General features: G+C 64.1%; 227 protein-coding genes, 4 tRNA genes and 3 pseudogenes (1 of these 234 only partly in view). 114 read left to right on the top strand and 120 right to left on the bottom strand.

Translation table 11 applies throughout. From position 1 onward, the window contains the following. The 19 genes from FLO80_RS01145 to FLO80_RS01055 all read left to right on the top strand — a co-directional run. Positions 1-880: the 3' portion of a glycosyltransferase family 2 protein gene (locus FLO80_RS01145; RefSeq protein ID WP_111362163.1), read on the top strand. 221 nt of this gene lie to the left of the window's left edge; the window shows 880 of its 1,101 coding nt (coding positions 222-1,101); its start codon lies beyond the left edge, outside the window; its stop codon occupies positions 878-880. 129 nt (positions 881-1,009) lie between these two features. Next, positions 1,010-1,975 (top strand): phosphoadenosine phosphosulfate reductase, encoded by a 966-nt coding sequence (locus FLO80_RS01140; protein ID WP_111362164.1) that lies wholly within the window; start codon positions 1,010-1,012, stop codon positions 1,973-1,975. Positions 1,976-2,016: 41 nt separating this feature from the next. Continuing rightward, positions 2,017-3,054: a dihydroorotase gene (gene pyrC / locus FLO80_RS01135; protein WP_111362165.1), complete on the top strand. Its 1,038-nt coding sequence runs from the start codon at positions 2,017-2,019 to the stop codon at positions 3,052-3,054. Between the two features lie 83 nt (positions 3,055-3,137). Further along, positions 3,138-3,815: an orotate phosphoribosyltransferase gene (locus FLO80_RS01130; RefSeq protein ID WP_111362166.1), complete on the top strand. Its 678-nt coding sequence runs from the start codon at positions 3,138-3,140 to the stop codon at positions 3,813-3,815. A 236-nt stretch (positions 3,816-4,051) separates the two neighbouring features. Further along, complete coding sequence (locus FLO80_RS01125) at positions 4,052-5,539, top strand: replicative DNA helicase (protein ID WP_111362167.1); 1,488 nt, start codon at positions 4,052-4,054, stop codon at positions 5,537-5,539. After that, positions 5,523-5,963 (top strand): Cif family virulence factor, encoded by a 441-nt coding sequence (locus FLO80_RS01120; protein WP_223145445.1) that lies wholly within the window; start codon positions 5,523-5,525, stop codon positions 5,961-5,963. Before FLO80_RS01125 ends, FLO80_RS01120 begins: the two co-directional genes overlap by 17 nt. 59 nt (positions 5,964-6,022) lie before the next feature. Beyond that, a complete protein-coding gene (locus FLO80_RS01115; RefSeq protein WP_111362393.1) occupies positions 6,023-6,805 on the top strand; it encodes a DUF1194 domain-containing protein in 783 nt (260 codons plus the stop codon). Positions 6,806-6,854: 49 nt separating this feature from the next. Continuing rightward, entirely contained in the window at positions 6,855-7,892 is a 1,038-nt protein-coding gene (gene alr, locus FLO80_RS01110) for an alanine racemase (RefSeq protein WP_111362168.1), read from the top strand. Beyond that, positions 7,889-8,671, top strand: coding sequence for an MlaE family ABC transporter permease (locus FLO80_RS01105; RefSeq protein WP_111362169.1), 783 nt, complete (start codon positions 7,889-7,891; stop codon positions 8,669-8,671). Before alr ends, FLO80_RS01105 begins: the two co-directional genes overlap by 4 nt. A 118-nt stretch (positions 8,672-8,789) precedes the next feature. Then, on the top strand, positions 8,790-9,536 hold the full coding sequence (locus FLO80_RS01100) for an ABC transporter ATP-binding protein (protein ID WP_111362170.1): 747 nt from the start codon (positions 8,790-8,792) through the stop codon (positions 9,534-9,536). Positions 9,537-9,833: 297 nt separating this feature from the next. Continuing rightward, complete coding sequence (locus FLO80_RS01095; protein WP_111362171.1) at positions 9,834-10,283, top strand: paraquat-inducible protein A; 450 nt, start codon at positions 9,834-9,836, stop codon at positions 10,281-10,283. A 192-nt stretch (positions 10,284-10,475) separates the two neighbouring features. After that, positions 10,476-11,840, top strand: a complete 1,365-nt coding sequence (gene radA / locus FLO80_RS01090) for a DNA repair protein RadA (RefSeq protein ID WP_111362394.1) — start codon at positions 10,476-10,478, stop codon at positions 11,838-11,840. Between the two features lie 28 nt (positions 11,841-11,868). Then, the gene (locus FLO80_RS01085) at positions 11,869-12,429 is read left to right on the top strand and encodes a CvpA family protein (protein WP_111362172.1); all 561 of its coding nucleotides are present in this window, start codon (positions 11,869-11,871) and stop codon (positions 12,427-12,429) included. Positions 12,430-12,557: 128 nt separating this feature from the next. After that, positions 12,558-14,009 carry an amidophosphoribosyltransferase gene (gene purF, locus FLO80_RS01080; protein ID WP_111362173.1) on the top strand — a complete coding sequence of 484 codons (1,452 nt, stop codon included), beginning with the start codon at positions 12,558-12,560 and terminating at the stop codon, positions 14,007-14,009. Between the two features lie 122 nt (positions 14,010-14,131). Continuing rightward, entirely contained in the window at positions 14,132-14,398 is a 267-nt protein-coding gene (locus FLO80_RS01075) for a pilus assembly protein PilZ (RefSeq protein WP_111362174.1), read from the top strand. 99 nt (positions 14,399-14,497) lie between these two features. Continuing rightward, entirely contained in the window at positions 14,498-15,166 is a 669-nt protein-coding gene (locus tag FLO80_RS01070; protein ID WP_111362175.1) for an SDR family NAD(P)-dependent oxidoreductase, read from the top strand. Positions 15,167-15,270: 104 nt separating this feature from the next. After that, the gene (gene surE, locus FLO80_RS01065) at positions 15,271-16,050 is read left to right on the top strand and encodes a 5'/3'-nucleotidase SurE (protein WP_111362176.1); all 780 of its coding nucleotides are present in this window, start codon (positions 15,271-15,273) and stop codon (positions 16,048-16,050) included. Further along, entirely contained in the window at positions 16,047-16,700 is a 654-nt protein-coding gene (locus FLO80_RS01060) for a protein-L-isoaspartate(D-aspartate) O-methyltransferase (protein WP_111362177.1), read from the top strand. The genes surE and FLO80_RS01060 overlap by 4 nt, the downstream gene beginning before the upstream one ends. Before the next feature lie 61 nt (positions 16,701-16,761). Next, on the top strand, positions 16,762-17,958 hold the full coding sequence (locus FLO80_RS01055) for a LysM peptidoglycan-binding domain-containing M23 family metallopeptidase (protein WP_111362178.1): 1,197 nt from the start codon (positions 16,762-16,764) through the stop codon (positions 17,956-17,958). A 153-nt stretch (positions 17,959-18,111) separates the two neighbouring features. Here FLO80_RS01055 and FLO80_RS01050 read toward each other — a convergent pair whose 3' ends face one another. From FLO80_RS01050 to FLO80_RS01035, 4 genes are read right to left on the bottom strand one after another with little or no spacing between them, the layout of a single operon-like run. Beyond that, the gene (locus FLO80_RS01050; RefSeq protein WP_111362179.1) at positions 18,112-18,957 is read right to left on the bottom strand and encodes an ATP-binding protein; all 846 of its coding nucleotides are present in this window, start codon (positions 18,955-18,957) and stop codon (positions 18,112-18,114) included. Next, entirely contained in the window at positions 18,954-20,018 is a 1,065-nt protein-coding gene (gene tatC, locus FLO80_RS01045) for a twin-arginine translocase subunit TatC (RefSeq protein ID WP_111362180.1), read from the bottom strand. Before tatC ends, FLO80_RS01050 begins: the two co-directional genes overlap by 4 nt. Positions 20,019-20,024: 6 nt before the next feature. Further along, complete coding sequence (gene tatB / locus FLO80_RS01040) at positions 20,025-20,684, bottom strand: Sec-independent protein translocase protein TatB (RefSeq protein ID WP_111362181.1); 660 nt, start codon at positions 20,682-20,684, stop codon at positions 20,025-20,027. A gap of 7 nt (positions 20,685-20,691) precedes the next feature. Continuing rightward, the gene (locus FLO80_RS01035) at positions 20,692-20,907 is read right to left on the bottom strand and encodes a twin-arginine translocase TatA/TatE family subunit (RefSeq protein WP_111362182.1); all 216 of its coding nucleotides are present in this window, start codon (positions 20,905-20,907) and stop codon (positions 20,692-20,694) included. Between the two features lie 346 nt (positions 20,908-21,253). Between FLO80_RS01035 and FLO80_RS01030 the strand changes: the two genes are divergently transcribed. Next, positions 21,254-22,480 carry an MFS transporter gene (locus FLO80_RS01030; RefSeq protein ID WP_111362183.1) on the top strand — a complete coding sequence of 409 codons (1,227 nt, stop codon included), beginning with the start codon at positions 21,254-21,256 and terminating at the stop codon, positions 22,478-22,480. A 3-nt stretch (positions 22,481-22,483) separates the two neighbouring features. Here the strand turns inward: FLO80_RS01030 and FLO80_RS01025 are convergent, their stop codons facing one another. The 4 genes from FLO80_RS01025 to cysS form a co-directional block, all read right to left on the bottom strand. Then, positions 22,484-23,245 carry a squalene/phytoene synthase family protein gene (locus tag FLO80_RS01025; RefSeq protein ID WP_111362184.1) on the bottom strand — a complete coding sequence of 254 codons (762 nt, stop codon included), beginning with the start codon at positions 23,243-23,245 and terminating at the stop codon, positions 22,484-22,486. After that, entirely contained in the window at positions 23,242-24,216 is a 975-nt protein-coding gene (locus FLO80_RS01020) for an alpha/beta hydrolase (RefSeq protein ID WP_111362185.1), read from the bottom strand. The genes FLO80_RS01025 and FLO80_RS01020 overlap by 4 nt, the downstream gene beginning before the upstream one ends. A 9-nt stretch (positions 24,217-24,225) precedes the next feature. Beyond that, positions 24,226-25,842 carry a citramalate synthase gene (gene cimA, locus FLO80_RS01015; RefSeq protein WP_111362186.1) on the bottom strand — a complete coding sequence of 539 codons (1,617 nt, stop codon included), beginning with the start codon at positions 25,840-25,842 and terminating at the stop codon, positions 24,226-24,228. Between the two features lie 130 nt (positions 25,843-25,972). Then, a complete protein-coding gene (cysS, locus tag FLO80_RS01010; protein WP_111362187.1) occupies positions 25,973-27,469 on the bottom strand; it encodes a cysteine--tRNA ligase in 1,497 nt (498 codons plus the stop codon). Positions 27,470-27,718: 249 nt separating this feature from the next. On the opposite strand from cysS, the gene FLO80_RS01005 reads away from it, so the two are divergent. Together FLO80_RS01005 and FLO80_RS01000 are read left to right on the top strand one after the other, a co-directional pair. Continuing rightward, on the top strand, positions 27,719-28,891 hold the full coding sequence (locus tag FLO80_RS01005; protein WP_111362188.1) for a pyridoxal phosphate-dependent aminotransferase: 1,173 nt from the start codon (positions 27,719-27,721) through the stop codon (positions 28,889-28,891). A 63-nt stretch (positions 28,892-28,954) separates the two neighbouring features. Continuing rightward, on the top strand, positions 28,955-29,797 hold the full coding sequence (locus FLO80_RS01000) for a TPM domain-containing protein (protein ID WP_111362189.1): 843 nt from the start codon (positions 28,955-28,957) through the stop codon (positions 29,795-29,797). Positions 29,798-29,854: 57 nt separating this feature from the next. On the opposite strand, the gene FLO80_RS00995 is transcribed toward FLO80_RS01000, so the two are convergent. From FLO80_RS00995 to FLO80_RS00960, 8 genes are all read right to left on the bottom strand, one after another. Next, positions 29,855-30,223 (bottom strand): hypothetical protein, encoded by a 369-nt coding sequence (locus FLO80_RS00995; protein ID WP_111362190.1) that lies wholly within the window; start codon positions 30,221-30,223, stop codon positions 29,855-29,857. Positions 30,224-30,254: 31 nt separating this feature from the next. Further along, entirely contained in the window at positions 30,255-31,286 is a 1,032-nt protein-coding gene (locus FLO80_RS00990; RefSeq protein ID WP_111362191.1) for an endonuclease/exonuclease/phosphatase family protein, read from the bottom strand. Then, complete coding sequence (locus FLO80_RS00985) at positions 31,267-31,971, bottom strand: molecular chaperone DjiA (protein ID WP_111362192.1); 705 nt, start codon at positions 31,969-31,971, stop codon at positions 31,267-31,269. The genes FLO80_RS00990 and FLO80_RS00985 overlap by 20 nt, the downstream gene beginning before the upstream one ends. 55 nt (positions 31,972-32,026) lie before the next feature. Then, complete coding sequence (locus tag FLO80_RS00980) at positions 32,027-32,503, bottom strand: GNAT family N-acetyltransferase (RefSeq protein ID WP_111362193.1); 477 nt, start codon at positions 32,501-32,503, stop codon at positions 32,027-32,029. Further along, complete coding sequence (locus FLO80_RS00975; RefSeq protein ID WP_111362194.1) at positions 32,500-33,114, bottom strand: VOC family protein; 615 nt, start codon at positions 33,112-33,114, stop codon at positions 32,500-32,502. Before FLO80_RS00975 ends, FLO80_RS00980 begins: the two co-directional genes overlap by 4 nt. Positions 33,115-33,124: 10 nt before the next feature. Next, complete coding sequence (locus FLO80_RS00970; protein ID WP_111362195.1) at positions 33,125-33,610, bottom strand: MAPEG family protein; 486 nt, start codon at positions 33,608-33,610, stop codon at positions 33,125-33,127. 109 nt (positions 33,611-33,719) lie between these two features. After that, positions 33,720-35,849 (bottom strand): methylmalonyl-CoA mutase, encoded by a 2,130-nt coding sequence (gene scpA / locus FLO80_RS00965; RefSeq protein ID WP_111362196.1) that lies wholly within the window; start codon positions 35,847-35,849, stop codon positions 33,720-33,722. After that, positions 35,812-36,819, bottom strand: a complete 1,008-nt coding sequence (locus tag FLO80_RS00960) for a hypothetical protein (RefSeq protein WP_246156501.1) — start codon at positions 36,817-36,819, stop codon at positions 35,812-35,814. The genes scpA and FLO80_RS00960 overlap by 38 nt, the downstream gene beginning before the upstream one ends. Positions 36,820-36,933: 114 nt before the next feature. Between FLO80_RS00960 and FLO80_RS00955 the strand changes: the two genes are divergently transcribed. Then, positions 36,934-37,383, top strand: a complete 450-nt coding sequence (locus FLO80_RS00955) for a DUF4174 domain-containing protein (protein ID WP_111362197.1) — start codon at positions 36,934-36,936, stop codon at positions 37,381-37,383. A 7-nt stretch (positions 37,384-37,390) separates the two neighbouring features. On the opposite strand, the gene FLO80_RS00950 is transcribed toward FLO80_RS00955, so the two are convergent. The 7 genes from FLO80_RS00950 to FLO80_RS00925 all read right to left on the bottom strand — a co-directional run bounded on the left by FLO80_RS00950 (position 37,391) and on the right by FLO80_RS00925 (position 43,426). After that, complete coding sequence (locus FLO80_RS00950; protein ID WP_149187059.1) at positions 37,391-37,909, bottom strand: hypothetical protein; 519 nt, start codon at positions 37,907-37,909, stop codon at positions 37,391-37,393. A 5-nt stretch (positions 37,910-37,914) separates the two neighbouring features. Next, complete coding sequence (locus FLO80_RS00945) at positions 37,915-39,915, bottom strand: acetyl-CoA carboxylase biotin carboxylase subunit (RefSeq protein ID WP_111362199.1); 2,001 nt, start codon at positions 39,913-39,915, stop codon at positions 37,915-37,917. 135 nt (positions 39,916-40,050) lie between these two features. Beyond that, positions 40,051-40,260 carry a hypothetical protein gene (locus FLO80_RS00940; protein WP_111362396.1) on the bottom strand — a complete coding sequence of 70 codons (210 nt, stop codon included), beginning with the start codon at positions 40,258-40,260 and terminating at the stop codon, positions 40,051-40,053. Positions 40,261-40,597: 337 nt separating this feature from the next. Continuing rightward, on the bottom strand, positions 40,598-40,954 hold the full coding sequence (locus FLO80_RS00935; RefSeq protein WP_111362200.1) for a hypothetical protein: 357 nt from the start codon (positions 40,952-40,954) through the stop codon (positions 40,598-40,600). Between the two features lie 81 nt (positions 40,955-41,035). Then, positions 41,036-41,176, bottom strand: a complete 141-nt coding sequence (locus tag FLO80_RS22795; RefSeq protein ID WP_188078182.1) for a hypothetical protein — start codon at positions 41,174-41,176, stop codon at positions 41,036-41,038. Positions 41,177-41,390: 214 nt separating this feature from the next. Continuing rightward, entirely contained in the window at positions 41,391-41,855 is a 465-nt protein-coding gene (locus tag FLO80_RS00930) for a DUF6497 family protein (protein WP_111362201.1), read from the bottom strand. A 38-nt stretch (positions 41,856-41,893) separates the two neighbouring features. Continuing rightward, entirely contained in the window at positions 41,894-43,426 is a 1,533-nt protein-coding gene (locus FLO80_RS00925; RefSeq protein WP_111362397.1) for an acyl-CoA carboxylase subunit beta, read from the bottom strand. 257 nt (positions 43,427-43,683) lie between these two features. On the opposite strand from FLO80_RS00925, the gene FLO80_RS00920 reads away from it, so the two are divergent. Further along, positions 43,684-44,916, top strand: coding sequence for a multidrug effflux MFS transporter (locus FLO80_RS00920; protein ID WP_111362202.1), 1,233 nt, complete (start codon positions 43,684-43,686; stop codon positions 44,914-44,916). A 181-nt stretch (positions 44,917-45,097) separates the two neighbouring features. Continuing rightward, positions 45,098-46,495, top strand: coding sequence for a helix-turn-helix domain-containing protein (locus tag FLO80_RS00915; protein ID WP_111362203.1), 1,398 nt, complete (start codon positions 45,098-45,100; stop codon positions 46,493-46,495). A gap of 15 nt (positions 46,496-46,510) precedes the next feature. On the opposite strand, the gene FLO80_RS00910 is transcribed toward FLO80_RS00915, so the two are convergent. The 6 genes from FLO80_RS00910 to betI form a co-directional block, all read right to left on the bottom strand. Next, positions 46,511-46,750, bottom strand: a complete 240-nt coding sequence (locus tag FLO80_RS00910) for an HP1242/YdcH family protein (RefSeq protein WP_111362204.1) — start codon at positions 46,748-46,750, stop codon at positions 46,511-46,513. Positions 46,751-46,864: 114 nt separating this feature from the next. Continuing rightward, a complete protein-coding gene (locus FLO80_RS00905) occupies positions 46,865-47,872 on the bottom strand; it encodes an amidohydrolase family protein (protein ID WP_111362205.1) in 1,008 nt (335 codons plus the stop codon). 107 nt (positions 47,873-47,979) lie between these two features. Continuing rightward, positions 47,980-49,638 carry a choline dehydrogenase gene (gene betA / locus FLO80_RS00900; RefSeq protein WP_111362206.1) on the bottom strand — a complete coding sequence of 553 codons (1,659 nt, stop codon included), beginning with the start codon at positions 49,636-49,638 and terminating at the stop codon, positions 47,980-47,982. Next, positions 49,638-50,279, bottom strand: a complete 642-nt coding sequence (locus FLO80_RS00895) for a glutathione S-transferase family protein (RefSeq protein WP_111362207.1) — start codon at positions 50,277-50,279, stop codon at positions 49,638-49,640. Before FLO80_RS00895 ends, betA begins: the two co-directional genes overlap by 1 nt. A gap of 37 nt (positions 50,280-50,316) precedes the next feature. After that, entirely contained in the window at positions 50,317-51,828 is a 1,512-nt protein-coding gene (betC, locus tag FLO80_RS00890) for a choline-sulfatase (protein WP_111362208.1), read from the bottom strand. Beyond that, a complete protein-coding gene (gene betI / locus FLO80_RS00885) occupies positions 51,825-52,409 on the bottom strand; it encodes a choline-binding transcriptional repressor BetI (protein WP_111362209.1) in 585 nt (194 codons plus the stop codon). The genes betC and betI overlap by 4 nt, the downstream gene beginning before the upstream one ends. A gap of 82 nt (positions 52,410-52,491) precedes the next feature. On the opposite strand from betI, the gene choX reads away from it, so the two are divergent. The 4 genes from choX to choV are packed head-to-tail and all read left to right on the top strand — an operon-like array spanning position 52,492 to position 55,960. Further along, entirely contained in the window at positions 52,492-53,418 is a 927-nt protein-coding gene (gene choX / locus FLO80_RS00880) for a choline ABC transporter substrate-binding protein (RefSeq protein WP_111362210.1), read from the top strand. Between the two features lie 6 nt (positions 53,419-53,424). Continuing rightward, positions 53,425-54,087, top strand: coding sequence for a DUF6946 family protein (locus FLO80_RS00875; RefSeq protein ID WP_111362211.1), 663 nt, complete (start codon positions 53,425-53,427; stop codon positions 54,085-54,087). Continuing rightward, complete coding sequence (choW, locus tag FLO80_RS00870) at positions 54,084-54,917, top strand: choline ABC transporter permease subunit (RefSeq protein ID WP_111362212.1); 834 nt, start codon at positions 54,084-54,086, stop codon at positions 54,915-54,917. Before FLO80_RS00875 ends, choW begins: the two co-directional genes overlap by 4 nt. Continuing rightward, complete coding sequence (gene choV / locus FLO80_RS00865) at positions 54,914-55,960, top strand: choline ABC transporter ATP-binding protein (RefSeq protein WP_111362213.1); 1,047 nt, start codon at positions 54,914-54,916, stop codon at positions 55,958-55,960. Before choW ends, choV begins: the two co-directional genes overlap by 4 nt. Positions 55,961-56,037: 77 nt before the next feature. Here choV and FLO80_RS00860 read toward each other — a convergent pair whose 3' ends face one another. Then, positions 56,038-56,943 carry a DMT family transporter gene (locus FLO80_RS00860; protein WP_111362398.1) on the bottom strand — a complete coding sequence of 302 codons (906 nt, stop codon included), beginning with the start codon at positions 56,941-56,943 and terminating at the stop codon, positions 56,038-56,040. 113 nt (positions 56,944-57,056) lie between these two features. Then, entirely contained in the window at positions 57,057-57,656 is a 600-nt protein-coding gene (locus tag FLO80_RS00855) for a LysE/ArgO family amino acid transporter (RefSeq protein ID WP_111362214.1), read from the bottom strand. Positions 57,657-57,771: 115 nt separating this feature from the next. Here FLO80_RS00855 and FLO80_RS00850 point away from each other — a divergent pair, with 115 nt between their 5' ends. The 3 genes from FLO80_RS00850 to FLO80_RS00845 all read left to right on the top strand — a co-directional run bounded on the left by FLO80_RS00850 (position 57,772) and on the right by FLO80_RS00845 (position 59,308). Continuing rightward, the gene (locus FLO80_RS00850) at positions 57,772-58,653 is read left to right on the top strand and encodes a LysR family transcriptional regulator ArgP (protein ID WP_111362215.1); all 882 of its coding nucleotides are present in this window, start codon (positions 57,772-57,774) and stop codon (positions 58,651-58,653) included. A 123-nt stretch (positions 58,654-58,776) separates the two neighbouring features. After that, positions 58,777-58,908, top strand: coding sequence for a hypothetical protein (locus FLO80_RS23330; protein WP_281286941.1), 132 nt, complete (start codon positions 58,777-58,779; stop codon positions 58,906-58,908). A 31-nt stretch (positions 58,909-58,939) separates the two neighbouring features. Further along, positions 58,940-59,308 (top strand): hypothetical protein, encoded by a 369-nt coding sequence (locus tag FLO80_RS00845; protein ID WP_111362216.1) that lies wholly within the window; start codon positions 58,940-58,942, stop codon positions 59,306-59,308. Between the two features lie 120 nt (positions 59,309-59,428). Here the strand turns inward: FLO80_RS00845 and FLO80_RS00840 are convergent, their stop codons facing one another. The 4 genes and pseudogenes from FLO80_RS00840 to FLO80_RS00825 all read right to left on the bottom strand — a co-directional run bounded on the left by FLO80_RS00840 (position 59,429) and on the right by FLO80_RS00825 (position 62,022). Beyond that, positions 59,429-60,175, bottom strand: a complete 747-nt coding sequence (locus tag FLO80_RS00840; RefSeq protein WP_111362217.1) for a YebC/PmpR family DNA-binding transcriptional regulator — start codon at positions 60,173-60,175, stop codon at positions 59,429-59,431. A 181-nt stretch (positions 60,176-60,356) separates the two neighbouring features. Further along, a pseudogene (locus tag FLO80_RS00835) lies at positions 60,357-60,889 on the bottom strand (hypothetical protein). 85 nt (positions 60,890-60,974) lie between these two features. Next, positions 60,975-61,523, bottom strand: coding sequence for a peptidylprolyl isomerase (locus FLO80_RS00830; protein ID WP_111362218.1), 549 nt, complete (start codon positions 61,521-61,523; stop codon positions 60,975-60,977). Then, positions 61,513-62,022, bottom strand: a complete 510-nt coding sequence (locus FLO80_RS00825; protein ID WP_111362219.1) for a peptidylprolyl isomerase — start codon at positions 62,020-62,022, stop codon at positions 61,513-61,515. The genes FLO80_RS00830 and FLO80_RS00825 overlap by 11 nt, the downstream gene beginning before the upstream one ends. 130 nt (positions 62,023-62,152) lie before the next feature. On the opposite strand from FLO80_RS00825, the gene FLO80_RS00820 reads away from it, so the two are divergent. Then, a complete protein-coding gene (locus tag FLO80_RS00820) occupies positions 62,153-63,337 on the top strand; it encodes a phosphoglycerate kinase (RefSeq protein ID WP_111362399.1) in 1,185 nt (394 codons plus the stop codon). A 52-nt stretch (positions 63,338-63,389) separates the two neighbouring features. Here FLO80_RS00820 and FLO80_RS00815 read toward each other — a convergent pair whose 3' ends face one another. Further along, positions 63,390-63,872: a hypothetical protein gene (locus FLO80_RS00815; protein ID WP_111362220.1), complete on the bottom strand. Its 483-nt coding sequence runs from the start codon at positions 63,870-63,872 to the stop codon at positions 63,390-63,392. Positions 63,873-64,155: 283 nt separating this feature from the next. Between FLO80_RS00815 and rpsF the strand changes: the two genes are divergently transcribed. The 6 genes from rpsF (at position 64,156) to FLO80_RS00785 (ending at position 68,795) form a co-directional block, all read left to right on the top strand. Then, complete coding sequence (gene rpsF / locus FLO80_RS00810; protein ID WP_111362221.1) at positions 64,156-64,509, top strand: 30S ribosomal protein S6; 354 nt, start codon at positions 64,156-64,158, stop codon at positions 64,507-64,509. A gap of 26 nt (positions 64,510-64,535) precedes the next feature. Then, positions 64,536-64,763 carry a 30S ribosomal protein S18 gene (rpsR, locus tag FLO80_RS00805; RefSeq protein WP_013961325.1) on the top strand — a complete coding sequence of 76 codons (228 nt, stop codon included), beginning with the start codon at positions 64,536-64,538 and terminating at the stop codon, positions 64,761-64,763. Positions 64,764-64,777: 14 nt separating this feature from the next. Beyond that, positions 64,778-65,419, top strand: coding sequence for a 50S ribosomal protein L9 (rplI, locus tag FLO80_RS00800; protein WP_111362222.1), 642 nt, complete (start codon positions 64,778-64,780; stop codon positions 65,417-65,419). Between the two features lie 235 nt (positions 65,420-65,654). Beyond that, positions 65,655-66,356 (top strand): autoinducer binding domain-containing protein, encoded by a 702-nt coding sequence (locus FLO80_RS00795; RefSeq protein WP_111362400.1) that lies wholly within the window; start codon positions 65,655-65,657, stop codon positions 66,354-66,356. Between the two features lie 147 nt (positions 66,357-66,503). Further along, entirely contained in the window at positions 66,504-67,328 is an 825-nt protein-coding gene (locus tag FLO80_RS00790) for an acyl-homoserine-lactone synthase (protein WP_111362223.1), read from the top strand. A 255-nt stretch (positions 67,329-67,583) separates the two neighbouring features. Further along, positions 67,584-68,795, top strand: coding sequence for a cytochrome P450 (locus FLO80_RS00785; RefSeq protein WP_111362401.1), 1,212 nt, complete (start codon positions 67,584-67,586; stop codon positions 68,793-68,795). A 15-nt stretch (positions 68,796-68,810) separates the two neighbouring features. Here FLO80_RS00785 and FLO80_RS00780 read toward each other — a convergent pair whose 3' ends face one another. Next, positions 68,811-69,230, bottom strand: coding sequence for a DUF1330 domain-containing protein (locus FLO80_RS00780; RefSeq protein WP_111362224.1), 420 nt, complete (start codon positions 69,228-69,230; stop codon positions 68,811-68,813). A 98-nt stretch (positions 69,231-69,328) separates the two neighbouring features. Between FLO80_RS00780 and FLO80_RS00775 the strand changes: the two genes are divergently transcribed. Then, positions 69,329-70,414, top strand: coding sequence for a PLP-dependent transferase (locus FLO80_RS00775; protein ID WP_246156499.1), 1,086 nt, complete (start codon positions 69,329-69,331; stop codon positions 70,412-70,414). A gap of 54 nt (positions 70,415-70,468) precedes the next feature. Here the strand turns inward: FLO80_RS00775 and FLO80_RS00770 are convergent, their stop codons facing one another. After that, positions 70,469-70,882, bottom strand: coding sequence for a SufE family protein (locus FLO80_RS00770; RefSeq protein ID WP_111362226.1), 414 nt, complete (start codon positions 70,880-70,882; stop codon positions 70,469-70,471). 124 nt (positions 70,883-71,006) lie between these two features. Here FLO80_RS00770 and FLO80_RS00765 point away from each other — a divergent pair, with 124 nt between their 5' ends. Further along, complete coding sequence (locus tag FLO80_RS00765; protein ID WP_111362227.1) at positions 71,007-71,516, top strand: hypothetical protein; 510 nt, start codon at positions 71,007-71,009, stop codon at positions 71,514-71,516. A gap of 17 nt (positions 71,517-71,533) precedes the next feature. Here FLO80_RS00765 and rnd read toward each other — a convergent pair whose 3' ends face one another. The 3 genes from rnd to purM form a co-directional block, all read right to left on the bottom strand. Continuing rightward, positions 71,534-72,691, bottom strand: coding sequence for a ribonuclease D (gene rnd, locus FLO80_RS00760; RefSeq protein WP_111362228.1), 1,158 nt, complete (start codon positions 72,689-72,691; stop codon positions 71,534-71,536). A 100-nt stretch (positions 72,692-72,791) separates the two neighbouring features. Beyond that, a complete protein-coding gene (gene purN / locus FLO80_RS00755; protein WP_281286937.1) occupies positions 72,792-73,385 on the bottom strand; it encodes a phosphoribosylglycinamide formyltransferase in 594 nt (197 codons plus the stop codon). Next, positions 73,382-74,425, bottom strand: a complete 1,044-nt coding sequence (purM, locus tag FLO80_RS00750) for a phosphoribosylformylglycinamidine cyclo-ligase (protein WP_111362229.1) — start codon at positions 74,423-74,425, stop codon at positions 73,382-73,384. The genes purN and purM overlap by 4 nt, the downstream gene beginning before the upstream one ends. A 125-nt stretch (positions 74,426-74,550) precedes the next feature. Here purM and FLO80_RS00745 point away from each other — a divergent pair. Then, positions 74,551-74,627, top strand: a tRNA-Ile gene (locus FLO80_RS00745). Between the two features lie 34 nt (positions 74,628-74,661). Here FLO80_RS00745 and FLO80_RS00740 read toward each other — a convergent pair. Further along, positions 74,662-75,573 carry an MBL fold metallo-hydrolase gene (locus tag FLO80_RS00740; RefSeq protein WP_111362230.1) on the bottom strand — a complete coding sequence of 304 codons (912 nt, stop codon included), beginning with the start codon at positions 75,571-75,573 and terminating at the stop codon, positions 74,662-74,664. Positions 75,574-75,612: 39 nt separating this feature from the next. On the opposite strand from FLO80_RS00740, the gene FLO80_RS00735 reads away from it, so the two are divergent. Then, entirely contained in the window at positions 75,613-76,914 is a 1,302-nt protein-coding gene (locus tag FLO80_RS00735; protein WP_111362231.1) for an ATP-binding protein, read from the top strand. 13 nt (positions 76,915-76,927) lie between these two features. Here the strand turns inward: FLO80_RS00735 and FLO80_RS00730 are convergent, their stop codons facing one another. The 3 genes from FLO80_RS00730 to FLO80_RS00720 are packed head-to-tail and all read right to left on the bottom strand — an operon-like array spanning position 76,928 to position 81,106. Next, entirely contained in the window at positions 76,928-78,478 is a 1,551-nt protein-coding gene (locus FLO80_RS00730) for an indolepyruvate oxidoreductase subunit beta family protein (protein WP_111362232.1), read from the bottom strand. Continuing rightward, positions 78,475-80,625, bottom strand: a complete 2,151-nt coding sequence (locus FLO80_RS00725; protein WP_111362233.1) for a thiamine pyrophosphate-dependent enzyme — start codon at positions 80,623-80,625, stop codon at positions 78,475-78,477. Before FLO80_RS00725 ends, FLO80_RS00730 begins: the two co-directional genes overlap by 4 nt. 10 nt (positions 80,626-80,635) lie before the next feature. Further along, positions 80,636-81,106, bottom strand: a complete 471-nt coding sequence (locus FLO80_RS00720) for a MarR family winged helix-turn-helix transcriptional regulator (protein WP_111362234.1) — start codon at positions 81,104-81,106, stop codon at positions 80,636-80,638. Between the two features lie 264 nt (positions 81,107-81,370). Between FLO80_RS00720 and FLO80_RS00715 the strand changes: the two genes are divergently transcribed. Next, entirely contained in the window at positions 81,371-82,126 is a 756-nt protein-coding gene (locus FLO80_RS00715; RefSeq protein ID WP_111362235.1) for an SDR family NAD(P)-dependent oxidoreductase, read from the top strand. 36 nt (positions 82,127-82,162) lie between these two features. Here the strand turns inward: FLO80_RS00715 and FLO80_RS00710 are convergent, their stop codons facing one another. The 4 genes from FLO80_RS00710 to FLO80_RS00695 form a co-directional block, all read right to left on the bottom strand. Next, a complete protein-coding gene (locus FLO80_RS00710) occupies positions 82,163-82,948 on the bottom strand; it encodes an ion channel (RefSeq protein ID WP_111362236.1) in 786 nt (261 codons plus the stop codon). A gap of 42 nt (positions 82,949-82,990) precedes the next feature. Beyond that, positions 82,991-84,808 carry an ABC-F family ATP-binding cassette domain-containing protein gene (locus FLO80_RS00705; RefSeq protein WP_111362237.1) on the bottom strand — a complete coding sequence of 606 codons (1,818 nt, stop codon included), beginning with the start codon at positions 84,806-84,808 and terminating at the stop codon, positions 82,991-82,993. Between the two features lie 36 nt (positions 84,809-84,844). Next, the gene (locus tag FLO80_RS00700) at positions 84,845-85,579 is read right to left on the bottom strand and encodes a GNAT family N-acetyltransferase (protein ID WP_111362238.1); all 735 of its coding nucleotides are present in this window, start codon (positions 85,577-85,579) and stop codon (positions 84,845-84,847) included. A 135-nt stretch (positions 85,580-85,714) separates the two neighbouring features. Next, positions 85,715-86,176 carry an outer membrane protein assembly factor BamE gene (locus FLO80_RS00695; protein WP_111362239.1) on the bottom strand — a complete coding sequence of 154 codons (462 nt, stop codon included), beginning with the start codon at positions 86,174-86,176 and terminating at the stop codon, positions 85,715-85,717. Between the two features lie 81 nt (positions 86,177-86,257). Here FLO80_RS00695 and FLO80_RS00690 point away from each other — a divergent pair, with 81 nt between their 5' ends. The 8 genes from FLO80_RS00690 (at position 86,258) to FLO80_RS00655 (ending at position 92,025) form a co-directional block, all read left to right on the top strand. Beyond that, positions 86,258-86,809, top strand: a complete 552-nt coding sequence (locus tag FLO80_RS00690) for a YceD family protein (protein ID WP_111362240.1) — start codon at positions 86,258-86,260, stop codon at positions 86,807-86,809. Positions 86,810-86,992: 183 nt separating this feature from the next. Beyond that, complete coding sequence (rpmF, locus tag FLO80_RS00685) at positions 86,993-87,199, top strand: 50S ribosomal protein L32 (protein ID WP_111362241.1); 207 nt, start codon at positions 86,993-86,995, stop codon at positions 87,197-87,199. Positions 87,200-87,225: 26 nt separating this feature from the next. Further along, positions 87,226-88,356: a phosphate acyltransferase PlsX gene (gene plsX, locus FLO80_RS00680; protein ID WP_111362242.1), complete on the top strand. Its 1,131-nt coding sequence runs from the start codon at positions 87,226-87,228 to the stop codon at positions 88,354-88,356. Continuing rightward, complete coding sequence (locus tag FLO80_RS00675; RefSeq protein WP_111362243.1) at positions 88,353-89,327, top strand: beta-ketoacyl-ACP synthase III; 975 nt, start codon at positions 88,353-88,355, stop codon at positions 89,325-89,327. The genes plsX and FLO80_RS00675 overlap by 4 nt, the downstream gene beginning before the upstream one ends. A gap of 120 nt (positions 89,328-89,447) precedes the next feature. Beyond that, a complete protein-coding gene (ihfA, locus tag FLO80_RS00670) occupies positions 89,448-89,750 on the top strand; it encodes an integration host factor subunit alpha (protein ID WP_111362244.1) in 303 nt (100 codons plus the stop codon). A 12-nt stretch (positions 89,751-89,762) separates the two neighbouring features. Continuing rightward, positions 89,763-90,677, top strand: coding sequence for a MerR family transcriptional regulator (locus tag FLO80_RS00665; protein WP_111362245.1), 915 nt, complete (start codon positions 89,763-89,765; stop codon positions 90,675-90,677). An 83-nt stretch (positions 90,678-90,760) separates the two neighbouring features. After that, a tRNA-Pro gene (locus FLO80_RS00660) sits at positions 90,761-90,837 on the top strand. A 108-nt stretch (positions 90,838-90,945) separates the two neighbouring features. Further along, positions 90,946-92,025, top strand: coding sequence for a 2'-deoxycytidine 5'-triphosphate deaminase (locus FLO80_RS00655; protein WP_111362246.1), 1,080 nt, complete (start codon positions 90,946-90,948; stop codon positions 92,023-92,025). 147 nt (positions 92,026-92,172) lie between these two features. Here FLO80_RS00655 and FLO80_RS00650 read toward each other — a convergent pair whose 3' ends face one another. From FLO80_RS00650 to argS, 6 genes are all read right to left on the bottom strand, one after another. Next, positions 92,173-92,388 (bottom strand): hypothetical protein, encoded by a 216-nt coding sequence (locus FLO80_RS00650; protein WP_111362247.1) that lies wholly within the window; start codon positions 92,386-92,388, stop codon positions 92,173-92,175. Between the two features lie 109 nt (positions 92,389-92,497). Beyond that, positions 92,498-93,166, bottom strand: a complete 669-nt coding sequence (gene scpB, locus FLO80_RS00645) for an SMC-Scp complex subunit ScpB (protein WP_111362248.1) — start codon at positions 93,164-93,166, stop codon at positions 92,498-92,500. Between the two features lie 4 nt (positions 93,167-93,170). Further along, positions 93,171-93,953 (bottom strand): segregation and condensation protein A, encoded by a 783-nt coding sequence (locus FLO80_RS00640; protein ID WP_111362249.1) that lies wholly within the window; start codon positions 93,951-93,953, stop codon positions 93,171-93,173. Continuing rightward, positions 93,946-94,953, bottom strand: a complete 1,008-nt coding sequence (nagZ, locus tag FLO80_RS00635; RefSeq protein WP_246156498.1) for a beta-N-acetylhexosaminidase — start codon at positions 94,951-94,953, stop codon at positions 93,946-93,948. The genes FLO80_RS00640 and nagZ overlap by 8 nt, the downstream gene beginning before the upstream one ends. Next, entirely contained in the window at positions 94,950-95,939 is a 990-nt protein-coding gene (locus FLO80_RS23130) for an SPOR domain-containing protein (RefSeq protein WP_246156496.1), read from the bottom strand. The genes nagZ and FLO80_RS23130 overlap by 4 nt, the downstream gene beginning before the upstream one ends. Before the next feature lie 80 nt (positions 95,940-96,019). Further along, positions 96,020-97,765, bottom strand: a complete 1,746-nt coding sequence (argS, locus tag FLO80_RS00630) for an arginine--tRNA ligase (protein ID WP_111362251.1) — start codon at positions 97,763-97,765, stop codon at positions 96,020-96,022. Between the two features lie 146 nt (positions 97,766-97,911). On the opposite strand from argS, the gene typA reads away from it, so the two are divergent. Continuing rightward, positions 97,912-99,729 carry a translational GTPase TypA gene (typA, locus tag FLO80_RS00625; protein ID WP_111362252.1) on the top strand — a complete coding sequence of 606 codons (1,818 nt, stop codon included), beginning with the start codon at positions 97,912-97,914 and terminating at the stop codon, positions 99,727-99,729. Positions 99,730-99,780: 51 nt separating this feature from the next. On the opposite strand, the gene FLO80_RS00620 is transcribed toward typA, so the two are convergent. The 3 genes from FLO80_RS00620 to recA form a co-directional block, all read right to left on the bottom strand. Further along, positions 99,781-100,068, bottom strand: coding sequence for a DUF1330 domain-containing protein (locus tag FLO80_RS00620; protein ID WP_111362253.1), 288 nt, complete (start codon positions 100,066-100,068; stop codon positions 99,781-99,783). A 1-nt stretch (position 100,069) separates the two neighbouring features. Then, entirely contained in the window at positions 100,070-102,745 is a 2,676-nt protein-coding gene (gene alaS / locus FLO80_RS00615; RefSeq protein ID WP_111362254.1) for an alanine--tRNA ligase, read from the bottom strand. Positions 102,746-102,910: 165 nt separating this feature from the next. Continuing rightward, positions 102,911-103,987 (bottom strand): recombinase RecA, encoded by a 1,077-nt coding sequence (gene recA / locus FLO80_RS00610; protein WP_111362255.1) that lies wholly within the window; start codon positions 103,985-103,987, stop codon positions 102,911-102,913. A gap of 191 nt (positions 103,988-104,178) precedes the next feature. Between recA and FLO80_RS00605 the strand changes: the two genes are divergently transcribed. Beyond that, complete coding sequence (locus tag FLO80_RS00605) at positions 104,179-104,772, top strand: gamma-glutamyl kinase (RefSeq protein WP_111362256.1); 594 nt, start codon at positions 104,179-104,181, stop codon at positions 104,770-104,772. 73 nt (positions 104,773-104,845) lie between these two features. Here FLO80_RS00605 and FLO80_RS00600 read toward each other — a convergent pair whose 3' ends face one another. The 3 genes from FLO80_RS00600 to guaB all read right to left on the bottom strand — a co-directional run bounded on the left by FLO80_RS00600 (position 104,846) and on the right by guaB (position 109,891). Next, positions 104,846-107,155 (bottom strand): ATP-binding response regulator, encoded by a 2,310-nt coding sequence (locus FLO80_RS00600; RefSeq protein WP_111362257.1) that lies wholly within the window; start codon positions 107,153-107,155, stop codon positions 104,846-104,848. Between the two features lie 115 nt (positions 107,156-107,270). Next, positions 107,271-108,443 carry an RsmB/NOP family class I SAM-dependent RNA methyltransferase gene (locus FLO80_RS00595; protein ID WP_111362258.1) on the bottom strand — a complete coding sequence of 391 codons (1,173 nt, stop codon included), beginning with the start codon at positions 108,441-108,443 and terminating at the stop codon, positions 107,271-107,273. Continuing rightward, the gene (gene guaB, locus FLO80_RS00590; RefSeq protein ID WP_111362259.1) at positions 108,443-109,891 is read right to left on the bottom strand and encodes an IMP dehydrogenase; all 1,449 of its coding nucleotides are present in this window, start codon (positions 109,889-109,891) and stop codon (positions 108,443-108,445) included. Before guaB ends, FLO80_RS00595 begins: the two co-directional genes overlap by 1 nt. Before the next feature lie 133 nt (positions 109,892-110,024). On the opposite strand from guaB, the gene FLO80_RS00585 reads away from it, so the two are divergent. The 5 genes from FLO80_RS00585 to FLO80_RS00565 all read left to right on the top strand — a co-directional run bounded on the left by FLO80_RS00585 (position 110,025) and on the right by FLO80_RS00565 (position 115,134). Then, a complete protein-coding gene (locus FLO80_RS00585) occupies positions 110,025-110,984 on the top strand; it encodes an agmatinase (RefSeq protein WP_111362260.1) in 960 nt (319 codons plus the stop codon). 165 nt (positions 110,985-111,149) lie between these two features. Beyond that, entirely contained in the window at positions 111,150-113,177 is a 2,028-nt protein-coding gene (locus FLO80_RS00580) for an ASKHA domain-containing protein (RefSeq protein ID WP_111362261.1), read from the top strand. A gap of 109 nt (positions 113,178-113,286) precedes the next feature. Beyond that, positions 113,287-113,691, top strand: coding sequence for a (R)-mandelonitrile lyase (locus FLO80_RS00575; protein ID WP_111362262.1), 405 nt, complete (start codon positions 113,287-113,289; stop codon positions 113,689-113,691). Positions 113,692-113,842: 151 nt separating this feature from the next. After that, positions 113,843-114,532 carry a class I SAM-dependent methyltransferase gene (locus FLO80_RS00570; protein WP_111362263.1) on the top strand — a complete coding sequence of 230 codons (690 nt, stop codon included), beginning with the start codon at positions 113,843-113,845 and terminating at the stop codon, positions 114,530-114,532. After that, the gene (locus tag FLO80_RS00565; RefSeq protein WP_111362264.1) at positions 114,529-115,134 is read left to right on the top strand and encodes a methyltransferase domain-containing protein; all 606 of its coding nucleotides are present in this window, start codon (positions 114,529-114,531) and stop codon (positions 115,132-115,134) included. The genes FLO80_RS00570 and FLO80_RS00565 overlap by 4 nt, the downstream gene beginning before the upstream one ends. A gap of 55 nt (positions 115,135-115,189) precedes the next feature. Here the strand turns inward: FLO80_RS00565 and FLO80_RS23125 are convergent, their stop codons facing one another. The 8 genes from FLO80_RS23125 to FLO80_RS00525 form a co-directional block, all read right to left on the bottom strand. Next, a complete protein-coding gene (locus FLO80_RS23125; protein ID WP_111362265.1) occupies positions 115,190-115,408 on the bottom strand; it encodes a GDCCVxC domain-containing (seleno)protein in 219 nt (72 codons plus the stop codon). Positions 115,409-115,487: 79 nt separating this feature from the next. Continuing rightward, on the bottom strand, positions 115,488-115,721 hold the full coding sequence (locus tag FLO80_RS00555) for a hypothetical protein (protein WP_111362266.1): 234 nt from the start codon (positions 115,719-115,721) through the stop codon (positions 115,488-115,490). 3 nt (positions 115,722-115,724) lie between these two features. Next, positions 115,725-116,435 carry an alpha/beta fold hydrolase gene (locus FLO80_RS00550; RefSeq protein ID WP_111362267.1) on the bottom strand — a complete coding sequence of 237 codons (711 nt, stop codon included), beginning with the start codon at positions 116,433-116,435 and terminating at the stop codon, positions 115,725-115,727. Between the two features lie 83 nt (positions 116,436-116,518). Next, entirely contained in the window at positions 116,519-117,109 is a 591-nt protein-coding gene (locus FLO80_RS00545; RefSeq protein ID WP_111362268.1) for a class I SAM-dependent methyltransferase, read from the bottom strand. After that, complete coding sequence (locus FLO80_RS00540; protein WP_111362403.1) at positions 117,106-117,720, bottom strand: hypothetical protein; 615 nt, start codon at positions 117,718-117,720, stop codon at positions 117,106-117,108. The genes FLO80_RS00545 and FLO80_RS00540 overlap by 4 nt, the downstream gene beginning before the upstream one ends. A 157-nt stretch (positions 117,721-117,877) precedes the next feature. Further along, a complete protein-coding gene (locus tag FLO80_RS00535) occupies positions 117,878-118,303 on the bottom strand; it encodes a VOC family protein (protein WP_111362269.1) in 426 nt (141 codons plus the stop codon). Between the two features lie 2 nt (positions 118,304-118,305). Next, a complete protein-coding gene (locus FLO80_RS00530) occupies positions 118,306-119,055 on the bottom strand; it encodes an alpha/beta fold hydrolase (protein WP_111362270.1) in 750 nt (249 codons plus the stop codon). A gap of 30 nt (positions 119,056-119,085) precedes the next feature. After that, on the bottom strand, positions 119,086-120,603 hold the full coding sequence (locus tag FLO80_RS00525; protein WP_111362271.1) for a class I adenylate-forming enzyme family protein: 1,518 nt from the start codon (positions 120,601-120,603) through the stop codon (positions 119,086-119,088). Between the two features lie 356 nt (positions 120,604-120,959). Between FLO80_RS00525 and FLO80_RS00520 the strand changes: the two genes are divergently transcribed. Then, a complete protein-coding gene (locus tag FLO80_RS00520) occupies positions 120,960-121,601 on the top strand; it encodes a YiaD family glycine zipper/OmpA-like lipoprotein (RefSeq protein ID WP_111362272.1) in 642 nt (213 codons plus the stop codon). Positions 121,602-121,954: 353 nt separating this feature from the next. Here FLO80_RS00520 and FLO80_RS00515 read toward each other — a convergent pair whose 3' ends face one another. Further along, entirely contained in the window at positions 121,955-122,686 is a 732-nt protein-coding gene (locus tag FLO80_RS00515; RefSeq protein ID WP_111362273.1) for a Crp/Fnr family transcriptional regulator, read from the bottom strand. Between the two features lie 165 nt (positions 122,687-122,851). Here FLO80_RS00515 and FLO80_RS00510 point away from each other — a divergent pair, with 165 nt between their 5' ends. Beyond that, positions 122,852-123,085 carry a hypothetical protein gene (locus tag FLO80_RS00510; RefSeq protein ID WP_111362274.1) on the top strand — a complete coding sequence of 78 codons (234 nt, stop codon included), beginning with the start codon at positions 122,852-122,854 and terminating at the stop codon, positions 123,083-123,085. A 240-nt stretch (positions 123,086-123,325) separates the two neighbouring features. Here FLO80_RS00510 and FLO80_RS22790 read toward each other — a convergent pair whose 3' ends face one another. From FLO80_RS22790 to FLO80_RS00495, 4 genes are all read right to left on the bottom strand, one after another. After that, positions 123,326-123,487: a hypothetical protein gene (locus FLO80_RS22790; protein WP_188078181.1), complete on the bottom strand. Its 162-nt coding sequence runs from the start codon at positions 123,485-123,487 to the stop codon at positions 123,326-123,328. A gap of 39 nt (positions 123,488-123,526) precedes the next feature. After that, positions 123,527-123,700, bottom strand: a complete 174-nt coding sequence (locus FLO80_RS00505; RefSeq protein WP_111362275.1) for a CsbD family protein — start codon at positions 123,698-123,700, stop codon at positions 123,527-123,529. A 95-nt stretch (positions 123,701-123,795) separates the two neighbouring features. After that, a complete protein-coding gene (locus tag FLO80_RS00500; protein WP_111362276.1) occupies positions 123,796-124,182 on the bottom strand; it encodes a hypothetical protein in 387 nt (128 codons plus the stop codon). Between the two features lie 6 nt (positions 124,183-124,188). Beyond that, positions 124,189-124,464 carry an ElaB/YgaM/YqjD family protein gene (locus tag FLO80_RS00495; protein WP_111362277.1) on the bottom strand — a complete coding sequence of 92 codons (276 nt, stop codon included), beginning with the start codon at positions 124,462-124,464 and terminating at the stop codon, positions 124,189-124,191. 540 nt (positions 124,465-125,004) lie between these two features. Between FLO80_RS00495 and FLO80_RS00490 the strand changes: the two genes are divergently transcribed. Continuing rightward, positions 125,005-125,646, top strand: a complete 642-nt coding sequence (locus tag FLO80_RS00490; protein ID WP_246156494.1) for a DUF1236 domain-containing protein — start codon at positions 125,005-125,007, stop codon at positions 125,644-125,646. A 141-nt stretch (positions 125,647-125,787) separates the two neighbouring features. Here the strand turns inward: FLO80_RS00490 and FLO80_RS00485 are convergent, their stop codons facing one another. Beyond that, the gene (locus FLO80_RS00485; protein ID WP_111362279.1) at positions 125,788-127,482 is read right to left on the bottom strand and encodes an OmpA family protein; all 1,695 of its coding nucleotides are present in this window, start codon (positions 127,480-127,482) and stop codon (positions 125,788-125,790) included. A gap of 289 nt (positions 127,483-127,771) precedes the next feature. Here FLO80_RS00485 and FLO80_RS00480 point away from each other — a divergent pair, with 289 nt between their 5' ends. After that, positions 127,772-127,984, top strand: coding sequence for a DUF3185 family protein (locus tag FLO80_RS00480; protein ID WP_111362280.1), 213 nt, complete (start codon positions 127,772-127,774; stop codon positions 127,982-127,984). A gap of 212 nt (positions 127,985-128,196) precedes the next feature. On the opposite strand, the gene FLO80_RS00475 is transcribed toward FLO80_RS00480, so the two are convergent. Next, entirely contained in the window at positions 128,197-128,619 is a 423-nt protein-coding gene (locus FLO80_RS00475) for a hypothetical protein (protein WP_146610997.1), read from the bottom strand. Positions 128,620-128,936: 317 nt separating this feature from the next. Here FLO80_RS00475 and FLO80_RS00470 point away from each other — a divergent pair, with 317 nt between their 5' ends. The 3 genes from FLO80_RS00470 to FLO80_RS00460 all read left to right on the top strand — a co-directional run bounded on the left by FLO80_RS00470 (position 128,937) and on the right by FLO80_RS00460 (position 130,974). Next, complete coding sequence (locus FLO80_RS00470; RefSeq protein WP_111362282.1) at positions 128,937-129,128, top strand: Thivi_2564 family membrane protein; 192 nt, start codon at positions 128,937-128,939, stop codon at positions 129,126-129,128. A gap of 596 nt (positions 129,129-129,724) precedes the next feature. Continuing rightward, complete coding sequence (gene gap / locus FLO80_RS00465; RefSeq protein WP_111362283.1) at positions 129,725-130,723, top strand: type I glyceraldehyde-3-phosphate dehydrogenase; 999 nt, start codon at positions 129,725-129,727, stop codon at positions 130,721-130,723. Positions 130,724-130,788: 65 nt separating this feature from the next. Then, on the top strand, positions 130,789-130,974 hold the full coding sequence (locus FLO80_RS00460; protein ID WP_146610998.1) for a hypothetical protein: 186 nt from the start codon (positions 130,789-130,791) through the stop codon (positions 130,972-130,974). 27 nt (positions 130,975-131,001) lie between these two features. On the opposite strand, the gene coaD is transcribed toward FLO80_RS00460, so the two are convergent. The 3 genes from coaD to FLO80_RS00445 form a co-directional block, all read right to left on the bottom strand. Beyond that, positions 131,002-131,496 (bottom strand): pantetheine-phosphate adenylyltransferase, encoded by a 495-nt coding sequence (coaD, locus tag FLO80_RS00455; RefSeq protein ID WP_111362404.1) that lies wholly within the window; start codon positions 131,494-131,496, stop codon positions 131,002-131,004. Positions 131,497-131,599: 103 nt separating this feature from the next. Continuing rightward, the gene (locus FLO80_RS00450) at positions 131,600-132,034 is read right to left on the bottom strand and encodes a CBS domain-containing protein (RefSeq protein WP_111362284.1); all 435 of its coding nucleotides are present in this window, start codon (positions 132,032-132,034) and stop codon (positions 131,600-131,602) included. Positions 132,035-132,092: 58 nt separating this feature from the next. Next, complete coding sequence (locus FLO80_RS00445; protein ID WP_111362285.1) at positions 132,093-132,989, bottom strand: LysR family transcriptional regulator; 897 nt, start codon at positions 132,987-132,989, stop codon at positions 132,093-132,095. Between the two features lie 175 nt (positions 132,990-133,164). Between FLO80_RS00445 and FLO80_RS00440 the strand changes: the two genes are divergently transcribed. From FLO80_RS00440 to FLO80_RS00405, 8 genes are all read left to right on the top strand, one after another. Further along, entirely contained in the window at positions 133,165-134,664 is a 1,500-nt protein-coding gene (locus FLO80_RS00440; protein WP_111362286.1) for a CoA-acylating methylmalonate-semialdehyde dehydrogenase, read from the top strand. Between the two features lie 63 nt (positions 134,665-134,727). After that, positions 134,728-135,147 carry a hypothetical protein gene (locus tag FLO80_RS00435; protein WP_111362287.1) on the top strand — a complete coding sequence of 140 codons (420 nt, stop codon included), beginning with the start codon at positions 134,728-134,730 and terminating at the stop codon, positions 135,145-135,147. 251 nt (positions 135,148-135,398) lie between these two features. After that, positions 135,399-135,812 (top strand): hypothetical protein, encoded by a 414-nt coding sequence (locus tag FLO80_RS00430; protein ID WP_111362288.1) that lies wholly within the window; start codon positions 135,399-135,401, stop codon positions 135,810-135,812. Positions 135,813-135,875: 63 nt separating this feature from the next. Then, complete coding sequence (locus FLO80_RS00425; RefSeq protein WP_111362289.1) at positions 135,876-137,009, top strand: carboxylate-amine ligase; 1,134 nt, start codon at positions 135,876-135,878, stop codon at positions 137,007-137,009. Positions 137,010-137,114: 105 nt separating this feature from the next. After that, entirely contained in the window at positions 137,115-138,260 is a 1,146-nt protein-coding gene (locus tag FLO80_RS00420) for an acyl-CoA dehydrogenase family protein (RefSeq protein ID WP_111362290.1), read from the top strand. Positions 138,261-138,263: 3 nt separating this feature from the next. Continuing rightward, positions 138,264-139,292, top strand: a complete 1,029-nt coding sequence (locus tag FLO80_RS00415) for an enoyl-CoA hydratase/isomerase family protein (RefSeq protein WP_111362291.1) — start codon at positions 138,264-138,266, stop codon at positions 139,290-139,292. A gap of 11 nt (positions 139,293-139,303) precedes the next feature. After that, the gene (gene mmsB, locus FLO80_RS00410; RefSeq protein ID WP_111362292.1) at positions 139,304-140,176 is read left to right on the top strand and encodes a 3-hydroxyisobutyrate dehydrogenase; all 873 of its coding nucleotides are present in this window, start codon (positions 139,304-139,306) and stop codon (positions 140,174-140,176) included. A gap of 127 nt (positions 140,177-140,303) precedes the next feature. Then, entirely contained in the window at positions 140,304-140,675 is a 372-nt protein-coding gene (locus tag FLO80_RS00405) for an excinuclease ABC subunit A (RefSeq protein ID WP_246156493.1), read from the top strand. A 185-nt stretch (positions 140,676-140,860) separates the two neighbouring features. Here FLO80_RS00405 and uvrA read toward each other — a convergent pair whose 3' ends face one another. Next, positions 140,861-143,746 carry an excinuclease ABC subunit UvrA gene (gene uvrA, locus FLO80_RS00400; protein WP_111362293.1) on the bottom strand — a complete coding sequence of 962 codons (2,886 nt, stop codon included), beginning with the start codon at positions 143,744-143,746 and terminating at the stop codon, positions 140,861-140,863. A gap of 198 nt (positions 143,747-143,944) precedes the next feature. Here uvrA and FLO80_RS00395 point away from each other — a divergent pair, with 198 nt between their 5' ends. Beyond that, entirely contained in the window at positions 143,945-144,292 is a 348-nt protein-coding gene (locus FLO80_RS00395) for a rhodanese-like domain-containing protein (RefSeq protein WP_111362406.1), read from the top strand. Here FLO80_RS00395 and FLO80_RS00390 read toward each other — a convergent pair. The 6 genes from FLO80_RS00390 to FLO80_RS00365 form a co-directional block, all read right to left on the bottom strand. Continuing rightward, complete coding sequence (locus FLO80_RS00390; RefSeq protein WP_246156491.1) at positions 144,289-144,864, bottom strand: methyltransferase domain-containing protein; 576 nt, start codon at positions 144,862-144,864, stop codon at positions 144,289-144,291. The two genes, FLO80_RS00395 and FLO80_RS00390, sit on opposite strands and share 4 nt — an antisense overlap. 19 nt (positions 144,865-144,883) lie before the next feature. Then, complete coding sequence (gene lpdA, locus FLO80_RS00385) at positions 144,884-146,278, bottom strand: dihydrolipoyl dehydrogenase (protein ID WP_111362294.1); 1,395 nt, start codon at positions 146,276-146,278, stop codon at positions 144,884-144,886. 116 nt (positions 146,279-146,394) lie between these two features. Further along, a complete protein-coding gene (locus FLO80_RS00380) occupies positions 146,395-146,979 on the bottom strand; it encodes a DUF924 family protein (protein ID WP_111362295.1) in 585 nt (194 codons plus the stop codon). A gap of 102 nt (positions 146,980-147,081) precedes the next feature. After that, positions 147,082-148,329: an MFS transporter gene (locus tag FLO80_RS00375; protein WP_111362296.1), complete on the bottom strand. Its 1,248-nt coding sequence runs from the start codon at positions 148,327-148,329 to the stop codon at positions 147,082-147,084. 82 nt (positions 148,330-148,411) lie between these two features. Continuing rightward, positions 148,412-149,467, bottom strand: coding sequence for a tRNA preQ1(34) S-adenosylmethionine ribosyltransferase-isomerase QueA (gene queA, locus FLO80_RS00370; protein ID WP_111362297.1), 1,056 nt, complete (start codon positions 149,465-149,467; stop codon positions 148,412-148,414). 5 nt (positions 149,468-149,472) lie between these two features. Then, complete coding sequence (locus FLO80_RS00365; protein WP_188078180.1) at positions 149,473-152,847, bottom strand: AsmA-like C-terminal region-containing protein; 3,375 nt, start codon at positions 152,845-152,847, stop codon at positions 149,473-149,475. A gap of 219 nt (positions 152,848-153,066) precedes the next feature. Between FLO80_RS00365 and FLO80_RS00360 the strand changes: the two genes are divergently transcribed. The 4 genes from FLO80_RS00360 to FLO80_RS00345 all read left to right on the top strand — a co-directional run bounded on the left by FLO80_RS00360 (position 153,067) and on the right by FLO80_RS00345 (position 156,413). Next, positions 153,067-153,528: a peroxiredoxin gene (locus tag FLO80_RS00360; protein WP_111362299.1), complete on the top strand. Its 462-nt coding sequence runs from the start codon at positions 153,067-153,069 to the stop codon at positions 153,526-153,528. Further along, on the top strand, positions 153,529-154,362 hold the full coding sequence (locus tag FLO80_RS00355; RefSeq protein ID WP_111362300.1) for a ferritin-like domain-containing protein: 834 nt from the start codon (positions 153,529-153,531) through the stop codon (positions 154,360-154,362). Positions 154,363-154,543: 181 nt separating this feature from the next. Continuing rightward, entirely contained in the window at positions 154,544-155,881 is a 1,338-nt protein-coding gene (locus tag FLO80_RS00350; protein WP_111362408.1) for a M23 family metallopeptidase, read from the top strand. Then, positions 155,871-156,413 (top strand): bactofilin family protein, encoded by a 543-nt coding sequence (locus tag FLO80_RS00345; RefSeq protein ID WP_111362301.1) that lies wholly within the window; start codon positions 155,871-155,873, stop codon positions 156,411-156,413. Before FLO80_RS00350 ends, FLO80_RS00345 begins: the two co-directional genes overlap by 11 nt. A gap of 47 nt (positions 156,414-156,460) precedes the next feature. Here the strand turns inward: FLO80_RS00345 and FLO80_RS00340 are convergent, their stop codons facing one another. The 6 genes from FLO80_RS00340 to FLO80_RS00315 form a co-directional block, all read right to left on the bottom strand. Further along, positions 156,461-157,279 (bottom strand): sugar phosphate isomerase/epimerase family protein, encoded by an 819-nt coding sequence (locus FLO80_RS00340; RefSeq protein ID WP_111362302.1) that lies wholly within the window; start codon positions 157,277-157,279, stop codon positions 156,461-156,463. Positions 157,280-157,299: 20 nt separating this feature from the next. Further along, positions 157,300-158,109 carry a carbohydrate ABC transporter permease gene (locus tag FLO80_RS00335; RefSeq protein WP_111362303.1) on the bottom strand — a complete coding sequence of 270 codons (810 nt, stop codon included), beginning with the start codon at positions 158,107-158,109 and terminating at the stop codon, positions 157,300-157,302. Beyond that, positions 158,106-158,978: a carbohydrate ABC transporter permease gene (locus FLO80_RS00330; RefSeq protein ID WP_111362409.1), complete on the bottom strand. Its 873-nt coding sequence runs from the start codon at positions 158,976-158,978 to the stop codon at positions 158,106-158,108. Before FLO80_RS00330 ends, FLO80_RS00335 begins: the two co-directional genes overlap by 4 nt. Positions 158,979-159,043: 65 nt before the next feature. Continuing rightward, positions 159,044-160,327, bottom strand: coding sequence for an ABC transporter substrate-binding protein (locus FLO80_RS00325; protein WP_111362304.1), 1,284 nt, complete (start codon positions 160,325-160,327; stop codon positions 159,044-159,046). A 2-nt stretch (positions 160,328-160,329) separates the two neighbouring features. Beyond that, positions 160,330-161,472, bottom strand: a complete 1,143-nt coding sequence (locus tag FLO80_RS00320) for an ABC transporter ATP-binding protein (protein WP_111362305.1) — start codon at positions 161,470-161,472, stop codon at positions 160,330-160,332. After that, positions 161,469-162,251, bottom strand: a complete 783-nt coding sequence (locus FLO80_RS00315) for a DeoR/GlpR family DNA-binding transcription regulator (RefSeq protein WP_188078179.1) — start codon at positions 162,249-162,251, stop codon at positions 161,469-161,471. The genes FLO80_RS00320 and FLO80_RS00315 overlap by 4 nt, the downstream gene beginning before the upstream one ends. A gap of 450 nt (positions 162,252-162,701) precedes the next feature. Between FLO80_RS00315 and FLO80_RS00310 the strand changes: the two genes are divergently transcribed. Further along, positions 162,702-163,802 (top strand): hypothetical protein, encoded by a 1,101-nt coding sequence (locus FLO80_RS00310; protein ID WP_111362307.1) that lies wholly within the window; start codon positions 162,702-162,704, stop codon positions 163,800-163,802. Between the two features lie 45 nt (positions 163,803-163,847). Here the strand turns inward: FLO80_RS00310 and FLO80_RS00305 are convergent, their stop codons facing one another. Further along, positions 163,848-164,396 (bottom strand): gamma carbonic anhydrase family protein, encoded by a 549-nt coding sequence (locus FLO80_RS00305; RefSeq protein ID WP_111362308.1) that lies wholly within the window; start codon positions 164,394-164,396, stop codon positions 163,848-163,850. 145 nt (positions 164,397-164,541) lie between these two features. Here FLO80_RS00305 and FLO80_RS00300 point away from each other — a divergent pair, with 145 nt between their 5' ends. Then, positions 164,542-165,363, top strand: coding sequence for a lytic murein transglycosylase (locus FLO80_RS00300; protein ID WP_246156489.1), 822 nt, complete (start codon positions 164,542-164,544; stop codon positions 165,361-165,363). Positions 165,364-165,369: 6 nt separating this feature from the next. On the opposite strand, the gene FLO80_RS00295 is transcribed toward FLO80_RS00300, so the two are convergent. Next, positions 165,370-166,110, bottom strand: a complete 741-nt coding sequence (locus FLO80_RS00295) for a heme-dependent oxidative N-demethylase family protein (protein WP_111362309.1) — start codon at positions 166,108-166,110, stop codon at positions 165,370-165,372. Between the two features lie 192 nt (positions 166,111-166,302). Here FLO80_RS00295 and FLO80_RS00290 point away from each other — a divergent pair, with 192 nt between their 5' ends. From FLO80_RS00290 to FLO80_RS23120, 3 genes and pseudogenes are all read left to right on the top strand, one after another. Continuing rightward, positions 166,303-167,526 (top strand): bifunctional alpha/beta hydrolase/OsmC family protein, encoded by a 1,224-nt coding sequence (locus FLO80_RS00290; RefSeq protein ID WP_111362310.1) that lies wholly within the window; start codon positions 166,303-166,305, stop codon positions 167,524-167,526. Between the two features lie 51 nt (positions 167,527-167,577). Then, positions 167,578-167,658 (top strand): annotated as a pseudogene (locus FLO80_RS24450) (hypothetical protein); the annotation flags it as partial. A 43-nt stretch (positions 167,659-167,701) separates the two neighbouring features. Beyond that, entirely contained in the window at positions 167,702-167,908 is a 207-nt protein-coding gene (locus FLO80_RS23120; RefSeq protein WP_111362311.1) for a hypothetical protein, read from the top strand. A 114-nt stretch (positions 167,909-168,022) separates the two neighbouring features. Here the strand turns inward: FLO80_RS23120 and FLO80_RS00280 are convergent, their stop codons facing one another. Further along, a complete protein-coding gene (locus FLO80_RS00280) occupies positions 168,023-168,640 on the bottom strand; it encodes a biotin transporter BioY (RefSeq protein WP_111362312.1) in 618 nt (205 codons plus the stop codon). A gap of 169 nt (positions 168,641-168,809) precedes the next feature. Between FLO80_RS00280 and FLO80_RS00275 the strand changes: the two genes are divergently transcribed. From FLO80_RS00275 to FLO80_RS00260, 4 genes are all read left to right on the top strand, one after another. Then, complete coding sequence (locus tag FLO80_RS00275) at positions 168,810-169,064, top strand: DUF6455 family protein (RefSeq protein ID WP_111362313.1); 255 nt, start codon at positions 168,810-168,812, stop codon at positions 169,062-169,064. Positions 169,065-169,241: 177 nt separating this feature from the next. Next, entirely contained in the window at positions 169,242-170,546 is a 1,305-nt protein-coding gene (gene purB, locus FLO80_RS00270) for an adenylosuccinate lyase (RefSeq protein WP_111362314.1), read from the top strand. 237 nt (positions 170,547-170,783) lie between these two features. Next, entirely contained in the window at positions 170,784-170,942 is a 159-nt protein-coding gene (locus FLO80_RS23115) for a chitin binding peritrophin-A domain-containing protein (RefSeq protein WP_246156487.1), read from the top strand. A gap of 158 nt (positions 170,943-171,100) precedes the next feature. Then, positions 171,101-172,219, top strand: a complete 1,119-nt coding sequence (locus FLO80_RS00260) for a flagellar motor switch protein FliG (RefSeq protein WP_439328698.1) — start codon at positions 171,101-171,103, stop codon at positions 172,217-172,219. Between the two features lie 26 nt (positions 172,220-172,245). Here FLO80_RS00260 and FLO80_RS00255 read toward each other — a convergent pair whose 3' ends face one another. The 5 genes from FLO80_RS00255 to FLO80_RS00235 form a co-directional block, all read right to left on the bottom strand. Then, positions 172,246-172,830, bottom strand: a complete 585-nt coding sequence (locus FLO80_RS00255) for an HNH endonuclease (RefSeq protein ID WP_111362316.1) — start codon at positions 172,828-172,830, stop codon at positions 172,246-172,248. 292 nt (positions 172,831-173,122) lie between these two features. Further along, the gene (gene mltG / locus FLO80_RS00250) at positions 173,123-174,277 is read right to left on the bottom strand and encodes an endolytic transglycosylase MltG (protein ID WP_111362317.1); all 1,155 of its coding nucleotides are present in this window, start codon (positions 174,275-174,277) and stop codon (positions 173,123-173,125) included. Between the two features lie 4 nt (positions 174,278-174,281). Next, entirely contained in the window at positions 174,282-175,538 is a 1,257-nt protein-coding gene (gene fabF, locus FLO80_RS00245) for a beta-ketoacyl-ACP synthase II (protein ID WP_111362318.1), read from the bottom strand. A gap of 104 nt (positions 175,539-175,642) precedes the next feature. Next, positions 175,643-176,386, bottom strand: a complete 744-nt coding sequence (locus tag FLO80_RS00240; protein WP_111362319.1) for a 1-(5-phosphoribosyl)-5-[(5-phosphoribosylamino)methylideneamino]imidazole-4-carboxamide isomerase — start codon at positions 176,384-176,386, stop codon at positions 175,643-175,645. A gap of 196 nt (positions 176,387-176,582) precedes the next feature. After that, positions 176,583-176,816, bottom strand: a complete 234-nt coding sequence (locus FLO80_RS00235) for an acyl carrier protein (protein WP_111362320.1) — start codon at positions 176,814-176,816, stop codon at positions 176,583-176,585. 388 nt (positions 176,817-177,204) lie between these two features. On the opposite strand from FLO80_RS00235, the gene FLO80_RS00230 reads away from it, so the two are divergent. Next, positions 177,205-178,797, top strand: a complete 1,593-nt coding sequence (locus tag FLO80_RS00230) for an FMN-binding glutamate synthase family protein (RefSeq protein WP_111362321.1) — start codon at positions 177,205-177,207, stop codon at positions 178,795-178,797. 52 nt (positions 178,798-178,849) lie between these two features. On the opposite strand, the gene FLO80_RS00225 is transcribed toward FLO80_RS00230, so the two are convergent. From FLO80_RS00225 to FLO80_RS00190, 8 genes are all read right to left on the bottom strand, one after another. After that, complete coding sequence (locus FLO80_RS00225; protein WP_111362322.1) at positions 178,850-179,740, bottom strand: LysR substrate-binding domain-containing protein; 891 nt, start codon at positions 179,738-179,740, stop codon at positions 178,850-178,852. Positions 179,741-180,056: 316 nt separating this feature from the next. Further along, positions 180,057-181,205 carry a TauD/TfdA family dioxygenase gene (locus FLO80_RS00220; protein ID WP_111362323.1) on the bottom strand — a complete coding sequence of 383 codons (1,149 nt, stop codon included), beginning with the start codon at positions 181,203-181,205 and terminating at the stop codon, positions 180,057-180,059. A 73-nt stretch (positions 181,206-181,278) separates the two neighbouring features. Further along, positions 181,279-182,247 (bottom strand): NAD(P)-dependent oxidoreductase, encoded by a 969-nt coding sequence (locus FLO80_RS00215; protein WP_111362324.1) that lies wholly within the window; start codon positions 182,245-182,247, stop codon positions 181,279-181,281. A 253-nt stretch (positions 182,248-182,500) separates the two neighbouring features. Then, on the bottom strand, positions 182,501-183,085 hold the full coding sequence (locus FLO80_RS00210) for a TetR family transcriptional regulator (RefSeq protein ID WP_111362325.1): 585 nt from the start codon (positions 183,083-183,085) through the stop codon (positions 182,501-182,503). A gap of 177 nt (positions 183,086-183,262) precedes the next feature. Continuing rightward, positions 183,263-184,000 (bottom strand): 3-oxoacyl-[acyl-carrier-protein] reductase, encoded by a 738-nt coding sequence (gene fabG / locus FLO80_RS00205; protein ID WP_111362326.1) that lies wholly within the window; start codon positions 183,998-184,000, stop codon positions 183,263-183,265. Positions 184,001-184,074: 74 nt separating this feature from the next. Next, positions 184,075-185,016, bottom strand: a complete 942-nt coding sequence (gene fabD / locus FLO80_RS00200) for an ACP S-malonyltransferase (RefSeq protein WP_111362327.1) — start codon at positions 185,014-185,016, stop codon at positions 184,075-184,077. A 108-nt stretch (positions 185,017-185,124) separates the two neighbouring features. Further along, the gene (locus FLO80_RS00195; RefSeq protein ID WP_111362328.1) at positions 185,125-185,574 is read right to left on the bottom strand and encodes a PaaI family thioesterase; all 450 of its coding nucleotides are present in this window, start codon (positions 185,572-185,574) and stop codon (positions 185,125-185,127) included. Next, a complete protein-coding gene (locus tag FLO80_RS00190) occupies positions 185,571-187,193 on the bottom strand; it encodes an acyl-CoA dehydrogenase family protein (protein ID WP_111362329.1) in 1,623 nt (540 codons plus the stop codon). The genes FLO80_RS00195 and FLO80_RS00190 overlap by 4 nt, the downstream gene beginning before the upstream one ends. Before the next feature lie 148 nt (positions 187,194-187,341). On the opposite strand from FLO80_RS00190, the gene FLO80_RS00185 reads away from it, so the two are divergent. The 6 genes from FLO80_RS00185 (at position 187,342) to eno (ending at position 195,035) form a co-directional block, all read left to right on the top strand. Next, positions 187,342-187,653: an FtsB family cell division protein gene (locus tag FLO80_RS00185; RefSeq protein ID WP_111362330.1), complete on the top strand. Its 312-nt coding sequence runs from the start codon at positions 187,342-187,344 to the stop codon at positions 187,651-187,653. Between the two features lie 121 nt (positions 187,654-187,774). Continuing rightward, the gene (locus tag FLO80_RS00180; protein ID WP_111362331.1) at positions 187,775-189,424 is read left to right on the top strand and encodes a Na/Pi cotransporter family protein; all 1,650 of its coding nucleotides are present in this window, start codon (positions 187,775-187,777) and stop codon (positions 189,422-189,424) included. Positions 189,425-189,545: 121 nt separating this feature from the next. Then, positions 189,546-190,556: a pyruvate dehydrogenase (acetyl-transferring) E1 component subunit alpha gene (gene pdhA / locus FLO80_RS00175; RefSeq protein ID WP_111362332.1), complete on the top strand. Its 1,011-nt coding sequence runs from the start codon at positions 189,546-189,548 to the stop codon at positions 190,554-190,556. Between the two features lie 27 nt (positions 190,557-190,583). Then, on the top strand, positions 190,584-192,014 hold the full coding sequence (locus FLO80_RS00170; protein WP_111362333.1) for a pyruvate dehydrogenase complex E1 component subunit beta: 1,431 nt from the start codon (positions 190,584-190,586) through the stop codon (positions 192,012-192,014). An 11-nt stretch (positions 192,015-192,025) separates the two neighbouring features. After that, positions 192,026-193,393, top strand: coding sequence for a pyruvate dehydrogenase complex dihydrolipoamide acetyltransferase (locus FLO80_RS00165; protein ID WP_111362334.1), 1,368 nt, complete (start codon positions 192,026-192,028; stop codon positions 193,391-193,393). A 367-nt stretch (positions 193,394-193,760) separates the two neighbouring features. Continuing rightward, positions 193,761-195,035, top strand: a complete 1,275-nt coding sequence (gene eno, locus FLO80_RS00160) for a phosphopyruvate hydratase (protein ID WP_111362335.1) — start codon at positions 193,761-193,763, stop codon at positions 195,033-195,035. A 109-nt stretch (positions 195,036-195,144) separates the two neighbouring features. Here the strand turns inward: eno and FLO80_RS00155 are convergent. After that, positions 195,145-195,220 (bottom strand) — tRNA-Val (locus FLO80_RS00155). Positions 195,221-195,293: 73 nt separating this feature from the next. Here FLO80_RS00155 and FLO80_RS00150 point away from each other — a divergent pair. Beyond that, positions 195,294-195,758: a MaoC family dehydratase gene (locus tag FLO80_RS00150; protein WP_111362336.1), complete on the top strand. Its 465-nt coding sequence runs from the start codon at positions 195,294-195,296 to the stop codon at positions 195,756-195,758. Between the two features lie 16 nt (positions 195,759-195,774). Here FLO80_RS00150 and FLO80_RS00145 read toward each other — a convergent pair whose 3' ends face one another. The 3 genes from FLO80_RS00145 to FLO80_RS00135 form a co-directional block, all read right to left on the bottom strand. Next, positions 195,775-196,350: a histidine phosphatase family protein gene (locus FLO80_RS00145; protein ID WP_111362337.1), complete on the bottom strand. Its 576-nt coding sequence runs from the start codon at positions 196,348-196,350 to the stop codon at positions 195,775-195,777. Between the two features lie 65 nt (positions 196,351-196,415). Continuing rightward, positions 196,416-196,490, bottom strand: a tRNA-Val gene (locus FLO80_RS00140). A gap of 19 nt (positions 196,491-196,509) precedes the next feature. Next, the gene (locus tag FLO80_RS00135; RefSeq protein ID WP_246156486.1) at positions 196,510-196,983 is read right to left on the bottom strand and encodes an HU family DNA-binding protein; all 474 of its coding nucleotides are present in this window, start codon (positions 196,981-196,983) and stop codon (positions 196,510-196,512) included. Positions 196,984-197,260: 277 nt separating this feature from the next. Here FLO80_RS00135 and FLO80_RS00130 point away from each other — a divergent pair, with 277 nt between their 5' ends. Both FLO80_RS00130 and FLO80_RS00125 read left to right on the top strand, forming a co-directional pair. Continuing rightward, the gene (locus FLO80_RS00130) at positions 197,261-197,605 is read left to right on the top strand and encodes an ArsR/SmtB family transcription factor (protein WP_111362340.1); all 345 of its coding nucleotides are present in this window, start codon (positions 197,261-197,263) and stop codon (positions 197,603-197,605) included. Beyond that, entirely contained in the window at positions 197,598-198,116 is a 519-nt protein-coding gene (locus FLO80_RS00125) for an SRPBCC family protein (protein ID WP_111362341.1), read from the top strand. The genes FLO80_RS00130 and FLO80_RS00125 overlap by 8 nt, the downstream gene beginning before the upstream one ends. A 135-nt stretch (positions 198,117-198,251) precedes the next feature. Here FLO80_RS00125 and lon read toward each other — a convergent pair whose 3' ends face one another. Further along, on the bottom strand, positions 198,252-200,660 hold the full coding sequence (gene lon / locus FLO80_RS00120; RefSeq protein WP_111362342.1) for an endopeptidase La: 2,409 nt from the start codon (positions 200,658-200,660) through the stop codon (positions 198,252-198,254). Between the two features lie 243 nt (positions 200,661-200,903). Between lon and FLO80_RS00115 the strand changes: the two genes are divergently transcribed. Then, positions 200,904-201,557: a cysteine hydrolase family protein gene (locus tag FLO80_RS00115; protein WP_111362343.1), complete on the top strand. Its 654-nt coding sequence runs from the start codon at positions 200,904-200,906 to the stop codon at positions 201,555-201,557. 405 nt (positions 201,558-201,962) lie between these two features. On the opposite strand, the gene FLO80_RS00105 is transcribed toward FLO80_RS00115, so the two are convergent. The 3 genes from FLO80_RS00105 to tgt all read right to left on the bottom strand — a co-directional run bounded on the left by FLO80_RS00105 (position 201,963) and on the right by tgt (position 204,847). Next, positions 201,963-202,829 carry a hypothetical protein gene (locus tag FLO80_RS00105; RefSeq protein WP_188078178.1) on the bottom strand — a complete coding sequence of 289 codons (867 nt, stop codon included), beginning with the start codon at positions 202,827-202,829 and terminating at the stop codon, positions 201,963-201,965. A 134-nt stretch (positions 202,830-202,963) separates the two neighbouring features. Continuing rightward, positions 202,964-203,587, bottom strand: a complete 624-nt coding sequence (locus FLO80_RS00100) for a hypothetical protein (RefSeq protein ID WP_149187057.1) — start codon at positions 203,585-203,587, stop codon at positions 202,964-202,966. 129 nt (positions 203,588-203,716) lie between these two features. Beyond that, positions 203,717-204,847 carry a tRNA guanosine(34) transglycosylase Tgt gene (gene tgt / locus FLO80_RS00095; protein ID WP_111362346.1) on the bottom strand — a complete coding sequence of 377 codons (1,131 nt, stop codon included), beginning with the start codon at positions 204,845-204,847 and terminating at the stop codon, positions 203,717-203,719. A 68-nt stretch (positions 204,848-204,915) separates the two neighbouring features. Between tgt and rimK the strand changes: the two genes are divergently transcribed. The 7 genes from rimK to FLO80_RS00060 all read left to right on the top strand — a co-directional run bounded on the left by rimK (position 204,916) and on the right by FLO80_RS00060 (position 211,830). Next, positions 204,916-206,325 (top strand): 30S ribosomal protein S6--L-glutamate ligase, encoded by a 1,410-nt coding sequence (rimK, locus tag FLO80_RS00090; RefSeq protein WP_111362347.1) that lies wholly within the window; start codon positions 204,916-204,918, stop codon positions 206,323-206,325. 335 nt (positions 206,326-206,660) lie between these two features. Then, entirely contained in the window at positions 206,661-207,443 is a 783-nt protein-coding gene (locus tag FLO80_RS00085) for an enoyl-CoA hydratase-related protein (RefSeq protein WP_111362348.1), read from the top strand. A 406-nt stretch (positions 207,444-207,849) separates the two neighbouring features. Further along, positions 207,850-208,212 (top strand): SUF system Fe-S cluster assembly protein, encoded by a 363-nt coding sequence (locus FLO80_RS00080; protein ID WP_111362412.1) that lies wholly within the window; start codon positions 207,850-207,852, stop codon positions 208,210-208,212. 29 nt (positions 208,213-208,241) lie between these two features. Beyond that, positions 208,242-208,634: a HesB/IscA family protein gene (locus tag FLO80_RS00075; RefSeq protein WP_111362349.1), complete on the top strand. Its 393-nt coding sequence runs from the start codon at positions 208,242-208,244 to the stop codon at positions 208,632-208,634. 125 nt (positions 208,635-208,759) lie between these two features. Continuing rightward, entirely contained in the window at positions 208,760-209,512 is a 753-nt protein-coding gene (gene tpiA, locus FLO80_RS00070) for a triose-phosphate isomerase (protein WP_111362413.1), read from the top strand. Between the two features lie 153 nt (positions 209,513-209,665). Beyond that, entirely contained in the window at positions 209,666-210,913 is a 1,248-nt protein-coding gene (locus tag FLO80_RS00065) for a DegT/DnrJ/EryC1/StrS family aminotransferase (RefSeq protein WP_111362350.1), read from the top strand. A gap of 17 nt (positions 210,914-210,930) precedes the next feature. Beyond that, the gene (locus tag FLO80_RS00060; RefSeq protein ID WP_111362351.1) at positions 210,931-211,830 is read left to right on the top strand and encodes an aminotransferase class IV; all 900 of its coding nucleotides are present in this window, start codon (positions 210,931-210,933) and stop codon (positions 211,828-211,830) included. 84 nt (positions 211,831-211,914) lie between these two features. Here the strand turns inward: FLO80_RS00060 and FLO80_RS00055 are convergent, their stop codons facing one another. The 4 genes from FLO80_RS00055 to FLO80_RS00040 form a co-directional block, all read right to left on the bottom strand. After that, positions 211,915-212,877, bottom strand: coding sequence for a LysR family transcriptional regulator (locus FLO80_RS00055; RefSeq protein ID WP_111362352.1), 963 nt, complete (start codon positions 212,875-212,877; stop codon positions 211,915-211,917). 12 nt (positions 212,878-212,889) lie between these two features. Next, the gene (gene phaR / locus FLO80_RS00050) at positions 212,890-213,480 is read right to left on the bottom strand and encodes a polyhydroxyalkanoate synthesis repressor PhaR (RefSeq protein WP_111362353.1); all 591 of its coding nucleotides are present in this window, start codon (positions 213,478-213,480) and stop codon (positions 212,890-212,892) included. 167 nt (positions 213,481-213,647) lie between these two features. Beyond that, positions 213,648-214,094 carry a phasin, PhaP gene (locus FLO80_RS00045; RefSeq protein ID WP_111362354.1) on the bottom strand — a complete coding sequence of 149 codons (447 nt, stop codon included), beginning with the start codon at positions 214,092-214,094 and terminating at the stop codon, positions 213,648-213,650. A gap of 130 nt (positions 214,095-214,224) precedes the next feature. Further along, on the bottom strand, positions 214,225-216,033 hold the full coding sequence (locus FLO80_RS00040) for a PHA/PHB synthase family protein (RefSeq protein ID WP_111362355.1): 1,809 nt from the start codon (positions 216,031-216,033) through the stop codon (positions 214,225-214,227). Positions 216,034-216,161: 128 nt separating this feature from the next. On the opposite strand from FLO80_RS00040, the gene phaZ reads away from it, so the two are divergent. From phaZ to FLO80_RS00005, 8 genes and pseudogenes are all read left to right on the top strand, one after another. After that, complete coding sequence (gene phaZ, locus FLO80_RS00035; RefSeq protein WP_111362356.1) at positions 216,162-217,445, top strand: polyhydroxyalkanoate depolymerase; 1,284 nt, start codon at positions 216,162-216,164, stop codon at positions 217,443-217,445. An 8-nt stretch (positions 217,446-217,453) separates the two neighbouring features. Then, a complete protein-coding gene (locus FLO80_RS00030) occupies positions 217,454-218,023 on the top strand; it encodes a DUF6151 family protein (protein WP_111362357.1) in 570 nt (189 codons plus the stop codon). Positions 218,024-218,244: 221 nt separating this feature from the next. After that, on the top strand, positions 218,245-220,236 hold the full coding sequence (gene thrS, locus FLO80_RS00025; RefSeq protein WP_111362358.1) for a threonine--tRNA ligase: 1,992 nt from the start codon (positions 218,245-218,247) through the stop codon (positions 220,234-220,236). Between the two features lie 170 nt (positions 220,237-220,406). Further along, positions 220,407-220,862: a GNAT family N-acetyltransferase gene (locus FLO80_RS00020; protein WP_111362359.1), complete on the top strand. Its 456-nt coding sequence runs from the start codon at positions 220,407-220,409 to the stop codon at positions 220,860-220,862. Positions 220,863-221,279: 417 nt separating this feature from the next. Continuing rightward, complete coding sequence (locus tag FLO80_RS00015; RefSeq protein ID WP_246156484.1) at positions 221,280-222,206, top strand: hypothetical protein; 927 nt, start codon at positions 221,280-221,282, stop codon at positions 222,204-222,206. A 248-nt stretch (positions 222,207-222,454) separates the two neighbouring features. Next, a complete protein-coding gene (locus tag FLO80_RS22785) occupies positions 222,455-222,622 on the top strand; it encodes a DUF6471 domain-containing protein (RefSeq protein ID WP_188078177.1) in 168 nt (55 codons plus the stop codon). After that, a complete protein-coding gene (locus tag FLO80_RS00010; RefSeq protein ID WP_146611001.1) occupies positions 222,580-223,602 on the top strand; it encodes a DUF8453 domain-containing protein in 1,023 nt (340 codons plus the stop codon). Before FLO80_RS22785 ends, FLO80_RS00010 begins: the two co-directional genes overlap by 43 nt. Positions 223,603-223,665: 63 nt before the next feature. Next, positions 223,666-223,746 (top strand): annotated as a pseudogene (locus FLO80_RS00005) (IS5/IS1182 family transposase); the annotation flags it as partial.

Here is a 223,746-nt window from a genome sequence, read left to right as displayed (position 1 = left end):
TATTCAGTTCACGGCGATGAAACTCGCCGACAAACGCCCCGAAGTGGCGGCGGCCGACTGGATCATCACGCTCGACGCGGATGAATTCATCAATATCCATGTCGGCGATCACACCGTCCCCGCCCTCCTGGCCGCCCTGCCCGAGGCCAGCGCCATCACCCTCACCTGGCGGCTCTTCGGCTCGTCCGATATCGTCCGCTACGAGGATCGCCCGGTGACCGATCAGTTCACCCGCGCCGCCCCCGCGGTGATGTATTGGCCGTGGCGCGCGTCGATGTTCAAGACCCTGTTTCGCAATGACGACACGTATGCCAAGCTCGGGGTTCACCGCCCACGCAAACCCGATCCCGACCGGCTGCACAGCGCGCGCTGGTTCGACGGCGAAGGGCGCGAACTGCCATCCCAGTTTCTCACGCGCCAGATCTTTTCACCCTTTGGCCGACCCAATCACGGCCTTGCTCAACTCAATCACTATCCCCTTGGTTCGATGGAGAATTTCGTGATCAAGGCCGACCGGGGCCGGGCCGTGCACAACGCCCATATGCTCGATCTCGACTACTGGGTCGAGCGCAACTACAATACCGAAACCGACACCACCATCGCCGCCCTGGCCCCCCGTCGCGATGCCGCGCTGGCCGCGCTCAAATCCGACCCGGGGCTCGCCGCGCTACACGATGCGGCGGTCGCATGGCGCAAGGCCCGGTTTCACGAGTTGATGCAGGATGAACCATACCGCGCGCTTTTTGGCCGCCTTCTGCAAACCCCGCCCTCGCGCCCCGTGCGTCCAGAAGAGGCGCGCCTCATTCTGTATCACGCCCGTCTTGGCCAATCGCGCGACGCGGCCACGACCACAACCACGACCACCGGGCCGCGCCGCTGAACCGCCCGGAAACAGCCTGAAATTCCCACGGATTCTTCTCAATTCCGCCCGAATCCATGCATAATTACTGACCCAGCAAAAGGTCGGCATCTGCGCGTATCGCAGCCCGGCGAGGCAAAGGCAGTCACGATGCAGGATAAGCCGCAAACATTCGAAACGCCGCCCATGGTCGATCTCGACAAGGCCGCGTGGCTCACGCGTCTTGCCGACGTGGCCGAAGAGCATGGCCATTTTCAACCGCTCGGGAAACATCATCTCGCCGCCTTTGTCGATGCCGGCGCGACCCTTCTGGTCAGCTTCGAAACACTTCAGGGCATCCGCGCGCTCTCCGAGCGCGCACAGCCACTGGGATGGGATTGTGTCAGGACGCTGGGTTGGTCCAGCCTCACGCTGATCTCCGAAGGTGATACGTGGTTTCGCGATCGCAATGTCTATGGCTATTTCGACCGGCTGATCGACGACGGGTTCTTCGACGAGTTCGACACCATCGTCTTTTATGGCGCCGGCCCATGCGGATATGCCGCCGCCGCCTTCTCGGTCGCGGCACCGGGTGCGCGCGTGGTCGCGATCCAGCCACAGGCCACGCTCGATCCGCGCGTCACCGAATGGGACGATCGTTTCACCGAGATGCGCCGCATCTCTTTCACCGACCGCTACGGTTACGCCCCCGACATGATCGACGCCGCAGACCGGGCTTTCGTGCTTTACGACCCCGAGGTCACGCTCGACGCGATGCATGCGGCACTCTTCACCCGGCCCAATGTCACGAAATTCCGGATGCGCTTCATGGGTTCGGCGATCCAGTCCGACCTGATCGAGATGAACCATCTGGTCGCCCTGCTCGACCGGGCCGCGAACGGCACGCTCGACACGACCAGCTTTGCCCGCCTGATGCGCGACCGCCGCGACCACCCGCCCTATCTGCGCAGCCTGCTTGCCGCCATCGACCGGCAGGACCGGCCGTGGCTCGCCACCATGCTCTGCCGCAACGTGCTTGCCCGACGCAATGATGCCCCGCGCTTCGCCCGCCGCCTCAAGCAGCTCGAACGCGAGGCGCAGGACGGAAATTTCGCAATCCCGCCCGCCCGGCTCTGACAGCACTGGAAAGCGCCTGCGCTTTGCGCTAATCGGCTGGCATGACCACGCTCACCATCCGCCGCCCCGACGACTGGCACCTGCATCTGCGCGATGGCGCGATGCTGCGCGCCGTCCTGCCCGAAACCGCGCGCCATTTCGCCCGCGCGATCATCATGCCCAACCTCGTGCCCCCCGTCGTGACCGGGGCCGAGGCGATGGCCTATCGCGGGCGGATCATGGCGGCGCTGCCCGATGGCGCCGATTTCACACCGCTGATGACGCTCTATCTCACCGAAGAGACCGACCCCGACGACCTCGCCGCCGCGCACGCCTCGGGCCTCGTCACCGCGGTCAAGCTCTACCCGGCTGGCGCCACCACCAACTCGGCCTCCGGCGTGCAGGATTTCGACCGCGTCCGCCCCGTGCTGGAAAAGATGGCCGAGATCGGCTGCCCGCTCTGCGTCCATGGCGAGGTGACCGACCCCGATGTCGACATCTTCGACCGCGAGGCGGTGTTCATCGACCGCGTGCTCGACCCGATCCGCCGCGCCACGCCCGGCCTGCGCGTGGTGATGGAACATATCACCACCTCCGACGGCGTCGATTACGTCCGCTCCGCCGACCGCGATCTCGGCGCCACCATCACCACACACCACCTGATCATCAACCGCAACCACATCCTCGTGGGCGGGATTCGACCGCATTACTACTGCCTGCCCGTGGCCAAGCGCGAAACCCACCGCCTCGCCCTGCGCAAAGCGGCCACCGGCGGAGACCCGCGGTTCTTCCTGGGCACCGACAGCGCACCGCATGTCGACGCGGCCAAGGAAACCGGCTGCGGCTGTGCGGGCTGTTTCACCGCCACCAACACCATGGCCCTGCTCGCCCATGTGTTCGAGGCGGAAAACGCGCTCGACCGGCTCGAAGGCTTCGCCGCGCTCAACGGTCCCGCCTTCTATGGCCTGCCGCCCAACGAGACGACCCTCACTCTCACCAAATCCGACACGCCCACGACCTTCCCGGCAAAGATCGAAACCGGCGATGGCCCCGTCACCGTCTTCGATCCGGGCTTCCCGGTCTATTGGAGCACCCCTTGATCCCCTTCATCTGACCCCAAATACCTCGGGGGGTCCGGGGGGCTGGCCCCCCGGCGCCCTGCACCAGAACAAAGGCCGACCCAATGATCCCCTCCACCTACCCCGCCCAGGACGAAATCGCCCGCCTCACTGCCCGCATGCTGCTGGAAATCGAGGCCGTCCATTTCAACGCGCGCGAGCCGTTCACCCTCGCCTCCGGCCTGCCCAGCCCGACCTATATCGACTGCCGCAAGCTGATCTCCTTTCCCCGCATCCGCTCCACGCTGATGGATTTCCTCACCGTCACGGTGATGCGCAACGCCGGTTTCGAGGCGTTCGACAACATCGCCGGCGGCGAGACGGCGGGCATTCCCTTCGCGGCCCTTGTGGCCGAACGGATGAGCCTGCCCATGACCTATGTGCGAAAAAAGCCCAAGGGCTACGGCCGCAACGCCCGCATCGAAGGCGCCATGAGCGAGGGCCAGCGCGTGCTTCTGGTCGAGGATCTCACCACCGATGGCGGCTCGAAGCTCAGCTTCGTCGACGCGATCCGCGACACCGGCGCCACCTGCGCCCACACCGCGGTGATCTTCTATTACGGCATCTTCCCCGAAACCGAAAAGACGCTGGGCGATCACGGCATCACCCTGCACCACCTGTGCACATGGCGCGACGTTCTGGCCGAGGCCCGTGCCCAGGGTGCGTTTGATTCCGAAACGCTTGCCGGGGTCGAATCCTTCCTCGACGATCCGCGCAAGTGGCAGGAAGAAAACAAGAAATAAAATTGCTGGGGATAAGCCGGGATAACCCGGAAACGAGAATCACTGACCCACCATAGATCTTGTGTTAAGTTCCCACCGAGCAACCCTATCTTGGCAACAAGATCGGCGAAAAGCCTTTTCCACCGGTTTGTCCGGCAGATCTCCACAGACTTTTCCCGATTGGCGCGCCCGCTCCGATAGGGCTAGAACACTCAGGTCCGATCAGGGGATGGACCACATACACCAAGAGGACAGGCATGAACGAGATCGCAGCCTTCAACCCGACCGGGGCGGAGATTCAGAGTCCCGACTCGATTCCGCATTCGATCGAGGCAGAACAGCAGTTGCTGGGCGCGATCCTCACCAACAACGACATCTACGACAAGGTCGCCTCGATCATCGGGCCGCAGCATTTCTACGATCCGGTCCATGCCCGCATCTTTGAAACCGCTGCCGCTCGCATCGCCAAGAACAACCTCGCCTCTCCGGTCACGCTCAAGGCCTTCTTCGAGGATGACGACGGGCTCAAGGAACTGGGCGGCCCGGCCTATCTCGCCCGGCTCGCCGGGGCGGCAATCTCGGCCTTCGCGGTCAAGGATTACGCCCAGCTCATCTATGACCTCGCCGTGCGCCGCGATCTCATCCGCCTCGGTCAGGACATCGCCGCAAAGGCCGCCAAGGTCGAGGTCGGCTCGGAACCCCGGGAACAGATCGTCGAGGCCGAACAGGCGCTCTACCAACTTGCCGAACAGGGCCAGGCCGAGGGCGGCTTTCAAAGCTTTCTCAAGGCTGTCACCGATGCGGTCAATGTCGCCAACGCGGCCTATCAGCGCGACGGCGGCCTCGCCGGCATCGCCACCGGGCTCGTTGACCTCGACAAGAAACTCGGCGGGCTGCACAAATCCGACCTCCTGATCCTTGCCGGGCGCCCCTCGATGGGCAAGACCTCGCTTGCCACCAACATCGCCTTCAACGTGGCCAAGGCCTATCGCCGCGGCGTCCGCCCCGATGGCACCGAGGGCGCGCTCGATGGCGGCGTCGTCGGCTTCTTCTCGCTCGAAATGAGCGCCGAACAACTCGCCAGCCGCATCCTCGCCGAAGCCTCGGAAATCTCGAGCCACAAGATCCGCCAGGGCGACATGGACGAGGGCGAATTCCGCCGTTTCGTCGACGCGGCCAAGACCCTTGAATCCTGCCCGCTTTTCATCGACGACACCGCCGCCATCCCGATTGCCCAATTGGCCGCACGGGCGCGGCGTCTCAAACGCACCCACGGGCTCGACCTGCTGATCGTCGACTACCTGCAACTGGTGCGCGGCATGGCCGATAACCGGGTGCAGGAGATCGGCGAGATTTCGATGGGCCTCAAGGCCATCGCCAAGGAACTCAACATCCCCGTCATCGCCCTTAGTCAGCTTTCGCGGCAGGTCGAAAGCCGCGAGGACAAGCGCCCGCAGCTTTCCGACCTGCGCGAATCCGGCTCGATCGAACAGGATTCCGACGTGGTCATGTTCGTCTTCCGCGAGGAATATTACGTCGAACGCGAAAAACCATCCGATGAAAAGCTCGATGAAATGGCCTCATGGCAGGACCGCATGTCGCGGCTGCATGGCAAGGCCGAGGTGATTATCGGCAAACAGCGTCACGGCCCGATCGGCTCGATCGAACTCAGTTTCGAAAGCGAATTCACCCGCTTCGGAAACCTCGTCAAACCATGGCAACAGGGCGATGCGGGCGATTTCTGAGATGTCGATCCATGATTTCATGGCCGCCTACAAACGGGTCTGGGAGAACCGCGACAGCGAAGGTTTTGCCGCGCTCTTCACCGAAACCGGCCAATACTGGAACACCCCCTTCCAGGTGCAGGACAGCTTCGAGGCGCGCAAGACCTATTGGGACCGGATCAAGCTGCAGGAAGACATCTCGCTTTCCTACGAGGTTCTGGGCGAAACCCCGACCGGCGGCTTTGCCCACTGGCACGTCGAATATCAGGTCGCCTCGGAGGAACTGTTCGAGATCTGGGCCCGCTCCACCGGCACCGGCCTGCCCGACCGCGCGCCCGGCGATCCGCTGCCGCGCATGATCCTCGACGGCACGCTCCTCGGCCGGTTCGACACCGCCGGAAAAGCCACCGACGTGCGCATCTGGTGGCATTCCACCGCCCGGTAACCCTGATCCTGCGCAAATGTAACTCGACAAGCCGCACCCCGCCGCGCCTCAATGGGGCCATGCGTGCCCTGATTGCCCTCCTGCTCTGTCTGGCGCTGCCACTGCGCGCCGAAGAGGTCGATGTGAAGCTGCTCCTCGCGGTCGACGTCTCGCGCTCGATGCAGTTTCACGAGCTCGAGATCCAGCGCCGCGGCTATGCCGAAGCCCTGCAAAGCCCCGAGGTGATCGCGGCCATCACCGGCGGCATGATCGGCACCATCGCGCTCAGCTATGTCGAATGGGCCGGCGCGGGGTCACATCGCGTGGTCGTGCCCTGGACCCGCATCGCCAGCGCAGAGGATGCAGCGCGCGTGGCCGAGATCATCCACGCCAATTTCGAAACCACCCTGCGCCAGACCTCGATCTCCTCCGCGCTCGACTTTTCCATTACTCACCTTGAGAACAGCGATTTCAAAGGCTTGCGCCGCGTTATTGATGTATCGGGCGACGGGCCCAACAATGACGGCCCGCCCGTCACCGCCGCCCGCGATCGGGCACTGGCCCGGGGCATCATCATCAACGGCCTGCCGCTGATGACCCGCGATGCGATGTCCGACCGCTGGGGCATTCCCGATCTCGACGCCTATTACCGCAACTGTGTCATCGCTGGCCCCGGCGCCTTTGTCATCCCGGTGCTTGACTGGCAGGAATTCGCCCACGCCGTGCGCCGCAAGCTGGTTCTCGAAATCGCCGGTCTCGCACCGCCCGCCACGCCCCGCGTGATCCCGGTCGCCGCCTATGACTGCCTCATCGGCGAGAAAATATGGCACCGCAACATGCAACGCTACTGGCTGGAACCATGAGCGCCCGGTTTCCCCTTGACCCTGCGCCAATCCATGGCATGAACCCGGCATGGCGACCGGAAAACTCACAATCGACCTCGACGCGCTGGTACAGAACTGGCGCACACTTGCCGACCACACCACCGGCGAGGCCGCCGCGGTGGTCAAGGCCGATGGCTACGGGCTGGGCATCGCCCGGGTGGCGCGCGCGCTGGCCCGCGCCGGGGTGCGCCGCTTTTTCGTCGCCGTCGCCGAAGAAGGCGCCACCCTGCGCCAGACCCTCGGGCCGGGCCCCGAGATCAACGTGATGTCGGGCCACATGCCGGGCGATACCGACATGATCGGCGATCTCGACCTCACGCCGATGATCAATTCCTACGATCAACTCCTGCGCCATCTCGAATCGCTCCCCGGGGCGCAGTTCGGCATCCAGCTCGACACCGGCATGAACCGCCTCGGCATGGAAGCCGCCGAATGGTCCGCCCTGCGCGACATCGCCGTGGCGCAGAACCCGACGCTCATCATGTCGCATCTCGCCTGTTCCGACGAACCCGACCACCCGATGAACCGCCAGCAACTCGACCAGTTCCACGCCATGACCGAGGGGCTGCAACTCCCGCGTTCGCTCGCCGCGACGGGCGGCATCCTGTTGGGCGAGGACTATCACTTCGACATCACCCGCCCGGGCATCGGCCTCTATGGCGGGCGCCCGTTCGAAGCGGCCGCACCCGTGGTGCGCCTCGACCTGCCGGTGATCCAGACCCGCGATCTCGAACCGGGCGAAACCGTCGGCTACGGCAACACCTGGACCGCGACCGAGCCGACCCGCGTCGCCACCGTCTCGGGCGGCTACGCCGACGGCATCCACCGAATCCTGACCAATCGCGGCCAGTTCCATTTCGGCGCCACCCCCTGCCCGATCCTCGGCCGCGTCTCGATGGACCTCATCGGCATCGACGTCACCCACCTTGGCACCGACCCGGCCGAGCTGACCCTGATCGGCGAACATCAACCGATCGACAATGTCGCCGACACGGCCCAGACCATCGGCTACGAGATCCTCACCTCCCTGGGGGCGCGCTACGACCGGCGCTATAGCGGCGGATGAGCCTGACCGCCCCCCTCGCCACCCTGGGCCGCACCATCCTGTCGGCGCTCGCCCTGATCGGGCGGGTCGCGCTCTTTGCGCTCTCGACCGTCACCCATCTCTTTCGCCCGCCCTTTTACGGGCGCGAATTTCTTCATGCGCTGGTCCAGATCGGCTGGCTCTCGCTGCCCGTGGTGGGGCTGACCGCGCTCTTCACCGGCGGCGCGCTGGCGCTCCAGATCTATGCCGGCGGATCACGCTTCAACGCCGAATCCGTGGTGCCCTCGATCGTCGCCATCGGCATGGCGCGCGAACTTGGCCCCGTGCTGGGCGGGCTCATGGTCGCCGCGCGCGTCGCCTCCTCCATCGCCGCCGAGATCGGCACGATGAAAGTCACCGAACAGATCGACGCGCTGGTGACGCTCTCGACCCACCCGATGAAATACCTCACCCTGCCCCGCGTTCTCGCCGCCACCCTCGCCGTGCCGATCCTCGTCGCGGTGGGCGATTCCATCGGCATCATGGGCGGCTACCTCGTCGGCATCACGCGGCTTGAATTCAACGCCGCCGCCTATCTCAAGAACACCGCCGACTTCCTCGAACTCTGGGATGTGGTCTCGGGCATGATCAAGGGCGCGGTCTTCGGCTTCATCGTCGCCACGATGGGTTGTTTCTACGGCATGCAATCGGGCCGCGGGGCGCAGGGTGTGGGGCGCGCCACAAAATCCGCCGTGGTCGCCGCAAGCGTGCTGATCCTCGCCGCCAACTACATCCTCACCGAACTCTTCTTCTCGGCATGACCCACCCGCTTGTCCCATACCCAAGGCACACGCCACGCCCGCCCCGGTCTTCATCTGGCTCGAAATACCTCGGGGTCCGGGGCAGAGCCCCGGTCGCCCTCAACCACATGGTCCGCCGATGATCGAACTTCAGAACGTCCACAAGGCTTTCGGCGCCAACAAGGTGCTCCGCGGCGTGACCCTCTCGATCCCGCGCGGCAGGTCGCTTGTCATCATCGGCGGCTCGGGCACCGGCAAGTCGGTGGCGCTGAAATGCATCCTCGGCCTCATCGAACCCGACAGCGGCACCATCACCGTCGACGGCAAGGACGTGCATGCGGGCGACCGCGACGCCTTTCTCGCCCGCTTCGGGATGCTGTTCCAGGGCGGCGCGCTCTTTGATTCCCTCCCGGTCTGGCAGAACGTCGCCTTCCGCCTGCTGCGCGGCTCGCTCAAACGCCCCAAACCCGAGGCCCGCGACATCGCCATCGAGAAACTGCGCCGTGTCGGTCTGAAACCGGAAACCGCCGATCTCTTCCCGGCCGAGCTTTCGGGCGGCATGCAGAAACGCGTCGGCCTCGCCCGCGCCATCGCCGCCGAACCCGAGATCATCTTTTTCGACGAGCCCACCACCGGGCTCGATCCGATCATGGCCGGCGTGATCAACGACCTGATCCGCGAAATCGTGGTCGAGATGGGCGCCACGGCGATGACCATCACCCATGACATGTCCTCGGTGCGCGCCATTGCCGACAACGTGGCGATGCTGCATGACGGGGTGATCAAATGGACCGGGCCGGTGACCGGGATGGACAATTCCGGCGATCCCTATCTCGACCAGTTCATCAACGGGCGCGCGACCGGCCCGATCGAGGCGGTTCGTTAAAGCGTTTCGGGAAATACCGGATACATCATGAATCGCAAATGTCCCGAGAGCGCGAAGCGCGGCAGGGCATTTGCGATGCGGCTATTTCCCGAAACGCAACCACCGTCACGGTGGGGTCACGTTTGGCCGATTTTCCGCCAGTTGCGCATGCCCGCGCGCCCCGGCAGCCGGGGAACAGCCGCGCGGCAGCCGGATGTCACCCCCCCGATTCGCGCCCATCTCCAGAGGTTAACGCACATCTTGCCCGGCCGGTCCGCACCACGTAAACACACGCCGAACCTACCTTCGGAGGGCGCCATGCTGCGGCTCGTCAACCTGTCCCTGATCGTGCTTTTCCCGATCGCGTGGTTTGCTCCGCTGATGCGCGCGGGCATCAACCTGCCGCTCTTTGGCACAAGCGAGATCAGCGTCATCTCCGGCCTGCAAACCCTTTGGAAAACTGATGTTTTCCTGGCTTTGGCCGTCACGTTCCTTGCCCTGTTCGCCCCGTATCTCAAGACCATCGGCCTGGCATTGGTGCATTTTGACCTGCTCTCTCCCCGACTTCTTCCGGTGCTGCATCTTCTGGGCAAGCTGGCCATGGCCGACATTTTCCTGATCGCGCTCTACATCACCGTGATCAAAGGCATCGGCATCGGCCGGGTCGAAACCGCCTGGGGCCTTTACCTCTTCACCGCCTGCATCCTCGCCACCCTCGCCGTGGGCATGTTGACGGAACGTAAAATTCTATCAAGAACAGCTGCTTAAGAGCAGGAATTCACGTCCCAGACGCCAGGCAGAATCAATCGGCATCGACACGAAACCCCCGCCGCGCGCGACGAAACGGGACCCGCGCGCATGCAAAGATCGATGTTAAGGTTTCCCAGGCATGCTGGATTGAAGATTCTTTTTTCCTTTTGTGGTTTGACGCGACGCACCGGCTCATGCATCACGCAAAGCATGGCGAAAAACCCGAGTTTCACCTGCACCGCCTGCGGCGCACATTCCACCAAATGGTCCGGCCGCTGCGATTCGTGCGGCCAGTGGAATTCCATTATCGAAGAGCGCCCGCTGTCCAGCGGCCCCGCTTCAAAATCGCTTGGAACACGCCGCGGCGCCTCGGTGACACTGAGCGACCTTGGCACACAGGAGTCCCCACCCCCGCGCAGCGAAAGCGGGCTGAACGAGCTTGATCGCGTCCTCGGCGGCGGCCTTGTGCCGGCCTCGGCGATTCTTGTCGGCGGCGATCCCGGCATAGGCAAGTCCACCCTGCTCTTGCAAGCGACCGCGGCTTTCGCTCGTAAGGGCATGAAAACAATATATGTTTCCGGTGAAGAGGCCAGCGCCCAGATACGCATGAGGGCGGCCCGGCTCAACCTCATGGATGCGCCGGTGCAGATTGCTGCCGAAACCAACCTGCGCGACATCCTGACCACGCTCGAAGCCGAACGCCCGGGCCTCGTCATCATCGACTCGATCCAGACGATGTGGGCCGACAATGTAGAAAGCGCCCCCGGATCGGTCTCGCAAGTGCGGGCCGCCGCGCATGAGCTGACCAGTTTCGCCAAGCGCATGGGCATTTCGGTCATTCTCGTCGGCCACGTGACCAAGGACGGTCAAATCGCGGGCCCCCGCGTCGTCGAGCACATGGTAGATACGGTGCTCTATTTCGAGGGTGAGCGCGGCCATCAGTTCCGCATCCTGCGCGCCGTCAAGAACCGCTTCGGCCCCGCCGATGAAATCGGCGTGTTCGAGATGACCGGCAGCGGGCTGGCCGAGGTCACCAACCCGTCGGCCCTGTTTCTTTCCGAACGGGGCGACCCCTCTCCCGGTTCGGCCGTTTTCGCTGGAATCGAAGGAACGCGGCCTCTTCTCGTTGAATTTCAAGCCCTTGTCGCCCCTTCTTCACTCTCCCAGCCACGGCGAACCGTGGTCGGATGGGATGGCGGTCGTCTTTCGATGATCCTTGCCGTGCTCGAAGCGCGTTGCGGTATTCCCTTTGCCGGCCTCGACGTCTATCTTAACGTCGCGGGCGGGATGAAAATCTCGGAACCCGCCGCGGATCTTGCCGTTGCTGCCGCGCTCTTGTCCGCGCGCGAGGATACAAGCCTTCCAACGGATACGGTTATTTTCGGCGAAATCAGTCTATCCGGCGCCCTGCGCGCGGCATCACAAGGCGAAAACAGGTTGAAAGAAGCGCAAAAACTTGGTTTCACCTCGGCCATCATTCCGTCAGGCGGAAAATCTGTCGATATTCCGGGCCTCAGCCTGAACCGTTTCGGCGACCTGACAGGTTTTGTAGGAGACATGTTCGGCGCAGGCTGACATCGGGAAAAAAGAGAAAAGGACAGACATGGAAGGCTTTACCCTAGTCGACGGTGGCGTCGCGTTGGTCATCGTGATCTCGGCTCTTCTGGCCTATTCCCGCGGTTTTGTCCGTGAAGCGCTCGCCATTGCGGGGTGGATCGTTGCGGCAGTTGTCGCTTTCATCTTCGCGCCGCAGGTTCAACCCCTGGTCAAGGAAATCCCGGTTGTCGGCAGTTTCCTGTCAGATAGTTGCGAATTGTCCATGATCGCGGGTTTTGCCGCGATTTTTGCACTTGCGCTTGTCATCGCATCGCTTTTCACGCCGCTTTTTGCATCCCTGGTCCAGCGTTCTGCCCTGGGCGGGTTGGATCAAGGCGCAGGTTTTTTGTTCGGCGTATTCCGTGGTGTCCTGCTGATCGCGATCGCGTTTTTCGTTTATGAGACCGTAGTCGCCAGCCAGGATATCCAGATGATCGACGATAGCCGGTCTCATCGGGTCTTTGCCCAACTGACCGGCCGCATCGAGGACGGAAATCCGCAACAGGCGCTTGGCTGGATCACACGGCAATATGAAGAGCTCGTCGGCACTTGTTCATCGGGCCAGTAATGCGTGACGAGGCGACACCGACCTCATCTGCGATAAATTGTGATCCTTTCGTGACACCGGCCGCCAGACCTAATAAGAGGGGAGCACGCGAAGTGATGGATTCGGAGCCACCAGTCTTGTCCCGCCCCATGCCCCCTGCCCACCCTTTTGACGATGACAAGCTAAAAGAAGAATGCGGCGTCTTTGGCGTGATCGGTTTGACGGATGCTGCGAATTTTGTGGCGCTTGGCCTGCATGCGTTGCAGCATCGTGGGCAGGAAGCCGGTGGAATCGTCAGTCACGATGCCGATGAGGGTTTCAATTCGGCCCGACGTTTCGGATATGTCCGTGATAATTTTACCAAGCAATCATTGATGGAGACCCTGCCCGGCCCATTGGCGATCGGCCATGTGCGTTATTCCACGGCGGGTTCGAAAGTTGCGCAAATCCGTGATGTGCAACCGTTTTTCGGCGAGTTCTCGATGGGCGGCGCCGCCATCGCGCATAATGGCAATCTCACCAATGCCGAAGCCTTGCGCCGTGAATTGATCGAGCGCGGCTCGATCTTCCAAAGTTCTTCGGACAGCGAATGCATCATTCACCTGATGGCGCGGTCCTTGCAACGCGACATCCCCGAGCGGATGCAGGATGCGCTGCGCCGGGTCGAAGGGGCGTTTTCGATTGTTGCGATGACGCAGAGCAAATTGATCGGCGTGCGTGATCCGTTGGGCGTCCGCCCGTTGGTCATGGGCCGAATCGGTGATGGATGGGTGCTTAGCTCGGAGACCTGCGCACTCGATATCATCGGCGCCGAATTCGAGCGTGAGATTGCACCCGGCGAAATGGTCGTGATCGATGACGACGGTGTTGAAAGCCATTTTCCGTTTCGTCGCCAAAAGTCACGGTTCTGTGTCTTCGAGCATGTCTATTTCTCGCGTCCGGACAGCATCATCGGCGGTCGGTCAGTCTATGAAACTCGGCGGCAGATCGGCGTCGAATTGGCGCGTGAGGCCCCGGTCGAGGCCGATATCATCTGCGCGGTGCCCGACAGCGGAACGCCGGCGGCCATCGGCTATGCCCATGAAAGCGGTATCCCTTTCGGGATGGGCATCATCCGCAACCAGTATATGGGGCGCACCTTCATCGAGCCGACCGAACAGATCCGCAACATGGGTGTCCGGCTCAAGCTGAATGTCAATCGTGCACTGGTTCGCGGCAAGCGCGTCGTTCTGGTTGATGACAGCGTCGTGCGTGGAACCACCAGCCGCAAGATCAAGGAGATGATCCTCGATGCCGGCGCGCGGGAAGTTCATTTCCGAATCGCCAGCCCGCCAACGGCTTGGCCCTGTTTCTATGGCGTCGATACGCCGCAACGCGAAAAGCTCCTAGCGGCAACCATGAGCGAAGAGGAAATGCGTCAACATCTTAATGTTGACAGCCTCAAGTTCGTTTCGCTGGACGGTCTTTACCGCGCGGTTGGCGAAGCGAGCGGACGCGATGCAAATAGTCCGCAATATTGCGATGCCTGTTTCTCAGGGGAATATCCGGTGGCCCCTTCGGACATGATCGAAAAAGGTTTCGAGTTGAAAGCCGCCGAGTAACCAGACCACCGATTGGCGTTTTTCTGCGCATGCGAAACAGGCGCCACACTCGGCGCTTTAAGCGCGTTCGTTTTGGGCCTATGGCCGGTTTCCCAACCAGCCAAAAGGAACCCAAGCCCAAAATGTCCGATCAGCAACCAATCTCAGACAGCGCCGCGAACGTCGGCGCTCTTGCCACATCGCGCGGCACATTGCCCCGTGGTCGGACGGTGCTTATCGGCACTTTTGGCAACGAAGATTCCCCGGGCGCACTCTTGCGTGGGCCTTCAGGTCGGGTGCAGCGCGTAGAGCTGGGCGATGACGCCTTGGGCGGCAAGGTGACCGCGATCGGCAACGGCGCCATCGCGATCGCGTCAGGGAGCAGAACAAAAGTGCTGCATTTGCCCTGATTCACCTTGCGGTGCGGGTTTCGGCCCGTGCTGGACGAGACGCCGCACACAGTCCCCTGCCCCCTTGACGTCGGCCGTCAATCCGCCCACACCACGAGCATGGAAAAGAAGATCGCTCTCATAACCGGTGCGTCCCGTGGTCTTGGAGCAGGGCTTGCAGAAGCCCTCTGCAATACCCATCACATCGTAGCTGTCGCCCGCACCACAGGCGCGCTGGAAGAGTTGGATGATCGCATTCAGGCAAAAGGCGGCAATGCGACACTGGCCCCGATGGATATCGCAAAGGCGGATGCCATGGCCCAGTTGTGCAGATCGATCTACGATCGATGGGGCAAGGTCGATATCTGGGCGCATTGTGCGATCCACGCGGCCCCCCTGTCACCAGCGGATCATATAGACGCGAAAGACTGGGACAAATCTGTCTCGATCAATGTCGCGGCGAGCGGCACGTTGATTGCCTTTGTCGCCCCCTTGCTCGGCGAAAATGGCACGGCACTTTTCTTTGATGATCCGCATGCCGGCGAAAAATTCTTTGGCGCCTACGGGGCCACGAAGGCTGCACAGATTGCCCTTGCCAAAAGCTGGGCGGCGGAAAAAGCCAAGTCTAAGACGCAGGTGCATATTCTCACCCCCCAACCCATGGCAACGGCCACGCGTGCCCGTTTTTTCCCCGGCGAGGATCGCGTCCCTTTGGCCGCGCCACGGGATGAAGCACTGCGGCTATTGCAGATCACCGAACTGCGCGACGTGCGCGGTGAAGACAAATAGACACAAATCCTGACGAACTTCTTAACCGGTCGTGCACGCATGCCGTTTTGTCTGGTTCATGGCAGGGCAGAACAGCTATAGAATGAGCAATCAAAGGGCCGATCATGCGTATTCTCATCACAAATGACGACGGAATCAACGCACCCGGGCTTGCAGTGCTGCACGAGATCGCAACCGAGCTTGCAGGGTCCGATGGCGAGGTCTGGACTGTTGCCCCGGCTTTCGAGCAATCCGGCGTGGCCCATTGCATCAGTTACACGCATCCGATGATGATCGCCAAGATGGGCGAGCGCCGCTATGCCGCCGAAGGCAGCCCCGCCGATTGCGTCATGGCCGGGCTGCATGACGTGATGGGGGACCGTCCGGACCTGATCCTTTCCGGCGTGAACCGCGGCAACAATTCGGCCGAGAACGCGCTTTACTCCGGCACGCTGGGCGGTGCCATGGAAGGCGCGCTTCAACGCATCACGTCTTTTGCGCTGTCGCAATATCTCGGACCGCAGAATGTCCACGCCGATGATCCGTTCGAGGCCGCACGTGCGCATGGGGCCGATGTGATCCGGCGCGTTCTGAGCACCAACCCCAAAGAGACCTCGGATTACCAGTTGTTCTACAACATCAACTTTCCACCGGTCGGGGCGGCGTCGGTCGCAGGTGTGCGGGCCGCGGCGCAGGGCTTTCGCGAACATACGCGCTTCACGGTAGAACCGCATCATTCCCCGTCGGGACGAAAGTTCCTTTGGGTTCGAGGGGGCGAACAGCACAGGCCGACGGCACCGGGAACGGATGCCAATGTAAATCTGGATGGTTACATATCCGTTACCCCAATGCGCGCCGATCTGACAGCACATGACGTACTCGACACCCTCAAGGCGATCGAATGAGTGACTCACGCGATATCGCGGAACGCCAGATGCGGTTTCTTTTCGCGCTACGCTCAAAAGGGGTGACCGATCAGCAGGTTCTGGCAGCGATGGAAAAGATCGACCGCGGGCTTTTTGTTCGCGGGCTTTTTGCCGAGCGCGCCTATGAGGACATGCCGTTGCCGATTGCCTGTGGTCAAACGATCTCGCAACCATCGGTGGTTGGGCTCATGACGCAGGCGCTTGCCGTTTCCCCGCGTGACAAGGTTCTCGAAGTCGGCACCGGTTCGGGCTACCAGGCGGCTATTCTGAGCCAGTTGGCAAGGCGGGTCTATACGGTCGACCGGCACCGGCGGCTGGTTCAGGAGGCCTCTGCCCTGTTTGCCTCGCTCGACATCAACAATATCATTGCAATGACCTCGGATGGCAGCTTTGGCCTGCCCGATCAGGCCCCGTTCGATCGTATCATCGTGACCGCAGCTGCCGAAGACCCGCCAGGGCCGCTCTTGGCCCAACTGAAGATCGGCGGTATCATGGTGGTTCCGGTCGGACGGTCCGACACGGTGCAGAGCCTGATCAAGGTGACACGCGATGAGAACGGTTTCGATTATGACGAGTTGCGGCCCGTGCGTTTCGTTCCCTTGCTTGAAGGGCTCGGCAAGGATACGTAGGGCCACGCGGTAAAGTGAACCCAAGCCTCGGCCGAACAAGGGGCAGGATGAGGATTTAAAGATGAGCTTTTCCAAGCACTTGAAATCGTATCTTCTGGCCAGCGCGGCAGTCGCGCTCGCTGCCTGCGAACAGCCTCTGGATTTCGATATGCGGGGGGCTTTCGGTTCGGGCTTGAACACGGCCGAAGCGGCCCGCACGGCAACGGCGAAGCGCCCGGATGCGGATGACCGTGGCGTTATCTCCTATCCGAATTACCAGGTCGTCATCGCACGGCGCGGTGATACGGTGGCTGATCTTGCAGCCCGTGTCGGAACGGATCGAGAGGCGTTGGCGCGCTATAACGGTTTGCAAGTGGATGACAATTTGCGGGCAGGCGAGGTCGTGGCCCTGCCGCGTCGGGTCGCAGAACCCTCGCCGCAGACCGGTTCGCCGACAACGGGACCGATCCAGCCGCCGGGGGTCGACATCACGGCGCTGGCTGGCGGTGCGATTGACCGGGCCGGAGACCAAAGGGTCGAAACCACCACGCTCGATGCTGTCAAACAACCCGAAAAACCGAAGGTTACCAGAGGGTTGGAGCCCAAGCGGCACAAGGTTGTCCGGGGTGAGACGGTCTATACCATCTCGCGGCTCTACGGGGTGAGCGTTCGTTCGCTTGCCGAATGGAACGGGCTGGGAAGCGATTTCAAGATTCGCGAGGGTCAATACCTGCTGATTCCGGTGCCCGAAACCCCGGCCCCGAAGCGCGCGACCCCTGCCCCGGCGACCGAACAACCCGGCCAGGGCTCGCCAACGCCGACCCCGCCAAGCGCGGCCAGACCCTTGCCTGCGGAGCGGACACAGCCGGTTGCCGAAACCACCCCTGCCACCACGGAATCCGCCCAGGCGCAGCCGCGAACTCCCTCGGGGGGGCAGTTCGCCTATCCGGTTCAGGGGCGAATTATTCGTGAATATTCAAATGGTAAGAATGACGGCATCGACTTTACGGCGGCCCCCGGTTCGGCTGTGACCGCGGCCGAGGCGGGCACCGTGGTCTCGGTGACGAAATCGACCGAGAACGTGCAATTCGTGGTGATCAAGCACTCGAATTCGCTGGCCACGGTCTATGTCAACGTGGACAAGGTTGCCGTGAAGAATGGCGACACGGTCAGGCGTGGGCAGAAAATTGCCGCCATGCCAGACGGCAGCCCGCCATATGTCCAGTTTCAGGTCGCGAAAGGCACCACGCAGGTCGATCCGATGCCGTATCTTCAATAAGTCTGAACGGGGCGTCCCGCGTGGTTAATGCCCGCCACAGGCCAAAAAACAGGGGGGTGATACTCGCGCACCCCCCGGCTGCCATCCGGCTGTCGGCTGCTGCCCTGAAGACCATCACGAAAATTGGTTAACCCGGCGTTCGATCCGGCCCGATCAGTCCAGCCGAATTCCCTTGCGGCCGGCCAGGTCGGTTACATATTGCCACGCAACGCGGCCCGACCTTGCGCCGCGTGTCGCCTGCCATTCGACCGCTTCGGCGCGCAGATCATCATCCGAGATCGAAATCCCGAAATGATCGCAATAGCCCCGGATCATCGACAGGTATTCATCTTGCGAGCACGGGTGGAAGCCGAGCCATAACCCGAACCGGTCAGAGAGCGACACCTTTTCCTCGACCGCCTCGGAAGGGTTGATCGCGGTGGAGCGTTCATTCTCGATCATGTCGCGGGGCATGAGGTGGCGACGGTTCGAGGTGGCATAGAACACCACGTTGTCGGGCCGCCCCTCGATCCCGCCATCGAGCACGGCCTTGAGCGACTTGTAGTGCTGATCGTCATGGGAAAACGAAAGGTCGTCGCAGAAGAGCAAGAAGCGGCAATCGGGGGCCGATCGCAAGAGATTCAGCAGACGCCCGACCGAGGGCAGGTCTTCGCGCTGAAGCTCGACGAGCTTGAGCGGTAACCCCTCGGCCACCACCGTGCCGTGCACGGCCTTTACCAGAGAGGATTTGCCCATGCCGCGCGCGCCCCACAGAAGGGCGTTGTTGGCGGGCAGGCCACGCGCGAACTGGCGCGTATTGATCAACAGCGTATCGCGCGACCGGTCCACCCCCAGAAGCAGGGAAAGATCGACCCGGGATATCCGTGCGACGGGGTCGAGCCGGTCAGGTTCGACATGCCACAGAAAGCCATCGGCCTGCGAGAAATCAGGGCCGGGATAGGGCGCGGGTGCCATGCGTTCGAGGGCGGCGGCGATGCGCGTGAGAGTCTTCTTGGTCATCGAGTCTTGTCTACCATCCCGTCATCGGGATCGTCGTCATCATCATCGTCATCGTCATCATCGCCCTCATCCTCGGATTCCTGCTCGGCGATCTCGTCGTCCAGCTCGCGCATGAGCGGGTCGTCGAACTCCTCTTCGGGATCGCTCGGTGGCGTGTCACCGGGGTCTTCGTCCTCGTCCTCTTCGAACCAGAGTCCTTGCGCCCTCAGGTCGGCCTCGCGCTTTTTCTCGACATGGCGGACGAGGAAGATCGAGACTTCGTATAGGCCATAGACCACGGTGAACAGGATCAGTTGCGTGACGACATCGGGTGGCGTGACCAGTGCGGCCAGCAACAGGATGCCGACCATCGCGTATTTGCGCACGTTGCCCAGCCCCTCTGCGCTGACCAGCCCGGCCTTGCCCATCAGCGTGAGCAGCACCGGAAGCTGGAAACAGAGACCGAAGGCGATAATGAACTTGAGCGTGATGTCGAGCGACTCGTTCACCTTACCGAAGAAGGTGATCTTGAGGCCCTCGCGCGAGGAAGGAACAATGGCGGTATCGGATGGCACTTCGCCCGCTGCGACCGCCAGGAGATTGGCGAAGATCGAGCTGACATCGGCAAAACCGAGAAAGAAGCGCATCGCCAGCGGTGTGACGACGAATTGCGCGAACGATGCGCCGAGAAGGAACATCACCGGCGAGGCGATCAGGAACGGCAGGAAGGCCGATTTCTCGGACCGGTAGAGACCGGGCGCCACAAAGCGCCACATCTGTGCGCCGATCACCGGAAAGGCCAGCGCAAAGCCAAAGACCATCGAGATGCGAAACAGCGTGAACAGGTATTCCTGTGGCGAGGTATATTGCAGCGTCGGGTCGGGATCGCCCATCGAACGCAGCGTTTCCTCGATCGGGAAGAGCAGGAATTGCAGGATCGGTTCGGCCACGGTGAAGGCCAGAACGATGCCCACGATGAACGCCAGAACCGAGCGGATGAGTCGCGTGCGCAATTCCGCCAGATGCTCGATCAGCGGGGCGGAACTGTCCTCGATATCGTCTTGGGCGTCTGATGGGCTCATGACAGGTTACCCGCCTTGTTGGTCGGTTTTCTTGGCTGCCGGTTTTCTGGCGGCGGTTTTCTTGGTGGTCGGTTTCTTGGACGCCGGCTTTTTGGCGGTCGTTTTCGCGGCTGCCTGTTCGGCCTTGGGTTTGGCGGCGGCTTTTCTCGGAGCCTTGCTCGCTGTCTTTTTCGCAGCCGGTTTCTTGGCGGGGCTGGAGGCGTCGGCCGGGGGTTTGGCTGACGCGCTGGCGGCCTCACCGGCTGTCTCACTGGCGGGTTGTGTGCCATCCTTGGCGGCACGCGCGAGGCGGGCCTCTTCGGCCGTGCGCGCGGCGGCCTTGTTGGCGGCCGATTCCTGGATCTTGCGCTTGGCTTCCTGGCGCTCTTCCGCAAGCTTGGCGGTTTCGGACTCGGGGTCCCATTTCTGGAAATCCGCCGCCTCCTTGACCGCGTCGAGCCCCATCTTCTTGGGGTCGGCGATCGAGCGCAGGGAATTGGCCGTGTCCTTCATGCCGGATTCATCCGCCGCCTCGTTCATGGCACGGCTGAACTCGCGGGCCATGCCGCGTGCCTTGCCCACGAACTCGCCCACTTTCCTGAACAGGACGGGCAGGTCCTTGGGCCCCACGACGATCAGCGCGACGATACCGATCACCAGAAGCTCGGTCCAGCCAAGGTCAAGCATGGAGGGTTCAGACCTTGTCTTTTTCGTCTTCGGGCGTCACGTCCTTGGCTTCGTCGGCGGCCTGGTTTTCAAGCTCTTCGGAGCCATCTTTCACGCCTTTCTTGAAGGCGGTGATGCCTTTGCCGACCTCGCCCATGAGCGAGCTGATCTTGCCGCGACCGAACAGCACCAGCACGACAACAGCGATGAGCAGGAGGCCCGGAAGGCCGATATTGTTGAGCATTTGACTTCTCCCTAGTCCGGGGTCACGCGGCAGGTGCCGCCATGCGCCCGGTGAATTGTGACCGTTTATCTAATCTCTCGCGCGCCCGGATGAAAGACGCAATAGGCCGCATGGGGCGGGTTGGGGCCGATTTTCTTGTATCACGGGGGGTGCGAGGCACGAGATCGGTGCGATTTGACACCTTTTGACCGGCACGCGGCGGCCACGACAAGCGATGCCCAGCAAGGTTTGGCCAAGATGTTACCAGCGTTCCGGCGCAAGGCAACACGCCCGGGGCGCAGCGTCACATCGCGGGGCCGCAATGTGATGCTTGCAGCCCCCGACGCTTCGGGGTAGGCGATTTGCCATGACAGATGCCGTCCTTTCCCCGGTCGATGACCGCCGCGCCAAGCGAAACGTGACGATTCTCGTTCTCGCACAGGCGATTCTGGGCGCGCAGATGCCGATGATCTTTACCATTGGCGGGCTGGCCGGGCAGTCGCTTGCGCCGAATCCGTGCTGGGCGACGCTTCCGATCTCGCTGATCGTGCTGGGCTCGATGCTGGCGGCGACACCGGTTTCCGGGATCATGCAGAAATACGGGCGGCGCGCGGGATTCTTTCTCGGGACCGGGTTCGGAGCGATGGGCGGTGTCGTGGGGGCCTATGGTCTTTTTACCGCGTCCTTCCCGATCTTCCTGTTCGGTTCGCTTTTGACCGGGGTCTACATGTCGGCGCATGGCTTTTATCGTTTTGCCGCCGCCGACACGGCCAGTGACGCGTTCCGGCCCAAGGCGATTTCCTATGTGATGGCAGGCGGTCTTGCCTCGGCGATCATCGGGCCGCAACTGGTGAAATTCACCGCCGATGCGATGGTGATTCCGTTCATGGGCACCTATCTGGCGGTGATCCTGACCAACGTGCTGGGCTCGGCGCTGTTTCTCTTCCTCGACATCCCCAAGCCGCCCGCACCCAAGCCGGGCAGCGCCCGAGGCCGCACGCGGCGCGAATTGATCACAACCCCGATCATCGCGGTTTCGGTGATCTGTGCGATGGTCTCTTATGCGCTGATGAACCTCGTCATGACCTCGACACCGCTGGCCGTGGTGGGCTGCGGGTTCGACACCAGCACGGCGGCGGATATCGTGAGCGCACATGTTCTGGCGATGTATGTGCCGAGTTTCTTCACCGGCCACCTGATCGCGCGCTTCGGGGTCAAGACGATCGTGGCCACGGGGCTGGCAATCCTTGCGGGCGCGGGCGCTGTGGCGCTTCAGGGTGTGGAGTTGGAGAATTTCTATATCGCCTTGATCCTGCTGGGCGTTGGATGGAATTTCGGCTTTATCGGTGCGACGACCATGCTGGCCGGATCGCATACCCCCGAGGAGCGGGGACGGATGCAGGGGATGAACGACCTCATCGTGTTCGGTGGTGTGACCGTCGCCTCGCTCGCCTCGGGTGGGTTGATGAACTGCTCGGGCGGCGATGCGTTGGCCGGATGGGCCAGCGTCAACCTTGCGATGGGACCGTTCCTGATGCTGGCGGGCGGGGCACTGATCTGGTTCTGGTTCAGCCGCAAGGACGAACTGGCGTAACCGCTACCACCGTCCGGTGAGGGCGGTTTTCATCAGAGACAGGCGCGCGCGAAACGGGGTGTCGAGCCCGCCTTTTCGCACATGTTCGGGCCTCGCTCGGGCGGCCCGGAGCATCCGGGCAGTGCCCGCCATGGGCAGGAAGGCCGGGCGCAGGCTTGGCGGCACGGGGGTGCGGCGCGCGCGGTTCAGGTGGTCGAGCCCGGCCTCGGCCAGCGCGCGGATGCCCGCATCGCTGTCATCGGGCAGCGGATGACGCCCTGCGGCCATGAGGACAGGCACGGCGGCCAGCCAGTTGGCCACGCCGAGAGCAACTCCCGCGTCCTGCGCCACCGCCTCGCCCCCCTGCCCCAGTAGCCCGACCGCCACCTGCATCAGTCGGCCAGACGTGTCGGACAGGTAATCGGTGAGCGCCGAGTCACTGGCGAATGGATCGGAATAGATGTCCCACTGCCGCGCCTCGATCAGCGGGATGAGTGCGCGGGCCTGATCGGGAGCGAGAGTGTGCGCCAGCGGCAGCACCACCTCGTGCCGCCGCACCACGCCGCCCGCGGCAATCTCTTCCAGCGCTTCGATCCACCATTGCAGGCGGATCTCGGCGATCCCCGGCTCGGATGTGACCCAGGGCGCCCGGGCCACCTCGACATTGAAGGCATAGAGCGGAAAGAGCTTTTCGCGCGCTTGCACCGGCGCGGCCATGGTGGCGCGGAACCGGTGCGGATCGCCCTTTTGCACGATCTCGGCGCAGGCGGCGATATCCTCGCTCATCCCAAGGCCTCGGCGATCAGGGCGACGGTGCGTTTCGCGCTCACCACGCCCAGGTGATCGACCCCGGGCAGGATTTCATAGCGCCCGTCGGGATTGACCGGCGCGAGAAGCGGTTCATAGGCGGATGCATCGAACGCCTCGTCCTGCGCGCCGGCAATCAGCAGGAAGGGCGGCAGCGCAGCGGCGTCGGCGAGGTAATCGCGGCGCGGCGCATAAGACTGGTTGAGCCGCCAGCTATAGGCCAGTGTCGCCTGATCTCCCAAAGGGCCATTGCGCAGCGCGGCTGGCATGGCGAATTCGATCGCGGTGAGACCGTCGAGCGCATGGAACCCAACCGCGTTGAGCATCGACAGGCCGATGATCCGGCGCGTCAAGGGGCGCGCCCAACCACCCGAATCGGGCCGCGTCGTCGGCGCGTCGTATTGCAGGAATGGCGCCAGCAGGATTGCCCGATCTATCAGGCCATCATGGGCGCCGCCCGCGAAGCGCACCACAAGCCCACCCCCCGAGGAATGGCCCAGCAGAACGACCGGTTGCCCGGGCTTTGCCTGCGCCTCGATCAGGGCGGCGACATCATCCTCGAGCTGGCCGATATATTGCAGGTCGCCGCGTTCGCCCGGACCCCGGAAATGACCGCGCAGGGGGGGCGTGATGATCTCGGCCGATCCTTCGAGCGCACGGGCCAGTTTCGCGAACTGGCCATCGTGCCAGCCCGAGCCATGCAGCATGACGAGAAGCGGCCGCCCCGGGGGGGCCGGCAGATGCCCGGCGCTGTAGAGGCTCCCATCCTCCGCCGTGACCTCGATCCGGGGCAGCGGTTCGGCCGGATCATCCGTCACAACAGATGCAAAATCAAGTGTTTGTCCGTCACTCTTCATGTGGCCCGGCGATTGCGACAGGATCAGGACAAGCGCGACCGAGAGGTAGATACCGACCGAGACGAGAAGGAAGGACAGCACCTTCAGAACCATGCCGCCACCCTAGCCCTTTGCCCCGTCGCGCAGGAGTTTCCAGTTCACCGCGTCAAGCAGGGCGTCGAAACTGGCGTCGACTATGTTGGCGCTGACCCCCACGGTGGACCAGCGTCGGCCCTGCCCGTCCTGGCTGTCGATGATGACGCGGGTGACGGCCTCGGTGCCGCCTTGCGTGATGCGGACCTTGAAATCCACCAGTTTCACATCGTCGATCAATGACTGGTAGCTGCCCAGATCCTTGGCCAGCGCCTTGGACAGCGCGTTGACCGGGCCGCGATCCGATCCGCTTTCATCAAGGCTTTCGGAAACCGATAGCTTCTTGTCACCATCGACCTTGACCACTACGACCGCCTCGGAGAGCGAGACCATGCGGTCATACTTGTTCTTGCGCCGCTCGACCGTCACCTTGTAGCGCTTGACCTCGAAAAACTCGGGCATCTGGCCCAATTCGCGCCGCGCGAGCAGTTCGAAACTGGCCTGTGCGCTGTCATAGGTATAGCCCATCGCCTCGCGCGTCTTGATCTCTTCGAGGATGCGAGGCAGCGCCGGATCGCCCGGTGGCACCTCGATCCCGGCCTCGGCGAGGCGGCGGCGCAGGTTCGATTGGCCCGCCTGGTTCGACATCGGGATGATGCGGGTGTTGCCGACCGCCTCGGGGTCGATATGTTCGTAAGTGGTGGGGTCCTTGAGGATGGCACTCGCGTGCAGCCCGGCCTTGTGGGCAAAGGCCGAGGCGCCGACATAGGGCGCCTGTCGCGTGGGCACGCGGTTGAGGATATCGTCAAGCTGGCGGCTGGCCTGGGTGAGGGTTTTCAGCGCGTCATGCGTGATGCCGGTCTCGAAGGTGCTGGCATAGGGTTCCTTGAGCAGAAGCGTGGGGATGAGCGTGGTGAGGTTGGCGTTGCCGCAGCGTTCGCCTAGCCCGTTGAGCGTGCCCTGCACCTGTCGCGCGCCCGCGTCGATGGCGGCAAGACTGCCCGCGACGGCGCTTTCGGTGTCGTTATGAGTGTGGATGCCGAGGCGGTCGCCCGGCACGCCCGCCTCGATCACCGCGCGGGTGATGTCGTGGATCTCGGCGGGCAGCGTGCCGCCATTGGTATCGCACAGCACGACCCAGCGTGCGCCCGCGTGGAAGGCCGCGAGCACGCAATCGAGCGCATAGGGCGCATTGGCCTTGTAACCGTCGAAGAAATGCTCGGCATCGAACAGCGCCTCACGACCCTGCGCCACCATATGCGCTATGCTGGCGCGGATGTTTTCAAGGTTTTCCTCAAGCGTGATTCCGAGTGCTCGTTCGACGTGGAAATCATGGGTCTTGCCGACGAGGCAGACGGCCGATGTGCCCGCGTTCATCACCTCGGCCAGCACGTCGTCGTTCTCGGCGCTGCGACCGGCGCGCTTGGTCATCCCGAAGGCGGTGAAGGTGGCGCGGGTTTTCGGGGCTTCGTGGAAGAATGCGCTGTCGGTCGGGTTGGCGCCCGGCCAGCCGCCTTCGATGTAATCGACGCCGAGCGCGTCGAGGGTTTTCGCGATGGCCTGTTTCTCGGGGGTCGAGAATTGCACGCCCTGTGTTTGCTGGCCGTCCCGCAGGGTGGTGTCGTAAATGTAGAGGCGTTCGGTCATGGGCGGACCTTTCTTCCTTCACGGCGCGGGGCGACCAGCCCCGTGCCACGTCCTCCCCTCCCCCCGGGAGGGCGCTCTGGCGATAGGGTTTTCCGTTCAGCGGTCGTTCGGAGCGCAGTTGAGAATACTATCACTTCACAACTTCCCTTTGCCACTCACTCAAGACGTGCCGAAGATACGTTGGAACAATGTCCGCTTGGGAGAAACTCCAAGCTCCTTCGCCCTGTGGCCTATGACCAAGTGCCAAGTGTTCTTCCTCACCAAGAGAATGAGCATAGTCCATGACATTTTTGGCATCCACCGCCGACACTTCTGTCCCCGACGGGGCGTCAGTGATCTTGATTCCCCTTTCAAGAAGCCAGTCGCGGATTTCATCCGCTCGCTCGAAATTGCGTTCTCTTTTGGCAGCCATCCGCGCTTCAATGATGTCGGAGACGATATCATTCCATCCCGACTTCTGGGACCATTCCGGCACGTCCTTCCCCATTAGCCCGATTAATTGAAGAGAAGCCCGCAGGGCCGGGGTGTCGCCTGCATTCGAAAGCTGGTGGAGTTCTGTGATGACCAGCGCTGTATTGAGGTCGTCGGAAAGAGCTTGCTCAATCGCACCGTAGGGTTCGGCCCCATCGACCGCTTCTGATACCTGTCCGTACCACTTCCTGAGCGTCGCCTCCGCCTCCCGCGCCTTCTCCGCCGTCCAATCCATCGGCTTGCGGTAATGCGTGGAGAGGAACACGAACCGGATCACCTCGCCCGGCACTCCCTGCTCCAGCAAATCCCGCACGGTGAAGAAATTGCCCAAGCTCTTGGACATCTTCTTGCCCTCGACCTGGAGCATTTCGTTATGCATCCAGACTTTCGCGAAATCGCCCTCGGGGTGGGCGCAGCAGCTTTGGGCGATCTCGTTTTCATGGTGCGGGAACATCAGGTCGTTGCCGCCGCCATGGATGTCGAAGCTTTCGCCCAGAAGTTCGAAGGCCATCGCCGAGCATTCGATATGCCAGCCGGGGCGGCCGCGGCCCCAGGGGCTGTCCCAGCCCGGCAGGTCATCTGAGGAGGGCTTCCACAGCACGAAATCCATCGGGTTGCGCTTGTAGGGGGCGACCTCGACCCTTGCCCCGGCGATCATGTCATCGACCGAGCGGCCCGAAAGCTTGCCGTAATGCTCGCGCCACGAGTCGACGGCAAAAAGCACGTGGCCCTCGGCCTCGTAGGCGTGGCCCTTGACGATCAGGTCTTCGATCATCGCCACCATCTGGGGGATGTATTGCGTGGCGCGCGGCATGTGGCTGGGTTCAAGCGCGCCCAACTCGCCCATGTCGTCGAGAAACCATTGCGTCGTCTCGGCGGTGATCTCGGAAATCTCGCGCCCCGACTCGGCGGCGCGGGCGTTGATCTTGTCATCGACGTCGGTGAAATTGCGCACATAGGTCACGTGATCCGACCCGTAGACATGGCGCAAAAGGCGATAGAGCACGTCAAACACGACAACGGGCCGCGCATTGCCCAGATGCGCGCGGTCATAGACCGTGGGGCCGCAGACATACATCCGCACATTGTCGGGGTCGATCGGATCGAACCGCTCTTTCTTGCGGGTTCGGGTGTTGTAAAGCTTGATCTCGGTCATGTTGCCTTCGTGCCCTCGCGTGCGGCTGCGCGGCGGGCTTAGCAATTTCATTTCAAAGAGGAAACAGAAGAACAACCCGCCCGGTGGTCGGGGAGCCCGACCTATGTCAGCCGATAATACAGCAGATGGTGATGCAGGTTGCGTTCATGGGCGCGACACTAGGAGATTTCGCAGCCCCTGCCAAGAGCGATTGACAATCCGGGGGCGCATCTGCTGCATGAGCCGACTTCACGACAGGAGATTCCCGGCATGGCGCTTTCAAAGCGGATCACGACATTGACATCCGACGCATCGGGCGGGTGGGATTTGTTTCTCAGGGCCCGGGCGATGAAGGCCGCGGGCGTCGATGTGACCGAGTTGACGATCGGCGAGCATGACATTCGCACCGATCCGGCCATCCTTGACGAGATGCACCGCGCGGCGCTGGCCGGTCATACCGGCTATGCCGACATTCCGGGCATTCCCGCGCTGCGCGACGAGGTGGCGGCGCGGATCGAGGCGGCGAGCGGGGTCAAGACCACCCGTGACAACGTGCTGGTCACGCCGGGCGGGCAATCGGGGCTTTTCGCATCCCACATGGCGCTGTGCGATCCGGGGCAGAACGCGCTTTTCATCGACCCCTATTACGCGACCTATCCCGGCACGATCCGGGGTGCCGGGGCAATCCCCTGCCCCGTGGCCGCGCGTCCGGAGAACGGGTTTCAACCCGACCCGGCGGATATCGACGTGGTGGCGGCCGGGGGGGCGGCATCCCTCATGATCAACACGCCCAACAACCCCACCGGGGTGGTCTATTCCCGCGAAACGCTGGAAGGGATCGCCGAGGTGGCGCGTGCCCGCGACCTCTGGCTCATCTCGGACGAGGTCTATGACAGCCAGGTCTGGGAGGGGCGGCACCTGTCGATCCGCGCAATCGAGGGGATGGCCGAACGCACGCTGGTCGTGGGCTCGATGTCGAAAAGCCATGCCATGACCGGCAGCCGCATCGGCTGGGTCGTGGGGCCGCAGGAGGTGGTGGGGCACATGATCAACCTCTCGACCCACACCACCTATGGCGTGGCGGGGTATATCCAGGACGCTGCGCTTTTCGCGCTGCGCCGCGGCGCGCGTGCCGAGGAGGAGGTCGCCGCGCCGTTCCGGCGGCGGCGCGAGATCGCGCTCGGGGTGCTTGCCGGGCAGAACGCGCTGCGGCTGGTGCCGCCACAGGGGGCGATGTACCTGATGCTCGACATCCGCGCGACGGGGATGAGCGGTTCGGGTTTCGCCGAGAAACTGCTGGACGAGTGCCACATCGCGGTGATGCCGGGCGAAAGCTTTGGCGCGGCGGCGGCGGGGCATATCCGGGTTGCGATGACCATCGAGGATTCCGCGTTCGGCAACGCCTTGAAAAAGCTGGTTGATTTCGCGCAGGCGCAAATCTGATTGATTCGCGGCAGAGTGTTACCGTATCCTCGTGCCAGTTCATTTGACGCACGAGAGATTGCCATGAAACGGATTTTGATCGGCTGGTTGCTGCTGGCCCTGTGTCTGGCCGTGCCTGCGGGCGCGCAGACCTATCCCGACCCCGAAACCATCACCGTGAACGATTTCGCAGGGCTTTTGCCGCCCGAGGCCGAGGCGGAAATCGCTGCGGAGCTGGACGCGCTGCGCGACGAGACGGGGATTGAGTTCACCGTCGTCACCCTGTCGCGCAAGGAGGTTTTCGCCCCGGATCAGGATCTTGAAACCTTTGCCGCCGGTTTGTTCGATCAATGGGGAATCGGGGATGCGAGCCGCAATGACGGCATCCTGTTGCTGGTCTTGCGGGGCGACCGCGAGGTGCGGTTGGAGCTGGGGTTGGGCTTTGACAACGCCTGGAATCGCGAAGCAGAGGCGGTGATCGACCGCGCGGTTCTGCCGGAATTTCGCGAGGATCGCTATGAGGCGGGCATCCGTGCGGGCGTGCGCGAGACGATCGCCACCATCGCGCGCCCCTTTCATGCAGGCCAGCCTGCACCGGAACGCAAAAGCGGTGGCGGCGCATGGATGGGCGCCCTGTTCGTTCTGCCCATTCTCTTGCTGATCTTCTGGCGCAGCATCAAGGACAGGTTCGCCTCGATCGGCAAATGCCCGCAATGCGGCGAACGCGGCGGCCTGTCGGTCACGCGGCGGACGATCCGACCGGCCAGCAACACCATCAACGGCCTGGGCCGACGCACCATCACCTGTCGCAATTGCGGCTATCACAGTGACGAGGATTACTCGATCTCGAAGGTGCGGTCATCGAGCTCCAAGTCGGGGTTCGGCGGCGGCAAATCCGGTGGCGGCGGGGCCTCGGGGCGCTGGTAACACGGCCTACCCCAGCCGATTACCGGATCGGTTCGAGGCGCCTCAAGCGGGTTTCACCTACAACTCGATCTCGTCACCCGGCGCGACCTCGTCCCGCTCCTGTTCGAGCGGGGTCTTGCGGCGGATGATGATATCGCCATTGGGCAGCATCTCGGGCGGATGGTAGACGGTGAAATCGTCGATCTTGTTCATAAGCTCACCGAGGGCGGGCCCCATTTCCTCGACGAACCGACGCAGCCCCGGCTCAACCTCGTCCGAGAATTCGCGCAAATCGTCGAGTGCCGGTTCCATCTCGCGCATGATCCCCTCGAGGAAAAGCCGCGCGCCTTCCTCCATCAGGGAAAAGCCCCGCTCGTCCTCTTGCTCCTGCGCGATCACGGGGGCGGCAAGGCACAGCGACAGGGCAATGGCCAGAACATGTTTCATGCACCCAATATAACTCGAACGGACAACGATTTTAAGACGGCAGGTCGATATCGAGCGTGACCGGGAAGTGATCGGAAGCGGAAATCAGCGCATTGCGCAACTCCGGCAACCGGTAGCAATCGGCATCGTCGAACGGATGCCAGATGCGCCAGCGCGGATTGTATGCGCGCAGATCGGCGGAAATCATGATGTAATCGAGCAGCGCCTCGAGAAAGCGGCTCTGATCGGCGAGATAGAAGCGCGCGGTGCTGGGCCGCGGCCCCACGCGGCGTTTCAGGATCTGACGGGCATGCGGATCGTGGAGCGGAACGCCATCATCCTCGCCCATCACGATCTCGACCGAGGAGCGGCCGAACAGATCCTCGTATTCGTCGAGCCCCGGACCATCGTTGAGATCACCCAGAACGATGAGCGGTGTGCCCGCATCGAGGTGATATTCGATCCGGCGGCGCAGCCATATCGCCTGTGCCAGTTGCTTGCGCCGGTTCTGGATCGCCAGCCGCATGATCGCATCCTTGCCCCGCGCACCATGCGGCGCCTTGGACTTGAGATGCGCGCCGATCATGCGGAATTCGAACCCACCTGCGGTGCGCATCGCCAGTTCAAGGGGCGGTTTCGAGAAGCGGACAAGATCCTCAGTCGCGTCGAAATCAAGGTCGATGCGAAAGACGCTGTCGAAACGCGGTGCCCCATGCGCGCCCTTCTTGCCGGTCTCGTCACCCATCGGATCATGCCGCACTGTCAGCCGGTCGGGATCGTGGAGCAGGGCAATCTCCTGCTGGGTGTCGTTGTCGAACCCCATCACCGCCCGGCGTGCGCGCAAGTCAAACACCCGGGCAAAGTTTTCCAATGCTGAAACGGTGTTGCGACGACTATTGTGGTCGGGGGCCTCGATCACCATGACGGCATCCGCGTCGAGCGCGGTAAAGACCATGCCCAGGGCCTCGACCTGGGTGGCGCGCGTCACCTCGAATCGTCCCGACGGGCGGTCATCCATCAAAAGCTGGCCCGCATCGTCAAAAAGGCTGTTGAACCACTCGACGTTATAGGTCGCGATGCGCATCGGCGCGGGCCCTTTCGCGCTGGATTTCTTCCCAGGCGTCATTGATCGCGATCATGCGCTTTTCGGCCAGTTTCAACGCCTCTTCGGGCAGGCCCCGGGCCAGAAGGCGGTCGGGGTGGGTATCCCGCACCTGTTCGCGCCACGCGGCACGAATCTCGGGCAGAGGGGTCGCATGATCGACGCCCAGAACGTCATAGGGATCGGGCCGTGCATCGGGAACGAAACGCGCGCGCAACCTGCGGAACTTGGCCTCGGGCAGGTCCAGGATTTCGGCCACACGGGCGAGGAATGCATCCTCTTTGGGGTGGTATTCGCCATCCGCCACGGCGATGTGAAACAGCCCCTCCATCAGATCGCAAAGCGTGTCGGAGCCGTCACCGAACATCGCCTTGATCTTCCTGGCGTATTCTTCGTATCCCGCGACATCCTGCCGGGCGAGGTTGAAGACACGCGCGGCGCCCGCCTCGTCCTCCTTCGCGATCTGGAACACCTCGCGAAAGGCCTTGACCTCATCGCGCGTCACCTGCCCGTCGGCCTTGGCCATCTTGGCCCCGAGCGCGATCACCGCGATGGTGAAGGCGACCGAGCGTTCAGGCGGGCTGCGCAAATGTTCGAACACGGCCGACAGCGACTCACCGTGGGTGAGCGCGGAAACGGCGGCTGTGATGCGGGACCAGATCGACATGGGCAAGAACGTAACCTGTTGCGGGGCGGCTGTCAGTGCGCGATGGGGGCGCAGGTCAGAGAATTTTCTGCATCAGCACAAGATCAAGCCATTGGCCCCATTTATGCCCCACCTCGCGAAGCGTGCCGCAGGTCTCGAACCCCAGCCGGGCGTGAAAGGCGACCGAGCCAGGGTTGGCGCCACTGATCCCGGCCATCAGCACATGTATGCCATCCCTGCGCGCCGCCTCTTCGAGCGCCGACATGAGCGCGCGCCCCAGGCCGCGCCCGCGTCCCTCGGGCGCCAGTTGAATGGTCAATTCGCGGGTATGGGCATAGCCGGGACCGCCCCGGAACGGGCCATAGGTGGCAAATCCCGTGATCGCGTCGCCCTCTTCGGCGACGATAAATCCCGGTGCCCGCTCAGCCATCATCGCAATGAGCCCCGCTTCGGTCTTTTCCTCGGTGGTGAAGGTCACCGTGGTGTCGCGGATGATGTGGTTCCAGATCGCGGCGATTGGCGCGGCATCCCCGGGCGCGGCGGGACGGATCATTCCAGCACCCGGCGCCCCGACGGCGTCGAGAACTCTGCCCGCAGGCTCTTGTCGCCCTGTTCGATCACGATCCGCGCATCCGCCAGCAGATGGCGCAAGGTGGAACGCAGCGCCGCGGCCACCGGCGAAGTGACGATCAGGCGTTCGAGCCGTATCCCGGTGGAGGCAAGCCGGGTCGAGGGGTGTGGCGTGTTCCCCCATGCGATCACCGCGGGATAGGTTCCCTCAAGCGGCAGATGCCCATTCTCGCCGGCGGCCATTTGCCAATGCAAATCATCGCGCCGCTGATCGGTGGCTGGGCCCATTCCGGCAGGCGAAAGCGCCAGCGCCTCGTCGATATCCCCGGTCTGGCAGATCCAGTTGGCCAGTCGGGGCGGGCCGGTGAAATCATCGAGATCGAACCAGCGCCGACGCCCGGGATCGGGCGCGTCGGGATCAATGGCGATGGCTTCGAGATAGATTCCGTCCTCGAGCCCCAAAAGCACGTTATGCGTGCCAAAATTGGCGTGTTTGCCGCCCGGCTGCGTCGCAACGCCAAGCGCCGCCTCGATATGGGCGCGTCCCTCTTCCAGGTCGGTGGCCGCCACCGCGAGATGATCGAGTTTCAGCATGGCACGTCCCTCATGTCGCCCATTGGATCACGGCCCAGAGCGTGGCCAGGACCGTGGGATAGAATCCTGCGCCGAAACCGGCGGATTTGACAAGTGGCGAAAGGTGATAGCCCAGCCAGTAAACCAGCCGCGCGAGGGCAAAGCCCACCCCCATCCAGATCACCACCAGCCCGCCCAGCGTCAGCGCCACGAACGGCCAGAGCGCAAGGGCGATGACAAGCTGTTCAACCGTGTTCGACAAGACCCGCTGGTCGATCTCGGCAGGCGATCCGGGGCGCAGCGCGCCGCCGGTGATGACATCGGTATCGCGCAACCGCCGCAGGGCGAGCACGCCAACCATCACCAGCGCCACCAGTCCTCCGGGCAGGAAGGCAGTGATCAGCACCGTGTTGAGCGGCATGAACGGGGCCGATCTCGACAGCGGAATCCAAAGTAACACGATGGCCAGGGCCAGCCCGATCCCCTGCCCCAGAACGATCCTCATACGTAGCGACATGCCCCCTCCTTCATCTTGCGGGAAATACTCTCGGGGGGAAGGTGCGGATTGCAAGGGCAATCTGCACCTTTGGGGGGCAGACAGCCCCCCAATAGGCACGGCACCCGGATCAGGCCCGGGCAGCGCGGATCAACTCGAGGATTTCCTGCGCGGCTTGGGGGATGTTGGTGCCCGGCCCGAAGATCGCCTTGACGCCGGCCTTCTTGAGGAAATCGTAATCCTGTTGCGGGATCACCCCGCCGCAGATCACGATGATATCCTCGGCATCCTTCTTCTTCAGCTCCTCGATCAGTTGCGGCGCAAGTGTCTTGTGCCCTGCCGCCTGTGAGCTGATGCCGACCACATGCACGTCATTGTCGACCGCATCCTGCGCAGCCTCTTCGGGGGTCTGGAACAGCGGTCCCACATCCACGTCAAAGCCGATATCGGCAAAGGCGGTGGCGATCACCTTGGCGCCGCGGTCATGGCCGTCCTGCCCCATCTTGACCACCAGGAGCCGCGGGCGGCGGCCCTCCGCCTCGGCGAATTCCTCGATGCTCTTCTGGATCGCCGCAAAGCCTTCGTCGCCTTCATAGGCGGCGCCATAGACCCCGGCGAGCGTCTTGACCTCGGCCCGGTGACGGCCGAATTCCTTTTCCATTGCCATGCTGATTTCCCCCACTGAGGCCCGTGCGCGGGCCGCTTCGACCGCCGCTTCGAGCAGGTTGCCGCCCTCTTTGGCGCGGCGGGTCAGTTCATCGAGCGCGACCACGCAGGCCGCATCGTCGCGCGTCGCGCGGATTTTCTCCAGTCTTGCGATCTGGCTTTGACGGACCTTGACGTTATCGACGTCGAGAATGTCGATCGGGTCTTCCTTGTCCTTGCGATACTTGTTGACCCCGACGATCACCTCTTCGCCGCGGTCGATCATCGCCTGGCGGGTGGCCGCGGTTTCCTCGATCCTGAGCTTGGGCATGCCACTGGCGACTGCCTTGGTCATGCCGCCCATCTCCTCGACCTCTTCCATCAACTCCCAGGCCTTTTCAGCCAGTTCATGGGTCAGGCTTTCGACGTAATAGGAGCCGGCCAGCGGATCGACCACGTTGGTGATGCCGGTTTCCTCTTGCAGGATGAGCTGCGTGTTGCGCGCGATCCGGGCCGAGAAATCGGTGGGCAGCGCGATCGCCTCGTCGAGCGCGTTGGTGTGCAGGCTTTGCGTGCCGCCCAGCACCGCCGACATCGCCTCATAGGCGGTGCGGATCACGTTGTTATAGGGGTCCTGTTCCTGCAGGCTGACGCCGCTCGTCTGGCAATGGGTGCGCAGCATCTTGGAGCGTTCGTTCTGCGCGCCGAACTCGGTCATGATCCGGTGCCAGAGCAGCCGGGCGGCGCGCAGCTTGGCCGCTTCCATGAAGAAATTCATGCCGATGGCAAAGAAGAACGACAGTCGCCCGGCGAACCTGTCCACGTCCATCCCGGCCTCGATCGCCGCGCGGACATATTCGCGCCCGTCGGCCAGCGTGTAGGCCAGCTCCTGCACGAGGTTCGCGCCCGCCTCTTGCATGTGGTAGCCGGAAATCGAGATGGAATTGAATTTCGGCATCTCGTTCGACGTGTATTCGATGATGTCCGAGATGATCCGCATCGAGGGTTCGGGCGGGTAGATATAGGTGTTGCGGACCATGAATTCCTTGAGAATGTCGTTCTGGATGGTGCCGCTGAGCGCCGAGCGGTCATGGCCCTGCTCTTCGCCGACCACGATGAAGCTGGCGAGAACCGGAATCACCGCGCCGTTCATCGTCATCGAGACCGAAACCTGATCGAGCGGGATGCCGTCGAAGAGGATTTTCATGTCCTCGACCGAATCGATGGCTACGCCGGCCTTGCCCACGTCACCCACCACGCGCGGGTGATCGCTGTCATAGCCGCGGTGCGTGGCAAGATCGAAGGCAACCGAGACGCCCTGCTGTCCGGCGGCGAGGTTGCGCCGGTAAAAGGCGTTCGAATCCTCGGCCGTGGAAAACCCCGCATATTGCCGGATCGTCCAGGGGCGACCGGCATACATCGTCGCCTTGACGCCACGGGTAAAGGGCTCGAACCCCGGCACGCTATCCATATGGGGCAGTTCGGCCGTGTCTTCCCCGGTATAAAGCGGCTTGACCGCGATCCCTTCGAGCGTGTGCCACGTCAGATCATCGAGCGGGCGGCCACGAAGCTCTTTCTCAGCCAGTTTGCGCCATGCGTCCATCTTGTCCGTCATCGTCTTGTCCTCTTGTCTTCGCCCCGTCCGGCGGGTTCATCCCGCCTGTCTGAAGGGTGGATTCCTTGATCAGCCGCACCGCCCCACCGGCCCCGGAGGCAAGATGGAACAGATCGTCGGCATGGATTTCGCGCAACGCCGCAGCCTGCGCATCGTCAAAGGGGGACCAGCGGCCCGCGCCGGAGGGCAACAGGGCCGGGTCTTCGCCGCGCAGCGCAAGAACCTCGCGCAGTGCGGGCAGATCCGACGCGCGATTGAGCCAGGGCGGACGGGTCTCGCGCGGGGCAGTCACGGCCCCGTCCAGCATGTGCCAGAGACGTCTTTCAGGGCGACCCGCCAGCTCTTCGTGAACATGCACTTGTATCCCGACGCCGGGAAAAGCGGTGGCGATCTCGTCCACGAGGGTGCGCCAGCTACGTCCCTGGGTCACGAAACGGTCGAGATCGTCCGTGCCCGGCACCGCCCGCCCGCGCATGACCCCATAGCTCAGCGACGAGGCCCAGAATGCATCGAGCCCCCGCACCGCCAGCACGATTCGCGTCACCCGCCCATCGAAGGCAGTGGCAAAGCGCGCAAGACGCGCGCCCGCATCGCGGTAAAACCGGCGCTGACGCAGGTTGCGGCGCACCGAGCCGAGAATATTCTCGTCACTGATGATGACATGGCGCACCCCCTTGCGCGCCGCCGTTTCGAGTTGCAGCGCAATGCGGCCGCGGGCGCGATCGAGCTGCGCCCCGGGATCGCCACCCGGGACGGGTATCACCCCGCTCAGAAGACCGGCCTGGCGCGTGCGCATCGGGCCCCAGAAGCCCACCCCCTGCGCGCGCAGGGCCCCGGCATTGCTGCGCAGATAGTGTTGCAGCGTGGTCGAGGCCGTGCGATGCGCCCCGATATGCAATATGACATCCATGAAACGTGCCGCCCTGTGAAGCGCCGCCCGGACCGGCGACATGGTGAGAACGCCCATCATCCTGCACCCCCTTTCGTCACAAAGCGTTTAACGGAAGCATTTTTTATGCATTCTTGCAAAACGGCGGTCGTATTGGGGTAAAACGCGCCTATATGAAAACCCGAAGGAGACCATATGAAACCTGTTCTTGCCCTTGTTATGACTGTGTTTCTTGCCTCGGCCAGTGCCGCGCAGGAACGTCTGCCCGAGACCATCTCGCCGAATGTTCCCAAGGGAGAAGAACTGGATTTTGAACAATTCCTTTGGAAAAACCGGCTCGTCATCGTCTTCGCCGACAGCCCCAACGATCCGCAATTCGTTGAGCAGATGCGCATCCTGGCGGACCGCCCGGAGGCACTGGAAGAGCGGGATGTGATCGTTCTGACCGACACCGACCCCGCCGGACGCAGCGCAATGCGCCTGAAGTTCCGGCCACGCGGTTTCATGCTGCTTTTGCTGAGCAAGGACGGGACCATATACCTGCGCAAGCCATTGCCATGGGATGTGCGTGAGTTGACACGCTCGATCGACAAGATGCCGCTCAGACAACAGGAAGTCAGGCGCAGGATAGAGCAGGAGTCGTGAGCGCCGATCATTGGATTGCCCCGCTGGTCAGCACGACGTGGCGGCGCACAGGATCGAGTACGGCAAAGGCGCCGTCGGGCGCAGAATACACCAGAACCGAGGGCGACACGGTCAGCGCGCTGTGAAAGGCCTGCCGGGTGGCCTCGGTCATGCAGGGGCGCGCGGCAAGCCCGGTCTCCCGCAGGGCAAGGCCGGTGGGACGGTCGGCATTCATCAGCGCGAGAAACAATACATCGACCGAGCTATCGGGTGTCGAGATCGCGAATGCACCCGCCTGTGCGCCGCTTCCGATCACCGCCTCGGCGCTGGCAAAAAGCGGCACGCGCGATTTCACCTCGCCGCTCTGGGCGCGAAAGACGGCGGCAGTGCAGTGGCGCTGCGAGGCGAAATGAAGCGTCTCGCCGATATCGAACCAGTGCTCGGCCAGCGCCCGCGCCTCATCCTCGGAATGCCGGTCGCAGGCGGCCACGAGCACAAGCGCGGCAAGGGCCGCCCGGCGCCATGACATGAGCCACCTGCTCTGCATCGCGTTTACTCGAACTCCATGATCACGTCGTCCACGGCGAGGCTGTCGCCGGGGCCGGCGTTGATCTTCGACACCACGGCCTTTTTCTCGGCCCGCAGGATGTTTTCCATTTTCATCGCCTCGACCGTGCAAAGCGCCTGCCCCTCCTGAACCTCCTGGCCCACCTCGACATCGACCTTTACGATCAGGCCGGGCATCGGGCAGAGCAGCAGTTTGGAGGTATCAGCCGCAAGTTTCTCGGGCATTAAGGCGGCCAGTTCGGCCTGGCGCGGGGTGCGCACATGCACCTTGAGGTCGGCACCCCGGCTGCGAAGACGGAACCCGCCGGAAATCTTGCCCACCTTGAGGACGAGCGGTTCACCATCGACCGTCATCCCGACCAGTTGATCGCCCGGGGTCCAGTCGCCGGTGACACGGTGCCGGGTGCCGTCGGCAAAGGTCACGGTGGCACCTTCGGGGTCAGCGGCAATGCTGGTGGGAAAGCTTTCGCCCTGGAGCGTCACGACCCAATCCGAGCCGACGCGGCGTTCGTGGTTGTCCATCCGGCCGGAAATCTGGCTGCGGCGGATTTCGGCGACGCGGTGCATGGCGGCCGCCGAGGCCGCGATCCGGCGCAGGGTGATCTCGGGCAGGCTCACGCCCTCGAAACCCTCGGGCCATTCCTCGGCGATGAAGGCGGTGGTCATGTCGCCCGAGACGAACTTCGGATGATCCATCACCGCGCTGAGGAAGGGAAGGTTGTGGCCGATGCCCTCGATCTCGAAACTGTCGAGCGCGATGCGCATATGCTCGATCGCCTCGTCGCGGGTCGGGGCCCATGTGCAGAGCTTGGCGATCATCGGGTCGTAATACATCGAGATCTCGCCGCCCTCATAGACGCCGGTGTCGTTGCGCACCACGCGATCGGCCTTGACCACCTCGGCGGGCGGGCGGTAACGCGAGAGCCGCCCGATCGAGGGCAGGAAACCGCGATAGGGATCTTCGGCGTAAAGCCGGTTCTCGATCGCCCAGCCGTTGAGTTTCACATCGTCCTGCGTGATCGAGAGCGGCTCGCCATTTGCCACGCGGATCATCTGTTCGACCAGATCGACCCCGGTGATCAGTTCTGTGACCGGGTGTTCGACCTGAAGACGGGTGTTCATTTCAAGGAAAAAGAAGTTCTTTTCCCCGTCGACAATGAATTCCACCGTGCCCGCCGAGGCATAGCCCACGGCCTTGGCCAGTGCGACCGCCTGTTCGCCCATGGCGCGGCGGGTGGCTTCGTCGAGGAAGGGGCTGGGCGCTTCTTCGACAACCTTCTGGTTGCGGCGCTGGATCGAGCATTCGCGCTCGCCGAGGTAGATGCCGTTGCCATGCGTGTCGCACAGCACCTGGATCTCGATGTGACGCGGTTGGGTCACGAATTTCTCGATGAAGATCCGGTCATCGCCAAAGCTGCTGGCCGCCTCGTTCTTGGAGCTTTGAAAGCCCTCGCGCGCCTCGTCGTCGGTCCAGGCGATGCGCATCCCCTTGCCACCGCCGCCGGCGCTGGCCTTGATCATCACCGGGTAGCCGATCTCGTTCGAGATCTTCACCGCCTCCTCGGCATCCTCGATGAGGCCCATGTAGCCGGGCACGGTCGAGACTTCGGCCTCCTGTGCGAGCTTCTTGGAGGTGATCTTGTCGCCCATCGCCTCGATCGCACCCTTGGGCGGGCCGATGAAGGCGACATTCGCGGCCGCGAGCGCTTCGGCGAATTTCGGGTTCTCGGAAAGAAATCCATAGCCGGGATGCACCGCCTCGGCGCCGCTTTGCTTGATCGCCTGCATCACCTTGTCGATCACGATATAGGATTGGTTGGCCGGGGCCGGGCCGATATGCACCGCCTCGTCGGCCATCTGAACATGCAGCGCCTGCCGGTCGGCATCCGAGTAGATCGCAACCGTGGCGATACCCATCCTGCGGGCGGTCTTGATCACGCGGCAGGCGATCTCGCCCCGGTTGGCAATCAGGATCTTCTTGAACATGTCTCGTCCCTTCCGTTTCTTGGCTGCGGAGGAACGTCCCCCGAAGCGAACGCAACAAAACGGCCACCGCGGGTGATGCCCGCGATGGCCGTGGATGCATGTGATGGCCCGAAGGCCGGTATCAGACGCGCGCGATCAGCAGCGCGACGGGTATTTCTGGCAATAGGCGACGTTGGCCGCGGCACCGACAACCGCACCGGTGCCGACGCTGCCGTTGAGCACGACGGCCGTGGCCGCCCCGGCCCCGCCCCCCATGAGCGCCTGTTCGACCGCCGTGTCACCGCAGGCCGCGACAAGCCCGAGGGATAGAAGGGCGAGAGCCCGAACCGTGAGTTTGATTTGCATGATATGCCTCTTGACGTTGTTCTTCTTATACACCCCCAAATGCCGCACCCATGCCCGGAATGAAAGCTGTTTTCATCCGGACAGGCAGTCGCGGCAAGCACTCGCCCATCTTGTCCAACCGCGCCTTCACAAAGGAAAAAACGGGGCGAACGGCCTTGGGGACAGCCAGTTCGCCCCATAGGGGAAGGGTAACGGTTCAGACAATGTGTCTCGGCCCGAACGTGGGCCGCCACTACGCTTTTGACGATGTCGCATTGCGCACGTTCTGCCAAGCGCCCCGCCTCCCGCACTTCGAAATGGGCCGATCTCTGCCGAAACGCGGATAGGTTGAGCGAGATCATGCCAACTCCCCCCCGAAAACCTCGGGGAAAGAGCGGCGGGCGACCTCGACATCAATGCGCAAAAGCGCCTCGTAACTTGCGGGGTCGAACGGATCTTCGGCGGGAATCACCTCGCGCCCGAACAGCCATGAGATTCGCCCGGCATCGAGATTGCCGCGCTCGAACGGCTGATCGCCGAAATGTTCCCAGAGCGCGGCGAGAAACACCGCGTCGGCGCGGCGATCGGGCGGTCTTCGGTCGCGATAGCGTTCACGCGCGACGATCGGTGTGACGCCACGCGGATTGGCCCGCCGGATGGTGAATTGAAAATCGGTGCCGGGCAGACGCCCGGGAAAGCCACGATGTTTCAGCATGCCACACCTCGCAACGCGGCGCGGCGCAGGCCGACATGGTGGCAAAGCGGGACGGGCACAACGGCCCGCCCCGAAGTCCGGTTACTTGTATTTGCCGGTATAGGTCGGCTCGACCGAGATGGGCTCGGGTTCGACGACGATGTATTCTTCTTCCTGTTGGGCACAGGCCGCCACGAGGGCGACAAATCCCACAGCAAGAATGCTCTTGATGGCTTTCGACATCTGCTTCTCCTGTCTCTTTTCTTGCACAGGCCGGAACGTGAATGCCCCTCCTGCCCCTCGTACGAGGTCAGGGTCGCCTGGAGGAAACCCCCCGCCACGATACAAGAAAGCCGCGCCAAAAGAAACTTATCCACAGCATTCCGCCTGTATTGTGATCCGAAAGCCTCAATCGCCACCCGGCGCAAGTTTTGGGCCGCAAGATATTGTGGCTGCATCAGAACTCCTCCCAGATGCAGGCGCCGTTCTCGATCGAGAACGCCTCAAAGAACTGGGTTGCGTCGGGGTCGGGCTGACCGAACGCGACGGCGCGGTCAGATAGGGAGATCACGATCCTGTCCACCGGTTCGGGCGTGGCCGCAACATGGGGCATGGCATAGGAATCACAAAGAAATTCCATGTCACCGATCCGCTCCGAGAAATCCGGCGCGTCAACCCCGGCGATGTCCGGCGCGATGAAACGAAACCGCGCATAGGTCAGCAACCCGTCGGGTTTGACGTCGAGAAACATCTCGTGCAACTCGGCATCGAGCCCCGATGGCAAGGGCGGCACCGGCATCGCGCCAGGATCGCCTGCCGACGCCTTGGCCCCCGCCGCAACCATCGCCACACCGGCCAGCGCGCATAGCCCCCGGCCCCGACGACGCGCGCCGGTGTCGAAGGCCCGGGATTTATGGCCCACGCTGCGGGCTGTTCGAAAAGGGGATGGCATGCCGGACCTCAAAGCGGGATATTGTCGTGCTTTTTCCACGGGTTCTGGAGCTTCTTGTTGCGCAGGGCCGCAAAGGCGCGAGCCACGCGCCGACGGGTCGAATGCGGCTGGATCACCTCGTCGATGAACCCGCGTTCGGCGGCCACGAATGGATTGGCGAAGCGTTCTTCATAATCCTTGGTGTGCTGCGCGATCTTCTCGGCATTGCCCAGATCGGCGCGGTGAATGATCTCGGTCGCGCCCTTGGCGCCCATCACCGCGATCTCGGCAGTAGGCCAGGCATAGTTGAAATCGCCGCGCAGGTGTTTCGAGGCCATCACGTCGTATGCCCCGCCATAGGCCTTGCGGGTGATCACCGTGACCTTGGGCACCGTCGCCTCGCCATAGGCAAAGAGAAGCTTGGCACCATGTTTGATCACGCCACCGAATTCCTGCCCTGTTCCGGGCAGGAATCCGGGTACGTCGACGAAGGTCAGGATCGGAATTTCGAAGGCATCGCAGAACCTTACGAACCGCGCGGCCTTGCGAGAGCTGTCGATGTCGAGGCACCCGGCCAGCACCATCGGCTGATTGGCGACGACGCCGACGGTGCGCCCTTCGAGCCGGATGAAACCGGTGATGATATTCTTGGCGAAATCTTCCTGGATCTCGTAGAAATCGCCCTCGTCCCCGACCTTGTGGATCAATTCCTTCATGTCATAGGGCGTGTTGGGGTTTTCCGGAATGAGCGTATCGAGGCTTTCCTCGATCCTCGAGGGATCGTCAAAGAAGGGCCGCACCGGGGCCTTGTCGCGGTTGTTGAGCGGCAGGAAATCGACCAGGCGGCGCACCTCGGCCAGTGCCTCGACATCGTTTTCGAATGCGCCATCGGCGACGCTGGATTTCTTGGTGTGGGTGCTGGCTCCGCCCAGTTCCTCGGCGGTGACGACCTCGTTGGTCACGGTTTTGACCACGTCGGGGCCGGTGACGAACATGTAGGACGAATCCTTGACCATGAAGATGAAGTCGGTCATCGCCGGGGAATAGACCGCGCCGCCCGCGCAGGGGCCCATGATCACGGAAATCTGCGGCACCACGCCGCTCGCCATGATGTTGCGCTGGAACACCTCGGCATAGCCGGCGAGGCTGGCGACGCCTTCCTGGATACGTGCGCCGCCCGAGTCGTTGAGCCCGATCACCGGCGCGCCATTCTGCATCGCCATGTCCATGATCTTGCAGATCTTCTCGGCGTGGGTTTCCGAAAGCGAACCGCCGAAGACGGTGAAATCCTGTGAGAAAACATAAACTTGACGGCCATTGATCGTGCCCCACCCGGTCACGACACCGTCGCCGTAGGGCCGCTGTGCCTCCATCCCGAAATCGGTGCAGCGGTGGGCCTTGAACATGTCGAACTCTTCGAAACTGTCCTCGTCGAGCAGCAGTTCGATGCGTTCGCGGGCGGTCAGCTTGCCCTTGGCGTGCTGTGCCTCGATGCGTTTTTCCCCACCGCCCTGGCGGGCGATGGCGCGGCGGTTGTCGAGCTCCTGAAGGATGTCTTTCATGAAAGTCCCCTTTGCGAATTTGGCGCAGCATACCGGTGCGGCGCCAGTGGCAAAAGGAAAATTCGGCAAATTTGCAAAATCGAGCAAACTATAAACTTGCAAAATGCAAATTCGCGAATGTCGCGACGGCAAGGGAAAAACAGGTGCCGTGCGTCTGGTATTCCGGAACAGAAACTGGTCAAGTGACGCGGTCGGGCCTTTTTAACCTGTGAAGCATCACAGCCGACACGTTACACAATCCGATTAAAGATGTCCTTATGCAAGCGTACCCCCCTGCCCGTTTTCTCGACAAGCACAGCCCGCCGCATCTCGGAACCCTGATCGGGTTGACCGGAATCGCGGCGCTGGCGATGAACCTGTTCCTGCCCTCGCTGCCCGGCATGGCGGCGCATTTCGGGGTGACGCCGGGGGTCATGGGGCTTTCGGTCGGGCTTTTCCTGCTGGTCAACGCGGTCCTGCAACTCGTGGTGGGGCCGATCTCGGACAGGTTCGGGCGGCGGCGGGTGATCATCGGCTCGCTGGTGGCCTATTGCGTGGCCTCGCTGGGGTGCATATTCGCGCCCAATGCGCTGGTTTTCCTGAGTTTCCGGATGTTGCAGGCCAGCATCGCGGTGGCCATGGTGCTGAGCCGGGCGGTGGTGCGCGACATCACGCCGGGGGACAAGGCGGGCGCGCGGATCGCCTATGTCACGATGGGCATGGCGGTGGTGCCGATGTTCGGCCCGGCGGTGGGCGGTCTCGCCGAGCAGTATTTCGGCTGGCAGGCGAATTTCTGGATCCTGTTCGTGGCGGGGCTGGTCGGGCTTGCGGTGGCCTGGGCCGATCTCGGCGAGACGGCGCAGAAGAGCGAGATCACGCTGATCCAGCAATATCGCGAGATGCCCGAGCTGCTGCGCAGCCCGCGTTTCTGGGGCTACAGCATGGCGGCGACCTGTTCGGCGGGGACGTTCTTTTCGTTCCTGGGCGGTGCGCCCTTCGTGGCCACGGATGTTTTTCTGCTGAAACCACAAGAGCTTGGCATCTATTTCGCGGCCCCTGCACTGGGTTATTTCTTCGGCAATTTCGCCGCCGGGCGTTACTCGGCGCGGATTGGTGGCGACCGGATGGTGCTGATCGGGATGGTGATCCTGCTGATCGCCGCGGGCACGTCGCTGATGATGTCGCTGCTGGGTTTGCAAACCCTCGTGACTTTTTTCGCGCTGATGGTGCCGGTCGGATTCGGCAATGGCATGTCGATTCCCAACGCGGTGTCGGGCACGTTGTCGGTGCGCCCAAAGCTGGCGGGAACGGCCTCCGGGCTGGGCGGCGCGATGATGCTGGCCGGGGGTGCGGGGCTTTCTGCGCTGGCGGGATGGGCGCTTGAAGGGGGGCAGACGGCGACACCGCTGGTGCTCATCCAGACGCTCTCGTCGGCGGGTGGCGTGCTGGCGATCCTTTACGTCATACGCCGCGCGGCGCGGCTGGGCGCGGCCGGATTGGACGGGCCTTAACCTTTCGCAGACACCCCGAATCCGGGGGGTGACATCCGGCTGTTTCCCGGCTGCCACCCGGCTGCCGGGTGACGCGGCCTTGGCCGAACGGCCAATCGTGAACAGGGCGCGCGGTGACTTTGCAAGCCGCACAGTTTGCAATAGCATGTTTGCAGATTTGCAAGCCCGCGAAAGGTGCCCGATGGCCAATCCCCGAATCTATGCCGGTGCCAAGCTGCGCGAGACCCGCCGCCGCCTTGGACTCACCCAGAAGGATTTCGCCGCCAAGCTGGGCGTGTCCCTGCCCTATCTCAACCAGATGGAAAACAACAAGCGCCCGGTCAGCACCACGGTGGTGCTGGCACTGGCGCAGGAATTCGGGTTCGACGTGACCGAGTTGGCCAGCGGCGACAGCGAGCGGCTGGTTTCGGACATGCGCGAGGCGATGGCCGACCCGGTCTTTGCCGATGATCCGCCGCCGCTCGCCGATCTGCGATTGACCGCCTCGAACGCGCCGGGGCTGGCGCGGGCGTTCCTGAAACTGCACCGGGCCTATCGCCAGACCCATGAGCGTCTGGCCAGCCTTGACGAGGCGCTGGGGCGCGAGGATGCGCGGATGCAGGCCAGCCCATGGGACGAGGTGCGCGATTTCTTTCACTATTGCGACAATTACATCGACGCGGTGGATCGCGCCGCCGAACATTTCGCGCAAGGTGCGGGCCCCGGGGGCATCGCCGCCCACGCGGTGCAGGCGCTGCGCGCCGAGGGGATCACCGTGCAGGAGGACGATACCGAGACCCTACGCCGGTTCGACAGCGAGGCGCGGGTTCTCACGCTGTCGGCGCGGGTGGCCCCCGAGACGCGGACCTTTCAACTCCTGTTGCAAATGGCGCTGCTGCGGCAGGATCAACTGCTCGAAGCGATGCTCGACCTGGCGCGGTTCCAGTCGCACGAGGCGCGCGCCATCGCCAAGATCGGGCTGGCCAACTATTTCGCGGGGGCGGCATTGATGCCGTATGGCGCGTTCCTTGCGGCGGCGCGCGAGACGCGGCACGACCTTGAGCGGTTGGCCCAGCTTTTCGGTGCCTCGATCGAGCAGGTGGCGCACCGGCTTTCCACGCTGCAACGGCCCGGGGCCAAGGGCATTCCGTTCTTTTTCGTGCGGGTCGACCAGGCGGGCACGATCACCAAGCGCCACAGCGCCACGCGGCTGCAATTCGCGCGGTTCGGCGGGGCCTGCCCGTTGTGGAACGTGCATCGGGCGTTCGAGACGCCGGGGCGGTTCCTGCGGCAACTGGCCGAGACGCCGGACGGGGTGCGCTATCTTTCCATCGCGCGGGACGTGAGCAAGCCGGGCGGCCATTTCGGCGCGCCGGTGCGGCGCTTTGCCATCGCGCTCGGCTGCGAGGTGGCGCATGCCGGGAACCTTGTCTATGGCGACGGGCTCGACGTGGGGGACAAGCAGAATTTCGAGCCGATCGGCATTTCCTGTCGCATCTGCGAGCGGGTGAAATGCCATCAGCGCGCGGTGCCGCCGCTGGAACGGCGGTTGACGATCGACGCGGATCGGCGCGGGGTTCTACCCTACGAGGTCGGCTAAGCCCGCGCCGCGCGATCAACCCTTGGTGAGAAAGCCGTAGATCTCGTCCTTGAGATGGGCGCGGTGCTTGCGCAGCGCGGTTTCGGCCCGGTCATCCATCGGTTCGACATTGGTTTCGGCGCGATGCACGGCGCGGTTGATCTCGTGATATTCCTCGGCGAGCCGGGCAAAATGCATATCGGAGGTTTTCAGCCGGGTCATTGCCTCGGCGTGTTCGGGAAATTCCTCGTGCAGCTCGTGCGGGGTGTTGGACATGCGCGTTTCTCCTGTTGTGCCATGCTTTGGTCCGGGCATCCTAGGACGGTGCCGGGACGCCAGACTTTGACACGGATCAAGGCCGGCGGTTTTTCACTCCCGCCGCCAGGCCGGTCACAGCGCATAGATTCGGTCGGCGGTGGATTTGAAAAGCGCGTCCTGTGTGGCGCTGTCATAGCGCGCGGCGAGCTTCTTCATCGCGTTCCAGTAGGTCACGTATCCCACCGAGAGCTTGTCGACCGGGAAATTGCTTTCGAACATGCAGCGCTCGGGGCCGAAACAGTCGATCATGTGGTGGTAGTAATGCGCCTGTGCCGTCACGATCTCGTCCGAGGTGGGAGGCAGCGCGCGCCCGTCCCAGCCAAAGCCGTTGACCGGCATGGCGAGGCCACCGAGTTTCGCCACCACGTTGGGGCATTCGGCGATCTGCGCCATCTCGCGCTGCCACTCGGCAAAGCGCGCCTCGCGCTGACCGGCGAAACGATGCGTGCCGAGGGGCGTGCCGAAATGGTTGAGGATGATCGTGGTATCCGGGCAGGCGCGTACAAGGGCGAGGAACTCGGCGTTCTGCGGATGGAAATGCCATGTGTCATAGGTGAGCCCGCGTTCGCCCAGGGTTGCGACGCCACGCTGGAAATCGGGATCGAGATAGAGATGCGGCACCGGCTGGCCCTGGAACATGAACTTCTCGCGCTCCTCGTCCCAGGCGCCGGCATGGCGGATGCCGCGAAAGAGCGGGCTGGCCGATTGGTGCGCGTCAAGCACGGTGTTGAGCGTGTCGGGGGACAGTCGCAGGTCGGCATGGGCGACGATCGCGGCGATCTGTGCCTTGTGCGGGGTCTTGGCGGCCGTGTCGGCGATGGCCTGCACGTAATGGCTTTCGGCGATGGGGGCCATGGGATCGGGATCGCCCCGGGTATAGCCCGCGCCGCATTCGATGAAGACCGTCCGGGTGACATTATGGCCCGACTGGGTGTCGGCCCAGAGGTCAGCGAGTTCGTAGGAGCTTCCCAGCCGCTCGGGCCAGAGGTGGTGATGCGGGTCGGTGATTTCACGCGCGGGGTCGATGATCGGCTCGTCGATCTGCGCGTGCCAGTCGTTCAGGTCCTTGGGAAATCGCATGGCGGGCCTCCTCCTGCGGGAATCCTAGGGGACATCAGGCGCAATCGGCAATTGTTCCGTAGCGTCGACAGGACGGGACCGGGGCGGCATGTCGGGACCGCGCAAGGTCAGCGTTGCGCGGTCTTCCAGTCGGGGTGAATCCAGGGCCGATCGTTGGCCGCGGGCAGCGGGCCGCGCCCGAGGATGTGGTCGGCAGCCTTTTCGCCCACCATGATCGACGGGCCGTTGAGGTTGCCATTGGTGATGCGCGGGAAGATCGAGCTGTCGGCGACGCGCAGGCCGTCGACGCCGATCACGCGGCATTCCGGGTCGACCACGGCCGTGGGATCATCGACGGCCCCCATCTTGCAGGTGCCGCAGGGGTGATAGGCGCTCTCGGCATGTTCGCGGATGAAGGCGTCGATCTCGTCGTCGCTCTCGACCGCCTCGCCGGGCTGGATCTCGTGGCGGCGGTAGGGGGCGAAGGCCGGTTGCTGGAATATCTCGCGGGTGAGGCGGATGCAGCGGCGGAAATCGCGCCAGTCGGCATCGGTGCTCATGTAGTTGAAGAAGATGCGCGGCGCCTCGGCCGGGTCGGACGAGCGCAGGGTGATCTGCCCGCGCGAAGGGCTGCGCATCGGGCCGGTATGGGCCTGGAAGCCATGGCCTTCGGAGGCGGCGCGGCCATCGTAGCGCACGGCGAAGGGCAGGAAATGATACTGGATATCGGGATATTCCACCCCCGCCGCCGAGCGGATGAAGGCGCAGGATTCGAAATTGTTGGTGGCCCCCAGCCCGGTCTTGGTGAAGAGCCATTGCGCGCCGATCAGGGCCTTGGAGAAGATGTTCCAGTGCTTGTAGAGCGTGATCGGTTGCGACGCCGCGATCTGGAAATAGACCTCGAGGTGATCCTGAAGGTTCTGCCCCACGCCGGGGCGGTCGGCGAGGGCAGTGATCCCGTGTTCCGCCAGATGCGCGGCGGGGCCAATGCCAGACAGCATCAGGAGCTTGGGCGAGTTGAAGGCCGAGGCCGCGACGATCACCTCGGCGCGGGCCTCGATGATTTCGGTTCCGCCCCGGCGGGCGATCTCGACCCCGGTGGCGCGACGATCCTCGAACACGATGCGCGAGGCAAGGCCACGCATAACGGTGCAAAGCCCGGTCTTGAGCGCCGGTTTGAGATAGGCATTGGCCGCCGACCAGCGCCGACCTTTCCAGACGGTCTGTTCGAACGGGCCGAAGCCCTCCTGCTTTTCGCCGTTGTAATCCTCGGTCAGTTGATAACCGGCCTCGCGCCCGGCCTCGACGAAGGCATGGTAGAGCGGGTTGCGGCGCGGGCCACGGGTGATGTGGAGCGGGCCGTCATGGCCGCGCCAGGCCGGGTCGCCGCCATGGCCGCCCTCGTGCCAGTTCTCCATCCGCTTGTAATAGGGCAGCACGTCGGCAAAGCCCCAGCCACGCGCGCCGGTTTCGGCCCAATGGTCGAAATCGCGCGCATGGCCGCGCACATAGACCATGCCGTTGATCGAGCTCGATCCGCCGATCACCTTGCCGCGCGGCGCGACAAGGCGACGCCCGCCAAGGCCGGGTTCGGGTTCGGTCATGTAGCCCCAGTCATAGCGCGACATGTTCATCGGGTAAGAGAGCGCGGCAGGCATCTGGATGAACGGCCCGATATCGGTACCGCCATGTTCGATGACGATGACGCTGTGCCCGGCCTCGGTCAGACGGTAGGCCATGGCGCAGCCCGCGCTGCCCGCGCCGATGATGACGTAATCGGCTTGCATCAGAACGTGTTCCTCAAACTGTCATAGGACACCATCACCGTCCTGGCATAGGCAGGCCGGTCGCAAAGCCGCGCGTAATAGGCGGCCAGCGCCGGCATCTCGCGCCGGTCGAGGTCGGTGTCGAAATAGCGAAAAAGCACATGGCCGAACTGGATATCGGCCAACGTGAAGTCATCGCCGCAAAGATAGTCATGCGCGAGAAGGCGTGGCACGGCCTTGGCCAGCTCGGCCTCGAACCGGTCGAGATTGGTGCGTATCGTTGCGGTGTCGCGGCGCGCGGGGGTGGTGCGGGTGTGGCGCCAGAAGACCGGGCCGGTAAAGTTCCGCGCCACGTCATGCTTGGCCCATTCCGCCCACATGTCGACCTGTGCGCGGCGCAACGGATCGCGCGGCCAGAAGGCATCGTCGCCATGCTCCCCCGCCAGGTAGCGCAGAATCGCCGCCGTCTCGAACAGGGCGGTCTCGCCGAGTTTCAGCACCGGAATCCTGCCATGCGGGTTCATCGCCCGGAATTCCGGCGTATCGAGCCCGCCATGGACCTCGCCGTAATCCAGCCGTTCATAGGCAAGGCCCAGCTCCTCCATCCCCCAGAGCAGCGCCTGCACGTTGGACGAGGTGGCGCGACCATAGACCGTCAGCATCGCGCCCCCCGGATTTTCCCAGACAGAACCGCCACGATCATTCGCCCCGCGGGAAACGCTGGCTCTCTTCGAGCGTGTTGAGGTCCATGTGGTTGCGCATGTAGCGCTCGGAGGCCTTTTGCAGCGGCTGGTAATCCCAGGGGTAATAGCCGCCCTGTCGCAGCGCCTCGTAAACCACCCAGCGGCGGGCCTGGGACTGGCGCACCTCGGCGTCGAATTGTTCAAGATCCCAGCGCGCGGCCGCCTCGACGCGGAAAAGCTCAAGCACCTTGGCATAGTCCTTGTCTTCGGCGAGGTTGGTCAGTTCGTCGGGGTCGTTTTCCACGTCGAACAATTGCTCGGGATCGAGCGCGCAATTGGTGTATTTCCAGCGCCCCGCGCGCAGGGCGATCATCGGCGAATAGGACGCCTCGGCGGCGTATTCCATCGCGACCGGGCTGTTGCGGATGTGCCCCTGCCCCAGCGCGACAAGGCTTTCGCCGGTAGTCCAGGGCATGACCTCGTCCATGCTCACCCCGGCGAGTTCGCAAAGCGTCGGGCAGATGTCGATGGTCGAGACCGGCTCGCCCACGCAGCCCGGGTTCATCGTCTCGGGAGCCGAGATCATCAGCGGCACCCGCGCCGAGCCTTCGTAAAAGGACATCTTGAACCACAACCCGCGCTCGCCCAGCATGTCGCCGTGATCGGAGACGAAAACGATGATCGCCTCTTGCCGCGTGGCCTCGAGCGCCGCCATCACCTCGCCGATCTTGTCGTCGAGATAGGAAATATTGGCGAAATAGGCGCGACGCGAGCGGGCCACGTTGTCGTCGGTGATCTCGAAGCTGCGCCAGTCATTGGCGTCGAAGATGCGTTGCGAATGCGGGTCCTGATCCTCGTAGGGGATCGGGCCGACGCGGGGTGCGAGGTGGTCACAATCCTCGTAAAGATCCCAGTATTTGCGCCGCGCCACGTAAGGGTCATGCGGGTGGGTGAAACTGACCGTGAGGCACCAGGGCCGCGCATCGTGTCCGCGCGCGAGGTCATAGATCTTCTGCACGCCGTGAAACGCCACCTCGTCGTCATATTCCATCTGGTTGGAGATCTCGGCCACGCCCGCGCCGGTGACCGACCCGAGGTTGTGATACCACCAGTCGATCCGCTCGCCCGGTTTGCGGTAGTCCGGCGTCCAGCCGAAATCGGGCGGGTAGATATCGGTGGTCAAACGCTGCTCAAACCCGTGAAGCTGATCCGGGCCGACGAAATGCATCTTGCCCGAAAGGCAGGTCTGATAGCCCGCGCGGCGCAGGTGGTGGGCATAGGTGGGGATCGAGGAGGCGAATTCGGCGGCGTTGTCGTAGACGCCGTTCTGCGAAGGCAGTTGGCCCGACATGAAGGCCGCCCGCCCCGGCGCGCAGAGGGGCGAGGCGGAATAGGCGTTGGCAAAGCGGGTCGAGCGTTCGGCCAGCCGGGCGAGGTTGGGCGTGTGCAGCCAAGCCTCGGGGCCGTCGGGAAACAGCGTGCCGTTCAACTGATCGACCATGAAGATGAGAATGTTGGGTTTGCTCATGTCGGTGCCCTTTCCAGTTCGAGCCGCGCGTAGCCCATGACTTGTTCGACGGCCGCATCGCCGTCGGGTGTGCCATGACCGAGCGATTGGCGCAGGTAGACGCCGTCAATCAGGGCCGCCACCCGTTCGGCAACCGGCCAGGCCCGTGCGCCCAACGGATCGCGCAGCGCATGGCACAGGTTGGAGCGGATGCGCCTGTGATAGATGTCGAGCAGGCGCCGTGCCTCGTCCGACACCTGTGCAAGCACATAGAAGTTGAGCCAGGCCGCGACCGTGTCGGCCCGGAAATTGCGCGGGCTGAACGAGGCGCGCACCACCGCCTCGACCCGTTCGGCGGGGCCGGTCGCCATCACCAGCGCGCCGCGCACCTCGGCGGCATAGACCCCCATCGTGTAGCGCATCGCAGCGACGAAAATCTGTTCCTTGCCACCGAAATAGTGATGCGCCAGCGCCGATGACATGCCCGCACGACGCGCGATCTGGCTCACGGTCACGCCCAGCGTGCCGTGTTCGCCGATCTCGGCAATCGTTGCTTTCACCAGAGCCTCGCGTCGGATAGGCTCCATCCCGAGCTTGGGCATGTTATCCTCAAATTGCTTGCCCGCAAAGCTAGAATGGTTTTTATTGACTCGTCAATCAAAGAAAAAACTAGGGAGACAGAAAATGACCTTCAAGACCACGATTTCCGCCCTTGCCCTGATGGCCACGGGCACGGTGGCCGCCGCGCAATGCAACACGGTTACCTTCTCGGATGTGGGCTGGACCGACATCACGGCCACCACCGCGGCCACCAGTGTCGTGCTCGAGGCGCTGGGATACGAGACCGATATCAAGCTTCTGTCGGTGCCGGTGACCTATACCGCGCTGGCCAGTGGCGATGTCGACGTGTTCCTTGGCAACTGGATGCCCACGATGGAGGCCGATATCGCCCCCTATCGCGAGGCGGGCACGGTCGACACGGTGCGCATGAACCTTGACGGTGCGAAATACACGCTGGCGGTCAACAAGCCGGCGATGGAAATGGGCATCGGTGATTTCGCCGATATCGCGGAGCATCGCGATGCGCTGGGCGAACAGATCTACGGCATCGAGCCGGGCAATGACGGCAACCGTCTGATCATGGACATGATCGAGGCCGATGCCTTTGGCCTCGACGGGTTCAGCGTCACGGAAAGCAGCGAACAGGGCATGCTGGCGCAGGTCGACCGGGCCACGCGGCGCGGTGAGCCGATCGTCTTCCTGGGCTGGGAGCCGCACCCGATGAACGCCAATTACGAGATGGGGTATCTCACCGGCGGTGATGACTGGTTCGGGCCCAACCTTGGCGGCGCGACGGTGCATACCAACACGCGTTCGGGTTATGTCGGTGAATGCCCCAACGTGGGGGCCCTGCTCGAAAACCTGAGCTTCACGCTGGCCATGGAGAACGAGATCATGGCTGCGATCCTCAACGATGGCGAAGCGCCCGACGATGCGGCGCGGGGCTGGCTCAAGGCGAACCCGGACACCTATGCAGCCTGGCTTGACGGTGTGACCACGAAGGACGGTGGTGATGCCGTCGAAGCGGTGAACGCCGCGCTGGGGATGTAAGAGGATTTGACCGTTTATCGCCAGACAAAGGGTCCCGCCGATTGGCGGGATCTTCTGGCCGACCCCCTCAAACAATGGCGGGCGGGCTTCTCAGCCATGGCCGCGGCCCGAAGCTGGGAAGCCAGTTTTCCACCGGAAGTGGCTGCATCGCTGGGTGACAGCGTCGAATTGCAAATCGCAATTGTCGAGCACAAGGTGCGAATGCCCGGGATCGGGTATCCGTCCCAATGCGATGTGTTTGCCCTGACCCGTGCGGATGGCACCGATCAGGCCGTCGCGATAGAAGCGAAGGTAAACGAACCGTTCGGTCGCACCATCGGGGAATGGCTCGGCCCTTCCCCGTCCGCCAACAAGTTGGAGCGGCTCGGCACCATCTGCGCGTGGTTTGGGCATAGTATGCCACCGCTAGGATTGCGTTATCAACTGTTTCACCGAACAGCGGCGGCAATCGTGGAGGCGCGGCGGTTTCATCGACCCATGGCGGCGATGGTCGTGCAATCATTCAGCCCTGGCCGGATGTGGTTTGACGATTTCGCCACGTTTTCAGAATGGCTCACCGGACTGCCGTTGTCGGATGATCATGCCGAGACGGAACTGCCTGATGGGCTGCGCCTGCGTCTGGCCTGGGCACAGGGCGACAGCCGCTACCTGGAGGATATTGGAACGTGAACTGGCTGACCGAGACGAAAATACCCGTGGGCAAGACCGCGAAACAGGCGTTTGACTGGTTGCAGGACGCGGGCGAGCCGTTTTTCGACGCGCTGTCGCTGATCATGGAAATGCTGATCGAGGGCATTCTCTGGGTGTTGCAGAGCCCGCCCGAACTTGTCGTCGTGGCGGGGTTCATGGCGCTGACATGGGTGTTGCAGCGGGGCTGGAAAATGCCGCTTCTGGTGGGCCTCGGTTTTCTCTTCATCCTCAACCAGGGCTATTGGGAAGAGACCACCGAGAGCCTTACCCTGGTTCTGTCGGCCTGTGTCGTGTGCATGTCGGTCGGGGTGCCCATCGGCATCGCCGCCGCGCACCGGCCGCGGCTTTATGCATGGATGCGCCCGGTTCTCGACCTGATGCAGACCCTGCCGACCTTTGTCTACCTGATCCCGGCGATCGTGTTCTTCGGCATCGGCATGGTGCCCGGGCTGATCGCAACGGTGATCTTCGTGCTGCCCGCGCCTATCCGGCTCACGCATCTGGGCATCACCTCGACGCCGCAGCCGCTGATCGAGGCGGCGCAGGCTTTTGGCGCCACGAAACGCCAGCTTCTGTGGAAGGTCGAGCTGCCCTTTGCGCTGCCGCAGATCATGACCGGGCTCAACCAGACGATCATGCTGTCTCTGTCGATGGTCGTCATCGCGGCGCTGGTCGGGGCAAGCGGGCTGGGCGTGCCGGTGGTGCGCGCGCTCAACACCGTGAACACCGCGCTGGGCTTTGAATCGGGCATCGTCATCGTGGTGGTGGCGATCATGCTCGACCGCATGCTGAGGATCGAACGCAAATGACCGGACCCGAGACAAAGACCGCCCCGGCCGTGATCTTCGACAAGGTGTCGATCGTGTTTGGCGACCACCCCGACCACGCGCTGCCGCTGATGGACGAGGGGCAGGAACGCAGCGAGATCCAGGCCGCCACCGGCCAGGTGCTGGGCGTGCATGATTGCGCGCTCGAGGTTCAGGAGGGCGAGATCCTTGTCCTCATGGGCCTGTCGGGATCGGGCAAATCAACGCTTTTGCGGGCGGTCAACGGGCTCAACCCCGTGGCGCGCGGCGCGGTGCATGTGCGCAAGGGTGGCGCGATGATCGACATCACCCATGCCGGGGCGCAGACCCTGCGCCAGATGCGGCTGTCGCATATCTCGATGGTGTTCCAGGCCTTTGGCCTGCTGCCATGGCGCACGGTGCGCGAGAATGTCGGGCTGGGTCTCGAACTGGGCGGCATGGGGGTGCGCGAACGGGCCGCGCGGGTCGATGAACAGCTTGAGATCGTGGGCCTTTCCGATTGGGCCGAGCGCAAGGTCGGCGAATTGTCGGGCGGCATGCAACAGCGTGTCGGGCTGGCGCGGGCCTTTGCCACCAATGCGCCGATCTTGCTGATGGACGAGCCGTTTTCGGCGCTTGATCCGCTCATCCGCACGCGGCTTCAGGATGAATTGCTGGAGTTGCAGGACAAGCTGCACCGCACCATCATCTTCGTGTCCCATGACCTCGACGAGGCGTTCAAGATCGGCAACCGGATCGCCATCATGGAGGGTGGGCGGATCGTGCAATGCGGCACCCCGCAGGAAATTTTCTCGAACCCCGCCAATGACTACGTGGCCGATTTCGTGACCCATATGAACCCGCTGGGCGTGCTTTGCGCACGCGACGTGATGGAACCGGCGCAAGGCACGCCGCAGATCACCGTGCCGCCGGACGAGGACATCCGCGCGGTGATGGAGAAGGTCGGCCAGACCGGCGCGCCGGTGGGTGTCGAAGAGGACGGGCGGATCGTCGGGCAGGTGACGAAAGACCGGGTGCTGGCCAAGCTTCTCGACCCGCGGGGGTGACGCCTCCGGGGACGCCTCCGGCGGGAGTATTTTTAGCAAGATGAAAGGGCGGCGTGGGCCGCGATTTCAAGGCGTGGTCACAGCTTGGTTTCGGGCACGATGGGGGTGCGCAGGCGCCGCTTGAGCACCGCCTCGCGCCAGGTCATGAAGGAAATCGCGGCGACGATGACCGTGCCGCCGATGATCACCCAGATATCCACCCCCTCGCCAAAGACGAAAACGCCCAGAAGCACCGCCCAGACCAGTTGCAGGAAGCCCACCGGCTGGGTCACCATCACTGGCGCGGCCGCCAGTGCCAGCGACATGGTGTAATGCCCGATCGTGGCGAGGAAGGCGACGGCCAGGAGCAGCAGAAGCTCCTCGCCCGTGGGCCAGACCCAGTTCATCAGCGCCAGCGGTGCCAGCCCCAGCGTCACCGAAAGCGACAGCATCGTCACCGTCACCTCGGGGCCGGTCTCGTCCGCCATCTGCTTGGCGGTGAGATAGGAGGCGGCGAAGAACACCGCCGCGATGAGCATGGCGAGATGCCCCGGCCCGACCTCGCGAAAGCCCGGGCGCAGGATGATGAGCGCGCCGATGAGCGCCGCGACCACCGCAAGGATGCGCCGCAGATGCAGGGTTTCGCCCAGGAAAAGCGCCGCCCCGATGGCCACGTAGACCGGCGCGAGATAGTTCATCGCGGTCACGTCCGCGATCGGAATCCGCGTCATCGCGAAGAACCAGAGCGACACGCCCACGGTATGGGCAATCCCGCGAAAGCCGAAGAATTTCCATTGCCTGTGTGTCAGTTGGGCCCGCAGGACCGGCCGGAGCATCGGAAGGAGGAACACCAGCCCCAGAAGATAGCGCAGAAAGGCCGCCTCGGGGGCGGGAATGCGGGTGCCCAGCACCTTGACCACCGCCGTCACCCCGACAAAGAGCAGCCCGGTCAGGATCATCCAGAGAACCCCCGTGACGGGGCGCGATGCGCGTGCGACTTCCATGCGCCGCATCTGGACATGAAGCGAAAGCGCCCGCAAGGGTTCACCTGTTAAGTTTTCCACCTCCGTCCCGTCATGCAGGGCAGACATGCACCGAGAGCATGGCTTGCCTCCGCTCAGACGCCCAGCAACAGCTTGGCGGCGATCGCCCACATGGTCAGCCCGACCACCAGATCCAGCACCCGCCAGGATGTGGGCCGCGCGAACAGCGGGGCCAGCGCCCGCGCGCCGTAGCCCAGCGAAAAGAAGAACACGAAACTGGCCGTCACCGCGCCGAGCGCAAAGGCAAGGCGGTTGTCATATTGCGCCGAGATCGAGCCCAGAAGCACCACCGTGTCGAGATAGACATGCGGGTTGAGCCAGGTCAGCGCCAGCACGGTGAGCGCGACGCCGCGCAAGCTGTGCCGCGCCTCACCGCCCGAATCGAGCACCTCGCCCCCGCGCCAGGCGGCCCTTAAATTGCGCGCGCCATACCAGGTGAGGAACGCCGCCCCAAAGAGCCGCATCGCGAATTCCAGCCCCGGCACCGCCTGTGCCAGCGCCCCGAACCCCGCGACGCCCGCCGCGATCAGGACCGCGTCGGACACCGCGCAGATCAGCACCGTGGCCAGCACATGCTCGCGCCGGAGCCCCTGCCGCAAGACAAAGGCATTCTGCGCCCCGATCGCGAGGATCAGCGAAAACCCGAGTGCGAACCCTGCCAATGCTGCCTGCATGTCTCCCCTGCCTCTTTTTCTTTGGCGGGATTCGTCCCGCGCCTGCCGGGGATTGCCTAGATGGGCCGCAACCATTAAGCAAATTAAACAATATTATGTAGCATTAGGACGCCTTATGCATCTCGACCCAGCCCAGCTTGCCGCGCTGGCCGCGATCCTGCGCAGCGGCAGTTTCGAACGTGCGGCGCATGATCTGGGCGTCACCCAATCGGCGGTGTCACAGCGGCTCAAGGCGCTGGAAACGCGGGTTGGTGCGTTGCTCGTGCATCGCGGGCAGCCCTGCACCGGCACCGCGACCGGGCGGCGCCTTGCCGCCCATGCCGACCGGATCGGCCTGCTCGAGGCCGACCTCGCGCGCGATGTTGCCGCGCTGGCCCCTGCACCGCGAACAAGGCTGCGCATCGCGGTCAATGCCGACAGCCTCGCCACGTGGTTTCCCGATGCGCTGGCCGGGATGCCCGAGCATCTTTTCGAGCTGGTGATCGACGATCAGGACGTTTCGCATGACTGGCTCCGCCGGGGCGAGGCCGTGGGCGCCGTCACCGCCAGCGATCAGCCGGTGGCGGGGTGCAATGTCGTCACGCTTGGGGCGCTGCGCTATATCCCGACGGCCAGCCCGGAGTTCATGGCGCGGCATTTCCCGCAAGGCGTCACCGCCGATGCCATCGCAAGCGCCCCGATGCTTCAGTTCAACGTGAAGGACCGGCTGCAACATAACTGGATCGAACGGGTGTTCGGCCGGGCGATCTCGCCGCCCTCGCACCTGATCGCGTCACCCGAGGGGTTCGTGCGCGCGGCAAGGCTGGGGTTGGGCTGGGGGCTCAACCCCGAGACGCTGGTCACGCAGGAAATCGCGGCGGGCCAACTTGTGCCGCTGCTGCCCGGTGCGCATTTCGACACGCCGCTTTACTGGCAATCGGGGCGGCTTCTGGCCGAGGCCCTCGCCCCGCTGACCCGTGCCATCCGCAAGGCGGCGCGGGACAGGTTGCGGATTTGACCGTGCCAAGCGCCTGCCCGCATCTGCCCCTGCCATTGCTTTTTCCCGACCTTGCCCCCTAAACTGGATTTTAACCAAGGTCACGCCCGATAAGGGCGGACATCGAAACAGGGGGCGCAGGCCATGGGCAATCACCTTTATTACGGCGGTAATCTTGCCGTGCTACGCGCCATGCGATCTTTTCTCGGTGAGAACACCATGATCACCTGTCTGGCGATGACGGCCATGCGACTGGTAAAAACTCACGAATCCTGAAACCGGTGGGGAAGGAAGTGGAAGGTTTAATATGTCATTGAACGAAGAGAATAATAAGCAACAAGCCGCTTCTGAAGAACAAAAAACCGGCGATCCAGAATACATTCTTAAAGGTGTGCAGGCATTTAGTATCGGAGTCGCATTGTTTGCAGCTTCCGTAGCGGTCGCACATACTGCAATCGCTCAAGTCCAAGGTGACCTGCCGCTTGCGATCAAAATTACTCAAACGATAATTTTTGTTATGCTAACCGTTGCAATCAGCACTTTCGGTTCCATCGCTGTTATTCTTGGGCTGAGCATGACCGGGTTTATCCAAATGAGAGGGCCGATTAGAGTCTTCGAATGGGGAACCACCACGACTTGGATTGTGCTAGCTTTTGTAGTTTCAAGCGTTGTGTAATGTTCACGCCAAAAGGGACTAGAGGTTGATGTCACGCGCCTCGCCATCGGCCTGATTGAAAAGCGCTTGCGCGACGCTTTCCCCAAGGTCGAGTTCACCGGACGGAGCGGGCGCCGCCCTCTACCCCGCGAGCGCTTCCATCACCTCGTCAGAGGCGTCGAAATTGGTGGTGACGCGCTGCACGTCGTCATCGTCTTCGAGCGCGTCGATCAGCTTCATCAGCTTCTGCATGCCTTCAAGGTCAAGCTCGGTCGTGGTGGAGGGTTTCCAGACCAGCTTGGTCTCGTCGCTTTCGCCCAATTCGGCCTCAAGCGCGGTGGCCACGTCGTTGAGATCGCTGTCGGCGCACCAGATGATATGGCCGTCCTCGGTGCTTTCCACGTCCTCGGCCCCGGCCTCGATCGCGGCCATCATAACGGTGTCGGCATCGCCCACGCTGGCCGGGTAGCTGACCTCGCCCTTGCGTTCGAACATGAAGCCGACCGAGCCGGTTTCACCGAGGTTGCCGCCATGCTTGGTAAAGGTCGAGCGCACGTTCGAGGCGGTGCGGTTGCGGTTGTCGGTCATCGCCTCGACGATCACCGCGACGCCACCGGGGCCATAGCCCTCGTAGCGGATTTCCTCGTAATCGTCGCCCTCGCCGCCCACGGCCTTCTTGATCGCGCGGTCGATATTGTCATTGGGCATCGACTGCGACTTGGCCACCTTGACGGCGAGCCGCAGGCGCGGGTTCTTTTCGGGGTCGGGGTCGCCCATCTTGGCGGCGACGGTGATTTCCTTGGAAAGTTTCGAAAACAGTTTCGAGCGCGCCGCGTCCTGGCGCCCCTTGCGGTGCTGGATATTTGCCCATTTGGAATGGCCGGCCATGTCGCTCTCCCGACGTGTTTCATCTGTCCGCGCCTCTATAGGCCACGCCCGAGCCCGGGTTCAATCCCTGTTGACCGCTTCCGCCAAGACGCACCACCTCGCGCACGTCGCACGCGGCAGGCGCTTCCCTCGTTTCCCTGTTCTACTCGTGTCATGCAAAGGCCCATGTTGCGGTGCGCCCCTACCGACCCAGCATCCAGCGCCCGTCGGGAAAGAATGCGTGATAGGCGAAGGCGAACATCACGTCATGGGCCACGTCGCGGCCCTTGCCGATCTCGCTCGTGTCGAGCGCCGAGGCTTGCCCGGCTTCCCAGGCGATCACCACGCCAGCTTCGGAGATCCGGCCCGCCTGCCTCAGCCGTTCCATCGGCCAGGCCCGTTCGCCGACGCGTACCACGCGCGACAGCGGATCGATGCCGTGGGGCGGGTTCTCACCATTGTAAAGAAACGGCCGCGCGGCGTGGCATTGCCGATCTCGACCGTGATCACCGGTTCGCGGCCCGCGATCCGCTGCTCCTGTGCCGCGGGGATGAAATCGGGATCGCTCAGCGCCGGGATGCCGTCCTTGCCCGGCCCGCCCGAGATGATCTCGGACCAGTCCGGCACGTGCGAGCGGGAAAAATCGGTGTCGGGCCACTCGACGCGCCAGGCATCGGGGTTGGCCAGCGCCGCGCCCGCAAGGGCCAGCCAGAACAGGCATGCGTGCAGGATCATGGGTCATCCTCCCTTGGTCGAGAGGATGACCCATCGCGCGGGGGCTTGCACAGTCCCCGACACGCGGTTGTGACAGGGTCTGAACTCAGTCGGTGACGGTGACGCTTTTCATCATGTCGGGCTGGCCGGTCACGGCGCCACTGCGGCCATCGCCGCGCTTGATCGCATCGACCACGTCCATGCCCGATGTGACCCGGCCCACGACGGTATATTGCCCGTCGAGATGCGGCGCGGGGGCGAACATGATGAAGAATTGCGAATTGGCGCTGTCGGGGTCGGCGCTGCGCGCCATGCCCACGACACCGCGTTCAAAGCTCACATCCGAGAATTCGGCGCTAAGGTTCGGGCGCTCGGACTTGCCGGTGCCCGCACGGCGCATGTCGCCGCCCATCTTGCCGAACTGCACATCGCCGGTCTGGGCCATGAAGCCCTCGATCACCCGGTGAAAGACGACGCCATCATAGGCGCCCTCTTCGGCCAGCGCGGTGATCTGCTCCACATGGCCGGGGGCCACGTCCTCGGCGAGGTCGATCTCGATCACGCCATTGGCTTCGCCCTCGACCTCGATCTTGAGGCCGGTAGCGGCGGCGGGGCTGGCCACCAACGCGGCCATGACAAGAAGTTTATGCAACATCGGCGGCCACCTTCACGCTGATCATCCGGTCGGGGTTGGCGGGCGGCTCGCCGCGGGTGATCGCGTCGACATGTTCCATGCCTTCGATCACCTGGCCATAGACGGTGTATTGCCCGTTGAGGAAATCGTTGTCCTTGAAACTGATGAAGAACTGCGAATTGGCCGAATTGGGGTTTTGCGAACGCGCCGCGCCGAGGCTGCCACGGGCATGGGGGATGCGGCTGAACTCGGCCGGAAGGTCGGGCAGGTCCGATCCGCCGGTGCCCGCGCGACCGGGGTTCCAGTCCTTTTCCATGTTGGCGTGCTGCACATCGCCGGTCTGGGCCATGAAGCCCTCGATCACGCGGTGAAACGCGACGTTGTCATAGGCCCCGGCGCGGGCCAGTTCCTTCATCCGCTCGCAATGTTTTGGCGCCACGTCGGGCATCAATGCAATCGTGACGGTGCCGTCTTTCAGCTCCATCAGGATGGTGTTCTCGGGATCCTTGATCTCGGCCATGTCGGCTCTCCTTCCTGTGTCTTTGCCCGTTACCTATGCCGCATTGTGCGCCACGGCAAGTCACGGCATTGACGCGCGGGCGGGGCTTCGCCAAAGAGACGCCAACGAAAGAACGTGACAAGGGGACATGATGGGCTGGAAGACACTTGACGACATGGATCTTGCGGGCAAGCGCGTCCTGATCCGCGTGGACATCAACGTGCCGGTGCAGGACGGCCGGGTGAGCGATGCCACGCGGATCGAACGCATCGCCCCCACCGTGCGCGACATCATCGCCAAGGGTGGCAAGCCCATGCTGCTGGCCCATTTCGGGCGACCCAAGGGCAAGGTGGTGCTCGACCTGAGCCTGCGCATCACCCTGCCCGCGCTGGAGCAGGCGCTGGGCTGTTCGGTGGGTTTCGTCGAAACGCTCGATGCCGCCGAGGTGATGACCGACGAGGCGCGCGCCGCCGATGTGCTCCTGCTGGAGAATATCCGCTTTCACCCCGGCGAAGAGGCCAACGACCCCGAGCTCGCCGCCCGGCTGGCCGGGCTGGGCGATGTCTATTGCAACGATGCCTTTTCCGCCGCGCATCGGGCGCATGCCTCGACCGCAGGCGTGGCGCGGCACCTGCCATCCTGCGCCGGACGGCTGATGCAGGCCGAGCTCGAGGCGCTCGAAGCGGCGCTGGGCAAACCCGTGCGCCCGGTCATGGCGGTGGTGGGCGGTTCCAAGGTCTCGACCAAGCTCGACCTGCTGGGCAATCTCGTGGCCCGGGTCGACACCCTCGTGATCGGTGGTGGCATGGCCAACACGTTCCTCGCCGCACAGGGCATCGACGTCGGCAAGTCGCTTTGCGAACACGACATGGCCGACACCGCGCGCGCGATCATGGCCAAGGCCACGACGCAGGGCTGCGAGATCATCCTGCCCGAGGATGTCGTGGTCGCGCGCGAATTCGCCGCCCATGCCGCCCACGAGACGGTGCCCGCCACCGAATGCCCCGCGGACGCGATGATCCTCGATGCCGGGCCGCTCACCGTCGCGCGCATCGCCACCGCGCTGGACAACGCCAGAACGCTGATCTGGAACGGCCCGCTGGGCGCGTTCGAACTGCCCCCGTTCGACGCCGCCACGAGGGCCGCCGCGCAAAAGGCCGCCGAGCGCAGCCGCGCGGGCGCGCTGATTTCGGTCGCGGGCGGGGGCGATACGGTCTCCGCGCTCAACCAGGCGGGGGCGACCGCGGATTTCACCTATATCTCGACCGCGGGCGGCGCGTTCCTTGAATGGATGGAAGGCAAGACCCTGCCCGGCGTGGCCGCGCTGGAAAACTGAGCCGCGCCCGGGTGGTGCGAAGGGATCGGCGCGGCGCGATGTCCTTTGGTGGCTACGCCGCGCGGGCAAACCCCGGGCCAAGCGCCGCGCGGATCGCGTCGATATCGCCGCTGTGTTCGACCGGCATCGCCACCACCGCCTGCCCGTGATGGTCGCGCGCGATCAGCATCCCGTCACGCAGATCAACTTCGCTCAGATCGTCATAGCTGATTTCGATCTCGCGGATCACCGCGCCCGCGTCGCGCTCGATCAGTCGCAAACACCCTCGCCGCGCATCGAGCCGGACCTCGGGATGCGACGGGCGGCGCGCGGCCATCAGGAACATCATGCCGCCGCAAAGCAGGAACAGGCTCAGCCCCATCTTGACCAGCATCAGCAGCGGATCCCAGCTTGCCCCGGGCCAAAGCCACAGCCCGATCGCCGCGATCAACAGCGCGGCCCCGCCGACCGCGCCCATGATGCCGCTCGTGGCATGGCCGGGTATCGCAATCGCCGGATCATGTTGCGCGTCTCGCGTTTCGGAAATGGCGACCATGGATTTCATCCTCGTGACGGCGACCGTTCCGGCCCATCCGGCAAGCCTGCGAGCCGATCCCGGCAGGAGTGGGACACGATCTGGGCAATTTACCGGCATCCCCGCCCGCCGGTAATCGCGCCCCGGCCGCGCCGGTTCGCAGCGTCTTGCGCCACGGGCGGAAACGTCGTAAACGCTCTCGTCCTTCCGCAGTTTTTCATGAACCGCGCAGTCTCTCGTGGATGGGTCGCGGAAGGTGACATCGGCCCTCCTATGAAATGCGCATGACAAGAAGGAAGATCGCATGCCGCTCTACGAGCATGTTTTCATCTCGCGCCAGGACCTGTCCAACACCCAGGCCGAGGGTCTCATCGAACATTTCGGCGCCGTGCTGAGCGACAATGGCGGAAACGTCGTCGACAGCGAATACTGGGGCGTCAAGACGATGGCCTACAAGATCAACAAGAACCGCAAGGGGCATTATGCTTTCCTGAGATCCGACGCCCCGGCATCGGCCGTTCACGAAATGGAACGCCTCATGCGCCTGCATGACGACGTGATGCGCGTTCTGACCATCAAGGTCGAAGAGCATGTCGAGGGCCCCTCGGTCCAGATGCAGAAGCGCGACGAGCGCCCCGAGCGCCGCGAGCGCCGTTGATCAGCCTGAGGAAAGGACCCTAAACCATGGCAACAAAACCGTTTTTCCGCCGTCGCAAGGTGTGCCCCTTCTCGGGCGACAACGCACCCAAGATCGACTACAAGGACACCCGTCTGCTGCAACGCTACATCTCCGAGCGTGGCAAGATCGTGCCCTCGCGCATCACCGCCGTCTCGGCCAAGAAGCAGCGTGAGCTGGCCCGCGCCATCAAACGCGCCCGCTTCCTCGCCCTGCTGCCCTATGCCGTGAAATAAGAAGGAGTATGGCAATGCAAGTGATCCTTCTCGAACGCGTGGCCAAGCTCGGCCAGATGGGCGATGTCGTCGACGTCAGGCCCGGCTATGCACGCAACTTCCTTTTGCCGCAGGGCAAGGCGCTGTCGGCCTCCGAGGCCAACATCGCCTCCTTCGAGGCCCGCAAGGCCCAGCTCGAAGCGCGCAACCTCGAAACCCGCAAGGAGGCCGAGGCGCTGGCCGCGAAACTCGAAGGTCAGCGGTTCATCGTGATTCGCTCGGCTTCGGATTCCGGGTCGCTCTACGGGTCGGTCTCCACCCGCGACGCCGCCGACGCCACGAGCGAGGCCGGGTTCTCGCTCGATCGCAAACAGGTGTCGCTGTCGCGCCCGATCAAGGAACTGGGCCTGCATGACGTGCATGTGAACCTCCACCCCGAGGTTGACGTGACCATCCAGCTCAACGTCGCGCGTTCGCCCGAAGAGGCCGAGCTTCAGGCCTCGGGCAAGTCGATCCAGGAACTGGCCGCCGAAGAAGAGGCTGCCGCCGATTTCGAGATCGCCGAACTGTTCGAGGATATCGGCGCCGCCGCCTCGGACGACGACGAACTCGCCGAGGCCGTAGGGATCGAGGAAGAGCCCGCCGACCAGGACGACGCGGACAGCGAAGAGCGCTGATCCCGTTCGCCCGCTTCGTGAGACATCAAGGCCGCGCAGCCCCGGGTTGCGCGGCCTTCTTTTCGGGGTTTGCAATCCCACGGCGCGTGTCCGTGAAAGAACCATCGCGCGCCATGCCCGCCGAGAAGAAAACCGCCCAGCGATCGCGCGCCCGCGCGTTAGCGTTGTGAATCCGGGCCGTTCTCGGTTATGATCGCGTCCAGCCAGACCCGCCAGACATGAACAGGGTGCCATGATGGACCTGATCGACCTTAGCAAGATACCGGATGCGGATGACCGCTTCCTGCGGTTTCTTGACGATCTGTGCCAGACACTCGAGTTCGACCATGCCTCCTATGCCACGCTCAACCCGGTCTCGGGCACGGTGCAGGGCTTTGCCAATTACCGGCCCGACTGGATCGAGCATTACACGCGCAAGGGTCTTCACCGGATCGACCCGACCCTGCATTACGGGCGAAAATCCATCGCCCCGGTCGATTGGGACCGGCTTGAACGCACCCCCCATTTCCGCACGGTATTCGACGACGCGCCCCAGTTCGGCGTGTCCCCCCGGGGCCTGACCGTCCCGGTGCGTGGGCCCTATGGCGATTTCGGGCTGCTTTCGGTCACCCGCGGCTGCTCTGAACGCGAATGGCACAGTCTCAAGAAAAACGTGATGGGCAATCTTCAGGTCGCCGCGGTGCACATGCATGACAACGTGATGCAATCCGAACTCGCGATGGCGACGCTGCACCGCCCGGCCCTGTCGTCACGTGAATGCGAGATCCTGCAATGGGTGGCCGAGGGCAAGTCACAGCAGGATATCGGCGATATCCTGTCGATCTCGCACCGCACGGTCGAGGTTCACCTGCGCTCCGGCCGCTCCAAGCTCGGGGCGCTGACCACCGCACAGGCGGTCGGCCGTGCGATCAGCCTCGGCCTCGTCAAGCCCGGCTGACTCCCCGATCGGTTGGCCCCCGATCCATGGCTCGTGCCCGAAATATGACACTGCGTGAGCATTTCCCATTACGGGAAACCCCTAATGGCCCATTCGCCCGGAATAGGCGACCCTCTCCTTACGACGACAAATTTGGGGATAAAAACAATGATCATCGTCACAGATGCACTGAACCGTGATCGTCACACGGATATAATCGACGAAATGTACCGCCTGCGCGCCCGCGTGTTCCAGGGCCGCCTCGGCTGGGATGTCAAGGTCACCGACGGGCGCGAGATCGACGAGTTTGACACGCTCGACCCGGTCTACATCATCGCGCTTGACGATGACGGCCACGTGGTCGGTTGCATGCGCCTTTTGCAAACCACCGGCCCGCACATGCTCTCGGACGTGTTCCATGAAATCCTTGACGGCGAGCCGCCCCTGCGCAGCGCGCAAGTCTGGGAAGCCACGCGCTTTTGCGTCGATACCGAACGCCTTGCGCGCAGCGGCGGGGCCAAGAACTCGATCTCCTATGTCACCTCCGAAGTGATGATCGCCGCCTTTGAATATGGCCGTGCGGCGGGCATTCTCGATGCGGTGGCGGTGATCGACCCGGTGATGAACCGCGTGATGATCCGCTCGGGCAACGCGCCATACGATTATCTTGGCACCGCCAAACCGATGGGCAAGGTCACCGCGATGGCCGCGCTCATGGATTGCTCGGAAGAGCGCGTTGCGCGCCTGCGTGACTTCTCGGGAATTACCCATGATGTCTTCACGCCCGAGAATATCGTGCGCGCCGCCTTTGACGCAGCCCGCAGCAAGCCCACCACTCACGATCACCTGCCGTCGGCGCTCAGATCCTATCTGGACGAACAGATCGCCGCGGCAGTCTCGGCTGACGAACAGGCCGCGGCACGGGCATTGGCCGCCACGCTTTCGGCCCGTTTTGCACAGGAGGACGATCACACTTCCCGATCGGTTCACTGAACCGGTCGACTGAGACAACCACACTCACGGTTCCCTAGCCCGGCGCGCAAGCGCCGGGGGCCTCTCCCTGCGAAAAGCAGCTCCCCAAATGCCGGTTGGCAGGGGGCGTGTCACAGCCCTGCCAACCATCGCAGGGAGAGGCCGGTTTTTTACCCTGATTTGTCGCTCGGCACCAGCAGTGCCGGCAAGACCGGGTTGCCCCGGATCGTAAGCGCGCTTACCATGCCCCGAGGAAGATCCGAGGGAGGCATGGACATGGACGGCACAATCAACGATTTCGACCTGATGGAGATCGGGCCGGATTTCATCGAAAATCCCTATCCCACCCTGCGCGCCCTGCGCGAGGCCTCGCCCGTGCATCGCAACGCCGACGGCTCGGTCTTTCTGACCCGCCATGCCGATTGCCTGCGCGTCTACCAGTCGCGCGACATGCTTTCGGACAAGACCCGCGAATTCGGCCGCAAGTTCGGCCAATGCCCGCTGCTCACCCATCACACCACCTCGCTCATCTTCAACGATCCGCCCTATCACAGCGTGGTGCGCAAGCTGATCTCCGGTGCGTTCACCCCGCGCAAGCTGGCCGAGTTCGAACCGCTGATCGACGAGATCGTCGACCGCCTGCTCGACCGGGTCGAAGAGCTGGGCGAGCTCGACCTGATCGAGGATTTCGCCAAGATCCTGCCGACCGAGATCATTTCCTTCATGCTCGGTATCCCCGAGCAATACCGCGCCAAGCTGCGTGATTATTCGCTGGCGATCCTTGGCGCGCTCGATCCCGTGGTGCCCGAAGACCGGCTGCAAGCGGGCAACCAGGCGGTCACGGAATTCTCGGAGATTCTCGACGATCTGATCAACCACCGCCGTGCCAACCCCGAAGGCGCCGCGCAGGGCGAAGTGCTCGAGGCGCTCATCTTTGGCGAACATGACGGGCGCCGCCTGACCCAGGAAGAGCTGATCCAGAACTGTATCTTCCTGCTCAACGCGGGCCACGAGACCACCACCAGCTTTGTCGGCAATTCCATCGGCATCCTGCTCGATGAGCCCGAGCAGCACCGGATGCTTCTGGCCGATCCCGGCCTGATTGACACCGCGGTCGAGGAATTCCTGCGGGTGCAATCACCCTTGCAGATCGGCAACCGCCTCGCCGATGCGGATATCGAGCTTCCCGACGGCACGGTGCTGCCCGAGGGCACCTATATTCACACCTCGATCGCTGGCGCCAACCGCGACCCGGCGATGTTCGACGCGCCCGAAACGGTCGACATCACCCGCAAACCCAACCGCCATATCGCGTTCATCACCGGCATTCATGTCTGCCTTGGCGCGACGCTGGCACGGATCGAGGGGCGCATCGCGCTGGGGAAATTCATCTCGCGCTTTCCAAGGATCGAGCAGACCGGCCCGCGCCGCCTCGTTCCGCTGGCGCGGTTTCGCGGCTATGCCAGCCTGCCGATCCGCGTGACCTGACGCCGCGCGGGGGTGCTAGCCGCCAAAATCCTCGCCCACCGGCAGGGGCTCCATGCGGATCAGCCGCGAATCGAGCACCGCCGCCTGCCGATGCTCCATCGCCGCGCGATACTCGGGGTCCTTGATCATGCTGACAAAGGCATCGGCATCGGGATATTCGGCGATAAAACAGTGATCCCAGTTCTCCCCCTCCTGCGGCCCGATCAACATGAATTCCATCTTGCCGCGCCAGACGATCCGCCCGCCCAGCCGTTCGAGGATATGCGCCGTCTCGCGGCCATAGGCGGCATAGGCCTCGGCCCCCGTGGCCTCGCGCCCATCCGCGTATTCGGCCTTCTCGCGCAGCTTGACGAGGTTGAGCATGTGAATCGCGCCCTTGCGCGGCACATCGCGAAAGCCGCGAAACTGCTCGCCTGAAAATCCGACATGGTCCATGGTGATCCTCCCTTTCTCGATCAACGTGACGTCACCGCCCGGGCCGGTCAACGCATCCCGGCTTGTGACGCCGCGGCATTCGCCGCATAGTCGCGCGCATGAGTGACAGACCCGACCCCACCACCCGCTTTCACGCCATGCTGCACGCGCGCTCGGGCGCGCTCGAACCCGGCGATCCGGTGCCCGAACCGCTGGTCATGACCTCGGCTTTCGCGCTTTCCGAACAGCCTGCGCCGGATCGCAGCTATGGCCGCATGGCCACCCCCACCGTCTCGGCGGTCGAGGCGCGCCTCGCGCTGCTCGAAGACGCGCCCTGCCTGCTTTTCCCTTCGGGCATGGGGGCTTACGGCGCGCTGATGATGGCCGCGCTCAAGACGGGCGACCGGGTGCTCCTGCTCTCGGATGGCTATTACGCCGCCCGCGCGCTCACCGAAACCGTGCTCGCCCCGTTCGGCATCACCATGCAGACCTGTGCTGCGCACGACATCGCCACGGCCCCGCTCGACGGAATCGCCATGGTCATCGTCGAAACCCCGTCCAATCCCGGCCTCGACGTGATCGACATCGCCGCGCTGGCCGAGCGTTGCCACGCGGTGGGCGCGCGGCTGGTGGTCGACAACACGGTCTGCACGCCGCTTCTGCAACAGCCGCTCGATCTGGGCGCCGACGCGGTGATCGTCTCGGATACCAAGGCGATGGGCGGGCATTCCGACCTGCTCATGGGCCATGTGGCCAGCCGTGACGCGGGGTTGATGGAGCGGCTCCATGCCACCCGCTCGCTCGCCGGTGCGATTCCCGGCCCGTTCGAGGCGTGGCTCTTGCTGCGTGGTCTTGAAACGCTCGATTTGCGGCTTGCGCGGATGTGCGAAAACGCCCGCGCCGCGCTGCCGATCCTTTCCGCCTCGGACAAGGTGTCGGATGTCATCTACCCCGCGCCCCACCCCCAGACCAGCGATCAGGGGTTTCTCGTCGGGGCCACCTTCGCCGATGCGCCCACCGCCGACCGGTTCCTTGAAATGGCGGGCTTTGCCCCCACCACCAGTTTCGGCGGGTTGCACAGTTCGGGCGACCGCCGTGCCCGCTGGGGCGACGCGGTGCCCGCCGGATTCCTGCGCCTGTCGTTTGGCACCGAACCCACCGACCGGCTCATGGCCGATCTCGCCCGCGCGCTTGACCGGGCCTAGCCCAGGGTCACGCGCGCGCGGTTTTTCTGCGGTAAAAAGGGCAAGTCGCCCGGCCTAGGCCGTGGCCGTCGCTGCCACGCTGCGGATACGCTCGATCATCGCGCGCAACCCGTTCGAGCGTTGCGCCGAAAGCGCCTCGTCCAGTCCGAGCCGCGCCATCTCGGCGCGGGCATCGACGCGCACCACCTCATCGACCGGCAACCCGTTGTAAAGCCTGCGCAACACCGCAATCAGCCCGCGCACGATCATGGCATCGGAATCGCCCTCGAACGAGAACACGCCGCCCTCGATCCGCGGATGCAGCCAGACCTGGCTGGCACAGCCCTCGACCTTGGTGGCGGGCACCTTGAGCGCATCGGGCAACGGGTCCATCGCCTTGCCCTCTTCGATCACATGGGCATAGCGCGATTCCCAATCTTCCAGAAACTCGAAATCCTCGACAATGTCCTCAAAGGCTTGCGTGGCCATGATACTCTCCGTTGCAACACCTCTTACCTAAGCATGGCGGCGCCCAAGGTCCAGATCAGCGCATGGCGTCTTTTCAACACGGCGCGAATAGGCTAACCCGGAACAAACGGCAAAGGCAGGGCCCATGCGGACATCCATCATCCTTCTCCTGACGGCGACGCTCACCCTTTCGGCCTGCGGCGCGGTGCGCGATTCGCAGATCAACCCGTTCAACTGGTTCGGCGGAAGCCGCGCCGAAAGCCTGCCCGCGACCGAGAACACCAACCCGCTCATTCCCGAACGCAGCGGCGTCTTCGCCCGCCGCCCCGAGGCACCATATGCCGGCGTGCCGGTCGCCGTGATCGACGATCTGACGATCGAACGCAGCCCGGGCGGCGCCATCATCCGGGTGCGCGGCACCGCCGCCAAGCAAGGCGCCCACGAGGTCCGCCTTGTCAAGGAAGACGACGAAAGCGACGCCTCCACCCTGACCTACACGCTCAAGGCGCAATTTCCGCAAGGCTCACGCCGGGTCGGTCCGGCAACCAGCCGCGAGTTGACCGCCGCGCGTTTCGTCACCAGCAATGATCTCGCCGGCATCCGCACGATCCGCGTCAAGGGCGCACAGAACGCCCGGTCCAGTTCACGCCGCTAAAGGACCCTGTCGCCGGATCAAAGCTCGACCACCTTCACGTTGCGCCCCTTGGCCGCAAGCGCGATCTCGCCCTCGCAGAGCCGCAGCGCATCCTCGCCGAACACCTCGCGCCGCCAGCCCTTGAGCGCCGGCACATCCCGCTCGCCCGCCGCGATCAGGTCAAGATCCGAGGCCGGCGCGATCAGTTTCGAGGCCACCCCCACGCGCTCGGTCTTGGCCTTCAGCAGCACCCGCAGAAGATCGGCCAGCGCCGGGTTCACCTGAAGCTTGTCGCGGCTGCGGTCGATCTGCGGCATGTCCTCGGGCGGGCACTCGATCCCCGTCTTGACCGCCGCGAGGATTCCTTCGGCGATTTCGCCGCGCCGCGCCTCGCGCAGCAAGAGCCGCGACCGGCCCAGATCCTCAATGCTCTGCGGCTTGGTCGAGGCCAGCTCGACCAGCGCGTCATCCTTGAACACCCGGGTGCGCGGGATGTTGCGCGACTTGGCATAGCCTTCGCGGAACCGCGCCAATTCGCGCACGATCGCCATGAAACGCCCCGACTGGGTGCGCGTCTTGACCCGCTTCCACGCCTCGCTCGGCTTGACTTCATAGGTCGCGGGGTCGGTCAGGACCGCCAGTTCCTCTTTCACCCACTTGTCGCGCCCGGTCTTTTCCAACTCGCCCGCCAGATGCTCATAGATCACCCGCAGATGCGTCACATCCGCCAGCGCGTATTTCTTCTGCGCCTCGCTCAACGGGCGGCGCGACCAGTCGGTAAAGCGCGAGGTCTTGTCCAGGTCCGACCGCGCGATCTTCTTGACGAGGGTTTCATAGCCCACCTGCTCGCCAAATCCACAGACCATCGCCGCAACCTGCGTGTCGAAAAACGGCTCGGGGATCACCCCCGCCTCGACCTGGAAAATCTCAAGGTCCTGCCGGGCCGCGTGAAACACCTTGACCACGCGTGTGTCGCGAAACAGCTCGTAAAGCGGCTCAAGTGACATCCCCTCGGCCAGCGGATCGACCAGCACCGCGCCCTCGTCCCCCTCGCCCGGCATCGCCATCTGCACGAGGCAGAGCTTGGAAAAATAGGTCCGCTCGCGCAGGAACTCGGTATCAAGCGTTACATAAGGATGTTCACGCGCGGCCGCGCAAAAGGCGGCAAGCTCTTCGGTCGTGGTCAGGGTCTTCATGCTTTGCGGCTTCGCTCTCGTGGTTTCATGCACAGAGCGCGTCTTACGCCATGGCGCGCGCGATGGAAAGGCACGCAGGCCACAAACGCCGCTTTACGCCTCAGCCCAGGTCGACCCTGTCGCGCGCGCCCTCCAGAAAACGGCGCAGCACCATCGGGTAAAGCGCGTGCTCACGCTCAAGCACCCGCGCGGCCAGCGTCGCGGGCGTGTCGCCGGGCAGGACCGGCACCACCGCCTGCCCGAGGATCGGCCCGTCATCGAGTTCCGCCGTCACCTCGTGTACCGTGCAGCCCGCCTCTTTATCGCCCGCCGCCAAAGCTCGCGCATGGGTGTCGAGCCCGCGATATTTCGGCAAGAGCGAGGGGTGGATATTGAGCATCCGCCCGGCATAATGCGAGATGAAATGCGGCGTCAGGATGCGCATGAACCCCGCGAGGCAGATAACCTCGGCTCCCGCGCCGTCAATCTCGGAAATCAGCGCCTTTTCAAATCCTTCCCGGTCGTTCTTGAAGTCGCGATGGTCGACGGTCACGGTGGCAATCCCCATCTCGCGCGCCTTTTCCAGGCCCCCCGCCGCCGGGTCGTTCGACAGCACGAGGCAGGCCCGCCCCGGTTGATCGCCCCGCATCGACTCGACGAGCCGAACCATGTTCGACCCGCCCCCCGAAATCAGGATCGCGACCGGGATGCTCACGCAAGCGTTCCGCGATAGGTCACGCCCTCGCCCGCCACCACGCGGCCCAGCTCGTGAACCGCTTCGCCCGCGCCTTCGAGAACCGCGCGCAGCGCCCCGGCCCGCGCCGGATCGACGACGAGGATCATGCCGATCCCGCAATTGAAGGTCTTGAGCATCTCGCCCTCGTCAATGCCGCCCACGCCGCGCAACCAGTCGAACACCGGCGGTAGGGCCCACGCGCCCAGATCGACCTCGGCCCCCAACCCCTCGGGCAGCACCCGCGGCAGGTTCTCGCTCAGCCCCCCGCCGGTGATATGGGCAAGGCCATGCACGCCCCCCGCCCGCACCGCCGCCAGCGCCTGCTTCACGTAGAGCCGGGTGGGCTTCAACAGTGCCGCGCCAAGGCTGCCTTCATCCCATGGGCATGGCGCGTCCCAGTCGAGCCCGCTCATCTCGACCAGTTTGCGCACAAGGCTGTAACCGTTGGAATGCACCCCCGACGAGGCCAGCCCCAACAGCACATCGCCCTCGGCGACCCCTTCGGGAAGCGCCGTGCCCCGCTCCATGGCGCCCACGGCAAAACCCGCCAGATCGAAATCGCCCTCGGGATACATCCCCGGCATTTCCGCCGTCTCGCCGCCAATGAGCGCACAACCCGATTGCACGCAACCCTCGGCAATGCCCTCGACGATCCGCGCGGCCTTGTCGGTCTCCAACTTGCCGGTGGCGAAATAATCAAGGAAAAACAACGGCTCCGCCCCTTGGCAGACCAGGTCGTTGACGCACATCGCCACAAGGTCGATGCCCACGCCGTCCACCTCGCCGGTGTCGATCGCGATGCGCAGCTTGGTGCCCACCCCGTCGGTCGCCGCCACCAGGACCGGATCGGCATAGCCCGCCGCCTTGAGATCAAAGAGCGCGCCAAACCCGCCGAGCCCGGCCATCACGCCGGGCCGGTCGGTCCGCTTCGCCGCCGGCTTGATCCGCTCCACGAGCGCATTGCCCGCGTCGATATCCACGCCGGCATCGGCATAGGTCACACCATTCTTCCCGCTCATCGGCACATCCCCCGAAAAATCCTGCGCCAGCGCCTACCCCATCGCGCGCGCCCGCGCAACGGGCCTCGACCCGCCTCTCCTCGCGCTTGACCTCCCCCACCGTTCTGCTAGCAACGATCCCCGGCGGGCCTGTAGCTCAATTGGTTAGAGCAGAGCGCTCATAACGCTTTGGTTGGGGGTTCGAGTCCCTCCGGGCCTACCATCCCCGCCAGCGGCTTTCCCCGCACCTTCGGCCCTCACACCAGCGCAAAGCGCGCATCGGCCGACAGGTGCGGATGTGGCGCGACGCGGCGCCTGCCGGTCAGGTCGACCAGATGCGCAAACACGTTGCGCGTGGCGGCACCGATCAGCGCGGGCGGCGTGTCGGTATAGATGCGCATGGCCAGCCCATAAGCGGTGTCGGGGCCATCCGCCAGCCGCGCAAGGATCTCGGCCTCGCGCCCCAGGCGATGCGCCACCAACCAGTCGAGCCGCCCGCCCGGATCGTCGATCGGCGCCCCGTGACCGGCGTGGAACACCCGCCAGTCGCGGCGCTGCAACCGCGCACAGGAGGCCATGAAATCGCTCAGATCCCCGTCGGGCGGCGACACCAGCGAACTGGCCCATCCCATCACGTGATCGCCACAGAAAAGCGCATCCCCCCATTCAAGGCTGATGTGATTGCCGTAATGCCCCGGCGTGTGGATCGCCCGCAGGCTCCAGCCGTCGCCCGCAAGGGTCTCGCCATCGCCCAGCACCTGGTCGGGGTGAAACCCGGTATCGACGCCTTCACCGCCCCCGGCCAGCCCCTCGTCGGCCAGCTTCTGCATCACCGCCGAGCGCCCGGCCTGCCAATCGCCGAATCCCACGATCGGCGCGCCGGTTTCGCGCGCCAGCGCCCGCGACAGCGGCGAGTGGTCGACATGCGAATGGGTGACGACGATATGGCTGATCTCCTGCCCGGGGCGCAGCGCGTCCAGAATGGCGCGCAGATGCGCCTCGCTTTCGGGGCCGGGGTCGATCACGGCCAACTGCCGCTCGCCCAGAAGATAGGTGTTGGTCCCGCGATAGGTCATCGGCGACGGGTTCGGCGCCACGATCCGGGTCAGGCCCGGTTCAATCTCGATCGGGTCACCCACGGGCGGGTTGAAATCGTCGGGGCTTTGCATGGCTCTTCCTTGTCACTCATTCCCCGGCTAGGAATAGGCATGTTTTTCGGATGGCTCAAACGCTATATGCCGCGCTCGCTTTACGGGCGGGCCGCGCTTATCCTGATTCTGCCGGTCGTTTTGCTGCAACTGGTCGTGTCGGTGGTCTTCGTTCAACGCCATTTCGAAGGCGTCACCCGGCAGATGAGCCAAAGCACCAGCCGCGAGCTGGCACTCGTCATCGCCTCGGTCGAAAGCGGCCATGACGGGGCCGCGCATCCGGCGGAGCAGTTGCAGATCACGGTGCGGCGCCTCGACGACGGCGCGCTGCCCACACGCGACACGAGGCGCTGGTACGATTTCTCGGGATTGATCATCCGCGACGAGATGCGCCGGCTGCTGCCCGGTTTCGCCGGCATCGCCCTGCCCGATGACCGGCGGGTGCAGGTCTATGTCCAAAGCAATGCGGGCCCCCTCGAACTCGGCTTTGACCGGCACAGGGTTTCGGCACGCAACCCGCATCAGCTTTTCGCCAACATGCTGTTCTTCGGCATCCTTCTGACCGTGATCGCCTTCATCTACATGCGCAACCAGTTGCGCCCGATCAAGCGGCTGGCCCGCGCGGCCGAAGCCTTCGGGCGCGGGCGTCACGTGCCCTACCGCCCCACCGGCGCGGTCGAGGTGCGCGCCGCGGGCCATGCCTTTCTCGACATGCGCGCCCGGCTCGAACGCCAGATCGAACAGCGCACGCTGATGCTCTCGGGGGTGAGCCATGACCTGCGCACCCCGCTGACCCGCCTCAGGCTGGGCCTGTCGCTGCTCGACGAGGACGAGCGCGCACCGCTCGAACACGATGTCGACGAGATGCAGCGCCTGCTCGATGCGTTCCTGTCCTTCGTGCGCGATGCCTCCGAGGGCGAGACCGAGCCGGTCGATCCGGTGGATCTGGTGCGCCGGATCGTCGAGGATTGCCAGCGCGCGGGCGATCCCGTGACCCTCGTTCACGCAACGGGCGAGGGGAGCGTCGGGTTGCGCTCGCTGGCCGTCCGGCGCGCGGTCGAGAACCTGATCGCCAACGCGGTGCGCTATGGCAACCGCGCCGAGGTTTCGGTCGAACTGACCGACAAGTCGCTGCGCATCCGAATCGAGGATGACGGCCCCGGCATCCCGCCCGAAAGCCGCGACATGGCGACACGCCCCTTCACCCGGCTCGACACCGCGCGCAACCAGAACCGGGGTTCCGGCGTCGGGCTCGGCCTGTCGATTGCCACCGACGTGGCGCGCGCCCATGGCGGCATGCTCAGGCTGGGCGAGAGCGACCGGCTGGGCGGGCTCAGGGCCGATATCGTGATCGCGCGCTAGGGGATATTGCCCCTCACACGAAGCTGCGCACCGTTTGAAGCGCGCCCTCCAGCGCCTCGCCCTTCTCGTCCTGCAAGGCGGCCTCGCGCAACCGGGCAACCCACTGCGCGGCGTCCTCGCGCCCGCGCAGCATCTCCGCCCCCTGCATCACCCGGTCGAATTTCGACAGGCCGCGCGCATGGGTGTCGGAATAGCCCTTGATCAGGCGGCGACAGCGCAGCAATTCCACGCCGAGGACATAATCCCGTGCCACCGCCTGCCTCACCGCCGTCAGCCAGCGATCAAGATGCGCCTGCTCGTGGCGGTGGCGCAGGGTGCGGCGGCGATACCCGCGCAGCCCACCAAGCACGTAGAGCATCAGGAACGATCCCGGCCGGTGCGTGCGCACCCGCCGCCCCCGGTTGAACCACCGGTCAAGCCGCGCCATCCATTTCGGGCTGGCCTCGATGCGCGCGCCGATGCCCGCGGGCAGCAGCCCGGCAATCTCCTCGGCGCGCGGATGCATGAACTCGGTCAGCGCCACCGGCCTGTCCCCGGCACCCATCTCCGCGCGGATACGCGCGAACCGCGCCGCGCGGGTCTTGAGGTCGGCCACCCGGATCACGTCGTCATAGGCCATGGCATTGGCAATGTATTTCGCGGCCTCGAGGCTCAGCTCGTGACCCTGCGCCGCATCGTCGAGCGCCGCGATCCCTTCGAGCCGGTCCATGTATTCCGCGCCATACTCCACGTCCTGGAACCCCACCACCTTGCGCAACCCGTGCAGGGCCATCGCCGGCACCGGCCCCGGCAGGGCGCGCGCACGGCTCGCCAGAGCCTCCCATTTCTCCAACAGGCGCTGCGGCCCATGTGGCGTGTTCGTCACCGCGCGCACCGGCTTTTCGCCCGCACCCGCCGGTTCCGCTGCGCCGTTTTGCGCCCGCTCATAGGCCGCACCAAAAGCCCTGAGCGACGCCTCGACCCCCTTGCCCGAGGCGCGAATCGCGTCCTCGAAGGCCGCGCGCGGGAACGGCAGCGCCCCCGACCCCGCCAGCGCCCCGAAAAGCGAGGATGAAATCACCGAACCGTTCGCCGCCGCCATGTCATCCATGTCGAACAGAACCAACCTGTCGGCAGCCAGTTCCGCCGCCGCGCGCACCTCCTCGGAAGACGCAATGCCATCCCCCGGCGCCATCTTTTCCGATACCGCCAGCGCCCGGTGGGTCGAGGCGATGAGCGTGGTGCGATCCGGCGTGACGAACCCGCGCATGATCGCGCGCCCCGCCTCCATCATCTCGGCGGCGATCAGGATATCCACGTCGCCCGCGGCCGGGGCCAGCGAAAAGACCGGCGCGCGTGCGCCCATCGGGGCCATCTCGATATAATAGATCGTGGCGCCGGTGCGTTGCGCCACCCCGGCGACCGACGTGGCCTGACAGGCATAGCCTTGCGCGCGCGCCACCGCCTCGATCCAGTTGGTGAGCACGCCACCGCCCTGCCCGCCCACGGCCATGACGGCCAGCTTGATGATGGTGCCGAGTTTGGCGTCGGGCTGGCGCGGGGCAAGGGCTTGCTGAACGGTCATTGCGCGACCTCCGGAAATTCAAGCCGCCGCGCGGCGCGACGGGCCTGCAACCAGCCGATGAAACGCGCCGAGAGGGCCTGCCACCAGCGCTCGACCCCCTTGGGGTTATGCACCACGTCGGCGCGGTAGAAGCTGGGGCAAAGCACGGCGGCATCCGCCACCTCGCCGCAATTGCCACAGCCGACACAGGATTGGTCGATATGCGCGATCGGATCATCGCGCAGCGGATCGTCAAGCCGTTTCAGCGACAGCGACGGACAGCCTGAAAGCCGGATACAGGCATGATCGCCGGTGCAGATATCCGCGTCCACGCCAAAGCGCGGCACCTCGACGCGGCTGCCCCCCTTGATCGCGGCGTTGCGCAGCGGCTTTTCGCGGCGCTGCCGGTTGAGCATGCATTCCGACGACGCCACGATGACCTTGGGCCCCGTCACCTCGGTGGTCAGCGCCTCGCGGATCGTGTCGCGCATCTTGCCCACGTCATAGGTATGGTCGATCTGGCGCACCCATTTCACCCCCACACCCCGCAATGCCGCGGCAATCGGCTGCTGAGTGGTCTTGGTCGGGTTCGCGGCGCGGCTCGACAGCACGTCCTGCCCGCCGGTGGCCGCCGAATAGTAATTGTCGACGATCACCGCCACGCTGTCGGACTGGTTGAACACCATGTTGCCGATCGAGGACGACAGCCCATTGTGCCAGAACCCGCCATCACCAAGGAACGAGATCGCCCGCCGCTCACCACCGCCGTCAAACGCCGCGTTCGAGGCCGGGCCGAGCCCGTAGCCCATGGTCGAGCCGCCGATCTCGAACGGCGGCAGGCTGGCAAAGAGGTGACAGCCGATATCGCCGGTGATCTGGTGCGTGCCCAGTTCCTCCTCGACCAGTTTCATCGCGGCAAAGATCGGCCGCTCGGGACAGCCGGTGCAAAAACCCGGCGGCCGGATCGGCACCGTCTGCGACAGGTCGGGAATCTCGGGCGCGGGCTCGTTGGGCGCGCGCACCTGCCCCGGAAGCAGGCCCGGCGCGTGTTCCCTCAGGAACGCGGTGATCCCGTCCAGCATGACCTGCCCGGTATATTCGCCCGCCATCGGCAGCATGTCCTTGCCATGCAGCCGCACCTTCGATCCCGCGCGCAGCAGCACCGTGGACAGCCCCTGTTCAATGAATTCGGGCTGCCCCTCTTCCACCACCAGAACCCCGTCCTTGCCATCGGCAAAGGCTTCGAACTCGCCCTGCACCAGCGGATAGGTCACGTTCAGGCAATAGATCGGCACCTCGCTGTCGCCATGAATGTCGGCCAGCCCCAACCGCTGCAACGCGCGGATCACGCCGTTATACATCCCGCCCTGGCAAACGATGCCGATCCGCGCCGTGTCGGGGCCGAAAACCTCGTTCAACCCCTTGTCGCGGATGAATTTTTCGGCCGCGGGCCAGCGATTGTCGATCTTGTCCTGTTCGTGCCGATAGGACATCGGCGGCAACACCACCCGGCTGAAATCGCGCTGCGGGTTTGACAGCGCCTCGCGCACTGTCAAAGGCGGGCGCTGGTTGTCGCGGCAGTCGAAACTGCCGGTCACGTGGCACGACCGGATGCGCACCATCAGCATCACCGGCGTGTTGCTCGCCTCGGAAAGCTCGAACCCGTCGCCCACCGCCTTCACGATCGAAGGCAGGTTGGGTCGCGGGTCCAGCAGCCAGAATTGCGATTTCATGGCAAATGCGTGGCTGCGCTCCTGCATGATCGACGAGCCCTCGCCGTAATCCTCGCCCACGATGATCAGCGCCCCGCCATTGACCCCCGATGACGCGAGGTTGGCGAGCGCATCCGAAGCCACGTTGACGCCCACCGACCCCTTGAACGTCACCGCCCCCCGGATCGGGTAGTGCACCGACGCCGCCAGCATCGCCGCCGCCGCCGCCTCCGAGGCGTTGGCCTCGAACCGCACGCCCAACTCACCCAAGAGACCCTCGGCATCGGCCAGCACGTCCATCAGGTGACTGATCGGCGCGCCCTGGTAGCCGCCGACATACCCCACGCCGTTCTCCAACAGCGCCTTGGTGATCGCGAGAATCCCCTCGCCGGTAAAACTCTCGCCCGCGCCCATGCGCAGGTGTTCGACTTCGCGTTTGAACGATCTCTCGGCCATGCGCCCCCCTTCAGAATTCGTTGCGGCGCACGTTGCGCAGGATCTTTTGCAGCGTCGCGACAAAGGCCCGCTGCTCGGCCTCGGGAATGTCGTGGAACATCTGGTCGCTCGCGCGTGCCATCGCCGGCCAGTGCCGCTCGAACGTGGCGCGGCCCGCATCGGTGATGAACACCCGCGTCGCGCGGCTGTCGTCGCGATCGGGCATGCGCCGGATCAACCCCTCCGCCGCCAACCCGTCAAGCGCCCGGCTCAGCGTGGATTGCTCGACCACCGCGTAAACCGCCAGTTCGCGGATCAGGATACCGTCGATCACCGCCAGAACCGCCAGCGCGCGCATCTTGGGCGTGGACATGCCCTGATGCGCCATGTCCGCGCGCAGCGTGGCGTTGTAACGTCCCATGATGCGGTTCATCAGGTAGGGCGCGAAATTGTTCAGCCCGATTTCGCCCAACCTGCGCGGCGTGTCGGCGTCATCCTTCATCCGCCTGCCCTCTCCCATGGTGATCCCGCCCCTGACCGGGGCAGTCCAAGGTTAGGCCAATTTATATGCATTTGCAATTACCTTTGCCTCGACCATCATCACGACGGTCTCTCGTGCTGGCCACGTAACATACAAGTTCAGGACCACACGCCACATACATGCGTATGCATATATTATCCCGTATGGCACCGCACGCTTTGACAACACCCGCGCCCCCGCGCTAATGAACAGGCGTTCAATTCATTTCAACCGGAGGGATCGCCCATGCGCATCCAAGACACCGCTGCCATCATCACCGGGGGCGCCTCGGGCCTTGGCGAAGCCACCGCCCGCCAATTCGTCGCCGGGGGCGCGCAGGTCACCCTGCTTGACCGCGACACCGCGCGCGGCGAGGCCGTGGCCAAGGAAATCGGTGCCAGTTTCGCCGAAACCGACGTCACATCCGAAGACAGCGTTGCCGCCGCCATCGCCAAGGCGAAATCCGCGATGGGCCGGGTCACCTGCGCGGTCAATTGCGCGGGCATCGGCACCGCCGAAAAGACCCTCGGCAAGGAGGGGCCGCACAGCCTCGACCATTACAAGCGCATCATCGACATCAACCTCGTGGGGAGCTTCAACGTCGCCCGCCTCGCCGCCGCCGAAATGGCCACCAACGACCCCGACGATGACGGCGCGCGCGGCGTGATCGTCAACACCGCCTCGGTCGCCGCCTTCGACGGGCAAAAGGGCCAGGTCGGCTATGCCTCCTCCAAGGGCGGCATCGTCGGCATGACGCTGCCCATGGCGCGTGACCTGGCGCGCAGCGGCATCCGCGTCATGACCATCGCGCCCGGCATCTTCGCCACGCCGATGCTCATGGGCCTGCCGCAAGAGGTGCAGGACAGCCTCGCCGCCGACGTCACCTGCCCGCAGCGGCTGGGCGACCCGTCGGAATACGCGCGGCTGGCACAGTTCATCGTCGAATGCGGCTATCTCAACGGCACCGTGATCCGCATCGACGGCGCGCTTCGGATGCAGTAACCCCCGACCGCGGCGGGCAACATCGCCCCGCCGCGGTTATCCCGCGCCCTCGGTCTCGATCTTGAGGTCATGCCCGCAATGCTTGCAGTGGATCGCATCCGGGTCATGCTTGAGCAATCCGCATTCCGGGCATTTGTGCCGCACCTTCGCGGGCACGAAGATCGCCCGCGCCAGCCGCAGGAAAAGCGCCACGCCGATCACCATGATCCCCACGGCCAGAATACGCCCGGTGCCCGTCGTCATCAGGATATCGCCATACCCCGTCGTGGTCAGCGTGGTCACGGTGAAATAGAGCGCATCGACATAGGTCTCCAGCCCCGGCTCCTGCCCGCCGCGCAACACCAGCACGAGCGCGGTCATCGCGAAGATGAACACCAGCAGGTTGACCGCCGCGAGGATCGCATCCTCGTGCAGCCGGAAGAACCGCACATCGCGGCGCAGATCGTGCAACAGGTGATAGGAATGCACCAGCCGCAACGCCCGTATCACCCGTAATGCCGCCCATCCCTGCCCCAGGAACGGGGCCGAGACGAGCACGACAAGAACCATCAGATCGACGATCACGTAGATCTGCAACATGTGGCGCAGGCGGTTCTCGGCAATCCACAGGCGACCGGCGAAATCCGCAAGGATAAGCACGGCAAGCAGCACATCCGCCGCGACCAGCCACGGCGCGAGCGGCATCGCCGCCGTGGCGAGGAAAAACACGATGGTCACCGCGTCGAATATCAACAGGCCATAACGAAACCGCGTCGCACGCTTGCTGCGCCCCTCGTAGAGAAGGCGCACGCGATCGTGAAAACTTTGATCCGAACTGCTCATGAAAAGAAACCTATCCGGGCAATCGCACGGAACACAAGAAGATCAGCCCTCGGCCTTCTCGGCCAGTGTCAGCCACTCTTCCTCGGCCGCCGCCAGTTTCTCCTGCCGCTCGAGCAGCGCCTTGGTCGCCTTGCGAAACTTGACCGGCTCGGCAGTATAGAGATCCGGTTGCGCCAAAAGCTCTTCGAGCTTGGCAATCTCCGCCTCCAGCCGCTCGATCACGCCGGGCAACGCCTCAAGCCGATGCTTTTCGGTGAAACTCAACCTCGGTCTTGCACTTGACCCTTGCTTGGCTTTCGTCGTCGAAGCCTTTGTTCTGTCTTGCTTTTCCTGAGTCTCCGACGTCTCACCGCCGGATTTCTGCCGCTGGTAATCGCTCCAGCCCCCGGCATAGACGATTGCCCGCCCGTCGCCCTCCATCGCCACGGTGACGCTCGCCACCCGGTCAAGGAAATCGCGGTCGTGACTGACCAGAAGCACCGTGCCCGCATACCCGTCGAGCAATTCCTGCAACAGGTCGAGCGTTTCCACGTCGAGATCGTTGGTCGGCTCGTCGAGCACCAGGAGATTGCTCTCCCGCGCCATCAGCCGGGCCAGCAGCAAACGCGCCTTTTCCCCGCCCGACAACGACTTGACCGGCGCCCTGACCTGCCGCTCGTCGAACAGGAATTCCTTGAGATACCCCACCACGTGACGTGGCGCGCCGCGCACCATCACCTGGTCGGACTGGCCCGAAACCCGCATGTCCCTGTCACCGGTCAGGCTGTCCCAGAGCGTCGCCTCGGGATCGAGCTGCGCGCGTGCCTGGTCGAACACCGCCGACACGAGGTTGGTGCCATGGCGCACGCTGCCGCTATCGGGTTCGATCTCGCCCATCAGCAGCTTGAGCAGCGTGGTCTTGCCCACGCCATTGGGTCCGACAAAGGCCACGCGGTCACCCCGCATCACCGTCAAATCAAACGGTTTCAGGATGAGCTTATCATCGTAAGTCTTTGAAATTCCTTTCGCCTCGATCACCTTGCGGCCCGATTTCGGCCCCGAATCAAGCGCCATCGCCGCCGCGCCCTGCCGCGCGATCTGCGCCGCGCGTTCGGCCCTCAGATCGGCCAGCGCCCGCACCCGGCCCATGTTGCGCTTGCGCCGCGCGCTGATCCCCTCGACCGCCCAACGCGCCTCGGCCTTGATCTTGCGGTCAAGCTTGTGACGCGACTGGTCCTCTTCCTCCCAGATCTTGTCGCGCCAGGCCTCGAAATGCTCGAATCCCTTTTCCTGACGGCGGGTCATTCCCCTGTCGATCCAAAGGGTTGCGCGCGTCAGTTCACGCAAAAACGCACGGTCGTGCGAGATCAGGACAAAGGCCTTGCGGGTCGATTTCAACTCCTGCTCCAGCCACAGGACCGCCTCGATATCGAGATGGTTGGTCGGCTCGTCGAGCAGCATCAGTTCCGGGCTCTCGGCCATCAGCTTGGCCAGCGCCGCGCGCCGCCGCTCGCCGCCCGAGGCGGTGCCGATGGCGCGGTCGGGATCGAATTTCAACCCCTCCCCGGCGCGCTCCACCTTGTAAAGCTCGCCCGGCTCCAGCTCGCTCGCGGCATAGTCACCGAGCGTGGCAAACCCCTTCATCTCGGGTTCTTGCTCCATGTAGCCCACGCTCACGCCGGGGCCCGCGACACGACTGCCCCGGTCGGCCTCGACCAGCCCCGCCATCACCTTCATCAGGGTCGATTTGCCCGACCCGTTGCGCCCCACCAGCGCCACCCGGTCGCCCGGCTGGATCACCAGCGACAAATCGTCAAACAGCGGCTCACCGCCGAAGGTGAGGGAAATATCGGTCAGTTGAAGCAAGGGAGCACGCGCCATGCCGCCCCGCTACCCCGCGCACGGGTCAAGGTCAAGCTACCCCGCGACCGCCCGCAACGCCCGCTTGCGCGCATCGGGGATCTGCCCGATCTCGACCCCGGTAAAGACATGCAGCGTGCCCATCTGCGCATCGACCACCGCATGATCGCTGACCCACCCCCCCATCATCAGGTAGGTGCGCAGCAAGGGCGGCATCGCCGCCATCGCCCGCCGCATGTCGGGCTTGCGCCTGAGCCGGGCGGCAAAGCGAAACACCTGCGGCGCCTTGACCCGCGGCAGCCAGCGTTTCGGCCCCAGGTGCCGCGCCTTGAGCCAGGCAAACGCATCAAGATAATGCGCCGTGTCCGTGCCCGCGAACGACGAGCAACCGAACAACATTTCTATATTGTTTTCATCGACATACCCGGTCATCGCGCCCCACGCCACGCGCAGGATGTCGGGGTCGCGCCGCTCGGGCGCGATGCAGAACCGGCCCAGCTCGACCATCTTCCCGCCGAACCGCTCAAGCGCCGAAAGCTCGTAATACTGCGCCGAATAGCTGTGCGAGATATCGCAGCCCCCGGTCAGCGGAAGAAACCGGAAACAGGCAACCAGCTCGCCACTGGCCAAGTCTTCGATCAGAACGTGATCGCACGCCGCATCGAACCGGTCCGCGTCGCGGCCTTCTGTTCCGAAAAAGCACCGGTGGCGCAGGCGCTGCGCCGCCACGACATCCGCGTCCGACTCCGCCATCCGCGCACCATAGCGGCCTTTTCTCAGTCCCAGCGACATGGGTCACCCCCGGCTCGTCACCCAACGATCATGCGTCAGCCCGAGTTTACAGACAAGATATGACAGCTTCACGAACAGGCGCCGCATCTTCATGCGCGACCGGGATCACGCGTGCAGGATCGGAGCCGGATCGGATCAGCCGCGAGTTTCCAGCATCTCGCCCGCGTTGAACCGCCCGAGGTTGCCCATCAATTGCCGCAAGAAGCTCTTGCCCGCGACCGAACTGTCCGTGACCCGGCGTGACAGCACGACCGGGCGTCCCTGTTCGAGGCCGAACCGCTCGATATTCTGCACCACGTCCGAGCCGTCGAAACTGATCGCCACGATCTCGCGGTCGATCACCTTGGGCTCGAGCATGCCGAAATGGCGCACCTGGCTGCGCACGTAATAGATGTCGCCGCCTTCCATGAAGGCCCCCGCCGATGGCGTGCCCAGCACATCTTCGACCGTGGCGCGGCTGTCGATGCCCACGGTGATCTCCTGCAACTCGGCATCGCTTGGAACATAGCCGTGATTGCGCATGATCGGCGTGCACCCCGCCACCGCGACCAGCGCCAGCGAAATGATGATCGCCCGTGCGGTTGCTCTCATATCCATGCTGCTGCCCTCTTGCCTTGGCGGATCGCGCCTTTTATCCCGCTTACAACACGCACCCCATTGGTTCAAGAATGTAAGCTCATGCCCATATCCGGAAATCCCGCCCGCTTTCGCGTGGCCGATCTGTCACACAAGGCGCCCACCAGCTTTGAACTGCGCCCCGACGCCGCAACGCTCGAGGCGATCGCCCGCGAGCTGGGCCTTCGTGATTTGCGCAAGCTGGCCTTTGCCGGCACCCTTCGCGCCGAGGGGCGGCGCGACTGGCGGCTCGACGCACGGCTCGGCGCCACGGTGGTGCAATCTTGCGTCGTCACGCTCGCGCCCGTCACCACCCGCATCGACGAAGACGTGACCCGCCGCTACCTCGCCCGGATGCCCGAGGACGAGGTGACCGGCGACGAGATCGAGATGCCCGAGGACGACACGATTGATCCCTTGGGCGACTTCATCGACGTCGACGCGGCGATGGTCGAGGCGCTGGCGCTGGCGCTGCCGATCTACCCCCGGGCCGAAGGCGCCGCGCTCGATCAGGCGCAATTCGCCGAACCGGGCAAGACGCCGATGCACGATGACGACGCCCGCCCCTTCGCCGCGCTCAAGGCGCTGCGCGACAAGCTCGACCGCGACGATTGAACAGGGCCGCCGAAACCCCCTTGCACTCGCGGCAAAACCGGCTATTTTCCCCGCTCTTGCGAATTTAGGGTTGGACAGTCCGGCGCGTTCGGACTAAGAGCCACCAGAACCCGCGAACGGGTGAAATCCGCTCTACTGGAAACGTCCGGGCCTCGTGCCCGCACTTTGAATTGAGGTTGTGACATGGCCGTCCAACAGAACAAGGTCTCGAAATCGCGCCGCAACAATCGTCGGGCGCATGACTCGCTGGTTGCCGCGAATCCCAACGAATGCTCGAACTGTGGCGAGTTGAAGCGCCCGCACCATGTCTGCCCCTCCTGTGGGCATTACGACGATCGTGAAATCGTCGCCATGGCGGACGAGATCGACCTCGACGAAGACGCGGCCTGAGGCCGGCGTCGCCGAACACCCGTGGCATGAACGCATCGCACGACACCTCCGCCCCGGACGAATCCGGCAAGGGGACGGTCACGGGAACCGGGCGTATCACCGTATCCGTCGACGCCATGGGTGGTGACGCGGGGCCGGCAACCGTGGTGGCCGGCCTGTCGCACTATGCGAAAAAGCACCCCGAGGCCGATTTCATCCTGCACGGGCCGCAGGCCACGCTCGATCCTTTGATCGCGCGGCGCAAGCATCTGACCGGTCGCTGCGTTGTCCGCGACGTGCCGGGCGTGGTCACGATGGAAGACAAGCCCAGCCAGGTCATGCGCCAGAGCCGCGACACCTCGATGTTCTCGGCGCTCGAATCGGTGCGCGCGGGCGAGGCGCATGCCTGCGTCTCCTGCGGCAATACCGGTGCGCTCATGCTGTTGTCGGTGGTGCGCCTGCGCAAGCTGCCCGGCGTCTATCGCCCCGCCATCGCCGTGCTCTGGCCCTCGCGCAACCCGCAGGGGTTCAACGTCATGCTCGACGGCGGCGCCGATGTGAAGGCCGACGAACGCGACCTGTTGCAATACGCGCTGATGGGCGCCTCTTACGCGCGCAACGGCCTGGGCCTTGCGCGTCCGCGCGTCGGGCTGCTCAATGTCGGCACCGAGGAATTCAAGGGCCGCACCGAGATGCAGGCCGCGAACGAGTTGATCGCCGAGAACGCGCCCGCCGCCAGCTTCGATTACGTCGGCTTCGTCGAAGGCTCCGACCTGCCGGGCGAACGCTGCGACGTGATCGTCACCGACGGATTCACCGGCAACGTGGCGCTCAAGACCGGCGAAGGCGTGGCCAAGCTCTTTGGCGATTTCCTGCGCGAGGCGTTCCGCTATTCTCCGCTCTCGCGTCTGGCCTCGCTTCTGGCCTATACATCCATGCAGCGGTTGAAAAAACGAATCGATCCGCGCCGCGTGAATGGCGGCGTGTTTCTCGGGCTCAACGGCACGGTCGTCAAATCCCATGGCGGGGCCGACGCCACCGGCGTCGCGGCGGCAGTGAAGCTCGCCGTGCAACTGGCCGAATCGAACTTTGCCGACAAACTCGCCGCACGCATCGCCGCCGCCACGATGCTGGCCACCGAGGGCGGGCATGATGACAAGGACGGAGACCGGAAATGACCATCAGGGCGGTCGCGACAGGCGTGGGCCACTATCTTCCCGAACGGATCGTGCCCAATGCCGAGTTCGAGAAAACGCTGGACACGTCCGACGAGTGGATTCGCACCCGCTCAGGGATAGAACGCCGCCATTTCGCCGCCGAGGGGGAAACCACGTCCGACATGGCCATCACCGCCTCGCGGCGTGCGCTCGACATGGCCGGGCTTACCGCCGATGATATCGACGCGGTGATCGTCGCCACCTCGACCCCCGATCTCACCTTTCCCTCGGTCGCCACCATGGTTCAGGACGGGCTCGGCATGACCCGCGGCTTCGGCTTCGATGTTCAGGCGGTCTGCGCGGGTTTCGTCTATGCGCTCACCAATGCCAACGCGCTCATCTTCGCCGGGCAGGCGCGACGCGTGCTGGTGATCGGCGCCGAAACCTTTTCGCGCATCATGGACTGGACCGACCGCTCGACCTGCGTGCTCTTTGGCGATGGCGCGGGCGCAGTCGTGCTCGAAGCGCAGGACGGCACCGGCACGGCCGAGGATCGCGGCATCCTGTCGGCCGATCTCAACTCCGACGGCCGCTTCCGCGACATGCTCTATGTCGATGGTGGCGTGTCGTCCACCGGCCACGCGGGCAAGCTTCGGATGCAGGGCAATCCCCTCTTTCGCCAGGCGGTGGACAAGCTCACCTCGACCGCCCACGCCGCGCTCGACAAGATCGGGCTCACCGGCGATGCGGTCGACTGGATCGTGCCGCACCAGGCCAATATCCGCATCATCCGCGGCACCGCCAAGAAGATGGGCGTGCCGATGGAGCGGGTGATCGTCACCGTGCAGGACCACGGCAACACCTCTGCCGCCTCGATCCCGCTGGCGCTGGCCGTGGGGGTCGAACGCGGCCAGATCAAGCGCGGCGACCTTCTCGTGACCGAGGCAATCGGCGGCGGGCTGGCATGGGGCGCGGTCGTCCTGCGCTGGTAACCCGGCGCCCGGATGCGGCAGCGCGGCAAAGTTCCACTTAAAACCTCGTGGGCAAGCCCTTGATATTGACTCGGAAATTGCATTGCCTCAAGGTTGCTGGAAAACAACCCGGGGGATGAAATGAGTGAGAAGACATTGACGCGCATGGACCTGAGCGAAGCGGTGTTTCGCGAAGTGGGCCTGTCGCGTAACGACAGCGCCCAGCTCGTCGAAAGCGTGTTGCAACACATGTCCGATGCACTGGTGCGCGGCGAGCAGGTGAAAATCTCGTCCTTCGGCACCTTCTCCGTGCGCGAAAAGGCCGCCCGCGTGGGCCGCAACCCCAAGACCGGCGAAGAAGTGCCGATCAACCCCCGCCGGGTGCTGACCTTCCGTCCTTCGCACCTGATGAAGGACCGCGTGACGGAAGGAAACAAACGCTAGGAGGGCCCGCACATGGGCAAATCCGCCGACGCTTTCCGAACCATCAGCGAAGTCGCCGACTGGCTCGAAACCCCGGCCCATGTGTTGCGCTTCTGGGAAAGCAAGTTTCCCCAGATCAAGCCGGTGAAACGCGCCGGCGGGCGCCGCTATTACCGGCCCGCCGACATGGAACTGATCGGCGGCATCAAGAAACTGCTCCACGATGACGGGATGACCATCAAGGGCGTGCAGAAAATCCTGCGCGACCAAGGGGTCAAACATGTCGCGGCGCTCTCGCCCGCGATCGACGGAGAGATGGGCCCGGGCGACACGGTCGAGACCACGACCGCCCCCACGGTTGCGCCCCCCGATGACAGCGCCACCGTCCTGCCCTTCCAGCGCGCGCCCGAGACCGAGCCTGAACCCGAACCCGCGGCGCAGGGCGAAACCGCCGCCGCCACGGATCAACCCGGTGACTCCACCGAAAAGGCCGCACCGCCCGAATCCGAGCCCGCCGATCTCTCGCCGGAAGACGCCCCGGCGCCCGACACCGATGCACCCGCGCCGGCCGACACATCCCCCGACTCCCTGCCCGCCTTCCTCCATCACGGCGAAGCGACCCCACAAGCCTCGCCCCCGCGCTCCGCGCCCCGCCACGATCCGCGACCCGACGCGGGGTCCGACCCGCAACCCGGGCCGCCGCCCAGAGAGGCGGATACGCCCGCCGATCCCGACTCCGCGCCCCCGCGCCCGGCGCCGATCGACCTCTCGCCCGATCCCGCCGATGACAGCATCACCGCCCCGCCCGGCCTTCTGACCGCCATCGCGGCGCGCAAGGGCAAACCGCTCGCGCCCGATGCCCGGGCCGAACTGCGCACCCTGCGCGACCGGCTCGCGGCGCTTCACGCCCGCCGAAGCGGCGCGGCCGAAACCACGGCACCGGATTGAACCTTCCCCCCGGCGCAATCGCGGCCGGTTTCGTCAAATTCCCCCTTGCCCCCACCCGCAAAACCGTTATCTAGGCGCAACGTCGGGCTATAGCGCAGTCTGGTAGCGCGTCCGTCTGGGGGACGGGAGGTCGTAGGTTCGAATCCTGCTAGCCCGACCATCAACTCCGCCCCCATAGCGGCCATGTCGGTCGCCACCCCGGAAATTTTCCTTTTCCCCCCGCGCAAGCGCATGTATCCCCATGCGAAACCCTGCGGGAGAGACGAAAATGACAGGCGTTCTGGCCAGCCAGCAGATCGAAGAGATGATCGCCCGGGGCGAGATCACCGCCGACCCCGCCATCCTGCCCGATCAGGTTCAACCGGCCAGTCTCGACCTGCGCCTCGGCACCCGCGCATGGCGGGTGCGCGCCTCGTTTCTCGCCGGTGAGGGCCGCCCGGTATCCGACCGGCTGGCCGAGTTTGAAATGCATCAGATCGACCTTTCGGCCGGTGCGGTCCTCGAAAAGGGCTGCGTCTATGTCGTGCCCCTGATGGAAGGGCTCGCCCTGCCCCCCGGCATTCAGGCCGTCGCCAACGCCAAGAGCTCGACCGGGCGGCTCGACCTTCTGACCCGCGCGATCACCGATGGCGGCGAAGAATTCGACCGCATCGCCCCGGGCTATCACGGCCCGCTCTATGCCGAGATCTGCCCACGCAGCTTTTCGGTGCTGGTCCGCCCCGGCATGCGCCTCAACCAGATCCGGTTTCGCGCCGGGCAGGCCACGCTCACCGACGATGAACTGAACGCGCTCCATGGCGAAACCCCACTGGTCGACGGCCCCGCCCTCATCGACGAGGGCCTGGGTTTTTCCGTCGATCTCAAACCGTCACAGGGCACCCGCGTTGGCTATCGCGCCAAGCCCCATACCGGCGTGATCGACCTCGACCGCATCGGCTATTACGACCCGTCAGAATACTGGGAAGAACTGCACAGCGCATCGGGCCAGATCATCCTCGACCCCGGCGCCTTCTACATCCTGGTGAGCCGCGAAGCGGTGCATATCCCGCCTGCCTATGCCGCCGAAATGGCCCCCTTCCTCGCCATGGTGGGCGAGTTCCGGGTGCATTACGCGGGCTTCTTCGATCCCGGTTTCGGCCACGCGCAACAGGGTGGCGCGGGCTCGCGCGGGGTGCTCGAAGTGCGCTGCCACGAATCGCCCTTCGTGCTCGAACACGGGCAGGTGGTGGGGCGCCTCGTCTATGAACGCATGTCGCAGGTGCCACGACAGCTTTACGGCACCGGCATCTCCTCGAATTACCAGGGCCAGGGCCTCAAGCTCTCCAAGCACTTCCGCGCGCCCGGTTAACCCTTTTCGTTAACGCAAGATGACCATCACCCCGGCAGCCGGAGAGCAGCCGGACGGTGCGCGGATGTCACCCCCCGTTTTTTCGCCGAAAAATCGCGTTAACCTGTCGGAACGATGGTGCAGGGTTCGCTTAACCCTGCCGCGCGCTCACATCCGTCCGATGCGGCGGCCCATCTTCATCATCTGCCGCGCCCGGCGGGCCGATTGCTTGCCCTGCCGTGCCTTCTGGCGTTCTTCGGGTGACATCTCTTCTCGGGATTTTCCCTTTCCCGCCATACGGTTGATGCCTGCATTCATGCCGCGCCCCACGGCCTTGCGAACGAACATCCGCATCACGAGATTGATGATCTGATTGGCGTTCATGGCGCCCTCCTGCCTTTGGCTCTTGCCCCATTACAGGGTCATTTGGCCCGGAATATGGCACGGATCGCAGGGTTTACCAAATCACGATCCGAGCATGCGACACTCGCCCTCAATCCTCGAACAGCTCGCTTTGCCCCTCCGATGCCTCGTCTTCCTCTTCCCCATCGCCCGTCAGCGGCATCAATCCCGGCGGCGGGCGGCTCTCCAACAGGCCCGCGGCGCGCAGATCCTTCAACCCCGGAAGATCGCGTGCGCTTTCCAGCCCGAAATGATCGAGAAAGCCCTGCGTCACCACGAATGTCACCGGCCGCCCCGGCGTCATCTTGCGCCGGCCAAAGCGAATCCATTCCATTTCAAGCAGTTGATCCACCGTTCCCCGCGACACGCTCACCCCGCGGATTTCCTCGATCTCGGCCCGCGTCACCGGCTGGTGATAGGCGATGATCGCCAGCGTCTCGATCGCCGCCCGGCTCAGCTTGCGGGTCTCGACCGTCTCCTTCTGCATCAGGAACCCGAGGTCGGGCGCGGTCCGGATCGCCCAGGCATCGCCGACCTTGACCACCTGCACGCCGCGCCCGTCATAGCGTTTGCGCAGATGCACCAGCGCTTCCGCCGCATCCGATCCATAGGGCATCCGGCCGTTGAGTTCCTGCACCGTCACCGGCTCGGCACTGGCGAAAAGAATGGCTTCGACCATCCGCTCCTGCTCGGCGATGGGCGGCGCTTCGAACAGGGTGTCGCGGGATTTTTCTTTTTCGTTATCAATGTCTTCCGACATGTTTTTAATCCTTCCTGCGAAGCTCGATCGGCGCGAATGTCTCGGCCTGGCGCAGCTCGACCCGCCCCTCTTTCACCAGTTCGAGCGAAGCCGCGAAAGTCGAGGCCAGCGACGAGCGCCGCCGCGCCGGATCGCCGTCCCAGCCCTCGGGAATATAGCTCGCAATATCGGTCCATTGCCCCGCGAACCCGATCAACCCGCGCATCCGTTCCAGCGCCTGCTCCATCGTCCACACCGCATCGCGATCCATCGCATAGGGGCGAAACTCGTCGCGGGTGCGTATCCGCGCATAGCCCTGCATCAGGTCGAGAAGCGTCGCCGTGAACCGGACCTTGCGCACCCGCGTCACATCCTCGGGGACGCCCCGCGCAAAGAAATCCCGCCCCAGCCGATCCCGCGCCATCAACCGCGCGGCCACGTCGCGCATTGCCTGCAACCGCTCCAGTTGGAACGCCAGATGCGCCGCCAGTTCCTCGCCCGACGGGCCCTCTTCGCTGGGATCGGGCGGCAACAGAAGGCGCGATTTGAGAAACGCCAGCCACGCCGCCATGACAAGGTAATCCGCCGCCAGTTCAAGCCGCAGCGCCTTGGCTTTCTCAACAAAAGCAAGGTATTGCCGGGCAAGTTGCAAGACGCTGATCTTGCGCAGATCGACCTTCTGCGTCCGGCTCAGCGTGAGCAGCACGTCAAGCGGCCCCTCGAACCCGTCCACATCCACAATGAGCGCTTCGGCCGCCAGCCGCTCGCTCACCGATTGCCGATCTTCCTCGAACTCGTCCTCAGCCATCCACAGCGCCCTTCGCAAGCGCCTCAAATTCGGCTTCCAGCGCCGCGATGTCAATCTCCCCGGGCGCCTGCCTTGCCGCCAGCGCCCGTTCGGCCCGGGTCTGCGCCGCCTCGCCCATCCGCCCCGCCGCCTCGGCCACAAGGCGCTTTTCGCCCAGCGTGCCGTTGCAATGCAACACCACGTCACACCCCGCCGCAATCGCCTCTCGGCTCAGGTCGCCCAAATCCCCCGCCAGCGCCTTCATCGAGATATCGTCGCTCATGATCAGGCCACCGAACCCGATCTCGTCGCGGATCATTGCCATGACAACCGGGGAAAGCGTCGCCGGACCCGTATCCAGCGCCTCGTAAACCACATGCGCGGTCATCCCGAACGGCATGTCGCAAAGCGCACGGAAAGGCATGAAATCAACCTCTTGCAGCGCGCTCTTCACGGCATCGACCCGGGGCAGTTCAAGGTGGCTGTCGCTTTGTGCGCGGCCATGCCCGGGAGTGTGCTTGACCACCGGCAACACGCCACCATCGAGATGCGCCTCAGCCACCGCCCGCCCGATCCGCGCCACCGTCTCGGCACTCTCACCATAGCACCGGTTGCGCAGGAACGGATGCGTTTGCGTCGTCGCCACATCCACAAGGGGGGCGCAATTGCTGTCGATCCCGACGGCGCGCAGCTCATGCGCGATGATCCGGTAGCGCAGATACATCACCCGCTCGGCCTCTGCCCCGGCCCGCTCCACCTGCTCGAGCGGCGGCGCCCAGTCGCGCCAGAGCGGCGCGCGCAGCCGCTGCACTCGCCCCCCCTCCTGGTCAATGGTGATCACCGCCTCGCGCCCCACCGCCTCGCGCATCTCGGCACAAAGCGCGGCAAGCTGTTCGGGGCTTTCCACGTTGCGCGCAAACAGGATGAACCCGAACGGATCGGCATCGCGGAAAAACGCTTTCTCCTCCGCCGTAAGCCGCAGCCCCTCGGCATCGAGGATCGTCGCGCCGAAGCGGCTCACCGTGTCGTCACCGGGATACAATCGGCCCGCTCGGCGACCAGCGCCGAACAGAACCGCCGCGCGTCGTTGAGATCGGCAAATCCCATGGCCCGCAGCCGGTAAAAGGTGCGCCCGCCGCTTTGCGCCCTCTGGATAACGCGCTGTTTTCCCTCGAGATAGTCGCCAAACCTCTGGCTCAGCCGATCCCATTCGCGGCGTGCAACCTCGGCACTCTCATAGGCGCCAAGCTGTGCCAGCCTCGTGCCCTTGGCGATGCTGTCCGGATCAATCTCTTCCGGCGCGGCCGCGGGCGCCACGGCCGCCACGGCTGTGGGTTTGATCTCGGCGGGCCGCAGGACCGGGCGCAGCGATTGCTTGAGCCCGCCTTCGATCACCGGCCTGTTCTCCGGTTCGGGCACGTCCTCAATCTCGGGCACGACAACCGCGACCTGTTGCACCGTTTCCGACGCCTCGCCCGCATCCAGCCGTTCGGCCCCGGCGGCCAGTTGATCGGCCAGCGCCCGGATCGACGCCATTTCCGGCCCGTCCACTGCCGACCCGGCTTCGGGCTTTGCCGCCTCAGCGTCCGATACATCATCCCGGGTGGATCGCAAGGCGCCCTGCGCGACATCTTCTTCGCTGAGATCAACCGGTGCCGGTGCAAGGATCAGCCGGTCCGCCGGTTCTTCGGCAGGCCCGAGCGCCGCAACGCTGTTCACCGCGAGCCCCTGATGCAGCGCCGGGCGTCCGCCCGGCTTCTCGGGCTGCACCCGCATCTGCTGGCCCTCGGCGGCGCGCACGATCGGCACACCGCTCACATCGCGCGCCAACATCTTGTAACCCCAGATACTTATCCCCAGGATAAGCGCAAGCGACACCGCAGCCCCGGCCCAGTTCACCACCGTTCCAAGGGTTCTGACCGTGTCGGCCCCCTCGATTTCACCTGTCGTTGTGCCACGACCCGCATGCGTCCCGTGATATGGACCGCCCAATGGAATATCCGCCATGTTCGCCTCGCTTTCCCCGGACGATACATTGCCGCCAGGGTTGTCTTGACTGCTTCACCGGCGATGGCGCGTTTTGCCTGTCAGCGCATTTCTTCCGCCGGAGTGACCCCCAGAATACCAAGACCTGCGGAAATAACAACGGCCACGGACCGGGCAAGAGCCATTTTCGACTGGCTTGTGGCCGGATCACCCTCCTGAAGAAAACGCAATCCGGGTTCATCATTGCCTCTGTTCCACAGGCTGTGAAACTCGCTGGCCAGTTCATATAGGTAAAACGCCACGCGATGCGGTTCGTTCGCGCGGCCCGCCGTGTCGACGAGGCGCGGCCACTCGGCCAGTTTGCGGATCACCGTCATCTCGGCCTCATGCCCCAGCCTGGCCAGATCGGCATCGCCAAGCGTCGCGTCCGCCGCGTCGATCCCCGCCTCGGCGGCCTTGCGCAGCACTGAACAGACCCGCGCATGGGCATATTGCACATAGAAAACCGGGTTGTCCTTGGATTGCTCCGTCACCTTGTCGAAATCGAAATCGAGCGGCGCATCGTTCTTGCGGGTGAGCATATGGAACCGCGTCACATCCGCGCCCACCTGGTCGACCACGTCGCGCAGGGTCACGAAATTGCCCGCCCGCTTGGACATCTTGAACGGCTCGCCGTTCTTCCACAACTTGACCAGTTGCGTGAGCTTGATATCGAGCGGCACCTTGCCATCCGAGAGCGCCGAAACGGCGGCCTTCATCCGCTTGACATAGCCGCCATGATCCGCCCCGAACACATCGATAAGCGCGTCGAAGCCTCTGGAAATCTTGTCGAAATGATAGGCGACATCGGGGGCGAAATAGGTCCAGCCGCCGTCCGACTTCATGATCGGACGATCGAGGTCATCACCATGTTCCGTCGAGCGGAACAGCGTTTGTTCACGCGGTTCCCAATCCTCGGGCATCTTGCCCTTGGGCGGCTCGAGCGTGCCGCGATAGATCAACCCCTTGTCGCGCAGGCTTTCGATCGCCGCCTCGATCCGTCCGGTGCCATAAAGCGATTTCTCGCTATAGAACACGTCCATCTCGACGCCCAGTGCCTTGAGGTCCGCGCGGATCAGCTCCATCATCGCATCGGTGGCGAAGTCGCGCAGCTCTTCGAGCCAGTCCTCCTCGCCCTTGTCGAGCAGGCTCTCGCCATATTTCGCCTTGAGCGCCGCACCGACGGGAACGAGGTAATCGCCCGGATAAAGCCCATCCGCGATCTCGGGCTCAAGCCCGCACGCCTCGCGATAGCGCTCGAAAACCGACCGTGCCAAGGTGTCAACCTGCGCGCCGCCATCGTTGATGTAATATTCGCGGGTCACGTCATAGCCCGCGAAATCCAGCAGCGAGGCCAGCGCATCACCAAAGACCGCGCCCCGCGTATGGCCCACATGCAGGGGACCGGTGGGGTTGGCGCTCACGTATTCGACGTTGACCCGCTTGCCCGCGCCAAGGTCTGATCGGCCGAAATCCGCCCCCTCGGCCAGCACCGCGCGCAAGATCGCCTGCCACACGCCCGCATCGAGCCGCAGGTTCAGAAACCCCGGCCCGGCCACCTCGGCGCTGGTGATCCGCGCGTCATCGGCCAAACGCGCCGCCAGCACTTGGGCAATGTCGCGCGGTTTCATCGCCGCCGGTTTCGCAAGGACCATCGCCGCGTTGGTCGCCATGTCGCCATGCGCCGGATCGCGCGGCGGCTCCACCGTGACATTGGCGAAATCAAGGTCCTCGGGCAATTCGCCCGCGCCCTGCATCGCGGCAAGCGTATCGATGACGAGGTCGCGGATATCCGAAAAAAGGTTCATGAGTGGGTCCTGGCTGGTTAGAGGTCTGCATTTACCATACAGTGGCCACGCTGCAACCCGCCCATGCGCCTTGCCCTGCGCTTTGCCTCTGGCCTTTTGCGCCGCCCCGGGTTAGGCGCCTCCGACGCATTCAGGAAGGCTGACTTATGGACCTGCGAAATATCGCAATCATTGCCCACGTGGACCACGGGAAAACCACGCTCGTGGACGAGCTGTTGAAACAATCCGGTTCGTTCCGCGAGAATCAGGCCGTGGCCGAACGGGCGATGGACAGCAACGATATCGAACGCGAACGCGGGATCACCATTCTGGCCAAGGCCACCTCGGTCGAGTGGAAAGGCACCCGCATCAATATCGTCGACACCCCCGGCCACGCCGATTTCGGCGGTGAGGTCGAACGGATTCTCAGCATGGTCGACGGGGTCGTGCTTCTGGTCGACGCCGCCGAAGGCCCGATGCCACAGACCAAATTCGTCACCTCCAAGGCACTCGCCCTCGGCCTGCGCCCCATCGTCGTTCTCAACAAGGTCGACAAACCCGCCGCCGAGCCCGACCGCGCGCTGGACGAGGTGTTCGACCTTTTCGCCAATCTCGGGGCCAACGAGGATCAGCTCGACTTCCCGCATCTCTATGCCTCGGGCATCAGCGGCTGGGCCGACGCCGAACTTGACGGCCCGCGCAAGGATCTGCACGCGCTCTTCAACCTGGTCGTCAACCACGTCCCCGCGCCGAAACAGCAAAAGCACGCGGACGAGGATTTCCGCATGCTCGCCACCACGCTGGGCAGCGATGCGTTCGTCGGGCGAATCCTCACCGGGCGCGTCGAATCCGGGCGCCTCAAAGTGGGCCAGACGGTGCAGGCCCTATCGCGCATCGGCCAGAAGATCGAACAGTTCCGCATCAGCAAGATCCAGGCGTTTCGCGGCCTCACCCTGCGAGACATCGACGAGGCCGTCGCCGGCGACATCGTCAGCATCTCGGGCATGCAAAAGGCCACGGTGGCCGATACGATCTGCGCGCTGGCCGTCGACACGCCGATTGATGCACAACCCATCGACCCGCCGACGATCTCGGTCACCTTCGGCATCAACGACAGCCCGCTTGCCGGGCGCGACGGCAAGAAGGTGCAAAGCCGCGTCATTCGCGAACGCCTGATGAAAGAGGCCGAATCGAATGTCGCGATCCGGGTTTCAGACACGCCGGGCGGCGAAGCCTTCGACGTGGCCGGGCGCGGCGAATTGCAGATGGGCGTGCTGATCGAGAACATGCGCCGCGAAGGGTTCGAACTGTCGATCTCGCGCCCCAAGGTGATCATGCGCGACGACGAGGGCCAGAGGCTCGAACCGGTCGAAGAGGTCACGATCGACGTCGATGACGACTATACCGGCGCCGTGATCGAAAAGATCACCGGCCCGCGCAAGGGCGAGCTGGTCGAAATGAAACCCGCGGGCGCCGGCAAGACCCGCATCATCGCGCATGTGCCCTCGCGCGGGCTGATCGGCTATCACGGCGAGTTCCTGACCGATACGCGCGGCACCGGCGTGTTGAACCGCGTCTTTCACGGCTGGGTTCCGCACAAGGGACCGATCCCGGGCCGCCGCGCGGGTGTTCTCATCTCGATGGAGAACGGCGAGGCCGTGGCCTATGCGCTCTGGAATCTCGAAGACCGGGGGCGGATGTTCGTCAACCCGCAGGACAAGATCTACCAGGGCATGATCATCGGCGAGCATAGCCGCGAAAACGATCTCGAGGTGAACCCGCTCAAGGGCAAGAAGCTCACCAACGTGCGCGCCAGCGGCACGGACGAGGCCGTGCGCCTGACACCGCCCACGATTCTCTCGCTCGAAGAGGCCATCGCCTATATCAACGACGATGAACTGGTCGAGGTCACGCCCAAGGCGATCCGGCTGCGCAAACGCCACCTCGATCCGCATGAACGCAAGCGGATGTCGAAACAGGGCTGATTTCGGTCGATCCGCAAAGCACGGCAAGGCGGGGGATTCCCGCCTTGTCCATCACTCGCTGGTCTCGACCACCATCAATTCGCGCTCCGACGCGCCGCGCGCATGGCTCAGCGCCTCCTGGTATTCGGGGCTGTGATAGCAATCGACCGCCGCCTCGACACTCGGGAACCGCGCCACCACGTTGCGCGGCCGCTCGCGGCCTTCAAGCTGCACGAAACGCCCGCCACGGGCGATGAACTCGCCGCCGTGCTTGGCAATCGCGGGACCGGCAAGCTCGGCATATTTGCCATAGGCCTCGGCATCCGTCACCGTCACATGTGCAATCCAGAGCGCACCCATCTCAACCTCCTATCACGGCTTCCGCCGCCTTGATCGCCGCATCGGCATGGCCCGCATCCGGGCCACCGCCCTGCGCCATGTCGGGGCGGCCGCCGCCGCCCTTGCCGCCCAATTCGGCCACCGCCGCGCGCACAAGATCGACCGCCGAGAGCGTCCCGGTCAAGTCGCCGGTGACCCCCGCCGCCACGGCCGCCTTGCCCCCGGTATCGGCGATGAGCAGAACCGCGCCGCTTTCCAGCCGCGTCTTGTGCTCGTCGATAAGCGCCGGAAGATCCTTGCCACTCACCCCGCTCAGAACCTGCGCCAGGAACCGCACGCCATTCACGTCGCGCGGTTCGGCGCCGCCGCCCTGTCCCGCGCCCCCGGCCATGGCCAGTTCGCGGCGCAGTTGCGCAACTTCGTTCTGCAACGCCCGGCGCTCATCCATCAACGTCCTGATCCGGGTCGCGATCTCGGCAGGCTGTGCCTTCACCGTGCCCGAGATTTCGCTGACAAGGGCCGCCTGCCGCTCAAGATGTTCGAACGCCGCCGCCCCGGTCAGGGCCTCGATCCGCCGCACGCCCGCGCTCGACGCCCCGTCGCCCACGATCACGCAAAGCCCGATATCCCCGGTGCGCGTCACATGCGTGCCACCGCAAAGCTCGATCGACCAGGTCTCGCCATCCGTGCCCTTGCCGGTCGGCGCGCGGCCCATCGACACCACGCGCACCTCGTCTCCGTATTTCTCGCCGAAAAGCGCCTGCGCCCCGATCTCGCGCGCCTCGTCGGGCGTCATGATCCGGGTGGTCACGGGGCTGTTCTGGCGGATGAAAGCGTTCACCTCTTCCCCGACCGCGCGCAACTCATCGTCGGTCAGCGGTTTGGCATGGCTGAAATCGAACCGCAGGCGATCCTCGTCATTGAGCGAACCGCGCTGTGCCACGTGATCGCCCAGATGCACGCGCAGCGCCTCGTGAAGCAGGTGCGTTGCCGAATGGTTCGCCCGCACCTTGCTACGCCGCCGGTGATCCACTTCGAGCGAGACGGTATCGCCCCGCCCAAGCGCCCCGCGCTCAACCCGGAGCTTATGCGTAAAAAGCCGTCCGTCGGCATGTCTCTGCACATCCGTCACGTGACTGATGTCATCGAGATCGGCAAGCCGCCGGACATAGCCGTGATCGGCCACCTGGCCGCCAGCTTCGCCGTAAAACGGGGTCTGGTTGAGAATGGCCCAGCCCTCCTGCCCGGTATCCAGTCGCTCGACCTCGGCCCCATCCCGGACCAGCGCCAGGATCTGGCCCTCGGCCATCTCGGTGTCATACCCAAGGAAATCCGTGGCCCCGTGCCGGTCGGCCAGATCGAACCACACGGCCGCATCCGCCGCCTCGCCCGACCCGGCCCAGGCCGCGCGCGCCTTGGCCTTTTGCTCGGCCATGGCCGCCTCGAACCCTTCGGTATCGACCGCCCGCCCCTTCTCGCGCAGCGCATCCTGCGTCAGATCGAGCGGAAAGCCATAGGTATCATAAAGCTTGAACGCGGATTCCCCGGGCAAGGGCGCGTCCATATCCAGCGTTTCAAGCTCATCATCAAGCAGCCGCAAACCCCGGTCCAGCGTCTGTTTGAACCGCGTTTCTTCAAGCTCCAGCGTTTCCTCGATCATGGCCTGCGCCCGCCCAAGCTCGGGATAGGCCGCGCCCATCTGGTGCACGAGGGCCGGCACCAGACGGTGCATCACCGGGTCTTTCGATCCCAGAAGATGCGCGTGCCGCATCGCCCGGCGCATGATCCGGCGCAAGACATACCCGCGCCCGTCATTCGACGGCATCACCCCATCGGCGATCAGGAACGAGGTCGAGCGCAGATGATCGGCAATGACCCGGTGATGGGTCTTGCCCGGCCCGTCCGGGTCGCTCGACGTGGCATGCGCGCTCGCCTCGATCAGCGCACGGATCAGATCGGTCGCGTAATTGTCATTCGTGCCCTGCAACAGCGCCGCAACCCGCTCGATCCCCATGCCGGTGTCGATCGACTGCATGTCGAGCGCCTTCATCGAGCCGTCCTCGAACTGCTCGTTCTGCATGAAAACGAGATTCCAGATCTCGACGAACCGGTCGCCATCCTCTTCCGGGCTTCCCGGCGGGCCGCCCCAGTATTGATCTCCGTGGTCAAAGAAAATCTCGGTGCAGGGGCCACAGGGGCCGGTCGGCCCCATCATCCAGAAATTGTCGTTGGTCGGAATACGGATGATCCGCTCATCGGGCAGGCCCGCGACCTTCTTCCACAGATCCGCAGCCTCGTCATCGGTGTGATAAACCGTAACCAGGAGCCGCTCGGCCGGGATATCGAGCTCTTTCGTCACCAGTTCCCAGGCAAAGGGAATGGCCTCGGCCTTGAAATAATCGCCAAAGCTGAAATTGCCCATCATCTCGAAAAACGTGTGATGCCGCGCGGTATAGCCCACGTTGTCGAGATCATTGTGCTTGCCGCCCGCACGCACACATTTCTGTGCCGTGGTGGCGCGCTTGTAGTCCCTGGTCTCAACCCCGGTAAACAGGTTCTTGAACTGCACCATGCCCGAATTCACGAACATCAGGGTCGGATCGTTACGCGGAACAAGCGGGCTCGACGGGACGATCTCGTGCCCGTTCCTGGCAAAAAAGTTCAAAAAGGTCGAACGGATGTCGTTCAGGTTGGGCATCGGGCATCGCCTCTGGGACTGGGACAGTGATCCTGTGCGGTTTATCCCCAAGAGTTTGGCCTGTCCACCGCCCTTCACCGGCCCGGCCGCGCGCCCCGACACCCCTTACAACGACACGGGCCGCCCGATTGACGGACGGCCCTGCAACCTTGGGAAAAGAGGCGCTTAACTGTCGAGAACGGCGTCGTCGCCCGCGGCAGCTTCGGGCAGGTCGAAATCAAGCCCGTGAGCGGCACGAATCTTGTCCTCGATATCAACGGCGGCCTTGGGATTGTCCTTGAGATACTGGCGCGCGTTTTCACGCCCCTGGCCAATGCGCTCATCGCCATAGGAATACCACGAACCGGATTTCTGCACGATCCCGGCCGCGACCCCAAGATCCAGAAGCTCACCGGTTTTCGAAATCCCCTCGCCGAACAGGATGTCGAACTCCACCTGCTTGAACGGCGGGGCCACCTTGTTCTTGACCACTTTCACCCGGGTCTGGTTGCCGATCACCTCGTCACGATCCTTGATCGAGCCGATGCGCCGGATGTCGAGCCGCACAGACGAATAGAACTTGAGAGCATTGCCGCCCGATGTCGTTTCCGGGCTGCCGAACATCACGCCGATCTTCATCCGGATCTGGTTGATGAAGATCACCATGCAATTCGAACGCGAAATCGAGCCGGTCAGCTTGCGCATGGCCTGGCTCATCAACCGGGCCTGAACGCCCACGCTCGAATCGCCCATATCGCCCTCGAGCTCGCTTTTCGGGGTCAGGGCGGCAACCGAATCGACCACCACCATGCTCACCGCGCCCGACCGCACCAGCGTGTCGGTGATCTCCAGCGCCTGTTCGCCCGTGTCCGGCTGTGAAATCAGAAGCTCGTCGAGGTCAATGCCCAGCTTTTTCGCATATTGCGGATCGAGCGCATGTTCGGCATCGACAAAGGCACAGACCCCGCCCTTCTTTTGTTCCTCGGCCACGCAATGCAGCGTCAGCGTCGTCTTGCCCGAGCTTTCGGGGCCGTAAATCTCGATGATGCGGCCCTTGGGCAAACCGCCAATGCCCAGCGCGATATCGAGTCCGATCGAGCCGGTCGAGGTCGCCTCGATCTGCTGCACCGGGCTGTCGGCGCCCAGTTTCATGATCGAGCCTTTCCCGAATTGCCGTTCGATCTGCGCCAGCGCGCTGTCGAGCGCCTTTTGCTTGTTCGCGTCGCGTTTGTTGTCCATCTGGAAAAGTTCTGCCGTTGCCATTGATTTGGGTCCTTATTTCACAGCCGCCCCGAAGCGGCAATCGCTGCTGCAATGTTCGCCTCTTGTTCTTTGTGGGACCAAAAAGAGAACATTTCAACAAGAATTTTCACAAACCCACTTTTTCGGCAAAAGGTTAAAAGGTAGTTTACACGCGACAGAAAGCTGCATTCGCCACAGCGGGGCCCCCCGAGATGCTGATCTTTTCCAAAGCCAGGCTGGTGGTCCTGTCGGTCCCCAAGACCGGCACCACCGCGATCGAACAGGCCCTGGCCGGGCACGCGTCGATTGCCGTGCTCGATCCCCCCGAACTCAAACATGCGCCGGTCTATCGCTATAACCGGTTCTTTCGTCCCATGGTCGAGAAATTCATCGGCCCGGATATGGAGATCATCGCCGTGATGCGCGAGCCGCTCAGTTGGCTTGGCAGTTGGTATCGCTACCGACAGCGGCCGTTTCTGGGCGGCACGCCGGTCTCCACCGCCGAGATGAGTTTCGCCGATTTCATCGAAGGCTACCTTCAAGACCCCTGCCCGGCCTTCGCCAATGTCGGATCGCAGGCCAAATTCCTCGAACCGCGCCCCAACGGCACATCGGTTGACCGGATCTTCCGTTACGAGGCCCTTGATGAATGCGTGGCCTATCTCGAAGATCGCCTCAATCTCGAGATCGCGCTGCCCCGCGTCAATGTCTCGCCCGATGCCGCGCTTTCATTGCCCGATTCATTGAAAACCCGGCTGGCCGACACCTGCGCCGAGGATTTCGCCCTGTGGAGCAGCCTTGCATGATCCCGCGCCGTATCCGCTCCGCATATGCCGGCACCCTGCACGGACCCACGTGACCAAGCGCCCGATCAGCGCATCATTGCATTTGTCGCTGCACGACTTCCGTCAATTCGGTGAGTGAGAACGGTTTCGGCAGGAAGACCGAGTTCGGGATCTTTGGCTGCCCCTCGGCGAAGGCATCCTCGGCATATCCCGACACGAACACCACCCGGACACCCGGGCGCGTTTCCAGCGCCTTGCGTACCCAGCTCGGGCCGTCCATGCCGGGCATCACGACATCGGTGACGAAAACATCGATGTCGAGATCGGTCTCGTCCAATGTCCTGAGCGCATCTTCGGCCGAGTCCGCTTCGAGGACCGTGTAACCGCGCAGGCGCAGCGCGCGCGACGCGAAGGACCGCACCGGCGCCTCATCCTCGACCAGCAGGATCACACCGTCGCCCACGGGGGCCGCCACCGGCAGGATCTCGTCCGGGGCATTGCGGGTTTCGGGCCGCTCATCCTCATCGTAGATCGGAAAAATCAGGCTGAAAACCGCGCCTTTCCCCGGGTTGCTGTCGGCGAATATGAACCCCCCCGACTGCTTGACGATGCCATAAGCCGTGGAAAGCCCGAGGCCGGTGCCCTCGCCGGTGCGTTTCGTCGTGTAGAACGGCTCGAATATCTTTTGCAGGATGTCCTCGGGGATACCGGGACCTTCGTCATGCACGCGGATGCAGACATATTTCCCGGCAGGCACCACCGCCCGGTTGCGCTTCAGCGGCGTGCAAAGGTCGAGGCTTTGCGTCTCGATCCTGATGTCCCCGCCATCGGGCATGGCATCGCGGGCATTGACCACGATATTCATCAGCACCTGTTCCAACTGTCGCTTGTCGGCCCTGAGCTTGTGCACCACCGGATCATGGTCGAGGGTGAGCGTCACCTTCTCGCCCACGAGACGGTTGAGCAGATGGGTCAGGTCCGACAGGATCTCACGAAGATCGAGCAGCCTCGGTTGCAGCGTTTGCTTGCGCGAGAAGGCAAGAAGTTGCCCCACCAATGCCGCCGCGCGATTGGCATTCTGGTTGATCTGGACCAGATCGTTGTAATCCGGATCGCTCTGGTCATGGCGCAGCAGCAACAGATCGCAATGCCCCGAAATCGCCGTCAGAAGATTGTTGAAATCATGCGCGACACCCCCGGCAAGCTGGCCGATCGCCTGCATCTTCTGGCTTTGGACGAACTTCGCTTCGAGCGTCTTGAGTTCGGTCGCATCGTTCAGAACCGCGATAAGACCGGTTTCCCCGGGCGTGTGCACACGTTTGAGCAGCACCTGCACGAAAACCTCGCGGTCACGCCGCGACACGCGCAGGAATTCATTGTTCGTCACTTCGCGCCCTTCGGCGACCTCGGCGAGCCAGTTGGTGATCGACCGGCCCAACCCCTCCATCAGCGCGGAAAGATGCTGGCCCTCGCGCGCGGCACTGCCAAGCAGATCGCGCGCCTGCTCGTTCATGAAAAGAACGGTCCCGTCGGGATCGAGTTTCATCAACGGCACGGGAAGGGCTTCCATATGCCGGGCGCTGTCGTCATCCCTGCGCTCTTTGCCCGCGGGCCGCACGATGCTTTCGGGCGCGGGCAAGAGGTAGAGTTCCACGCGACCGCCGGCACCCCGGGTTTCTGCCACGATCATGCGGCGGCTGCCCTCTTTCGTGCTGACCAGCTGCGCCTCGCCGGGGCGAACGGGCAGGCTCGGGAACAGCCGGTCGAGCGACTTCGCACGCTCGCCGATCAGCCGCCGCGCCGCCGCGTTCATGAACAGGATCGCGTTGTTGCGCCCCACGGTCAGGGTCGGAAGGGCCGTGCTGTCCCCGGGGCGCGCCGATCCCGTTTCGGCCATTACCTCGACCCGCCACAGGAAGCCGCCCCGACCGATCCGATGCGTGGCAAGGCGCACATGGCCACGCCGCGTCACCACGTCCTCGCGCGCGGCGCCCGCAGTTTCCGCCCGCTTCATAAGACGAAAGATCACCGCCGACGGGTTTGCAAAAACCTCTTCAAGCGCGCTGGCGAGGGTTGGCGCCCCGGGGGCAAAGCGTTTCCCGGCCGCGGCGTTGACATGCGCAATCGCCCCCTCGGCATCGGTCACGAAACTGGGTGCCGGATCATGCTGCACGAATTCCGCCACCGCCCTTTGCGATTGCCGACTCTCGCGGCGAAGCCGCCAGACCACGACAGAGATCAGCCCGATCAGGATCAGGAGGGTGCCACCCACCGCGCCCAGCCCCAGCGACAGATCACCCCCGCCCAGCATGAGCGCGCCCGCCAGGCACAGCGCGGCCAACATGGCCAGCAAACCCAGACGCGACACCACCCGTTCGGCAGTGCGCGACAGTTCGCCATGCATGGAAACGATATGCGGCAAGAACGCCCCCTCAAGCCGGTTCTGTCTGGCAGCAATCTTGCACGCCCAAACCTTAAGCGAGCGTTAAGCTTGTCCAGAAACCCGCCTTGATTGCGCTTTAGCTTTCCACATCCCGCCGAAGATGCGCAACAAAGAAGCCGTCGCCCGCCTCTCCCAACAGGAACTGATGCGAGAAGGCGACATGCCAGCCGGGGTGGCGCGCGCAAAAGCGCGTGATCCGGGCCTCGTTCTCATCCGGCAAGAGCGAGCAGGTCGCATAGGCGAGCATGCCCGCCGGGGCGACCATCGGCGCGGCGGCATCGAGAATCCGGTCCTGCTCCTTGGTCAGCGCCTCCAGCCGCTCTGGCGTGAACCGCCATTTCGCATCCGGGTCGCGCCGCCATGTCCCCGAGCCCGAGCAAGGCACATCGCAAAGCACCAAATCATAAGGCGCCCAACGGGCAAGGTCGGGCGTATCGACACAGCGCACCGCGACCCCGGCCCGCGCCGCACGCGGCGGCAGGTCGCGCATCCGCGCGGGGTTGATGTCATGGGCGAAAAATTCCGCCTCGACCCGACCGGCCAGCGCCAGCGTCTTGCCCCCACCGCCCGCGCAATAATCAAGCACTTTCATACCCTTGCGAAGCGGAATGCTCTCCATCGCCGATTGGCTGGACAGGTCCTGCAACTCGACCATCCCGGCCTCAAACGCGCGAGACCGGGCAATCGCCCGGGCGCCCGTCTCGACCCAAAGCGCCATCTCGGACGACGCAGAGGGGCGCACCACGATCGCGTCCTCGGCCAGCTGAGCAATCGCCGCCTCCCGCGTCGCCTTGCGCCCATTGACCCGCAGGAACACCGGCGCCCGGTGGCGCAGCGCCGCAAGCTGGGGCGCCAGCGCCGCCCCATAGCGCGCCTCGAGACCCGGCAAGAGCCAGTCGGGAAGCTCCGCAAACCCGGCCTCGGGCGGTGGCGCAGGCTCGGCCCGCTCCGCCGCACCCAGCACCGCAGGCGCATGTCGCTCACCGGTAAAGAACGCCTCCGGCGCCTCGCCGCGCGCCCGGATCAGCCCCAGCATCAGCGCGCGCCCGGTCTCGCCGCCGCCCAGATGGGCGCAAAGCCGCTTTTGCCGCAGCACGTCATAGACATGATCGCGCACCGCCGCGCGATCCTTCGACCCGGCATAGCGCGCCCCGCGCGCCCACGCCGTCAGCGCCTTTTCCGCGGCCTCACCGGCAAGAATGCGATCAAGACATTCCGCCGCCGCCTGAACCCGCGCATCAGGCCGCATCAGCCCATCCGGTAGTTCGAGCTTTCGCGGGTGATCTGCACATCATGGACATGCGATTCCTTGAGCCCGGCACCGCTGATCCTGACAAAGTGACAGTTGCGGCGCATGTCCTCGACCGTGGCACAGCCGGTATAGCCCATCGCCGCGCGCAACCCGCCCACGAGCTGATGAATCACCACGCTGGCCGATCCCTTGTAAGGCACCTGCCCCTCGACCCCTTCGGGCACGAGCTTGTCAGTCGCCGCGTCCTTCTGGAAATAGCGGTCGGCGCTGCCCCGCGCCATCGCGCCAAGGCTGCCCATACCGCGATAACTCTTGAAGCTGCGCCCCTGGTAAAGGATCACTTCGCCCGGGCTTTCGTCGGTCCCGGCGATCATGCTGCCCACCATCGCACAAGAGGCCCCCGCGGCAATCGCCTTGGCGAAATCGCCCGAGAACTTGATCCCGCCATCGGCGATGATCGGAACATCGCCCGCGGCCTCGACGCAATCCATGATCGCGGTCAGTTGTGGCACGCCCACGCCGGCCACGACCCGCGTGGTACAGATCGAGCCCGGCCCGATCCCCACCTTGATCGCATCCGCGCCCGCGCCGATGAGCGCGCGCGTGGCCTCACCGGTGGCGACGTTGCCGGCGATGATCTGCACCTCGTTCGACAGGCTCTTGGCGCGTTTCACCGCTTCCAGCACCCCCGCGGAATGGCCATGTGCGGTATCGACCACGACGATATCGCACCCCGCATCGATCAACGCTTCGGTCCGCTCGAACCCGGCATCGCCCACGCCGGTCGCCGCCGCCACCCTGAGCCGCCCGAGGCGATCCTTGCACGCCGTGGGATTGAGCACCGCCTGTTCCGTGTCCTTCAGCGTCAGCAAGCCGGTCAGCTTGCCCTTGCCGTCATGCACCAGCAATTTCTCGATCCGCCGCGCCCGCATCAGCGATTTCGCCTCGTCGAGATCGGCCGGTTCCGCCAGCATCGCCAGATCGTCGGTCGTCATGACCAGCTTTATCGGCGTGTCGTCGGACGTGGCGAAACGCATGTCGCGGTTGGTCACGATGCCCACGATATGGCCCCGCTCGTCCACCACCGGGAAGCCGGTGAAATTGTATCGCTCCACCAGCGCCCGCGCATCCGCGATGGTTTGATCGGCGCGCAGCGTGACCGGGTTATAGACGATCCCGCTTTCGAACCGCTTGACCCGGCGCACCTCGCGCGACTGCTCCTCGATATCGAGATTCTTGTGGATCACCCCCATGCCGCCGGCCTGTGCCATGGCAATCGCCATGCGGGCTTCGGTCACGGTATCCATGGCCGAACTCAGAAGCGGGATGTTGAGCGCGATGGATTTCGTCACATGGGTGCGCGTGTCGGCGGTGCTGGGCAACACGCTCGACGCCCCCGGAACAAGCAACACATCATCGAAGGTCAGGGCCTCACGAATCTCCATCAGGGCTCTCCATGGCTCGGGATCGTTTGGCGCTTCCCTATCGCATGGATGCGGGGCGGGGAAAACCCCAATTCCAGCCTTGCCCCCTGCCCCGAACCGCGCCACCCTCGCGATGACACGAGGAGAGATCTGCATGAGCACCCACGGTTACGAGTCCGGCCGCCTCAACCTGCCCTTCGTCGGCATCGCCACCTTCGCCAAGCGCCGCTACATCGAGGACTGGACGGAGATCGAAGCCGATATCGCCATCCTCGGCGCGCCCTTCGACTTCGGCACCCAGTGGCGCGCGGGCGCCCGCTTCGGCCCGCGCGCGGTGCGCGAGGCCAGCACGCTCTTCGCCTTCGGCCATGCCGGGGCCTATGATCACGAGGACGATTGCACCTACCTGCCCGGCTCGGTGCGCATGATCGACATGGGCGATGCCGACATCGTCCATACCGACACGGTGACATCCCACGCCAATATCGAGGTCGGCGTGCGCGCCGCGCTTGCCGCCGGTGCCCTGCCGGTGGTGATCGGCGGCGATCACTCGGTCAACATCCCCTGCATCAACGCCTTCGACGATCAGGGCGACATTCATATCCTCCAGATCGACGCCCATCTCGATTTCGTCGACGAACGCCACGGCGTGCGGTTCGGCCACGGCAACCCGATGCGCCGCGCCGCCGAAAAGCCCTATGTCACCGGCCTCACCCAGGTCGGCATCCGCAACGTGAGTTCCACCGCGAAAGAGGGCTATGACGATGCCCGCGCCATGGGCGCCGACATCCTCTCGGTGCGCCAGGCCCGCGCGCTCGGTCCCACGGCGCTGGCCGAACGCCTCCCCGCAGGCGCACGCGTCTATGTCACCCTAGATATCGACGCCTTCTGCCCCTCGATCGCCCCCGGCACCGGCACGCCCAGCCATGGCGGGTTCCTCTATTACGACGTGCTGGAACTCCTGCAACAGGTCGCCAGACGGCACGAGATCGTCGGCATCGACCTCGTCGAGGTCTCCCCCGATCACGACCCTTCGGGCTCCACCGCGATCCTCGCCGCACAGGTTCTGCTCAACTTTCTCGGCTTCATCTTCCACGCCCGCGGATTTCGCTGACCCGCCCTTCATCTTGCCCCAAATACTCCCGCCGGAGGCATCCACCCGCGCGCCCCGCGCCCATTGGTCGGAAAATGCCGCTCCCGGAAAAGATAATGCCGCTCTGCATCTTTTCCCCGACGGCAAAGCCCCTATTGTCTGGCCAACACCACAAGAGGCAGCCCCATGAGCAACGACCCCCTCGTCATCTTCACCCCGTCGGGCAAACGCGGCCGCTTTCCGGCGGGCACCCCGGTGCTGACCGCCGCGCGGCAACTGGGTGTCGATCTCGACTCGGTCTGCGGCGGGCGCGGCATCTGCTCGAAATGCCAGGTCACGCCCTCCTACGGCGAATTCTCCAAGCACGGGGTCACCGTCGCGCCCGACGCGCTGTCGGACTGGAACGCGGTCGAGGAACGCTATGACCAGAAACGCGGCCTCGCCAAGGGCCGCCGCCTCGGCTGTCAGGCGACGATCCAGCACGACGTGGTGATCGACGTGCCGCCCGAATCGCAGGTCCACAAACAGGTCGTGCGCAAACGCGCCGAGGCCCGCGACATCGTGATGAACCCCGCCGTGCGGCTTTATTATGTCGAGGTCGAGGAACCCGACATGCACGAGCCCTCGGGCGATCTCGAACGCCTGATCGCGGCGCTTGAAAACCAGTGGGGCATCAGGAATATCGAGGCCGATCTTCACATCCTGCCGCAACTTCAACCCATCCTGCGCAAGGGCGGCTGGCGGGTCACCGTCGCCCTGCACCAGGGCATGGGCGCGCCGCGCATCATGCATCTCTGGCCCGGCTTCTACGAAGGCACGCTCTATGGTCTTGCCGTCGATCTCGGCTCGACCACCATCGCCGCCCACCTGTGCGACCTGCGCTCGGGCGAGGTGGTGGCCTCCTCCGGGCTGATGAACCCGCAGATCCGCTTCGGCGAAGACCTGATGAGCCGGGTCTCCTACTCGATGATGAACCCCGGCGGCGCCGATGAGATGACCCGCGCGGTGCGCGAGGGCATGAACACGCTCTTCGAGCAGATCACCACCGAGGCCGGGATCGACCGCACCCTGATCATGGATTCGGTCTTCGTGATGAACCCGGTCATGCACCACCTTTTCCTGGGCATCGACGCCTACGAACTCGGCCAGGCGCCGTTCGCGCTCGCCACGTCGAACGCGCTCCACCTGCGCGCCTCGGATCTGGATCTCACCCTGCACCCGGCGGCCCGCACCTATATCCTGCCCTGCATCGCGGGCCATGTCGGCGCCGACGCCGCCGCCGTCACCCTCTCCGAGGCGCCCGACAAGTCCGAGGATCTGGTGCTGGTCGTCGATGTCGGCACCAATGCCGAGATCCAGCTTGGCAACAAGCACCGACTGCTCGCCTGCTCGTCGCCCACCGGCCCCGCCTTCGAGGGCGCCCAGATCAGCGCCGGACAACGCGCCGCCCCCGGCGCGATCGAACGGGTCGAGATCGACCCCATCACCAAGGACCCCCGCTTTCGCGTGATCGGCTGCGACCTCTGGTCCGACGATCCGGGCTTTGGCGCCGCCATCGCCGCCACCGGTATCACCGGCATCTGCGGCTCCGGCATCATCGAGGCCATCGCCGAAATGCGCATGGCGGGCATCGTCGATGCCTCCGGCCTGATCGGGTCGGCCGAACAGGTCGGCACCCAAAGATGCATCGCCGACGGGCGCACCCATTCCTATGTCCTCTGGCACGGCACCGAAGACAGCCCCCGGATCACCGTCACCAACCCCGATATCCGCGCCATCCAGATGGCCAAGGCCGCGCTCTATTCCGGTGCCCGGCTCCTGATGGACAAGCTCGGCGTCGACACCGTGGATCGGGTCGTTCTGGCCGGGGCCTTCGGCGCGCATATCTCGCCCAAGCACGCGATGGTGCTGGGCATGATCCCCGATTGCGTACTCGACAAGGTGACATCGGCGGGCAACGCCGCGGGCACCGGCGCGCGCATCGCCCTTCTCAACAGCGACACCCGCGCCGAGATCGAGGACACGGTGCGCCGGATCGAAAAGATCGAAACCGCCATCGAACCCCGCTTTCAAGAGCATTTCGTGAACGCCTCGGCCCTGCCCAATTCGTCCGAGCCTTTCCCCATCCTGAACTCGGTGGTTCCCCTGCCCGATGTCAGCTTCAACACCGGGGGCGACGACAGCGGTGGGCGCAGGCGACGGCGGCGCGGCTGATCCGCCCGCGCCCCGGGCATTCGCGCATTGCCTCCGCACGCCTCAGAACGCATCATGGCCGCGCAACGATCAACTCCGTGAACCCGGCCCCCATCCGAAAGGCAGACCCATGAACATCCACCGCGCAGGCTCGCGCCCCTCGGAACGCCCCAACCCCGATTACTTCACCGGCACCGTCCGTTTCGACCCCGTGATCTCGGCTGCCCCGCCCGCGCGCGTGGCCTCCCTTTCCGTCACGTTCGAGCCGGGCGCGCGCACCGCGTGGCACACCCACCCGTTCGGCCAGACCCTGATCGTCACCGCAGGCAAGGGCCGGATCGGCACCCGCACCGGCGACGTGCGCGAGATTTTCCCCGGCGATGTCATCTGGTTCGAACCGGGAGAAGAGCATTGGCACGGCGCCGCCCCCGATTGCGCCATGACCCATATCGCGATCCAGGAAAAAGACGGCGATCGCGCCGCCGACTGGCTCGAAAAGGTGTCAGACACCGATTACGGCACCGATCCCGCCTGACGCGCCGCGTTTGATCTGGAAACCCGGGGCAGGCAGGCCAGACTCCGTTCCGCTGCGACATGCCTTGAGATCGGGGCCATTGACGCCAGCGCCCGATCTCGTGCAAGCCCGGAGCAGGCCGGACACGGGCCGATAATAATAACGGCGGCGTATGAACCCCTCACCTAGCACATCCCCCGCGACCCGCGCGGGCCCCATCCCGCCCTGCCCGGTCTGTGCGGCCCCCGCCGCGCCGTTCCAGACGATCGGGAACCAGCGCTATCATCGCTGTCCCACCTGCCAGGCGCGCTTCCTCGCGCCCGCGCACCGGCCCACACTCGGGGACGAGCGCGCGCATTACCTCACCCATGAAAACCACCCCGACGATCCCGGCTATCGCCGGTTTCTGGACCGGCTGGCCACGCCCCTGCTGGCCCGGCTGGAACCCGGGGCGCATGGGCTCGATTATGGCTGCGGCCCCGGCCCGGCGCTGGCCGCCATGCTGCGCGAGGCCGGGCATGACGTGGCGCTTTACGATCCGTTCTTCGCCCCCGATCCCGCGCCGCTCGCCGACACCTATGACTTCGTGACCTGCACCGAGGCGGCCGAGCATTTCCACCACCCGGCCGAGGAGTTCGCCCGCCTGCGCGCGCTGCTCCGCCCGGGCGGCTGGCTCGCCATCATGACCTGCTTTCAGACCGATGACGACCGCTTCGCCAACTGGCGTTATCGCAAGGACCCGACCCACGTGGTGTTCTACCGCGAAGAAACCTTTCATCACCTTGCGCGGCACTGGGGCTGGTCCTGCGCGGTGCCACACAAAGATGTCGTGCTGATGCAGCGCCCGGGGGCCGCCACATGACCACATGGCACCACGAGGAACGGCTGCGCGCCGTGCAGGACGCGGTCGCGCGCCTTGCGCCCGCGCGCGTGGCCGATCTCGGGTGCGGCGATGGCGAACTCTTCCTGCGCCTCGCCGCCCTGCCCCTAGAGGCGCTGATCGGCCTCGACATCTGCCAGGTCTCGCTCGACCGGCTGCGCGAAAGACTGGCCAAACACCCCGTCAACGCCGCGCAGATCGAGCTGCGCCACGCCTCGATGACCGACCCGGCCCCCGATCTTGCCGGGTTCGATTGCGCCGTTCTCGTCGAGACCATCGAACATATCGACCCCGACCGCCTGTCCCGGCTCGAACGTGCAGTGTTTCACACGATGCGCCCGCAGACGGTCATCGTCACCACCCCCAATGCCGAGTTCAACCCCCTGCTCGGCGTGCCCGCGCACCGCTTTCGCCACCCCGATCACCGCTTTGAATGGAGCCGCGCGCGGTTTCGCCAATGGTGCGAGCGGGCCGGGCGCTCGGCGGGATATGACGTGGGTTTTCATGACATTGCCGGCGCCCATCCCCAGCTTGGCGGCGCCAGCCAGATGGCCATATTCAAAACCCGTGACCGGAACGAATAGCCCCGCGCGATGCACCGGCTCGGCGTGATCTGCCGCCACATGCGCCGCTCGCGTGCTATCCGCAACAATCGTGCCCCGCCTGAACCGGTGGACAGGGCACCGTGCCATAGGAACAAAACACACAGCAATCCCCGGGCCTCGGCTTGAGCACCGCACCACAGGACGCGCAGTCGTAAAACCACTGACAGGCATCCGTCGGCATGGTCTGCTCGCTGGCATGCCCGCAATGCGGACAGGTCAGGGTCGATCGCAGCTTGATTTCAACATCGCTCATCACGCTCACACCACGGTCACAAGGTAGTCGTTGATCCGGGCCTCGTCCAGCGCCCGTGCCCCCGGGGTCAACAAGGGCGTCAATCCTTGCGCCTCTTCCACCAGCGCCAGATCGGCAACACGTCCGCCGCCGCCACCGCCATGCCCAGCGGAAGCATCCAGAACCCGAGGATCGGCAGGAACCCGAGAACCCCGCCCGCCATCAGCACGAGCCCCGCCACCAGCCGAAGCCCCGGCGGAATGTGATCGCGGCTCCATTTACGTACCCGCCGGGCATAATCACGAAGCTGGGTGCGGCGATCCTTCTTTGCCATCGGCTACCTGAGAATATAGGGCTGCGCCAACCACGCCGACAGCGCGGCATTCACCGCCTCGGGCTGTTCGATCACCGGCGCATGGCCCGCGTCGGCCACGATCTCGAGATGCGCACCGGGGATCAGCTCGGCCATGAAGGTATGACGCTTGACCGGGGTCAGCCGGTCATGCTCGCCGCACAGCACCAGCGCGGGCACCTTGCATCTGCGCAGCACCGCCTGTTGATCCTTGCGCCGTTGCAGCGCCCGCACCTGCCGCAGGAACACCTCGGGCCCAAGGCTCTGCGCCATCTCGGCCATGAGCGCCATGACCTCCATCCGTCCCTGCCCCGGCGCAAACACCTCGGGCTTGAGAAACCCGCGCATCACCTCGTCGAGCCGCCCGGCCTTCACCCCCACGATCATCGGCTCGTACATCGCCGAGCTTTGCGGCGTCTCGGCCAGCGGGTTGGTGTCCATCAGCGCGATCCGCGTCACCCGGTCGGGCGCCCGCCGCAGCACCTCCATCGCGACAATCCCCCCCATCGACAGCCCGGCCAGCGCGAATTTCTGCGGCGCCCCGTCAAGGATGGTCGAGGCGATCTCCTCGATCCGCTCACCGCGCGTCGCACAGGCCACCGTGACCGAGCGCTCGCGGCTGAACGCCTCGATCTGCGGGGCGTAAAGCCGCGCATCACACATCATGCCCGGGATCAGAACCAGAGGTTCCTGCATGAGATTTCCTGCTCCTTCAACCTTGGTCGGACTCTGTCGATCTGGTCCGCCGCGTCAACCGGTTTCCCGTCGCCCCCCACCGCTCAGCCCTTTTTCGCCAGCAGCACCGAATGGCCCTGGCATCCCGGGTCTTCGGCCACGAAGGCGACAAGGTCCAGCCCTTCATCGGCAAGGATCGTACGGTATTCCCCGATTGCCAGGCTGGCGTGAAACACCGGCTCGCCCGCCACCTCGCCCCAGGCCTCGCCCGCCCCCGGCCCCACCGTAAGCATCAACGCGCCCCCGGGGGCGAGGTGCCGCGCCATCCGCGGCAACACCTCGCGCTGTTCCGCGCCGCCAAGATGAAAGAACGAGTTCCACGCCAGCACGCCGTCAAAGACCTCGCCTAGGTCCAGCGCCCGCATGTCGCCCTCTCGCCAGGTTGCCGCAGGAAACCGCGCCCGCGCGAGATCGAGCATCGCGGGCGCAAAATCCATGCCGGTCACATCGAAATCCAGCCCGATCAGGTATTCCGCCATCGGCCGCCCCGAGCCACAGCCGAGGTCAAGAACCCGCCCGCCGGCCGGCAGCAGGCCGCAGAACCGCTCGAGCCAGCCGCGCTCATGGAGCTGCGTGTCGCGCTCGCGGTCGAACCGTGCCGCGTTGCGCTGATAGACGCCCCACAGATCGCTCATGGCCCCGCCAACCCGCGAAACGCCGGGAAATCCGCATAACGCGCGCGCCGCTCCGATGGCCCCTCACCCGGGGCCGCACCGCGCCGCAACAGCGTGCCGCGCGGCGCGATGTAGGACGAGATCATCCGCCACGGCTCGGGCCGCCAACTGATGTTGAAGGCACAGAGCTTGGGAAAGAACCACAATTCGGAATAGGGCAGATGATCATGCAGCCACCACGCCAGGTCGCGCCAGTCACGCCCGCCCGCATAATGATCGGCAAACCACGGAATCACCACCGAGGCACCCGCAATCGCCTCCTCGCCGCGCCCGCGATCCCAGATATGGCACTCCTGGGGATAGTCATTGCGCGCGCAGTTCAAACCGTTCTCGTTGCCGAACCGGTTGAGCGTGGCCGAGCGATAGCCCGACCGCACCGCCACCCGCCCGAATGTTTCCTCCAGCGGATCGAGCAGCGCGGCACAGAACGCCTGCCCGTTCTCGATGGCGAGGTCGGGATCGTCGGGGATGTTCTGAAGCCCATGAAAATTGGCAATCTCCGAATAGAGAAACTCGCGCATGTAGAAATAGCGCGACAGCCGCACCCGGCCCAGCGTCTCAAGGCTCCACATGCTGCGCGGCTTGCGCATCCCGGCCCTCCCCCGCTTCATCTTGCGGCAAATACTCCGGGGGTGAAGGCGACAAAATGCCGGGCATTTTGCGCCGAAGGAGGCAGCGCCCCCCTTTCATCCGCCCCGGCCTGTCGCCTTGATCCCGGAAAGGCGCCCCTCAATACCCGTTCCAGCGAAACTCGCCGCGTTCCGACAGCGGCGAAAACGGGTTCCACGCCACTTCCCAGACATGGCCCTCGGGATCGGCGAAATAGCCCACGACTCCGCCCCAGAACACCTCGCCCGCCTCGCGCAGCACCTCGGCCCCCGCCGCGCGCGCCGCCGCGATGACCTGCGCCACCTCGTCCTTCTCGCGCGTGTTGCAGGCCAGCGTCGCCGCCCCGGTGCCAAGACGCTCGGGTGAAACCCCCATATCCTCGGCCAGCTTTTCCAGCGGATAAAGCCCGAGGCTCTGCCCGATCAGGTCGAACACCGCGATCCCGTCCGGGCTCTCGACCTTCTGCCACCCCAGCGCCTCGTAGAACGCCACCGCCCGGGGCAAATCGCGCACCCCCAGCGTGATCAGCGATACTCTCTGTTCCATCTTCATGCCCCCGCCCGTTCCAGAACATCCTCAAGCGCCGTCTCGATCACGTCAAGGCAGGTCTCGTCGGAAAACCGGTGATCGGCATCCTTGACCAGCGTGAGCCGCATATCCGGCCCCTCGGCATGATCGAGCAGGCGCACCGCCGTTGCGACCGGCACCGCCGTATCGTCCGTGCCTTGCAGGAACCGCACCGGAAACGGCAGCCGCAGGGGCGACCGCAGCACCAGCCGCGTGCGCCCGTCCTCGATCAACCGGCGGGTGATCACGTAAGGCTCCATGTAATCGCTGGGCAATTCCACGTGCCCCACGGATTCAAGCTGCACCTTTTGCGCGTCACTGAACCCGGCCCAGTATCCATCCTCGGTGAAATCCGGCGCCGCGGCGATCGTCACCATCCCCGCGATCCGCCCGGGCCGGGCCCGCGCCAGCAACAGCGCCTGCCAACCGCCCATGGACGAGCCCACCGGCAGCACCGGCCCCTCGGTCAGCGCATCCACCGCCGCCAGCGTGTCCTCGTGCCAATCACCGATACAGCCATCGGTGAAAGCCCCCGAACTTTCGCCATGCCCGGAATAGTCGAACCGCAGGAAGGCCCGGCCCTCGCGCTGCGCCCAGGCTTCGAGATGCAGCGCCTTGCTGCCCTCCATGTCGGATTTGAGCCCGCCACAGAACACCACCCAAGGGCCCCGCCCCGTGCTCCTGTGATAGGCCAGCCGCCGCCCCTGCGGCGTGTCGAGATACTCACTCATCGCAGCCTCCAACGCTCAGCTCGCGCATATCTAATCCGCTTCAAGCTCCTCGGCGAAATACTCCAGCAGGCCGGATTTCAAGATCTTGCCGGACGGCGCGGCCGGCAGCGCATCGGCCACCACGATCCGCACCGGCCGCTTGTAGGGCGCCAGCAGGTCATGCAGATACGCCTTCAGCGCCGCCTCGGTCAGCCCCGATTCCGGCACCGTGGTCACGAAGGCCACGACCTCCTCGTTGCCGCCCTCGATCCGGCGCCCCACGACCGCCGCGAGGATGACGTCCGGGTGCTCGGTCAGCACCGCCTCGATCTCGGCCGGGTAGATGTTGAACCCCGAATGGATGATCAACTCCTTGGTCCGCCCCACGATATGCAAGCGCCCATGCCGGTCGAACCGCCCCAGGTCGCCCGAGCGCAGCCACCCGTCCGAGGTCATCGCCGCCGCCGTCGCCTCGGGATCGCGGAAATATCCCAGCATCAGTTGCGGCCCGCCGATCTCGACCTCGCCGATTCCCTCGGCCGGGTTCGACCCCGGCGCGGTGGTGTTCACCCGCACTTCGCTGCCCAGCATCGGCACGCCGACCGAATTGTCGGGATCGCCGAGCTCGTTCTTGGTGGCACAGACCCCCGAGGAACTCTCGGTGAGCCCATAGCCGTTCTGCAAGGCGACACCATAGAAATCCTCGGCCTCGCGCTTCCACGCCGGATCGAGCGGCGCACCCCCCGACGAGGTGTAACGCAAGATCCCCGCCTCGTAGCGCTCGACCCCCTGCTTGCGGGCATAATGGAACAGTTGCGCATGCATCTGCGGCACCGCCGGCAGAACCGTGATATCGGTGCGCAGCGCCTCGAAGAGGCGCGCCACGTCGAACCGCGCCTCAAGCCGCACCGCCCCTTTCGACCGGGTGATCGCAAGGATCGTGGCCAACCCGAAAATATGGCTCATCGGCAGCGCGAGATAGGTCACGTCCTCGGCCACCAGGTCACGCAGATCCTCCGACGCCGCCGCGGAATTGAGCATCGCGGCATGCGACAGCATCGCCCCCTTCGGCATGCCGGTCGTGCCCGAGGTGTAAAGCAGGATCGCGATCTGGTGCTCGGGCGATTCGTGCACCGGCTCGGGCGTGGCCCCGTCGCGGCACAGGATCGCCACCGTCCCAGTGGGAAGCGGCACCTCCTCGGCACCCATCCGCTCGGCATGCTGACGCGGGGCCGGCCCGGTCGCGACCGTCATCACCGCCGCCGCCGCCTCGGAATGGCGCAGGATGCGGTCGATCTCGGGATCGGTCAGCCGCGCGTTCACCGGGCATGCAATCGCGTCCATCATCGAACAGGCATAGAGAAAGGCCACCATCGCCGCGCTGTTCTCGAGCACGATCACCACCCGGTCGCCCGGCTGCACGCCCCGGGCGATCAACGCATCCCGCGCCGCCTCGGCCCCGGCCTTGATCGCGGCCCAGTCATAGCTCCTGTCGTCATGGTCGATGATCCCAAGCTCGCTCCCACGCGCGCGCGCGGCGGCATTCAGCATCTGGTGTATGCGCTTCATAAGGGCCTCCCTTTGGCGCGATCCTGCCCTTTTGCGCGCGCGCTGTCACCACCGCGAGCAACGCCTTTCCGTAACGTCCGCGGAAAAATTCCGTTCGGCAGGAAAACACCGGCCAACACGCGGCCGCGGCCGGGTGCTCACACCGTCAGCGCCGGGCATTTCATCCCGCAACCTCGCCCCGGCCCGAAGCGACGCGCATCCCCACGAACGCACCCCGCCACAGAGCGGCGCCGCTTCTTCCTCAAAGGTTAACCTAGATCAGCAGCGCACATGATGCTTCGCGGCATACTGACCGAGGTTTTGCGTGACGACCTGGCAGTTCCTGTACAGGCCGCACCTTTGGAAGGACACGGACGATGGGCTATCATGGAAAGAAAATTGCAATCGGCGTTCTCTCGGTCTCGATCCTGGCAGGATGCACATATCCTGACGGGACCGCCAATCAACCCGGCACAGGTGCCATCGTCGGTGGTCTGACCGGCGCGGCGGCAGGGCAGATGATCGGGGGCGACACGCGCGGGGCCGTGATCGGCGGCGCGCTTGGTGCCGCTATCGGCGGGGCCGCCGGGGCGCACATGGCCGCACAAGAGCGCGAACTGCGCCAGTCCCTTGCCGGGAGCGGCGCGGCGATCACCAATACCGGCAGCGACCTGCGGGTCATCCTGCCGGAATCGGTAACCTTCCGCACCGGCTCATCTGTCGTCGATCCCGGCTTCCGGCCGGCATTGCAGGCGGTTTCAGACAGTTTGCAGCGCCATCCCGATTCCGCTGTCCGCGTTGTCGGCCATACCGACAATGTCGGGACCGCAGCCCTCAACAACCAGCTTAGCCAGGACCGCGCGCTGGCCGTGGCACGTGTGCTGATCGGCAACGGAACCAGCGCCAGCCGGGTCGTGGTTTCAGGGCGCGGCTTTCACGAGCCGATCGCCTCGAATGCCAGCAGTGCCGGGCGCGCCGAGAACCGCCGGGTTGAAATCGTGATCACGCCGACAGGCTGATCCGCCCTGCGACCTGTTGCCATGGAACGGGCCGGGATGATCCCGCGCCCGTTCCTTGCATTTCGGGGGCGCAACGCATGTGCGCAAAATCACCACAAGCAATAACCTGTATCAGTCCCGACCCCGCGCAAGCCCTCCATGGTGAGAGCAGGCGGCGCAAATTCTTGCTGTCGATTGTATGTTGCGAGTAAAGGCGAAGCACCGCAACGGCCTGAAACCTCGTATGGCCGAAAGCGGTGCTTCGTCATTTCGAACAGACCGGGGAAAAGAGATTCCTTGGGAATGCGGTCCATGCTCTCGGGTAACTGGCGATGCTTTATGCACCGGGCGTTTCCAATCCGACGCGACAGCCCCTAGCGCAGCAACGGCCCGTCCTGGTCCAGATAATCAAGGTCGAAATCCGCGAGCCTGGTCAACCCGGGCAAATCGTTGAAATCGACCCGCCCCTTCTGGAACGTCACCAACCCCTCTTCGCGCAGGTGGCGCAGCACGCGGTTCACATGGACCGCGCTCAGCCCCAGCGCATCGGCCAGATGATATTGCGTCAACGGGCAGTCAAAACCCGTCTTGTCGCCGGTGCCCACCAGCATCAACCTTGCCCCCAGTTCCAGCAAGAGATGCGCCATGCGCTCATCCGCCGAGCGGCGGCCGATGCTGACCAGATGCTCCACCACCATCGCCTCGTCGCGCGACGCCGCCCACAGGATGGCCGTGGCAAGGCGCGGCGCCGTGGCAAACCCGTCGAAAATGTCAGAGGCCAGAACCTCGGAGGCTTCGATCCGTGTCACGGCTTCGACGCTGTGATCCGTCGCGCGAAACAGGACGCTGCGCAGCCCCAGGAAATCCCCCGGAACCTGGAAATCCACGATCTGCCGCTCGCCATCGGGCAACATCTTGTAGGAACAGGCCCAGCCTTCGGCGAGGATGAACGCGGACTGGTGCTTTCCCCCTTCATGGATCAGTTCATGTCCCGCCTGAAACGTCCGCCTGCGCTGGTGAAAGCGGGCAAGTGTCTCCAGATCGTCGCCTGACAGGGCGACAAAGGCGGACAGCTTTCGCGTCAACGGGCTTTCATGGATCAACATATCGTTTTCCAACTGGGATCGACAGCGCGTCATGTGTCCTTTTCAAATAACCGGGAAACTTGTGCCTCATGCTGCTTTGTATCAGCCCGGCTTAACAGATCGCGCCTATGATCACGAGACGTTCCAACCTGTTCCTTCCCCTTCCAACAGAAAGCGAAGCCGCTCATGCCCGTCCCCAACGACGTTGCCGGAACCGCCGCTCTCTCGATTTGCGAGTCGCTGCTTCTGGCGCTGAACGACAGAAATATCCTCCCTGAAAACGAGATCGTGGGGGTTCTTCGCGATGCGGCGGCGGCACATGAGTTCGCCGATCATGCCGACCAGGCCGAAATGCACGCCGCGGTCTCGGCACTCATCAACGGAATCCTCGCGGGTGGCAATTCCGTGCGCCGCCGGTGAACGAGGTCTTTGGCCAAACATGGATCGCCCGGCAGCCCCATTCCCGTGATGCGTTGGCATCGAGATCGGTGCGGCCCCGTGCAAACCCCCGCTCAGGACCGGCCCAGACCCGCCGCGAAATACCCCCACCTGAAACACGGCAACAAGACCGGAGCCGGAAGCGCCGGTTCGCCTTGACCCCGCGTTCAAAGTAACCCCGCCGCAGGAGGGACACTGCGGCGGGGCCATCGGGCAGCGCCATCACCCCTTGCGCAGGGTATCTTTGGCCTTGCCGATCTGTTTTTGAAACTTGCTGTCTGCCTGGCTCGTCTTGCCTTCGGATGCGCGCGCCTTGTAATCGCTCTGGGGCTTGGCCCCTTTCGATCCGGTGCTGGCGGCTTTCTTCTTTCGGTTCTTTTCCATGCGTATCTTCCTTTCGCGGAGATCGTGAATGGTCGTGTGTCAGCCTGTGCGCAGGGCGTCTTTCACCTTGCCAAATGCCTTCTGAATGGCACCTTCGGCCTTCTTGATCTTGCCCTCGGCCTCAAGTTCGGGGTCGTCGGAAAGCTTGCCGAGGGTTTCCTTCGAGCTTCCCTCGACCTTTTTTGCGCTTCCCTTGATGCGGTCCTTGTCCATGTTCGGTGCTCCTTTCCAGAGTGTTTGGGACGTTGGGCAGGGCTTCGTCCTGCGGCGCGTCCCCGTGCGCCGTGCCGCCGGATGCGGCAGGCAATTTACGTTCGCCGCCCCAGCGCAAAGGCAGCGACGAACGCCACGAGCGGCAAGAATGGAAGCGTTGATCTGGCAACCGAAGTTGCAAGGGCAAGGTCGGCCTCGGCGCGGCTTTTCGCGTGGGCGATCCGTTGTGCTTGCCGTCGGGCAAGCACGCGACCGATCAGATGGGCGACCAGTGCCAGCAACGCAAAGACGGCGGCAAACACCAGCGCCGCGATCGGGTAACCGACCGTTTGGGCAAGCGCCACAAGCCCCGCCGACAGCAGCAAACCTGCCGCCACGATCGCGAGGATCGCCTTGGCGATCCCGGCTTTTGCCCGGTTTCCGATATCCCGCGACGTGGCTTGCAGGATATCCCGCACCGGCTCCCAAAACGCCAAGGTCATCTGCGCTCAGCCTTTCCGGGCAACCAGACCCAGAAGCAAGCCGATACCGGCGGCGATTCCCACCGCGGCGAGGGGATGCTCGGTCACCGTGTTGGTGGCCGTCCTGCGCGCGTCGCGCCCTGTCTGGCCGATCTGGCGACCGGCTTCGCCGATCCCGTCGGACACATCGTCCGAGACGGTGGCCATCAGTTTCGACACATCCGCCCGCAGGGTTTCGATCTGGTGGCTCAGGTCATCTGTATGCGGCGCGTCCTTGCGGGCTGCTGCGTTGGAAGTGCTCATGGCGTCTCTCCGAATAATTGTGATTGCGCCGGATAGTGCCGGGGCTCACGTCGCTTTTGCGTCTGGTCGCGCAGCTTGGCCGAGGCGTGACAGGGGCATCACAGGCGTCGATCCGCTCAACGCAAGCCGAGGAAACCCAAGACAAAAAGAATGATCACGATCAGGCCGACAATGTAGATAATCTTGTTCATTCACTTTCCACCTTTCGGCAGCGGACCGGATTTCGACCGCACTGATCCGATTAAACCGGTTTTCGGCAAGCCGGCCACAACATGGATCAGTCTCGCCCGCATCATCGAAGACGAACGGCCTTGGACAAGCGCAGCCCCGCTCAATCTGTGCCACTTGAAGTCATGTTCTGAATACTGATTTGCGTCAGCCCATGACCTGCGCAGCTCTGGCATCGTGCAATTCAGCGACCGAATCTTCGCTCGCAAAGCAGCTCTCCGGACATCGGAAAAGCACCTGGCGGCCCATCTCATGGTCTGCCGAACGGACATGCCGTTCCGATAACCCCGGATAGCAACAAAGGACAATATCATGTCTATGACATTCAAACTGGGCGCGACCGTGACGGGTCTGCTTCTTGCCTCAACTGCGTTTGCCGAAACATCGGCGACCGCTTTCACTGACCTGAACCTGCGCGCAGGCCCCGGCGTGTCTTACGAGATCGTCGACGTGATCCCGACCTCGCAGGCGGTGAAGGTCGATGGGTGTCTCGAAGCCTCCAACTGGTGCCGCGTGTCCTATGGCGACAGCAGCGGCTGGGCGTCGGGTGATTATCTGACGGCCATGGTCGCATCACCGATCTATGCCAACCGCGAGCGGCTGGCGGTCGAGACCATCACGTATGAGAAAGACCCTGATTCCGCGATCGGCGGCAGCGTGACCGGCGCACTTGCCGGTGCCATTCTTGGCGGCCCCGTCGGTGCTGTGATCGGTGCCGGTCTCGGTGCTGGCCTCGGTGCGGTGGTTGCGCCCGACGAACGCGTCACGACCTATGTGCGGGAAAACCCGCTCGATCCGGTCTATCTTGACGGCGAGGTCGTTGTCGGCGCGGGTATTCCCGAAACGGTGAAGCTGGCCGAGGTTCCCGAGAGCGAGTATCACTATGCCTATGTCAACGGCACGCGGGTTCTTGTCGAGCGTGAACAGCGCCGGGTGATTCATATCGTTCGGTGAGCTTGCACGGCAAAAGGCGGATCCGATAACCACGGGTCTGCACTCACGATGAAAGGCGGCCCGATCAACCGGGCCGCCTTTTCCTTTGCAAATGATCGCCGATGGCGATGGTGTGATCGCGCCCGCCCCGAGAGGTGGCGTTCAGTAGGGCTGCACCAGTGCCGTGATCCGGCGAACCGCAACGCGGCGGTTCTGGCGTTCGGCGGTCTGGGTCGGGATTTTCAGGAAACTCTCGCCATATCCCTGAACAATGATGTTCTCGGCCTTGACGCCGAAATATTCACCAAAGGCCCGCGCCACGGATTCCGCGCGCCGGTCCGACAAAAGCAGGTTGTGACCCTGGCTGCCAATCGCGTCGGTATGACCCTCGACAAGAAACAGCTCGGTGGGTTCGTCGCGAATGAGATCGCGCATCAATAGCCCCATCTTGCGCAACTGCTCTGCCTGCGCGGGGGGGATGGCCGAGGAATCCGTCTCGAAGGTGATGCCGCCGAGATTGATTTCCGGCGCCAGCTCACGCACCTGGACGATGTCACGAACCTGTCGCAGGCTGAAACTGCGACCGATATCGCGCTCATCCGCCGCAAGCAGGGCCTGCCGCAGCGTGTCGCGGTCTGTGGCAGTCTGGTAATCGACGGTTTGGCGGATCGGCGGTGGAAGGTCGCGAATGATCACCGGTTGAACGTCGCGGGTGTCGTCGATCAGCAGGTATTCACGACCATCGGGTTCGACGCGCATACGCCGGAGCGCGCGGCCATTGGCATCGCGCACCGTAACGATGGTGGTGCCATCGTCGCGGGTGACCACGGTTCGGGTCGATCCGTCGGCAAAACGTTCGGTGCGCACTTCCGAACCGGGGGTGCGCAGCAAGGCGTCATCATCCTTCAGCACACTGTAGGCGCCGTCATCGTCCACCACGATCACCCGGTCGCCGGTGCGCGATGCAACGCGTTGCCCGTTCGACAAGAGCGCCCCGACCACGACCGCACCCAGTGCAAGCAGGCCCGCGCGCTCAAGATCGCTCATGCCGCTGTCAGCCGTGGCGCTGGCCTCGGGGGCTTCTCCGTCAGTGTCGGGCGCGGGATCTGACTGTTCCGCCTGGCTTTCGTCACGAAACTCTTCGCTGCTGGACCGGCTCGTCTGCTCGGTGAGAACCTCCGACGTCACCTCGTCCGGCGTTCCGGTTTCGGCTTCCGCACCGGCCATGGTCGCCGCGGCTGCCTCCTCCGCCAGCGCGTCGGCCGCCGCTTGTGCGGCCGCATCAGCATCCGCCTCGGCGGCTGCGCGGGCGGCTTCGTCGGCCTCTGCTTGAGCCTCGGCCTCTGCCTCGACTTTGGCTTCCGCCTCTTCCGCAGCTTGAGCCTCCGCCTCATCCTCAGCTTTGGCCTCTGCCTCGGCTGCTGCCTCAGCCTCTTCCTCAGCTTGAGATTCTGCCTCAGCCTCGGCCTCTGCCGCAACTTCGGCTTCTGCCTCAGCCTCGGCCTCCGCCTCAACTTGAGCCTCTGCCTCAGCGGCTTCTTCCGCTCTCAGGGTGTCTTGCGCATGAGCCTCTGTTGCCAGGCCCGGCGCAAGCTCGATCGCGTCGCCCGATTCCGCCGCGGCTTCAAGCTCCTCGATGAAAAGCCCACACGCCTGCCCATCGGTTATCCCCGCTTCTGCACAGATTTCTTCGGGCGCGCGCGACGCCGCCATTTGGTTGAGCCAACGCATCCCGCGCTGATCGCCAACCTCGCTCGATTGCTGGCCCTGGCCGGATTGCGCGAGCACCGGAACCGGCTGAATCAACGAGAGCACGACCACGATGGCCGTGGTCGATCTGAGTGAGTTCTGTTTCATATCTGGGTCCAATTCGGGGTTTGAAAGCCTGAGAATGCGGTGATGATCGCGAAAGCGCCGGGCGCGGAACTGGGCGGACGGCCGCTCCGTCAGCCGTCAGGGCGGCTGGTTCGATCCTTGTTGCAGGATACGACGAATCGATCTCGATCGGACTGATCAAGGTCAGTGTCGCAGCGGGGAAACCGGATATGCTGCTCTCGCGATGTCCTGACAGCGGGCATTTCGTTTGCAAATGGCCTGGCGGCATTCATCGCCAGCCCCCGTTTCACGCCCTCAAAAGGAAAGCATAATGTCTCAATCACGCATCATCGGTCTGGTCGTCCTCGCCATTGGCGGGGTGCTGCTGTTTTTCGCGTGGCGCGCATCGGCGGCGCCGGTCGAGCAGGTGTCCGAGGCCCTGACCGGGCGCTATTCGGGCGATACGATGTGGTATCTGCTGGCTGGTGTCGCTGGCGTTGTCGCCGGAGCCGCGATGCTCTTGCGCGATGCGCTGCGGGCGTGACCGATCGCCTTCGCGGTTCGGGCTGACCGCTTGAAGCCATGGTGCAGCAGGGCAGTCATGCAACAGGCGTGAACTGGTGTCGATCCCGGTCACCCGCCAGCCGGCATTGGCTGGTAAGCGCCGCAACAGGGCGTCTGTTCAAGGTGCCAAAAGGTGGTCTTCTGCAAGCGCCGTCATCTTCGGGCTTATGCTGCTCCTGCCCGGCGGTCACATCAGTCCCCGGTTCCGTCAGTCCCCAGGATGAAGGTCTGCACCAGAAGCAGAGCCACGAGCAGGATCGCAAAGATCGGGCCGAATCCCAACGCCTTTGCACCGGATGGCGGGGCAGTTCCCTCCCCACCCTTCTGGCCCTGTGCTTTCGGAAGCAGGCCGACAAGCCGTGGAATGGTTGCGCCCGGATCGCGCCCGAGCGAGGGGACATCGTAAAACCGCGCCAGCACCCCTTCAAGACGGCTGCGCGCGCCCTCGCTCGACAGGGCGGACAGGTCGGCGGCTTCGTCCCATGGGTCGAGACCAAGACGCGCAAGGGCAGACAGGACACTGACGCTGTTTCCGGCGCGGTCCTGACCGAGATCGGCATAGAGGAAACCATCGAACGCGGTTCCCCCGTGACGGAGATAATCCATTCTGGACATGTGTCTTGTCCTTTCTCAGGAACGTGGGGCTGCACATCCGGTCAGACTCGATCCGACCAGACGCGGGGCACGGGATCATTCAACCGTGTTCACCCCATCATAGGCCACCGCACCCGGCGTGCCGCTGATACAGATCAGCGTGCCCTCGGCGGTGGTCCGTCGCATCCCCGTGATTGAAACCCCGCTAACACCGATCAGTATCGAGCGCGGCCCGGGGGTGTAGGGTTCAAGCCAAGCTCAAGGCCAAGCGCCACCCGGCGGACGCGCGCAATTCCGCGCGGGCCTTGCATAGAACCCAAGTTCCAAGGAAATCGGACATGCCCCTTATCAACCTGATCATCACGCTTATCATCGTCGGCGTTCTGCTGTGGCTGGTGAACACCTACATTCCGATGGATCACAAGATCAAATCCATCCTGAACGTCGTCATCGTGATCGCGGTTATCCTGTGGCTCCTGAGCGCCTTCGGCATTCTTGGCGGCATGGGCGGAATGCGGATTGGCGGTTAAGGCAACGGCGCAAACCACCGGGGCAATTGCCCCGACCGGGCCGACTACCCCGGCAAACCTGCCCCTACCCCATCCCGACCCAGCCACATCACGCCTCGACCCGCGCCTTCCCGGGTGCGCCCTGCCCCAGCTGAAGCACCGGCCCCACGCGGGCCGCCCGTGTCGCGTTCTCTTGGAAACACCCGCCCCGGCCCCGAGCCGGGGCCTCTCACCTTGGTCACAGCTTAGGTTCAAACCCCGGGGCGGGTCGGCCAGGCTCCGGTCCGGTGCGACATGCGGGCAGCGCGCGCCGCGTTAACCGGATTCCGGCCCGCGCATGCCGCGTTGCGGCGGTGTACGCTTTGCAGCCGGGCAGCAGCCGGAGATCACCCCCCGATTTTTGGCCGCAAAACCGCATTAACCCCACCGCGCGCTGCCCGGGCAAGACGGGCGCAGGTCCCCGCGCCGATCACGCGCATCCCCCCTCAAGCCAGATGTTAGCGCAACCCCCCGCAAGTTAACGCTAACGCACGGGGAATCGGGGCTCGCCCCCCCTTTCCGCCCCGCATGAGACGGCTTAAGACACCCCCAAATCCAACCAGAAAAGGACCTCGCCCATGACCATCAAAGTCGGGATCAACGGGTTCGGCCGGATCGGCCGCTGCACGCTCAGCCATATCGCCGCCTCGGGGCGCGACGATATCGAGGTGATCAAGCTCAACGCCACCGGCCCGCTTGAGACCGCCGCGCATCTGATCAAGTATGACAGCGTGCACGGCCGCTTCCCGGGCGAGGTGACGATCGGCGAGGGGCGGATGAATCTCGGCCGCGGTGACATCGAGGTGTTTTCGACCTACGATCTCGACGCGCTCGACTGGTCGGGCTGCGACGTGGTGCTGGAATGCACCGGCAAGTTCAACGACGGCACCAAGGCCGATGCCCATATCCGCAACGGCGCAAGGAAAGTGCTGCTCTCGGCCCCGGGCAAGAATGTCGACAAGACGGTGGTCTTCGGCGTCAACAGCGACACACTCACCGCCGATGACCGGATGATCTCGAACGGGTCCTGCACCACCAACTGCCTCGCCCCGGTGGCCAAGGTGCTGCACGACACGGTGGGCATCGAGTCGGGCATCATGACGACGATCCACGCCTATACCGGCGACCAGCCCACGCATGATCGGCGTCACAAGGATCTCTACCGCGCCCGCGCCGCGGCGATGTCGATGATCCCCACCTCGACCGGCGCAGCCAAGGCACTGGGCGAGGTACTGCCCGATCTCGCCGGGCGTCTCGACGGCTCGGCCATCCGCGTCCCCACCCCCAACGTGAGCGCGGTCGATCTCACCTTTACCGCCGCCCGCGACGTAACGGCCTCGGAAATCAACGCGATCATGGAAAAGGCGGCCAATGGCCCGATGAAGGGCGTTCTGGGCTTTGAGGCCGCCCCGCTCGTCTCGGTCGATTTCAACCACTCCGAGGAAAGCTCGATCTTCGCCCCCGCCCAGACACGGGTTGTCGGGGACCACCTCGTGCGGGTGCTGGCATGGTATGACAACGAATGGGGCTTTTCGTGCCGCATGGCCGATGTGGCCGTGGCGATGGGCCGCCTCTGACCCTAGGGTCTCCAGCCCTGCGGCAAACCCCGGCTTGATCGAACCGGCGGCCTCGGGCATACCCGATGCCAGAACCGCCGGGCCGGTTCCAGTTCGCAAGGCATGTCATGACCAATCAGATCGCCATCGGCCTCGGCCTCGTCATCCTCGGATTGCTCGGCCTCGACTGGTATCTCGCCGATGGCACCGGCACGCTCTTTCTGGTCAGGAAAGGCGCCGAGCTGATCGAATGGATGGCCTTCTGGCGCTGAATCGCTGATTTTTCGCCGGAAAGATCGTTACCGACCCAGTTTGGCCAGCAGCTTCTCGTTCACCGCGGGGGGCACGAATTTCGACACATCCCCGTTCAGCCGGGCAATTTCCTTGACCAGCTTCGAGGCAATCGCCTGGCGCCGCGCATCCGCCATCAGGAACACGGTCTCGACACTGTCATCCAGCGCCCGGTTCATGCCGACCATCTGGAATTCATATTCGAAATCGGCCACCGCGCGCAGCCCGCGCACGATCACCCGCGCACCCACGTCATGCGCACAGTCGATCAGCAGGTTCTCGAACGGGTGCGCCACGATCTCGGTGCCCGTTTCCTTGGCCAGCGCCGCGCATTCCTGTTCGATCATCGAAACCCGCTCCTCGAGATCGAAAAGCGGCCCCTTGTCGCGGTTGATCGCCACCCCGATCACAAGCTTGTCCACCAGCAGGGTCGCACGGCGGATAATATCTGTATGTCCATAGGTGATCGGGTCAAAAGTGCCCGGGTAAAGGCCGATGCGCATGAGAGCCTCCCCTTCTGCGGTTGCGCAATAATCTTTCGCCGCCATGCAGCATCACGACAGGAATTGCAAGGCGGAACCCTGTCCCGCCCGCACAACCCGAGGCTCAGTGCCCCATGATCATCCCTTCAAGCGCATCCTTCTCCATGGAAAGTTCCTCGAGCCGCGCCTTGACCACGTCGCCGATGGTCACGATCCCGACAAGGTCCTCCCCCTCGACCACCGGCATGTGCCGGAATCGCCCGTTGGTCATCCGCTCAAGCACCGAATCCGCCGTTTCACTCTTGGTGCAACTGACCGGGTTGCGGGTCATCATCTGGTCGACCGTCTCGCTCAGGCAGACCGCGCCACGCAGCGCGAGGCTGCGCACGATGTCGCGCTCCGACAGGATGCCGTCGGCCTGCCGCCCGTCCTTCGACACGATCACCCCGCCGATCCGGCGCTCGGCCAGGATCTGCGCCGCTTCGGCCACCGATGTGCCGGGCTCTACCGTGATCACCGAATGATCCCCCTTGGATTTCAGAATCTGATGCACCAACATGGCCTGTCCCTCCGCTTGAGCGCCGATACGATCAGCGTTGCCGGGAAGCCGCAATCTGTCAAGTCAGCCGTTCAAGCCGCGTCACTTCGCGCCGCACGCCCTCGCTCAACAGCGCGGCAAACCGGCTCAGGCGTTCGACCCGGCGATCATCCTCGTGACGGATCAGGTAGAAACTCCGCGTCAGGCTGAACTCGCGGGTCAGCACCTTGCGCACCCCCGGCGCCGCGGGCAGGGCAAAATCATGCACCACGCCCAGACCCCCGCCCTGCCGAATCCAGTTGAACTGCACCGATACGGAATTCGAGGCCAGCGCCACACGCTCGATCCCCAACTCGCCGAGGTAATCGAGCTCGGCATCGAAAATCATGTCGGGGATATAGCCGATCATGCGGTGCCCCTTGAGATCGTGCAGCCCGTTTACCGGCCCGTGACGACCAAGATAGACCTCGGACGCGGCAAGATGCAGCCGGTAATCGGCCAGCTTCGAGACCAGCAACCGCCCGGCACTCGGCGGGCTCACCCCGATCGCCATGTCGGCCTCGCGCTTGCTGAGGTTGAAAACCCGCGGCAGGGCGACGATCTGCACCTCCAGGTCGGGGTTCTCCTCGACGATTCCCGCACAGACCTGCGGCAAAAGGAAATTGGCCGCCCCGTCGGGCGCCCCCAGCCGGATCTGCCCCGACAACGCCCCGCCCCGCCCGGCCAGGTCGTCCATCGCCTCGCCCATCGCGGCCTCGGCCCGCGCCACATGGGTCATGAACCGCTGCCCCTCGCCGGTCAGCGCATAGCCCTGCGGCGACTTGGTGAACAGAACCACGCCCATGTCATGTTCGAGCCGCGCCACCCGCCGTCCCACCGTTGCCGCGTCAAGGCGCAACCGCCGCCCGGCCCGCGACAGGCTCTCGTCGCGCGCCACGGCCAGGAAACACCGTATATCGTCCCATCGTGCCTGCACCGCCCAACTCCTTTCGCATCTTGCTCCTGCGCAGGGCTGGTGTCCCGTCACGGAACCCGCCACCGTTCGATTGACTCATATTGCAAAAATGCAAGACTAGCTTTGGCCAACTACCTCTTTTCGCCGCAAACGCGCAAGGCTATCCTCGCCCGGAACGCTATCCGAGGAGGATTCGATGCAAGAACTGACCCATTACATCAACGGCGAACATGTCAAAGGCACGTCCGGGCGCTTTGGCGATGTCTACAACCCCGCCACCGGCGAAGTGATCGCCAAGGCCCCGCTGGCCTCGACCGCCGAGGTCGAAAAGTCCGTCGAGGTGGCCGCCGCCGCGCAACCCGCATGGGGGGCCACCAACCCGCAACGCCGCGCCCGGGTGCTGATGAAATTCGTCGACCTGCTCAATCGCGACATGGACAAGCTGGCCGAGGCGCTTTCGCGCGAGCATGGCAAGACCCTGCCCGACGCGGCCGGCGACGTGCAGCGCGGCCTCGAGGTCGTGGAATACTGCATCGGCGCGCCGCAAATGCTCAAGGGCGAGTTCACCGACGGCGCAGGCCCCGGCATCGACATGTATTCCATGCGCCAGCCGCTGGGCGTCAGCGCGGGCATCACCCCGTTCAACTTCCCGGCCATGATCCCGATGTGGATGTTCGCCCCCGCGCTGGCCTGCGGCAACGCCTTCATCCTCAAGCCCAGCGAGCGTGACCCCTCGGTGCCGCTGATGCTGGCCGAGCTGATGGAAGAGGCGGGCCTGCCCAAGGGCCTGCTTCAGGTGGTGAACGGTGACAAGGAAGCGGTCGACGCGATCCTGCACAACCCGGTGATCCAGTCGGTGGGCTTTGTCGGCTCGACCCCGATCGCCGAATACATCTACGGCACCGGCTGTGCCAACGGCAAGCGCGTGCAATGCTTTGGCGGCGCCAAGAACCACATGATCATCATGCCCGACGCCGACATGGATCAAGCCGCCGACGCGCTTGTCGGTGCGGGATATGGCGCCGCGGGCGAACGCTGCATGGCGATCTCCGTCGCCGTTCCGGTGGGCGACGAAACCGCCGACCGCCTGATCGAGAAGCTTGTTCCGCGCATCGAAAAGCTCAAGGTCGGCCCCTACACCGACGGCAACGATGTCGATTACGGCCCCGTCGTGACCGCCGCCGCCAAGGCCAATATCGAGCGCCTGGTGCAGACCGGCATCGACCAGGGCGCGAAACTCGTCGTCGATGGCCGCGGCTTCTCGCTCCAGGGCTACGAAGACGGCTTTTTCGTCGGCCCGCACCTCTTTGACAACGTCTCCCCCGACATGGACATCTACAAGACCGAGATCTTCGGCCCGGTCCTGTCGACCGTCCGCGCGGGCAGCTACGAAGAGGCGCTCAAACTGGCGATGGATCACGAAATGGGCAACGGCACCGCGATCTTCACCCGTGACGGCGACACCGCCCGCGACTTTGCCAGCCGGATCAATATCGGCATGGTCGGCGTCAACGTCCCGATCCCCGTGCCGCTGGCCTATCACACCTTCGGCGGCTGGAAGAAATCGGTCTTTGGCGATCTCAACCAGCACGGGCCCGATGCGTTCAAGTTCTACACCCGCACCAAGACGGTCACCGCGCGCTGGCCCTCGGGTCTCAAGGAAGGCGGCGAATTCCACTTCAAGCCGATGGACTGAGACATTCAGCAAAGATGCATCGCGCGGATTGAAACGCGCGGTGCATCACGCTAAGCTCCTGTTATGCCACTGACATTCCGCATCATACCCGACATGGCACTGGTTTACGTGCAGTATAGCGGGCAAATATGCCCGCACGAGACGATGCAGGTCTTCGAGGATTACGTAAAGCATCCCGACAGCCGACCCGGCCAGAAACAGCTTGTCGACCTGCGCCATGTCACCAAAGTGGATTTCGACTTTCCCGCATTCCTCAGGATGCAGGCGAAAAAGGCCGAGGTGTTCCACGTGCCCGGGTTTCCGACCCTCGTGGCCTACCTCGCCGACTCGTCCGATACGATCCGCATCGCACGGATGGCGCAACGCTCTTGGGATGGCATATCGGACGTGATCGCACGCATGTTCACCGAAGAAGCCAACGCGCTGGCCTTTCTCGGATTGCCCCAAACCGACCTGCACGCCCTTCTGGCGCGCACGGCCTGAAACACGCACGGGCCCACAGCAGGATTGCGCACCACCTGTCGCCAAGGCACCCCGAGATGTTGCGCGGATTCCCCCGGCCAGCCGCCGCATTTCCACCCCGCAAACGCGCTCCCCGAAGATACACGCCAGCGGTGCCACCTGCCGCCCCCTTGCAACACTTGGTTGATCGACTTGCATTCTTCACTATCGGTTCACCACAGGCAGGGTAGAAACATGACAAGCTAAAACCACCCAAAGGCGAGAACCTTGTCATGCCCGTAACCTACGACATCGACAAAACGGATCACCTGGTCACCGCACGCTACTCTGGCAACGTGACCCTGGATGAGATCGCGGCAATGTTCTCCGCCTATGTCGAAGACCCCGATTTTCGCACCGACCGCCCGCATCTGGCCGATCTCTCCGGCGTCACCGGCACCGATATCGGCTTTGCGGAAACCTATACGCTGTTCTCCATGTTCTTGCGCAGCTACGCCCAACCGGACCATCAATTGCGCATCGCCATCCACGCGCTCGACCCCGCCACCTTCGGGATCGCGCGGATCTTCCAGAACCTTGCCGAAAGCTCGGATGCGATCGACGTGGAACTGTTCGACACGCCTGACGCCGCCCGCAACTGGGCGCTGAGCCGCAATCTCGCATCCACGGCACCGCCCCACGGCTGAGCTTGCGCGGCGCTCCCTTTCCTGCTCAAACTTGTTGAACGTGCAGACGCAAAGGGGGCCACCATGGCCAGCACCGAACCCGCTTTCAGCCTCGGCATCGAAGAGGAATACCTGCTCGTCGATCGCGACAGCCTCGACCTCTCCCCTGCCCCCGAGGCACTGATGGAACGTTGCACCGCCGCGCTCGAAGGCCAGTTCAGCCCCGAATTCCTCGAATGCCAGGTCGAGATCGGCACCAAGGTCTGCCGCGACATCGGCGAAGCCCGCGAAGACCTCAAACGCCTGCGCGCCACCGTCGCGCAGGAGGCCGCCGCCTTCAACCTCGCGCCCATCGCCGCCTCGTGCCACCCGTTTTCCGACTGGCGCGACCAGCAGCACACCCGCAAGCAACGCTACGACAGCCTGCGCGACGACCTCGCCGGGGTGGTGCGGCGCCTGCTGATCTGCGGCAACCATGTCCATATCGGCATTGACGACCGCGACCGCCGGGTCGACCTGATCAACCAGCTCAAGTATTTCCTGCCGCATCTTCTGGCGCTCAGTTGTTCCTCGCCCTTCTGGCAGGGCGAGGATACCGGGCTGAGCTGTTACCGCCTCACCGTGTTCGACAATCTTCCGCGCACCGGCCTGCCCCCCCGGCTCGAAGCCTGGGGCGAATTCGAACGCTCGGTTTCGGCCCTTGTCGAGCTCGACCTCATCGAGGACGCCACCAAGATCTGGTGGGATCTGCGCCCCTCGCACAAGTTTCCCACCATCGAATCGCGCATCTGCGATGTCTCGCCGCGAATGGAAACCGCGCTCACGCTGGCCGCCCTGACCCAGTCGCTCACGAGAATGCTCTGGCGGCTCAGCCAGAAGAACCAGCGCTGGCGCATCTACGACAACTTCCTGATTTCCGAGAACCGTTGGCGGGCACAGCGATACGGTATCGACGAGGGGCTGATAGATTTCGGCGCCAACACGATCCAGCCCTTTTCGGATTCGATCGACGACATCCTCGATCTCATCGCCGAAGACGCCGGTATCCTTGGCTGCACCCGCGAAGTCGAGCATTCCCGCACCATCCTGCGCGACGGCACTTCCGCCAACCGCCAGCGCGCGGTCCACAGGGGCGCGGTCGAGGCCGGACAGTCCCGCGACGACGCCCTGCGCGCCGTGGTCCAACACCTGATCGAGGAGTATCATGCGGATCTCTGAGGGGCGAAATCCCGCCACGATGCACCCCCCTACAAACCGCTGCAAAACTCCTGTAAGAATTCGGAATTAAACACTCGTTCAATTCCACCGAGGAGGAGCCGCATCATGGATTTCGCACTGAGCGAGGAACAGACCCTCATTTTCGACATGGCCAAGGGGTTCGGCGAAGAACACATCGCCCCCCACGCCCAGGATTGGGAAGCCGAGGGCACGATCCCCAAGGATCTCTGGCCCAAATGCGCCGAGCTGGGATTCGGCGGGCTTTACGTTTCCGACGAATACGGCGGCTCGGGCCTCTCGCGTCTCGATGCGACGTTGGTGTTCGAAGCCCTTGCCATGTCCTGCCCCGCCGTGGGCTCGTTCCTGTCGATCCACAACATGTGCGGCGGCATGATCGACAAGTTCGGCTCCGAGGAAACCAAGCAGAAGTGGCTTCCCGACCTGTGCAGCATGGACAAGGTGTTCTCCTATTGCCTCACCGAACCCGGTTCGGGCTCGGATGCCGCCGCTCTGAAAACCCGCGCGACCAAGACCAATGACAGCTACGTGCTCAACGGCACCAAGGCGTTCATCTCGGGCGGCTCCTATTCCGATGCCTATGTCACCATGGTGCGCACCGGTGAGGACGGGCCCAAGGGCATTTCCACCGTCGTGGTCGAAGATGGCACCGCGGGCCTCTCCTTCGGCGCGCTGGAAAAGAAGATGGGCTGGCTCGCCCAACCCACCGCACAGGTGCAATTCGACGATTGCAACGTGCCGCTCGATCACCTGATCGGCGAGGAAGGCCGCGGCTTTGCCTACGCCATGGCCGGGCTCGATGGCGGGCGGCTCAACATTGCCGCCTCCGCCCTTGGTGGCGCGCAAAAGGCGCTCGACCTCACGCTGGCCTACATGGCCGAGCGCAAGGCGTTCGGCAAACCCATCAACCAGTTCCAGGCGCTGCAATTCAAACTGGCCGAGTTCGAGACCCGCCTGCAAGCCTCGCGCACCTTCCTGCGACAGGCGGCGTGGAAGCTCGACAATGGCGCCCATGATGCGACGAAGTTCTGTGCCATGGCGAAACTCATGGTCACCGACGCGGCCTTCGACGTGGCCAATGGCTGTTTGCAACTGCATGGTGGCTATGGCTATCTCGCCGATTACGGGATCGAGAAGATCGTGCGCGACCTGCGGGTCCACCAGATCCTCGAAGGTACCAACGAGATCATGCGCCTCATCGTGTCGCGCCAGATGATCGCCGACGCGGCCTGAGCCATGAGCGACATCACCACATCCATCACCGGCCGCGCGGGGCGCATCACCCTTCGCCGCCCCAAGGCGCTCAATGCCGTCACCTATGAAATGGTCAAGGCGATCGACACCGCGCTCGAAGACTGGCGCAACGATGACGCCGTGTCGCTCGTCGTGATCGACGCCGAGGGGGACAAGGCATTCAGCGCGGGCGGCGACATCGCCGAGCTTTACGCCACCGGCAAGGCGGGAGATTACGATTTCGGCCGCACCTTCTGGCGCGACGAATACCGCATGAACGCGCGGCTGGCGGAATATGAAAAACCCATCGTCAGCTTTCTCCAGGGCTTTACCATGGGCGGCGGCATGGGCGTGGGCTGCCACGTCTCGCACCGCGTCGTGGGCGAGACGAGCCAGATCGCCATGCCCGAATGTGGCATCGGCCTCGTGCCCGACGTGGGCGGCTCGATGATCCTCGCCAATGCACCCGGGCACTTGGGCGCCTATCTCGGCACCACCGGCGCGCGCATGGGTCCGGCCGATGCGATCCTCGCTGGTTTTGCCGATCTCTACATCCCGCAAGAGACATGGCCCGACCTCATCGCCACGCTTGAAACCTCCGGCGACACCGCCTGCCTCGACCAGGCAAGGGTCACACCGCCCCAAGGCAGGCTCGAGGCGCTGCGCCCCGAGATCGACAGCCATTTCGCCGCCCCCGACCTGCCCGCGCTCCTCGCTTCCCTGCGTGCAAGCGACACGGATTTCGCTTCCGAGACGCTCAAATCCCTCTCGCGCGCCTCGCCGCTCTCGCTCGCCTGCACGCTCGACATGATGCGCGCGCTCAAAGGCAACACCAACATCCGCGACGCCCTGGCGCTCGAATACCGGTTCACCTTTCGCGCGATGGAACATGGCGACTTCCTCGAAGGCATCCGCGCCGCGATCATCGACAAGGACCGAAGCCCGAACTGGCGCCACGATCCCGACCGCTTGCCATCATCGGCGGTCGCCGCCATGCTCGCGCCGCTGGGCGACAACGAACTGACATTCTGAGGGAGGATATCATGAAAATCGGATTCATCGGACTGGGCAACATGGGCGCGCCCATGGCCGCCAACCTTGCCAAGGCCGGCCACACCGTCACCGGCTTCGACATGGCCGATGTCACGGTAGAGGGCGTCACCATGGCCGCAAGCGGTGCCGACGCCGCCAAGGGGCAGGAGGTGGTCATCACCATGCTGCCCAATGGCAAGATCCTGCGCGCCGTCGCCGACGAGATCATCCCCGCCATGGCCCCCGGCACCGGCTTCATCGATTGCTCGACCGTCGATGTCGACAGCGCCCGCGCCGTCGCCGAACAAGCCGCCGCCGCGGGCCTCCTGCCGGTCGATGCGCCGGTTTCGGGCGGCGTCGGCGGTGCGGCGGGCGGAACGCTCACCTTCATGGCCGGCGGCAGCCCCGAGGCCTTTGCCAAGGCCGAACCGCTCTTCGACATCATGGGCCAGAAGGCCGTGCATTGCGGCGGTGCGGGTGCCGGTCAGGCCGCCAAGATCTGCAACAACATGATCCTCGGCGCCACCATGATCGTCACCTGCGAAGCCTTCGCACTGGCCGACAAGCTGGGCCTTGATCGGCAAAAGATGTTCGACGTGGTCTCGACCTCCTCGGGCTATAGCTGGTCGATGAACGCCTATTGCCCGGCGCCGGGCGTCGGCCCGCAATCGCCCGCCGACAACGATTATCAACCCGGCTTCGCCGCCGAACTGATGCTCAAGGATCTGCGCCTCTCGCAACAGGCCGCCGAGTCGGCCGATGCCGACACCCCGCTGGGACAGGCCGCGATGCAGCTCTATGCGCAATTCGTCGAAAACGAAAACGGGCTGGGTCGCGATTTCTCGGCCATGCTGCCCCGGTTCGAAAAGCGTCATCGCGGCTGATTTCCGCCGGGACAACAGCTCACGCCCGGCGGCTTCCCGCCGGGTGGGTCGCCCCCCTCTCCCCTCTTCGTGCTGCTCTGACCTATCCTGTTGCCCGCAACAGCACGGCGAAACCCGGAGATTCCCCATGACCCCCGCACGAACTGCCATCCTCGCCCTTGTCCTGGGCACGCTCGCCACCGCGGGCCACGCCGATCAGGTCCGGGGCAAGGGCGCGAAACACGCGCCCGGTGCCCATGCCATCGCCCCCGTCCGGGCCAATTGCCCGCCCGGCCTCGCCAAGAAGAACCCGCCCTGCGTGCCGCCGGGCCTCGCCAAGCAACGCTACCGCGTCGGCGAGCGGATCGACGGCCCCTATTCCATCCTGCGCTACCCGGATCGCTACGGCCTCGATCCGCACGGCACTTATTACCGCATCGGCGATCATCTCTACCGCGTCGACCGGGAAACCCGAAAAGTGCTTGATTTCATCGGCGCCGCCGCGGCGCTGCTCAACTGATCCGCACCACCTTGCAACCGACACCAGCGCACGCCGGGTTAACCAAATTCGCCGCCGCGCGCAGCCTTTTCCGCGGCAGCCGGGGAACAGCCGGGAGTCATACGCATATCACCCCCTGATTCCGGCCCCCTCGCGCGGCGTTAACCCCACCGCGCGCCGGGGTTGGATTTCGCTAAATTAACGGATCATTCCGCCGCCGTGCGCTTGCCCGTCTGCCGCCGCGCCGCCAGCATCTCCTTGAGGTAGCGCCCGGTATGGCTGCGCGCCACTTCGGCGACCTCTTCCGGGGTGCCCACAGCCACGATTTCACCACCGCCATCGCCACCCTCGGGACCGATATCAATGATGTGATCGGCGGTCTTGATCACGTCGAGATTATGCTCGATCACCACCACCGTGTTGCCCGCCTCGACCAGTTCATGCAGCACTTCCAGCAGCTTTTTCACGTCCTCGAAATGCAGCCCCGTGGTGGGTTCATCAAGGATGTAAAGCGTGCGACCCGTGGAGCGTTTCGAAAGCTCTTTCGACAGCTTCACCCGCTGCGCCTCACCGCCTGAAAGCGTGGTCGCCTGCTGTCCGACCTTGATGTAACCCAGCCCCACGCGCATCAGCGCATCCATCTTTTCGCGGATCGACGGCACCGCCTTGAAAAACCTCTGCGCCTCTTCAACCGTCATATCAAGAACGTCGGCTATGCTCTTGCCTTTGAACTGAATTTCCAATGTCTCGCGATTATAGCGCGCACCCTTGCAGGTCTCGCATTCGACATAGACATCGGGCAGGAAATGCATCTCGATCTTGATCACGCCATCGCCCTGGCAGGCCTCGCAACGCCCGCCCTTGACGTTGAACGAGAACCGCCCCGGCTTGTACCCGCGCGCCTTGGCTTCGGGCAGCCCGGCGAACCAGTCGCGGATCGGGGTGAAGGCCCCGGTATAGGTCGCGGGGTTGCTGCGTGGGGTGCGCCCGATCGGGCGCTGGTCGATGTCGATCACCTTGTCGAGATGTTCGAGCCCCTTGATCGTCTCGCAGGGCGCGGGCGTCTGGCGCGCACCGTTAAGGCGCATGCTCGCCGTCTTGAACAGGGTCTCGATGGTCAGGGTCGATTTCCCCCCGCCCGACACGCCCGTCACGCAGACGAACTTGCCCAGCGGAAACTCGGCTGTCACGCCCTGAAGGTTGTTGCCCGTGGCCTTGACCACGGTCACGGATTTGCCGCTGCCCGGTCGCCGTTCGGTGGCATAAGGAATGCTTCGGGTTCCGGCGAGATACTGCCCCGTGATCGAAGCCGCATCCGCCGCGATCACATCCGGCGTCCCATGCGCCACCACCTGCCCGCCATGCACCCCCGCGCCCGGGCCGATGTCAAAAACGTAATCCGCCTCGCGGATCGCTTCCTCGTCATGTTCCACCACGATCACGGTATTGCCCTGGTCGCGCAGGTTCTTGAGCGTGCCGAGAAGCCGGTCATTGTCGCGCTGATGCAGCCCGATCGAAGGTTCGTCGAGCACGTAGAGAACCCCGGTCAGACCGCTGCCGATCTGGCTGGCCAAGCGGATGCGCTGGCTCTCGCCACCCGACAGTGTGCCACTTGAACGACTGAGCGTAAGGTATTCCAATCCCACGTTATTCAGGAATCCCAACCGCTCACGGATCTCTTTCAGAATGGCCCGGGCGATCTCGTTCTTCTGGGCGCTCAGCTGCTTAGGCACCGCCTCGACCCAGGCCAGCGCCTCGCGAATGCTCATCTGCACCACCTGGCCGACATGCAAAAGCGTACCCGGCGTGCCGATCTTCACCGCCAGCGCTTCGTCGCGCAGCCGGTATCCGCCACAGGCCCCGCAGGGCCGGTTGTTCTGGTAGCGTTCGAACTCCTCGCGAATCCAGTTCGAATCGGTCTCGCGATAACGCCGCTCCATGTTCGGGATCACCCCCTCGAACACCCGGCTCACCTGGTAGACGCGGCCCCCCTCGTCATAGCGAAACTGGATTTCCTCGTCGCCCGACCCGTAAAGGAACACCTGCTGCACATGCGCGGGCAGATCCTTCCACACGGTGCTGATGTCGAATTCATAATGCCGCGCAAGTGCCTCTATCGTCTGAAGAAAATAGGGCGACTTCCCCTTGCGCCACGGTGCCAGCGCCCCGTCGTAAATCTTGAGCGTGGCATCCGGCACGACAAGACGTTCGTCAAAGAAGAGCTCGACCCCCAACCCGTCGCATTCCGGGCAGGCCCCGAAAGGCGCGTTGAACGAAAACAGCCGCGGCTCGATCTCGGGAATGGTGAACCCGCTGACCGGACAGGCGAAATTCTCGCTGAAGGTCATCCGCTCGGGCTCGCCTTCGCGCGGCGCGGTTTCAAGAACCGCGATTCCATCGGCCAGGTCGAGCGCCGTGCGCAAACTGTCCGCCAGCCGCGTCTCCATCCCCTCGCGCACCACGATCCGGTCCACCACCACGTCGATGTCATGGCGAAACTTCTTGTCGAGCACGGGCGGATCATCCAGCTCGTGAAACGCGCCATCGACCTTGACCCGCTGGAACCCCTGCTTGCGCAACTCGATGAATTCCTTGCGGTATTCGCCCTTTCGGTCGCGCACGATCGGGGCCAGAAGATAGGCGCGCGTGCCCTCTTCCATGGCCATGATCCGGTCGACCATGTCCTGCACCTGCTGCGCCTCGATCGGCAGGCCGGTGGCCGGGCTATAGGGCGTGCCCGCCCGCGCGAACAACAGCCGCAGGTAATCGTAGATCTCGGTCACCGTCCCCACGGTCGAGCGCGGGTTCTTCGACGTCGTCTTCTGCTCGATGGAAATCGCCGGGCTAAGGCCGCTGATGTGATCCACATCGGGCTTTTCCATCATGTCGAGGAATTGCCGCGCATAGGCCGAAAGACTCTCGACATAGCGCCGCTGCCCTTCGGCATAGATGGTGTCGAACGCAAGCGAGGACTTCCCCGACCCCGAAAGCCCGGTGATCACCACAAGCTGATCGCGCGGAATGTCCACGTCGATATTCTTGAGATTATGTTCGCGCGCCCCGCGCACCTCGATATTTTTCAGCTCAGCCATCACGTGCCCCCAACAGACCGCTTAACAGATAGTCACACCATGCCATAGTGCCAACCCGAAATCGAGAACGAAAGGCGAACAACGCGAAATCCCTTGCCTGGCCACTTAACATTCTTCTTTTCGAATGTTAAGTGACGCCAACGGCGAACACGCCATGTTGGAACAATCTATCGGGGGACGGCCATGTTTGGCCATTTCATGGGCAACAAAATCGCGCGCATCGACCCGGTCGAGGCCGTCAACGGCGCGCGTGACGGGACGATCACGCTGATCGACGTGCGCGAAACGGGCGAAGTGGCCGCCACCGGCAAGGCCAAGGGCGCCAGGCACATTCCGATGATGCTCCTGAGTTCGAAATGCGACCCGCGCCACCCGGAGTTTGACAGCTCCCTCGACCCCGAGAAAACGATCGTGCTTTATTGCGCCTCGGGCGCGCGATCATCCTCGGCCGGGCAGATGCTCAGCCGCATGGGGTTCAAGGACGTGCGCAATCTGGGCGGATTTCAGGATTGGCTGCGCGGTGGTGGCGCCATCGAACGCGCTTAATCCACAATTTCGTTTTTCCGCGCCAAGGCCCAGGAACATATCGGAAAATCCGGATCGTTGCTAAGGTCGTCCCGGTCGGGATCATATTTCGGCGGCCAATCCGCTTCGAGGTTGCGCGCCGCCGCCGCCCGGTTGCCCCATTGCGCGGCCTTGATGGCATCGGGCGCGAATCCCGCCTCGATCAACAGGTTCTTCAACCCCCTTGCCGACCAGCGCGAACAATCCACCGGATCACCGTGAAAGGGAATGTGGAACGGCACGGCAAGCCAGAAATACCCGCCCGGTCGCAGCATATCCAGCACGTTGACCGTGGCCATGTAGGGCCGGTCGAGATGTTCCCAGACCTGGTTGGCAAGAATCAGGTCGAACTGCCGCACCCGCCCTTTCGAATCGAGGAACGGCCCCTTGCAGATGTCATGCTTGGGATAGCGAAACCGGAGGTAGGAGCGGAACGCGAACATCTGCCCCCATTTGCCAGAGATCTCGGCCGCATCCATACCGGCCAGATCCAGCGATTTGAGCCAGCCGCGGCTGGTTTGCTGCATCACGACCCTGTTCAGGCTCCCGCTCATCGCACCCTCTCACCGGCGCTCAGAAATGCAGGGCCCTGCCATAAGCATCCAGCACGCTTTCATGCATCATCTCCGACAGCGTCGGATGCGGAAAGACCGTGTGCATCAGTTCTTCCTCGGTGGTCTCCAATGTCCGGCCGACCACGTAACCTTGGATCAGCTCGGTCACCTCGGCACCGACCATATGCGCACCCAAAAGCTCGCCCGTCTTGGCATCGAATACCGTTTTCACCATGCCCTCGACTTCACCCAAGGCAATGGCCTTGCCGTTGCCGATGAACGGGAAGCGGCCCACCTTGATCTCGTGCCCGGCCTCTTTCGCCTTGGCCTCGGTCAGGCCCACGCTGGCGATCTGCGGATGGCAATAGGTGCAGCCCGCGATGCTCTCGGGGCGCACCGGATGGGGCTTTTGACCGGCGATCAACTCGGCCACCGTCACGCCTTCGTGGCTGGCCTTGTGCGCGAGCCACGGCGCGCCCGCGATGTCGCCGATGGCATACACCCCGTCGACCCCGGTCCGGCAATACTCATCCACCACCACATGGCTACGGTCGACCTTCACCCCCGCGTCCTCAAGCCCCAGTCCTTCGACATTGCCGACGATCCCGACGGCCGAAATCACCGTGTCGAATTCGTGCTTCTCGACCTTGTCCTTGATCTCGATATGCGCCGTCACCTTGCCCTTGCCACGGTCAAGCTTCTTGACCATGGCGCCTTCCATGATGGTCATGCCCTGTTTCTCGAACTGCTTTTTCGCGAAACCGGCGATCTCGGCATCCTCAACTGGCAGAATGCGCTCCATCACCTCGACCACGGTGGTTTCCGCGCCCAGCGTGTTGAAGAAGCTGGCAAACTCGATCCCGATTGCTCCCGACCCGATGACCAGCAGTTTCTTGGGCATATGCGGCGGTTGCAGCGCGTGGCGGTAGGACCAGACCAGATCGCCATCGGCCTCGAGCCCCGGCAATTCTCGCGCGCGCGCCCCGGTGGCCAGCACGATGGATTTGCCGGTCAATTCCTCTTCGCCCTTGTCGGTCTTGACCGTGACCTTGCCCTTGCCGGTCAGGCGCGCCTCGCCCATGATCGCCGTCACCTTGTTCTTCTTGAGAAGATGCGTGACCCCGGAGTTGAGCTGCTTGGCAATGCCGCGCGACCGCTTCACGACCGCGTCGAGATCGAAACCCGGTTTCTCGACAGTGAGGCCGAACTCCTTGGCGCGGTGCATCAGGTGGAACACCTCCGCCGACCTGAGCAGCGCCTTGGTCGGAATGCAGCCCCAGTTGAGGCAAATGCCCCCCATGTGCTCGCGCTCCACGATAGCCACCGACAGGCCCAACTGCGCCCCCCGGATCGCGGCCACATAGCCACCGGGTCCGGCCCCGATCACGATCATGTCAAATGCCTTGCCTGCCATGGCGCATACTCCGATTCCAAATTTAGTTTGACACTAAACTATCTCTCCAGACATAACAACGCGCCCGGGTTCATGGTCGAGACCCGGGGGATCGATGCAAATCGGATGAAACGGGATCAGGCGGCGGCGGCCTGTTGCAACGCCTTCACGGTCGATCCATATCCACCGCTTTCAAGATAGGCGCGCTCCTGTGCCGTGGTCGCGCGCGCCAATGCCTCGTTGCGATAGGGAAAGCGCCCGAACCGCCGGATCACTTCACGATGCGCCCGGGCATGCAGCAGGTTGCTTTCACCCGCGACCGGCATCCGTTCCTTCATCAGCCGGACACAATGTTCCTGGTTGCACAGGTTTTCCGAATGCATCAGCGGCATGTAGAAGAACTGCCGCGCGGGCTCGTCGATCTTCATGTCCCAACCCTTGTGAATCGCCACCTTGGCCGCGGCAAGCGCGATCCTGTCCGAGGCAAAAGCATCGCCGGACCCGCGGAACATGTTGCGCGGAAACTGGTCCAACAGGATGATATAGGCGAGGACTCCGCTGGGATAGGTCAGCCAAAGCGAATAGGCGCCCGTTTGCGCCTCTTCCCATGTTTCCAGGAACCGATCACGTATCTCCTGGTCCAGATCGTCCGACCCGTTATACCAGCCCGCTGGCCCGGTATCGTCGAGCCAGAATTCCAAAATCTCTTTCGGGTTACTCATTGGTCCATCTCCTCACCCAAGACCGATCCCCCATTGACATGAAGACGTTACACATCTTCTTTCCGCGATGGACAGTAAAGTTTTATGACGATTTACGACATTTCATGACTCGGCGGTTTCCTGCTCGTCCATGCCCTCGACCGCGATTTCCACCGCGACCGGTGACGTCGACATCAGGACCGGCGTGTAGGAGCTGGTATCCTCGACCGCAGGTGCCGCGCGCCGGGTCATCCGCCAACCGGCATAGCCCGCCACCGCGAAAAGAAGAATGCCGAGGAACAGGAAATACCCCGGCGCACCGATCACGCCCATCATCCAGCCGGTGATCAGCGGCCCCGTAATCGCCCCGAGACCATTGGCAAAAACGAGCCCCCCCGACACGGCCGCCATGTCTTCGTGATCCACGAAGTCATTGGTATAGGCCAGAAGCAGCGAATAAAGCGGGTTCGACGTGCCGCCGATCATGAAGGCCGCGGCCAGAAGAGCGGGAAACGCGCCGCCAAAGCCGAAACCGATGATCGCACCCACCCCGCCCAACACCGAAACGACAAGGACCAGGACCCGCCGATCCATCCGGTCCGAAATCCATCCCAGCGGGTACTGGAACACGGTCGCCCCCACGTAAAAGGCCGAAACGAACATCGAAATCTGAACCAGCGTAAGCCCCGCCTCGGCGCCATAGACCGCGCCCATGCCGAACTGGGCCGAGAAAACGCCGCCCAGCAGGAACATGCCGACGATACCAAGCGGCGAGATGCTGTAGATCTGCCTGAGGCTCATCGGCTTGGTGCTCTCGAAGGCCGGCGTGGGCGCGATCGACAACAGGATCGGCGCAAAAGAGATCGACACCAGGACCGAAGGGATGATGAACAGGATGAACCCCGCCGGGTCCGCCACCAGAAGCAAACCCTGCGCCGCAACGATGCCCACCATCTGCACCATCATGTAAAGCGACAGCGCCTTGCCCCGCGTGTCATTCGTCGCCGCGTTGTTGAGCCAGCTTTCCGCGGTGACATAGACGCCGGAAAAACAAAAGCCGATCACCACCCGCAGCACCGTCCAGAACCACGGGTTGGCCCACACGGCATAAAGCACGAGGATCGCCGAGACGAACGAGGCCAGCGCCGCGAACACCCGCACATGCCCCACCCGCCGGATCAACTCGGGCGTGAGGCGCGACCCGCCCAGGAACCCCACGAAATAGGCCGACATCACGATCGACATCTCGACGGTGGAAAACCCCTCAATGCCGCCACGCACACCCAAAAGCGTGCCTTGAAGGCCGTTGCCGACCATCAACAGCATCATCCCCAGCAGCAGGGCCCAGATGGATGTCAGAACCTGAAACATGTCATTTCCTTCGCGTCTCCCGATGCCTTGCCAGACTGGCACATCGGGCGTCAGGCTCCAAGGCGACCTGCCGATGCCGTTTTCAACCCCCCGGGATCAAAAGCGACGCATCCCCATAAGAAAAGAAACGATAGCGTTCTTCAACCGCATGGGCATAGATCCGCATGACCGGCTCGCGCCCCATCAACGCCGCAACCAGCATCATCAGGGTCGATTTCGGCAGGTGGAAATTGGTCATCAACGCATCGGTCACGCGAAACCGGAAACCCGGGTAGATGAAGATATCCGTTTCCCCCTCCCACGGGGCAATGGCACCGCCATCGCGCGCCGCCGTCTCGATCAGGCGCAGCGCGGTGGTGCCCACCGGGATGATCCGCCCGCCATTGGCCCGCGTCTCGGAAATCTCCCTTGCGGCGTCTTCGCTCACCTCGCCCCATTCGGCATGCATCCTGTGCTGGCGCACGTCATCCACCTTGACCGGCAGGAACGTCCCCGCCCCCACATGCAGGGTCACATGCGTGAACTGCACCCCCTTCGCCGCCAACCGTTCCAGCAGCGGATCATCGAAATGCAGGCTCGCCGTCGGGGCCGCGACCGCGCCGCGCTTGCGCGCCCAGACGGTCTGATAATCGTGTTTGTCGCGCGCATCGGCTTTGCGCCGTGCCTCGATATAGGGCGGCAGGGGCATCGCCCCCGCGCGCTCCAGCGCCGCGTCGAAATCGTCACCGGCAAGGTTGAACTCCAACACCGCCTGCCCGTCCGACTTTTCCACGCAACGCGCGTCGAAACCGGCGCCGAACTCGATCCGCTCACCCATGCCCAGCTTGCGCAACGGCTTGATCAGCGCCGCCCAGCGCCCGTCCGGTCGCGGCTCCAGCAGCGTGACCTCCATGCCCGCGCGGCTTTCGCCACCCGCGCCCTGCCGCACCCGCTGGCCGGAAAGCCGCGCGGGGATGACCTTGGTATCGTTCAGGATCAACCGATCCCCCGGGCGCAGCCAGTCGGGCAAATCGCGCACCACCGCATCCGTGATCCGCGCGCCCTCCGCCACCAGGAGACGGGCCGAGGAGCGCGGGCTCGCCGGTCGCGTGGCGATCAACCCCTCGGGCAGATCAAAATCGAAATCGGAAAGTTTCATGGGGGTTACTGTGTCACCTCGGGCACTGGGCGGCGGAAAATCTCGCGGAACATGCCCGGCGTCAACAACGAAAACGGATTGACCCGCACCCGGGGGTCTTCGGGTGTGCCAAGCAGGCGGAAATTGAACCCGATCAGCCCCTCGCCCCGCCGTGTCAGGATCTGCCCGACGGCGTTGAGCAGGTAGAGCGGCGAGAGCACGCCCTGGAACTGCATCGTTCCACTGTCGAAATAGTAATACCCATCCATCGAGATGCCCAGCGACGCGCCCACCGCGCTCGACCGCAAGAGCGTCACCTGGTCCGGTGCAAGCCGGAACTGCGCATTGACGTCCGTGAACAGGATGCCATTGCCGCTCAACTGCTCCAGAAGCCCCACGACGCTGATCGCGTTGAGCAGCTCGGCCATCGCCGGGGCCTCGCGCAAGCGGATGTTGCCGATTTTCAGCGTTCCGTCAAAGTCACCCGCCTCGGCGGCCGGCACCAGTGTGAGGTCGAAATTCCCGCCGCGCGCGTTCTTCAACAACCCCGCGGATTTCAGCACCCCGCCCGCATCCTCTGACAGGATGCGAAACGCGCTGCGCCCCGATCTCGGAATCACCCGGCCCGTCACCTCGGCCCCGCCATTGACCCGGCCGGTGAACGATCCGTCCATTCCGCCCTCGGTCGAAAATTCGCCGCGAAACCCGGTAAGCGCGATGGCATCGCTGATCGTGAGCCGGTCAAGCGTCGCCCGGATCGGCCCGCCCCCGTTCTGGCGGCCGGCGCCCGTGCCGCTGCCGATCTCGGTCTGTCTCAGATCGACCGCCCCCCCATCAACGCGGATTTCGGGCGCGCGTCCCGGCCCCCGCCCGATCAACGTGACCGGGGCATCAAGCCAGTTGCCCGCCCGCACCCGGTCGAAACTGGCAGCGCGGAACACCCCCTCCGGCCCGAGATCGAGCCGCCCGCTGGCGCTTAACCCCGGCGCATCCAGCGCAATGGCACTGATCTCGGTCGGCGCGCCCAACTGGCCGGTGACCTGCAAACGCCCGGTCGCGGCCTCGCTCATCGACCACCCGATCTGGGGAATTCGCAGGCTCACCCCGGCGAGATCGGACCCGAGCGTGAATTGCGCGGGCCTATCGCGCTGCAACCGGATCGCCACATCGCCGCGCGCACGCCCCCGCACCGCATCGGGCGGCAACCCGACATTGAACTGGTCGACAAAGGTCTGCGACAACTCGATCGAGCCCTCGACCGTGCTCCCGCCCTGACCGCCCTCGCCCAGCGGACTGGAAAACCTGCCTTCGACCGGCACCTGCCCGACCCGCCCTGCACCGCTGATCTGCAACCCGCCTGCATCCGCGCGCACATCGAGAACCGGCGCCGCCAGAACATGCCCCGGGATCAGGGTTTCGCTACGCACATTTCGCAATTCCGCCGCGATGTCATACGAAATATCCTCGACCGGCACATCGGGCTTGCGCGGAAAGCTGAGCCGCCCGGTCGCCTCGGCCTGCCCATCGGCCATCGTCACCACCTGCCCCGCCTTGCGCAAGAGTCCGAGCGGCTCGATATCGAGAAGCGACAAGGCGCCCGTGATCGTGCTTTTCGTGTGCAGGTCCACGACACCCAGGCCTTCACGCTCGCGCACATCGGGAATGTGGAACGCCGTTCCCGCGATCTCGACACGTCCACCCTGCGGCGCCGTGACATGCCCGGCCTCGGCCCGCACGGTGAATTCATTGCGCATCAGGGTCGCATGACCGCGCGCGCCCTGCACAGGCGGCATGGTCTTGGAAAACCGCGTCGCGGCCTCGTCAAACTCAAGCCCGAGATAAAGGTCGGGCGCGGCGTCCGGCTCGCCGCGCAGGCCGATCTGAACGTTGCGCAATTTCGCCGCCAGAACGTTGTCGCCAACCCACTTACGGGTGCGCGGAATGACCCGCTCGGGCCAGAGTTCCAGCAACCGCTCCGGCGTCAGATGGTTGAGCCGCCCGTTGAGCGAAAAGTCCCACCCCCCGGCAGGCGCCCGCAGATCGCCCGACAGCACAAGCCGCCGCGCACCGTCCTGCACCGTCATCTCGCCAAGGCTCAGTTGGAACGGGTCGAGCCGAAGCCGCAGATCGGCGCTGGCATTGCTCACGCTCACCGGCGCGGCGAAAAGATCGTCGGGATTGGCCGATATCTCGGCCAGCCGTATCTGCGCAACGAATTCGCTCGGCCAATTCCCGCCCGCGATCACGTCCGCGTCCGTCGGCGCACCCACCATGACCTGCCCGTCGCCCCGCGCCTGTCCCCACGCGCTGTCGACCGACACCTGGTCAAGATGCATGATCCGGCTGTGCGGGTCATAGGTGAAATAGGTCTGCGCAGCCCGAAACGGGATCGGGCGCGTCGTCTCTGTCGGCTGCAACACCCCTTCGCCGATCCGCAACGTCGCGCTCAACGGCCCGAGATTGCCCTCTTCGTCCGTTGACGCGCGCAACGACCCCGAGATCGGCGCGCGCAACACGTTGAGCCACAACAGCGCCGCCGATTGTTCGGCAATATCGCTGGTGGCAAGATCCTCGAACGACACCCCGAACACCGCCTCGGGCGAGTCGAGCCGCCCACGATAACTGACCTCGACCGTGGCTGCATAGTCGCGCCCGCCCAGCAGTGCGAAATCGCCGCGCAGGCTCAACTCCTCCCCCGCACCGCCACCGGGGCGCGCAATCTCGATGCGCCCGCCGTCAAAGGTCCAGGCCCGCCCCGCCCGCGCATCTTCATAGCGCAGGGTCAACCCATCGGCCGTCAATGTCTCGAAATCCGACAGGAATGGAAGCTCCAGCATCGCGTCGACCTGATCGGCGAGCCCCGCGAGATCCGCCTGCCGCGCCGCGCCCGGCATCTCGCCAAGGCTCAGTCCCACCTGCCCGTCGACATCCCGCCTGAGCAAGAGCTGCATGCCGGTGAGCCAGAAATGGCTCGGCCGGAATTCACCCGACAACAACGGGCGCAGCGCGAACGTGCTCTCGACATCCGACAGGTTCAGAACATGCCGCCCCTCGGCATCGCGCAGCCGCACGTCACGCAGATGAACCCGCGGTTGCCAGCCCTCTTCCACCACCAGCGCGACTTCGCCCATCCCGATCTGCACGGCATCGACCTGGGCATTCACCTGCGCCTCGATCTGCACGCGCGCCCATTCCGGCATCACGACCGGGCGTCCGATCAGCGCCAGAACGGCAATGGCGATCCCCAGCATCAGCCCCGCCATCACGATGAGCGCCATCACGCCGACCCGCCGACCCAGTCCGCGCCGCGCCTTCACCTCTTCCGGCGGGCGGGAACCGCCCGATGCTTCCCCGGAATCGCGCGACGGGTTCGCCTTGTCCGTGATCTGCTTCTCATCCATCAGCTCACTTCTAGCGCCTCCGACTTCGTTCGGCGAGCTTCGCCCTGTGCCATCGCGATTCGGGAATACCCGACACGGCATGCAGCGCCAATCTCCGAAAGCGCCAGGCGCGTCAGGGTATCGGCGATGCACGTTTTCCCGAAACGCTTTGCGGTTCAATTCTGCGTGCTGACGCCCTAATATGGAATATCTGTTTTGCAAAACGGTAAGGAGCCGCCAATGCCCGACCTGCCCCGTCCCGCGCCCGATTTCACGCTGCCCGCAGATGACGGTACGCAGGTGACGCTATCGGGTCTCAACCCCGCACCCGTCGTCCTGTTCTTCTATCCCCGCGACAACACCTCGGGCTGCACCAAAGAGGCCAAGGGCTTTTCGGCCCTGCGCGCCGATTTCGACGCCGCCGGGGTCAAGGTGTTCGGCATTTCCAAGGACAGTCTCGCAAGCCACGAAAAATTCCGCGACAAGCAGGATCTGACAATTCCGCTCCTGTCCGACGAAAACGACACCGTCAGCGAGGCGTTCGACGTCTGGAAGGAAAAGAAGATGTATGGCAAGACCTTCATGGGCATCGAACGCTCCACCTTCCTGATCGACGGCACCGGGCAGATCGTGGCCGAGTGGCGCAAGGTCAAGGTCGATGGCCATGTTGACGAGGTTCTCGCGGCGGCAAAGGCGCTCTGAATGCCGCAGACCCTCGCCGAAATGGCCGTCGACGTGCTCACTTGCGCCCATGGCCGTGAAAAGACCGCGCGCTCGCATGCCCACGCCGCCGCGTGGTTCGCCGCGCGCGACGCGGGCACGCCCATTCCGGTGGGCCGGGCCGACCCGCCGCTGCGCCCGGCGCGTCCCGCCCGCCCCGAACTGCGCGACCCGCGCGACGTGCCCAAGCGCAAACCCGGAAGCCCGCAGGGCCGTATCGCGCTCCTGCATGCCGTCGCCCATATCGAGTTGAACGCGGTCGATCTGCATTGGGACATCATCGCGCGCTTCACCGATATCCCGATGCCACCCGGATTCTATGACGACTGGGTCAAGGCGGCGGACGAGGAATCGAAACATTTCAACCTCATGTGCGATTGCCTCGAAGACATGGACAGCCATTATGGCGCCCTGCCCGCCCATGCCGGCATGTGGCGCGCGGCCGAGGATACCACCGGGGACATCATGGGCCGCCTCGCCGTCGTGCCGATGGTGCTCGAGGCGCGCGGCCTCGACGTGACACCCGGCATGATCGACATCTTCCGCAAGGCCGGTGCGGATCAGGCCGTGGCCGCACTCGAAACCATCTATGCCGAAGAGGTGGGTCATGTGGCCTATGGCTCCAAGTGGTTTCACTTCCTTTGCGGTCGCCACGACATCGACCCGCGCGACGAATTTCACCGCCTCGTGCGCCATTATTTTCGCGGATCGCTCAAACTGCCCTTCAACGCGGAAAAGCGCGCCGAGGCCGGATTGCCGCCCGATTTTTACTGGCCACTTGCGGACGAGACCCCGAAGAAACATCAACCTCGCTGATCAAGCCCTTCAATATCGGCGGTTTTTCGCCTGAATTGGACACAACCCAACGTCAAACCGCATTCACTGGCCCAAAGACATTGCCCTCATGAATCAGCCCCGTTAATCACGGTATAGTTATCGTTGACGCCCTCGCGGGCGACCGATGACAAGAATGGGATGGGGCAAGGGACAGATTCTCGTGAGATCACGACTGGCAATTCGCCTTCATGCACTTCTGGAGCATTACTTTCCCGAACGGCGCGTTTTCCTGCGTTCCGACAAGGACACCAGGTTCATCCGGCTGCGCCCGCATGTGCAGGTCATCGCCCTCGGTGGCAGCGCGATGCTCGTGGCCTGGGCGATCATCGCCACCGCGATCGTGCTGATGGACTCGATCGGGTCGGGCAATTTCCGCGAACAGGCCAAGCGCGACAGGCAGATCTACGAGACGCGGCTCAATCATCTTGCCTCCGAACGCGACACCCGTGCCGAAGAAGCACTTGCGGCACAGGAACGCTTCAACTCGTCGCTCGAACAGATTTCGCGCATGCAATCGCAACTGCTGGCCTCCGAAACCCGTCGCCGCGAACTCGAGACCGGGATCGAAGTCATCCAGACCACCCTGCGCCGCACCATGAAAGACCGTGACGCCGCCCGCGCCGCCGAGAACGAGCTTCGCCTCGCCCTGACCGAGACCCCGGGCAACGGGATGCTTGACGGGTCGGATGATGCGACCGAAGGGGCGGTCAACATGCTGTCCACCGTGCTTGCGGAAACCGCCGCCGAACGCGACCAGATCATGGCCGATGCGCGCGACGCCCTTGAACAGGCCGATGAAATGGCGTTCGAGATTCGCCTGATGCAGGATCAGAACGACCAGATCTTCCGCCAGCTCGAAGAAGCCATGGCCGTCTCGGTCAAGCCGCTCGACAAGATGTTCCGCTCGGCCGGGCTCAATACCGACAGCATCATCAACCAGGTGCGTCGCGGCTATTCCGGCCAGGGCGGCCCGCTCACCCCGCTCAGCTTTTCAACCAAGGGCGAGGCCCCCTCGCCCGACGCGATGCGCGCCAACCGCATCCTCAACCAGATGGATCGGCTCAACCTCTACCGGATCGCCGCCGAAAAGGCGCCCTTCGCCATCCCGGTCAAGAACGCCTATCGCTTCACCAGCGGCTTTGGCTATCGGCGTGATCCGAAGACCGGCGGGCGGCGGCTGCACCAGGGTGTCGATTTCGCCGGCCCGGTCGGCACACCGCTCTATGCCACGGCCGATGGCGTCGTCACCCATTCCGGCTGGAGTTCCGGCTATGGCCGCCTCGTCAAGATCCAGCACGAGTTCGGAATCGAAACCCGTTATGCCCACATGTCCAAAATCAACGTGAAATCCGGACAAAGAGTCTCGCGCGGCGACCGGATAGGTGATATGGGAGCTTCCGGACGTGTGACCGGACCGCATCTTCACTACGAAGTCCGCATCGGCGGCAAGGCCGTCAACCCCATGACTTACATCAAGGCTGCAAACGATGTTTTCTAAAAGCAAAATCAACGAACCCGGCGCCAAAACGCCGGAGACACCGAAACCCGCCGCCACCGGCGACGCCGATACGAGCGGGGCCAAACAGGCGGCGGCAAGCGATTACCGCGCCTCGGCGCCCAAGGCAAAACCGCCCGCGTCGGTGCTGTCCGCGGATCTGCATATCACCGGCAATCTCAAGACGACCGGCGACATCCAGATCGAGGGCACGGTCGAAGGCGACATCCGCGCGCATCTGCTGACCGTCGGCGAAGGCGCCACCGTCAAGGGCGAAGTGATGGCCGACGATGTCGTCGTGAATGGCCGGATCGTGGGCCGCGTGCGTGGCCTCAAGGTGCGCCTCACCGCCACCGCCCGGGTCGAAGGCGACATCATCCACAAGACCATCGCCATCGAATCCGGCGCCCATTTCGAAGGTTCGGTGCAACGGCAGGATGACCCGCTGTCCGGGGGAAAGCCCCAGGCGGGCGGCCAGGCCGCGGCCAAACAGAATGCCGCGCCACAGCCGGCCCCGGCCAAGCCCTCTTCGTAACACGCCGCTGACCTCAGACCGTCAATGGGGGCGCTCAACCGGCGCCCTCACCGTGCAAGCCCGCGCTCTTCCAACGCGGCCACCGTCGCGGGCAGACGCTCCAGGCGATCCCGCACTTCGAGGATCAGTCGCGGCGCGGCCGGGGACCGCGCAAGTGCCGCGAACACCGCCGCCCACGGCACACAGCCCTCGCCCGGATGCCAGTGCCGATCGGCATAGCCATCGGCGTCCTGCACATGCACATGCCCCAGATGCGCGCCCGCCTCGGCGATGAAATCCACCACCGGCGGCGCGCCATAGCGGCCATGGGCCAGTTGCGCATGCCCGGTGTCGATCGACACCCTGAGGTTGGGATGCCCGATCCGCGCCACCACGTCATTGCGATCCCCGGGGTCGGTATCGTCGATGTTCTCAAGCATCAAATCGCACCCGATATCCCCCGCACGCGCCAGCACCGGCGCAAGACAGGCCGCGATCGCCTCCAGCATCTGACCGTGCAGCTCGGCATAGTTGCGCCGGTTGAGAAGATGCCAATAGGTGAACGGGCTGTGCACCACCATATGCGTCGCGCCCAGCGCCTCGGCAATCTCCAGCCCCTTGAGCAACCGGGCCTGGATGACCGCGCGGATCTCCGGGTCCGGGTTCGACAGGTCCAGCCCGAAAAACGGCCCGTGAATACCGCGCGCGCCCGCATGACCATCAAGTGCCGCGCGATACGACGCGATCAGCGGCCCGCAATCGCCCGCGATCACCTCGGGCATCACGAAATCCTGTATCTCGATGGCCCGGCCGGGGCCGAATATCCAGTCGCGCAGCACGTCGAGATCGCCGCGCCGGATCGCCACGCCAAGCAGGGGAAGGGTCATATCACTGTCTCCTTTTCATGTCATTTGATGCCCGCGCGCATGAAGCTCTGAACGAACTGGCGCTGGAACAGCAGGAAAGCGATGAGAAGCGGCCCCGATGTCATCAGCGTGGCGGCGTTGATCACCGACCACTCCACCCCGGAATCCGTGGTCGAAAAAATGCTCAGCCCCACGGTCACCGGCCGGGTCTCGACCGAGTTGGTGACGATCAGCGGCCACAGGAAGTTGTTCCAGTGATGGCTCACCGAGACCAACCCATAGGCAAGGTAGATCGGCTTGGCCAAGGGCACATAGACCCGCCAAAGGATCGTCAGCGGCCCCGCCCCCTCGATCCGCGCGGCCTCGTCCAGCTCGCGCGGCACGGTCATGAAGGTCTGGCGGATCAGGAAGACACCGAACCCCGACGCAACATAAGGCAGCGCGATGGCCGCGATGGTATCGACCAGCCCCAGCGCGCCGATGGTGCGGTAATTTTCGACGATCAGGATATCCGGCATCACCAGCAGTTGCAGCAACACCAGCGAAAACAGGATGTCGCGCCCCGGAAACCGGTAACGCGCAAACCCGTAGGCGGCCAAGGTGCACAGCACGAACTGGCACACCACGATCCCGGTGACGAGGATGAAGGTGTTGAGGAAATACCGCGCGAACGGCGCCGCGTTCCATGCCTTGACGAAATTCTCCAGCGTCAGCGGCGCGCCCAGCACGAACCGCGCCTCGTATTCCGACGGGTGAAACGCCGTCCAGACCGCATAGGCCAGCGGCAAGACCCAGATCAGCGCAAGCACCACCGCGCCCGTGGTCATCAGGATGCGATCAAACCCGGTCATTTGTAATGCACCTTGCGATCGAACAGGAAAAACTGCCCGATGGCGAACAATCCCAGCAGCGCCAGCATCACCACCGTTAGCGTCGCACCATAAGCGGTGTCCCAATACCGGAACGAGGTTTCATAGATATAGTAAAGCAACAGCGATGACGCGTTGTCCGGCCCGCCGCCGGTCAGGATAAAGATGTGGTCGACCAGCCGGAACGCGTTGATCACCGCATTGATCGACACGAAAAGCGTGGTCGGCATCATCAGCGGAAAGGTGATGCGCCGGAAAATGGTCCAGCCGCCCGCACCCTCGATCCGTGCCGCCTCGGCCAGTTGCGGCGGGATCGCCTGCAACGCGGCGAGGTAGAAGATCATGAAGAACCCCGCCTCTTTCCAGATCGACACCACGATGATCGCCCCCAGCGCGGTATCCGGACTGCCCAGCAGGTTGGTCTGCCCATGGCCGAAGGCGCCCAGAACCTGGTCGATCAGGCCGAACCCGGGCGTGTAGAAAAACAGCCAGATATTGGCCACCGCGATCAGCGGCAGAACCGTGGGCGTGAAATAGGCCATGCGCACCAGCGACCGCCCCGCGAACGCGCGGTTGACGAAAAGCGCCATCGCGATGCTGAGCGCGATGGAAACCGGGATCGTGCCCAGCGCGAACCACAGATTGTTGACCAGCACCTTCCAGAACACCGGGTCACCGATCAGCCGCTCGTAATTGTCCAACCCGACGAATTGCGCCGGTCGCCGCCCGCGCGGGGTCGACTGGAAACTGTTCCAGATCGTGGTGATCGCGGGGATATGGGTAAACAGAAAGATGAACGCCAGCGCGGGCAGCAACAGCAACCAGCCATGGATCCATTGGCGCGACAGCATCGGCGCATCCTCTTGCACGAAAAAGGCAACGGGCAGGCCGTCATGGCCCGCCCGCAAGTCTCTGCTCAGCGATAGGCCGCCAGGATCGCGTCGGCCTGTGCCTGCGCCTCGGCCAGCGCCTCATCCGCCGGTTTCGTCCCGGTGATCGCAGCGGCCAGCGCATCGTTGAAGATCTGCGTGATGCGCTGGTTCTCATAGGTCGACAGCTCCGCCACCGCATGCTCAAGCTGATCGCGCGCCACCAGCACGGCGGGGAAATCGGCGGCATAGGCTTTCATCGTGTCGGTCTCCCACGTCGCCGGGCGCGGCGCGACATATCCGGTGGCCATGGTCCACTTGGCCGATTGCTCCGGCCCGGTGATCCACTTGATGAAATCCACCGCCGCGGCAAGCTCCTCATCGCTCGACCCGTCGAACAGGTAGAAGTTGCCACCCCCCGTGGGCGCGCCCCGGCGCTTGTTCGCGGGCAGCATCGCAACACCGAAATCAAACGGCGCGTTGGCGCGCACATTGGTCAGGTTGCCGGTGGTGGTCCACATCATCGCGGCCTGGCCTTCAAAGAACGCCTTGGGCGTGGCGCCCCATTCCACGATGCCGGGCTCCATCACCGCGTGCTCGGTCGACAGCGACACGAGGTATTCCAGCGCCTCGACCACCGCCGGATCATCGAAATTGGTCTTGTTGCCATCCGCATTGGCCAGGATCACATCGTTCTGCGTGCTCAGCCCCTGGAACAGCCAGTAGGGAAAGCCCGAGGTCGGAATGCGCACACCCCATTGCGTGACATTGCCATTGGCATCGCGCTTGGTCAGGGTCTTGCCCATCTCGACCATCTCGTCCCAGGTGGCGGGCGGCGCTTCGGGGTCGAGCCCGGCCTCGGCAAAGGCCTCCTTGTTCCAGTAAAGCACCGGCGTCGAACGCTGGAACGGGATGCCATAGGTCTTGCCGCCGGTCTGGCTGTTTTCCATGAAGGCGGGATAGAAACTATCGAGCCAGGCGCGGTCTTCCTCGCTGGTGATGAAATCGTCGAACGGCAGGATCAGCCCCTCGTCGATCAGGGTGAACATATCCACCGCAAGCGCCACCGAAAGCTGCGGCGCGTTGCCGCCGCGCGCGGCGGTGATCACCTTGGTGATCGTGTCCTGGTAGGTGCCGGCATAAACCGCGTCGATTTTGACCTCCGGGTTGGCGGCCATGTATTCATCGGTGAGGGACTGGATGACCTCGGCCGCGCCGCCGCCCACGGCGACGGGGAAATAGAATTGCAGGTCGGTGGCACGCGCCGGCGCCGCCGCGGTGATGGCAAGCGCGGCAGCAGCGGCCGCGCCCTTCAGGATATTGGCAAGCATTGTCATGGTGTCCTCTGGTTGGAAATGGGCGCCTCCGCGCCCTGGGTGGCCACCGAGAATCCGGTTCGGGCCAACAACGATGCCGGATCGGGCGTCGCAACGCGCGCGCCCGTCCCCGCATCGAAGACGTGAAAATCATCCGCCGCGACCGACATCGCGACCGTGCCGCCGACCTCGGGCATGGCATGGCCCGGCACCCGCATCTGCACCGGGGCCTCGCCGATCCGCCCCTGCACCAACGCATCCGCGCCCAGGTATTCCGCCCCGGTGACCGCCATCTCGAACGTGGCCGCGCCGCGGGCCGGGTGCATCGCCTCGGGGCGAATGCCCACCTGGACCGCAAGGCCCAGCGCGCGTTCCAGCCGCACCCCCACCTCCCCCAGCGCCGCGGCCGGGATCAGGTTCATCGGCGGCGTGCCGATAAAGCGCGCGGCAAAGGTGGTCGCGGGCCGCTCGTACAATTCACCCGGCGTGGCCGCCTGTTCGACCCGCCCGGCATTCATCAACACCACCTGGTCGGCCATGGTGATCGCCTCGACCTGGTCATGGGTCACGTAAAGCATGGTAAAGCCCAGCTCGCGCTGAAGCGCGCGCAGCTCGGTGCGCATGGTCTGGCGCAGCTTGGCATCGAGGTTCGACAGCGGCTCGTCCATCAGGCAGATTGAGCGTTCGGCGATCACCGCGCGGCCCAGCGCCACGCGCTGTTGTTGCCCGCCCGACAGCGCGGCGGGCTTGCGCTCAAGCAACGCTTCCAGCCCCAGCAGATGCGCCACACGCTCCAGTCGCGCCTGCCGCTCGGGCCGCTTGACCCCGCGGGTGCGCAGGCCGAAAACAATGTTCTCGGCCACGCTCAGATGCGGGAAAAGCGCGTAGGACTGGAACACCATCGACAGGTCGCGCTTGTCGGCGGGCCGGGTGGTCACATCGTCCTCGCCGATCACCACCCGCCCGGCGCTGGCCGGCTCCAGCCCCGCCACGATACGCAGCAAGGTGGATTTGCCACAGCCCGACGGCCCCAGAAGCGCGGTAAAACTGCCCGGCGCCACGTCGATGCCGACCTCGTCGAGCGCAACCGTGTCATCCCATCGCTTGACGATGGATTCGAGTCGGATCGCCCGCCCGCGCGGAAACGACCGGGGGCTCATGCGACCTCCCCGGCAATGGTGATCCGAACGCCCCGCGCGACAATATCCTCGGCCAGCGGCGCGGGCGGCGCGACATCACAGATCACCTCGTCCACATCCGAGATATGGCCACCGCGCACATGGGCGGCGCGTCCGAACTTGCTGCCATCCAGCAACAGGACCGAACGGCGGCAATGCCCGAGAATGGCCATCCGCGCGGCCATCTCGCCTTCGGCGAAATCGAGCAACGTGCCATCGGCATCCACGCCCGCCACGCCAAACAGCCCGATATCGACCTGGTAGCGCGCAAAGAACGCCTCGACCTGGCTGCCCAGCACGTCGCGATCCCCCGGCCGAACCATGCCGCCCGGAACATGCACGGCCCAGCCTTCCCGCTCACAGGCGAAAAGCGCGATGTTGAGGTTGTTGGTCATCACCGTCAGGTCGGTCTTGTCGTGCAGGGCCTGAACCGCGAATTCCGGCGTGGTCCCGATCGACACGGCCAGCGACAGGCCCGGTTCGACCTGCGCCGCGAACCGCGCCGCGATGCGCCGCTTGCCCGGGGCGTTGAGCGTGCGGCGCGTCCCATAGCCCAGGTTGTCGGCGCGCGGCGCCTCGACACCGCCATGCACCCGGCGCAGAACGCCCGCCTCGCACATGCCGTTCACATCGCGCCGGATCGTCTGCGGCGAAACGCCATAGATCTGGGCCAGCCGCTCGATCGAGACATGGTGCGCATCCTGCACCTTGCAGAGCATGTCACGCTGCCGATCCGATAGCCGTATTGCCGTCCAGTCCATGGGCGCAGATCCCGATTAACCGCGTTTCGGATGACCGGTCTCATGCTCATGTGAAATTTGGAAAACATTCATATGAACCCTTTGTGAAACATCCGCGCGGGGCGTTCACTCCTCGCGTCGCCCATGCCCCGCCGTCACCCGGCAGCCGGGCGGCAGCCGGAAAACAGCCGGATGTCACCCCCCCGATTCCGACGAAATCACCGCGTTAACGAATCCCCTTCCCGCGTGCCTCAAATGGCATCGCGACAGGCATTTCACGCCCCCGCCGGGGCAATCCAGAGGCTCATTCCAGGGCGATCCGTCTCAACAATCCGGACGCCCCCGCGCAAAATGATGCGCCAATTGCGACAATCCTGCCCTTATTGACACTCAAAATTCCACAATTCGTCCCAAATGCGCCCTTAATTGACTGTTCAACTCAACGAGAACTGATGGCAGGAGGATTCCCTCATGACGAGCAAAGCCAACAGTACGATTGCGGCATTGTGCTATGCCACCCCGTCCGAACTCAACTTCCCGGCCCTCGCGGCCGAGCTGGAAGAGGTATTGCGAAACAACCCCGCGCTCGACGTGCGGGTGTCGTCACAGTATGACGATTTCATCACGCTCGACCTGTCCGGGCTTCGGATATGCCTCGCATTTTGCGATTTCTCCAAGGAATTCAATCATGTCGAGGCCTTGCGCCCCTATGCTGAAAGCCTCGTGATCGCCGTGGGCACCCGTGAGGACATGCCCTGCGACGGCCCACTGTTCGAACGGCGCAAGTTCGTGTTCGATGGCTTGGTCGAGCGGGTCGAAACCCATCATCCCCCCGATCGTTTCCTTCGGATCGAACTGGTCGAGGCGTTCTCCGAGGATCTTTACGACGCGGTCATCGAACATATCTGGCAGGTGCTGCAAGACGAAACCGACGTATCGCAAACCACGCCGGCCCCTGTCCCCATGGAGGAACCCATGGAGGAATACGCGGCCTGCGCCCCCAGCGCCACCGCCAGCCCCGGCAAAGAGGAACATACCGTCCGTGCCACCGCTCGTCCCGTCACCGACATCATGCCCGATGACGTTTTTGACGATCTCGCGCGACGTTACGACGCCGAGCGGAGCAATCGAAGGACAGACCCTTTCATCGCAACTCAGGCGGCCATGGTGGAACCCGAGCCCAAGCCCAAGCCCGTCCCCATTCGTCCGACCCATCCCGCCATCCATGCCGACCGCGCCAGATCGGGCACACGGCGCAACCGGCCCCGGGCGGCACCGGTACGCGACAAGGTATGGCTGCAAAACGCAGGGATCAGAATGGCGCTCTACCCGCCCGAGAACGACCTGCCCCAGCCAGCACAGGCAAAACCGCTCTTGCACCGTGCCGCGATCCATTCGATGAACGCATCGGTGATCGCCTTCTCGTTGCCGCTGGGTGCTGCGGTGCTGACCTACACCGTTCTCGGACGCGAAAGCTTTGAATTCAGCGGGCGCATGGCGGCGCTGACCGGGTTCATAATGGGAACCTCGCAAACCCAGCTGGGCGCCCAGATTTTTGCCGCTTTCATCTGAAACCGGATGGTTGCACGGCGCGCGGGATCTCGCGATCCTGCGCGCTCAACCGGCGAAGATCGCGGCAAGCTGCGCAACCTGATCCTTGCTCAACCGGTCGCGCCCCTGTGCATAGTTGCGGGCGTTCATCTCGTAAAACCGTGCATTTCCAACGTTCTTCGCCCCGCAATCGCGCGTTGCGACCTGCTTGGCCGGCACCCCGGCAATAATCGAATTTGCCGAGAATTCCGCATTCTCGGTCACGATCGAATGCCCCGCCACGATCGAGTTGGCCCCGATCTTCGCCCCGTCCATGATCGTCGCGTTGATCCCGATCAGGCAACGGTCGCCGATCTCGCAGCCGTGCAAGGTGACGTGATGGGTGATCGAGCAGTCCTCACCGACGATGGTGGGCGTGAACGTGCCGACATGGATCATCACGAAATCCTGGACATTGCTGCGCGCCCCGATGCGGATTTCATACATCTCGGCCCGTGTCACCACGTTAGGCCAGACCGACGCCCCCGGCCCGATATAGACCTTGCCATAAAGCTGCGCCGATGCGTGCACCAGCGCCGGATCGTCCAGCACCACCTCTTTGCCGATATAGCCCATGATCCACCTCTGATCCGTCTCTCGCCACGCTGCTGTGCCCCTGCCCGCCCGTCAAGTGCGCCGCGACGGCATCGGGGATCATTTGTCTTTGCGACGATGGCAATTGGCGGCTAAACTTGGCTCAACAACAGATCCCGGATATCTCATGGAATTTTTTATGCGCCTTGCAAATTTTTTCAAGATCACGGCCATCGCCTCCACCGCCCTCGCCCTCTCGGCGCCAACCCTCGCCGCCACCTGCGGCAACACCGCCAACGGATTCGAACAGTGGAAAACCGCCTTCGCAACCGAGGCCAGGCGCGCGGGCGTCGGGCCCGCCGGGCTCCAGGCGCTGGCCCGGACCCGCTATGCCAGCGGCACCATCGCCGCCGACCGCAACCAGAAAAGTTTTCGCTATAGTCTCGAAAAATTCATGCAGGTCCGCGGCGCCAACACGATCATCGCTCAAGGCCGCAAGCGCAAGGCGCAAAGCCCCGCCTTCTACCAGTCGCTCGAACGCATCTATGGCGTGCCGGCGGGGGTTCTGATCGCGATTCACGGCATGGAAACGGCCTTTGGCGGCTTCATGGGCGATTCAAACGTGGTCTCGGCCATCGTCACCCTGACCTATGACTGCCGCCGCTCGGACTTCTTCCGCCCACATGCCATCGGGGCGCTCAGGATGGTCGATATCGGGTCGGTCACCCCCACCACCAAGGGCGCCAAGCATGGCGAGTTGGGCCATACCCAGTTCCTGCCGGGCAACGCGCTCGAATACGGGGTCGACGGCAATGGCGACGGGCGGATCGACTTCTACAACCAGGTGGACGCGCTGGCCTCGACCGCCAATTACCTGCGCGCCAAGGGCTGGAAACCGGGTCAGCCCTATCACAAGGGCACCCATAATTATGCCGTGCTCAAGCAATGGAACGCGGCCTCGGTCTACCAGGAATCGCTCTCGATCATGGGCACCCAGATCGACAGGTGAGCGGCCTCACCCCTGCTCCACATCCGCCCGCGCCAGAACATAGGTGTGAATGCCGAACACCACTGCACGGCTTTGCGGCAGCCGCCTTACGGTCTGCATCTCGGATCGCAGGAACGCCGCCCCTGCCGGATCGACCCGGTCGCGCCGCTCGCCCTCGCGCCGGGGCTGATGCAAGGCCGGATCGTCATACCAAAGCGCATTGAACCGCCACAAGGGCCGCTCGGGCTGCACCCCGTCGAACAGCCGCTGCACCCGCCGCGCGATATTGGCATCATAGCTCTCGACCGGGATGTGAATACCGATCAGCGGACGGCGGAATTTCTCGTCCAGGGACCAGCTTGCCGGAAAACACAGCACCGCGCCCAACAGCACATGCTCGTCACCGCGCTTGTCGAGGATGCAAAAATCCTCCTGCACCAGCCGCCCCAGCGTGGCCATCGGATCGTCCCGGTCAATCTCCACCCGTCTCCCGTCGGGTCGGATCACCGCGTCGCCATCACGCGCATAGAGCGTCGTCCCCAGAACCTGTGCCAGAACCATGTCGAGCAATTCCTCGGCCGCCGCCCGCACGCTTTCGTCCAGCGCAATGACCGCCGCCCGCCGGTCCGCAATCAGCCGTTCGCGCTCGGTCATCTGCTCGGCAAAGGCGTCGTCCACCCGCAGCCAGTCATCCGCCGCCAGCGGCGCAATCCCCGGCAAGGGGCGCGGGGCGTGCACGTCATAGGGGATCGTATGTTGCAAGATCATGCGCTGTGCCTAGCCCGTTCCCACACCCGCGCCAAGACCCCAAACTCCCGATCATGTCACGAATCCACCTCTGCCACATGCCGGACACCTTTGCTCACAGCACCGTCATTCACCTGAAACATGACTTGCGCCAGGCCCGACCCTCACCCACCCTTTAACTAGCCGATCCGCCAGTCCCGAAAGGACCACCTCATGCCCAGCGAGAAAATAACCTTTCCCGGTCACGATGGGCATGACCTCGCCGCGCGACTCGACCGACCGTCGGGGCCGCACCTGGCCACCGCGCTCTTTGCCCATTGCTTTACCTGCTCCAAGGATATTCCCGCCGCCCGGCGCATTGCGCAACGGCTCAACGCGGCCGGTATCGCGGTGCTGCGCTTTGATTTCACCGGGCTGGGCCATTCCGAGGGCGAGTTCGCCAACACCTCCTTTGCCACCAATCTCGCCGATCTCAAGGCCGCCGCGACATGGCTTGCCGATAACGACATGGCGCCCGACCTGCTCGTCGGCCACTCGCTGGGCGGGGCGGCGGTGCTCGCTGCGGCGGGTGACATGAAATCGGTGCGCGCCGTCGCCACCATTGGCGCACCCTTCGATCCCGCCCATGTCACGCGCCATTTCTCGGACAAGATCGACAGGATCTGCCGCGAGGGTGAGGCCAAGGTCGATCTCGGCGGACGCCCCTTCACCATCAGCCGCGAATTCATCGACGACATCTCGTCGCGCAATCTCGCCCGGGCCATCGAAACCCTGGGGCGCGCGCTGCTCGTCCTGCATGCGCCACGCGATGCCGTGGTGGGCATCGACAACGCCGCCGACATCTTCAAGGCCGCCAAGCACCCCAAGAGTTTTGTCACGCTCGATGATGCCGACCACCTGATTTCCGACGCATCGGACGCCGAATATGCCGCCGGTGTCATCGCCGCCTGGGCCACGCGCTACCTCGGGCTCAAACACCCCGCCCCGCCCCCCGGCGCCCCCGAAGGTATCACCCGCGTCTCGGAATCCGACCCCGGTGGGTTCTTGCAGGATATCACCTCTGGCCCGCGCCATCATGTGCTGGCCGATGAACCGGAATCCTATGGCGGCACCAATCGCGGCATGTCACCCTACGGTTTCCTGGCATCCGGTCTTGGCGCCTGCACCTCGATGACCATCCGCATGTATGCCCGCCGCAAGGGCTGGCCGCTCGACCATGTGCAGGTGGATGTATGCCATGACAAGGTCCACGCTCAGGATGCGGGCTCGGCCGGGAAATCGGAAAAGATCGACTCGTTTCGCCGTGAAATCACCCTCACCGGCGATCTGAGCGAAGATCAGCGTCGGCGGCTTCTCGAAATCGCCGACAAATGTCCGGTCCATCGCACGCTCGAACGCAGCTCGCAGATCTTCACCACACTGACCGATTCTGCCTGACCCGCTCACCGGTGCATTTCCATTTCCCGCACCCGGCAGTACATCCATTCCATGATCGGTATGCGCAATCATTGGGGTGTCTGGTTCGGACGGGTCGATGACAATCCCTCCTCCACCTTTCTGAACCTGTCACTGGCCCGGGAAGCGCCGATCGCGGGCTTCACCGACTGCGTCCATGTCTCGACCCTTATGCGCTTTTCCCCATACTGCCTCCGCCCGGGCCTTTGCCGATGCCGTCACCGAGAAAGGTTTCCGCGAAGAAGCGATCATCGACCATGGTGATGAGGTGCGAATGCAGTTCTGGCGCGAGGACGCGCCGCACGGCATCGACCGTGTCACCGACATGATCGACTCGGCGATCACGGGCGCGGTGGGGCGCTAAGACGGCTGGGAATGCGAAGTGATCCGTGCATCCGTATGACAGGCCCCTGACGGTCGCATGAAAAACGCCCGACCTTTCCGGCCGGGCGCAAAACTGTCGCCGATGCGACCGCTGTCAGCGTTTCACTGCGCGCCACAAAAGCGGCATCAGCATCGCCGCCAGCGCGATCTTGAGCGCATCACCGGGAAGGAAATTCACCATGCCATATTGCAGCACCCAGCCCATCCCTTTGTCGGCGGCGAAAAGCGCGCTCATCCAGGCCAGGCCGCAGGCATAGATCGCCGCATTGCCCAGAATCATCGCAGCCCCCATGCGCAGCACCGTGCGGTCCCAGCCGCGCCGCGCCAGCGCCGCCATCAGCCCCGCCGCCACGACAAAGCCGACGAGATAACCGCCGGTCGGCCCCGCCATATAGGCCAGTCCCGCGCTCTCGCCCGCGAACACCGCCACGCCTGCCGCGCCAAGCGCCAGATAGGCCAGCACGGTGACAAGCCCGAGCCGCAGACCATAGCCCGCCCCGATCATCAGCACCGCCAGCGTCTGCATCGTGACCGGCACCGGCCACATCGGCACCCGGATATTCGCCGCCAGTACAAGCGCGCCAACCCCCGCCACGATCAATGCCAGATCCCTTGCCGATGTGGCATAACCGCGTGTGAATCCCAGCGCCTCAACCAGAACCGGGCGTTTTTCTGCAATGGCCAATCTCTCGTCCTCCTTGATGAATTGCATGTCGTGGCATTTTTCTGCACCGGCATCATGCACCGCGCAAGCCCCAATTCACACCGCACGGCCGCCTGACTTGACCCAAATCAAGGTGCCGACCGGGCATGACGGGCACACAGGGACATCGGGACCGGCGTTGCCATCCGCAGACCGGCCCACCATTTCGGAGGGAACAATGGGGCTTTTTTCCAAAATTTCGCAAAGCGCCGATCTCGTACACGGCATGGCCACCCGTCTGGGCGCGGATATCGCGAACCCGATCCTGCGCAACCCGGATCAGGCCGCGCTCGATTTTCGGGCGATGATCCTGCGCTGTTCGGCCTGCACCGATCAGGCGGGCTGCGCCGACCTTCAGGCACGATGCGCGCAGCTTGATCACGCGCCCGACTACTGCATGAACAAGGCCGAGCTCGACCCGCCCACCGCCTGATCACAGCACAACGGCAGCAACGGCCCACCACACCGGCGCTTGCGCCCCCTCTGGAACGATGAGTTCCGCAGGGCGCATTGGCCAGTCCTGTTCGATCACAGCCACCCCGCCGCCTTGTGATCGCGGCGCGCCCAGTCTATGACCGCGCCAAACATCCCAACCGCGAGACATCTGCCCATGATCCCCCGCTATGCCCGCCCCGAGATGACCGCCATCTGGGAGCCCGCCACCAAGTTCCGCATCTGGTACGAGATCGAGGCCCACGCCTGCGACGCACAGGCCGATCTGGGTGTGATCCCGCGCGCGAATGCCGAGGCCGTGTGGAAGGCGAAGGATGTCGAATTCGACGTCGCCCGCATCGACGAGATCGAGGCCGTCACCAAGCATGACGTGATCGCCTTCCTCACCCACCTCGCCGAGATCATCGGAAATGACGAAGCGCGCTTTGTCCATCAGGGCATGACCAGTTCCGACGTGCTCGACACCACGCTCAACATCCAGTTGGTGCGCGCCGCCGACATCCTTCTGGCAGATCTCGACAAGGTTCTGGCCGCACTCAAGAAACGCGCCCATGAGCACAAGGACACGGTACGCATCGGGCGCAGCCATGGCATCCACGCCGAACCCACCACGATGGGCCTGACCTTCGCGCGGTTCTATGCCGAGATGGACCGCAACCGGAACCGCCTCGAAAAGGCCCGCTGGGAGATCGCCACCGGCGCGATTTCCGGCGCGGTCGGCACATTCGCGAATATCGATCCCGCGGTCGAAGAGCATGTCTGCGCCAAACTGGGCTTGCGCCCCGAACCGATCTCGACCCAGGTCATTCCACGCGACCGCCACGCGATGTTCTTTGCCACGCTGGGCGTGATCGCCAGTTCGATCGAGAATATCGCCATCGAGATCCGCCACATGCAGCGCACCGAGGTTCTGGAAGCCGAGGAATTCTTTTCCAAGGGCCAAAAGGGCAGTTCGGCGATGCCACACAAACGCAACCCGGTGTTGACAGAGAACCTCACCGGGCTGGCGCGGCTGGTGCGCATGACGGTCATCCCCGCGATGGAGAACGTGGCGCTCTGGCATGAACGCGACATCTCGCATTCCTCGGTCGAACGCGGCATCGGCCCGGACGCCACCGTGACGCTCGATTTCGCACTGAACCGGCTGGCGGGCGTGATTGAAAAGCTCGTGGTCTACCCCGACGCCATGCGTGCCAACATGGACAAGTTCAAGGGTCTGGTGATGAGCCAGCGCGTGCTGCTTGCGTTGACCCAGGTCGGCGTGAGCCGCGAGGACGCCTATCGTCTTGTTCAGCGCAACGCGATGAAGGTCTGGGAAGAAGGCGCGGATTTCCGTGAAGAGCTGCTCAAGGACGACGAAGTGCGCGCGGCCCTTACCGAGGACGAGATCGACGAGAAGTTCGACCTTGGCTATCACACCAAGCATGTCGACACGATCTTTCGCCGGGTGTTCGGCAGTTAGCAGGACTTGCGCCGGCGCTGCCGTCGCCCGGGGGCCTCGCTGCGCTCGGCCCGGAACAAACCTGGACAAGCAGGCCCTTATGGATCGCGATATGCATTCGTACAGGTAGGATTCGAGTATTTTTTCGCCAAGAAAGAGACCAGTATGCATCCGGGGTGGACGCGGCTCACAGTTTCGTGATCGATGAGACAAGCCTGTCATGTTAGCCTTTTGCGATCAGCGGGAAAGGATACCAGCATGAAAAGGAAACTCACGCTCGCCGTCGTTGCGCTTGTTCTTGCGCCCGGCCTCGCCTCGGCCATGTGTTCGAACAGCCACGATCAGGCCATGACCTGCGCCGAAGGCTCGGTCTACAATCCTGAAACCGGAAGCTGCGTGCCCCAAACCACGAGCTGACCAGGCGCCCGATTTCAAGACCGCCCCTTGGGTAGGCTTGTGAATCGTCGTGCATAGAACCGTCAGCGCGCCGTGAAACCGCTGGCGTTTCAGCATTTCTTTACCGGTTCGCCCCTAATCTCACGGATGATGCGACCGCAGCGGACCGTGATATGCCGATGACCGATCTGACACCGCTTGCCCCGCCGGGTCCCGCGACCGGGGCCGGGTCCGATTCTCTTGGTCGAACCTCACGCCCCGTGAAGCCGACGGCCCCGCTGCTAACGCGACGGCAAAAGGCCGCGATCATCGTGAGATTCCTGATACAGGAAGGCGCGGATATCCCGATCGCCGCGTTGCCTGACGATCTGCAATCCGCCTTGACCCAGCAAATCGGCGCGATGCGCTATGTCGATCGTGACACGCTGGCCGCGGTCATCACCGAATTCGCGGATGAGCTTGACCGGATGGGATTGATCTTTCCCGGCGATCTGGCCGGGGCGCTGACCGCGCTCGACGGCCGGATCTCGCCCCAGACCGCCGCGCGCCTGCGCAAGGAAGCCGGGGTGCGCCAGATCGGCGACCCCTGGGCCCTGATCCGGGCACAGGAGATCGGTGCGCTGCTTCCCATCCTGACCCGCGAGAGCACCGAAGTTTCGGCCGTTCTCCTGTCGAAGCTTCCCGTTGCCACGGCGGCCGAGCTTCTCCACCGTCTGCCGGGCGCTCAGGCACGCCGCATCACCTATGCGATCACCCTCACCGGCAATGTCCGGCCCGATACCGTCGACCGCATCGGCCTCTCGCTCGCCGCCGAGTTCCAGACCCGGCCCACCCTCGCCTTCGACGAGGACCCGGTGGCGCGGCTGGGCGCGATTCTCAACATTTCACCGGCCGACACCCGTGACGAGGTGCTGACCGGACTGGACGAGGATGACGCGGTATTCTCGCAAAAGCTGCGCAAGGCGATCTTCACCTTTGCCCATATCCCCGCCCGGGTCGCCCCGGTCGACATCCCGCGCACCGTCCGCGAGATCGAGCAGCCGCGCCTTGTCATGGCGCTGGCCCATGCGCGCACCGCGGGTGGCGATCTGGCCGACACCGCCGAATTCATCCTTGCCAATATCCCCAAGCGCATGGCCGAAACCTTGCAGGAGGAAATCGACGAGACCGGTCGCGTCAAACCGAAAGAGGGCGAGGCGGCGATGAACGAGCTGGTCGGCGCAATCCGGGCACTCGGGGTTGCGGGCGACATTACGTTCATAACAGCCGAGGACGAGGATAACGCGGTGAACGGCTGAGGCCGCTTTCCCCGCCCAATAAAGGCTCAGGCGTCCAGTTCGGCATCCCAGTAAAGGAAATCCAGCCAGCTTTCATGCAGGTGGCCGGGCGGAAACTTTCGGCCCAGATTGCGCAATTCTTCGGCGCCGGGCATACGCGGCGGCTTTTGCAGGCTCATCCGCGCCTGGCGCAGGCTTTTCGACCCCTTCCTGAGATTGCAACTGCTACAGGCCGCGACGACGTTTTCCCAACTGGTCACCCCGCCCGCGGCGCGCGGCACGACGTGATCAAAGGTCAGGTCGCCCTTTGCCCCGCAATACTGACAGCAGAATTCATCCCGCAGAAAAAGATTGAAGCGCGTGAAGGCCACGCGCTTCATTGGTTTGATGTAATCTTTCAGAACCACGACCGAGGGCACCCTGATCTCGATACTGGGCGACCGGACCACATGGTCATATTCCGCCACGATATCCACCCGGTCCAGCCAGGCCGCCTTGACCGCCTCCTGCCACGGCCAGAGGCTCAGCGGATAATAGGACAAGGGCCGATAGTCGGCATTCAGCACCAGCGCCGGAAACTGCTTGAGCGCGCCGGGTTGCCTCACGAATTCGCTTCTGAAATCTCCATCCATGTCCTTACCGCCCGAACTCTGCGGGCGTTGCCATCCGCCCCTGTCAATACATCCACTATATATCGTGGAAGGAACCCTGCAAGCCCCACGATATCGGGTCGTCGCCCAAGGGATAATCCGATGATGCAACAGCGGCATGACAATCGCAAATCACGAGGCAAGCCCCTGAACCCGCGCAACAATCATCTGATCAAGGTTCCACGCCAGCGCGCCAGCTACTGTTCGAGCGCTCGCGCAATCCTGATGCGCGGGCAGAATCGCATTCTTTTGCGCGGGCCTGCCCGTGCCGGGATCAGTCCGAATTGCGCTGCGCCTCGATCTCGCGCCACCTGCGGACATTCGCGTTATGCTCTTCGAGCGTCTCGGCAAAGGCATGACCGCCCGAGCCATCAGCAACGAAAAAGACATAATTCGTCTGATCCGGGTTCAGCGCCGCCTCAATGCTCGCCCGGCCCGGATTGGCAATCGGTGTCGGCGGCAAACCTTCGATCACATAGGTGTTCCATGGCGTCTCGGCGCGCAGCTCGCTTTGCCGCAAGCCGCGACCCAGCACGCCCTGCCCCTCGGTGAGACCATAAATCACCGTCGGGTCGGTTTGAAGCCGCATGCCCCGGTTGAGCCGGTTGACGAACACGCTCGCCACCTGGCGGCGCTCCTCCGGCACCCCGGTCTCCTTCTCGATGATCGACGCCAGGATCAGCGCCTCTTCGGGCGTCTCGATCGGCAATCCCTCAACCCGGTTCTGCCAGGCAGCAGTCAGGATCTCTTCCTGCGCGGCCGTCATCCGCGCAATCAGATCGGCACGCTCATCGCCGACCTGTACCTCGTAACTGTCGGGCGCAAGGCTGCCCTCGGCCGGAATCTTGTCGATCTCGCCCTCCAGCACATCGACCCGCCCCAGCACATCCACCACCTGCCAGCTTGTCACCCCTTCGGCCAGCGCCACGCGATAGCGCGTATCGGGGCGTGCATGCATCTCGACGAACTGCGCAGGCGGCTCGTCTGCCGAAGGGTCAAAGCTGGCCTGTTCCACGAAACGGCTGGTCGCGGGATCGAGCTCGCGCACCTGCACCGTCGCTTGCGTCACCCCGATCCGGTAGACCACCTCGGTGCCACAGGTCGATGCCCCACCACGAGTGATGATATCGGCGATCTCGGCCATCGACGCCCCCTCGGGCACCAGAAAACTCCCCGCCTTGAGCTGCGCGGTCTTGTCGGCATAATCCATTCCCAGTCGAAAGATCGTACCCGACGTGATTGCACCCTCGTCCTCCAATGTGTGCGACACGCGGGTGACATTGCTGCCCCGCTCGACCCGCAGACAGATCCGCTCATCCAATGGCCCCTCGGCCACATATTGGTTCTGTCCCCACAGGATCACACCGCCCAGCAGGAAAATCCCCACGATCAAGAGTGTAATCGCGTTCGAGGCGATATGTCGCCACATGAGATCAGACCTTTCTGAAGATCACGCTGGCGTTGGTGCCGCCGAACCCGAAACTGTTGGATAGCGCCACGGAGATCTCGCGCTCACGTTTGGCATTGGGCGCCAGGTCAATGGATGTTTCCACCGCCGGATTGTCCAAGTTGATGGTGGGCGGTGCCACCTGGTCGCGAATGGCAAGGATCGAGAAGATCGCCTCGATCGCGCCGGCCGCCCCCAGAAGATGCCCGGTCATCGACTTGGTCGATGACATCGTGACCTTCCCCACCGCTTCGCCCAACAGGCGCTCAACCGCGGCCAGTTCGATCACATCGGCCATGGTCGAGGTGCCATGCGCATTGATATAGTCGAGTGCCGAGGGTTCAAGCCCCGCATCCTTGAGCGCCGCCGTCATCGAGCGGAACCCGCCATCGCCATCCTCGCTCGGCGCGGTGATGTGATAGGCATCACCCGACAGGCCATAGCCTGCGACTTCGGCATAGATGGTCGCGCCGCGTGCCTTGGCATGCTCGTATTCCTCCAGCACGACAACCCCCGCACCCTCGCCCATCACGAACCCGTCGCGGTCGGCATCATAGGGGCGGCTCGCCGCCGCCGGATCATCGCTGCGCTTGGTCGACAGCGCCTTGCAGGCATTGAACCCGGCAATCCCGATCTCACAGATCGCCGCCTCGGCCCCGCCCGCAATCATCACGTCGGCATCACCGTACTTGATCAACCGCGTCGCGTCCCCGATCGCGTGCGCGCCGGTCGAACAGGCCGTCACCACCGCATGGTTCGGTCCCTTGAAGCCGTAACGGATGCTTACCTGACCCGAAATCAGGTTGATCAACGCCCCGGGAATGAAGAAAGGCGATACCCGCCGTGGCCCCTTCTCGGCCATCAGAAGGGTCGTCGCCTCGATGCTTTTCAACCCGCCGATGCCCGATCCGATCATGACGCCGGTGCGCAGGCGACTATCCTCGTCCTCGGGCATCCACCCGGCATCCCTCACGGCCTGGTCCGCGGCGGCGATCCCGTAAAGGATGAAATCGTCGATCTTGCGCCGCTCCTTGGCCTCGCAATAGGCATCGCCGTTGAACGTGCCGTCGCTGCCGTCACCATGCCTGACCTCGCAGGCATAATCGGTGGTCACACGCGACGTATCGAATGCGGTGATCTTGCCCGCCCCCGATTGCCCGGCCAGAATACGACTCCAGCTTTCCTCGACCCCCGACGCCAGCGGGGTGACAAGCCCCAATCCGGTGACAACCACTCGACGCATGAGACTGCCCTTCCTCAAACGAATTCATTCGCCGCTGTTTACGCGGCTTGAACAATCTCGGCAAGAGCCACGGCCCGCCTTGGCAGAATTCGCCGCCGCGCGCGTCAGATGAACCGAGCCGTTTCGCCAGGCTCCGGTTTCGCAATGTCGAGCACCTCGGCCAGATCGACATCGCGCGCGAAAAGCGCCCGACCGACCAGGGCCCCGGCAATGTTGGGCACGTATTTCAACCGCGAGATATCGTCGAGCCCACGCACGATACCGCTGGCAATGACCGGATGCCGCGTCTGCCCGGCCAGACCGGTCAGCACGCCAAGGCTCGCATCGGGTTCGTCTATATCGCTGTCGATATCGGTGATCAGAATACCGGCCAGCGGACTTGATGCATAAGACGCGAGGAAATCCTCGGGCGCAATCGCCGACGGCGTGGTCCAGCCATCAGTCATCAGCTTTCCCTCGCGGATATCCACCGCCAGAACGATCTGGTCCGGGTGTCGATCCGCCAGGAACTTGACCGTATCGGGATCGCGCGTCGGCAGCGTTCCCAGCACGATCCGCCCGGCCCCGCGGTCGATCCAGCTTTCGACCCGCTCACGCGACCGGAATCCCCCGGCCAGTTGCACCGGCGCGTGCGCGCGCAAGATGATCTCTTCGATCAGCGCATCATTGTTGCCGTTGCCCGCCACGGCATCGAAATCGGTCACATGAATCCACTCCGCCCCGGTCTCGCTCCAGCCGATCGCCGTTTCGACCGGATCGACATGGTAAATGGCCGGCTCTTCGAGACGCCCGCGGTGCAGCGTGACGCATTTGCCGTCCTGAAGTTCCATCGTGGGGTAAATGATCATGGCGGGTGTCCTCGGGATTAATGCCTGGGCGTGCAAGCTTCGCCCGACCTTAAACCTAACACATTTGGCCACTCGCTTCGAATCGACCAATTGCCGTCCGAAACCGCCCGCCTGCCTGGTCTTGCGGGCGAGAGGATATGAAAAAGCCCCCACCGATCCGGCAGGGGCCCTTATTGTCGATCTGTCCGATAATGGATCAGGCGGCGTCGGAAATGAACTTCACCGCATCGCCAAAGGTCTGGATGGTCTCGGCGGCGTCATCCGGAATCTCGATCCCGAACTCTTCCTCGAAGGCCATGACCAGCTCGACCGTGTCGAGGCTGTCAGCACCAAGATCGTCAATGAACGAAGCGTTCTCGACAACCTTGTCCTCTTCCACCCCAAGGTGCTCCACAACGATTTTCTTCACGCGGTCAGCGACGTCGCTCATGTCTTAGTCCTCATAAGTTCAGGGCCTCGCGGCCCGGTTCTTGCCCTCGCCCCTCGGGGTCGTCGGTTCCATGGTGTCCCGCTGTCGGAACTGTCCAGATCCGTATCAGCCCCGCCTGCCGGAGAGGCCGGAACGGACCCGATCCGCCCCCGTTTCAACGGAGACACGAAGTGAATCTGCGCCGCCTATAGCATATGCAAACACGAACGCAAACGCTTTCGCGCCCCCTCATCAAGGGCCAATGGCTGCATCGGCACATCTCGCCCCCCGATGACCACGCATGCCCCCACGCGGATCACCGGGCTTGATCCGAATGCCAAAAAAGGCCAGCCTATCCCTGCACTGGTTGCATTAATTGATTTCGTGATTGTCATCTTGGGAGGGGCCGTTGCGTTACATTCCGCTCATAGCCTGCCTTGCCCTCACGCTTGCCGGTATTATCCTTGCGGTCTGGTTGCCCTTTTTTGGGGGGCTGCTCGCGGGGCTTGCGGGGATCGTCTCGATCATAGGGCTTCACGATCTGTTCCAGACCCGGCGCGCGGTGCTCAAGAACTATCCGATCTCGGCGCGGCTGCGCTTCCTGTTCGAGCATTTTCGCCCCGAGATTCGCCAGTATTTCCTAGAAAGCGACCACGAGGAGACCCCCTATTCGCGCGAACAACGCGCGCTTGTCTATCGCCGCGCCAAGGGTATCGAGGGGCTGCGCCCGTTCGGCACGCTGCGCAATGTGAACGAGATCGGGCACGAGTGGATCAACCATTCCATGGCCCCCACGCATCTGGACAGTCATGATTTCCGCGTGACGATCGGCGGGCCGGATTGCAAACAACCCTATGACGCCTCACCGCTCAATATCTCGGGCATGTCCTATGGGGCGCTGTCGCCCCATGCGATTGAATCGCTGAACTGGGGGGCCAAGCTGGGCGGTTTTGCCCATACCACCGGCGAAGGCTCGATCTCGCGGTTTCATCGCAAGCATGGCGGCGATCTGATCTGGCAGATCGGCTCGGGCTATTTCGGCTGCTGCACGTCCGAAGGAGCCTTCAACCCCGACAGGTTCGCCGAAACCGCCGCCGACGATCAGGTCAAGATGATCGAGATCAAGCTGAGCCAGGGCGCCAAGCCCGGCCATGGCGGCATCCTTCCCGGCGCCAAGGTGACCGAAGCCATCGCCGAGGCGCGCGGTGTTGCCGTGGGTCAGGATTGCATCAGCCCACCGGGCCATTCGGAGTTCACCACCCCGGAAGAGCTGTGCCGGTTCATCGCGCAACTGCGGGATCTCTCGGGCGGAAAACCCGTCGGGATCAAGCTCTGCGTCGGCCACCCGTGGGAGTTTTTTGCCATGGCCAAGGCGTTCGATGCCACCGGTATCGCGCCCGATTTCATCACCATCGACGGGGCAGAAGGCGGCACCGGCGCGGCGCCGGCCGAGTTTGCCGATCACAAGGGCGCGCCCATCCGCGAGGGGCTGATGCTGGTGCATAACACGCTTGTGGGCATGGACTTGCGTGACCGAATCAAGCTCATCGTGTCGGGCAAGCTGATCAGCGCCTTCGATCTGTGCCGGATGTTCGCGCTCGGGGCCGATGGCTGCAACATGGCGCGTGGCTTCATGTTCGCGGTGGGCTGCATCCAGGCGCAGGTCTGCCATTCGGGCAAGTGCCCCACCGGTGTGACCTCGCAGGACCCGGGCCGTTACCGCGCGCTGGTGGTGGCCGACAAATACCAGCGCGTCGCCAATTTTCACCGCAACACGATGATCGCATTGAAAGAGGCCGTGGAATCCTCGGGCCTGCATACCCCGCAGGACTTTACGCCGCATCACCTGATGATCCGGGTCAACAGCCGCGAGGTGCGCTCGGCTGCGAGCCAGTACCTGTGGCTTGAACCGGGCGAATTGCGCACCGGCACGGTAAGTCACCCCGCATTTGCCAAATATTGGGACCGCGCCCGCGCCGACAGCTTCGATTTCGCGGCCTGACATGCCCGTGAACGCCCGGCGACCCGCAGGCGCGCCGTTCCTGAGCCAGCCGTTATTCGCCGGCCTCGACAGTTGACGTGAGCCATGCCCGGAACCGTTCGATCTCGGCCGAGCGTTTGGTGTCTTCCCGCGCAACGAGGTAAAACCCCTTGTCCATTGGCAATTCATACGGCAGCGGCGACACCAGCAACCCCTGGTCGAGGTAACGCTGTGCAAACCGGCGCATGATGATCGCACAGCCCTGGCCGCTGGCCAGCATCTGCAACGCCATCAGCGACGAGTCGGCCTTGAACCGTTGCGCGGGGGCCGGCAGATCGAGGTCGAACCGCGCCGAAAGACGAACCCAATCGTCTTCGGAGCCGGTGACCTGAACCACGTCGGAGGCCGCCAGCGCCGCGATGGTCGGCCCGCCCTCGAAAGAGGCGGCGAAATCCGGGTGACACACCACGCTGCCCCATTCCGAGCCGAGCGGCCAGATCCGCGTTTCCGGCCAGTCGCCGGTGCCTTGGCGGATGTCGACGTCGATGGCGTTGTCGTCCATGCGGTCGGACCAGACGGCGGTGGATAGCTGGATGTCGATATCGGGGTTGAGTGCGCGAAAGGCGATCATCTGCGGCGCCAGCACCAGCGCCCCGTAGGAGATCGAGGCGCGCACGCGCAGGGTCTTGCGGCGCGGCACCCGGAACAACCCGTCGGTCGCCGATTGCATGTCGCGAAAGGATTTGCGGATCGGCTGCGCATAGGCCTGGCCGAGATCGGTGAGTTCGACCCCGCGCGGCAGACGGTGGAACAGGCGGGCGTTAAGGTGCTGTTCCAAAAGCCTTATCTGCTGGCTCACCGCCGCCGGGGTGAGGGCCAGCTCGGCCGCTGCGGCGCTGAAGGAGCTGTGTCGTGCCGCCGCCTCGAATGCGCGCAGCCAGGTGACGTGGGGCAGCTGGGTCATGCTCGGTCCTTCATGCGAACGGGCGCGTCGGCGGGGGTCTCAACGCGTCAACGCATAGCGCGTTCGCGGGAACGGGTGAATTCCCTTTTGCAGCGCGCGGTGGGGTTAACGCGATTTCCGGCCCAAAAACCGGGGGGTGATCCCCGGCTGTTGCCCGGCTGCAAAGCGTACACCGCCGCAACGCGGCGTAAATGGGCCGGACTCCGGTTAATGTGGCGCGCGCTACCCACCCGGACGGCACCTCGCCCGCACGACGCACACCGCGGCGGGACGAAGCCCCGCCGCGGCAGATGTCAAACCTTGATGGTCAATCGCATCACGCCACCACCCTGTCGCCCTCGGCGGCGGCCCCGGTAAAGCCGCGCCGGGCGAGCACGCGGTAGGTGCTGCGCAGCGCGCCACGGTCGGTGTAGCAGCCGCGCAGGTGCCGGTGACCGCTGTCGGCCACGTAACCTTCGCGACCATGGACGATGCGGTGGTTGTCGAACACCACGCAGGTTCCGGGCTGTGAGCGGTAGCGGATGACGAAGCGATCCTCCTGCATCATGCGGATGAACCGCACAAAGGCCGGGTAATAGCGATCGAGCAGCGACTGGGGCAGGTCCATGTAATCCTGAAGATGCTGCGAGATGGTGACGCCCGTGACCGCGCCATCGACATCGGTTTCGATCACCCGTTGATGGGCGCGGTAATCCCAGTTGTCGTGGCGGTAGAAGAACGGGATGTCATACCCCGCCAGCAGCTCGAACGCCTCGGGGTCTTCGGCCTTGAGCGCCATGGCCGCCGCCGCGCCGTCGAGAAAGAGCGACTGCCCGCCCTCGACCGTGTTGGCCATGCAATGCAGGAACTGCACGCCCGGGGCGGTTTCCTCGCCCGGCAGGTCGGTGTGCATCTCGAGCGGCCCGGCGGTGAAGGCAAGGTTGGTCGGCGCGATCTCGACCCGCACGTCAAAGAACAGCCCCTCTGCCGACGGGGTGATCGGTCCGATGGCATTCACGAGGCGCGGCAGGCTGTCGTCATCCCCGGCCATGTCGGTGACAAAGGCGATCCCCTCTTCGATCAGCGCACGGGTCAGCGTGGCGCGCCCCGCGTCGGATGTCAGCACCGCCTGTTGCGAAATGCGCAGGATCTCGGGCAGGTGATCGCCATACCAGAGCTTGCGCGGCAGTGCCGCCGGGTCGACCGGGCGCCCCGTCTCCTGCACCTCGCGCAGCAGGGCGAGCGGAACCTCGCTCACCTGCCCCTCTCCCTGCCACGCGATGACCAGCATCTCGCCCTCGATCCGGGCCGTACTGGCGCGCGGTGGCGTCGGCAGGGCGGAACAGTCGAACACGCGTTCCAGCGTTTGCGGGTCGAAACAGTCGAGGCTCGCATCCCTGAGCCAGTAGTAATTGAAATAGGCCGCGCCGCCCGGCAGCGCGACCACCATGCCATTTTCCCGAAGGTCCACGGAGGGTTCCGTCATCTTGCATTGTTCCTTTTGCTCGTGGGTTTGGGTTTGCGGGATGGGGCGTCATCGTCGCCGCCCCACCCCCGTGTCATGTCGCCAGAAGCGGCTTTGACAGGCCGGTCGGGATCACCTCGTATCCCGGCTCTTCCGGCTCGTCGTCGACCATCTCGGCGGGAAAGCCGGGGGCGTTGATCTGCAGCCCGGTCGCATCTTCGAGGCGGCGAATGATGTTGGGTGATAATTCCCGCGCGCCATAGCGCGCGATCCCGTCCTCGAAGATGCGCAGCAAGAGCGGGCTGATCTCGAGCGGCACGCCCGCCTCCTGGGCAATGTCCTGGAACAGGCCCACATCCTTTTTCACGAGGTCCATGGTGAACGAAATGTCGCGCGATCCGTTGAGGATGACCTGGCTTTCGGTCTCGTGCACGAAGGAGGTGCCGGAACTGATCTTCATCGCCTCGTAGGCGGTGTTCAGGTCCATGCCCGCCGCCTTCATCGTGACCAGCGCCTCGCAACAGGTGAGCAGGTTGGCGGTGGCGAGATAGTTGGTCATCACCTTGAGGACCGAGGCGGTGCCGATCTCCCCGGTATGCAGCACCCGTCGCCCGAGGGTCGTCAGAAGCGGCAACACGCGCTCGAACGTGGCGCGATCGCAGCCCGCGAAGATCGAGATATTGGCGGTGTCCGCCCGGTGGCACCCGCCCGAAACCGGGCATTCGACCGCGACCCCGCCACGGGCCGAAACAAGCCCGGCCAGCCGCTTGATCTCGGTCGCGTCGGTGGTCGACATTTCCAACCAGATCTTGGTCTCGTCGATTTCCGGCAACATCGCCTCGACCACGGCGGCAGAGGCGGCCGGCGAAGGCAGGCAGGTGATGACGGTGTCGCACCGGCGCATCAGGTCAGCCGGATCGCGCGCGGCACTGGCCCCACGGGCGACAAAATCGCCCATGCGCGCCGCGTCGAGATCGAAAACGCACAGGTCATACCCGTTTCGCAGCACGCTGCCTGCCAGCTTGCCGCCGACATTGCCCAGACCGATGAATCCCACCTGCATGTGCCGCGCCTTCCCTTGACCGTTTCGTCAAAGTCTGGCGCAGTCTTTTGCCGGTTGGAAACGATAGCTTTTCGTCCTGAGGCACCAATTTATTTGAAGCACCTGCGGAGATCGCAGGGGCCAGAACGGGTCGGGTTTGAGTTGGGGTCACTGGCAAAGGAGAGAGGCCCCGGCTCAAGGCCAGAGCGGGTCGGCTCCGATGCCATGGGCGGCCACGGACCGCGCGCCTGTCATGGCCGTGTGTCGAATTGGCTCAGGCTGCCTTTTGCTGTTGCTGCGCGTTGATCGTGGCCCAGAAGGCGGCCCGCACCAAGGCATCCGCCGAACCGTCAAGCCCGCCATGCCCCAGTTGCACCGCGACCACGGTTCGCGGGTATTCGATCAATGCAAGCTCGGCCTCGTCGCGGCGCAGCCCATAGCGTTGCGCGAACCCGGTCAATGCCGTGTCGATCCCCTCGAGGATATCCGAAGCCCGCGTGCGCGTGTCCTGGGCAAGCGCGGCGTGGCGCAGAACCGCGCGCTGGCCGCTGATCAGGACCGGGGCGGCGGTGGTTTCCTTGCGGGCAAAGCGCGGCATGTAAAGCGCCGCGCGCAGCCCGCCCCGAACGCCCTGCGTGTTGTGCAGATGCGAAACCACGCCGCGCAGATAGGCGCCTTCCGACCAGGCCCATGTCTCGGCCAGCAGCCCCTCGTAAGAGCCGAACCGGTGATAGAGCGAGCCGATCGACACGCGCGACGCCCGGGAGATGTCCTTGATCCCCGGCATCACGCCATCCGCGATCCCGCTTGCCATTGCCGCAAATACCGACTGATCGGTGAATCCTGCCTTTCGTCCCATGCCTGCCTCGCTGGTGTTATTCGGGTCATTGCCGATTTCTTGTATTGCGATTCTACAACAAGTGATTCGCGTCGCCCATGATTATTTTCACGGGCCCGCGGGCAGGTGGCAAAAAAGGCGCGCAGGTGTCGATCCGCGCGCCCTTTTCCCAAGGTTCGACCGGGAGTTCGCCCGGGATCAGAGCATCGCCATGCCGCCATTCACATGCAGGGTCGCGCCGGTGACATAGCCCGCTTCGGGGCTGGCAAGGTAGAGCACCGCCGCCGCGATCTCCTCCGGCGTGCCCATGCGCGCGGCCGGGATCTTGACGTTGATCGCCGCCTTCTGATCGTCGCTCAGACCCTCGGTCATGGCGGTGGCGATGAAACCGGGCGCGACCGCGTTGGCGGTGATGCCGCGGCTGGCCACCTCGTAGGCGATGGATTTGGTCATGCCCACCATGCCCGCCTTGGAGGCGGCATAATTGACCTGGCCCGGGTTGCCCGTCGCGCCGACGATGGACGAGATGTTGACGATCCGGCCCCAGCGCGCCTTCATCATCGGGCGCATCACGCCCCGGCAGAGCCGCATCGTGGCGGTCAGGTTCACGTCGATGACCGACTGCCATTCCTCGTCCGACATGCGCATGAATATCTGGTCGCGGGTGATGCCCGCGTTGTTGACCAGGATATCGACCGCGCCCATCGCCGCGATCGCCTGTTTCGGCAGCGCGTCGACCGCTTGCGCATCCGACAGGTTGCAGGGCAGCACATGCGCCCGCTCGCCCAACTCCCCGGCCAGATCGCGAAGCGGCGCCTCGCGCGTGCCCGACAGGCCCACCGTGGCGCCCGCGCCGTGCAGCGCCCGGGCAATCGCCCCGCCGATACCCCCCGACGCGCCGGTGATCAGCGCGCATTTTCCCGTCAGATCGAACATGCAGTATCCCTTCTTCCCAACGCCAGGTTCCCTTGCGAGGAACATGACTAGAAATTCAATTTCCCGGCCCCGGTTCAGCCCTTCAGGCTCTCCACCGCCGCCGTGACTTCGTCCGGCGTGCCCACCGGGCGGGTGGCGATCTCGCGGTCGATGCGGCGGATCATGCCGGAGAGCGCCTTGCCTGCGCCGATCTCCCAGATCTCGCGCACGCCCGCGCCGCCCATGAAGGCCACCGACTCGCGCCAGCGCACCGCGCCCGTGACCTGCGCCACCAACAGCTTGCCGATCTCGCCCGGATCGCTCACCGGTGCGGCGAGGACATTGGCCACCACCGGCACCGACGGCGCGGCGATCTCGACCCCGGCCAGCGCCTCTTGCATGGCATCCGCCGCGGGCTGCATCAGGGCACAGTGAAACGGCGCGCTGACCGGCAGCAGGACCGCGCGTTTCGCGCCCCGCCCCTTGGCCAGGTCGACCGCGCGTTCGACCGCCGCCTTGTGCCCCGACACCACCACCTGCGCGGGGTCGTTGTCATTGGCGGCCTGGCAAACCTCGCCCTGCGCCGCCTCTTCGGCGACGGCCTTGACCGTTTCGAGATCGAGCCCCAGAAGGGCCGCCATCGCGCCCACGCCCACCGGCACCGCCGCCTGCATCGCCTGCCCGCGTATCCGCAAGAGCCGCGCGGTGTCGGCCACGCTCAGCGCGCCCGTGGCGGCCAGCGCCGAATATTCGCCCAGCGAATGACCGGCCACGAAGGCCGCATCCGTGATCTTCACACCCTCGGCCTCAAGCGCGCGCATCGCCGCCAGCGATGTCGCCATCAGCGCGGGCTGTGCGTTCTGCGTCAGCGTCAGGGCGTCTTGCTCGCCCTCCCAGATCAACGTGCTCAACGCCTCGCCCAGTGCATCGTCCACCTCGTCGAACACGGCCCGCGCCGCCGGATAGGCATCGGCCAGCGCGCGCCCCATGCCGATGGTTTGCGCCCCCTGCCCCGGAAATACGAATGCGCGGCTCATCTGGTTCTCCCGTTCTCATCAACTTTGCGCCGGAATACCGTGCCCGCCGGATCGGCGCAACGGTCCTTCACATCCCCCGGCACACCCACCCGGCACCGGGCCCGCACCCTACCCTTGCACATCGTCGCGCCCCTGCACCGCCATCATCGTGGCGGTCAGCCGGGCAATCTCGTGCTCTTTCTCGCCGTCGATCGCGGTGGCCACGGCCTCGGTAAAGAGGATCGTGCGCCCCGGCTTCAGCACCCGGGCATGAAAGTTGAACCGCTGCCCCTTGCCGGGGCGCATCAGCGAGGTCTTGAGTTCCACCGTCAGCACCCCGGCCTCTTCGGGCATCACCGAATAGGCCGCGAACCCGGCGGCCGTATCCAGCCCCGAGATGATCGCGCCGGCATGCATGAAGCCGTGTTGCTGGGTGAAATCGGGGTTGAACGGCATCGACAACCAGACCTCGCCCGGGGCGATATCGTCCATCGAGATCCCCATCATGCGCATCGCGGGCTGGCGTGCGAAACTCTCGCGGGTGCGGGTGGCGTAATCGCCATAGGTTGCGAGGCTCATCCGAGCCGCTCCAGGATGGCCTGCGTATCGAGCCCGGTCACCGCGCCGTAAACCCGCCCGCGCGGGCGGCCCAGCCGCGTCGCGGCGTAACCGTCGGCCACCGCCGCCGGGGCCTGCCGGATCAGGACGTTCGCGGTCAGAAGCGATGCCAGGCTCTCGGTGAACCAACGCGCCTCGCCCTCGTCGGGCAATGCGGGCCAGCGGTCGAGATGCGCCGAGAACGCCGCGTCATAGGCCGGGTTCTCGCCCCTCACACCCGAGAGTTCGGCCATCACCGCCTCGCGCGCCGCGTCGTCGCGGGCCAGCGCGCGCATCACGTCAAGGCAGATCACGTTGCCCGAGCCTTCCCAGATCGAGTTGAGCGGGCTTTCGCGAAACAGCATCGGCAGTGGCGTGTCCTCGACATAGCCCATGCCGCCAAGGCACTCCATCGCCTCGTAGATCACGTTGGGGGCCAGCTTGTTGCCGAGGAACTTGGCCAGCGCCACGGCGATGCGGGCAAAGGCGCGTTCCTCGCGCGTGCCCGCGTCAAAGGCGCGCGCCACGCGGAACGCCAGCGCCGTTGTGCCCTCGAGATCGAGCGCCAGATCGGCCAGAACGGCGCGCATCATCGGCTGGTCGATCAGGCGGCGTTGAAAGGCGCTGCGCCCCTCGACCCAGTATTTCGCCTCTGAAAGCGCGCCACGCATCAGCCCGGCAGGCGCGACCGAGGTCGAAAGCCGCGTGTGATGCACCATCTCGATGATGGTCTTGACCCCCTGCCCCTCGTCACCCAGCCGGTAGGCCAGCGTATCGTGATACTCGATCTCCGAGGAGGCATTGGCCCGGTTGCCGAGCTTGTCCTTCAATCGCATCAGGTGGATCGGGTTGCGTTCGCCATCGAGCCAGCGCGGCACGAGGAAACAGGTCAATCCCTCCTCGGTCTGTGCCAGTGTCAGGAACCCGTCGGACATCGGCGCCGAGCAGAACCATTTATGCCCGCTGAGCCGGTAGTGATCGCCCGACCGCACCGCCCGCGTGGTGTTGGCGCGCACGTCCGATCCGCCCTGTTTCTCGGTCATCGCCATGCCCAGCGTGACCGCGCGTTTCTCGCCGACGGGCGCGCGGGCGGTGTCGTAATCGCGCGCCGTGAGCTTTGGCACCCACTCCGCCGCCAGCGCCGGATCGGCCCCGAGCGCGGGAACGGCGGCATAGGTCATGACCATCGGGCAGGTCACGCCCGGCTCAACCTGGGAGGTCATGTAACACATCGCGGCATGGGCGGTGTGACCTGCCGGGGTTGCCTCTTCCCACGGCGCGGCCGAGAACCCCGCCTGCAACCCCGCCGTCATCAGATCGTGATAGGCGGGATGGAACTTCACCTCGTCAAGCCGCCGCCCGGCGCGGTCGAAGCTCAGCAGTTCGGGCGGCACGCGGTTGGCCTCGCGCCCGGCTGCGCGCATCTCGGCGCTGCCCATGTGCGCGCCATAGGCGGAGAGCGCCGCCTGATCGGCGCCGTTCGCCCCGGCATAGTGGCGCAAGATCGGGTCCGAGGTCCAAAGGTCGGCCATGTCGCGGGCGGGCGGCTGGTTCGTCACCTCGTGGGTGGCAAGGTCTCCGATCGGGGGTGAATGTGTCATTGTGGTCTCTCCCTTTGCCCCGATCCTCGCAAATCGCCCGGTCTCGCAAAAGGGGGATTCACAATCCGAATCGCCTGTGGCACTGTTTCCTTGCGTCACGGGCAGGATGGTCCGGGCGGCGGGCAGAGTGAACAAAGACAGGCAGGACATGGCACTACGCAGGCTCACCGGATACCGGCCCGCCCTTGGCGGCGTGATCTATTTCGCCGTGGCCTTTTCTCTCGGGCTCTATTTCACCTTTGCCGCCGTGCAGGGCGATTACGGCTTGTTCCGCCGGGCCGAGATCACGGCCGAGGCGTCGGAACTCGAAAAACGGCTTGCCACGCTCGAAGCCCAGGTCGCGCGGATGGAAAACCTGACCCGGCGGCTTTCGGACACCTATCTCGATCTCGACCTGCTCGATGAACAGGCGCGCAGCGTTCTGGGCTTCATCCGCGCCGACGAGATCGTGATCCGCTGACCCGCGGAACGGCGCGGGCACCGGGGGTGGCACCGTGGTTGACTTCACCCGCCACCCGGGCCGAATGTAACATAAATATGACACTCCGAAGCCGCGGGCCGGTTTGGAAAGGGAGGTATGCGTGCAGTCTCTGGCAATCCTGATCGCGATCGGCGGTGCGGTGGCGCTGCTCCTTTTCGGGTTGCGGCTGGTGCGGGACGGTGTGACCGAAGCCTTCGGGCTGCGCCTGAAACTGGCGCTCGGCCAGGGCACCCGAACCTCGCCGCGCGCCTTTGTCTCCGGGCTGGTTGCGACGCTCGGGTTGCAATCCTCGACCGCGACGGCGCTGATGACCTCGGATTTCGTCGAGCGCGGCATGATCCGCCCGGGGCGCGCGCAGGTGGTGCTGCTCGGCGCCAACCTCGGCACCGCGCTCACGGCCTGGATCGTGACCGCCGGGATCGAGGCCCTGTCGCCGCTGCTGCTGTTGCTGGGCTACGTGCTGCGGCGGCAGGCGCGCCCGGCCGTGGCCGGCCCCGGCCAGGCGCTGATCGGCATTGGCCTCGTCCTTCTGTCGCTGGCCCTGCTGGGAGAGGCCACGGCGCCGCTGCGCGACTCTCCGGCGCTGGTGGCGTTCCTCGGGCTGCTGGGCAATGCCTGGCTGGTGGGCTTTGCGGTGGCCGCGGCGCTGGCGGTGCTGTTTTCCTCGTCGCTGGCGGTCGTGATGCTGGTGCTGTCTCTGGGGGCCGCCGGGGGCCTTGACCCGGCGCTCGCCGTGGTTCTGGTGCTGGGCGCCAATTTCGGCGGCGCGGTGCCGCCGGTCCTCGCCACGCTTTCGGCACCACCGGCCGCGCGGCGGGTGACGCAGGGCAACCTTCTGGTGCGCGGGATCGGCTGTCTCGTCGCGCTGCCCCTGGCCGGGCTGATCGGCCCCGCGCTCGACGGCTGGGCGCTGGTGCCCGCCGGGCTGCCGATCGCGGCGCACCTGGCCTTCAACATCGCGCTCGCCGTGCTGATCTGGCCGTTTGCGGGGCTGATCGCCCGGGCGCTGGTGCTGGCCCTGCCCGATCCGCAGGCCATGGCGGGCGACGGGCCGCGCTGGCTTGACGAGACGGCGCTCGACCGCCCGGAACTGGCGCTCGCGGGGGCGAGCCGCGAGGCGCTGGCGCTCGGTGATACGGTCGAGCGGATGATGCGGCTGATCATGACCGCCTTTCGCGACAACGACCCTGAACCGCTGGCCGAGGTCACCAGGCTGGAAGAGCGGGTCGACCGCCTGCAACAGGAGGTCAAGCTCTACCTCTCGCGCATGGGGCCCGGCGCCTCCAAGCGCGACAAGCGCCGCACCATCACCGTGCTCGACTATATCATCAACCTCGAACATGCCGGCGACATCATCGAAAAGGGTCTCGCCGTGCAGGTCGACCGCAAGGTCAAGCTGGCCCTGCGGTTTTCCGAGGAAGGCTATCGCGAACTCGATTCGCTGTTCCTGATGACGCTCGACACGATGCAGATCGCGCAGACCATATTCATGAGCCGCGACGAACGGCTGGCCCGGCAGTTGATCGAGACCAAGGTGCGCATCCGCCAGATGGAGCGCCATTCCGCCGAGCGCCATTTCCGGCGCCTGCGCAAGGGACATCCCGAAAGCCTGCAAACCTCGTCGCTGCATCTCGACATGCTGCGCGATCTCAAGCGTGTGGGCGCGCATCTGGTCTCGGTGGCCTATCCGATCCTCGACGAAGAGGGCATGCTGGTCGAAAGCCGCCTGAAGGACACCGACGAGGACTGAGAGCCCGCAGGCGCGCCATCCGGCCCGGCGCGACGGCAATTTCCTCTCGCATGACGGGCCGGAATGCGGTAGAGGGTAGTTTAAAGCTAAACTACTTTACCGCGGAAGGAGGCGCCACCCCATGGCCGCGAAAAGAACGACGAAGAAACCGAACGTTTCCGCCGACGAGCTCAAGGGCTTTTACCGCGACATGCTGCTCATCCGGCGATTCGAGGAAAAGGCCGGGCAGCTTTACGGCATGGGCCTGATCGGCGGGTTCTGCCATCTCTATATCGGGCAGGAGGCCGTGGTTGTCGGGCTCGAGGCCGCCGCGAAAGAGGGCGATCAGCGCATCACCACCTATCGCGATCACGGTCACATGCTCGCCTGCGGCATGGACCCCAAGGGCGTCATGGCCGAGTTGACCGGGCGCGAGGGCGGCTATTCCAAGGGCAAGGGCGGCTCGATGCACATGTTTTCCAAGGAAAAGGAATTCTATGGCGGCCATGGCATCGTCGGCGCCAACGTGCCGCTGGGTGCGGGGCTGGCCTTTGCCAACAAGTATCGCGAGAACGATTACGTCTGTTTCACCTATTTCGGTGACGGCGCCGCCAACCAGGGCCAGGTCTACGAGACCTTCAACATGGCCGCGCTGTGGGATCTGCCGGTGGTCTTCGTGATCGAGAACAACAAGTATGCCATGGGCACATCGCAGACCCGCTCGACCTCGTCCAAGGACATCCACACCCGCGGCGAGGCCTTCGGCATCCCCGGCGAGACGGTGGACGGCATGGACGTGCTCGCCGTGCGCGACGCGGGGCGCAAGGCGGTGGAGCATGCCCGCGCCGGCAAGGGGCCCTATATCCTCGAGGTGATGACCTATCGCTATCGCGGCCATTCGATGAGCGACCCCGCGAAATACCGCACCCGTGAAGAGGTTCAGAAGGTGCGCGAGAAATCCGACGCCATCGAACATGTGCGCGAGCTTCTGCTCTCGGGCAAGCATGCGAGCGAGGAGGATCTCAAGGCGATCGACAAGGAGACCAAGGAGATCATCAACGCCGCCGCCGATTTCGCCCGCGAAAGCCCCGAGCCCGCCATCGAAGAGCTCTGGACCGACATCTACGCCACCGAGACGCCGCAGAAAGCCTGAGCGACCGGGACCAAGGAGAACACGACAATGGCAACCGAAATTCTCATGCCCGCCCTCAGCCCGACCATGGAGGAAGGCACGCTCGCCAAGTGGCTGGTGAAAGAGGGCGACACGGTCAAATCCGGCGACATCATGGCCGAGATCGAGACCGACAAGGCCACGATGGAATTCGAAGCGGTCGATGAAGGCATCATCGGCAAGATCCTCATCGAGGAAGGCACCGAGGGCGTGAAGGTCAACACCGCCATCGCGGTGCTGGTCGAAGAGGGCGAAGACGTGCCCGAGGATGCGGGCAAACCCGAGGCCGCGACCAGCGATGATGAGGAAAAGGACGAAAAGAGCGAGGACGGGGACGAGGAGGAAACCACCCCTGCCCCCGACGAGCAGGAGGTGAAAGCCGCCCGCGCCGCCGCCCCGGACGGACCCGATCCGAAAGCCGCCGCCGCACCCGAACCCGACTGGCCCGAAGACACCGAGATCCGCCAGCAGACCGTGCGCGAGGCGCTGCGCGACGCCATGGCCGAGGAAATGCGCCGCGACGACAGCGTGTTCCTGATGGGCGAGGAAGTGGCCGAATACCAGGGCGCCTACAAGATTTCCCAAGGGTTGCTCGACGAATTCGGCGCCAAGCGCGTGATCGACACACCGATCACCGAACACGGCTTTGCCGGTGTCGGCGTCGGCGCGGCCTTTGGCGGCTTGCGCCCGATCGTCGAATTCATGACCTGGAACTTCGCGATGCAGGCGATCGACCAGATCATCAACTCGGCCGCCAAGACGCTTTACATGTCGGGCGGGCAGATGGGCGCGCCCATCGTCTTTCGCGGCCCCAACGGCGCCGCCGCCCGCGTCGCCGCCCAGCACAGCCAGGATTACGCGGCATGGTATGCCCAGATCCCCGGCCTGCGCGTCGTGATGCCCTATTCCGCCTCCGACTATAAGGGCCTGATGAAAACCGCGATCCGCGATCCGAACCCGGTCGTGTTCCTCGAGAACGAGATCCTCTATGGCCGCAGCTTTGACGTGCCGGTGATGGAGGATTTCACCGTGCCGTTCGGCAAGGCCCGGATCTGGCGGACCGGGGCGGACGTGACCATCGTGAGCTTCGGCATCGGCATGAGCTATGCGCTGGAAGCCGCTGAAAAGCTTGCCGAAGACGGGATCGAGGCCGAGGTGATCGACCTGCGCACCCTGCGCCCGCTCGACTATGACACGGTGATCGCATCGGTGATGAAGACCAACCGCTGCGTCACCGTCGAAGAGGCCTGGCCGGTGGCCTCGATCGGCAATCACCTCTCGGCCTATATCATGACCCACGCCTTCGATTACCTCGACGCGCCCGTGCTCAACGTCACCGGCAAGGACGTGCCCATGCCCTATGCCGCGAACCTCGAAAAACTGGCCCTGACCTCGACCGACGAAGTGATCGAGGCCGTCCGCCAAGTGACCTACCGGTAAGGAGAGACGCGATGCCCACCGAGATTCTCATGCCCGCGCTCAGCCCCACGATGGAAGAGGGCACGCTTGCCAAATGGCTGGTCAAGGAGGGCGACACCGTCTCTGCCGGTGACCTTCTGGCCGAGATCGAGACCGACAAGGCGACGATGGAATTCGAAGCCGTCGATGAAGGCGTGATCGGCAAGATCCTCATCGAGGAAGGCACCGAAGGCGTGAAGGTCAACACCGCCATCGCCGTGATTCTGGAAGAGGGCGAAAGTGCCGACGACATCGAGGCGGATGCCGGCAAGCCCGCGCCCGCCAAGGACGAGAAAGACGACGACAAGGAAGAGGCAGGCCAGAAAGAGGCCGAAGAAAAGCCCGGCACGGACGCGCCCGCGAAGGACTCGAAAGAGGACAAGGCGGACGAGGGCAAGACGACATCCGCCCCCCCTGCCCCACAACAGGACGGCAAGCGCATCTTCGCCTCGCCGCTCGCCCGTCGCATCGCCGCCGACAAGGGGCTCGATCTGCGCGAGATCAAGGGCTCGGGCCCCAAGGGCCGGATCGTCAAGGCCGATGTCGAGGCCGCCAAACCATCCGACAAGCCCGCGCCCGAGGCCCGCGCCGATGCCAAGGCCCCGGCCCAAGCCGCTGCCATGCCCACCGGCCCGGCCACGGAAACCGTGCTCAAGATGTACGAGGGCCGCGAGTTCGAGGAAATGAAGCTCGACGGGATGCGCCGCACCATCGCCGCGCGGCTCACCGAGGCGAAACAGACCATCCCGCATTTCTACCTGCGCCGCGACATCCGCCTCGATGCGCTGCTGAAGTTGCGCAGCGAGATGAACGCCGGGCTGGAAAGCCGTGGCGTGAAGCTCAGCGTCAATGATTTCATCATCAAGGCCTGCGCCAACGCGCTTCAGGCCATACCCGACGCCAATGCCGTCTGGGCGGGCGACCGTATCCTGAAACTCAAACCCTCGGATGTCGCCGTCGCCGTGGCGATCGAGGGCGGGCTCTTCACCCCCGTGCTTCAGGACGCCGAGAAGAAATCGCTCTCCACCCTTTCGGCCGAGATGAAAGACCTCGCCACCCGCGCCCGCGACCGCAAGCTCGCGCCGCATGAATACCAGGGCGGCAGCTTTGCCATTTCCAACCTCGGCATGTTCGGCATCGACAATTTCGACGCGGTGATCAACCCGCCGCATGGCGCGATCCTCGCGGTGGGCGCTGGGGTGAAGAAACCCGTGGTCGGCAAGGATGGCGAGTTGACCACCGCCACGGTGATGAGCGTCACGCTCTCGGTCGATCACCGGGTCATCGACGGCGCGCTCGGGGCCGAACTGTTGCAGGTGATCACCGACCAGCTCGAAAACCCGCTGGCGATGCTGGCCTGAACGACGCCCGGCGCGGATCACGTAAAGCCGACTGCGACCGGTGCCGGGGACATCCAACGAGAGGGTAGCATACGGCCGCGGTCGGGTGCTCACCACGGCAGCGTAGGGCAGTTTATCTTGCAACGTCTTCCCTCGCCCAGACCGGCGCGCACCCTCTCAAAAGCACCCGGCCGGGGGGCGGCCGTGTGCTGCCCGGGCGGCTTCGCCGCCGTTCCGGGCGAAGCAAGCTTGCTCAAGCGCAATACCAAGGCCCGCGACGCGCGTTTGCGCAAACACCGCGCGCGCCCCTTTCCCTTGCACCCCCAGCCCGGTAAAAGCCGCCGCAAGGCGCGACCTCCGCGCAATTTCAGCAAGGGATATTGGCCAAATGAGCACCATCATCGACATCCACGCCCGTGAAATCCTCGACAGCCGTGGCAACCCCACGGTCGAGGTCGACGTGATCCTCGAAGACGGCACCATGGGCCGCGCCGCCGTGCCCTCGGGCGCCTCGACCGGCGCGCATGAGGCGGTGGAACGCCGCGACGGCGACCCGTCCCGCTATGCCGGAAAAGGCGTGCTCGAAGCCTGCGCCGCCGTCAATGGCGAGATCGCCGAGGAACTGGTCGGCCTTGACGTGACCGAACAGGTCTCGATCGACATGGGCCTGATCGAGCTTGACGGCACCCCCAACAAGGCGCGCCTCGGTGCCAACGCGATCCTTGGCGTCAGCCTCGCCTGTGCCAAGGCGGCGGCCGATTTCACCACCCAGCCGCTTTACCGCTATGTCGGGGGCACCTCGGCGCGGGTGCTGCCGGTGCCGATGATGAACATCATCAACGGCGGCGAACATGCCGACAACCCGATCGACATCCAGGAATTCATGATCATGCCCGTGAGCGCGCCCACCATCCGCGACGCGGTGCGCATGGGCGCCGAGGTGTTTCACATCCTGAAGAAAGAGCTCTCCGCCGCCGGTCTCGCCACCGGCGTGGGTGACGAAGGCGGGTTCGCCCCCAACCTCTCGTCAACCCGCGACGCGCTCGATTTCATCCTGAAAAGCATCGAGAAGGCGGGCTACAAGCCCGGTGACGACATCCACCTCGCCCTCGATTGCGCGGCGACGGAATATTTCAGCGATGGGAAATACGTGATGAGCGGTGAGGGCAAGACCCTCTCGCCCGATGAAAACGTCGCCTACCTCGCCGCGCTCTGCGCCGATTACCCGATCATCTCGATCGAGGATGGCTGCGCCGAGGATGACTGGGACGGCTGGCGCGCGCTCACCGAAACGCTGGGCGGCAAGGTGCAGCTTGTCGGCGACGATCTCTTCGTCACCAACCCCGAGCGCCTCGCCATGGGGATCGAGCGCGGCTGCGCCAACTCGATGCTGGTCAAGGTCAACCAGATCGGCACGCTGACCGAAACGCTGCGAGCGGTCGACATGGCGCATCGCGCCGGATTCACCAACGTCATGTCGCATCGTTCGGGCGAAACCGAGGACGCCACCATCGCCGATCTCGCCGTCGCCACCAATTGCGGGCAGATCAAGACCGGCAGCCTCGCGCGCTCGGACCGGCTGGCGAAATACAACCAGTTGATCCGGATCGAGGAAACCCTGGCCGAAACCGCGCACTATGCCGGGCGCTCGATCCTTAGGTAACTGCGAAACCGGCTGGCGCGGCAACCTTGCGCGCCGGCCACACCCCTGCCACCGCCGGTTCAATGAACCGCGGATCACTTCGCAAATCCCGAATTTTCCGTCTGGTATCTGGTGGGTCGTGAGAGACTCGAACTCCCGACATCTTCGGTGTAAACGAAGCGCTCTACCAACTGAGCTAACGACCCCGCGCGCGGTCTCTACCGCGCCGCCATGGCCCGCGCAAGCCCTTTAGATCGCCCCAGCCCAGACGAGACGTCAATGACCTTCGATCCGACCCGCCACCTGACCCATCCGCCCCGCCCTTTCGACGATTTCGCGATTGGCGAGGTGTTCCGCGCCCCCTCGCGCACCATGACCGAAGGCGTCTTTGCCGCCTTCCAGGCCGCCAGCGGCGACAACCACCCGATCCATTACGACCGCGCCTACCTGCAACGGCTGGGGCATCGCGACCTCATGGCGCATGGCTACCAGACGCTCATACAGGCCGCGATCGGGGCCGCGCCACTGGCCCACCAGATGGGCGAGGCGCTCATCGGTTTCGTCGAGCAATCGGCGCGGTTTCTCGCCCCGGTCTATTGCGGCGACACGCTCTATCCCGCCTTCACCATCACCGCGCTTGAAAAGCGCAGCACCACCGGCACGATGACCCTGGCGATCACCATCCACAACCAGGACGGGGTGCTTGTGTGCGACGGGCATCAGACCTACCTGATGCGGCTCTGACGGGGGGGGGGCAGGCTCAGCGGTGGACGATCTGCGCCCCGTCGCGCAGTTCATAGATCACGCCCTGTTCGGCCCCCAGCCCCTCCATCGCCTCGATATCGAGCCCCAGCACCAGCCCGCGCAACACCGTGAGCGCGACACCGTGGCTTATCACCAGCGCCGGACCGTCGAGATCGCCAAGGAACGCACCCACCCGCGCCCGCATGTCCTCCAGCGTCTCACCCGGCCCCTCAAGGCACAGCATCAAGGTGCTGCGCCCCTCGAAAAACGCCGGGTCACGCTCGGTCAGGTCGGCGTAATACCGCCCCTCCCACGCGCCGAGGTGGATCTCTTTCAACCGGTCATCGAATCTCGGCACAAGCCCCAGCCCGCCAAGTGCCAGTTCGGCCGTCTGCCGGGTGCGTTTCTGCGGGCTGCAATAGACGCCGAGCCCCTCTGGCAGGTCGATCCGCGACAGGATCTCGCCCTGCCGCCTTGCGTGGTCGCGCCCCATGTCGCTCAGCTCCGACTCGAGCTGCCCCTGCACCCGCCCGGCGGCATTCCACGTCGTCTGCCCATGGCGCAACAGGTAAAGCGGCGGTGTATCACTCATGCAATTCTCTCCGCGAACGGCCCCAAGAAAAAGGGCGCGTCAACCATGGACGCGCCCCGGAATTCTGGTGGGTGATGAGAGATTTGAACTCCCGACATCTTCGATGTGAACGAAGCGCTCTACCACTGAGCTAATCACCCGGTGGACGGGTGTTTAGCGTCACTCGGCGGCCTCTGCAAGAGGGTCTTTGGGGTCTTTCCCGGCTCCCGTCTCCGCCCCTGCATCCGGCCCCGTCGGACCGGCGGGCCTCGCCTTGGGTTGGCGGATGCGGGTCACGTAGACATCGCCATTGGCAAGCTTCTTGTGGCGCTGCACCTTGACCTTGCCCAGCCCGGGCAGGTTGAGGTCGCGCCCCTCGGCAATCGCCGCGCCGATCTCGGCCAGAAGCGCGTCGACCGCGGGCTTGACATAGCGCGGCTTCACGCCCGACCGGCTCACCACCGCGTCGACCAGCTCTTTCTTGCGCATGGCCGGTGCGGCCATTTCGGGGCGGCTTTCCTCGACCACTACCGGATCAGGCGTCGCCGCGCGCATGGTCTTTTCCGGTTTCGCGGTGGTTCCGGGGCTGGTCTTGGCCGTTTTCGGCGTGCCCGTGGTCCCGGCTTTCGCGGATGTCGTCGTGCTCTTGGCCATCTTGTGCCGCCTCGCTTTCAGTATTGTTCAGTATTGCCTGATTGCTCGTTGTTATGATCGCCACGCTATCCGCAAACGCCCTTAAAATCCAGTTTCAAACCTCGATGGCCACAAAATGCCGCGCAAAACGCGCCACAGACCGGAAGAAAACAGTCGAATGACGGCCCGGAGACCACTTTGCCAGACGCCGCGCATCGCATGAGTGTCGGCTGATCCGGTCCATCCAGATGGTATTTAGGTGTTGACCTAACTATTATCCAACCTTACGCTTAGGCCCATGCCTAACCAACAACACCCCATCGAACAGACCTTCATCGCGCTTTCCGATCCAACGCGACGCGCAGTCGTTCAGGCACTCAGTGAAGGGTCTGCGACCGTCTCCCAACTGGCGAAGCCCTTCGACATGGCGCTGCCATCCTTTACGCAGCATCTCGGCGTTCTGGAAAACGCCGGCCTTATCGTGTCGCGGCGCGAAGGGCGGAGCCGTGTCTGTTCGTTGAATCCGGCGGCTTTGAAAGATGCCGAAGACTGGATGGCCGCCCATCGGAAACAATGGGAAAGCCGCCTGGATCGCTTTGAAGCCCACCTTCAAAATGCAAAGAAGGAGAAATCGAATGACTGACCAAACCACGAATACCGTCTCGGAATGGGCATCCTGGCCATTGGACAGGGAAATCGTCATCGCAAGGGTCGTTGACGCTGACTGCGAAACTGCCTTTGAAGCATGGACTGATCCGGCACAAATCGTGCAATGGTTCGGACCGGATGGCTTCCTTATCGAGTCGTATGAGGCCGACATCCGCGCGGGCGGCGTGTGGCGGTTCGACATGGTTGCCCCTGACGGGACGCGGTTCTCCAATCGCATGGATTTTCTGCGAGTCGAGGCGCCACACCTGATCGAACTCGATCACGGCCAAGACGTCGACAATGATCCTGACCGTTTTCGGCTTCTGGTCACTTTCGATGAGCAGGATAACGGAAAAACCGTTGTCACCTTGCGCCAGATGCACCCGACGCCAGAACGTCGCGCGACGGTCATCGGGTTTGGCGCGGTCGAGTTCGGGGCGCAGACGCTGGGCAAGCTTGCCGATCATGTCGCGGACAAGGCCAAGGTTGCGGCCACGCACGGCTGACCATTCCTCGCGGGTCGCATCACGCAAACGGCCCCTCAACTGTCCCACGTTACACACCCGGCCCAACGCAACAGGCCGCCCCGGTTGCCCGGAGCGGCCTGCAGTTTCATCGACCCGAAGGCCGGGGCGTGGGGCTTAATGCGCCGTGGCGCCGGCCCCGCCCTTGTTCTCGGCCAGCCGCGCGGCGGCGGCGGCCTCTTCGGCCTCTTCGTCCCAGTCCACCGGCTCGGGGTCGCGCAGCAGCGCGAGTTTCAGAACCTCGCTGACATGGCTCACCGGGATGATCTTGAGCCCCTCTTTCACGTTGTCGGGGATCTCGGTCAGGTCCTTCTCGTTCTCTTCGGGGATCAGAACCGTCTTGATGCCCCCGCGCAACGCGGCCAGCAGTTTCTCCTTCAACCCGCCGATCCCGAGCGCATTGCCGCGCAAGGTGACCTCGCCGGTCATGGCGATATCCTTGCGCACCGGGATGCCGGTCAGAACCGACACGATGGACGTGACCATCGCCAGGCCCGCGCTCGGCCCGTCCTTGGGCGTGGCGCCCTCGGGGACGTGGACGTGAATGTCGAACGTGTCAAAGCGCGGCGGCTTGATCCCGATCTGCGGCGCGATCGAGCGCACATAGGATGAGGCCGCGTCGATCGACTCCTTCATCACGTCGCCCAGCTTGCCGGTGGTCTTCATCCGCCCCTTGCCGGGCAGGCGCAGCGCCTCGATGTTCAAAAGCTCCCCGCCCACGGATGTATAGGCCAGCCCGGTCACGACACCGACCTGGTCGCTGTCTTCGGCCAGACCATAGCGGAACTTCTTCACGCCGAGGAAATCGGCGATGTTCTCGCCGTTCACGACGATCTTTTCCGCCTCTTTCTTGACGATCATGGTCACCGCCTTGCGGGCGATCTTGGCGATCTCGCGCTCCATGTTCCGCACGCCCGCCTCGCGGGTGTAATGCCGGATGATCGCGGTCAGCGCCGAATCCTCGATCTCCAACTCGCCCTTCTTCAGACCGTGGTTCTTGAGCTGCTTGTCGAGCAGGTGCTGCTTGGCGATCTCGCGCTTTTCGTCCTCGGTATACCCCGCCAGCGGGATGATCTCCATCCGGTCGAGAAGCGGCCCCGGCATGTTATAGCTGTTGGCCGTGGTCAGGAACATCACGTTCGAAAGGTCGTATTCGACCTCCATGTAATGGTCGATGAACGTGCCGTTCTGTTCCGGATCGAGCACTTCGAGCATGGCCGACGCCGGGTCGCCCCGGAAATCCTGCCCCATCTTGTCGATCTCGTCGAGCAGGATGAGCGGGTTGGTCGTCTTGGCCTTCTTCAGCGCCTGGATGATCTTGCCCGGCATCGAGCCGATATAGGTCCGGCGGTGGCCGCGAATCTCGCTCTCATCACGCACCCCGCCAAGCGAAATGCGGATGAACTCGCGCCCGGTGGCGCGCGCCACCGACTTGCCAAGACTGGTCTTGCCCACGCCCGGCGGACCCACGAGGCACATGATCGGCCCCTTGAGTTTCTTCGAGCGCTGCTGCACCGCGAGATACTCGACGATCCGTTCCTTGACCTTCTCAAGCCCGTAGTGATCGGCATCGAGAATATCCTGCGCCTTGTGCAGGTCTTTCTTCACCCGGCTCTTCACCCCCCACGGGATGGCCAGCATCCAGTCGAGGTAATTGCGCACCACGGTCGCCTCGGCGCTCATCGGGCTCATGTTCTTGAGCTTCTTCAACTCGGCCTCGGCCTTTTCCCGGGCCTCCTTCGAGAGCTTGGTCTCGGCGATCTTCTCTTCGAGTTCCGCGATCTCGTTCGCGCCCTCCTCGCCATCGCCCAACTCCTTCTGAATGGCCTTCATCTGCTCATTCAGGTAATACTCGCGCTGGGTCTTCTCCATCTGGCTCTTGACGCGCGTCTTGATCTTCTTCTCGACCTGCAACACGCTCATCTCGCCCTGCATCAGGCCATAAACCTTCTCAAGCCGCTCGCTCACCGACAGCGTCTCCAGAAGCTCCTGTTTCTGGCCCACCTCGATGCCGAGATGACCCGCCACCAGGTCGGCCAGCTTGGCCGCTTCGCCCGCCTCGCTGACGGCGGAAAGCGCCTCTTCGGGGATGTTCTTGCGGATCTTGGCATAGCGCTCGAACTCGTTCGAAACGGTCCGCTGCAACGCCGCCAGGGTCGCCGTGTCGCCCGGCATCTCGGTCAGGTATTCGGCCCGCGCTTCGAAGAAATCCTCGTTATCGAGATATTCGACGATCCGCACCCGCGCCTGCCCCTCGACAAGCACCTTGACCGTGCCATCGGGCAGCTTGAGAAGCTGCAGCACGTTGGCGACCACGCCCGCCTTGTAAATGCCCTCGGCGGTGGGTTCGTCCACGCCCGGGTCGATCTGGCTCGACAGCAGGATCTGCTTGTCATCGGCCATCACCTCTTCCAGCGCGCGCACCGATTTTTCGCGTCCGACGAAAAGCGGCACGATCATGTGCGGGAACACCACGATGTCGCGCAGCGGCAGCACGGGATAGGATGTGTTGAGTGGCTCTTGCATGCTCTGGTCCTTGTTCTTGGCAAGACGCCGGGCCCCTCGATCAGGCAGCGCGCGGCGTCTCCACGTTTCCGAATGATTAATTGGGCGTTGCCCGCGCCCGTTTCAACCTCTGGCGCCAGAATGCACCCGCATCGCGGGACGGGCAAGCGGCGATTGCCCCCGGGGTCAGGCCGGGCGCGGCATTTCGCGGATGACAGCGACGCGAACCGCGTTATCCTGCCCCCGACAACCAGGGAGGTTTCCATGATCGCGCAATTCGGACCCGACACCGCGCTTCTGCTCATCGACGTGCAAAAGGGCGTGCATGACCTGCAACATTGGGGCGGCCCCAACGGGCGGATGAACAATCCCGAATGCGACGACCGCCTGCGCGCGCTGCTCGGGGGGTTCCGCGCCGCCGGGCGCCGGGTGGCCTTCACCCGCCATGACAGCGTCGAACCCGGCAGCCCGCTCAAGTTTGCCCTGCCCACCGGGGCACAGATCGACGGGCTCGACCCCGCCCCGGGAGAGATCGTCGTCGAAAAGTCGGTGAATTCCGGCTTCATCGGCACCGATCTCGACGCGCAATTGCACAGCACAGGCATCACCCGCCTCGTCATCGCCGGCTATTTCACCAATTTCTGCGTCGAAACCACGACCCGCATGGCCGGCAACATGGGCTATGACTGCTATCTCGTCCACGATGCCTGCGCCACCTGCAACCATGCCGACCTCGACGGCACCGATCACGACCCCGAACTCGTGCACGCCATGTCGGTGGGCAACCTGCATGGCGAATTCTGCACCGCCATCACCGCGGCGGACGCGCGCGCCCTACTTGGCGCCGACGCGCCCCATCTCGCCCGCGCCCAGGGCAACGAACCCACCTCCGACATCCCCGCACGCCGCATCGCCTGACCCGCCCTTTCATCTTGCCCCAAATACTCCCGCCGGAGGCACACGGGACGGCGGGCGGGGCGACCTGCGCAAGCAGGAGCGCCGTCTCGCCATCCCGCGACCGGGGCACAAGGCCGCCATCGCCTGTCGCACCAGAACGAAATCCCCCACCCTGCGACGCGCCACACTCGCCGCCGGGCCGCGTAACGCGCTGGCGCTCATGGCCCTGCCCGCACCCGGCGGGCTTGACCTTCCGGCATGGCGGCTCGCTGCGCTGATCGCATGGATGGTGACCTGGTGGATGGGACAGACCGTGCCCTTGGCCGCCACCGCGCTTTTGCCGGTGCCGCTCATGCCCGCGCTCGGCATCGCGCCGGTCACGCGCGCGATGTGGCTCATCGCCGCCCCGGGGCGATCGAGATGCAGTCAGCGCAATGCCCACCACTTTCGGTCCGTCCTTGGGGAATCCTCTTGCAACCCGGCCTCTGCCGGAAGCAGAAGCAAGGGGCTCTCCTGCTCGTCCTCAAGCCTCTCCAGATAGGCACGTCCATGGATATCCAGGGATCGAATCTTCTTTGTAAGCCCCGGCATCGACGCGACGCGCGCCCGGACCTCCGACAGATCCGATGCGATGCGCGCGGCGGGTTCGGCCCCGCCTGATATACGGGTCTCCAATATGTCCTGGGGCACCATCAGCGACAGTTTTTCCAGCTTCTCGAACTGGCTGCGCGACTGGCGCTCTGCCTCCTCCAGCTCATTCAACCAGTAAAGCGCCTTGATCTGCGCGCTACCGCAAAGCGACAGCCCCGCCAGAAGGCTGTTCACCAAGGCCGGATCGGCATTCTTCTCGATCACTACGATAGAAAGACCATCCAGCATGGAGTTGAACCCATAGTGCAGCTTCTCCTCGGCAGATTTCACCACACTGTCGCCATCGCGCCGCAACCCGGCGCCATCCAGCCGATCAAGAGACGTCTGTATGTTCACCAGCGTCTTGCGCAGGTCCATCTCGCGGAGCTTGACCGGCAGCCCCCCGATCATGTCCTCCACACGGTCGAGACTTTCGTTCACGACACCGAGCCGTTTCATGATGATCGCCGTGCTGGCCGCGGTCACGCCAATCCCTGCAACCGACGAGGCAAGGTTTACCATTTGCAAGCTCTGCAACGTACCGACCGCGCTCTGCAAGGCGGTGAGCTTCCTGCTGACCTGGGCGTTCTGAGCAACCCCGATCAGGGATGCAACGCCAGTCGGCTCGACGATTTGAGCAACATTCAGCACGTGCGACAGCATCCCGGTTTCCTGCACGTGACCCACGATCCGCCCGGTATCAACATGCTTCAGAATGGCCCCGTAACGCTCTACGTTCCCAAGCGCATGATCGAGAAGAAATTTCGCCGGAATTTCAAATGGAATAGATGTGGCACTCATTCGAGTTCCCCCAAGCGTTTTGACAAGAATCCATCGAGTTCAGTAAAAATGGTTCCTTTCAAAGACGCGATTTCGGGCCTTTCCGGTTCGCCAAGAACGCGCATGCGAATATTGGTCCGAATGCGCGCCCGAAACGTCTCGCGCAGTTTTCGCCGCGCCCACCCTCTGATCGACGGCCCCAGCCCGAGCGCCACCAACCCCGCTCCGACAATCGACGCAGGTATGATCGCCAGAGTGGCGGACAGGCCCAGGAACCCGGTGGAAACCAACAATCCTCCGACAAATGGCAAGGCGGCCAGCGGCGCAATCGAAAAGGCAGTCGCCGCCCCGGCAGTCAGAAGTTCATCGGCTGACCAGCCATCATGCGATTTGTGTTCCTCCGGCCCGATCACATCGGCAAAGAAGGACTCGTCGATTTCCGCCGAAAGTCTCTTGTATTCGGCCTCGATCCATTTGCCGACAATCGGATTGATCTGGCGTGTCTGAAACCGCCCACGTCGGATGAATGCCTTGAGCGGCATTTCATCGATGACCTTGTCAACTTCGATCAAAAGAAGCGGAAGCCGCTCCTCCAACTCCAGGGAAACGCGCGCCCGCTCGGCACTCCACCAATCCACCACCTGCGCGCGCGCCGGTTCGTTTGACATCCTCGCCGTCCCCGAAATTCTTTCTTGCCACTCTGCAACACCATTTCAGCCCCGGCAAGTCTCGGTCATTTTGATCAACGCATGCGCAAGCCCCGCCCCACCCTAGATCCGCTCGATATCCCCGAGCGCCCGCGTGGCGTGAAACTCCGCCTCCCATGCCTCGAACCGCGCTTCGACAATCGCGCCGCGCATCCCCGCCATGATCTCCTGGAAGTAATGCAGATTGTGCCATGTCAGCAGCATCGAGGCGATGATCTCCTTCGAGCGGAACACGTGATGCAGGTAGGCGCGGCTATACCCCCGGCAGGCCGGACAGATGCACGCCTCGTCGAGGGGGCGCGGGTCGTCGGCGTGGCGCGCGTTCTTGATGTTCACGACGCCGCGGCGGGTGAACACCTGCCCGGTCCGTCCCGACCGCGACGGCAGCACGCAATCCATCATGTCGACCCCGCGCTTGACCGCACCGACGATGTCATCGGGCTTGCCCACCCCCATGAGGTAGCGCGGCCGATCCTCGGGGAGCATCCCCGGCGCGTGATCCAGAACGTCGAACATCGCCGCCTGCCCCTCGCCCACCGCCAGCCCGCCGATGGCATAGCCCTCGAACCCGATCGCCTTGAGCGCCTCGGCCGACTCCTCGCGCAAGTCGCGTTCCAGCCCGCCCTGCTGGATGCCGAACAGCGCGTGCCCGGGCCGATCGCCGAAGGCGTCACGCGAGCGCGCCGCCCAGCGCATCGAGAGCCGCATGCTCTCCTCGATCCGCCCCCGGTCGGCGGGCAGCGCCGGGCATTCGTCGAAACACATCACGATGTCACTGCCCAGAAGCCGCTGGATCTCCATGCTCCGCTCCGGCGTGAGGTGATGGCGCGCGCCGTCGATATGGCTCTTGAACGTCACCCCCTCCTCGGTCAGCTTCCTCAGCCCGGCAAGGCTCATCACCTGGAAGCCCCCCGAATCCGTCAGGATCGGCCGCTCCCAGTTCATGAAGCGATGCAATCCCCCGAGCCGCGCCACCCGCTCGGCCCCGGGCCGCAGCATCAGGTGATAGGTATTGCCGAGCACGATATCGGCGCCGGTGGCGCGCACGCTCTCGGGCAGCATCGCCTTGACCGTGCCCGCCGTGCCCACCGGCATGAAGGCGGGCGTGGCGATATCGCCACGCGGCGTGGCGATCTTCCCCACCCGCGCCGCGCCGTCCCGGCCAAGGAGTTTGAATTCAAATCTGCCTGTCATAAGCTGCCCCGAACCATTATCAGGGGCTTTCTTACCCATGCCGCCCCACCCTTGCCAAGGAGAACACCATGAGCGAGCCGGAAAACCGACTTCTGAGGTTCGGATGGGAGGAATGGGTGTCCCTGCCCGACCTCGGCCTGCCCGCGCTCAAGGCCAAGGTCGATACCGGTGCGCGCACCTCGGCGCTGCACGCCTATGACATCGAAACCTTCGGCCCCGCCGCGCGCCCCAAGGTCCGCTTTACCCTGCACCCGATCCCCGGGCGCGACGATCTCGTCATTCCCTGCTCGGCCCCGATCATCGACCGCCGCGAAGTGACGAGCTCCAACGGTGAAAGCGAACACCGCTACGTGATCGAAACCCCGATCGCGGTGAACGGCGACAGCTGGCCGATCGAGATCACCCTGACCAACCGCGCCACCATGAACAACCGGATGCTGCTGGGCCGGCAGGCGCTGCTCGATCATATCACCATCGTCGCCACCGAACGCTTCCTGCAACCGCAGCTCTCGTTCGAGGTCTATCACAGCGCCCGCATGCGACAGGAAGCGCCCAACCGGTCGCTGCGCGTCGCCGTGCTCTCGCGCGAGAACAACTATTCCACCCGCCGCCTCGTCGAAGAGGGCGAGAAACGCGGTCACACGGTCGAGGTGATCGACACCACCCGCTGTTACATGGCGATCAACGCGCTCGCCCCCGAGGTGCATTACGACGGCAAGCGCCTGCCGCGCTATGACGCGGTGATCCCGCGCATCGGCGCCTCGATCACCCCCTATGGCACGGCGGTGGTGCGCCAGTTCGAAACCATCGGCACCTTCTGCGTCAATTCCTCGGCCGGGATCACCGCCAGCCGCGACAAGCTCTATGCCCACCAGTTGATGGCGCGCGCCCGGATCGGCATGCCCAACACCGCCTTTGCCGCCTCGCCCAAGGACACCGGCAACCTCATCGGTCTCGTCGGCACCGCGCCGCTGATCGTGAAGCTGCTGGAATCGACGCAAGGCAAGGGCGTCGTTCTGGCCGAAACCAAGAAGGCCGCCGAATCGGTGATCGATGCCTTTCGCGGGCTTAAGGCCAATTTCCTGGTGCAGGATTTCGTCAAGGAGGCGGCGGGCGAGGATATCCGCTGCCTCGTGATCGGCGGCAAGGTCGTGGCCTCGATGAAACGCACCGGCGCCGAGGGCGATTTCCGCTCCAACCTGCATCGCGGCGGCGCGGCCAAATCGGTGCGCATCTCGAAAGAGGAACGCGAAACCGCGATCCGCGCCGCCCGCACCTTCGGCCTCAACCTCTCGGGCGTGGACCTGCTGCGCTCGGAAAGCGGGCCCAAGGTGCTCGAAGTCAATTCCTCGCCCGGATTCGAGGGAATCGAGACCTCGACCGGCAAGAATGTCGTGGCCCGGCTCTATGACGAGATCGAACACAATGTCCGCCCCACCCCCGTCCGCCGCCGCAAAGCCACCACGCGCGGCGCGTGACGCGCCGAAAGGATAAGTCCTTTCATGCAGGATCATGTCGGATTGTGGTCAACTGGCTTCGACGGATACCCAATGAGAGGGCAACTCACGGCCGCGGTCGGGTGCTCGCAACATCTGCGCAAGGCACTTAATCTCTCAACCTCATCCTCGGACCAGACCGGCGCGCTCCATCTCGAAAGCACCCGGCCGGGGGGCGGCCGTGTGTTGCCCGGGCGGCTTCGCCGCTGTTTCCGGGCGGCACCTGCTCGATCACCCGCAAACGCGCAATGACGCGCCGAAAGACTGGACATCGGCACCGCAAGGGGCGAGCCTGTTCCCCACAAGGGAGAGAGACCATGAACCAGATGACAGCCCCCGGGCTTCTCACCGAAACGCTGGATCAGGGCGTGCTCACGCTGACGCTTGGCAATGGCCGCGCCCATGCGCTCAACGCCGCGCTGATCAACGCCCTGCACGATGCGGTCAGCCGCGCCAATGAGAACCCCGACGCACGGGTGATCGTGATCGACGGGCCGGGCCATATCTTCTGCGCCGGGCATGACCTCAAGGAGATCGCCCGCAACCGCGCCGCCCCCGACCATGGCGAAGCCTACCTGCGCACGCTCTTTGCCGATTGCGCCACGATGATGCAGGCGGTCACGTTTTCGCCGCTGCCCACCATCGCCATGGTCGACGGCATCGCCACCGCCGCCGGGCTGCAACTGGTCGCTGCCTGCGACATGGCGTTTGCCTCGACGGAGGCCACGGTCTGCCTGCCCGGTGTGACGAATAACGGCTTTTGCACCACGCCCGCCGTCGCCGTGTCGCGCGCGGTGGGGCGCAAGCACCTGATGGAGCTTCTGCTCTCCGGCACGCCCAAATCCGCCGACTGGGCGCTGCGCGCCGGGCTCTTCAACGAGGTGACCGATGCGGCCGAGCTGCGCACCCACACGATGGACTTCGCCCGCACGCTGGCCACCCGCAACCCCGGCCCCATCGCCAGCGGCAAGGTGACGACCCACCGGCATCTCGACCTCGACCTGCCCGCCGCCTACGAGATGGCCACAGAAACCATGATCGGCCATTTCATGGACCCCACCCGCATCGCCCACGAAAAAGACTCGCGCTGGTCCGGCTAGGGCGGATCGCAAACGAACCAAAGGGCGGCACAGGGCCGCGGCCCGGTGCTCACAACATCGGCGCAGAGCAATTTATCTTGCAAAACCATCCCCAGCTCGAAGCGATGCGCAACCTCTCGAAAGCACTGGGCCGTCGGGGCGGCCCTGTGCTGCCCGGGCGGCTTGCGCCGCTGTTCCGGGCGGGGCGCGAGGACAATCCAAAGCGATACGCAAATCCCCCCGAACGCCGCGTTAACCTTCGCACCCGTTAACGAGATCTGAATTTACCCGGCAGCCGGGCAACAGCCGGAAGTCAGCCGGATGTCACCCCCCCGAAATGGCCCGCGTCGATCACGTTAACCCGCGCGCACTTTACGGCGACGCCCTGAATCCTTATATGTTTGCTCAGGAACTACGTGAGGCCCTCATGACCAACCAGCCCGAACCACTCGAAGGCGCCCCCCTGATCGCGCCCTCGACCGTCACCCACCCGCTCTACGATTCAATCGTCGAGGCGTGCCGCTCTGTCTATGACCCTGAAATTCCAGTGAATATCTATGACCTCGGCCTGATCTACACGATCGACATCAACGACCAGAACGAGGTTCACGTGGTCATGACCCTGACCGCCCCGGGCTGCCCGGTCGCGGGCGAGATGCCCGGCTGGGTCGCCGACGCGATCAGCCCGGTTGCCGGGGTGAAACAGGTCGATGTCGAACTCACCTGGGAGCCGCAATGGGGCATGGACATGATGAGCGACGAGGCACGACTTGAACTTGGGTTCATGTAATGAAATCAACTGATTGAAAGGGGATATTCATGTTCGGAATTCCCGGGAAACAGGCTGTCACGATCACCCCGGCCGCCATCGCGCAGATCACCAAACTGATGTCCTCCAAGGGTCACCAGGGGCTGCGCATCGGCGTCAAGAAGGGCGGCTGCGCGGGCATGGAATACACCATGGATTACGTCGACGAGGTCGACCCCAACGACGAGCTGGTCGAACAGGACGGCGCTCGCGTCATGATCGCCCCCATGGCCCAGATGTTCCTCTTTGGCACCGAGATCGACTACCAGACCTCGCTACTCGAGTCGGGTTTCGTCTTCAACAACCCGAACGTGACCGAGGCCTGCGGCTGTGGTGAATCCATTAAGTTCAAGGATGTCGATGAGTTACAGGCCGAAGCTCAACCAGCGCAGACCAACGGGTAACCGCCGCGACAACCCTTCTCTTGACCCGTCCGAAAACCCCGTGATGATAGCGCGACATTAAAGCGTTTCGCCTTGTCCCTGTCTTGGATACAAGGCGAAACGCCTTGATCACGCGGGAGGAATGCATGCGCCGGAAACTGGCCGCCGGAAACTGGAAGATGAACGGGCTGACCGCCTCGCTTGGCGAGCTTCAGTCACTGGCCTCGGCCCATCCCGACCCGCTGGTCGACATCCTCGTCTGCCCCCCCGCAACGCTCGTCTCCGCCGCCGCGCAATGCTGTGCAACCCTGCCCATAGCCATCGGCGGACAGGATTGCCACGCCGAGCGCGCAGGTGCCCACACTGGCGACATATCGGCGGAAATGCTAAAAGATTCAGGGGCTTGCGCGGCGATCCTCGGGCACTCGGAACGGCGCGAACACCACGGGGAAACCAGCGACATGGTCCGCGCCAAGGCCCGCGCCGCCCATGCCGCCGGGCTCATCGCGGTGATCTGCATGGGCGAATCCCTTGCACAGCGCGACGCCGCCAACACGCTCGACATCATCGCCGCGCAACTGGCGCTCTCGATCCCCGACACCTCAACCGCCGAGAATCTCGTCATCGCCTATGAACCGATCTGGGCCATCGGCACCGGCAAGGTGCCCACCCCCGCCCAGATCGGCGAGGTGCATGATTTCATCCGCACCCGCCTCGAACGCCGCTTCGGCCCCGGCGTGGGGCGCGGGGTGCGGATTCTCTATGGCGGGTCGGTCAAGCCCGACAACGCCGATACCATCTTCCGCGTGCCCAATGTCGACGGCGCGCTGGTTGGCGGCGCCTCGCTCAGGGCCGAAGATTTCTCGCCGATCATCCACGCCTTGTCGGAAAGCACCTGATTTCGGCCAAACCCCTTGCAGGCAAGCCTTTTGTGCTTGATCGCCCGGGTGTGCCGTCGCGGCAACGCGGCACCGCTCCGATTGGTTTTTCCTTCCCCCCGTCACAAAACTGGTTTAGGTTTTCTGAAAAGAACTTTCGGGAAACCTGAAATCATGACGCTTCACCCTCACCCTTCCGCGGTCAGCGCCCCGGCCGCCAGTGTTTACGATGCCGAACCGATCCCGCCCGCGGCCCGTGACGCAATCGACCACCTCCTGCAATCGGGCGATCTCTTCCGCTACACCGCCCCCGAGAACGCGCCTGTGACCCTGCTCGAACGGGAATTCGCCGCGCTCATGGGCGCGAAATACGCGCTTGCCGTCTCGTCCTGTTCGGCCGCGCTGTTCCTCTCGCTCAAGGCGCTCGACCTGCCGCGCGATGCCCGCGTCCTGATCCCCGGTTTCACCTTCGCCGCCGTGCCCTCGTCGGTCGTGCATGCCGATTGCATCCCCGTGCTTTGCGAGGTGGGCGAGAATTACCGCATTGATATCAATGATTTCACGGCAAAACTCGATGACGGGATCGCCGCCGTGATCATCTCCCACATGCGCGGGCACACCTCGGACATGGATGCCATCATGGCGCTTTGCGATGCGCGCGGCATCCCGGTGATCGAAGACGCCGCGCACAGCCTCGGCACCACATGGGCCGGGCGCCGCATCGGCACGATCGGGCGCGTGGGCTGTTTCTCGTTCCAGTCCTACAAGCTCGTCAACGCGGGCGAAGGCGGGATTCTCATCACCGATGACGCCGATCTGGTGGCCCGCGCGGTCATCATGTCGGGCGCATATGAACATAACTGGTCGAAACATCTCGCCCCCGGCGACAACCGGGCCGATCTGGAACAGGCGTTCGGCCAGTGGCAAAACCGCCTGCCGCTCTACAACCTGCGGCTTTCAAACCTCTCGGCGGCGGTGATCCGTCCGCAATTGCCCGAGGTGGCGCGCCGTGTCCGCGACGGCCGCCGCAACCACGATTTCGTGGCCGCCCGTCTCGACGCCTCGCCCTGGATCGCCGTTCCCGACGCCCTGCCCCCCGAGGAACGCGCGCCGGATTCGATCCAGTTCAACCTCTGCGGCCTCACCGACGACGACACCCGCGCCTTTGCCGCCGCCGCCGCCACGCGCGGCGTCAAGGTGCAGGTCTTCGGCCTCTCGACCGACAACGCCCGCGCCTTCTGGAACTGGCACTTCATCCCCGGCGACACGCCCGATCTGCCCCGAACCCGCGCCATGCTGATGCGTGCCTGCGATGCCCGCCTGCCCGCGCATCTCACGCTCGATCAATGCACCGCCATCGCCGATGCGCTGGTGCTTGCAGCCGAAGAGGTCATGGGGCAGTCTCGCGCCTACGGAACCTGACAGGCGCGAGGCGGAACATGACGGACTTTACCAAGGGCGCGGCCTGGATGGGCGGAGAGATCCTTCCCATCGACGAGGCCAAGATTTCCGTCATCGACTGGGGGCTGACGCATTCCGACATCACCTATGACGTGGTGCCGGTCTGGGCGGGCGGCTTCTTTCGCCTCGACGACTATCTCGCCCGCTTTCGCCAATCCATCGAGGCGCTGCGCCTCGATATCCCGCAGAGTGACGCGGATATCGCGCAGATCCTGCATGACATCGTCGCCCGCGCCGGCCTGCGCGACTCCTACGTGTCGATGAGTGCCGCGCGCGGCGTGCCGCTCATCCCCGGCTCGCGCGATCCGCGCGAATGCGGCAATCACTTCTATGCCTTCTGCGTGCCCTATATCCACGTGATCAAACCCGAAGCCGCGGACCGTGGCGCGCGCCTGTGGATTTCCAAATCCTCGCGCCGCATCCCCGAGGACAGCGTGAATCCGCGCGCCAAGAACTATCACTGGGGCGATTTCACCACTGGCCTGTTCGAGGCCAAGGATAACGGCTTCGACACCACCGCCCTCCTCGATCACGCGGGCAACGTGACCGAGGGGCCGGGCTTCAACGTCTTCGCGCTCAAGGGCGATACCGTCGTAACCTCGGATCACGGCGTTTTGCACGGCATCACCCGCAAGACCATGATCGAGATGTGCCGCGCGCGCGGGCTCACCGTCGAAACCCGCGCCCTGCCGCTCTCTGAATTGCTTGATGCGGACGAGGTGTTCTTGTCCACTTCCGGCGGCGGCGCGGTGCCCGTCTCGCGCGTGGATGAGCGCATCTTCGGCAACGATGCCCCCGGCCCCGTCGCCAGCGCCCTGCGCGCCGATTATTTCGAGCTGATGCGCGACCCGGCCTATCGCACCGAGATCAGCTACTAAAGCGTGTTGCGAACCGCGCGCAACGCACGGAATCCGACATGCCCGCCCCGGGTTTGAGCCGGGGCGGGTGGTTCCAGTCAAACCTCAAAACAACCGCAACCGGTCCTTCAGAAACGGGTGCGCGTCGATCGCCGGGTCGACAACCGCCTCGCGCAGGATCGGTTTCAGCGCCGCGGCCACCTGCCCCGGCATGTCCTGCAATACCCCCTTGCGCGCAATCAGGCTGATGGTGCGCGACAACGGCGCGAACGGCAGGTCGAGCACGTCAAGCTGATCGGCAAAGCGCCGCGCCCGCATCAGTGCCAGCGGCGTCAGGATGGTCCAGCCCGCCCCCTTTCCCACCAGCGCCAGGATCGCGTGATAGCTGTCCAGCTCGAACCGGTGCGCCATGGTCAGGTTCTGCCGCGCCAGGTGATCCGAGATCAGCCGCCCCATGTAATGGCGCGACGTATATTGCACCAGCGGCAAGGCCTTGAGCTGAGCCAGCACATCGCGCCCCGTATCCACCACGCCCTTGGGCGCCGCCACCACGAACCCGTCTTCCAGGATCGGATGAATCTCCATCCAGTCCGCCGCCGCCCCCATTTCCGCGGCCACGATCACGTCGAGCGCCCGCGCATCGAGCTGGTCATAGAGAAAATGGCTCGCCCCGGTTTCCAGCAGGAACTGGCAATCACGCAGCCGCCCGGCCATATGCGCCAGCAATTGCGGCGTCACATCCGCCTCGAAATCCTCGATCACGCCAAGGCGGAACCGGGTCAGCGCGCTGAGATCATCCCCGGCAAGCTCGGCGCGCACCTGGGCCGCCTCGTTAACGATGGTTTCCGCCCGCCGCCGAAAGATCTCGCCCGCAGGCGTCAGCCGCACGGGCCGCTCGCTGCGCACCAGAAGGGTCACGCCCAGCGCGTTTTCGAGATTGGTCAATTGTTGCGAGACCGCCGAAGGCGACGCGCCCAGCCGGCGCGCAGCCGCCGAGATCGACCGTTCCTGCGCGGTCGCGATGAACACCTCGACCCCCCACAAGGTGATCTTGCCGGGGCTGGTCATGGCAAATCGCCCCTACTTGTCGAGCTTCGACAGCTTCGATTGCAACTCGGCCAGTTGTTTCTTGATCGCGTCCAGGTCTTCGTCACTCTCCGGCTCCGCCTTCTGCCCGGGCTTGGTCGCGCTCGTGTCCTCGCGCTCCGGCCCGGTCGTGCCGCTCGCCGCGGTGCCAAAGGCCGAGGACATCGCCTTGATGAACGCTTCCTGCTGGGCCTGCATCGCCTCGAATCCGGGCATCTTGGCCATCGGGTTCATCGCGCCCATGTTTTCCATCACCTTCGACTGCCCGTCGCGCAGCATCTCGAAACTGGCCTGGAGGAATTGCGGCACCACGCTCGTCGCCTGGGTCGTATAGGTGCGCACCAGGTCGTTCAAGACGCCGATCGGCAGCACGTTCTCGCCCCGGCTCTCGTGTTCGGCAATGATCTGGAGCAGGTATTGCCGGGTCAGGTCGTCACCCGATTTGAGGTCGATGATCTGAACCTCGCGGCCATCCCGAATGAACCGGGAAATATCTTCCAGGGTCACGTAATCGCTGGTCTCGGTGTTATAGAGCCTCCGGCTCGCATATCGCTTGATCAAAAGCGGCTTGTCGCTCTGGGCCACGGGTTGTCCTCCCCAAGAAATGCAACGCTGCAACGCAGCTTAGGCGAGTGCAGAACAAAAAGAAAGGGCGAGCCACAAGGCCCGCCCTTCGAAATGGCGCCCCCATTACTTGGGAGGAGAGGAAGATCGGGAGCGCAGCATTATCCTGTTTGCCCGGAAGCCGAAGCTTACTTGGCGGTCGAGGCTTTCTTGGCCGCCGTGGTCACATCGTCGGTGGCTTTCTTCATGGCCGCGGTGGCTTCTTCGCTGACGTCCTTGCCAGCCGCCATCATCAGTTCGACCGTGTCCATCTGGACTTTCTTGGCGACCTCGGCAAAGGCGGCCATGTTCTCGGCGGCGACTTCGGCGCTGGCCGATGCGAAATCGGTCATGGCCTTGGCATAGTCGGCCGGCTCCTGACGGGCTTTCGACATTTCGGCCATCTTGGACAGCGTGTCCTTGGTCCACTTGGTCGAGATCTCGGTCGATTTCTCGGCCGCGGTCAGGGCCACGCCCGACAGTTTCTCGTTCAGGCTCGCCTGGGTCTTGAAGGCATCTTCAAAGGCTTTGGTGTCCACGGGGAACGCGCCCATCATGTCTTTGAAAACGGCGGTGAAATCTTGGGTCTTGGTCATTGGTCTGATCCTTTGCATCTGCGTTGCGGGACATCCCGCTTTCTGCGTCTGCAAAGAATATAGTTTCTGCGTTGCGGCATTTCAAGTTTTTTATGCTGCAATGCAGCAATTTCTCGAAAACCGCTTGAAATCAAACGCTTGGCTTGTTCACCACATAGGTTCCGGGGGCCGGGCACAGCTCCGGATAGCCCGAATCGCCCGGAATCCGCGCCGGAACCATCTTGCCCGACCGGCGGCGCAACCACTTTTCCCAGCGCGGCCACCACGATCCTTCGTGGAACTTCGCCTTTTCCATCCATGCGGACGCGTCGCCACTCAGGCTGGTATTGGTGTAATGGCCGTATTTCTTCTTGCTGGGCGGGTTGATGATCCCCGCGATATGGCCCGATTGCGACACGATAAAGGTCTTTTGCTTGGCGCCCATCTGCTGCACGCCACGATAGCAATCCTTCCACGGCGCGATATGGTCGGTCTCGCAACTCACCGCGCAAACCGGCACCTCGACATCACCCACATGAAGACGCTCGCCGCAAAGCTCGACCCCCTCGGTCGCAAAGCGGTTCTGCTGGCACAGCCAGCGCAGGTATTCCATCGTCATCCGCGCCGGAAGATTGGTGCCGTCGCCGTTCCAGAACAGCAGGTCAAAGGCGGGCGGCGTCTCGCCCATCATGTAGCTGCGCACCGCCGGCCCATAGATCAGGTCCTTGGAGCGCAGGAACGACATGGTGCGCGACATGATGAAACTGCGCAGCACGCCGAACTCCTCGACCTCGGCTTCGATCCCTTCCACGAAATCGTCCTGCAGGAAGGGGGTGAACTCGCCCTGATCGCCGAAATCGGTGAGCGCGGTGAAAAACGTGGCCGATTTGACCGACTTGTCGCCCCGGTGCTTCATCAGCGCCAGCGTCAGGTTCAGCGTCGTGCCCCCGATGCAATAGCCCACCGCGTTGACCTGCTTTTGCCCGGTGATCTCGCGCACCACCCGGATCGCCTCGAGAAACCCCTCCTCGACATAGGTGTCCATCCCCACATCGCGATATTCCGGCCCCGGGTTGACCCATGAAACCACGAAGAGCGTATAGCCCTGCTCGGTGATCCACTTGATCAGGCTGTTCTCGGGCTTGAGATCCATGATGTAGAACTTGTTGATCCATGGCGGAAAGATCAAAAGCGGCGTGGCATGCACCTCGTCGGTGGTCGGCGCATACTGGATCAGCTCGAACATCCGGTTGCGATAGACCACCGATCCCTCGCTCGCGCCCACGTTGCGGCCCAGTTCGAACGCGCTGTCATCGGCCAGCCGCACCAGCATCTCGCCGTCATTGGCCTCGAGATCGGCAACGAGGTTCTCGAGCCCCCGCACCAACGATTCGCCCTCGGTCGCGACCGCCTTTTCCAACGCATCCGGGTTGGTGCCAAGGAAATTGGTCGGGCTGAGCATGTCGACGATCTGCCGGGCAAAGTAGTTGAGCCGCCTGCGGTCCTTGTCATCCAGATCCTCGGCCTCTTCGACCGCCTTGCGGATCGCCTCGGCATTGAGTTGATATTGCCGCTTCACGAGGTTGAAATAAGGGTGCGTCTTCCAAAGCGGGTTCGAGAACCTGCGATCCTCGGGGCCGTCCTCCTCCTGCGGCTCTCCCCCGACAAGCGCCTGCTGCGCCTCCATGAAATGCTTGACCGACTGGCCCCAGTATTCGACCTGCGCCTCGAAAAGCCGCGCCGGGTTCTGCATCATCTCCGACCAATAGGAGGTCGCGGCACGGGTGAAAAGCTCGGCATCGGGTCCGTTCAACTGCGTATTGGGCGGCTTGCGGCTCGACAGGGCCTGGATCAGGCGTTGCGACAACTCCTCGACCCGCGCCAGATTCGCGGTCATCTTGTCAAGGTTGGCCTCCTGGGCCGCGCCCGTGGCGTCACCTGGTGCGTCTTCAGTTGTCATCTTAACGATTTACCCCTATCTTCGCTGCCACGCAGCATTCGTCGCCCTGGCGGAGGGGCATGTGCGGCATCTGCGAACGGGCCAGACCAATCGGACCACATGCCCGGCAACCCTTGAAGGAGACGCATATGCGTTACATGGCCACCTACGACCTGATGGAAAGCTTCCGCAATACGAACCAATGGCTTGGGGCCTCCGCCTCTGCCCTTGCATCCTATCCTATCTTTTCATTGGTGCCAAACCCTGCGCTGCACTGGATGGCGGCCTGGGGCGATGTGACCGAGCGCACGTTTCAACGCATGGTGGCCAGGCCCGACTGGGGCATTCGCACCCATACCTGCGCCGATGGCCGCGATCACCTCGTCAATATCGAAACCGTGGTCGAAAAGCCCTTTGGCAATCTCATTCACTTCAACGTCGCCGGTCGCGAACCCAACCCCCGGCGCGTCCTTCTCGTGGCGCCGATGTCGGGCCATTACGCCACGCTTCTGCGCTCGACCGTGAAATCGCTGATGGTCGATTGCGAGGTCTACATCACCGACTGGCACAATGCCCGTGACATACCGGTCTCCGAAGGCAAGTTCGACATCGAGGATTACACCCTCTACCTCGTCGATTTCATGCGCAAGCTCGGGCCAGATACCCATGTCATCGCCGTCTGCCAGCCCGCGCCGCTGGCGCTGGCCGCCACCGCCTACCTGGCCGAGCAGGATCCCGAGGCACAACCGCGCAGCCTCACCCTCATCGGCGGCCCGATCGACCCCGATGCCGCCGCCACCGACGTCACCGATTTCGGCCGCCGCGTGACCATGGGCCAGCTCGAGGAAATGATGATCCAGCGCGTCGGCTTCAAATACAAGGGCGCCGGGCGCATGGTCTATCCCGGCCTCCTGCAACTGGCGTCGTTCATGTCGATGAACGCCGAGCGCCATTCCAACGCCTTCCGCGACCAGATCATGCGCGTCATGCAGGACGAGGCGGGCGATCACGACCCGCATAACCGCTTCTATGACGAATATCTCGCGGTGATGGACATGACGTCGGAATTCTATCTCTCCACCGTCGAACGCATCTTCAAGGAGCGCGAAATCGCGAAGAACGAATTCGTGGTCGACGGTCACAAGGTCGATATCGGCAAGATCACCACCGTCGCGGTCAAGACGGTCGAGGGCGAAAACGACGACATTTCCGCCCCCGGCCAATGCGTCGCCGCGCTCGACCTCTGCACCGGCCTGCCCGATGAGAAGAAGGCCCAGCATGTCGAACCGGGGGCTGGTCATTACGGCATCTTTGCCGGGTCGAGCTGGCGCAACAACATCCGGCCGCTGGTGCTCGAGTTCATCGACGCCAACTCGGGCGGGAAATCGGGCGGGAAATCGTCCAAACCCGCCAACAAGAACGCCGCCGCCTGAGGCCGCCGATGGACCGCGTCGCCTTCTCCTGCACCTGCGGCACCGTCGCGGGGCATGTGGGGGTGACGTCCGCCGGCGCGGGCAATCACGTGGTCTGCCACTGTCCCGATTGCCGCACCGCCGAACTTGCCCTCGGTCAGCCCGACCCCGATCCCGACGGCGTGGAGATCTGGCAGACCACGCCCGATTGCATAAAGATCGAACAGGGCGCCGACCGGCTCGCCATCCTGCGGCTCTCGCCCAAGGGGCTCTATCGCTGGCATGCCACCTGCTGCAACGCGCCGATGTTCAACACCCTGCGCAGCCCACGCCTTGCCTTTGCCGGCATCGCCGCCGCGCGGCTCTCCGACACCGCGCCGCTCGGTCCGGTGATCGGCCATGCCTTCATGGCCAAACCCGGCGGCGGCTACCGACACACCGGCTTTGCCCGCGTGGGCGCCCGCGTCCTGCGAATGATGCTGCGCGCCAATCTCTCCGGCAAATGGCACCGCACGCCGTTTTTCGACACGGACGGCCAGCCCCGCGCCGACATCCGCGTGCTCTCCAGGGACGAGCGCATGGCGCATCAACGGCATTAAGGCGCGTTCGACCTAAACTGCACTGTGCCGATGTTGTGAGCACCCGCCCTGGCCCAAACCCGGGGGGCGCAGGCTCGACTCCGTTCCGGTGCGACATGCCTTCCCCCCGGCACCACCCGCCCCGCGCTTGACACCGCCGCGCCGTCCGGTCAAACACCCCTTCGAACCATATACCCGCAACCGGGCGTTCCGTGGGCGCCAAACCGACGAGGAGCAAGGCCATGCATGACGGCCCGTCCCAGATTTCCCTGACATTCCCCGATGGCAACGCGCGCAGCTTCAAGGCCGGGATCACCCCCGCCGAAGTCGCCGCCGACATCTCGACCAGCCTCGCCAAGAAGGCGATCAGCGCCGATGTGAACGGCACCCACTGGGATCTGCAATGGCCGATCACCGAGGATGCGCGCATCGCCATCAACACGATGAAGGACGACGCCCCCGCGCTCGAACTGATCCGCCACGACCTCGCCCATATCATGGCCCGCGCGGTTCAGGAGATCTGGCCCGACGTCAAGGTCACCATCGGCCCGGTGATCGACAATGGCTGGTATTACGATTTCGACCGCGAAGAGCCCTTCACCCCCGAAGATCTCGGCCGGATCGAGGCGCGCATGAAACAGATCATCGCCGCCCGCGATCCGGTCCGCACCGAACTCTGGCCGCGCGAAAAGGCGATCGAGCATTATCGCGGCACCCACGAGCCCTACAAGATCGAACTGATCGACGCGATCCCCGAGGGCCAGCCGATCCGCATGTATTGGCATGGCGACTGGCAGGATCTCTGCCGTGGCCCGCACCTGCAACACACCGGCCAGGTGCCCGCCGATGCCTTCAAGCTGATGAGCGTGGCAGGCGCCTACTGGCGCGGCGACAGCTCGCGCCAGATGCTGCAACGCATCTACGGCGTGGCGTTCCAGAACCGCGACGCGCTCAAGAAATACCTCCACATGCTCGAAGAGGCCGCCAAGCGCGACCACCGCAAGCTCGGTCGCGAAATGGACCTCTTCCACATGCAGGAGGAAGCCCCCGGCCAGGTCTTCTGGCACCCCAACGGCTGGACCATCTACACGCAGTTGCAGGATTACATGCGCCGCAAGCAGCGCGCCGGCGGCTATCACGAGATCAACACCCCGCAAGTGGTCGACCGCAAGCTGTGGGAGGCATCGGGCCATTGGGACAAGTACCAGCACCACATGTTCATCGTCGAAGTGGACGAAAGCCGCGACGGCGAAAATGACGACGCCGCCGTCAAGGACAAGGCCCAGACCCGGATCAACGCGCTGAAGCCAATGAACTGCCCGTGCCATGTGCAGGTCTTCAACCAGGGGCTCAAATCCTACCGCGACCTGCCGCTGCGGCTGGCCGAATTCGGCTCCTGCGCGCGGTTCGAACCCTCGGGCGCGCTGCACGGCATCATGCGGGTGCGCGGCTTTACCCAGGACGACGCGCATATCTTCTGCACCGAGGACCAGATCCAGGAGGAATGCGCCCGCTTCATCGACTTCCTCGCCGACATCTACCGCGAGCTGGGCTTTCCCGAGTTCGAGATCCGCTTTGCCACCCGCCCCGAAAAGCGCGTCGGCACCGAGGAAAGCTGGGATTATGTCGAGAACGCGCTGGAAAACGCCATCAAGGCGGTGGGCCGCGACTACGTGCTCGAACCGGGCGATGGTGCCTTCTACGGGCCAAAGCTCGACTTCTACCTGACCGACGCGATCGGCCGGGTCTGGCAATGCGGCACCTTCCAGGTCGATCCCAACCTGCCCGAACGGCTCGGCGCGATCTATATCGCGCCCAACGGCGAAAAGACCCGGCCCTTCATGCTGCACCGCGCGACGCTGGGCAGTTTCGAACGCTTCATCGGCATTCTGATCGAGGAACACGCCGGCAAGCTGCCGTTCTGGCTCGCCCCGCGCCAGGTCGTGGTCGCCACCATCGTCTCCGAAGCCGATGATTACGCGCATGAGGTCGTGGCCGCCCTGCGCGCCGCCGGCATCCGCGCCGAGACCGACACCCGCAACGAAAAGATCAACTACAAGGTCCGCGAACATTCGGTCGCCAAGGTGCCCGTGATCCTCGCCCTCGGTCATCGCGAGGTCGAGGACCGCACCGTCACCCTGCGGCGGCTGGGCGAGAAACAGACCCGCGTGGAGCCGCTGGCCGAAGTGGTCACCGCCCTCTCCGCCGAGGCCACGCCCCCCGACCTGCGCTAGACCCCGCGCGGGGTCGGGGCCGGGGGTGGCGCACGCTCGCGCCATCCCCGATTCCCGTTCGGCGGCGCGTTGCTGACGCGCGGAATTTCTGACCCGCGACAACCGTTGGAATTTGATCAAATCTTGAGTAGCCTTGAGTCTCCATTCGCGGCTCAGGAGAATATACTGAAATGACACCAATTTCCGTTCGCCTCGCAGAGGGAGAGGATGCCGCTACGGTTGCGGTCCTCGTTCATGCCCTTCTCGATGAACTCTCGGGCGGAAAGGCCCCGACGGTCGAAGAGATCACCGAACGCGCAAAGGCCGTTCTTTCAGAAACAGGCGTTGTTGCGGTCATTGCATGTGCCGATGACGCGCCGATTGGCGTCATGACGCTGAATGAATGCTCCGCCATCTATGCCGGTGGAAAGTTCGGTGAGATTTCCGAACTGTATGTGCGGCCCGAAGCGAGATCGAAAGGGATCGCACAACAGCTTCTGGACCGTGCTCAGCAAGAGGCACGCGCGCGCGGATGGAAGCGTATCGAGGTTGGCGCACCGGGTCAGCCTGAATGGCACCGCACACTTAACTTCTATTTGCGCAACGGGTTTGAAGAGGTCGGCCCACGCCTTCGCCGTCTGGTCTGAGCCGAACGGCGGCAAAAGATCCCCCGCCGCCGCCCCGCACCTTCTGTCGGGCCGCCCCGCCCGACCCTCGCCACCGCCTCATCAACGGCGGATGACGTCCCCATCGCCGCAATCACCCCTGACCGCCGGATCGCGTCCTGTTCCCGACCGGCCGCGCCGTGATTCGCGCCGCCAGATCGCCAGCCCACCCACACCTGTCGTTTCGCCATTCAGGACAACAAGGCGCAATCGAAGCAGTTGTTTCGCTAAATGATCGATACGCCCCCTCCACCACACCCCCACCGCCCCAAGACTCGTTGAAACCGCGGATGCATCGTAAATTGAAACGGTGCCGGGTCATGGCAAGGGATGCGTTCGCGCATCCCGGTTTTCGAAACCATGCGCTCGGTGCGATCACTGGAAACCTGGGGAAACGAGATGTCAAAAATTTTCACTTATGAAGAGAACGGGCTCTCCTACATCGTCACGGTGTATGAGGATGAAAATGGCGGCGTGTTTGCCGATATCACGGTCAACAGCGGGCATATGGACGTGAACGCGATCTATCTCGGCGATGACGATGTCAGCGGCGAAAGCGCCGGACTCAAGGGTCCGCTCAACATGAACGGCGGCGGCGCGCAATACGAAGGCGAACAGGTGCAGTGGGACAGCGCCATGGAACTCAGCCGCCCGGGCCTCGGTCGCGACGGCGAGGACAAGGACACCTACCTTGCCGAAGGTGACAGCCTGACCGTGGAACTTGACGTCGAAAGCATCGAGGATGTCGATTTCTTCGGTATCCGCGCCACCTCGACCAGCACTCCCGAAGGCTCGATCAAGGCCGTTTCCGGTGAACCCGAGGAGGAGGAAGAAGAGGAAGAAGAAGAGGACGACGCCGCAACCTATGACAAGGTGTTCTTTGTCCAGGAAGAAGGCGAAGGCACCATCGCCGGCGATCCGATCATCTGGGAAAACCTCCCGCCCGAGGACATCGAGGCGGCCGGGCTGGAACCGGATGCCGAAGGCACCTTCGCCAACTATGTCGCCGTGTTCGAGGAGGTCGGATATTTCGACATCGCCGAAATGCAGGACGTTCGATTCTACGAAACGACCGAAGAGGGACATCCCCGCGAAATCGAGGAAATGCGCCTGACCGCACCCGAAGACGGGTTCGAGGATGGCGATGCCCTTGTCGCGGCCTATGAAGAGATGATCGCGGAACTCGAAGAGACGCCCGCCGAAACATCCGGGGACGACGACATGGAGGGCCTGATCATGTCCCTCATCAGCGGCGAGGAGCCCGACAACGCCCCCGCCCCCGAAAACCCCGATCCCGAACTGGAAGAAGAGCCCGCCCTTCTTTGACCCCCGCCACCGGGTCGATTGCCGCGCCGGACCATCGAGGTCCGGCGCCATGCATCGCACGACCCGTGGCCCGCGTCCTTCCCGACGCGCCCAGGGCCGTCCAATCTGCCCGCCTGCTCTTTCTTGGCAAAAATACTCATGCGCCGTTCAACCCACCGCGCGCCGCATAGATCAATTTTCCGGCCTTATGTATCAAACGCACCAACAATATAGATGAACCGCGCGCCGATGTGAATCATCATGTCGCCATGCAGAACAAAACCATCAATCGCGCGCTTATCGAAAAGCTGGCCGAGATAGGCATTGATGACAACGAGCGAAATTTGCGCAACAAAGTCAGTAGAGGGAAATTCACCGCAGGATTCTTTTTACAATGTCTTACCGCGCTTGGTTGCTCATCGTTGCGATTGGATTGATCGCAGTTACTGGTCTAGGGCAGGCTCAGGAGCAAACAGAAGGCACCAAGGGGCAGGCCAGCCAACAACAAGGCCCAACCCAAGCGTTGCCTCTTTCTATTCCTGTCAACATAGTCGAGGATCAAGCCGCCGCCGATGCCCGCAAGCGCCGCGAAGAAGAAGCCCGCCAAAGAGAGATAGCGGACCTTGCTGCCCAACAAGGAATGAATGCTGCCACACAATCCATTGATGCGGCGACTCAAGACATGCGGGATTATGCGCTGTATTCCACATTGCTTGTCGCGCTTGGGACGGGGCTTTTGTTCTATACGCTCTGGCTCACTAGACAGGCCAACCGGGCGGCTGCAAATGGGGCTAGCGCCGCTCAGGCGGCTAATCTTGTAGCTGAGGCATCTCTCGACCACGCCAAGAAGGCCTTCAACGCCGACTACAGGCCGTTTGTTTTGTTCACCACCGCCTATGATAAAGATTTCAGGAAAGGAGAAGGTGATACCTTCTCCTTCGGCGAAAGCATAAAGCTTTCCATACAGAATTTCGGCAGAGCGCCAGCCAGAGATATACGCTGGGGCCATTACCAAAAAGTCATTGATGTTCCCAATGAGAATGAGTGGGAGATGTACAGACGTATTGATTACGGATTTGTTGTTCCGTTGCATCACATACTCGCCCCTCAGCAAAAATTTGACTTCTCTATCGTCCTGGAGGCCAGCCAGGACGAAATAGACCAGATAATGAACGGAAAAATGATGTTCGTCCAGCTCATCGTTTGTTCCAGCGATGGGGGAAAGGAAAATTTGACCGACGATATGTTTCTGGGAATCAGATGGAAGGGTCATTCCTTTTCTATAAAAAGGATCAGCAATGGCAACGTCTGGACCCATCAACAATGGCAGCAAGAGAATGACGTGAAGGAAGCAATGCGCAAGGCCGAAGCAGAACGTCTTGAGCGTCTCAAGAATGAAAACGCGCAAGGGGTCTAGGGTCAGGATGCATTGATTTCCAACGCGCTGCGTGATTCACGGCTCGGAAAACGGAGCGGTGACATGAGCGACCTTTTCTGGCTGACCGACGAGCAGATGGCCAAGCTTTCCCCTTTCTTCCCGAAGTCGCACGGTAAGCCGCGG

The organism is Aquicoccus porphyridii, from assembly GCF_008369105.1.
Taxonomy (GTDB): Bacteria; Pseudomonadota; Alphaproteobacteria; order Rhodobacterales; family Rhodobacteraceae; genus Aquicoccus; species Aquicoccus porphyridii.
Note: the sequence above shows the minus strand (reverse complement) of the source record. Positions and strands in the feature narration are given on the sequence as shown.

What these genes read in the sequence shown, in the direction of transcription:
- FLO80_RS01140 (WP_111362164.1), top strand. Translation starts at nt 1,010, where the DNA reads ATGCAGGATAAGCCGCAAACATTCGAAACGCCGCCCATGGTCGATCTC.
- pyrC (WP_111362165.1), top strand. Translation starts at nt 2,017, where the DNA reads ATGACCACGCTCACCATCCGCCGCCCCGACGACTGGCACCTGCATCTG.
- FLO80_RS01130 (WP_111362166.1), top strand. Translation starts at nt 3,138, where the DNA reads ATGATCCCCTCCACCTACCCCGCCCAGGACGAAATCGCCCGCCTCACT.
- FLO80_RS01125 (WP_111362167.1), top strand. Translation starts at nt 4,052, where the DNA reads ATGAACGAGATCGCAGCCTTCAACCCGACCGGGGCGGAGATTCAGAGT.
- FLO80_RS01120 (WP_223145445.1), top strand. Translation starts at nt 5,523, where the DNA reads ATGCGGGCGATTTCTGAGATGTCGATCCATGATTTCATGGCCGCCTAC.
- FLO80_RS01115 (WP_111362393.1), top strand. Translation starts at nt 6,023, where the DNA reads ATGCGTGCCCTGATTGCCCTCCTGCTCTGTCTGGCGCTGCCACTGCGC.
- alr (WP_111362168.1), top strand. Translation starts at nt 6,855, where the DNA reads ATGGCGACCGGAAAACTCACAATCGACCTCGACGCGCTGGTACAGAAC.
- FLO80_RS01105 (WP_111362169.1), top strand. Translation starts at nt 7,889, where the DNA reads ATGAGCCTGACCGCCCCCCTCGCCACCCTGGGCCGCACCATCCTGTCG.
- FLO80_RS01100 (WP_111362170.1), top strand. Translation starts at nt 8,790, where the DNA reads ATGATCGAACTTCAGAACGTCCACAAGGCTTTCGGCGCCAACAAGGTG.
- FLO80_RS01095 (WP_111362171.1), top strand. Translation starts at nt 9,834, where the DNA reads ATGCTGCGGCTCGTCAACCTGTCCCTGATCGTGCTTTTCCCGATCGCG.
- radA (WP_111362394.1), top strand. Translation starts at nt 10,476, where the DNA reads ATGGCGAAAAACCCGAGTTTCACCTGCACCGCCTGCGGCGCACATTCC.
- FLO80_RS01085 (WP_111362172.1), top strand. Translation starts at nt 11,869, where the DNA reads ATGGAAGGCTTTACCCTAGTCGACGGTGGCGTCGCGTTGGTCATCGTG.
- purF (WP_111362173.1), top strand. Translation starts at nt 12,558, where the DNA reads ATGCCCCCTGCCCACCCTTTTGACGATGACAAGCTAAAAGAAGAATGC.
- FLO80_RS01075 (WP_111362174.1), top strand. Translation starts at nt 14,132, where the DNA reads ATGTCCGATCAGCAACCAATCTCAGACAGCGCCGCGAACGTCGGCGCT.
- FLO80_RS01070 (WP_111362175.1), top strand. Translation starts at nt 14,498, where the DNA reads ATGGAAAAGAAGATCGCTCTCATAACCGGTGCGTCCCGTGGTCTTGGA.
- surE (WP_111362176.1), top strand. Translation starts at nt 15,271, where the DNA reads ATGCGTATTCTCATCACAAATGACGACGGAATCAACGCACCCGGGCTT.
- FLO80_RS01060 (WP_111362177.1), top strand. Translation starts at nt 16,047, where the DNA reads ATGAGTGACTCACGCGATATCGCGGAACGCCAGATGCGGTTTCTTTTC.
- FLO80_RS01055 (WP_111362178.1), top strand. Translation starts at nt 16,762, where the DNA reads ATGAGCTTTTCCAAGCACTTGAAATCGTATCTTCTGGCCAGCGCGGCA.
- FLO80_RS01050 (WP_111362179.1), bottom strand. Translation starts at nt 18,957, where the DNA reads ATGACCAAGAAGACTCTCACGCGCATCGCCGCCGCCCTCGAACGCATG.
- tatC (WP_111362180.1), bottom strand. Translation starts at nt 20,018, where the DNA reads ATGAGCCCATCAGACGCCCAAGACGATATCGAGGACAGTTCCGCCCCG.
- tatB (WP_111362181.1), bottom strand. Translation starts at nt 20,684, where the DNA reads ATGCTTGACCTTGGCTGGACCGAGCTTCTGGTGATCGGTATCGTCGCG.
- FLO80_RS01035 (WP_111362182.1), bottom strand. Translation starts at nt 20,907, where the DNA reads ATGCTCAACAATATCGGCCTTCCGGGCCTCCTGCTCATCGCTGTTGTC.
- FLO80_RS01030 (WP_111362183.1), top strand. Translation starts at nt 21,254, where the DNA reads ATGACAGATGCCGTCCTTTCCCCGGTCGATGACCGCCGCGCCAAGCGA.
- FLO80_RS01025 (WP_111362184.1), bottom strand. Translation starts at nt 23,245, where the DNA reads ATGAGCGAGGATATCGCCGCCTGCGCCGAGATCGTGCAAAAGGGCGAT.
- FLO80_RS01020 (WP_111362185.1), bottom strand. Translation starts at nt 24,216, where the DNA reads ATGGTTCTGAAGGTGCTGTCCTTCCTTCTCGTCTCGGTCGGTATCTAC.
- cimA (WP_111362186.1), bottom strand. Translation starts at nt 25,842, where the DNA reads ATGACCGAACGCCTCTACATTTACGACACCACCCTGCGGGACGGCCAG.
- cysS (WP_111362187.1), bottom strand. Translation starts at nt 27,469, where the DNA reads ATGACCGAGATCAAGCTTTACAACACCCGAACCCGCAAGAAAGAGCGG.
- FLO80_RS01005 (WP_111362188.1), top strand. Translation starts at nt 27,719, where the DNA reads ATGGCGCTTTCAAAGCGGATCACGACATTGACATCCGACGCATCGGGC.
- FLO80_RS01000 (WP_111362189.1), top strand. Translation starts at nt 28,955, where the DNA reads ATGAAACGGATTTTGATCGGCTGGTTGCTGCTGGCCCTGTGTCTGGCC.
- FLO80_RS00995 (WP_111362190.1), bottom strand. Translation starts at nt 30,223, where the DNA reads ATGAAACATGTTCTGGCCATTGCCCTGTCGCTGTGCCTTGCCGCCCCC.
- FLO80_RS00990 (WP_111362191.1), bottom strand. Translation starts at nt 31,286, where the DNA reads ATGCGCATCGCGACCTATAACGTCGAGTGGTTCAACAGCCTTTTTGAC.
- FLO80_RS00985 (WP_111362192.1), bottom strand. Translation starts at nt 31,971, where the DNA reads ATGTCGATCTGGTCCCGCATCACAGCCGCCGTTTCCGCGCTCACCCAC.
- FLO80_RS00980 (WP_111362193.1), bottom strand. Translation starts at nt 32,503, where the DNA reads ATGATCCGTCCCGCCGCGCCCGGGGATGCCGCGCCAATCGCCGCGATC.
- FLO80_RS00975 (WP_111362194.1), bottom strand. Translation starts at nt 33,114, where the DNA reads ATGCTGAAACTCGATCATCTCGCGGTGGCGGCCACCGACCTGGAAGAG.
- FLO80_RS00970 (WP_111362195.1), bottom strand. Translation starts at nt 33,610, where the DNA reads ATGTCGCTACGTATGAGGATCGTTCTGGGGCAGGGGATCGGGCTGGCC.
- scpA (WP_111362196.1), bottom strand. Translation starts at nt 35,849, where the DNA reads ATGACGGACAAGATGGACGCATGGCGCAAACTGGCTGAGAAAGAGCTT.
- FLO80_RS00960 (WP_246156501.1), bottom strand. Translation starts at nt 36,819, where the DNA reads ATGATGGGCGTTCTCACCATGTCGCCGGTCCGGGCGGCGCTTCACAGG.
- FLO80_RS00955 (WP_111362197.1), top strand. Translation starts at nt 36,934, where the DNA reads ATGAAACCTGTTCTTGCCCTTGTTATGACTGTGTTTCTTGCCTCGGCC.
- FLO80_RS00950 (WP_149187059.1), bottom strand. Translation starts at nt 37,909, where the DNA reads ATGCAGAGCAGGTGGCTCATGTCATGGCGCCGGGCGGCCCTTGCCGCG.
- FLO80_RS00945 (WP_111362199.1), bottom strand. Translation starts at nt 39,915, where the DNA reads ATGTTCAAGAAGATCCTGATTGCCAACCGGGGCGAGATCGCCTGCCGC.
- FLO80_RS00940 (WP_111362396.1), bottom strand. Translation starts at nt 40,260, where the DNA reads ATGCAAATCAAACTCACGGTTCGGGCTCTCGCCCTTCTATCCCTCGGG.
- FLO80_RS00935 (WP_111362200.1), bottom strand. Translation starts at nt 40,954, where the DNA reads ATGCTGAAACATCGTGGCTTTCCCGGGCGTCTGCCCGGCACCGATTTT.
- FLO80_RS22795 (WP_188078182.1), bottom strand. Translation starts at nt 41,176, where the DNA reads ATGTCGAAAGCCATCAAGAGCATTCTTGCTGTGGGATTTGTCGCCCTC.
- FLO80_RS00925 (WP_111362397.1), bottom strand. Translation starts at nt 43,426, where the DNA reads ATGAAAGACATCCTTCAGGAGCTCGACAACCGCCGCGCCATCGCCCGC.
- FLO80_RS00920 (WP_111362202.1), top strand. Translation starts at nt 43,684, where the DNA reads ATGCAAGCGTACCCCCCTGCCCGTTTTCTCGACAAGCACAGCCCGCCG.
- FLO80_RS00915 (WP_111362203.1), top strand. Translation starts at nt 45,098, where the DNA reads ATGGCCAATCCCCGAATCTATGCCGGTGCCAAGCTGCGCGAGACCCGC.
- FLO80_RS00910 (WP_111362204.1), bottom strand. Translation starts at nt 46,750, where the DNA reads ATGTCCAACACCCCGCACGAGCTGCACGAGGAATTTCCCGAACACGCC.
- FLO80_RS00905 (WP_111362205.1), bottom strand. Translation starts at nt 47,872, where the DNA reads ATGCGATTTCCCAAGGACCTGAACGACTGGCACGCGCAGATCGACGAG.
- betA (WP_111362206.1), bottom strand. Translation starts at nt 49,638, where the DNA reads ATGCAAGCCGATTACGTCATCATCGGCGCGGGCAGCGCGGGCTGCGCC.
- FLO80_RS00895 (WP_111362207.1), bottom strand. Translation starts at nt 50,279, where the DNA reads ATGCTGACGGTCTATGGTCGCGCCACCTCGTCCAACGTGCAGGCGCTG.
- betC (WP_111362208.1), bottom strand. Translation starts at nt 51,828, where the DNA reads ATGAGCAAACCCAACATTCTCATCTTCATGGTCGATCAGTTGAACGGC.
- betI (WP_111362209.1), bottom strand. Translation starts at nt 52,409, where the DNA reads ATGCCCAAGCTCGGGATGGAGCCTATCCGACGCGAGGCTCTGGTGAAA.
- choX (WP_111362210.1), top strand. Translation starts at nt 52,492, where the DNA reads ATGACCTTCAAGACCACGATTTCCGCCCTTGCCCTGATGGCCACGGGC.
- choV (WP_111362213.1), top strand. Translation starts at nt 54,914, where the DNA reads ATGACCGGACCCGAGACAAAGACCGCCCCGGCCGTGATCTTCGACAAG.
- FLO80_RS00860 (WP_111362398.1), bottom strand. Translation starts at nt 56,943, where the DNA reads ATGGAAGTCGCACGCGCATCGCGCCCCGTCACGGGGGTTCTCTGGATG.
- FLO80_RS00855 (WP_111362214.1), bottom strand. Translation starts at nt 57,656, where the DNA reads ATGCAGGCAGCATTGGCAGGGTTCGCACTCGGGTTTTCGCTGATCCTC.
- FLO80_RS00850 (WP_111362215.1), top strand. Translation starts at nt 57,772, where the DNA reads ATGCATCTCGACCCAGCCCAGCTTGCCGCGCTGGCCGCGATCCTGCGC.
- FLO80_RS23330 (WP_281286941.1), top strand. Translation starts at nt 58,777, where the DNA reads ATGGGCAATCACCTTTATTACGGCGGTAATCTTGCCGTGCTACGCGCC.
- FLO80_RS00845 (WP_111362216.1), top strand. Translation starts at nt 58,940, where the DNA reads ATGTCATTGAACGAAGAGAATAATAAGCAACAAGCCGCTTCTGAAGAA.
- FLO80_RS00840 (WP_111362217.1), bottom strand. Translation starts at nt 60,175, where the DNA reads ATGGCCGGCCATTCCAAATGGGCAAATATCCAGCACCGCAAGGGGCGC.
- FLO80_RS00830 (WP_111362218.1), bottom strand. Translation starts at nt 61,523, where the DNA reads ATGTTGCATAAACTTCTTGTCATGGCCGCGTTGGTGGCCAGCCCCGCC.
- FLO80_RS00825 (WP_111362219.1), bottom strand. Translation starts at nt 62,022, where the DNA reads ATGGCCGAGATCAAGGATCCCGAGAACACCATCCTGATGGAGCTGAAA.
- FLO80_RS00820 (WP_111362399.1), top strand. Translation starts at nt 62,153, where the DNA reads ATGGGCTGGAAGACACTTGACGACATGGATCTTGCGGGCAAGCGCGTC.
- FLO80_RS00815 (WP_111362220.1), bottom strand. Translation starts at nt 63,872, where the DNA reads ATGGTCGCCATTTCCGAAACGCGAGACGCGCAACATGATCCGGCGATT.
- rpsF (WP_111362221.1), top strand. Translation starts at nt 64,156, where the DNA reads ATGCCGCTCTACGAGCATGTTTTCATCTCGCGCCAGGACCTGTCCAAC.
- rpsR (WP_013961325.1), top strand. Translation starts at nt 64,536, where the DNA reads ATGGCAACAAAACCGTTTTTCCGCCGTCGCAAGGTGTGCCCCTTCTCG.
- rplI (WP_111362222.1), top strand. Translation starts at nt 64,778, where the DNA reads ATGCAAGTGATCCTTCTCGAACGCGTGGCCAAGCTCGGCCAGATGGGC.
- FLO80_RS00795 (WP_111362400.1), top strand. Translation starts at nt 65,655, where the DNA reads ATGGACCTGATCGACCTTAGCAAGATACCGGATGCGGATGACCGCTTC.
- FLO80_RS00790 (WP_111362223.1), top strand. Translation starts at nt 66,504, where the DNA reads ATGATCATCGTCACAGATGCACTGAACCGTGATCGTCACACGGATATA.
- FLO80_RS00785 (WP_111362401.1), top strand. Translation starts at nt 67,584, where the DNA reads ATGGACGGCACAATCAACGATTTCGACCTGATGGAGATCGGGCCGGAT.
- FLO80_RS00780 (WP_111362224.1), bottom strand. Translation starts at nt 69,230, where the DNA reads ATGGACCATGTCGGATTTTCAGGCGAGCAGTTTCGCGGCTTTCGCGAT.
- FLO80_RS00775 (WP_246156499.1), top strand. Translation starts at nt 69,329, where the DNA reads ATGAGTGACAGACCCGACCCCACCACCCGCTTTCACGCCATGCTGCAC.
- FLO80_RS00770 (WP_111362226.1), bottom strand. Translation starts at nt 70,882, where the DNA reads ATGGCCACGCAAGCCTTTGAGGACATTGTCGAGGATTTCGAGTTTCTG.
- FLO80_RS00765 (WP_111362227.1), top strand. Translation starts at nt 71,007, where the DNA reads ATGCGGACATCCATCATCCTTCTCCTGACGGCGACGCTCACCCTTTCG.
- rnd (WP_111362228.1), bottom strand. Translation starts at nt 72,691, where the DNA reads ATGAAGACCCTGACCACGACCGAAGAGCTTGCCGCCTTTTGCGCGGCC.
- purM (WP_111362229.1), bottom strand. Translation starts at nt 74,425, where the DNA reads ATGAGCGGGAAGAATGGTGTGACCTATGCCGATGCCGGCGTGGATATC.
- FLO80_RS00740 (WP_111362230.1), bottom strand. Translation starts at nt 75,573, where the DNA reads ATGCAAAGCCCCGACGATTTCAACCCGCCCGTGGGTGACCCGATCGAG.
- FLO80_RS00735 (WP_111362231.1), top strand. Translation starts at nt 75,613, where the DNA reads ATGTTTTTCGGATGGCTCAAACGCTATATGCCGCGCTCGCTTTACGGG.
- FLO80_RS00730 (WP_111362232.1), bottom strand. Translation starts at nt 78,478, where the DNA reads ATGACCGTTCAGCAAGCCCTTGCCCCGCGCCAGCCCGACGCCAAACTC.
- FLO80_RS00725 (WP_111362233.1), bottom strand. Translation starts at nt 80,625, where the DNA reads ATGGCCGAGAGATCGTTCAAACGCGAAGTCGAACACCTGCGCATGGGC.
- FLO80_RS00720 (WP_111362234.1), bottom strand. Translation starts at nt 81,106, where the DNA reads ATGAAGGATGACGCCGACACGCCGCGCAGGTTGGGCGAAATCGGGCTG.
- FLO80_RS00715 (WP_111362235.1), top strand. Translation starts at nt 81,371, where the DNA reads ATGCGCATCCAAGACACCGCTGCCATCATCACCGGGGGCGCCTCGGGC.
- FLO80_RS00710 (WP_111362236.1), bottom strand. Translation starts at nt 82,948, where the DNA reads ATGAGCAGTTCGGATCAAAGTTTTCACGATCGCGTGCGCCTTCTCTAC.
- FLO80_RS00705 (WP_111362237.1), bottom strand. Translation starts at nt 84,808, where the DNA reads ATGGCGCGTGCTCCCTTGCTTCAACTGACCGATATTTCCCTCACCTTC.
- FLO80_RS00700 (WP_111362238.1), bottom strand. Translation starts at nt 85,579, where the DNA reads ATGTCGCTGGGACTGAGAAAAGGCCGCTATGGTGCGCGGATGGCGGAG.
- FLO80_RS00695 (WP_111362239.1), bottom strand. Translation starts at nt 86,176, where the DNA reads ATGGATATGAGAGCAACCGCACGGGCGATCATCATTTCGCTGGCGCTG.
- FLO80_RS00690 (WP_111362240.1), top strand. Translation starts at nt 86,258, where the DNA reads ATGCCCATATCCGGAAATCCCGCCCGCTTTCGCGTGGCCGATCTGTCA.
- rpmF (WP_111362241.1), top strand. Translation starts at nt 86,993, where the DNA reads ATGGCCGTCCAACAGAACAAGGTCTCGAAATCGCGCCGCAACAATCGT.
- plsX (WP_111362242.1), top strand. Translation starts at nt 87,226, where the DNA reads ATGAACGCATCGCACGACACCTCCGCCCCGGACGAATCCGGCAAGGGG.
- FLO80_RS00675 (WP_111362243.1), top strand. Translation starts at nt 88,353, where the DNA reads ATGACCATCAGGGCGGTCGCGACAGGCGTGGGCCACTATCTTCCCGAA.
- ihfA (WP_111362244.1), top strand. Translation starts at nt 89,448, where the DNA reads ATGAGTGAGAAGACATTGACGCGCATGGACCTGAGCGAAGCGGTGTTT.
- FLO80_RS00665 (WP_111362245.1), top strand. Translation starts at nt 89,763, where the DNA reads ATGGGCAAATCCGCCGACGCTTTCCGAACCATCAGCGAAGTCGCCGAC.
- FLO80_RS00655 (WP_111362246.1), top strand. Translation starts at nt 90,946, where the DNA reads ATGACAGGCGTTCTGGCCAGCCAGCAGATCGAAGAGATGATCGCCCGG.
- FLO80_RS00650 (WP_111362247.1), bottom strand. Translation starts at nt 92,388, where the DNA reads ATGAACGCCAATCAGATCATCAATCTCGTGATGCGGATGTTCGTTCGC.
- scpB (WP_111362248.1), bottom strand. Translation starts at nt 93,166, where the DNA reads ATGTCGGAAGACATTGATAACGAAAAAGAAAAATCCCGCGACACCCTG.
- FLO80_RS00640 (WP_111362249.1), bottom strand. Translation starts at nt 93,953, where the DNA reads ATGGCTGAGGACGAGTTCGAGGAAGATCGGCAATCGGTGAGCGAGCGG.
- FLO80_RS23130 (WP_246156496.1), bottom strand. Translation starts at nt 95,939, where the DNA reads ATGGCGGATATTCCATTGGGCGGTCCATATCACGGGACGCATGCGGGT.
- argS (WP_111362251.1), bottom strand. Translation starts at nt 97,765, where the DNA reads ATGAACCTTTTTTCGGATATCCGCGACCTCGTCATCGATACGCTTGCC.
- typA (WP_111362252.1), top strand. Translation starts at nt 97,912, where the DNA reads ATGGACCTGCGAAATATCGCAATCATTGCCCACGTGGACCACGGGAAA.
- FLO80_RS00620 (WP_111362253.1), bottom strand. Translation starts at nt 100,068, where the DNA reads ATGGGTGCGCTCTGGATTGCACATGTGACGGTGACGGATGCCGAGGCC.
- alaS (WP_111362254.1), bottom strand. Translation starts at nt 102,745, where the DNA reads ATGCCCAACCTGAACGACATCCGTTCGACCTTTTTGAACTTTTTTGCC.
- recA (WP_111362255.1), bottom strand. Translation starts at nt 103,987, where the DNA reads ATGGCAACGGCAGAACTTTTCCAGATGGACAACAAACGCGACGCGAAC.
- FLO80_RS00605 (WP_111362256.1), top strand. Translation starts at nt 104,179, where the DNA reads ATGCTGATCTTTTCCAAAGCCAGGCTGGTGGTCCTGTCGGTCCCCAAG.
- FLO80_RS00600 (WP_111362257.1), bottom strand. Translation starts at nt 107,155, where the DNA reads ATGCATGGCGAACTGTCGCGCACTGCCGAACGGGTGGTGTCGCGTCTG.
- FLO80_RS00595 (WP_111362258.1), bottom strand. Translation starts at nt 108,443, where the DNA reads ATGCGGCCTGATGCGCGGGTTCAGGCGGCGGCGGAATGTCTTGATCGC.
- guaB (WP_111362259.1), bottom strand. Translation starts at nt 109,891, where the DNA reads ATGGAGATTCGTGAGGCCCTGACCTTCGATGATGTGTTGCTTGTTCCG.
- FLO80_RS00585 (WP_111362260.1), top strand. Translation starts at nt 110,025, where the DNA reads ATGAGCACCCACGGTTACGAGTCCGGCCGCCTCAACCTGCCCTTCGTC.
- FLO80_RS00580 (WP_111362261.1), top strand. Translation starts at nt 111,150, where the DNA reads ATGAGCAACGACCCCCTCGTCATCTTCACCCCGTCGGGCAAACGCGGC.
- FLO80_RS00575 (WP_111362262.1), top strand. Translation starts at nt 113,287, where the DNA reads ATGAACATCCACCGCGCAGGCTCGCGCCCCTCGGAACGCCCCAACCCC.
- FLO80_RS00570 (WP_111362263.1), top strand. Translation starts at nt 113,843, where the DNA reads ATGAACCCCTCACCTAGCACATCCCCCGCGACCCGCGCGGGCCCCATC.
- FLO80_RS00565 (WP_111362264.1), top strand. Translation starts at nt 114,529, where the DNA reads ATGACCACATGGCACCACGAGGAACGGCTGCGCGCCGTGCAGGACGCG.
- FLO80_RS23125 (WP_111362265.1), bottom strand. Translation starts at nt 115,408, where the DNA reads ATGAGCGATGTTGAAATCAAGCTGCGATCGACCCTGACCTGTCCGCAT.
- FLO80_RS00555 (WP_111362266.1), bottom strand. Translation starts at nt 115,721, where the DNA reads ATGGCAAAGAAGGATCGCCGCACCCAGCTTCGTGATTATGCCCGGCGG.
- FLO80_RS00550 (WP_111362267.1), bottom strand. Translation starts at nt 116,435, where the DNA reads ATGCAGGAACCTCTGGTTCTGATCCCGGGCATGATGTGTGATGCGCGG.
- FLO80_RS00545 (WP_111362268.1), bottom strand. Translation starts at nt 117,109, where the DNA reads ATGAGCGATCTGTGGGGCGTCTATCAGCGCAACGCGGCACGGTTCGAC.
- FLO80_RS00540 (WP_111362403.1), bottom strand. Translation starts at nt 117,720, where the DNA reads ATGTGGAGCCTTGAGACGCTGGGCCGGGTGCGGCTGTCGCGCTATTTC.
- FLO80_RS00535 (WP_111362269.1), bottom strand. Translation starts at nt 118,303, where the DNA reads ATGGAACAGAGAGTATCGCTGATCACGCTGGGGGTGCGCGATTTGCCC.
- FLO80_RS00530 (WP_111362270.1), bottom strand. Translation starts at nt 119,055, where the DNA reads ATGAGTGAGTATCTCGACACGCCGCAGGGGCGGCGGCTGGCCTATCAC.
- FLO80_RS00525 (WP_111362271.1), bottom strand. Translation starts at nt 120,603, where the DNA reads ATGAAGCGCATACACCAGATGCTGAATGCCGCCGCGCGCGCGCGTGGG.
- FLO80_RS00520 (WP_111362272.1), top strand. Translation starts at nt 120,960, where the DNA reads ATGGGCTATCATGGAAAGAAAATTGCAATCGGCGTTCTCTCGGTCTCG.
- FLO80_RS00515 (WP_111362273.1), bottom strand. Translation starts at nt 122,686, where the DNA reads ATGTTGATCCATGAAAGCCCGTTGACGCGAAAGCTGTCCGCCTTTGTC.
- FLO80_RS00510 (WP_111362274.1), top strand. Translation starts at nt 122,852, where the DNA reads ATGCCCGTCCCCAACGACGTTGCCGGAACCGCCGCTCTCTCGATTTGC.
- FLO80_RS22790 (WP_188078181.1), bottom strand. Translation starts at nt 123,487, where the DNA reads ATGGAAAAGAACCGAAAGAAGAAAGCCGCCAGCACCGGATCGAAAGGG.
- FLO80_RS00505 (WP_111362275.1), bottom strand. Translation starts at nt 123,700, where the DNA reads ATGGACAAGGACCGCATCAAGGGAAGCGCAAAAAAGGTCGAGGGAAGC.
- FLO80_RS00500 (WP_111362276.1), bottom strand. Translation starts at nt 124,182, where the DNA reads ATGACCTTGGCGTTTTGGGAGCCGGTGCGGGATATCCTGCAAGCCACG.
- FLO80_RS00495 (WP_111362277.1), bottom strand. Translation starts at nt 124,464, where the DNA reads ATGAGCACTTCCAACGCAGCAGCCCGCAAGGACGCGCCGCATACAGAT.
- FLO80_RS00490 (WP_246156494.1), top strand. Translation starts at nt 125,005, where the DNA reads ATGTCTATGACATTCAAACTGGGCGCGACCGTGACGGGTCTGCTTCTT.
- FLO80_RS00485 (WP_111362279.1), bottom strand. Translation starts at nt 127,482, where the DNA reads ATGAAACAGAACTCACTCAGATCGACCACGGCCATCGTGGTCGTGCTC.
- FLO80_RS00480 (WP_111362280.1), top strand. Translation starts at nt 127,772, where the DNA reads ATGTCTCAATCACGCATCATCGGTCTGGTCGTCCTCGCCATTGGCGGG.
- FLO80_RS00475 (WP_146610997.1), bottom strand. Translation starts at nt 128,619, where the DNA reads ATGTCCAGAATGGATTATCTCCGTCACGGGGGAACCGCGTTCGATGGT.
- FLO80_RS00470 (WP_111362282.1), top strand. Translation starts at nt 128,937, where the DNA reads ATGCCCCTTATCAACCTGATCATCACGCTTATCATCGTCGGCGTTCTG.
- gap (WP_111362283.1), top strand. Translation starts at nt 129,725, where the DNA reads ATGACCATCAAAGTCGGGATCAACGGGTTCGGCCGGATCGGCCGCTGC.
- FLO80_RS00460 (WP_146610998.1), top strand. Translation starts at nt 130,789, where the DNA reads ATGCCAGAACCGCCGGGCCGGTTCCAGTTCGCAAGGCATGTCATGACC.
- coaD (WP_111362404.1), bottom strand. Translation starts at nt 131,496, where the DNA reads ATGCGCATCGGCCTTTACCCGGGCACTTTTGACCCGATCACCTATGGA.
- FLO80_RS00450 (WP_111362284.1), bottom strand. Translation starts at nt 132,034, where the DNA reads ATGTTGGTGCATCAGATTCTGAAATCCAAGGGGGATCATTCGGTGATC.
- FLO80_RS00440 (WP_111362286.1), top strand. Translation starts at nt 133,165, where the DNA reads ATGCAAGAACTGACCCATTACATCAACGGCGAACATGTCAAAGGCACG.
- FLO80_RS00435 (WP_111362287.1), top strand. Translation starts at nt 134,728, where the DNA reads ATGCCACTGACATTCCGCATCATACCCGACATGGCACTGGTTTACGTG.
- FLO80_RS00430 (WP_111362288.1), top strand. Translation starts at nt 135,399, where the DNA reads ATGCCCGTAACCTACGACATCGACAAAACGGATCACCTGGTCACCGCA.
- FLO80_RS00425 (WP_111362289.1), top strand. Translation starts at nt 135,876, where the DNA reads ATGGCCAGCACCGAACCCGCTTTCAGCCTCGGCATCGAAGAGGAATAC.
- FLO80_RS00420 (WP_111362290.1), top strand. Translation starts at nt 137,115, where the DNA reads ATGGATTTCGCACTGAGCGAGGAACAGACCCTCATTTTCGACATGGCC.
- FLO80_RS00415 (WP_111362291.1), top strand. Translation starts at nt 138,264, where the DNA reads ATGAGCGACATCACCACATCCATCACCGGCCGCGCGGGGCGCATCACC.
- mmsB (WP_111362292.1), top strand. Translation starts at nt 139,304, where the DNA reads ATGAAAATCGGATTCATCGGACTGGGCAACATGGGCGCGCCCATGGCC.
- FLO80_RS00405 (WP_246156493.1), top strand. Translation starts at nt 140,304, where the DNA reads ATGACCCCCGCACGAACTGCCATCCTCGCCCTTGTCCTGGGCACGCTC.
- uvrA (WP_111362293.1), bottom strand. Translation starts at nt 143,746, where the DNA reads ATGGCTGAGCTGAAAAATATCGAGGTGCGCGGGGCGCGCGAACATAAT.
- FLO80_RS00395 (WP_111362406.1), top strand. Translation starts at nt 143,945, where the DNA reads ATGGGCAACAAAATCGCGCGCATCGACCCGGTCGAGGCCGTCAACGGC.
- FLO80_RS00390 (WP_246156491.1), bottom strand. Translation starts at nt 144,864, where the DNA reads ATGAGCGGGAGCCTGAACAGGGTCGTGATGCAGCAAACCAGCCGCGGC.
- lpdA (WP_111362294.1), bottom strand. Translation starts at nt 146,278, where the DNA reads ATGGCAGGCAAGGCATTTGACATGATCGTGATCGGGGCCGGACCCGGT.
- FLO80_RS00380 (WP_111362295.1), bottom strand. Translation starts at nt 146,979, where the DNA reads ATGAGTAACCCGAAAGAGATTTTGGAATTCTGGCTCGACGATACCGGG.
- FLO80_RS00375 (WP_111362296.1), bottom strand. Translation starts at nt 148,329, where the DNA reads ATGTTTCAGGTTCTGACATCCATCTGGGCCCTGCTGCTGGGGATGATG.
- queA (WP_111362297.1), bottom strand. Translation starts at nt 149,467, where the DNA reads ATGAAACTTTCCGATTTCGATTTTGATCTGCCCGAGGGGTTGATCGCC.
- FLO80_RS00365 (WP_188078180.1), bottom strand. Translation starts at nt 152,847, where the DNA reads ATGGATGAGAAGCAGATCACGGACAAGGCGAACCCGTCGCGCGATTCC.
- FLO80_RS00360 (WP_111362299.1), top strand. Translation starts at nt 153,067, where the DNA reads ATGCCCGACCTGCCCCGTCCCGCGCCCGATTTCACGCTGCCCGCAGAT.
- FLO80_RS00355 (WP_111362300.1), top strand. Translation starts at nt 153,529, where the DNA reads ATGCCGCAGACCCTCGCCGAAATGGCCGTCGACGTGCTCACTTGCGCC.
- FLO80_RS00345 (WP_111362301.1), top strand. Translation starts at nt 155,871, where the DNA reads ATGTTTTCTAAAAGCAAAATCAACGAACCCGGCGCCAAAACGCCGGAG.
- FLO80_RS00340 (WP_111362302.1), bottom strand. Translation starts at nt 157,279, where the DNA reads ATGACCCTTCCCCTGCTTGGCGTGGCGATCCGGCGCGGCGATCTCGAC.
- FLO80_RS00335 (WP_111362303.1), bottom strand. Translation starts at nt 158,109, where the DNA reads ATGACCGGGTTTGATCGCATCCTGATGACCACGGGCGCGGTGGTGCTT.
- FLO80_RS00330 (WP_111362409.1), bottom strand. Translation starts at nt 158,978, where the DNA reads ATGCTGTCGCGCCAATGGATCCATGGCTGGTTGCTGTTGCTGCCCGCG.
- FLO80_RS00325 (WP_111362304.1), bottom strand. Translation starts at nt 160,327, where the DNA reads ATGCTTGCCAATATCCTGAAGGGCGCGGCCGCTGCTGCCGCGCTTGCC.
- FLO80_RS00320 (WP_111362305.1), bottom strand. Translation starts at nt 161,472, where the DNA reads ATGAGCCCCCGGTCGTTTCCGCGCGGGCGGGCGATCCGACTCGAATCC.
- FLO80_RS00315 (WP_188078179.1), bottom strand. Translation starts at nt 162,251, where the DNA reads ATGGACTGGACGGCAATACGGCTATCGGATCGGCAGCGTGACATGCTC.
- FLO80_RS00310 (WP_111362307.1), top strand. Translation starts at nt 162,702, where the DNA reads ATGACGAGCAAAGCCAACAGTACGATTGCGGCATTGTGCTATGCCACC.
- FLO80_RS00305 (WP_111362308.1), bottom strand. Translation starts at nt 164,396, where the DNA reads ATGGGCTATATCGGCAAAGAGGTGGTGCTGGACGATCCGGCGCTGGTG.
- FLO80_RS00300 (WP_246156489.1), top strand. Translation starts at nt 164,542, where the DNA reads ATGGAATTTTTTATGCGCCTTGCAAATTTTTTCAAGATCACGGCCATC.
- FLO80_RS00295 (WP_111362309.1), bottom strand. Translation starts at nt 166,110, where the DNA reads ATGATCTTGCAACATACGATCCCCTATGACGTGCACGCCCCGCGCCCC.
- FLO80_RS00290 (WP_111362310.1), top strand. Translation starts at nt 166,303, where the DNA reads ATGCCCAGCGAGAAAATAACCTTTCCCGGTCACGATGGGCATGACCTC.
- FLO80_RS23120 (WP_111362311.1), top strand. Translation starts at nt 167,702, where the DNA reads ATGTCTCGACCCTTATGCGCTTTTCCCCATACTGCCTCCGCCCGGGCC.
- FLO80_RS00280 (WP_111362312.1), bottom strand. Translation starts at nt 168,640, where the DNA reads ATGCAATTCATCAAGGAGGACGAGAGATTGGCCATTGCAGAAAAACGC.
- FLO80_RS00275 (WP_111362313.1), top strand. Translation starts at nt 168,810, where the DNA reads ATGGGGCTTTTTTCCAAAATTTCGCAAAGCGCCGATCTCGTACACGGC.
- purB (WP_111362314.1), top strand. Translation starts at nt 169,242, where the DNA reads ATGATCCCCCGCTATGCCCGCCCCGAGATGACCGCCATCTGGGAGCCC.
- FLO80_RS23115 (WP_246156487.1), top strand. Translation starts at nt 170,784, where the DNA reads ATGAAAAGGAAACTCACGCTCGCCGTCGTTGCGCTTGTTCTTGCGCCC.
- FLO80_RS00260 (WP_439328698.1), top strand. Translation starts at nt 171,101, where the DNA reads ATGACCGATCTGACACCGCTTGCCCCGCCGGGTCCCGCGACCGGGGCC.
- FLO80_RS00255 (WP_111362316.1), bottom strand. Translation starts at nt 172,830, where the DNA reads ATGGATGGAGATTTCAGAAGCGAATTCGTGAGGCAACCCGGCGCGCTC.
- mltG (WP_111362317.1), bottom strand. Translation starts at nt 174,277, where the DNA reads ATGTGGCGACATATCGCCTCGAACGCGATTACACTCTTGATCGTGGGG.
- fabF (WP_111362318.1), bottom strand. Translation starts at nt 175,538, where the DNA reads ATGCGTCGAGTGGTTGTCACCGGATTGGGGCTTGTCACCCCGCTGGCG.
- FLO80_RS00240 (WP_111362319.1), bottom strand. Translation starts at nt 176,386, where the DNA reads ATGATCATTTACCCCACGATGGAACTTCAGGACGGCAAATGCGTCACG.
- FLO80_RS00235 (WP_111362320.1), bottom strand. Translation starts at nt 176,816, where the DNA reads ATGAGCGACGTCGCTGACCGCGTGAAGAAAATCGTTGTGGAGCACCTT.
- FLO80_RS00225 (WP_111362322.1), bottom strand. Translation starts at nt 179,740, where the DNA reads ATGACCCAGCTGCCCCACGTCACCTGGCTGCGCGCATTCGAGGCGGCG.
- FLO80_RS00220 (WP_111362323.1), bottom strand. Translation starts at nt 181,205, where the DNA reads ATGACGGAACCCTCCGTGGACCTTCGGGAAAATGGCATGGTGGTCGCG.
- FLO80_RS00215 (WP_111362324.1), bottom strand. Translation starts at nt 182,247, where the DNA reads ATGCAGGTGGGATTCATCGGTCTGGGCAATGTCGGCGGCAAGCTGGCA.
- FLO80_RS00210 (WP_111362325.1), bottom strand. Translation starts at nt 183,085, where the DNA reads ATGGGACGAAAGGCAGGATTCACCGATCAGTCGGTATTTGCGGCAATG.
- fabG (WP_111362326.1), bottom strand. Translation starts at nt 184,000, where the DNA reads ATGTTCGATCTGACGGGAAAATGCGCGCTGATCACCGGCGCGTCGGGG.
- fabD (WP_111362327.1), bottom strand. Translation starts at nt 185,016, where the DNA reads ATGAGCCGCGCATTCGTATTTCCGGGGCAGGGGGCGCAAACCATCGGC.
- FLO80_RS00195 (WP_111362328.1), bottom strand. Translation starts at nt 185,574, where the DNA reads ATGAGCCTCGCAACCTATGGCGATTACGCCACCCGCACCCGCGAGAGT.
- FLO80_RS00190 (WP_111362329.1), bottom strand. Translation starts at nt 187,193, where the DNA reads ATGACACATTCACCCCCGATCGGAGACCTTGCCACCCACGAGGTGACG.
- FLO80_RS00185 (WP_111362330.1), top strand. Translation starts at nt 187,342, where the DNA reads ATGGCACTACGCAGGCTCACCGGATACCGGCCCGCCCTTGGCGGCGTG.
- pdhA (WP_111362332.1), top strand. Translation starts at nt 189,546, where the DNA reads ATGGCCGCGAAAAGAACGACGAAGAAACCGAACGTTTCCGCCGACGAG.
- FLO80_RS00170 (WP_111362333.1), top strand. Translation starts at nt 190,584, where the DNA reads ATGGCAACCGAAATTCTCATGCCCGCCCTCAGCCCGACCATGGAGGAA.
- FLO80_RS00165 (WP_111362334.1), top strand. Translation starts at nt 192,026, where the DNA reads ATGCCCACCGAGATTCTCATGCCCGCGCTCAGCCCCACGATGGAAGAG.
- eno (WP_111362335.1), top strand. Translation starts at nt 193,761, where the DNA reads ATGAGCACCATCATCGACATCCACGCCCGTGAAATCCTCGACAGCCGT.
- FLO80_RS00150 (WP_111362336.1), top strand. Translation starts at nt 195,294, where the DNA reads ATGACCTTCGATCCGACCCGCCACCTGACCCATCCGCCCCGCCCTTTC.
- FLO80_RS00145 (WP_111362337.1), bottom strand. Translation starts at nt 196,350, where the DNA reads ATGAGTGATACACCGCCGCTTTACCTGTTGCGCCATGGGCAGACGACG.
- FLO80_RS00135 (WP_246156486.1), bottom strand. Translation starts at nt 196,983, where the DNA reads ATGGCCAAGAGCACGACGACATCCGCGAAAGCCGGGACCACGGGCACG.
- FLO80_RS00130 (WP_111362340.1), top strand. Translation starts at nt 197,261, where the DNA reads ATGCCTAACCAACAACACCCCATCGAACAGACCTTCATCGCGCTTTCC.
- FLO80_RS00125 (WP_111362341.1), top strand. Translation starts at nt 197,598, where the DNA reads ATGACTGACCAAACCACGAATACCGTCTCGGAATGGGCATCCTGGCCA.
- lon (WP_111362342.1), bottom strand. Translation starts at nt 200,660, where the DNA reads ATGCAAGAGCCACTCAACACATCCTATCCCGTGCTGCCGCTGCGCGAC.
- FLO80_RS00115 (WP_111362343.1), top strand. Translation starts at nt 200,904, where the DNA reads ATGATCGCGCAATTCGGACCCGACACCGCGCTTCTGCTCATCGACGTG.
- FLO80_RS00105 (WP_188078178.1), bottom strand. Translation starts at nt 202,829, where the DNA reads ATGCTGTCGCACGTGCTGAATGTTGCTCAAATCGTCGAGCCGACTGGC.
- tgt (WP_111362346.1), bottom strand. Translation starts at nt 204,847, where the DNA reads ATGACAGGCAGATTTGAATTCAAACTCCTTGGCCGGGACGGCGCGGCG.
- rimK (WP_111362347.1), top strand. Translation starts at nt 204,916, where the DNA reads ATGAGCGAGCCGGAAAACCGACTTCTGAGGTTCGGATGGGAGGAATGG.
- FLO80_RS00085 (WP_111362348.1), top strand. Translation starts at nt 206,661, where the DNA reads ATGAACCAGATGACAGCCCCCGGGCTTCTCACCGAAACGCTGGATCAG.
- FLO80_RS00080 (WP_111362412.1), top strand. Translation starts at nt 207,850, where the DNA reads ATGACCAACCAGCCCGAACCACTCGAAGGCGCCCCCCTGATCGCGCCC.
- FLO80_RS00075 (WP_111362349.1), top strand. Translation starts at nt 208,242, where the DNA reads ATGTTCGGAATTCCCGGGAAACAGGCTGTCACGATCACCCCGGCCGCC.
- tpiA (WP_111362413.1), top strand. Translation starts at nt 208,760, where the DNA reads ATGCGCCGGAAACTGGCCGCCGGAAACTGGAAGATGAACGGGCTGACC.
- FLO80_RS00065 (WP_111362350.1), top strand. Translation starts at nt 209,666, where the DNA reads ATGACGCTTCACCCTCACCCTTCCGCGGTCAGCGCCCCGGCCGCCAGT.
- FLO80_RS00060 (WP_111362351.1), top strand. Translation starts at nt 210,931, where the DNA reads ATGACGGACTTTACCAAGGGCGCGGCCTGGATGGGCGGAGAGATCCTT.
- FLO80_RS00055 (WP_111362352.1), bottom strand. Translation starts at nt 212,877, where the DNA reads ATGACCAGCCCCGGCAAGATCACCTTGTGGGGGGTCGAGGTGTTCATC.
- FLO80_RS00045 (WP_111362354.1), bottom strand. Translation starts at nt 214,094, where the DNA reads ATGACCAAGACCCAAGATTTCACCGCCGTTTTCAAAGACATGATGGGC.
- FLO80_RS00040 (WP_111362355.1), bottom strand. Translation starts at nt 216,033, where the DNA reads ATGACAACTGAAGACGCACCAGGTGACGCCACGGGCGCGGCCCAGGAG.
- phaZ (WP_111362356.1), top strand. Translation starts at nt 216,162, where the DNA reads ATGCGTTACATGGCCACCTACGACCTGATGGAAAGCTTCCGCAATACG.
- FLO80_RS00030 (WP_111362357.1), top strand. Translation starts at nt 217,454, where the DNA reads ATGGACCGCGTCGCCTTCTCCTGCACCTGCGGCACCGTCGCGGGGCAT.
- thrS (WP_111362358.1), top strand. Translation starts at nt 218,245, where the DNA reads ATGCATGACGGCCCGTCCCAGATTTCCCTGACATTCCCCGATGGCAAC.
- FLO80_RS00020 (WP_111362359.1), top strand. Translation starts at nt 220,407, where the DNA reads ATGACACCAATTTCCGTTCGCCTCGCAGAGGGAGAGGATGCCGCTACG.
- FLO80_RS00015 (WP_246156484.1), top strand. Translation starts at nt 221,280, where the DNA reads ATGTCAAAAATTTTCACTTATGAAGAGAACGGGCTCTCCTACATCGTC.
- FLO80_RS22785 (WP_188078177.1), top strand. Translation starts at nt 222,455, where the DNA reads ATGCAGAACAAAACCATCAATCGCGCGCTTATCGAAAAGCTGGCCGAG.
- FLO80_RS00010 (WP_146611001.1), top strand. Translation starts at nt 222,580, where the DNA reads ATGTCTTACCGCGCTTGGTTGCTCATCGTTGCGATTGGATTGATCGCA.